Source organism: Peribacillus asahii, assembly GCF_003570725.1.
GTDB lineage: Bacteria > Bacillota > Bacilli > Bacillales > DSM-1321 > Peribacillus > Peribacillus asahii.
The window spans coordinates 57,672-288,357 of record NZ_QWVS01000002.1 but is presented as its reverse complement, the minus strand read 5'-3'; the positions used below and the strand labels follow the sequence as shown (position 1 = coordinate 288,357).

Below are 230,686 nucleotides of genomic sequence, written 5' to 3'. Positions count from 1 at the left end.
TTAGGGGGATTTGTATGGATAAAAAGAAGCGACGCCTAATGATGAGAACAGTCATTCTTTTACTTTTAGGTGCAGCTTTAGTGTATGCGCTTTATACGAATTTTACAAAAGATACAGCTAATCAAATACAAATGGGCTCAGAAGCCCCTAACTTTGTGTTAACGGATATGGATGGAAACGAACATAAATTATCTGATTATAGAGGTCAAGGCGTGATGTTGAATTTTTGGGGTACGTGGTGTAAGCCATGCGAATATGAGATGCCTTATATGGAGAATCAATATCACGCCTATAAAGATCAAGGGGTGCAAATACTGGCCGTTAATGTTGGCGAATCAAACTATGCTGTAAATAGTTTTGTTTCAAGACATAATCTCTCTTTTCCGGTTATGATTGATAAAGGGCAAGAGGTTCAAGTAGCTTATCGTGTCGATCCACTTCCTGTTACATTTTTAATAGATAAAGAAGGAAAAGTGATTGATAGGATTACCGGAAGTTTAACAGAAGCAAAAATTCAACAACATATGGAGAAAATTAAACCATAATAATGGGGAGTTTTTGGTATGGATGAATTGAAATGTGAATGCGGTCATGTGAACCCGACCGGCACAATTTTATGTGAGGCATGCGGTAAAGCAGTGGGGAATCGTCAAAATGAAAATAAGCTTTTAGACATGCGGTATGAAGGCAGTGCAAGGCGATCACAAACGTATAATAAATCAATCATTGATAAGATTTGGAACTTTTTTTCCTCTGTAAAGGTTGGGGTATCACTTATTGTCATTGCGCTCGTCGCATCGTCAATCGGTACTATTTTTCCGCAAGAAACCTACATTCCAAGTACTATCCCAGCTTCAGAATATTATGAACAAGAATACGGCGCTTTCGGGAAATTGTATTATCTTTTAGGCTTTCATAATTTGTATAGCTCTTGGTGGTATTTAGTGATTATTGGGATGCTGGGGATGTCAATTCTAATCGCTAGTATTGACCGCTTTTTTCCACTTTATCGTTCATTAAAAAATCAAAAAGTAGTTCGTCATGATAGTTTTATGAAACGACAGCGTATATTCGGAATAACGAATGTATCGAATCAAGAAGTGAATCTTGAACAAATTACGGAACGCTTAAAGAAACAGCGTTATCGGATTCGTGAGGAAAATGGGAATATATTAGCTGAAAAAGGTCGCTTTTCCCGCTGGGGTCCTTATGTAAATCATATTGGATTAATTATCTTCTTAATAGGTGGTCTGCTTCGATCAGTTCCAGGCATGTACGTAGATAAAGTAGTATGGCTTCGCGAGGGGGAAATGAAAGAAATTCCGGGGACAAACGGAGAATATTACTTGAAAAACAATGCTTTTATTTTTGAAGTATACGATAAAGGGAATAAAGAAGACGAAGCATTTGTAAAAGCGATTGAGAAAACAGGAACGGCGATTGCTAAAAATTATCAATCGAATGTGACTTTGTATAAGCAGGAAGGAGAAGTACTTCCTGGTGAAAAGCCGCAGCTCCAAAAAGTAAAAGACTTTGAAATTAAGGTGAATGAGCCGTTAAAACACGATCATTACGCCTTGTATCAAGTAGATTACAAGCTTAATGAGTTTAGTAAAATGTCTTTTTACTTAATGGATAAGAAGACCGAAGAGAAGTTTGGTACATTAACGATTGATTTAAATGATCCGAAACCTTCCTATCAGCTCAAAAAGGGATACTCTGTGGAGTTAATGAGTTATTTCCCAGATTTTGAGTTTAAGGAAAATGGCGAACCAACAACGAAAACAAGAATACCTAATAATCCTGCTTTTATTTTTAAAATGGTTACACCGGATAAGCCTGAAGGTGAAGTGAGCTTTGTCGCTATTAGAGAAAATATCGAGCCGGCAGGAGAAAACGTATACAAAATGGCATTTGCTGGTGTTGAAACGAGAAATGCGACAGCACTTACAGTTCGTAAGGATTTAACATTAGGTATTTTATTTGCGGGTGGAATCATCTTTATGATTGGTGTCGTTCAAGGGGCTTATTGGAATCATCGCCGAATTTGGGTGAAACGAAAAGGGGAAGAAATTTGGATAGCCGGACATACAAATAAAAACTGGCACGGTTTGAAGCGGGATATTGCACTAGTCGTGCAGACAACACCTCTTTTTGAACCTACAGATCAACTGAATGAGGAGAAATTCTCTAATAAGGGGGAGGAAATAAGTGGCTGAGCTAAGTGGAAATCTTCTATATGCCTCGTTCTTTTTATATTTAATTGCTACTTTTCTGTTCGGAGGATCTATCCAAGATAAAAAAGGGGCAGAAGAGAAGAAACAAAATAAATGGGCGAAACTGGGCATTACGATTACGATTATCGGATTTGTTACTCAAATTGGCTACTTTATTATGAGATGGGTGGCAGCTGGGCACGCTCCAGTTAGTAACTTATTCGAATTTACAACCTTCTTTGGAATGATGCTAGTAGGAGCGTTTATATGGATTTATTTCATTTATAAAACGCCAGCACTTGGTTTGTTTGCTTTACCAGTTGCTATCGTTATTATTGCCTATGCAAGTATGTTTCCAAGAGAAATTTCGCCATTGATTCCAGCACTTCAAAGCGATTGGCTGCATATTCATGTCACAACAGCCGCATTAGGACAAGCTGTATTAGCCATTAGTTTTGTAGCAGCCATTATCTATTTAGTAAAGTCTGTTGATCAAACACGCTCTAATAAGCGTACGTTTTGGTTAGAAGTTGTGATGTTTGCTTTAATGTGTACCATTGGCTTTGTTATTGTGAGCTCCACCTTTGCGATGACGGGGTATAAGGAAAGTATAACTTGGGTCGATAAAAAAGGAGCTGAAGCGGAGTTAGAGTATCATATTCCATCGCTAATCGGGCCGAATGAATGGACACTAGCTGATGAAAATCAGATGAAACCACTTATTGAAGTACCAGCCATTATTAATGCTAAAAAGCTTAACACGGTTGTTTGGTCTGTTGGAGCAGGTTTTATTTTATATGGTCTATTCCGATTAATTGTACGAAAACGGGTGGCGGCTTTTATTCAGCCCGTTGTGAAAAATGTAAATTTAGATTTAATTGATGAAATTAGTTATCGCTCCGTTCTTATTGGATTTCCAATCTTTACGCTTGGTGCCTTAATCTTTGCGATGATTTGGGCGCAAATAGCCTGGACACGTTTTTGGGGATGGGATCCAAAAGAAGTGTGGGCACTCATTACTTGGCTATTTTATGCAGCATTCTTGCACTTACGTTTATCACGAGGGTGGCAAGGAGAGCGATCTGCTTGGTTAGCTTTGATTGGCTTTGGAATTATTATGTTTAATTTAATCGCTGTTAATCTTGTACTTGCAGGCTTACATTCTTATGCTTAAATGAAGAAAGATAGATTATTAAAAATAGAGGGCTTTCGATAGAAAAGGAAATTTCTATGAAAGCCCTTTTTGTTTTCTTGGCTCTATTATACGATGCTATTGATTTTTGCTTCATTGGTATGTAGGACAAAATGAACGAGATTATTTAACAAAGCTATTTTCTTAGCAGTTGTGGCAAAATGGTGAAATATTTAACGGAATCGTATGATTTACCTGTTTTTAGGTGGTTTCTTTTGAAAAAAAATTAGAAATAATAGTATTGATTTTGTAGAATAAAGAGTAAGGAGGTTGGTTGTGAAATGGATAATTCTGTTAAAATTCTTGTGGTGGATGATGAAGAAAGAATCCGCCGATTATTGAAAATGTATTTAGAAAGAGAAGAATACATAATTGATGAAGCTGAGAATGGCGATACTGCCTTAACAAAAGCACTAGAAAATGACTATAATTTAATCTTATTAGATATAATGATGCCTGGGAAAGATGGAATCGAGGTTTGTCGTGAATTAAGGGAGAAGAAGGCAACGCCTATTATTATGTTGACTGCTAAAGGCGAAGAGGTTAACCGAGTACAAGGCTTTGAGGTGGGAACGGATGATTATATCGTGAAGCCATTTAGCCCTCGTGAGGTTGTTCTTCGTGTGAAAGCGCTGTTACGTCGTTCAGCAAGTGCGAATTATATTCAGGCAGAAACGACAGCGAAGGACGTGATTGTTTTTTCTCATTTAACAATCGACAATGATGCACATCGTGTGTTAGCTGATGGAAAAGAAGTTTCGTTAACACCGAAGGAATATGAATTGCTGTATTTTCTAGCGAAATCCCCTGATAAAGTGTTTGATCGCGAACAATTGCTAAAAGAAGTTTGGCATTATGAATTTTTTGGAGATCTTCGAACTGTAGATACACATGTAAAGCGGTTGCGTGAAAAATTAAACCGTATTTCTGAAAATGCCGCCAAAATGATTGTTACCGTTTGGGGTGTCGGCTACAAGTTTGAAGTTATTAATGATTAATGTTCTGGCGTAGTGTAGTCGGGAAACTATGGGGAACGATTTTATTATTAGTATGTTTTGTTTTATTGGTGTTAACGGTTTTATTGGTAGAATTTTTTGAGAACTTCCAAATTGAAACCGTAGAGAATGATTTGACGAAGGTAGCAAAACAAATTGTCTCTGTTACGAATGATCATTCCAATGCTATTGATGTATTACAAATTTCCTCAGAATTAATAGGGGATGAAACAAAAATGCTTGTTTTACATGATGAGGAAATTGTTTTTTCATCATTACGTGATGTGAATAATCAAATTACACCCCAGTTTCTTAAAGAAGATAGGGATTTATTAAAAGTGTTTACTGATGAAAAGATTGTTAAAAAAGAAATGCTGCTGCCTGCTAGTAGTAAGGATGAAGAAAAAGTTTCGGCCATTGTCGTTGGAATTCCTCTTGAGTTAAATGGTGAAAGAGATGAAGTCTTTTTAGTTCAATCTCTTGAGTCGATGGAAGAGGCCATTCAGTCAACGACTCGTTTTATTTTATTAGCAGCTGGTGTTGCCATTATTTTGACAACGATTTTTGCTTTTTTTTTATCTACAAGAATCAATGCGCCACTTAGAAAAATGAGAGAAGCGGCACTTGCTGTTGCTCGCGGAAAGTTTGATACAAAAATACCTGTTCTTACACAAGATGAAATTGGCGAACTAGCGATTGCTTTTAGCCAAATGGCAAAACAGCTGAAGTACAATATGACGGCTTTGAGCGAAGAAAAGGAGCATTTAGCGAGCATTCTAAGCAGTATGGCGGATGGAGTCATCACCTTTAGTAAAAATGGTACCATTTTAGAAGTAAATCCTCCGGCTGAGCGTTTTTTACAAGGAGTATATTTTGAAAAAGGTTTTTCTCCTGAAGGAAGCAAGAATGTACCGCAAGTTTTGATGAATTTATTTGATGAATCAGAGCGTCAAGGAAAAGAGCAAATTGGTGAAATTACATTACAAGGGCATCATTGGGGGCTGATTGTGAGTCCTTTATATAGTAATGATGGAACGATTCGAGGGGCTGTTGCTGTGATTCGGGATATCACCGATGAGAGACGTATGGATAAACTGCGTACAGATTTCATTGCGAACGTATCCCATGAATTAAGAACTCCAATTTCGATGCTGCAAGGCTATAGTGAAGCGCTTGTAGATGATATTGCTGGAAATGAAGAAGATAAGAAAGAAATGTCTCGTATTATTTATGATGAATCGTTAAGAATGGGACGGTTAGTGAATGATTTACTAGACCTAGCAAGGTTAGAATCGGGAAATATGCGCTTAAGATATGAGCAAGTGGAATTAATGTCATATTTAACGAGAATTACAAGCAAGTTTCAAGTTATTGCTAAAGAAAAAGACATTAAGCTATCAGTTGATTTAGAAGATACTAAAATAGAATGGGATTTCGATCCAGATCGCATCGAGCAAGTTTTAACGAATTTAATCGATAATGCGATTCGTCATACTTTGAAAGGTGGAAGTGTTGAAGTCGGTCAAAGAAAGAGTGATCGAGGCGGTTTGATTATTTATGTAAAGGACACAGGTTCTGGTATTCCTGAAGAGGATTTGCCATTTGTGTTTGAACGCTTTTATAAAGCTGATAAAGCACGAACAAGAGGACGTTCTGGAACAGGACTAGGCCTTTCAATTGCTAAAAATATTATTGATGCACACGAAGGGTATATGTCGGTTAATAGTAGGTTAAATGAAGGAACGATGTTTAGTTTTGTGTTACCAATGCGTCAAAAAAGTAAGTAACAAAAAGGCAAGGAGGGCAGCTGGTTTCATGCACTCCTTGTCTTTTTTTGTGGCAGTTTATGATAGAAAGGAGGGTAGGGGAGCTATTTTTTCGCTAAGGCTATGTTTGTTTATGAATCTTGTTACTTTATCCCGCACTTAACGGGCAGTAGGACCCCGCTGATGGAAGTTTCGCTTTATAGAACGAGCCAAAAATCAAAAACGTTATGTAACAGAACCTTCGCTACAAGATACGTTAGCTAAATAGTATTCATTTAATCATAAGAAAATGTTCTAAAGGGGCGATTATTGTCATACTTTAAGCAAGTAGAATGCTTAGGAGGAATGATGGATGCTGCGGGAGTATAGTATACGTTTTTTAATTGTTATGATTATTGGGGCTTGTGTAATGCTGCTATTTATTACAGGCAAATTAGGACAGGCATCAAGTAATGAATTGAATCGGTTGTGGGAGAAGGAGGGTGGAACGACAATTGTATATGTTGATTGTACATACGATATCGAAAAGCATATAGGATAAGTTTTTAGTGGAAAGGTTATATTGAATCATAGTATTAGGTCATACGTTTTTGGCTCATTTGTGTGAGGCTGTGCTCGCTCTAAATGAGCCAAAAATCGTATAGTAACAATATTGTTTAACTAATTCATTAAAATAGAGACATATTTTCTACAAGCGTAATACCTGCAATCTTTTCCACCATTTTTTTTGTTTCCGGATCTAATGATTTGTCGAATGTAAGAACCATAATTGCATCGCCGCCAGCTTGTTTACGACCGACTTGCATCGTTGCGATATTAACCCCTTGATCTCCGAGAACTTTTCCGACATTTCCGATAACACCTGGTTTATCTGTGTGTTGAATATAAAGCATATTTCCTTCGGGCTCAAAGTCAATTTTAAAGCCATTTAGGCTGACAATACGAGAGCCGTAATTTTCAATATAGGTTCCGCTAATTGTTAACTCGCGTTTTTCGCTTTTTACTTTGAGACTAATGAGATTTGCGTAGCCTAACGTATCTGCAGCGATTTTTTCACCTATTGTGATACCGCGTTCTTTTGCAACTAATAGTGCATTTACTTCATTGACCGGTAAATCAATTCTTGTTTTGAAGAATCCAGAAAGTAAGCTCTTAGTTAAGATAGAAGTATCGAAATCTAAAGATTCACCAGCATACGTTACTGAAATTTCTTGGATGCCCTCTTTGATGAGTTGAGAAGCAATCATACCTATATGTTGTACAAGTTGATAGAACGGTTGAACTTTATCAAATACTTCTTTAGAAATAGCGGGTAAGTTAATAGAATTAGAAACAGGATTTCCATTCAGATAAGTCAGAACTTCTTGCGCGACTTGAACCGCGACATTTAATTGAGCTTCTTTTGTTGAAGCACCTAAATGAGGTGTTGCAATCACTTGATCAAGCTCTAATAATTTGTGGCCATGCGGAGGCTCTTCAACGAAGACGTCAAGTGCTGCTCCGGCTACTTGTCCTTCGATAATTGCTTCATATAAATCATCTTCATCGATGATTCCACCACGAGCGCAATTTAAGAAATATACGCCTTTTTTACAAGTTTTTAAGTTTTCCTTATTGATTAAACCTCTTGTTTCATTTGTTAGAGGGGTATGCACCGTAATAATATCGGCTTTGGGTAATAGTTCTGCTAACGGTAGGACAGTAACGGCCATTTTCTTAGCACGGTCAGTTGTTAAGAATGGATCAAATACAACAACTTCCATTCCGAATGCTTTTGCACGCTTTGCGAGTTCTCCACCGATACGACCGAATCCAACAATACCAAGTGTTTTTCCGCGGAGTTCAATACCTGTGAAAGAAGAACGTCTCCATTCTCCAGCCTTTAAAGAAGTAAATGCTTGTGGGATGTGACGGACAAGGGAAGACATCATCGCAAATGTATGCTCACATGTAGAAATGGTATTTCCATCTGGAGCATTTACAACAACAATTCCCCGTTTGGTTGCGGCTGGAATGTCGATGTTATCAACACCAACTCCTGCACGTGCAATAATCTTTAATTGCGGCATGCGTTCCATTAATTCTTCGGTTACTTTTGTTGCACTTCGAACTAAAATTGCATCAATTTGGTCAAGCTGCTTTTCTGCTTCATCGACGGTTTTTTGAATAAGTTCAATGTGGGTTGCTTCTAATAGAGGGCTTAATCCTTCAGGTTTGATGGCATCTGCTACTAAAATGCGATACACGTCATGAACACCTTCCTAGAAAAAATTATCTTAAATTTCAGTTAATTTTACAATTAGAGTGGATAACTGTCAATTTTATGGAAGTTAAGCAAGGGGTGTAGAAACGAATAAATGTAATGGAATATATATAATTATACGTGTTTTAGGGGTGTTTTTTATGTAATAAACATTTTATTTGCGCTGCTATTTTATATAAACGAATAATATGTGTTTGTTAAATATTGTATTTTTATTATAATGAGAGAGAGGGCTTATTCTTTTCTGATAGGTAAGGGAAATTTTTTAATCTGGTTAATTTTAGAAAAAAGCTATTCAAATAAAGAAAAAACAGATATAATACATAGTAGTATAATAATTTTATAGATCTATCTTCGGGGCGGGGTGCAATTCCCCACCGGCGGTGATGAAGGAGATTCCTTCTCAGCCCGCGAGCCTTGGTTAAGGCAGGATTTGGTGAGATTCCAAAGCCGACAGTATAGTCTGGATGGGAGAAGATGGAGGTTCTTGTAGACGTTCAAAAAATGATATATTGAGCGTGTGTTTGTCAAACCCTTTAATTTCTCCCTTTAATTTCATCGGAATTAAAGGGGATTTTTATTGGACACAAACCGTTTAACAGAACTTATCCTCTTTTTCGGAGTAGATCAGAAAAAGAAGGAGAGAGAATGATGAAGGTACAAAAGTTAGTGACTTTAGCAATGCTTACGAGCATCTCTTATGTTTTGATGCTCCTGAACTTTCCGTTTCCGGGGTTCCCAGTTTTTTTGAATGTGGATTTTAGTGATATTCCCGCTTTAATTGCTGCGATAATCTTTGGTCCTGGAGCAGGAATACTAGTAGAGTTTGTTAAAAATTTGTTGGATGCAATTATGACAGGGAGTTTAACAGCGATTCCAGTCGGACATATTGCGAACTTTACAGCAGGGATTTTATTTGTTTTACCAACCTACTATGTATATAAAAAAATTCGTTCTGTAAGAGGAATGACTTTTGGGTTATTTGCTGGAACGATTTCAATGGCTGTGTTGATGAGTGTTTTAAATTATTATATCTTCTTACCTGCCTATACATTTTTCTTAGGAGCAGAGGCGATGTCTGGTCCAGAGGCTCGAACATTTGTCACGACTGCTATTTTGCCATTTAACCTTATAAAAGGTATATTGATTACAGTTGTGTTTATGTTGATTTTTGCTAAAATGCAAACATGGCTTAGTAAACAAGCCTTATATAAAAATATATGAAGAAAAAAATCGAACGTTTACCGTTCGATTTTTTTGTCTAATTTGACTAAATAATATGGGATAAGGATATGCTAGAAGATGGATGGAAACGATAGTTTTGTATGAAGTGAATCTCGAATCGTTCGATTAGAAAAGCTAAAAAAAGCCATTTCTGTGTAAGGAAATGGCCTGTTCATCTATTCGAATTTTAGTGCATCGCCGTCAAATGCTTCGTCAGCCACTTTAATAGAGTCTGTCGGGCAACCTTCAAACGCATCCATCATATCATCTAGTAAAACATCTGGAACTTCAGCTGTTCCTTGGTTATCGTCTAAAGTTACGAAAGCAATGCCTTCATCGTCATAATCATAAATATCTGGGGCAGCTGCGCCGCATGCGCCACACGCGATGCATGTATCTTTATCGACGATTGTAAATTTTGCCATATATAAAACTCCTCCTAATTGGATAATAACATGAGGTTATTTATTCACATAGTTTCACCTTATTCCTATTGTACGGCTGAATTCCGCATTTTTCAATAGGAAATCTAGCTAAAAAATTCCTCATAGTATACGAATAACCAACAAATGAAATATCATGTATTTTTTATATTGTTAAAAAAGGACAAAATTTGTCTTATTTTGAGGATTAGAAATACACTTTATCTCCATCTTTGTTACAATGAAAGAACCATTAGGAAAACAAAGGATGTGAGTACATTTGGCAAATTATTTGCAGGTTATCATCCTCCATACAATCAAAAAATTTCAAGGTGAGCGATCCATTTATGCCATTTACCATATGTTGCAAGGAAAAAAATCGTCACAAACTATTCAAGATGCTCATTTATTTCGTTTGACTAATGTTTTTGGAACCATTCCTCACTTTACTCGAAAACAGCTGGTTGATACTATCCAAAATCTTGTTGAACATGATTGGATTACAGCTAAGCAAAACTCAGATGTTTTTATTATTACACAAAGTGGAGAGGAAGAGCTTGCTCAATGTGAGCCAATCCCAACTCGATTAAATGGATGGAAGTATCAAAATGTGGCTCCTGTTTTTTGGGGCAGATTGAATTTGTTAATTCAAACGCTCTCCCATATTGTTCACAATGAAACCAAGTTTTATCCGATTCAGCGCAATACTAAAATTCAACAATCCATAAAACAATTTTTACAACAGAATCGTCAAAATCGAGAGTTGATGGCCCAGCATTTGTATGAAGAGTTAACCGATTTATTGGAGCGACAAAGTGATAGGCATCAAACGATCTTTGTTAGAAAATTAACAGGTATAAATCGAGTAGGACAGACTTTTGACCAAATTTCAAAAACGATGCAGCTTGATGAGTGGTATGTGCGTTATGTGTTTCTAGAATCCCTGCACTGGATGCTTGCTGAAATAGAGAAAACATTTACGCAATATCGCCTTTTATCTTCTCTTATAAGGGATTTACAACAGTCCCGTTTAACGCAGTCCACACAAACAACGCTACAGTTTATTCAAGCAGGTCGAACGCTAACTGAAATTGCGGACATTCGGCGTTTAAAGGTTAATACGATTGAAGACCATCTCGTTGAAATTGTATTAGTCGATAAACAATTTCCGATTGATAAATATGTGACAAGTGCTGTGGAAGAGAAAATACGGCAGGTAATGAAGAAGCTTCAAACAAAACAGCTAAAGGCTATTAGGCAATCGTTAGCAGATGAAGCTATTAGCTTTTTTCAAATTCGGCTTGTATTAGCGAAAGCGGGTGATGAATTGTGAATTCTTTGGAAGAAATGCTGGAACACTACTTTGGATTTACTGAATTTCGGCCAGGGCAAAAGGAAGTGATTTCTTCCTTATTAGCAGGAAAACATCTATTGGCCATGCTGCCAACGGGTACAGGTAAATCTTTATGCTATCAATTGCCTACTTATGCCTTAAAGAAACCGACATTAATTGTCTCGCCATTATTATCTTTAATGCAAGATCAAGCGGAACAGCTCAAAGTGAGAGGAGAGAAAAGGGTATTAACATTTAACTCTTTTTTAACCCTTCAGCAAAAGAAAGCGGCTCTTAGTCAATTATCTTCGTTTCGATTTATTTTTATATCACCTGAAATGCTGGCGTTAGATTATGTAATTAGGGCGATTCAACAAATTGAAATCGGGTTATTTGTTATTGATGAAGCACACTGTATTTCACAATGGGGCTATGATTTTAGACCGGATTATTTAAACTTAGGAGAAGCTCGACAAAAGCTGGGGGAACCGTTAACGCTTGCTTTGACAGCTACAGCAACAGAAGAAGTTCGAAAGGATATTATTGAAAAGCTTGAGATAAAGGATATGAAACAAATCGTTTCGACTGTTGATCGGCATAATATTGCACTGTTTGTGGAGAAGCTGTCTCGTTATGAGGAGAAGTTAGAACGGTTGGTACAGCTTGTTCAACAGTTTTCAGGCAGTGGCATTATTTATTTTTCTTCTAAAAAGGCAGCGGAGTCTGTGAGTGAATATTTGCACAATCAAGGTATCGACCGAGTTGCTTATTATCACGGAGGAATGGAACCGGATCAACGAATGCTCATACAGCAACAGTTTATTACTGGTCAATTGCGGATGATTTGTGCAACAAGTGCCTTTGGAATGGGAGTTAATAAACCAGATATACGGTTTGTCATCCACTTTCATTTGCCGGCGACAATGGAATCCTATGTACAAGAAATCGGCAGAGCAGGTCGTGACGGAGAACAAAGTGCTGCTGTTTTGTTATATAGTGACGGAGATGAAGGATTGCCATTACATTTGATGGAGCAACAGCTTCCGACAGATGCACAAGTAGAAGGTGTACATGCAGTGCTTTTGAAGAGCGGCGAGGGCATGATGGACATATTAAAGCCTATGCAGGAGCAACTGTGTCAGCAATTTTCTTTAAATGAAGTTCAGTTTCGAATGATTGCTCAATTTTTAGCAACAAAGCAGGATGTAGCGAAGCCAATCGAGTTGTTTAAACAGTATTGTTATACGCGAAAAAGCAGGAATGCGCAGAAGCTGGACCAATTATTGCAATGGGTTAGAGGCTCAGCTTGTCGGCGTGTAGGGATTGTGCAATATTTCGAAGAGAATCAGGCTGTTAACAATCCGGTTTGTTGCGATTGCTGCGGCATGTCGATTGAGCAAGTCATGGAACGATGGCCTCATATTGTTGAACGACAACAAGCGGACTCTTTTTATTGGAAAAGGGAGTTAGCTTCTATTTTATGTATTAAAGGAACAAAGGAATGAAAAATAAACAAGCTGAACTTATTAACCAACTTTCTGATAAGGAATTACTTTATAATTTGGTTTTGACACAAATTATTCTCTTAACGATTTCGTTTTTTTTAGGTATTATTTTATTTAAAGATTATTCTGCCTTTTTCGACTTGTTTCATCTCGGTGATATTCGCATTATAACCATTGGTCTACCTATAGGAATTCTCGTCGTCCTGTATGATTTGTTTATGATGAAAGTCACACCAGCTCGCTTTCATGATGATGGAGGGATTAATGAAAGAATCTTTTCTAGTCTCTCCTCCCCGATGATTATTGTGGTCACGTTTCTAATCGCCTTTTGTGAAGAAGTACTGTTTCGCGGAGTTTTACAAACACATATTGGGTTGGTTTGGACAAGTATCATTTTTGCTGTTGTCCATTATCGATATTTATTTAATTGGTATCTATTTGTGAATGTTATGATGCTGAGCTTTGGTCTCGGCTGGTTATATGAGGAGACCAGGAATTTGTGGATAGTTATTACGGCTCATTTTGTTATTGATATGCTTCTCGGCTTAATTATTAGGAAAAAGAATAGAAAGGGGTGCCTTACATGAGTGCAGAAAGAAAACTAAAGGAACTAGATATACATACTGAATCTGCTCAGAGATTGACACCTCTTCCGACTCGAAAATCGGTACACCAGAAGAAAAAGAAAAGAAGTAAAATGAAAGTTAAAATCCCTGTTATTCAGTTATTAGCTTTATTCTTTATTTTACTTCCAATTGGATTTCTTACTGCATACCATTATCTTCAAAATCCGGACCAAAAGGCGGCTCAAGATGAACCGAAGGAGCCAACAGGTGCTGCCGAGGTTGTGGAACAAGCGGATGATGATGAGTTGAAACAAAATATTCCGACGATGGCAACGGCTGAAACAAAAGAGAATCAAGAGGAGAAAGCGGAAGAATCGAAAAAGCAAGAGAACAAAAGTAATGATGAGAAAGAGAAACAGGTTGCGGTAAAAAAAGAGAATGACAAACAAGCGGGAACAGACAAAGAAAGAGAAGAAAAAGAAAAAGGAAAAGAAAAATCAACAACTGTAAGAGAGAAGGAGCAGAAAGCAAAAGAAAAATCAACAACTGTAAAAGAGAAAGAGCGGGAAGCAAAAGAAAAGTCAACAAAGGCTAAAGAAGAACAGCCGAAAAAAGAAGAATCCTATCATGTTGTGTATCATACAGTTCAACCGCAGGAAACGGTATTCAGTATTTCAATGGCCTATTATAAATCGCAAGAAGGGATTCCGTTAATTCAAAAATGGAACAACTTAAACGGAAATAATATATCGGTTGGACAGAAATTAAAAATTCCACTAAAGAAATAAGCGGTAAACATCCTGAAAGTTATTTCAGGATGTTTTTTGCGTTGGTATCATAGGATGTTGTACTTGTACATATAATGAGGTGAGTGTTTTTTATGTCGTTCTGAATTCATCCTATACTTAACGGGCAGTAAACCCTCACTGATGGAAGCTTCGCTTTATTGAACAAGGAGGCGCTTATGAATGGAACCAGCTATCATTATGTTAGATGAACATACAGATCAAGCGACGAAACAAATGCTGCAACATGTAGTTGAGCGAAAGAAGAAGTTTGAAGCGTTACAACAAAAACATCAAATGATTTTATGGGGTACGATTAGTGTCACCGTTGTTTTTATCCTATATTTATATGTCTATGTACTGGCGCCGTATTCTTATTCTTTTTTCGCTATGTTCTCAGCTTTTGTTAATCAGTCTAATCACGTTTTCTTTCTTCTGATTACAATGGGGGCGTTTGGATATTTAACGATGGTAAAAAATAAGATGGAGAAAGCAGAGAAGGAGTATCAACTATTACGTTGTGAAATTATTAATAAAAGTAAACTGTTATGGGAAAAAGAATCTGAATGGAAAAATCGTCATAAGGTATTTGAAATGATGAAGAAAAATTATGATATTAATCTTTATCATGAGAATAAATAAGTCTGAACATTTAGCATTCTGCTTACAAATATGGTTAGATAGATACAGGCAGTTTTTGTAGAAGAAAGAAGGGTAAAACATGCACTATATTATGGTGTTTATCATCATTGTTTTGATTGTGATTATAATTGCGCTAACATTGCTTTCGTTTTATATGTACCGAACAGCTCAGTTAGATCGGATTATATATCAAGATTTATATTTCTCAAACTTGCCTAAACATTTTGGAGATGTACGGATTTTTTTTATTTCAGATGTACATAAACGAATTATTTCAGATCAAATTATCGCTAAAGTACAACAGCAGGTGGATCTTGTGATTATTGGAGGAGATTTAACAGAGCGTACTGTACCTTTTGCTCATGTTGAACAAAACTTAGCAAAATTAAAAAGTATAGGGGCCCCTCTTTATTTTGTATGGGGAAATAATGATTATGAGGTCGATGTTCATGAACTCGATGCGCGGCTATTACAATATGGAGTTACAATTTTGGCGAATGCGGCTGTACATTTGGAAGCAAAACAAGGAGAGAAAATGACGTTGCTCGGCATTGAGGATATAACGGTGGAACGAGATCGTTTAGATATGGCGTTAGCAGATGCACACAATGTCAAAGACGCCTTTCGAATTTTAGTGAGCCATAATCCTAAAGTGAAAGTTCAAGTGCAGGAGGAACATAGGATTAGTCTTGTTCTTTCTGGTCATACGCATGGGGGGCAAGTTCGTTTCCTTGGATATGGACCTTATAAGCTAGGCGATACGGAAATGTTTAATAACTGTGTATATGTAACGAGCAATGGGTATGGGACAAGCACTATTCCGATGCGACTTACGGCAAAGCCTGAAACTCATTTGTTTACGTTAAAAAGGGGACATCATACGAGCATTGGTGAGAAGAAGGAAGTACAATTTTAGAGCGATGTTTTAACGATTCAGGCTTTTTGATAAGGTTTTGTTATAGAACGCTGTTTATGCACCTTGATTATCGATCTTCATATGATGTATGAAGATGGTAACCAGGGGGCATTTTTTATGAAGTCGGAGAGGCTTACAAATAATAAAATTAAAATTTTTTTAACTCTCGATGATTTAATGGATCGGGGCATAACAAAAGAAGAAATTGTAGGAAATTCCCTTAAGGTGCATAAGCTTTTTCAAGCTATGGTAGAAGAAGCATGTGAAAGTTTAAATTTTATCATGAGCGGATCGATTGCTATTGAAATATTTTCACTGCCTGCACAAGGACTAATTATTATTGTAACAAAAGAGGAGGAAGAAGACTTTGCAGAGGAAGAAGACTTTGTCAATCTGCAAGTGAAGTTCGACGAGTCTCCCCATATTTTATATGCTTTTGATGAGTTTGAAGACGTGATCCAGTTAAGCCATCAGCTGCTAAATCAAGGTGTATTCTTGAGTACGCTATATGTTTATAATGAACGTTATTATTTACTAATCGAAAATGTGTCAGAGGAAATCTATCATAAAGTGATTTCATTGGCTGCGGAGTACGGATATGCATCTACATTGACACTATATCGAATGGGAGAATATGGAGCGTGCATTCTGGAAAAAGAAGCGATTCAAGTACTTACTTCTTATTTTCACTTATAGAAAAAAAGTTCCCTTGCATAAATTTGTGTAATCTAATTACTATATAGTATAAGATTATAATTTCATTACAAAGTAACGGTAAGTTAAGTCTTCGGCTTCAGAATCAAAAAAACAAACGAAGGATTAGTGAGAGCCGCGACTTGTAGAAAGGGATGAACACTCAGTGCAGGAAATAAGAGGAAATCCTCACTGAGTGACGTTTTATTTTATCACTCTTTTAGTAATTGTAAAATAGATTTACCTATCTGTGAGTCTTTTGCGGTTAGAAGGAATTTTAGTTGAAAAGTTTTCGTTATTTTTTAAAATTACGAAACATTTTGATTCTGTTTTTTAATCTTTGCATAAATATATGGAAGGTGTATACTATCACATGAGTGCCGTATTATATGATGAAGTAGGAGGTACATAAATGGTGTCTACAAAAGGGAATGACCCTCAACATGATGAAGAAAAAAATGATGTGTTAAGATCAACTCAAACCATTATACATAAAGCGTTAGAAAAGCTCGGATATCCTGAAGAGGTGTATGAGTTATTAAAAGAACCATTGCGTTTATTAACGGTGAAAATACCTGTGCGTATGGATGATGGTTCTGTAAAAGTGTTTACAGGTTATCGTGCGCAACACAATGATGCTGTTGGACCGACAAAAGGTGGAATTCGTTTTCACCCAAATGTAACAGAGCGTGAAGTAAAAGCGCTGTCAATTTGGATGAGCTTGAAATGTGGCATTGTCGATCTTCCTTACGGAGGCGGGAAAGGCGGAATTGTGTGTGATCCGCGTAATATGTCATTCCGTGAGTTAGAAAAATTGAGTCGAGGATATGTGCGGGCGATTAGCCAAATCGTTGGGCCTACAAAGGATATTCCAGCTCCAGATGTATTTACAAATTCGCAAATTATGGCATGGATGATGGATGAATATAGTCGAATGGATGAGTTTAATTCTCCGGGATTTATTACAGGGAAGCCGCTTGTACTTGGTGGTTCTCACGGGCGTGAATCGGCAACAGCTAAAGGTGTGACCATTTGTATTAATGAGGCGGCTAAAAAACGTAATATCGATATCAAAGGGGCTCGTGTTGTTATTCAAGGTTTTGGAAACGCGGGCAGTTTTTTAGCAAAATTCATGCATGATGCGGGGGCAAAAGTAGTTGGAATTTCAGATGCTTATGGTGCTTTATACGACCCGGAAGGTTTGGATATCGATTACTTATTAGATCGTAGAGATAGCTTTGGAACGGTAACAAAGCTGTTTAAAAATACGATTACAAATCAAGAACTGCTTGAATTGGATTGTGATATTTTAGTACCAGCAGCGATTGAAAATCAAATCACAGAAGAAAATGCAAACAATATTAAAGCGAAAATTGTTGTAGAGGCAGCAAATGGTCCGACAACGATTGAAGCTACACAAATTTTAACAAATCGTAACATTCTTCTTGTACCGGATGTACTAGCTTCCGCTGGTGGCGTAACCGTTTCTTATTTTGAGTGGGTTCAAAATAATCAAGGTTACTACTGGAGCGAAGAGGAAGTTGATGAAAAGCTTGAAAAAATTCTTGTGAAGTCGTTCGATAATATTTATAATTTAGCACAATCTCGTCGCGTAGATATGCGTTTAGCTGCGTATATGATTGGTGTGAGAAAAATGGCAGAAGCATCTCGCTTCCGCGGCTGGATTTAACATTGAAAAGAAGAGAAAAAACTTCTATCATTAAACTTGATAGAAGTTTTTTTATGTACTTAAAATATATGACAAGTTAATGTTTGGAACGTTTTAGTGTGAAGACGGTGTGGAATCATTCAGGATTCATATACTATTCATAGAACGAGTGTCATATGAGATAAGGTGATTATATAGAGGTCATGTCGATATAGAACCTGATTGTAAATGGACGTACATATGTTTTAGGTAGAACGGATGTAGTGCAGAGGAGCGAGTGAACGTGCAGAAGGAAGATGTAATTATTATTGGCGGAGGTCCTTGTGGGCTTGCTGCGGCTATTGCTTTAAAAGACGTAGGGAGAAGCGCTTTAATTATCGAAAAAGGAAATGTTGTAGAATCTATTTATCGTTATCCAACACATCAAACATTTTTCAGTTCGAGTGAGAAATTAGAAATTGGTGACGTGGCATTTATCACAGAAAATCGGAAGCCAGTACGAAATCAAGCATTATCTTATTATCGCGAAGTGGTGAAACGTAAACAACTTCGAGTAAACGCATTTGAACGAGTGCAACAAGTTCAAAAACTTGCAAACGGTACTTTTCATGTAGTGACTTCGAAAGCGGAATACGAAGCATCCTTCGTTGTTGTGGCAACTGGTTATTATGATAATCCAAATTATATGAATATTCCCGGTGAAGATCTTCCGAAAGTGTTTCATTATTTTAAAGAAGGTCATGAATACTTTGATTGTGATGTAGCCGTTATTGGAGGTAAAAATTCGAGCATTGATGCGGCGCTTGAACTTGTGAAAGCAGGGGCTCGAGTGACCGTGCTATATCGGGGGGAGGCCTATTCTCCAAGTATTAAACCTTGGATTTTGCCAGAGTTTGAAGCGTTAGTACGCCATGGTATGATTAAAATGGAGTTTCATGCTGAGCTAATGGAAATACAAGAGGAACAAATTATTTATCGAGTGAAGGATGAAGTCAAAACGATGCGCAATGATTTTGTGTTTGCTATGACGGGATACCATCCTGACCATCATTTCTTACAAAAAATAGGTGTTAAAATTGATCAAGACACAGGACGTCCGCTCCATCACCCTGAGACGATGGAGACAAATGTAAATGGTATTTATATTGCAGGTGTTATTGCGGCCGGGAATAATGCTAATGAAATTTTTATTGAAAATGGCCGCTTCCACGGAGCTTTGATTGCAGCGCATCTTATAAATCAGCATATGAATGATAGTAAGTGAGGACAACTATAATGATTCATGGTGTGGTATGATAATATTGGAGGATGTAAGAAATGAAACAAAAAATTTCTTTAATTACAACAGGCGGTACAATTGCTAGCAAGGAAACAAAAGATGGGATGCTTGCCTCTGGTGCTTTAAGCGGGGAGGAACTCGCTTCACTTTGTCAATTACCAAAAGAAATTGATGTGAAGATTGTAGACCTTTTACAAATTCCAAGCATGTTTATGGACTTTACTACAATGGTACAGTTGAAACAAGCAATAGAAGAAGAATTAAAAGATCCAACTGTGACAGGTATTGTTGTGACACATGGCACGGATTCATTAGAAGAAACAGCGTATTTCTTAGATATTACACTTGCAGATGAACGGCCAATTATCGTAACAGGCTCGCAGCGTTCCTTACAACACGTAAGTACAGATGTTCCTTCTAATTTAAGAAATTCCATTCTAGCAGCGGCTAATCGTTCATTACAAAACATCGGAGTGGCGGTTGTTTTTAATGAACGAATTTACTCAGCTAAGTATGTAAAGAAGGTGCATGCCTCTAATTTACAAGGATTTGCAACGTTTGGATATGGATATTTAGGTATTATTGATAATGATACCGTTAGTGTATATCAGAAACCAGTACATCAAGAACATTTTGAAATAAAAGAAGCTATTCCAAGAGTGGACATTATAAAATGTTATACTGGAGCGGACGGAACCTTTATTGAGGCGGCAGTAGCCCAAGGGGCCCGAGGGATTATATTAGAAGGTGCTGGAAGAGGACAAGTCACTCCCAGCATGGTGGAAGCTATTCAAAAGGCTCTGGATCAAGGTATTATTGTTGTTATAACAACAAGTGCAGAAGAAGGTCAAGTGTATCCTGCTTATGATTATGAAGGAAGCGCCCATGATTTACAGCAAAGAGGTGTCATTCTTGGGACGGATTATGATAGTAAGAAAGCAAGAATTAAACTGGCTGTTGCATTATCTAGTGGTATCAAATTAAAGGATAAGAAGCTATTTTAAAGGTTGCTTTGAAAATAAACGAATAGTATACAAATAATGTTTATATTTCAGGTTGCCTGTAATATAGCCAAACCAAAAAGAAGAGAGGTCAGTAAATGCTGATCATATTGTCAGCTGCCATTGCCCCTGGCTTGGCTCTGCTCAGTTATTTTTATTTAAAAGATCAGTATGATACGGAGCCTATTTCAGTTGTATTAAAGACGTTTTTATATGGTGTCTTTCTTGTATTTCCAATTATGTTTTTACAATATGTGTTGGAAACAGAAGGTGTTTTTAAGACAGATTTTGGTACAGCTTTTTTCTGGGCATCCCTTTTAGAAGAGTTTTTTAAATGGTTTATTTTAATGTTCGCAATCTATCAACATGTTGCTTTCGATGAACCATATGATGGTATTGTTTATGGAGCAGCTGTTTCATTAGGGTTTGCGACGATGGAAAATATTTTGTATCTATTAGCCAATGGTGTGGAGCATGCTTTCGTAAGGGCGATGCTGCCTGTATCGAGTCATGCTCTGTTCGGTGTGATTATGGGGTATTATTTAGGAAAAGCCAAATTTGCAGTCGTGAAAAATCGCTATTATGTATTGGCTGCTTTAGTTGTACCGTTTCTTCTTCACGGTGTATATGATTACATTTTGATTACCCAGAAAATGTGGGTGTACTGGATGATGCCGTTTATGATTTACTTATGGTGGTTTGGTTTGAAGAAGGTGAAACGAGCACGAATTTTATCAGATTTTCATGCAGCTAAAATGGCTTCTAGATATTAATAGAAAATAAATTGACATTTCCAGCAGTGAGAGGTTTACTGCTTGTTAAGTTTGGGATGAATTTCGGAGTGTTGGCATTATTTGCCCGCTCCGTTTTTTATTGACTTGGAATAAAAATGTCACCACAGCAGAAAATAGGGTTACGTTAATTTATGAAAAGAGGAGTGTTTTTGATGAAAGGAATTTCGTCAAAATGGAAATGGCTCATAGTCTTTGTATGTATCATGATGAGTTGTATATGGATTCCTGATGCAAGGATACAAGCCTTTTCAAGTCAAGTAATCCAGCGTGGTTCAATAGGTGATGACGTAATTGAGCTTCAAGCAAGGCTGCAAAACATTGGATATTATCATGGAAAGATTGATGGGGTATATGGCTGGGGAACATATTGGGCACTTAGAAATTTCCAACAGGACTTCGGCTTGCCGGTAGATGGTTTAGCTGGTACTACAACGAAAAACAAGTTAACAAAGGCATCTAATTTTAATCGGGAATTTGTTCATGGCCAAATTAATAAAGGAAATGAATTTACTTATTATGGTGGAGTGGATATTGACAAGCAGGTAAAGCAGAAAACAACAACGCCTCCCTCAAATGGGACTTCAAACAAGGGTACTGCAGGCTCGCAAAATGCACCAGCACAAACTGCAACAACGTCTGCTAGTTTACCGGAAGGATTTTCGCAAAATGATATTCAATTGATGGCAAATGCGGTATATGGTGAATCACGTGGTGAGCCGTATGTTGGTCAGGTTGCAGTTGCTTCTGTCATTTTAAATCGAGTGCAAAGTCCTTCCTTTCCGAATACGGTTTCAGGAGTTATTTTTGAACCGGGAGCTTTTACTGCTGTAGCAGACGGTCAAATTTGGTTAACACCGAATGAAACGGCGAAGGAAGCTGTTATTGATGCTATTAATGGGTGGGATCCAACTGGAAATGCTGAGTATTACTTTAATCCTGACACGGCAACAAGCGGATGGATTTGGTCAAGACCTCAAATTAAAAAAATCGGCAAACATATTTTCTGTAAGTAAAGAGGTGAGATAGATTGATTAGGAATATATTGATTGGTTTATTAGCAGTTGCTGTTGTTGGAACAGGATTTTGGGGGTATCAAGAGCATAAAGAAAAAAATGCCGTGCTTGTTCATGCTGAAAACAATTATCAACGTGCGTTTCATGATTTGAATTATCAATTGGATTTATTGCATGATAAAATTGGTACAACACTTGCGATGAATTCTCGTAAATCATTAAGCCCAGCCTTAATAGAAGTATGGAGACTTACGTCGGAAGCCCAAAACGATGTCGGCCAACTCCCACTTGCATTGATGCCGTTTAATAAAACAGAAGAGTTTTTATATGATATCGGTAATTTTAGTTATCGGACGGCTGTCAGAGATTTAGAGAAAGAACCGTTAACCGACCAAGAATATAAAAACCTTAAATCACTTTATAGTCAGTCAAGTGAGATACAAGATGAGCTAAGAAAGGTTCAATATGCCGTAATCAAAAATAATCTTCGTTGGATGGATGTGGAACTAGCTCTAGCCTCAAATGACGAAACGGTAGACAATACGATTATCGATGGATTTAAGACGGTTGAGAAGAAAGTGTCAGGCTATACGGAGACAAATGCCCAAAATCCAACCTTTTTATCAACAAACGAAAAAGATGATATCTATCAGCATGTAGAAGGCAAAAGAATCTCCAAAAAAGAAGCTATTGCAATTGCGAAAAAGTATGCGGATTTTGAAGACGATGTAAAAGTAAGAGTTGAAGAAAACGGAAAAGGGTCAGACTATGGCTTTTATAGTGTCAGTTTGTTAGAAAAAGCGACAGGTATTGAAGTCAATATGGATATCACGAAAAAAGGTGGTTATCCAATCTGGTATTTAAACAACCGAACGGTCAAACAAGCGAAACTAGATTTAAACCAAGCCTATACAAAAGCGAGCAATTTTTTAAAGAATCATCATTTTGATTCACTCGATTTATTTGAGAGCTCACAGTACGATCAAATTGGTTTATTTACTTTTGTAGCATCTGTGGATGGGGTGCGAGTGTATCCGGATTCGGTAAAAGTGAAGGTTGCTTTGGATGATGGTTCTATTATCGGTTTTTCAGCTGATGAGTATTTGCAAGCTCATAAGTTACGAAGTATTGACGATGCTAAAATTTCTGTGGATAAAGCAAAAGAGCACATTAATTCACAAGTTAAGATTATGGAGCAAAGAGAAGCAATTATTATCAATGATATTGGTGAAGAAGTGCTTTGCTATGAATTTCTTGGAGTCATCGATAATGACACATATCGTATTTTCATTAATGCAGAGGATGGTCAAGAAGAAAAGGTAGAAAAATTGAAAAATTCAGAGCCTGTGTATGAAAATATGTTATAAACGAAGAAAAGGAGAGGTGCTGAGGTGCCTCTCCTTTTCTATTGGTTAAATGGTGAATGAAACATAGTAGTTCTTTCCATACTGATAGTAAACCAATGAAGGAGATGTTTCCAATGAAAGCAGTGGAAAGAATTATTGTAAAGTTAATTATTATTCAAGCTCTATTTTTAGGATTCGTTCAAGTATTGCTAAGCTTAGAAGATAATATGATTCCATTAACTAAACTCTCTCAATATGAAGGGGTAAATAGTAATAATTACACAAAAATTATTGAAACATTTGAAGGTGTTTCAGAGTAGTAAATAGGCTATGTGAAACACTAATGTTAATCACATGATTTCGGAATCGTTTAAAGCCTCATGAAATGCTCAGGGGTTTTATACGCAATGAATTCAAAATCAACGGTTTCATATATCAGGCTGATAAATGGAAATTATATTGATTTTTTTGTGTAATTTCGCTGAGCAGATAATAGCTGCTCAAGTTGCATACAAACAAATACCATGATAGGTTCTCGTGGTTATAATAGTTCGTTTGCGAGGATAAATCATGTGTTTTAATTAAGAATGCAGCGGCTTTTATTAATGATTTTTCCGCTTTTTGTGATAAAATGAAAAGGTAATAAATGAATCAGCAGGATTGTCAGGATTACAGGAGGCATTAATGAACAAGAAAATATCAATTGCAATTGATGGACCAGCAGCTGCTGGAAAAAGTACAATTGCAAAAATTGTTGCAGAAGCGTGTCATTACATATATGTAGATACAGGTGCGATGTATCGAGCTCTAACGTACAAGGCATTACAACAATCGGTATCGATTACGAACGAACAAGATTTATTTACGCTATTAATGGAAACAGAAATTGAATTGCAGCCAAGTGAACAAGGGCAACTCGTTTTTGTTGATGGCCAAAATGTTACATCAGACATTCGAACGCATGACGTAACAAATTCTGTTTCAGAAGTAGCGAAACATCGACTTATTCGTGAAGAAATGGTCCGTAGACAGCAGTTGTTTGCAGAAAGTGGAGGCGTTGTGATGGATGGTCGAGATATTGGTACACATGTCTTGCCGAATGCAGAAGTCAAAATTTTTATGATAGCTTCCGTAGAAGAGCGTGCTGAGCGTCGACATCAAGAAAATATTAAAAAAGGGTTTCAATCAGATATTGAACAACTAAAAAGAGAAATTGCTATGCGAGACAAATTGGATTCCGAACGTGAAGTATCGCCATTGAGAAAAGCAGAAGATGCCATTGAAATTGATACAACTTCGCTCACCATTCAACAAGTAGTGAATCGAATCATGTCTTTAGTTCAAGAAAGGACACGATGAGCGTGAATTTGTACAGATTTGGGAAAACTGTTGTAACAATAATATTAAAGCCGTTATTTCGAATTCAAACGATTGGAACAGAAAGCTTTCCGAAGGATGGCGGCGTGCTTATTTGTGCTAATCATATTGATAATTTAGATCCACCAGTTGTTGGGCTCACCTCTCCCCGGGTCATTCATTTTATGGCAAAGGAAGAATTATTTCATGTTCCTATTTTGAAGCAAATTTTACCAACCATTAATGTCTTTCCTGTCAAAAGAGGGATGAGTGATAAAGGGGCGCTTAAAAAAGGCTTAAAGCTTTTAAAAGAGGGTGAAGTGCTAGGACTGTTTCCTGAGGGAACGAGAAGTAAAACGGGAGAGCTTGGGAAAGGCCTTGCGGGAGCTGGATTCTTTGCGTTGCGTACCAATGCTGCCGTTGTACCTTGTGCGATTATTGGGCCATATAAACCGTTCCAAAAGTTAAGGGTTGTTTACGGAAAACCGATTGATTTTAGTCAGTATCGTGAACAAAAAATATCACCTGAAGAAGCAACAGAGGTTATTATGGATGAAATCAGAAAATTAATTTCTGCACATAAATAATTCTTCTTACTTGACAATTTTCTGGTTTTGTTGGAATTTATAAAAAAGGATATTTTTTCCTTGGTTAATAGATTATAGAGATTGTATATAGTTGTTTATCTTTTTTAGAAACAATGAAAGAACAATATAGCCAATAAATAATTAGAAAATCTGCTGAGCAGTCATGGGTTAAGGAGGAGTTAGTAATGACAGAAGAGATGAATCAAGTTAAGTACCAAGTAGGGGATCAAGTAAAAGCGGTTGTTACAAAAGTCGAAGAGAAACAAGTACTTGTTAATGTTGAAGATGGTCAAACGCAAGGGATTATTCCGATTAGTGAGCTTTCTAGTCTTCATATTGAAAAGGCGTCTGATGCTGTTTCCGTAGGAGATAAGCTTGAACTTGAAGTGACTAAAGTAGAAGAAGAAGCTCTTATTCTTTCAAAAAGAAAAGTCGATGCGTTAAAGGCTTGGGATGATCTTGAAAAGAAATTTGAAAGCGGCGAAGTGTTTGAAGCAGAAGTAAAAGATGTTGTGAAGGGCGGCCTTGTTGTTGATTTAGGCGTTAGAGGTTTTGTTCCTGCGTCGCTTGTAGAAGATTATTTCGTTGAAGATTTCACAGATTATAAAAATAAAACATTAACATTTAAAATTGTTGAACTAGAAAAAGAAAAAAATCGTTTAATTCTTTCTCATCGTGCTGTTGTTCAAGAAGAAAAGGCAAAGCAAAAGCTGACAATCTTGGATACGATTCATAGCGGACAAGTATTAGAAGGAACAGTTCAACGTATCACAAACTTTGGTGCATTTGTGGATATTGGTGGTGTAGACGGCTTAGTTCATATTTCTCAGCTTTCGCATCAGCATGTTGATAAGGCGACAGATGTTGTTACTGAAGGGGATAAAGTACAAGTTAAAGTTCTTTCAGTAGACCGTGATAATGAAAGAATCTCCCTATCTATTAAAGAAACGCTTCCAGGGCCATGGAATGGTGTTGCTGAGAAAGCACCAAAAGATTCGATTCATTCTGGTGTTGTAAAGCGTTTAGTTTCATTCGGAGCTTTTGTCGAAATTTTCCCTGGAGTGGAAGGACTTGTTCATATCTCTCAAATCTCCTTTAAACATATTGCTACACCTCAAGAAGTATTAAAAGAAGGGCAAACAGTTCAAGTGAAAGTTCTTGATGTGAATGAAGCAGAACAACGTTTATCGTTAAGTATTAAAGAATTAGAAACACCGAAAACGCAAACTATTTCTGATTATGAATTACCTGAGGAATCAAAAGGATTTCAACTAGGAGAGATGATTGGAGATCAACTGAAGAAATTAAAATAAGTAGATGGTGATAGCCTTGGAAAGAGCTAAACGAAAATTAGATCATATCCAGTACGCATTACAAACAGGTCAACTAGGCTTAACAGGATTTGATGATATTTCGTTTGTTCACCAAAGTTTACCAGGCATTGCACTTGAGCAGGTGAATCTTGCTACGAAAATGGGCGAACTTCAATTAAGTTCGCCCATTTTTATCAATGCAATGACTGGAGGCGGCGGGAAAACAACGGAAGAGATTAATCGAGATTTAGCGATAGTGGCAAAAGAAACGAATATCGCTATGGCAGTTGGCTCGCAAATGTCTGCGATTCGTGATGCTCGTCAATTGGCATCTTATGCTATTGTTAGAAAAGAAAATCCGAAGGGAATCATTATTGGAAACGTTGGGGTTGAGGCGACAGTTGAACAGGCTTTACGAGCTTGTGATATGTTAGAAGCGGATGCTCTGCAACTTCACCTTAATGTGATTCAAGAGTTAACGATGCCTGAAGGAGATCGAGATTTCTCCAAGTCACTTGCAAATATTGAAGAGATTAGTAAAAGGCTTCATGTTCCTGTTATTGTGAAAGAAGTTGGTTTTGGAATGAGTAAAGAAACGGTTGCGCAACTTGCCTCAGTTGGAGTGTCGATTGTTGATGTTGGAGGTTTTGGAGGGACAAATTTTGCTAAAATTGAGAATGAACGACGAACGAAAGTGTTGAACTATTTTAATGATTGGGGAATTCCTACTGCAGCATCGATTGTAGAAGCTGTTTCTTTATCAAAAGATCTTTTTGTTATTGCTTCTGGAGGGGTGCAAACTTCATTAGATATAGTTAAAAGTATGGCGCTCGGAGCAAACAGTGTAGGATTAGCGGGTTATTTTTTGAAAGTGTATAAAGAACAAGGGGTTTGTGGCTTAATTACAGAGATTACGAATCTACAAGAAGAGCTAACATATATGATGACTGCTCTTGGAGCCGCTACAATTGAAGAATTGCAACAAGTGAAATTAGTGATTTCAGGGAAAACGTATCATTGGTTAACTCAAAGAGGAGTTGACTGCTCAATATATGCAAAGTAAAGAAGCAAAGAGTTTAATCTTTGCTTCTTTACTTTGTCTAGCCTCTCAAGCTGCTTTGATTCAGCCTGATAAAGTGAAACTTGCATCAGTACTTCACTTTCTAGCTTTCAACGCTTGATGGAATGACTAAGGAGCTCTACATTCTATTAATGTTCATTTCTTTTCCTAGATTCCTCTGGACTTTCTAACCTAGTTGAACCGGAATAGTGCAGCGATTGATCACGGTCGGATTCAACGCGGCGGCTTTGTTTTAATTTTTTCTCTTGGCGATCTTTACCCACGTAAAACACCTCCTCTTTGTAAGATAACTAAATCTTATTTTTTTATTCCTTAAAGATAACGGATAGAATTTAGCTTGATTTAAGGTTTATCCGATTGGAAAACGAGCCATAATGGTATGCAGGGAGGTGCTCGCCGTTGGATGGTTTATTTTTTTATTGGATTATGTGGATGGTTTGGGTATGTGTGATGTTTTTTGTTCCAAAAGCGGTGCCTTTTCGACTTGCTTTATTATTTCACCTGTTAGCCGTCCTTTTGTTAACTCGCTATCATTTAACCATATATACGTTCACTGTCCAATTAAGTGGACTGTATATGTTTATTGTTCTATGTATAGCGATGCGCAAGTTTTATTTGTGGAAAACTATCGAGATCATAGTCAGTTGCTTTATTTTGGCGTTAGCTTATGCAAGTTTTCAATTATTTGTTCTGCTTGATCCAATTTGGGTCATTATAAAACCGATATATTTACAAGGTATTTTTCTCAATTACTTAGTGTTATTACTCATAAAAGAGTGGGAGTTGCGTATCGCCGTTCTAGTATTAGGCATGTTATTGGGTGATTGTCTTTTTGCAGGTTTATTGCAGTATCAGTCTTTGCCTTACACTGCTCTTTCCTTTGCTTGGCATGACGGTGTTGCTTTCGTATTAGTTATCCAATTAGCTTGGGTATGTTTAGAGTATATAACTACATTGTTATATACACATTCTCAAAATAGATTTTTATTAAAGGAAAAACAAGGATAAGGTACGAAAAACCGTTCATCTTCGGCCTTTTAGATAGACAATCATTGTTGATTATTGAAAAATTTGATACTATAGGATAGTTAGTGGATAAAAGGCTTAAATTAGATGATATAGAACAAACTTAAATATAGTTATTCTTTAGCTTCTGCTTGTAGGCTTGTCAATTGGCAAGCTGTCTTCGTTTTGAGTCGTTTTTCATTGGATATAGTCCATGGAAGTTAAGAATGTTATGTAAAGAAGTTATTTGCAAGACATATATGAATTTCATCGTTTGATTGTCCATTAATAAGCAGTCAGTCCCTAGTTAAGACGAAGAGGGAGTGAGGAACAACTGCTTGTAAAGGTCTGATTAATTCAACTAACACTTAATGGGCGTTTCCTAATGAATACAGTTTCGCTTTATACAGAGATACAGATGAGAAAGGGTGAAAAGCAATGCCGAAACCGGTTGTTGCAATTGTTGGTCGTCCAAATGTAGGAAAATCAACAATCTTCAATAGAATTGTTGGCGAGCGCGTCTCGATTGTAGAAGATATCCCAGGTGTTACAAGGGATCGAATCTACAGTTCAGGTGAGTGGCTGACATATGATTTTAACATTATTGATACAGGAGGAATTGATATTGGTGATGAGCCATTCCTCGAACAAATTCGTCAACAGGCTGAAATTGCTATTGATGAAGCAGATGTAATCATTTTTATGACGAATGGGCGTGAAGGTGTTACAGCTGCTGATGAAGAAGTAGCGAAGATTTTATATAAATCAAAAAAACCTGTCGTGCTGGCAGTGAATAAAGTTGATAATCCAGAGATGCGAGAGCAAATTTGGGATTTCTATTCATTAGGTTTTGGCGACCCGTATCCGATTTCTGGATCACACGGCTTAGGTTTAGGCGATTTACTTGATAAAGTAGCGGAATATTTCCCGAAATATACTGGAGAAGAATACGGAGAAGACGTAATTAAATTTAGTTTAATCGGTCGTCCAAATGTTGGGAAATCCTCTCTTGTCAATGCCTTGTTAGGTGAAGAACGTGTTATTGTTAGTGATATTGAAGGAACGACACGGGATGCGATTGATTCTCCTTATACATATAATGGGAAAGAATATGTCATTATTGATACAGCAGGGATGCGAAAAAAAGGGAAAGTGTACGAAAGCACAGAGAAATATAGCGTTTTGCGTGCATTAAGAGCAATCGAACGCTCCGATGTTGTTCTTGTTGTATTGAATGCAGAGGAAGGGATTCGTGAGCAAGATAAGAAAATCGCTGGTTATGCACATGAATCTGGAAGAGCTGTCATTATTGTTGTGAACAAATGGGATGCAATTGAAAAAAATGAGAAGACGATGAAGGAATTTGAAGAAAATATTCGTGCTCATTTCTTATTCTTGGATTATGCTCCGATTGTTTATTTATCAGCATTAACTAAAAAAAGAACCCATACATTAGTACCAATTATTGATCGAGTAAGTGAAAATCATGCTCTTCGTGTTCAAACGAATGTGTTAAATGAAGTAATTATGGACGCGGTGGCTATGAATCCAACACCGACACATAATGGCAGTCGTTTGAAAATTTATTACACGACTCAAGTGGCCATTAAACCACCGACATTTGTTGTATTTGTCAATGATCCCGAACTATTGCATTTCTCTTATGAGAGATTTTTAGAAAATCGAATTCGTGAGGCCTTTGATTTTGAAGGTACACCGATTCGAATTTTTGGACGCCAAAGAAAATAGAAAGGGCGATGCTTACAATGGTGAAAGAAAGTATTGCGGTGATTGGGGCTGGAAGTTGGGGGACAGCTTTAGCTATAGTTTTGGCTGATAATCAGCATGAAGTTAGGTTATGGGGACATAATCAGAAGCAGATTGATGAAATTAATCAGTTCCATATAAATGAAAAATATTTACCAGGTATCCAACTTTCCGAAGCGATAAAAGGCTATTTTTCTTTAGAGGAAGCATTAGAGGGAATAGAGACCATTATTTTAGCTGTTCCGACGAAGGCGTATCGTGAAGTGCTGGGGAACATTGCTGTTTTGGCGAAACAGCCGCTTACAATTGTACATGTGAGTAAAGGGATTGAGCCCGATACGTTATTGCGTATTTCTGAAATGATTGAAGAAAATGCTTCGCCAACCTGGCTGAAAGATGTCGTTGTACTTTCCGGACCGAGTCATGCAGAAGAAGTCAGTTTACGACATCCGACAACGGTTACCGTTTCTTCGAAAAATATGAAAGCAGCTGAAAAAGTACAAGATTTATTTATGAATCATCATTTCCGAGTCTATACAAATCCTGACTTGATTGGAGTCGAGATCGGCGGAGCGTTAAAAAATATTATTGCATTAGCTGCCGGGATTACAGATGGACTTGGTTATGGAGATAATGCCAAGGCTGCTTTGATTACGCGTGGTCTTGCTGAAATTTCAAGACTTGGAACGGCGATGGGAGCGAACCCTTTGACATTTTCTGGACTGACGGGTATCGGTGATTTGATTGTGACATGTACAAGCGTTCACTCGCGTAACTGGAGAGCGGGGAACATGCTAGGAAAAGGTCAAAATCTTCAAGATGTGCTCGATAATATGGGAATGGTTGTTGAAGGTGTCAGGACGACTAAAGCTGCTTATCAGCTTGCGAAGAAATATGAAGTAAATATGCCAATTACGGAAGCTCTTTATGGCGTGCTTTTCAATGGACAAGATTTAAAGGGCGCTGTTGATCAATTGATGACACGTATGAAAACGAGTGAAATGGAAGAATTATTTAATATTTTAGATAGCAGACAACAATAGTCATACATTGTTTTAGTGTATAAATAAAAGAATTTTCTGAAAATGGGCATTTGAGGAGACCACTTTTTGTTTATATGCATACAATGCAACGATAATAAACTAGTAATTTGACCTCGGTATGGGGGCGTTTAGTCAAATGACAGAAGATATTTTAAATATCTTCTGTTTTTTTGGTTAAATGGTGGTTGGTAAAACTTTGATTTTTAGTTTATTTCGTACAGGAGGAGGACTCATTTATCCAATTATTTTACAGTATATGGTATAATGAAATAGGAAAAGGGGTGGTATTTGGATGACGCCTGGATTGCAAAAAATGTGGATTTCATTTGCTGGAATGGGTTTTATGTTTATTTCCCTTTTATTTATTTATGTTAGTCGTTATAAATTAAAAGGTATTTGGAAGGGACTTGCAGCGGTCATTGCTTATACATGTATGCTTTTAGCTGGTTTTATTATTTTTGTAGTAGTAGTGAGTGGACCTACTGGTTGATTGCGAGGCGATGAGGATGAGAATTTTTGTACAATTGATAGTAGTAATTAGTATTTCCTTTCTTTTAGGAGGATGTTTATACCCTCAAGCAGAAAAATTAAAAAGTCAAGTTCCTTATAAAGCGCAGATTGACATGGTCCAAAGTGCAGTTGATCAATTTCAAGAAGCTGAACAGGGCATTTTGCCGATTGACACGAAAGATGCAAAAACACCGATTTATCATAAATATGTGATAGATTTTTCAAAGCTTTCGCCAAAGTATATGGCGGAGTTTCCGGAAAATGCTTATGAGTCTGGTGGCTTTTTTCAATATGTATTAGTGAATGTAGAAAACGACCCGACTGTGAAATTATTAGATGTTCGTGTCGCTCAAAAAATACAAGACTTAACTTTGCGCTTAAATGCATATCGACAAGCAAATGGTTATCCTCCGTTTAAAGAACGGTTAGCGAACCACGTTTTTACGCTAGATTATGAAAAGTTAGGATTGAAAGAAGCACCTACTGTGACAAGTCCTTTTTCACAAAAAGAACTTTCTCTTATTGTTGATGGAGAAGGAGAGATTTATGTCGATTATACTCCTGATTTATATGAGGCATTGCAAAAGTATGAAGGAGAGGTGAAGCAAGGGGATGACATTCGTGAAATTTTAGTGGAAACAAGTGATTTTGTCCCAGCGTACTCTCTTGCTTACACAATAAATCAAGAACGAACAACACCAGTATTTCTTGAACAATAGTTGTAGACAAGCTTTTGGTTTGATTATACTTAAGACAGTAAGGATAAACTGTGTTCCAATCTTATTTAGGAGATTATAAAATTATTGAATTGTGAATTACTGTTTTGATACCTAGAATAAGCAGCTTAGTCCTTGAGATCTTGGTTTGCTCATCTGCTGAAGTGAAAGAGCGAATTGATTTTTCTAAGTTCGCAAACAGCTGTTGGGGTTAACCAAGTCGTTTGCGCTTTCGTTCTTTGCCATCATATGCTCACATTTTTTCATACAAATTTGTCATAACCTTTTCTCTGCAAAATATATTGTAGGGGAAGGGTTATTTTCATTCTTCTTAACTATTAAAATAACAATTCTTATATACATGCAGGGGGAAGGGATAAGAAGTTCAAAATAACCGGAATAATTTTTTAGGACAACATCATAGATATGGACTATCCAATATAAATGAAAGTGGATAAATGAGATCCCAAAACGCTAATTTCGGGAGGGGATACCTTGGAAAAGGTAGATATTTTTAAAGATATTGCTGAGCGTACAGGCGGTGATATTTATTTAGGAATTGTTGGAGCTGTGAGGACCGGAAAATCGACATTTATTAAAAAGTTTATGGAACTTGTCGTCCTTCCTAATATAGCGACAGAAGCGGATCGTGCTAGAGCACAGGATGAATTGCCTCAAAGTGCAGCTGGAAAGACGATTATGACAACAGAGCCAAAATTTGTTCCGAATCAGGCCGCTTCTATTCATGTTGCCGAGGGGCTTGACGTTAATATCCGTCTTGTCGATTGCGTAGGGTATACCGTACCAGGGGCTAAAGGTTATGAGGATGAGAATGGGCCAAGAATGATTCATACGCCGTGGTATGAGGAGCCAATTCCTTTTCACGAGGCAGCGGAAATTGGCACACGTAAAGTTATTCAAGATCATTCTACACTAGGGGTTGTTGTGACGACAGATGGAACGATTGGTGAAATTCCGCGTAGCGATTATTTAGAGGCAGAGGAACGGGTCATCGAGGAGCTAAAGGAAGTTGGTAAGCCATTTATTATGATTATCAACTCTGTACAACCGCATCATCCGGACACCGAGTTACTCAGAGAGTCGCTTCAAGAAAAATATGATATTCCTGTACTTGCCATGAGCGTCGAGAGCATGCGTGAATCAGATGTATTAAATGTTTTACGTGAAGCATTATATGAATTTCCTGTACTCGAAGTGAATGTCAATTTGCCTAGCTGGGTAATGGTCTTAAAAGAAAATCATTGGCTGCGTGAAAGCTATCAAGAAGCCGTTAAAGAAACGGTGAAGGATATTAAAAGACTTCGCGATGTAGACCGTGTTGTTGGCCATTTTAATGAATTTGAATTCATTGATCATGCGGCCCTAGCAGGAATTGAGATGGGGCAGGGAGTAGCCGAAATTGATTTATATGCTCCAGAGGAATTATATGATGATATTTTGAAGGAAATTGTCGGAGTTGAAATTAGAGGGAAAGATCATTTGCTAGCTTTAATGCAGGAGTTTGCTCATGCAAAAGCAGAATATGACCAAGTCGCAGAAGCCCTTAAAATGGTAAAGCATACGGGTTATGGGGTAGCCGCTCCTTCATTGCATGATATGAGTCTTGATGAGCCGGAAATTATTCGCCAAGGTTCTCGGTTTGGTGTACGCTTAAAGGCAGTAGCACCATCTATTCATATGATTAAAGTAGATGTCGAATCGGAGTTTGCTCCAATTATCGGTACAGAGAAACAGAGTGAGGAGTTAGTTCGTTATTTAATGCAGGATTTTGAAGAAAACCCATTGTCTATTTGGAATTCTGAAATTTTTGGTCGGAACTTAAGCTCCATTGTTCGCGAAGGAATTCAGGCAAAGCTGGCAATGATGCCTGAAAATGCCCGTTATAAATTAAAAGAGACCTTGGAACGGATTATTAATGAAGGATCGGGCGGTTTAATTGCTATTATTTTATAGTCCATCCATTTCGTTTTATACAGTGTGTTAGGCCACTCCTTAGGGAATGGTCTTTTTTCTTGCTTTATTATTTAATAACACGGTCTTATATTAATGAACTATAAATCAACAGCGCCAACAGAAGCTTTTTATTAAAAAAGTCATCAAGAAATCGAATATATATTTATAAAGTTATATATTTAAAAGATAAGTGCATTTATTGTAGAAAAAACGTGAATTTAATCAGATTTTCACTCTTTTTTTCTATAAAAGATTATACTCATGAAAAGATTCCCATTATTTTTTGAATTTCCTTGCTAAGCAAATAGGATTTGTGATAATCTACATACAGAAAACGCGTTATAACAGCGATTTCGGCTAGTTTTAAATAGTTAGCATAAATAATTTTTATGGAGTTTAACCAAAAATCCCCTAGTATGCAGTTTGAGCTTTAAGGGAATATATAATCTATTTAGAACGGGTAACAAATCACTATTATGTCGTTGTAATAATGATTTTTTATAAAGATCCTTTTTGGGAGGAGGTGAATGGCATGAACAAAACAGAACTAATTAATGAAGTTGTAGCAGCAACTGAAATTTCTAAGAAAGATGCTACAAAAGCTGTTGATGCTGTTTTTGATACAATCTTAGAAGCTTTAAAAAGTGGAGATAAAGTTCAACTAATCGGTTTTGGAAACTTTGAAGTACGTGAACGTGCGGCTCGTAAAGGTCGTAATCCACAAACGGGTGAAGAAATTGAAATTGCAGCTAGTAAAGTGCCAGCTTTCAAACCTGGTAAGGCACTGAAAGATGCTGTAAAGTAAAATTATACATACGGGTGCTTACCGTGAAAAGGGACCGCGTGCAAACGCGGTCCCTTTTTTTGCTTCTTATTTTCTATGTATGATAAGATAAAAGATGGTGTAAAAGAAAGTATAAACTTATTTGTTAGTTTTCGTTTATAATCTGTAGGCTACCTTCAGATTTTCTATTTACGTACGCAGTACACGGTTTACCTTTGGCCTTTTGTTTAGTCAGAGGAACAGGGTTGTACTTATACGATGGATTTAAACTTGTCAGCAGTGTCGAAAGGAATTCTATGCAGCCAATTGATAAATGCTAATCATATAAAAAATTCATGGGCGTATTAGGAGGAAAAGTAATGGCAAATGTGAATCATGCCAAAATTGAAGAAGCAGTGAAGATGATTTTGGAAGCAGTTGGGGAAGATCCGGAGCGAGAAGGTTTACTCGATACTCCACAGCGAGTAGCGCGAATGTATGAAGAAATTTTCTCGGGGTTAAGACAGGATCCGAAAGAATGTTTCGAAACGGTCTTTGGAGAAGATCATGAGGAACTTGTGCTTGTGAAAGATATTCCTTTTTACTCAGTATGTGAGCATCATTTAGTTCCTTTTTACGGAAAAGCCCATGTTGCATACATTCCGAGAAATGGACGAGTGACAGGATTGAGTAAATTAGCGCGTGCTGTAGAAGCGGTGTGCAGACGTCCGCAACTTCAAGAGCGAATTACAGCAACAGTTGTTGACGCGATTATGGATAAACTTGAACCGCACGGTGCAATGGTCGTTATTGAAGCGGAACATATGTGTATGACAATGCGCGGGGTGAAAAAGCCTGGTTCGAAAACGGTTACATCCGCTGTAAGAGGAATATTTGCAGAAGACTATCGAATGCGCACGGAAGTATTAGCCTTTATTAAAGAGTGATAAAGTGGAGAGGATAAAAGTATGGAAAATAAAACGATTAATGAATTTGTAGTTATTAAAGCTTTGGAAGATAGTGTGAATGTCATCGGGTTAACAAGAGGGACCGATACTAAATTTCATCATTCTGAAAAATTAGATTCTGGAGAAGTAATGATTGCTCAATTTACGGAGCATACCTCAGCTATTAAAGTTAGAGGGGCTGCTAAAATTTATACAGCTTATGGAGAAGTAGAGAGTGAGTCTAAAAAAGGATAATTTAATCCTGAGTACTTGTACACCATTTATCGTTTGATTCGTGACGAAAGTTTAGTTATTACAGTATAGAGGCATTCCATCTGATTGTTTTTATGGTATAATGGTGTGTGTTTTATACAAAATGTACAGATTAGACGAGTAATGAATTTTTGCGTCGGCCTTTATGAAAAGAACAGGATGAACAATTTCCTTTCATAGGCTGTGTGCTTTACTTAGTAGAATACTCCTTGCTGGCTTATTAGGGCAGAGGCGGGAATGCATTTAAAATTATCATTCGGGGATGCAGGGTGATCTCGATTGTTAAACATAATAAATGATGTAAAGGAATTACGGCAATTAATCAAAACAAAAGCCCATCATTCTTATTTACAAAAATATATAGAAGAGCCATTTGTTGATGAAGATAAGCTGCTGTTACTGTGGGGCTTGTTTAACGAATTGGAGATTCCAGACAATGAACGGAATCATTATATGCTGTCGACGATGCTTGTTCAAATTGCGCTAGATACGCATGAAAAGGTATCGAATACAAATGTAATGGGGAGTCCGGGTTTACTTAAGAATCGTCAATTAACAGTTCTTGCTGGGGATTATTACAGTGGGCTGTATTATCAAGTGCTGGCGGAAGTGGGAAATATTAATATGATTCGTGCGCTATCGAGCGCTGTCAAAAAAATCAATGATCATAAAATTCTTTTATATCAATACACGCTAAATAACATCCCTGATTTGCTCAATAGCTTCCGGGCAGTAGAAGCTTCGTTAATTTATAAAATAGCGGAATATTATCAAAAACCTGTTTGGATGGATGGGGCAGAGAATCTGCTGTTATTAAAACGATTGCATCGAGAAAAAGAGCAGTATCGGGAAACAGGACAATCTCTTCTTGTAGAAGGGATACGCCTCATTTTATTCCCTCATATAGCAATGGAAGTAGAACTTTCTAAAGAACAACTATTACAAGTGGAAAATACGATGGATTCTTGTATTGAGTATGCGATACAGTCTGTCAAACAGTCAAAAGGTGAACTTTCTTTAGCTAATGTGGAACTTCATCAGCGGATGGATGACATGTTATCGTTTACAGAGCTTAAAGTAAATTCATATGTGAAAGAAGGGTGAGCGATGGAACAGTCTAAAGAGCAAAAAGTTCATCATGTATTTGAGAAAATTTATGACAATTATGACACGATGAATTCAGTCATTAGCTTTCAACAACATGTTAAGTGGCGAAAAGCGACAATGAATAAGATGAAGGTTCCTAAAGGGGCTAAGGCGCTCGATCTTTGCTGCGGAACAGCAGATTGGACGATTGCACTTGCTGAAGCGGTTGGAGAAACAGGGGAAGTATATGGCTTAGATTTTAGTAAAAATATGCTGAAGATTGGTAAAGAAAAAGTACAAAAACGTAAGCTTGATCAAGTCACATTATTGCATGGGAATGCGATGGAGCTTCCATTTCCTGATAATAGTTTTGATTACGTGACCATCGGTTTTGGACTTCGAAATGTACCGGATTATATGCAAGTTTTAAAAGAAATGAATAGAGTATTAAAGCCAGGGGGGATGGGGGTATGTCTGGAAACATCTCATCCAACTTTATTTGGCTTCAAGCAATTATTCTCTTTTTATTTCCGTTTTATTATGCCGATGTTTGGGAAAATATTCGCTAAAAGTTATAATGAATATTCATGGTTGCAAGAATCAGCCCGAGATTTCCCAGGGATGAAAGAGCTTGAAAACATGTTCAAGCAAGCTGGTTTTGAGCAAGTGAGTTATAAGGCTCATACCGGCGGAGTAGCGGCAACTCATTTCGGGATTAAACCAAATTGAGCATGTTAGCAATGAACAAAGCTGGGTGGAATGTATGAAATATAAATTGAAGTATTCGTTTTTAAATTCTGATTTACAATTAGTTGAAAAAGAATTGGAAGCTGCTATTCATGCCGATTCAAGTGTTTTGACAGAGGCCTCCCTTCACTTGCTGCAATCGGGAGGGAAGCGAATTCGGCCTGTGTTTGTATTGCTAGCTGCAAGGTTTGGCGATTATGATATTCATGTTGTAAAGCATGTAGCAGCGACGCTGGAGTTGATTCATACCGCTTCATTAGTGCATGACGATGTTGTTGACGATGCCGATTTACGTCGCGGATCTGCGACGATTAAGTCTAAATGGGACAATCGTGTTGCTATGTATACGGGGGATTATATTTTTGCGAGGGCACTTGAAATGATGAGCGAGATTAACAATCCACGAGCACATCAGATTTTAGCGAATACTATGGTTGAACTATGTCTAGGGGAAATTGAACAAATTAAGGACAAATTTAATTTCGAACAAAATTGGCGGATTTATTTTAGAAGAATCAAACGCAAAACAGCTTTATTGATTGCCTCTAGTTGTCAATTAGGAGCTATTGCTACAGGAGCCGATGAAAGGATACAAAGAAGGCTGTTTAGGTTTGGTTATTATGTCGGAATGAGTTATCAAATCATGGATGATATCTTAGACTTTACCGCTTCAGAAGCAGAGCTTGGAAAACCTGCAGGCAGTGACTTGCTTCAAGGAAATATTACATTACCTGTATTAATTGCGATGAAAAATCCTGCTTTAAAGGAAATCATCAAAACGGTGCATGAGGAAATGTTGAAGGAAGATATGGGGGCAATTATTCAGGCTATTAAAGCATCCGGAGCCATCGAACAAGCGACAAGGATCAGTGATCAATATTTGGAAAAGGCTTTTAGAGAATTAGAAGAGTTACCTTCTAATAAAGCTCGAAAAACACTGTCTCAAATTGCGCAAAACATTGGAAAAAGAAAGTTCTAGAGGTTTTTTATACTTAGAGTTGCGAAACTTAACAAATGATGATAAGATTTCTAGGTGATTGCCTGAAAAAGGCAAATAATTTTGATACATAGTAGGAGTGACTATAATGGAAAGAACATTTTTAATGGTAAAGCCTGACGGCGTACAACGTAATCTAATCGGAGAAATCGTTTCTCGTTTTGAAAAGAAAGGCTTCCAACTTGTAGGAGCTAAATTAATGCAAATTTCTCAAGAATTAGCTGAGCAACATTACGGTGAGCATAAAGAGCGTCCTTTCTTCGGCGAACTAGTTGATTTCATTACATCAGGTCCAGTATTTGCAATGGTATGGGAAGGTGAAAATGTTATCGCAACAGCTCGTCAAATGATGGGTGCTACAAACCCTAAAGATGCTGCTCCAGCAACAATCCGTGGTGATTTTGCAGCAACTGTTGGTAAAAACATTATTCACGGTTCTGATTCACCAGAAAGCGCAGTACGTGAAATTGGTTTATTCTTCAAAGAAGAAGAAGTAGTAGAATACTCTAAATTAATCAGCGAGTGGGTATACTAATTCAATGTATGGCAATCAAACAGGTTTTTCGTTTTAAACGAAAAACCTGTTTTTTTATGTCTTTTGGCACTTGATTTTATTTAAATTAGTAAAGGTTTGTATCTTTAAGCCGATATATACAATGAATAGTATACATAAAAATAGATGAAGGGGTCGGAGCGATGCCTCAAGGGTATGAAGAATTTACTCAAAATATCAAAAGACTAACAGGAGTTGATCTTTCCTTATATAAGGAAGGGCAGATGAAGCGAAGACTTACTTCTCTTTACGAAAAAAAGGGATGCAAGTCGTTTCAAGAATATTTTCGAGTGATTCAGTCTAATCGTGAAGCATTGAATGAATTTTTAGATCGAATGACGATTAATGTTTCTGAGTTTTATCGAAATCAAAAACGATGGGAAGTATTAGAAAAGAAAATTCTTCCTTCACTTTTAGCTTCTTCAAAGAAATTAAAAATTTGGAGCGCGGCTTGTTCGACAGGAGAAGAGCCTTATACGATTGCAATGATCTTATCTAATTTTATGCCGCTTCATCAAATTGATATTTTAGCGACAGATATTGATGAGAATGTGATTGCACGGGCTAAGCTAGGTTTGTATCCTGAACGTTCCTTGGCAGAGGTTCCCGCTAATATGAGGCAAAAATATTTTACACAAGAAGGCAGCGGCTTTTATAAAGTAGCAGATGAAATTAAACGAACAGTAACGTTTAAAAAACATAATTTGCTTGCGGACCGGTTTGATACGGGATACGATTTAATTGTTTGCCGCAATGTACTTATTTATTTTACAGAAGAGGCAAAGAATACGCTGTATGAGAAATTTAGTACGGCTTTGAAGAAAGATGGCGTGTTTTTTGTTGGGAGTACAGAGCAGATTTTTAATCCGATTAACTATCAATTAGAAACACTTGATACATTCTTCTATAAAAAGATTTAATGATAAAGGGCTATATCCGTTTTAAACGGAGGGTCCTTTTTGTTTGAGGTATTGTTAAGCAATCGTGTGATCTCCTACAAATCAACATGTCATATATAGAAACTGCTAATCGACTTCTAGTGATTGTGCTTTATCCCTTGTTTTATATTAAAGCAATAGCATTAATCAAATGAGTTAGCAATTAACAGTGATGTTTAAATGAATCTTTTTTGTTAAAAAAAGGTATGAAGGGTAAGCTAGAAGCAGTTCATTTGGAGGTAATTGACTTAATATTCCGTAAAAGATAGGAGAGTTCGTGATTAAAATATATCGAAAAAAGTCGATAACGTGTAAAATAATATAAGGACGTAAAACAAAAGTCATTTTGTTTCTTTCATATTCCCACTTTTCTTAAAATTGTGGTATATTGATACATACATCCTTTAAAGTGCTAAAAGGGGGCAAATCAAATGAGATATTTAACAGCTGGGGAATCACATGGTCCACAACTGACGACAATTATTGAAGGATTGCCGGCAGGAATGCCGATTGAAAATGTTGATATTAATGAACAATTGGCACGACGCCAAAAAGGACATGGTCGTGGCCGCAGAATGCAGATTGAAAAGGACACAGCGTTTATTTCGTCTGGAGTGAGACATGGCTATACGCTTGGATCACCCATTGCTTTAGTCGTTGAAAACGATGACTGGAAGCATTGGACAAAAATTATGGGCAGTGAAGGGCTTACAGAAGAAGAAGCCGAAGAAATTAAACGAAAAATTACTCGTCCACGACCAGGTCATGCCGATCTGAATGGTGGAATTAAATATGGTCATCGCGATTTACGAAATGTATTAGAACGTTCATCAGCTCGTGAAACAACAGTTCGGGTAGCTGCGGGAGCGGTTGCCAAAAAATTATTATCTTTGCTGGGAATTGAAGTAGCTTCACATGTAGTAGAAATTGGAGGCATTAAGGCAAATCCAGCACCTTATGAAAGTATTCAACAATTGCAAGAAGTAACAGAAGCATCGCCTGTTCGTTGTTTTGATAAGGAAGTAGAACAACAAATGATGGATGCAATCGATGATGCGAAGAAAAAAGGCGATTCTATTGGTGGAATCGTAGAAGTAATTGTCGAAGGAATGCCTGTTGGTGTTGGAAGCTATGTACATTATGATCGAAAACTAGATGCAAAGCTTGCAGCAGCTATCGTCGGGATTAACGCCTTTAAAGGTGTCGAAATTGGTTTAGGCTTTGAGGCAGCGCATCGCTTCGGCAGTGAAGTGCATGATGAAATTGCATGGGATAAGGAAAAAGGCTACTATCGTAAAACAAACCGTTTGGGCGGCTTTGAAGGTGGAATGACTACAGGAATGCCAATTGTTATCCGCGGTGTGATGAAGCCGATTCCAACACTGTATAAGCCATTAAAAAGCGTAGACATTGATACGAAAGAAGTATTTGAAGCAAGCGTTGAACGTTCAGATAGCTGTGCCGTACCAGCAGCAGCAGTAGTGGCTGAAGCTGTCGTTGCATGGGAATTAGCAGCAGCGATTGTAGATCAATTCCCTTCCGATCGTTTTGATCAGTTAGCAGAGTATTTGAAAGCGTATCGAGAAGAAGTGAAGGAGTTTTAATTCATGGAATCGATTACGGTTAAAACATCCTCTAAGCAATACCCAGTATTTATTGGGAAACAGGCAATCGATACATTGCCGAACTTCATCGAGAGTCATGTATCGAAAGCTAATAAAATTTTAATTATTACGGATGAAAAAGTGGCAACACTTCACTTAGAAGCTGTTCAAGCAGTGCTGGCAGCTACGGGTAAACAAGTGTTTACACATATTGTTCCACAAGGGGAATATGCGAAAACATTTGATGTGTATTATGAATGTCAAAGTTATTGCTTATCACAGCAACTCAATCGAAAGTCATTAATTATCGCTCTTGGAGGCGGTGCTGTCGGTGACCTTGCTGGTTTTGTTGCAGCTACATTTATGAGAGGCATTCCGTTTATTCAAGTGCCAACGACATTGCTTGCTCATGATAGTGCTGTCGGTGGGAAAGTAGCGATTAATCATCCGCTTGGTAAAAATATGATTGGTGCTTTCTTTCAACCGGAAGCGGTCATTTATGATTTGAACTTCCTTGCAACATTACCCGAGCAGGAATTACGATCAGGTTTTGCGGAAGTGATTAAGCATTCCTTAATTGCGGATAGAGACTTCTATCATTGGTTAATGACAAATATTCAAGATTTGACGAAGATTACCGATGAGCAATTCTTCAAGATGATTAAAAGAGGAATTGAGATTAAAGCAGCGGTTGTGGAAGAAGATGAGAAAGAAAATGGCGTACGTGCCTATTTGAATTTTGGACACACTCTCGGGCATGCAGTAGAAGCCTCCATGGGGTATGGCAAGTTTACACATGGTGAATCGGTGTTAATCGGGATGGTATACGCGCTTAAACTGAGCCAGAAAAAGCAACAGCTTGTATTTGAGTACAATTCTTTTGTGGAGTGGGTTCAAGCGTTGGGGTACCGAACAACGATTCCGAAGCATCTGAAGATTGAGCAGTTATTACAGCTCATGAAAACGGATAAAAAATCTGTTACCAATTCAGCGACATTCGTTCTTTTAGAACAGGTTGGTGCACCGTTATTAGCAGAAATGGCGGATGAAGACCTATTAAATGAAATGGCGAATTTCATCGAAAGATAATGGGAGAGGACGGAGAAATGGTGATTAGAGGGATAAGAGGTGCAACGACGGTCGAACATGATACAGAAACTGAAGTAATGGCCGCGGTTGAAGAGTTAATGGCTGAGATGATTGCAGCAAATGATATTGACCCTGAGATGGTTGCTTCTGTATTTTTTTCTGCAACGGATGACATTAGCTCTGTCTTCCCAGCAAAGGCGTTACGAAATATAGAAGGCTGGAGATATGTTCCTGTTACTTGTATGGCTGAAATTGCAGTCGAAGGGGCCTTAACATCTTGTATTCGAGTAATGTTGCATGTTAATACGACGAAATCTCAACGAGAGATTCAACATATTTATCAAGCTGGTGCAAAAGTGTTGCGACCAGATTTAGCGGAATAATTATTTTATAGAGGTGAGTGTAATGAAATGGAATAAGGCAGTGCTTTCTTTAAAGCCTTACCAACCTGGTAAATCAACAGATGAAGTAAAACGTCAATACGGACTTGAAAAAATTGTGAAATTAGCTTCTAATGAAAACCCTTTTGGTTGTTCAGAACAAGTAAAGAAAAGTATTCAAGAATTTAGTAATTCTTTTGCCATTTATCCCGATGGCTATGCAACTGTGCTTCGTTCAGCAGTTGCTAAGCATACTGGGGTTAAAGAAACAGAGCTTATTTTTGGAAATGGGTCAGATGAAAATATCCAAATTATTTCACGAAGCTTACTTGGACCGGGGAAAAATACAGTAGCTGCTACAGGAACATTCTCACAATATCGTCATAATGCAACTCTTGAAGGTGCAGAAGTACGTGAAGTACCTCATGTGGATGGCGACCATGATTTAGATGCTATGCTTGCAGCTATTGATGAAAATACGGCTGTCGTTTGGGTATGTACACCAAATAATCCAACAGGAAAGTATATTCCAGAACAAAAGCTGCGTTCTTTCTTAGATCAAGTACCTGAAGATGTACTTGTTGTGTTAGACGAAGCATATTCTGAATATGCTGTGGCAGAGGATTATCCACGAACAAATCATTGGCATAATACATATAAAAATATTATTGTGCTACGTACTTTCTCAAAAGCTTATGGTTTGGCAAGTCTTCGCGTAGGGTATGGAATCGCTTGTGAAGAGATTATTCAAAGATTAGAGCCTTCACGTGAGCCATTCAATGTTAATACATTAGGGCAAGTAGCGGCTGTTGCGGCTCTTTCTGACCAAGAATTTCTAGAAACATGTCGTGCGGAAAATCGAAAAGGTATGGAGCAGTATTATCAATTCTGTGAACAGGAAAATGTATCATATTACCCTTCACAAGGGAACTTTATTTTCTTGCATTTTGAACAAGATGCGGATGAAATTTTCCAATACTTACTTAAGCGTGGTTTTATTGCTCGTTCTGGTAAATCATTTGGTTTCCCAACTAGCTTGCGTGTAACGGTTGGCTCTCAAGAAGAAAATGCAGGTATGATTGAAGCTATTAAAGGATTTTTACGTGCTGCTTCAGAGAAATAACTAAGGGAAGCCTCCAAGTCTAATAGATGGTTATTGTAAATCATTTTGTTAATCGAACTTAATCATGTTTTACAATATAGCCAAATATATAGAAAAAGCGACGAAGTGGTTCTCAAGTAGATGAGCCACTAGTCGTTATGATATTTATACTAGCGTCGAATGTTCAGGATTTCTAAACAAAGGGCATTTGAACGGCCAGTATAAAAAGCGGAGGGAAACAACGTGAATGGTAAGGTTTTTATAATTGGTCTTGGCCTAATCGGCGGGTCGTTAGCAATGGCTATTCGCCAAGCTCATGAAAGTGTTCATATTGTTGGTTACGATGTGAATGAAAATAATATTCAGCTCGCTAAATTACTAGGCATTGTAGATGATTCTGTTGATTCTATTGCAGAAGGTGTTCTTGAGGCGGACTTAATATTACTTGCTGTTCCGGTTGATCAAACAGAAAAAATTGTTATACAATTAGCGGATATGAAGCTGAAAGATGATGTAATTGTAACAGATGCGGGCAGTACAAAAAGTACCGTAGTGGAAGCAGCAAAGCATTTAATGAATCGAGGCATTACTTTTATTGGCGGTCATCCGATGGCAGGGTCACATAAAAGTGGGGCTGGGGCAGCTAAACCCCATTTATTTGAAAATGCTTTTTATTTATTAACACCTTCAGATAACTACCATACAAAGGAAATCAATCAATTGAAAGAATGGTTAAAAGGGACAAGAGCCAACTTTTTAGTTGTTAGTCCTCATACGCATGATTGGTTAACAGGTGTCATTAGTCATTTTCCTCACATTATTGCCGCGGGACTTGTTAAACAAGCACAAACATATAGCGAAGAAAATGAGCTTGTTGCGCGATTAGCAGCCGGGGGTTTTCGCGATATCACAAGGATTGCTTCAAGCAGTCCAGAAATGTGGCGTGATATTCTTTTACATAATCGCGATGTTCTTTTGGATTTAATGGACGATTGGATCATGGAAATGGCACATATTAAAGAGCTTGTCGCAAATCGAGATAGTGGAGAAATTTATCGCTTTTTTGCTGAGGCAAAGGTATTTCGCGATGATATGCCAGTTCATGCAAAAGGGGCCATTCCTGCCTATTATGATTTATATGTCGATATTCCAGATACACCAGGGAGTCTCGCTGAAATTACTGGCTTGCTGGCACAAAAAGGGATTAGCATTACGAATATTCGCATTATCGAGACTCGAGAAGAAATTTATGGAGTCCTCGTTATTAGCTTCCAAAATGAAGAGGATCGCTTAAAAGCAGCAGAAGCTATCGGAAACTATACGACTTATGAAACGATTTTGGCGTAATTTTTAAAAAGTAAAGGGTGATTGCGTGAATACAAAAATATTGCAAACAGACATACAATCATTACGTGGAGAAATTGCCGTTCCAGGTGACAAATCTGTCTCGCATCGTTCCATTATGTTTGGAGCCCTTGCTAATGGAGAAACAATTGTTACAAACTTTCTTCCTGGTGCAGACTGCTTAAGCACAATCGCCTGTTTTCAAAAGATGGGGATTACGATTGAACAGACGGGCAAGCAGGTTCGTGTGATTGGAAAAGGGTTTAAGGGATTAACGGAACCAAGTGAAGTTCTCGACGTTGGTAATTCTGGAACTACAATACGATTGATGATGGGGATTTTAGCTGGACAAAACTTCTCCGCTGCATTAGCAGGTGATCATTCAATTGCTAAGCGAACAATGAAGCGAGTTGTTGAACCGCTTCGAGAAATGGGCGCTGCTATTGATGGTAGAAATAATGGGGAATTCACTCCGCTTCACATTCGTGGAGGAAGTTTAAAACCAATTCGCTATAAGCTTCCAGTTGCTAGTGCTCAAGTTAAATCTGCTATTTTGTTAGCAGGCTTGCAGGCTGAAGGAGAAACGGTCGTTATTGAGCCGGAAGAAACGCGGGACCATACAGAGCGAATGATTCTTCAGTTTGGCGGACAAGTGATAAAAGAAGGTCAAGAGATTAAAGTGCAAGGCAATCAAGTGCTCACAGGTACTGAAATTTATGTGCCGGGAGATATTTCATCTGCTGCTTTCTTCATGGTCGCTGCCGCTATTACACCAAATAGTGAAGTAGTGTTGAAAAATGTTGGACTTAATCCAACACGAGTAGGAATTATTGAAGTTATGCAAAAGATGGGGGCGGATATTACGGTTGAAGAGCTTCCATCAAAAGGTGAACCAATCGGTACAATCACCGTTCGCAGTTCGAAGCTTAAAGGTACAACGGTAAGTGGGGAGTTAATTCCGCGTTTAATTGATGAAATTCCTATTATCGCTCTTTTAGCAACGCAAGCTGAAGGTACGACCGTTATACAAGATGCGGCTGAATTGAAAGTGAAAGAAACGAATCGTATTGACACGGTTGCTCATGAGCTATCGATATTAGGGGCGGATGTGAAACCGACGGATGATGGTTTAATTATTCAAGGCGGCACACCGCTTCACGGTGGAGAGGTAACGAGTCATGGTGACCATCGAATCGGCATGATGCTTGCTGTTGCTGGTTTAATTGCTAAAGGGAAAATTGAATTGCATGACCCTGCTGCAATTAATGTATCCTATCCAGAGTTTTTCGAGCATTTAGGACAGTTGATTTAAAGATGGTGTATGATTTGAGCCGCGTCCTTCATGTACGATAGCTGTAGATGCCCTTCCTTATTGATTTGCTGAAATCAATGAGGAGGGGTTTTTATGTCTCTGTTTCTATATACGATATAACAACAAGCACAAAAAGTATGTGCATTCAATCGAGAATAAGCTGAAAATATGGTTCAAATAGAAAAATGTAAAAAAATGTATCGGGTATTTCCGGGATTTTACATGATAGTGTAAGTGCATGTACTATATAGTGCAGCAATCTCAGTTAAAATAAGTCAAAATTCAACAAGGTTATATATAATAAGTGATAGAATCTTAATTTTTAACACCCACTGTAAAGGATATGTTTACGGTGGGTTTTCTTTATCTATCTGGGGAAATTGTAAAAAAATCACTTTTGATAGAAAAAGGAGAATGAGTATTAGGTGGAGAATGTTATTTTAATCCTTTTTTTAAGTAAGTGATGCTGAACAGCGTAGGAAAGTGCGGTTTCACACGAGATGATCTAAAGTAAAAAGTTGTGTGTACTTGTAATCCGATCAGCAGCCGAGAATGGAAATAAACGATATGTATGTGATAAACTAAGGACGGTTTGATTAATGAGCGATAAAGGAAGGAAATATGTATGAGTTCAGTAGATAAAGTGTTACAACTTTTAAAAAAAGGGGAATTAACGGAAGCAACTTCACATATAAATCGAATAACAACAATGGAATCAGCGGAGAATATATTATCATTAGCTGAAGAAATTTCTCAATTAGGGTTCTTGGATGAAGCGAAGAGATTGTATGAACATTTGCTTCAATTATATCCAGGAGAAGGAGAATTGCTTATTTCGATTGCTGAGATTTTAATTGACAGTGATCAAGAAGATGAGGCAATGCTAATGCTTGAACAAATAAGCCCCAATGATGAGATGTATCCAAGCGCTCTTCTTTTGGAAGCCGATTTGTATCAGTTGCAGGGAATGGATGAAGTAAGTGAAAGAAAGCTGCTTCAAGCGAAAGACTTATTGCCTAGTGAGAGTATTATTGATTTTGCCCTAGGAGAGTTATATTATCAGCAAGGAAGAAATCAAGAAGCCATTTCAGCATACATAAAGGTATTAGAACATGAAGAAGAAATTGGTGGAGTGAATTTAAATCAACGTCTTGCTGAGGCATTGAGTGGGGCAGGAAAGTTCGAAGAGGCACTTCCATACTTTGAGAAGGCACTCGAAAATCATTTAGAAATTAATACGTTATTTGAGTATGCACTGACTGCGTATCAAGCGGGAATGTATCAAACAGCCATCCAGAAATTTGTCGAATTGAAGGAGCTAGATCGTGAATATCACTCGATGTATTTATATTTAGCTCGTGCTTATGAGCATCTTGAAAATGTTGACGAAGCACTAAAGACAGTAAAAGAAGGAATTCGAGCAGACGAGTATAATAAAGAGTTGTATTTCTTTGGCGGCAAGCTTGCTTTGAAAAAAGGATTGGACGAAGAAGCGGAAGAATTCTTCAAAGAAGCGTTAGCGCTTGACCCGGGTTATTTAGAAGCGACTCTTACTTTATTAAAATTGTATATGCACCAAGAAAAGTATGAAGATGCACTTGAATGTGTGGAAGAAGTGCGGAAATACGGCGAAGATGACCCTCAATTTGATTGGATTGAAGCCGTCAGTTATCAAAAATTAGAACAATATGAAAAGGCATTAAATAGTTATCATAAAGCATATAATGCATTTAAGCACAATGAAGATTTCTTAGAGGATTATGGTTTCTTTTTAGTAGAAGAAGGAGACCGTACTACAGCCAGAGAAGTATTTACTATATTACTTCAAAGTAATCCTGCTAATGATGAATATGTACAGATCTTAGAGAGACTTCATGAGGACTAAGGAGAAAATACGAAGCCTAAATGAAAAAAATATCAAGACAGAGGAGGGAATTCATGATGGCTGCCCCTGTTTCTGTGAACGAGAAGAAGGACTTTATTCGCTGGTTTTTAAATCATTATCAATTGAAGCGTAGGGAATGTGTGTGGATTTTAAATTATTTGATGAGCCATGATCAATTGATGAAGAAAGTGCATTTTGTTGAAAGTGCTCAATACTGTCCGCGTGGATTGATTATGTCGACTCATTGTGTCGATGAAGTACCATTTAGATTTTATAAAGCTAATATTATGACTACAGATGCTGAAAAATCTTTTCATGATATTCGATTAAACCGTGATGAAGAAATTTTTATTCAACTTAATTTTAAGTCTGCCTACTCTTCTCATCAATATGCGGCAGTGTTAGAAGAAAATCCTTATATGCCTAAATCTAAAATTGCTAATGAAAAAGATCAACAGCTAGTTGAACAATTTTTAGAAAACAGTATTGTCTCTTTCCAAAGGGAGCGCCTCCTTAAAAAGATTGATGAAGCACTTGATCAGCATGATGAAGAAGCGTTTAAGAGTTTAACGAAAAAACTTCATTCTTTAAAAGTTGACTTAAAATGATAATGAACGCCTTTCCGTTTATCGGAAAGGTTTTTTTATTGTATCGTTTTATGTCAATAACATTGTGGAATATTATTGGGGTTTAATAATAAAAACTGGTTTTTTGTAAATAATAAGGATATTTATAGTAAAAATATTCCATTTAAACGAAAGGTGATATAATAAAAAGGAGTTGATTATACAAAAATTAGGAGTGTTGAATCGGTATGAAATGGAATACAACAGATGTCGAATTATATATAACAGCTAAAGAATATGTGGATACGGCGTTAGTGCCGCTTATTCCAATTTCCTTGGATGATCGAATGAAACAATTATCATCTATGAGCGAATTTCTATCCATTTTAAGTATGGAAATTGAAAAAAAATTTAAAGGTCGTATTTTATTAATTCCGACGTTTCATTATGTAATGGATGACGAAAAAAAAGTCGAAGGATTACAAATTTGGGAAAGAAAATTACAGCAAGCCGAATTTAACCACATTTTTTTCTTAACATCTGATATTAACTGGAAAAAGGAAGAGAGTTATCTGTCTAGTTCGCTCGTTTGGATTCCAGCTATTAACTTAGAATCCTTGCCAATGGAACAGGCTAGAGAGGTAATGAAACAACAAGTAGAACAAATTATTTCTTTATTTATGAATGAATGGAAAAAAAAGGATTAATAAGCGTTTTCTATGCTTTTTATAAAATATTTGGTATCTTTTGGAATTTCCAAATATTGACCTTGGTAAATTATTGATATATCATGGAATTGTCCTAGTTTTATAGTGTTACTATGAATGGGTCTATTTGACTCGATTTAGTAATAAGGGGGGAAAATGCATGAGCAAGCGTAATGTTTCGCGTCGTCAATTCCTTAATTACACACTAACTGGTGTAGGTGGTTTTATGGCAGCTGGTATGTTAATGCCAATGGTTCGATTTGCGGTTGATCCCGTTCTTGCGGGAGGCAGTGAATCAGACTTTGTTGCCACAAAACAAAAAATTAAAGATCTTAGTACCGAACCAACACGAGTGGACTTCAGTTTTACCCAAGTTGATGGCTGGTATGAATCAGAGGTAACAAACACAGCTTGGGTGTATAAAACCAAGGATGGCAAGATTGTAGCCTTATCGCCTATCTGTAAACATTTAGGATGTACAGTAGACTGGGGCGGTGACAAAGAACATCCAGAACAATTTTTCTGTCCTTGTCATTATGGGCGGTATACAAAAGACGGGATGAATGTGAAAGGCACACCACCGATTAGTCCACTTGATGTTTTTACAACAAAAGAGAAAGATGGAATTCTTTATTTAGGTCAACGAAAACCACATGGGGAGGCGTAAACATTGTTAACAAAAATTTATGATTGGGTTGACGAACGTTTAGATATTACGCCGCTATGGCGGGATATAGCTGACCATGAGGTTCCAGAGCATGTGAATCCTGCCCATCATTTTTCAGCGTTTGTTTATTGTTTTGGGGGATTGACATTTTTTATTACCGTTATTCAAATTCTTTCAGGTATGTTTTTAACTATGTACTATGTGCCTGACATTAAAAATGCATGGGAATCGGTTTATTATTTACAAAATGAAGTGGCTTTTGGACAAATTGTCCGTGGAATGCACCACTGGGGAGCGAGTTTAGTCATTGTTATGATGTTCCTACATACTCTTCGTGTGTTTTTCCAAGGAGCTTATAAAAAACCGCGTGAATTAAATTGGATAGTAGGCGTTTTAATCTTTTTCATTATGTTAGCTTTAGGTTTAACAGGTTATTTATTGCCATGGGATATGAAAGCATTATTTGCGACAAAAGTAACATTAACAATTGTAGATTCTGTGCCATTGATTGGCCCAGCTATGAAAACGTTAATAGCTGGAGATGCGACGATTGTTGGGGCACAAACATTAACTCGCTTCTTTGCCATTCATGTGTTCTTCTTACCGGCCGCTCTTTTTGCTTTACTAGCTGCCCACTTTTTGATGATTCGTAAACAAGGGATTTCTGGCCCACTGTAAAGTGTAAATGAAACCGTTTTAAAAGTCATATTAATCAGAATTATAAAAACCTTTTCATGAAGGAGGGGGATTATTTATGCACCGTGGGAAAGGGATGAAATTCGTTGGAGATTCTCGAATTCCTGCAACGGGTCGTAAACCGAATATTCCGAAAGACTATTCCGAATATCCAGGAAAAACAGAGGCATTTTGGCCAAATTTCCTTTTAAAAGAATGGATGGTAGGAGCGGTTTTTCTTGTCGGTTATTTATGTTTAACAGTCGCACATCCATCTCCGTTAGAGAGAATTGCGGACCCGACGGACACGGCATATATTCCATTACCTGACTGGTACTTTTTATTTCTTTATCAATTATTGAAATACACGTATGCGTCAGGCCCTTACAATATTATTGGAGCGCTTGTCATTCCTGGTTTAGCCTTCGGGGCGTTATTACTTGCACCATTTATCGATCGTGGTCCAGAGCGAAGACCAGCTAAACGTCCATTTGCGGTAGGGTTTATGCTACTGGCACTATCGGGAATTGTGTATTTAACTTGGCAGTCAGCGGCTCACCATGACTGGGAAGCGTCTAAAAAGCAAGGAGCTATTATAGAAGGAGCGGAGTTTGATAAAGAAAGTGAAGGATATCAATTACTTGATGCCAATGGCTGTATTAGCTGTCATGGAGCTGAATTAACGGGCGGGGCAGCTGCACCGAGTTTAGTAGATACTGGTTTAACCCCTGAAGAAATCGCAAATATTGCGGTTAAAGGTCGAGGTGGGATGCCAGCTGGAATGTTTAAAGGAAGCGATGAAGAATTAGAGAAATTAGCTGAGTTTGTTTCGAGTTTGACGGCAAAATAAGGTGGAAAAACTGATGACTTCTGTTATCAGTTTTTTATTTTGTATTGAAAAGAAGCAGGGAGAATGAAAAACTTGGATTTATAGGGGAAGAAAGGGTAAGATGAGAATATGAGACGTTGAAAGAGGGAACTTATATGAATTGGATGTATAGTATACTAGCTAGCAAGCAAACCCTTCTGCTGCTATTACTAGTTAATATTTTTGGAACAATCTATGGGTATATATGGTATGGAAGTCAATTAGAAGAAACTCCTGATATCTTTTTGGCCTTTGTACCAGACAGCCCAACAGCTAGTTTATTTTTTGTCTTTGTCTTGTTTGCTTTTGTACTTAAAACAAATTGGGGCCTTATGGAGGCTTTAGCGATTATAACATTGTTTAAGTATGGAATATGGGCTGTTGTGATGAATATATTAACGCTTATAACAACAGGATGGTTGCCGTGGGAAGGCTATATGTTAATTGCCTCTCATTTAGGGATGGCAGTTCAAGGTGTGTTATATGCTCCTTTTTATCGCATCAAGCTTTGGCATCTCATTGTCGCCGCTATTTGGACGATTCATAATGAGATGATTGATTATGTGTTTAAAATGATGCCGCGTTATGGGGATTTAATGCAGTATATGGATGCTATTGGCTATTTTACATTTTGGCTTAGTTTATTTTCTATTTTTGTTGGCTGGTATTTTGGCTATCGTAAAGATCGCTTGGCCCTTAGAATTTAGGATCTGTTAGATCCCAGCATAGGACGTCTGTATTTGTTATAGGTCTAATATAAAAATTTGGTCTACTCTTGTTTTTTTATTCATATCGTGTAGTAGAGATATGAGGAGGGACAAGGAGTATGCTTAAAAAAATCTTATTATGCATCATCGCATTATTAATTGTGATCCAACATCCTGCTTTTGGACAAACCTCTTCAAGTTTAGAGCAATTAGATGCTCTGTCTGATAAGGCGCTTGAAATGACAAAACTAAAGCGATATGAAGATTCAGAAGCCATGTTAACGCATTTTTCAGATGTATTTTTACAGTTAACAGCAGAAGAATCGATTTTTGATATGGATGAATTACGCATTATAACAGTGGCTCATAACGAGGCGTTAGGCGCGGTTCAGGACGAGGAGATTACTGATAGTGAGAAGGTTAACGCCGTAACTAAGTTTCGTTTAGTCATTGATGCTGTTAAATCGACTCACCAACCACTGTGGACGAACATGGAATCTTCGATGATGGATACATTTAGTCAAACAAAAGAAGCAGCTCTTCAACAAAATGCTGATAAGGTTGAAGAAGAACTGTCTACATTATTTGCTCAATACGATATGATTTATCCGAGCTTGAAGGTGGATCTATCATCGGAAACGATTGAGCAATTGGATACACGCATTCATTTTCTTAATCAAACGCGCACAGACTTGGTGACTGATCAACAGGCTCAGCGTGAATTAGACGCACTTCGCTATGATTTAGAATCAATTTTTGAAAATATGGAAGAGGATGAAGCAGATCCATCTCTGTGGTGGGTTATTATAACGACAGGAAGCATTATTATTAGTACACTTTCTTACGTTGGGTGGAAAAAATATGCTGCTGGTAAAAATGAAATTAAAACACGAAAGAAACAGGATGATGAATACTAGGTATATAGGAACACTATATTTGACATGAAATCCTTCGTTTCATACAATGAAAGTAACTACATTATGAGGAGGAAGCTATGTTTTTCGTTTATTTGGCGATTATTATTTTAATTCCAATTTATGCGCAAATGAAGGTTAAAAGTACGTATAAGAAATATTCACAAGTTGCCGCATCTTCCGGAATGACAGGGGCTGAAACAGCACGGGCAATTCTCGATCAAAACGGTCTTTATCATGTACGTGTAGAGGAAACACCAGGCGTGTTATCTGATCACTATGATCCACGTGATAAAACGGTTCGTTTGTCAACAGATAACTATCATGGACATTCTGTGGCTGGTGTGGCGGTTGCTGCTCATGAGGTTGGACATGCAATCCAAGATCAAGAAGGCTATGCATTTCTTCGTATTCGCCATGCATTAGTACCGGTTGCGAATTTCGGTTCAAATATATCATGGATTTTGATTTTAATTGGGGTGCTTGCAAGTATGTCAGGCTTGTTGCTTGCTGGTATTATCTTTATGGCAGCAGCTGTATTGTTTCAAATTGTGACGCTTCCAGTAGAATTTAACGCTTCTTCACGAGCAATGGATCAAGTCGTCGCTTTAGGAGTTATTCGCAATGATGAAGAGCGTGAAACGAAAAAAGTTTTAAATGCTGCCGCTATGACCTATGTAGCAGCTGCATTGGTAGCTGTACTAGAGTTAGTTCGCTTAATTTTAGTGTACACAGGTATGAGAGGCGAAGATTAATTAAAGAAGGGATTCCTAATTTGGAATCCTTTTTTTGTATGTACAAAAGCATTTCGTAAGTCTTAATGTCTAGTATAAGAGCCTAGCTTCTCTACGCTCGGCCTGTCTGAAAGGTGAAGTCAAAGAACGCCTCCACCTTCTAGCTTGCCGCTTTCGCGTTTTTTATGAGTGAAGCGGGTTTTTATTTTCATCTAATGTGAATCCTTCTCCTAGTACATCATGTACTTCACTAACAGAAACAAAGGCGTGTGGATCAATAGAAGTAATAACGTTTTTCAAGCGAAACAGCTCATTTTTGCTGACTACGCAATAGAGAACTTCTCGCTCTTGTTTTGTGAACGAACCATATCCGTTTAAGACGGTTACTCCTCGATCCATCTCTTTCATTATTTTTTTGGAAATTTCCGCGTTTTTTTCTGAGATAATGATGGCTCCACGTGCGGAGTAGGCTCCTTCTTGAATAAAATCAATGACGCGCGCCGCAATAAAAACGGCAACAAGTGTATACATCGCTTCTCGATAACTTAAATAAGTCAGAATGGATAACCCAATGACCATCGCATCAAATATAAACATAGCTCGTCCAATGCCAATCCCGAAATAGCGGTTTGCAAAACGGGCAATAGTATCCACTCCTCCTGTTGTTCCTCCGTAACGAAAAATAATGCCGAGTCCAACCCCGATAGATATCCCGGCAAATAGTGCGACAAGCATTAAATCATTTCCAAGAGCCATCGGAATTTGATAGCGCTCGAAAATCCACAACCAGAAAGATAAGCCCACCGTACCAAGAATGGTATAATAAAAAGAAGTTCTACCTAAATACTTCCACCCAATAATGAAAAGAGGAATATTTAAAAGCAAGTTTGAATAAGAAGGGTTGAATCCAGTTAATTGATATATAATCAGAGTGAGACCGGTGAATCCACCTTCCGCTAAATTATTTTGCATATTAAAGTGAACTAAGCCAAATGCAAAAATGGCGGCTCCTAACAGGATAAATACAATATTCTTGATTCGTAAGCTATGGTTCATATTAAGTACCTCCAACGCTTAATATACGTTCAATACAGTCATTTTAATCAAATGACTTGTTTTCTATGAAGTTTCTTGTGATGATACATGCTGAAAATGTTGTCATTAGCGTCAGTTTTAGCTAACATAATGAGAGTAGATTTTAAATTGCAGCTATTGTTAATTAACAAAGCGATTTAACATAGCTCATTGTACAAATTGTTGGCAGAATGGGTGACAAAGATGGACAAGCAAAAAACAATGCAAGAGATGCAAGCTGAAGTTGACCAATATATTAGTCAATTTAAGGAAGGATATTTTAGTCCGTTAGCGATGCTAGCTCGTTTATCGGAAGAACTTGGTGAATTAGCAAGAGAAGTTAATCATTATTATGGAGAAAAGCCAAAGAAAGCGACAGAAGAGGCTAATACGATTGATAATGAATTAGCGGACATGCTATTTGTGATAATTTGTTTTGCCAATTCACTAGGCATAGACTTACAAAAGTCACATGATCAAGTCATGCATAAATTTGCAACACGTGACAAAGACAGATGGACAAAATTAGAAGACTAGAAGGGGTAGAAACAACATGGCAAATATTAAAGTAATCGTAGCAGGTCCACGCGGGAGAATGGGCTTTGAAGCAGTGAAATTAGTACATAATACGGAACATTTTGATCTTGTGGCAGTTATTGACCGCAAACATGATGGGGGAAATCTTTCTGATGTAGAAGGCTTTCAAGGAATTGATGCGCCGATTTTTTCTGATATAAAAGAATGTTTTTCAAAAGTAGAAGCAGATGTACTAGTTGATTTAACAACACCAGAAGTAGGGATGTATCATACAGAAACAGCCTTGCAATATGGCATTCGTCCCGTCGTTGGAACGACTGGTTTTACAAAAGAGGATTTAGCTAAGCTGGATGCCTTAACGAAGGAAAAAGGGTTAGGCTGTATCATTGCTCCTAACTTTGCAATCGGTGCTATTCTTATGATGAAATTTTCACAAATGGCCGCTAAGTATTTTAAAGATGTAGAAATTATTGAAATGCATCATGATCAAAAATTGGATGCTCCATCAGGAACAGCAGCTAAAACAGCGGATTTAATCTCTTCTGTTCGTGAAGCAAAAGTTCAAGGACATCCAAGTGAAAAAGAAACGATTCCAGGAGCACGTGGTGCAGATGTGGAAGGGATGCGTATCCATAGCGTTCGCTTGCCTGGTCTTGTTGCACATCAACAGGTGTTGTTTGGAAGCGCTGGTGAATTATTAACGGTTCGCCATGATTCTTTTAACCGCGGTTCATTTATGTCAGGTGTAAAGCTTTCTGTTGAGACAATTATGAATCTGGATGTGCTTGTCTATGGTTTAGAAAATATTATCGAGTAATATACAGAGGAGCGGGAATTTATGAAAATCGCTTTAATTGCCCATGATAAGAAGAAAGAAGATATGATTGGATTCGTAACAGCCTATAAAGATATTTTTGCACAGCATGAGTTATTTGCAACAGGGACAACAGGAAAAAGAATTATTGAAGAAGTTTCACTACCTGTTCATCGCTTTCATTCGGGTCCCCTCGGTGGTGATCAGGAGATTGGTGCGATGATTGCAAAAGATGAAATGGATATGGTTTTATTTTTCCGCGATCCACTTACGCCACAGCCGCATGAACCAGATGTAACAGCTCTTATTCGCCTTGCGGATGTTTATCAAGTTCCGCTTGCGACGAATATGGGAACAGCAGAAGTGCTTGTAAGAGGCTTAAAAGGTGGCTTTATGGATTGGCGTAAACTAAGAGATAATTAAGGTGAACTATATGAATGAAACAATAGATATATTAGCTTTTGGCGCTCATGCTGATGATGTTGAAATCGGCATGGGTGGTACGCTTGCCAAATATGCACAAATGGGAAAGAAAATTATGATTTGTGATTTAACAAAAGCAGAAATGTCTTCTAATGGAACAGTAGAACGAAGAATCGAAGAGGCAAATCAGGCCGCTAAGATTTTAGGTGTTGAACGAATGTCACTGAATTTACCTGATCGTGGATTGTATATGAAAGAAGAATATATCCAAGAAATTATTACCGTGATTCGTACGTATAAGCCGACTCTCGTATTTGCGCCATATACAGTGGACCGACATCCTGATCATGGGAATGCAAGTCGTTTAGTAGAAGAAGCTGTCTTTTCTGCAGGTGTTCGTAAATATATGGAGAATGTCGGGTTGGGTGCGCACCGTGTACAAAATGTCTATTTTTATATGATTAATGGTTTTCATAAGCCGGATTTTGTTATGGATATTTCAGCATTTATGCAAACAAAAATAGATAGTCTTAAGGCATATGAAAGTCAATTTGTTAAAAGTGATGCAACGGTAGATACGCCGCTTGTAAATGGCTATATCGAAACAGTAGAAGCACGTGAGCGGATGTTTGGAAAAGAAGTGGGAGTAACATATGCAGAAGGCTTTATGTCGAAAAAGCCGTTGCTGATTAATGTCGATTTATTAGGAGAATAATATGAAGTTGAAAATTGGGATTACGTGTTACCCAACTGTAGGTGGGTCAGGGGTTATTGCTACTGAGCTTGGTAAACTGCTTGCTGAAAAAGGACATGAAATTCATTTTATCTCGACAAGTCTTCCATTTCGTCTAAATAAAATGTATCACAATGTATATTATCATCAGGTAGAAGTGAATTCTTACTCCGTGTTTCAGTATCCTCCTTATGATTTAGCGCTTGCTAGTAAAATGGCCGAAGTAATACAACGGGAGAATCTCGACATTCTACATGTGCATTATGCGATTCCACATGCGGTTTGTGCGATTTTAGCAAAACAGATGGTCAAAAATAATGTGAAGATTGTGACGACCCTTCATGGTACTGATATTACTGTCCTTGGAGAGGATCCTTCGCTTACCAACTTAATTAAATATGGCATCGAACAATCTGATGTCGTTACCGCTGTTTCTTCTTCTCTTGTTGAACAAACGAAGGAATTAATTGATCCTGATAAGGAAATTAGAACGGTTTATAACTTTATTGATGAGCGCGATTATCATAAGATGGATTCTAGTTATTTACGTACGGAATATGGGATTGAAGAGCATGAAAAAGTGATTATCCATGTTTCAAATTTTCGGACGGTGAAAAGGGTAACCGATGTAGTACGCACTTTTCAATTAACTGCTGAGCAAGTACCTGCTAAGCTTTTACTCGTTGGGGATGGACCAGAAGTGACCGTCGTTTTAAAGCTCGTTCGAGACCTTGGGATAGAGGAGCGAGTGTTATTTCTAGGAAAACAGGATAATTTAGCTGAACTTTATTCGATAAGTGATTTAATTCTTCTATTATCAGAAAAAGAAAGCTTTGGTCTAGTATTATTGGAAGCAATGGCTTGCGGTGTTCCTGGCATTGGTACAAATATTGGTGGAATTCCGGAAGTTATTGTTGATGGTGAAACGGGTTTTTTATGTGAAGTAGGAGATGTAGAAACGGCCGCAGCTCATGCGGTTAAACTACTGCGTGATGATCATCTTCATCAACACTTCTCGAATGCGTCTTTTAGACGAGTTCATGAAACATTCGGGTCAGCTTTCATTACCGCTCAATATGAAGCAATTTATCGACAACTTCTCGTTCGATAAGGGGGGCTCACATTGATGGATTCATTATTTATACAGGCTGTGCCGATTATTGAAAGAATCGAACAAGCAGGATATGAGGCCTATTTCGTTGGCGGTTCAGTTCGTGATCATATTATTGGCCGGGCGATTCATGATGTCGATATTGCTACATCAGCAACGCCAGGAGAGATTAAAGCAATCTTTCCACGCACTGTAGATGTCGGTATTGAACATGGAACAGTTCTTGTTATCGAAAAACACGGTTCATATGAAATTACTACTTTTCGAACAGAAAGTGGCTATAGTGATTTTCGAAGACCAGATGAAGTGAAATTTGTCCGATCATTAACGAAAGATTTAATGCGTCGTGATTTTACAATGAATAGCATGGCTATGGATAAAAAGGGTAATATTATCGATCCATTTGGCGGTCAAAAAGCAATTATGGATAAACGAATTGTCACCGTTGGCGATTCCTATGAACGGTTTTATGAAGATGCTTTACGGATGATGCGAGCCATTCGATTTGTAAGTCAACTTGGCTTTACATTGGATTTAGAAACATTGCGTTCCCTTCAAGAAAATGGGGCACTGCTAAAGCATATTGCTATCGAGCGTATCCACGCTGAATTTGAAAAGCTTTTGGCTGGACCGTATCGTGTTCAAGGCTTACAACTCTTCGTACAAAGTGAGTTATATAAATATATACCACGTTTACATAATCAAAAAGCCACACTTAAACAACTGACAGCACTGCCAATTGATACACTTAGTGTTAGTGAAATTTGGGCGCTGTTACTGATTCAAGGCCATGTAGAAGACGTTTCGTCATTTCTACGTGATTGGAGACTGCCAGTAAAGCAAATTAAAGCCATTCAAAGAGTCGTTTTCTTTGCGAATAAACCTTCATCCTTTGTAGAACATGTATATGATTTATTTGAAATAGGATTAAGTGAAGGAGTTCAGGCGGCTAAAGTTAGAGCGGTCGTTCATGGAGACAGCGTGTCTGATGCAGAGGCTTTGGTACGGAAAAAATACGCTGATTTAGTTATTAAAGACATGTCGGAGCTTGCGGTTGGCGGTACTGATTTATTAGCTTGGCGTAACGTGAACCCTGGTCCATGGGTAAAAGAATATTTACAAATGATTGTAACAGCGGTATTAAAAAGAGAAGTAGAAAACGATAAACAGAAAATAAAGGAGTGGCTAGTACAGTGCAATCTGATGTAAGAACGAAGCTGATAGAAGCCTTTTCAACTGCCAATGGAACATTTATTTCAGGTCAACAGATTGCAGACTATATCGGATGTTCAAGAACCGCTGTTTGGAAGCATATTGAAGATTTGCGAACAGAAGGCTATGTTGTCGAAGCGGTCCGAAATAAAGGCTACCGAATCATTACAACACCTGAAAAAGTGACAGCCAATGAGATTCAACTGGGGCTACAAACGAAAATACTTGGGAAAAAAGTTCATTATGAGGAAAGCGTAGAGACAACACAAAAAATTGCTCATAAGCTTTCAAATGAGGGGGCCCCTGAAGGAACGCTTGTCGTAGCTGAAGAGCAAAAAGGTGGAAAAGGGAGACTGATGCGTCCTTGGTATTCACCGAAATATACGGGAGTATGGATGAGCTTAATTTTACGGCCATCGATACCTTTTCATCAAGCTCCTCAGCTAACATTGCTTGCCGCTGTTGCTGTTGTTCAAGCGATTGAAAATATAACAGAGTTGAAGCCGCAAATTAAATGGCCGAATGATATTTTAATTAATCGTAAAAAAGTAACAGGTATTTTAACCGAATTACAAGCAGAGTCTGATCGGATTCATTCTGTTATTATTGGAATCGGGATGAATATTAACCAAAAACAAACGGATTTCCCTGAGGAACTGCAAGATATTGCTACGTCTCTTGCGATAGCGGGCGGACAAAATATTTCACGCGCAAAAGTCATTCAAGAAGTGCTTATGCGTTTAGAAGCGTTGTATGAGCTTTATCTAGCAGAAGGGTTCTTACCAATTAAAGGTTTATGGGAAAGCTATGCTGTTAGCCTTGGTCAAGAAATTAAAGCAACAACTGTGAATGAGACGATTGTTGGGAAGGCATTGGGGATCACCGATGCTGGTGTATTACTTCTAGAAGATCAAAATGGCAAGGTTCATTCTATTTATTCCGCAGATATTCATATTTAACGAAGGAACTGTCGTATATAATGTTGCTATTTGGGGCTTCTTGTCGAAAGGAGCCCCTGATTGTTTCATTCACTAGATTATCCATTGAGAGTGAACGATTTTTGACGAAATGTGAAAAATTATAATAGAAATTTTTGACGGAGCTTGTTATAATGCAGGTGGGCAGTATCGAGAGAGCTGCACCTTTATTTGCCCAAAAAAATTTGAAAATCTGCCTTGATCCAGTTGGACAGGGACGGAGGGATGAAACTTCTGATGTTAACAAAGAGATTAGCTAATGATTAATAAACTGTTATCGACGTAATATCGGTCCGTACAGTTTTTTATTTAGTTAATCTCTTTTTGCATAACGAACCTAGACACCAGCGCAGTCAACTGATGTTTTCATCTCCTCTATGTAAATAAGGGGGAACGTTATGAAGTTATCTGGAGATTTTTTGAAAATGAAGCAAAATAAAGAAAAGATTGTGATGCTGACAGCTTATGATTATCCATCAGCAAAGCAGGCGGAGCAAGCGGGAGTCGATATGATTCTCGTTGGAGATTCGTTAGGAATGGTTGTGTTAGGATATGAATCGACAATTCCTGTTACGGTCAATGATATGATTCATCATACAAAAGCGGTGAAACGTGGAGCTCCTCATACATTTGTTGTAACGGATATGCCGTTTATGAGCTATCATCTTTCTCTTGATGAAACGTTAAAAAATGCTGCACGAATTATGCAAGAAGGCGGAGCTGATGCGGTTAAAGTAGAAGGAGCAGGTGAGGTCGTAGAAAAGATTGCTGCTATGACAAACGCTGGTATTCCTGTTGTAGCGCATCTTGGTCTAACGCCGCAATCTGTAGGAGTTCTTGGCGGTTATAAAGTACAAGGAAAGAGTCTGGAAGCAGCTCAGCAGCTATTGGAAGATGCGAAGAAATGTGAAGAGGCTGGAGCGTTAGCCATTGTGTTTGAGTGTGTTCCTCATCAAGTAGGTACACTTGTGACGGAAGCACTTTCTATACCAACAATTGGGATTGGTGCTGGAGTAGATACCGATGGACAAGTTCTTGTGTACCATGACATTCTTTCATACGGGGTTGATCGTGTTGCGAAATTTGTAAAAGTATACGGAAATGCCAATGAATTAATGAACCAAGCCATTTCACAGTATGTAAGCGAAGTGAAAACGGGGGAATTTCCAACACAACATCATAGTTTTACGATGAAAGAAGAGGAACTGATGGCTTTATACGGAGGAGTCAAATGAAGATTATCACTACTATAGCAGAATTAAAGCAAGCTTTACAGGCTGAGAAACGAAATGAAAAAAGCATCGGATATGTTCCAACGATGGGGTTTTTACACGAAGGTCATGTGAGCCTGATGGAGCGTGCACGTAAGGAAAATGATATTGTTGTATTAAGTATTTTTGTAAATCCATTACAGTTTGGACCTAATGAAGATTTTGAGACATACCCACGTGATATTGAACGAGATGAGAATATTGCTAGAAATGCAGGCGTGGATTATATCTTCTACCCTCAAGTAGAAGAAATGTACGGATCAAAGCCATCTGTTACTGTAAGAGTAGAAAGTCGTACAGATTGCTTATGCGGGACAAAACGTCCGGGACACTTTGATGGTGTTGCGACGGTTTTGACGAAATTTTTTAATATCATTGGACCAGATAAAGCGTATTTTGGGCTGAAAGATGCTCAGCAGGTGGCAGTCGTGAGCGGGCTGATTGAGGACTTTAATTTTCCAGTAGAACTTGTACCGGTTGATATTGTTCGAGAGGAAGATGGTTTAGCTAAAAGTTCACGCAATGTTTTTTTAAATGAAACAGAGCGCCAAGAGGCGAAAGAGCTGTATCAAGGTTTATTGCAAGCGAAAAAAGCAATTGAAGCCGGAGAGAGAGACCCAAATCAAGTTGCGCAGATTGTAGAGAATCATATTAACATGTATACGAGCGGTACTATTGACTATGTTGAAGTATACCGATATCCAGAATTGCAACCAATGGAAACACTTTCGGGGCATATCATTATTGCACTGGCTGTGAAGTTTGCAAATGTTAGACTTATTGATAATCTTACACTAACAATATAAAGGCTTAGCAAATAGGGGGAGTTTTCATGTTTCGTACAATGATGAATGCCAAAATCCATCGTGCTCGTGTAACAGAGGCTAATTTAAATTATGTAGGCAGCATTACAATTGATGAGGATATTCTTGATGCGGTTGGTATTTTAGCTAACGAAAAAGTAGCGATCGTCAACAATAATAATGGAGCACGTTTAGAAACGTATGTGATTGCCGGAGAAAGAGGAAGCGGTGTTATTTGTTTAAATGGTGCAGCAGCAAGACTTGTGCAGCCAGATGATGTTGTCATTATTATTTCCTATGTTATGGTAGCGGAAGAGAACCTTCCTAATCATAAACCAAAAGTAGCGATTATGAATGAACATAATGAAATTGTTGAACTAATTTCCCATGAACCAGCAGCAACAATTATGTAAGAAACGAACCGACTGAAAGCGATGAAACGCTTTCAGTCGGTTTTTCTTATTATTAAGATTGAAAGAGTTATGAAGTTTCTAGTATTATATAGAAGTTTCACTTTAGTTCTTCTTTATGGTATAAAAAAGTGAGGGAAACAAGGAAAGTAAGTTTGAGGTGTACAAAACATGACACAACGATATGTAGTGGTCGATTTAGAAACAACAGGGAATTCTTCGAAAAAGGGAGATCGAATTATCCAGTTTGCGGCAGTAGTGATCGAAGAGGATCAAATTGTTGAGGAATTTTCGACCTATATTCATCCAGAACAAGAGATTTCTTTGTTTATTGAAGAGTTAACCGGAATTAGCAATGAGACAGTAAAGGATGCTCCTATTTTTGAAGAAGTGGCAGAACACATTGTGAGCTTATTGGAAGGCGCTTGTTTTGTTGCTCATAATGTCCTGTTTGACTTATCGTTTTTACAAGAAGAGTTGACTCGATGCGGGTATGAGCCATTTTACGGGTCTACATTAGATACAGTTGAGTTAGCAAAAATATTAAAACCGACTTCGGATGGTTACAAACTTCACCAGTTAGCAAAGGAAGATCATATTGAGCATTTACGGCCTCATCAAGCTGATAGTGATGCGTATGCAACGGCTTTATTGCTGTTATCATTTAAAGAAAAGCTGCTAAGTTTGCCTTTGATGACGTTAAAGCAGCTTTATCGATTGTCTTTTTCATTACAAAGTGAAGTGTCGGAGCTCATTAATGATTGCATGGCTGTCAAGCTATCTAAGGCTGAAGTGCATGAGCCAAATCTTGTTACCTATCGAGGACTTGCTTTTAAAAAGGGCAAGCAAGGATTAGAAGATAACTATCAAGAAAATGAGTATCCAACCGATCGACAGATGAAAATAAAGATGTTAAAAGCAGCATTTCCTGAGTTTGAGAGTCGATTCGGGCAGTTGCAAATGATGGATGTCATTTATGGTTCTTTTGAAAGCGAGCAGGATGCTATTATTGAAGCTGGTACAGGAATTGGAAAATCGTTAGGATACTTACTGCCGGCGGTTTATTTTGCGAAAAAAAAGCAACAGCCTGTTGTTATTTCTACTTATACATTACAGCTTCAGGATCAACTATTACAAAAGGAAATACCAAAGTTAAAGGAAATTCTTCCTTTTGACTTTCAAGCTGTTCTTCTGAAAGGACGAAGCAATTATTTAAGTTTAGCAAAGTTTGAGCGAGCTCTTCGGGAAAAAGATGATCATTATGAAAGTGCGTTAACCAAGATGCAGATTATCGTTTGGCTAACAGAAACTGAGACAGGTGATCGGGATGAATTAAACTTATCGAGCGGCGGACAGCTCGTATGGAATCGACTGCAAAGTGATCATTTCGTCTATCCTGGGTTAAAAAAACCATGGATCGAGATGGATTTTTTTGAGAAAGCAAAACGGACGGCGGCAAGAGCAGATTTGATTATTACGAATCATGCTTTTTTAATGACGGATTTAATGACAGACGATGCTATTTTACCAAAACAAGGCTATATCATCTTAGATGAAGCTCATCATTTAGAACAAGCAGCTTCTAAACAATTTGGACGTCGCCTTGATTATATATTTGTCAAAACGTTTTTGAACCGTCTTGGCACGTCTGAGCAAAAACAGCTTTTGTATCGTTTGGAACGAATCATTGCTAATCATGGGTTAGAAATAGAAAGAGCTAAAGAAAATTTAGATGGAAAACTGACTGATTTTGCCTATGAGTTCGAGCAATTATTTGTTATCATTGCGAACCAGACTAATAAGTTAGTAAAAGGAATCGTTCCTAAGCGGCTTGCTTTCAAAATAGAAGAACGCATTCATTGGCAGCGAGCAACATTGTTAGCGGAACGATTATATGATTTGCTTCAGTCCATTGTACGTCTGTTAGGAGAAAAATTGGATGTTTTAAAACAGCATGAAGTATCTTTAGGAAAAAATGCGCTATTTTATGTAAATGATTGTGAAGTGATTCTTGGGCATTTTATTGAAACGAAAGACATTCTTTTTGAATTTTTTATTCAGCCTAGAGAGGATTATATTTACTGGCTGGATTGTATAAATACATCTATGCCAAATGGAGTTGTTTTATCTGCTCAGCCTGTACTAGGAAGTGAAGAATTGTGGAATGCATATTTTGGTCAACAAAAAAGTGTGATTATGACATCGGCGACCCTTTCTGTTAAGCAATCGTTTCAGTTTTTTAAAACACAGTTAGGTATCGAGAGAAAAGACATCTATACCGCAAGCTTTCCTTCGCCGTTTCATTATAAAGAACAAGTAAAAGTACTTGTTCCGCGTGATATACCTGATATTCAAACATTGTCGATTGAAGAATTTGCGGAAGCATCAGCAAATTACATTATTGCTGGTGTTCAAGCAGCACAAGGTCGAACGATGGTGCTGTTTACGTCGCATGAAATGTTACGCGCTGCTTATTATACGATTAAAGAATGTGGTTTATTGGATGATTATACGTTATTTGCTCAAGGGATTTCAGGTGGAAGTAAGATGAGGCTGCTTAGAAACTTTCAAACGTTTGATAAAGCCGTTTTATTTGGGACGACAAGCTTATGGGAAGGAGTCGATATTCCAGGTGAAGACTTATCTTGCTTAATGATTGTTCGCTTGCCGTTTTCGCCGCCGGATGAACCTATAACGGAAGCGAGATGTCAGTTGTTAGCTAAAAAAGGGAAGAACGCTTTTTCTAGCTATTCTTTACCTGAAGCGTTGCTTAGGTTTCGACAAGGATTTGGTCGACTCATTCGTACGTCCAGCGATCGTGGTGTATTGGTCGTGCTTGATAGACGTGTTCTGACGGCAAAGTATGGAGTGGAATTTCAACGTGCACTTCCCCCTGTGGAGTGGCAGGAAGTATCGATCAATGAAATGGCGACAGTGATTGAGGAATGGGTATAAGACAATTGTTTCATGTTCTTGAAAAGTATGCGTTCTATAATAGGTCGATTAACGTTTTTTGAGTAGAGTCTTCAACAAAGACACATATGGATATTCAGTGTTTGTGAAGGCTCTATTATATGACATTGTTGATTTTTGACCATGGTCTCACAGGCTTTTTAGCTGAGCTGAAAGATGCGTTATCCACAATATTATGTAAAAAAATCTTTGTGAAAATAGTTAAAATTTTTATAAAATAATAAAGAAAATGAACGATGAAACTGATATAATGTGAAATGAAGTGATTTGATGTCAAACCCCTTAATCTGACAGTAATTATTGACAATTTTCAGGTGATTGGAGAATGGACTTTCATGGAGGGCAAAATTGAAGTGATTTCAACGGTCAAGGTGCAAACTTCACCTGATTTATATAAAATTGTCGATGCATTGAATCGGAATTTGAAAAAACAAGATTTAATGTTTAGGTTGGCATTGGATTCAGAAGATCAAAAACAGGCTATCTTTACCATTTATCGTACATAGAAAGAGGGAAGAGATTGAAAAAGTGGTTAATCATTTCTTCTGTTCTTGTTGTTTGTTTTCTCGTCTTCGTGGCGGGTGCTTATATTAGAGCATTACAACCGAAAAATGAGGCGGCAGACATTGCGTTTGCAACAGCAGAAGAAAAAGCGGGAATAAAAAAGATGGATGAATTTTACCTGTATAATGGACACGAGTCTTATTCAGTAGTCGTCGGTACAACAAGCGGTGGAGATAAGCAAATCGTGTGGATTCCCGAAAACGATAAACAAAAAGTTGTCGTTGAACATGCTCGCAATGGTAAGTCTAAAGAAGACATACTTTCAAAGGTTAAGAAAAACCGTAATCCTGCTGAGATTGTATCTGTTAAGCTTGGAATGGAAAAAAATGTGCCACTTTGGGAAGTGACGTATTTAGACGAATCCAATAGCTATAACTACGATTATTACGATTTTAAAACAGGTGAATGGCTTAAATATTATCGCAGTATATAGAATGGAGGATTTTTTTTATTATGAAATTAGCAAAACGAGTTCAAGCATTAACACCATCTACTACATTGGCTATTACAGCAAAAGCAAAAGAACTAAAAGCTCAAGGACTAGATATTATTGGACTAGGAGCAGGGGAACCAGATTATAATACACCAGCTCATATTATTGAAGCAGCGGTTCAATCAATGAATGAGGGACAAACAAAGTATACGCCATCTGCTGGTTTACCAAAGTTAAAAGAAGCAATTATTGCTAAATTAAAGAAAGATCAAGGCTTAGACTATACACCATCTGAAATAATCGTTGGTACTGGTGCGAAGCATGCTTTATATACATTATTCCAAGCGATTCTGGATGAAGGCGATGAAGTGATTGTTCCGACTCCATATTGGGTAAGCTATCCTGAACAAATTAAATTAGCAGAAGGAACACCTGTATATGTAGAAGGAAAAGAGGAAAATCAATACAAAATTACAAAAGAGCAGTTAGAAGCAGCTATCACAGACCGTACAAAAGCAATTATCATTAATTCACCAAGTAACCCAACTGGTATGCTTTATACGAAAGAAGAGTTACAAGCTCTAGGAGAAGTATGTTTAGCACACGATATTCTAATCGTATCTGATGAAATTTATGAGAAATTGGTTTACGGTGGTGCACAACATGTATCAATTGCACAGCTTTCACCACAATTAAAAGAACAAACAATCATCATTAATGGGGTATCTAAATCTCATTCAATGACGGGCTGGAGAATTGGATACGCTGTAGGAAATGAAGCAATCATTAAAGCGATGACAAATTTAGCGAGCCATAGCACATCTAATCCTACAACAACAGCTCAATACGGAGCAATTGCTGCTTATGAAGGCACACAAGCACCAGTTGAAGAAATGCGTCAAGCATTTGAAAGTCGTCTAAATACAATTCATGCTAAATTAGTAGAAATTCCAGGCGTAACATGTATTAAGCCTCAAGGTGCGTTCTACTTATTCCCGAATGTAAAAGAAGCAGCTAAATTAACTGGATATAGCAATGTTGATGATTTCGTAAAAGCGTTATTAGAAGAAGCGCTTGTTGCTGTTATTCCTGGCTCTGGTTTCGGTGCGCCTGATAACATTCGTTTATCTTATGCAACATCTCTTGAGCAGTTGGAAAAAGCCGTTGAAAGAATTCATACATTTGTTACAAATAAATTAGCATAATAATACTTATTGAAAAGCTTGCAGGCTGTAACAAACCTGCAAGCTTTTTTGGTTTATTAAAGGCGCGTGAAGCATTAGTTTCACACGCAGAAGCTTAAAAATCATATGAGTCAATGTTAGTTAGCAACGTCTTGTGAAAAATGAACCGCGATCGGCTTTTCTCGTTAAAATTATCCGCTTATTCGAATGCTGTGATTCATGTTATACTGAAATGGAGGTGTTCAAATATATGATAAAAGATCAACTGCAAGCGTGGTTTAAGCAAGGAACGCTTACCATTCCAACTTACTTATTAACTCATTATAAAATCATGGGGTTAAATGAACAGGAACTTGTCCTTTTACTTCAACTTCAAAACTTCACAGAAAAAGGGAATTCCTTTCCAACTCCTTCTCAATTATCAGAAGTTATGACATTTCAGGAATCGGAATGTCTGTTTTTAATTCAAAGCTTAATACAAAAAGGCTGTATTGGAATAGAAGTAGAGAAGAGTCAGGAATTTGGAAATGAGAAATATACTTTAGAGCCATTATATGAAAAAATGCTGACGAGCTTTTTATTAACATTAAAAAAAGAGGAAGCGCTTGAAGCTCAACAATCAAGCGAGAGCCTTTATACAATTGTAGAACAAGAATTTGGCCGGCCTCTATCTCCATTTGAATGTGAAACATTGGCTATGTGGATAGATGATGGTCATGAGCCGGATATTATTAAAGCAGCTTTAAGAGAAGCGGTCATTTCAGGAAAAATAAACTTCCGCTATATTGATCGAATTTTATTTGAATGGAAGAAGAATGGAATAAAAACACTAGAACAAGTACGTAAACAAACACAGAAATTTAGAGCCTACCAAAAACGAAATCGCACACAAGAGCCACAAGAGCAAACATCTTCTGTAAAAGATATACCGTTTTATAATTGGCTTGAACAATAAAAAGGAGAGTATCTATGTTAACGAAAGCTCAAATTCGCCATTGTTTGGATGTTATGGCCGATATGTATCCAGATGCCCATTGTGAGCTCAATCATTCAAATCCGTTTGAATTGGTCATTGCGGTTGCTTTATCAGCGCAATGTACAGATGCGCTCGTCAATAAAGTAACGAAGGATTTATTTCAAAAATATAAAACACCGGAAGATTATTTGAGTGTGCCGCTTGAAGAGCTGGAAAATGATATTCGCTCTATTGGACTATATCGGAATAAAGCAAAAAATATTCAAAAGCTCTCTAAAATGTTAATTGAGGATTATGGAAGAGAGGTGCCACAGGATCGCGATGAATTAACGAACTTACCTGGTGTAGGCCGTAAAACAGCCAATGTCGTTGTTTCCGTTGCATTTGGTATTCCGGCTATGGCTGTGGATACTCATGTTGAAAGAGTGTCCAAGCGTCTTGGTATTTGTCGCTGGAAGGATAGCGTATTGGAAGTAGAAAAAACGTTAATGAAAAAAATTCCACGTGAAGAATGGTCGATTACGCATCATCGACTTATTTTTTTTGGCCGTTATCATTGCAAAGCACAATCACCGCAATGTAAGACATGTCCGTTGCTTGACTTGTGTCGAGAAGGAAAGAAACGAATGAAAAAGGTTATAGCTCCATGAGTGGAACGGGTTGGTTACGTGTTCCAATAGAACTGCAATGTTCTTTGTTTTTTTCTGAACCAGAAATCGTTGTGCCTGTTCGGGATATACAAGAGTGGAGAGAATTGGATGAGTATATACTATTTCCTTATGACGTTGCTTTTTTTGCTGGAATAGAGGCATATAAACCATGGGAACATGTTCATAAACATATCCCTGATCTTTTGGGGAAGTGGAAAGAAATAGAGGAGTCTTGTCGTACCTACTTTACGGAACGGCAAGCTAAACGGGCTCTGGAGCCGATGAAAGAGGGAATCTCTCTTTTATTTATGATGTTGTTTTGGGTGCATGGTAAGCCTGTGTATCTGCAGGATTGGCCATTACACGTCGATGCACTTGATATTAAACCAGTGAATGCAGTAGAACGTTTAACCTTTATTATGAAAGGTCCAGCACGTTATCATGCTTTTGTTCAACTGAGCGAATTGTTTCGCGAATTAGAAAAGCACTATGTAAAGCATCAAATAAAAAATCGCCTAAGGCAGTGAGCCTAGGCGATTTTTTATTTGATTATTGGCTTTGGTCCGTTTCACCGGAATCTGTTGTTTCTTCTTCTACTGCACCATCTTCTTTATCATCTTCTTGATTTCCTGGCTTATTATTGGAACCATTTCCATTACTATTGCCATTTCCATTACCGTTCCCATTCCCATTATTTTGTCCTGGGTTGTCTGGGGTAGTTTCTGGATTATTATTCTCTTGGCCTGGTGGTGTGACATCATCTGGCTGTTCTTGCTCAGGGTTCGTTTCTTCAGGAGTTTCTTCTGAACCATCCTCCAGTTCAGGATCTTCGTCAATTAGTTCTTCTTCCTCTGAACCATCAGGTATTGAAACGGAAGCTGAAACAGGTTTACTAGATTGTCCATTCACAGTAGCAACGACTGAGAATGTATACGTACTACCAGGTGTAGGACCATTCATTGTGAAGCCCATATCCTTTGTTGACGAAAGAACGGTTGAAGCTCCACCATCGACAGATACTCTTACCTCGAATTGAGGGGAGTCTTCTGGTTTTGGATAGCCCCATGATACATTAATAGCGTTACTTTCAGCATTATAGGTTGCGGATACACCTGATGGTGCATTGGATTCTTTTTCTTTTTCCTTTTCCTTTTCCTTTTCTTCTTCTGTTTCTTTAGTATACTCTGTTGTGACTTGTTTTGGTTCGTGTCCTTTTACATAGTACTCATAAGTTATTTGATCGCTAGGCGTGTATTGGTTAGCCTTTACAGCGGGATTTGACCCTTTAATAATGCCTACTTTTACGACACTGCTTGGCTGTTTAAAGTCTTCAGTTTGTTTTCCATTTGACACGTATTGCATGATGTTTTTGAAAATATACTTCGGTATTCTTTGAGAGGATTCCCCGAGATAATCAAAATCCTCTTTTGAATTATTATTATATCCAGCCCAAACCGTGAGCGTATAGTTTGTTGTATATCCGGCCATCCAACTGTCTTTTACAGCCGAAGATGGAATATTATGTGCCGCTCGTTCAGCTGGAGTAAAGTTTGTTGATCCTGTTTTACCGGCTACTGGAAGACCAGGAATATTCGCAAGTTGACCAGTACCGTAGCTTTCTGAAAGAACACTCTTCAACATATTTGAAATGATGAAAGCTGTTGAATCTTTCATAACCGGCTCTGATACGGTTTTATTTTTAATTTCTGTTTTATCGCGTAAAACGATTTTCTTAATCGTATGCGGCTTATTATAGATACCGTTATTTCCGAAGGCGCTATAAGCACCGGCTAAGTCTAATGTAGAAACTTCCATTCCACCACCGATTGCAGATGATTCAACAATTCCTTCTTTTGGGAAGGAGATGCCTAGATTGGTAGTAAATTGTTTAGCATTGTCTAAACCTACTTCTTGCAATGTTTTTACAGCAGGAATATTCAATGAACGGCCTAATGCCTCACGAATGGTCATCGTACCGTAATGACGACCAGATGCGTTTTTAAGTGGCGTGCCATCGCTATACGCGTATGGTTCATCGGTAATTTGATGATACGTAGACCAGTTTAAATATTCAACCGCTGGGCCGTAGTCAATAACCGGTTTAATTGTTGAACCCGGAGAACGCTTCGTATCTGTTGCATAGTTCCAACCGCGTTTTACACTTGTATTGCGTCCGCCGCCTATAGCTCGTATTTCGCCTGTTTGTGTGTCGAGCAGCGTAATACCAGCTTGAAGGGTTTCGTTTGGATAGCTGATGATATCATCGTTATTTAATAGATTAAAGACATATTCTTGAGCATCTTTATCAATCGTTGTATAGATCTCAAGTCCATCTGTAAAGATGTTATAGTCGCCCATTTCTTGCACTTCCTCGATCACTAAATCGACAAAGGCATCATAAGGCGTTGTGTCCACTTGACTTGTATCTTTTGGTTTTAGTCCGTCTTCAATGCTCTTGCTTTGAGCATTTTTCATTTCTTCATCTGAAATGTATCCATGCTTATTCATTAAATGCAACACTACATCGCGGCGTTCTTTTGCTCGATCTGGGTGTCCGTATGGTTCATAGCGACTTGGGCTTTGAGGAAGACCCACAAGCATTGCTGCTTCATGTAATTCTAATTCATCTAAATCTTTTCCATAATATGTTTTAGCAGCCGTTAAAATCCCATTTGCATTGTTAGCGAACCAGATTTTATTGACATACATTTCTAAAATTTCTTCTTTTGTATATTTACGTTCAAGTTGAATAGATAACCACATTTCTTGTACTTTTCGTTTAATCGTTTTATCTGGTGTTAGATAAGAACGTTTGACGACCTGTTGCGTAATCGTACTACCACCTTGTGACCCAAATCCGCTAGTGATATTAGCCATAACAGCGCTAGTGAAACGAAGAAAATCGACCCCGTTATGTTTATAAAATCGACTGTCTTCCGTTGCTAAAAAGGCGTTTTCAACGAGATCTGGAATGTCTTCATAATTGACGTAATCGCGCTTTTCTTTACCGACTTCAGCTAATAATTCGCCGTTCACATCTCTAATTTTTGAAGAAACGGGATCTTTTAACAAGCTTTCATCTAATTTTGGAGCATCGCTAATAAAATAAGCTAAAGTTCCTAATCCAGCGAGTAGAACGACAATTCCAATCGTTACGAGAGTCAGAAAAATTCGTTTGAGCAACGTTTTAGGCTGTTTAGGGCCTTTGGATTCCTTTTTCTGTTTTTCCGCTTGTTTACGACGTCGTTCGCCTCGCGTTGTATATTTTTCATCCATGATGCTAACCTGCCTTTCTAAACAAACATACTAAAAATTTTCTTTAATAAGTAAATCTATTACTTTAATATAGTCAATTCTTGGTTGAAAGCCAAGAGGAATCTTTGTTGAGGTTGTCTCCACCTCTTGGATTGTAATGGATTTACGCCCGCCGGCATGCATTCTTTCCCAATAAACGAACAACTCCTTTGCAGGCATAAGGTAAATCGTATCTGTTATTGAAAAACGCATAATGACAAAGGCAATTCCTCCTTGTGCCGTAACAGCCTGCATATGTTTAATCTGATGGTCATGAAAGTTTTTTAATGGAAAGGAAGCTGTGCTCTTTGTTTCCTTCGCTTCAAAATCAATATATTTTCCTTTATATACACCATTATAATCAGTTGTTGATGCCTGTTTAAAGTAGGCCTCTTTAATAATTGCGGCACTTCTTTTAGGGTAATGGACATCAACGATTTGAATCGGTGTTGGTTTTTTGTGGATAACAGCAATTCCATTTGTTAAGTAGTATTGATTGGTTTCGTTTAAATCGTCCTCCAATGTTTTTCCTCGATTACTATAGCTCATTTCTTTTGAGTGTGAGGGTTTTATTTTAGCTGGTTGCGGCATAAATTTACGCCCATTTGGATAATGAAAGGCCAACGTTCTTCCTCCTTTTCCACCTAATCGTATGATAGCAAAAAAAGTGAAAAAAAGGTGAATAAAACGAATCATTTCTCAAAACGATAGAGAATAGTTACGAAAAAACTATAAAATTGTCACAATTTACCGTAAATGGTTATGTAATGACGGTAATGTCGTTGTTTGATTCTTTTCATTAATCATAGTATCTCACATAGTCTATCAAAACATAAATAGGTGGTATGTAGATGAATCAGCAACTTCTTAACACAATAAAAGGTTTAACGCAAAAAGGGAATAGAGATAATATCTCAAGAACAAAGGCCTATGAGCATTTTTTTAGCAAACATCCGGAAATTAGATGGTCCTTATTGGCTGGCGTAGTGTCTAGAAATGCAGGGTGGAATATGTGTGATCTTGCAGGGAACTGGTTGCCACATATTTTGACAGAACGCTATCGCCGCCAATTATTTTTAACGTATGAAGAAGCTAATTGGAGAATTTTTCAAGATGCTTACCCGCAATTATTGCTCTACCATTATTCAAAGAAATACAATTGTCCTCTGTTTCATTTAGGGAAACATTTTTTTATGACGACTTTCATGGAGAAAGAGTGGCAGCGGTTTTGGCGGCTTCGAGATGAAAAGCGGCTCGTATATGCCTTAATTATTAATGAGCAGCATGTTATTGAGCGGCCGGTTATTCGAAAGCGCTCGTTTATTTTTCATTCTGTTTTATTTTTACTGCAAGATTGGCTTCATTACAGTACGGTTTTGTTTCCAACTTGCTTCGGGCAACTGTATGGTTTTTCCGTTGCGAATTTTTGCGATGTAGATGCCCGCATCCATCTTGGGAAGAAACTATATGAGCTTCTATTTGCACCTAACCTCTTTCCTTTATTTTATCAATTTGTTCTTACAACGGAGCCGACGGGGGCGCGCTATGATTATGAACAATATGGGAATCATAATCCTATAGCAATGACACCGACGCTGCGAAAGACATATCCTATTATTTATCATTCAATAGATGGAACGGATCAATGGGATGTAAGAAATAGGATTAAACCGAAGTGGTTTCGTGCACCCAAAACGATGAAAAACGTTTGCTTAACCGATTGGTATTATAAGAAACAGCAGCATATAGAGACAATAGTTAATATAATGTCGAAGTAACTGATAAATAGAGAATTAGCACTTTTTTTGCCGATTTCCTTCTAGTTTTGTCAAGCAAGAAGGTCTTAGCTAACAAAACAAGAATAGTATTAACTAGTAAAGACAGGGAGGGATGAACAAATGAGAAATAAAAACGTTGCAATCGATGAGGTGTTGGCGATGATTGCAGATATTCATTCAAGCCTAGATGGTTTAGAAAAATCCTATGGCCTTGCTGTTAATACAGAGCGTTGTAAGCTATGGTCTGAGCAATATAAAATGGTCAATCAAGCACAAGAAGCATTAGACGCAGTTGAGTCATCCTTAAAACAGAGTCCTGCGTATTCGATAAAGTTAGAGAAAGTACCTAAGAATATACAAGTAACGCCTAGTTTAGGCTATTAATAATAACAAGATGCAGCTGGAATTCAGCTGCATTTCTTTTTGAGCTGTTCTCTATTATAATTTAGAAGACTATGTTTATTGATATTGTTGAATTTATAAAATATTTAACAGTGCTAATTAGAAAAAAGTAAAGTAGGGGAACATATGGATGAGTACCAAAAAGTGATAGATTTAACAGAGCAATTAATTGTATTGGCAAAAGAAGCAGATGCAATCTACGAAGAGGTTCGAAAGGATGGGGAAGAGAGGGATTTCTATCATGAAGTTAAGCCGTTTGCAGATCGAGTACAGCTCGCCTGTGAACAATGGGAGCAAAGAGTAAAACAATGGATGAAAGAAGCGGAGTTTAAGCACTTATTTCCGCAACAGATCGAACAGACTGCTCAGAACCTCACAGATGTATCTGTTCAAGCTTTTTTTCCGAAAACAAGTTATAAACGATTTAAGAGTCATGTGCAGTCAGTGTTATTTATTCTACAAAATGTTAAGATGGAAAGCATGCGTATATTGGCACAAAAAGGTAAAGAAGACTCCGCACTTTAACTCACTATCTGTTGTTTCTTCACATATAGTATAGAAAAGAATGTCAGGAAATGGAGGAGGTTTCTTTCAAGATGATGAGAGCGAATTATCATCAAGGACATCCAAATCCCGGTTATTATCCGCAATCGATGCCGAATTATTGGGGAGGGTATTCTGACGGGATGCAATACCATGCTCAACCGATGCCATCGTATCCATTTCATGCAGCGGGTGATAGTGTGATGCAGCCGTATCAACACAGTGGCATCCAACAAGAACCGTACTCTTTTCAACCATATCCACAGCAGCCGGTGAATATTGGAGGGGCTCAGACTTCGCAAGGAGCAACAATGTCGTCTTATTCTCCGACATCGCAATCATTTAATCCATTTGACAATCCATTGCAGCCACAAATAAAGCGTCCGCCGTACCAAGCGTTCTCCAATCCTTATCCTAAACAGCAATTTATGCAAAAGGCCCAGCCTTCGGGTTTTCAGTCTGTGCTTAATCAATTTAAAACACAGGATGGTTCCGTGGATATTACTAAAATGATGAATACAGCGGGGCAAATGGTTAATACATTTACGCAAATGTCATCGGTATTTAAAGGAGTAGGAAGTTTGTTTAAATTAACATAAGAAAAGTGTAAGGTGCGCTCGTTTAGCCGCGCAAGCATAAGATAAGCGGCTGGCAGATCTGTTCTTTGTCTTTCGGAAAGATTGCTTCAACTAACCTATCAGTGGGGGGGATGAAGGAAGACCTCCCACTGATAGAAGTTTCACTTTATATGTTCTTATCTTTGAAAAAGGCAGAGGTTTATGTTATAGCACATAAACCTCTGCCTTTTATTCATGAATATTAATTTTGTTTCCTTTTAACTTAGGCAGCTTCAATTGGAGAACTCCATCACGATGAGAAGCAGTAACGCTTTGTTCATTAATAGGGGTAGGTAGGTGAATCGTTCTAGTTACTGTACTAGTTCCTTGTTTTCGTTGAAAGAAACGAGAGGAGGGATGTTCAAGTGTTTCGCTTTGCGTATGTGTAATCGTAATTGTCACAGCTTGTGGCAATAGCTCAATGTTGATTTGCTCTTTTTTAATTCCTGGAAGGGATGCAGTAATCAGATAATAAGTAGGTTTATTCAAAAGCTCTATAGGAAAGTTTCGTTCTCTCATAGAGCCGAAGAAGTCATCAAGTGATTGCAGCATTCCCTTTACAGGCTTTTCTGAAAAGAGACGGTCCATCGTATGCATAAATTGTGAAAAAGGCTCTCGAGACAGTTGGTTATCGTTGTTTTTTTTATCAGAAGAGGCCATCACACTGCTCCTTTCGGTTATTTCTTCACCTATAACCTATGTCAATCTACTGGGAAGAGTGAATGGTTAATCATACATCTAGTCATCTGAATGAATCTTCGTTACACTGTACAAATAAGGGGTGTAACGGAGATGAAGAAGAAATCACTTTCTGATGTAATTAAGGAATTAAGAATGAATGAGCAAATTATTCATTGGCATGAAATAGAACCGAAGGAAGCGCGGACGAAAGCGCTTCCGGATGAAGTTGATTCACGTATTCAAGCGGCTTTGAAGAAGCGAGGAATCGACAGGTTATATACGCATCAATATAGCGCTTTTCAAACCGTTCAAAAAGGAGAACATATTGTCGCTGTTACACCAACAGCGTCTGGAAAAACACTTTGTTACAACTTACCGGTTCTACAAGCGATTGCTGAAAATAATCAAAATCGAGCTCTTTATCTCTTTCCTACGAAAGCACTAGCTCAAGATCAAAAAAGTGAATTAAATGACATCATTAATGAGATGGGAATCGATATTAAAAGCTTTACCTATGATGGGGATACATCACCTGCTATCCGGCAAAAAGTTCGAAAAGCAGGGCACATTGTCATTACTAATCCAGATATGCTTCATTCAGCGATTCTTCCTCACCATACAAAATGGGTGAGCTTATTTGAAAATCTAAAATATATTGTTATTGATGAGTTACATACGTATCGAGGTGTATTCGGAAGTCATGTTGCGAATGTAATCCGCCGTTTAAAACGAATTTGTCAATTTTATGGGAGTAATCCGATTTTTATTTGTACATCAGCGACGATTGCGAATCCGAGAGAATTGGCCGAACAATTAACAGGTCATTCGATGCGATTAATCGATGATAATGGAGCACCAAGCGGTCGAAAGCACTTTGTTTTTTATAATCCCCCGATTGTGAATCAGCCGCTTAATATAAGAAAAAGTGCAACGGTTGAAGTGAATCATTTAGCCAAGCAATTTTTACAAAATAATATTCAAACGATTGTTTTTGCAAGAAGCAGAGTACGAGTAGAAATTATTTTAAGCCATCTACAAGAACTAGTAAAAAAAGAACTTGGTTCCAAATCGATTAGAGGATATCGCGGAGGATATTTACCGAAGCAGCGACGAGAAATTGAAAAAGGACTTCGAGAAGGAAGTATTATCGGGGTTGTTAGTACGAATGCGTTAGAACTAGGTGTTGATATCGGTCAGCTGCAAGTGTGTGTGATGACAGGATATCCAGGAAGCGTAGCAAGTACTTGGCAGCAAGCAGGACGAGCAGGAAGACGGCATGATGAAGCGTTAATTATTATGGTTGCGAGCTCTACTCCAATTGATCAATATATTGTGCAAAACCCTGATTACTTTTTTGATCGTTCACCAGAATATGCACGAATTAATCCTGAAAATCTCATTATTCTCGTAGATCATCTTAAGTGTGCGGCTTATGAATTACCTTTTCGAACAGGAGAATCGTTTGGTTTGCTAGAAATAGATGAACTACTAGAATATTTAGTAGAGGAGCGTGTACTACACCAAAATGGTGACAAATTTTATTGGGCTAATCAATCTTTTCCAGCGACCAATATTAGTTTGCGTTCCGCTTCTCAGGAAAATGTCGTCATTATTGACCAATCAGATGTCGCGAACGTAACTATTATCGGGGAAATGGATCGTTTTAGTGCAATGACATTGCTGCATGATGAAGCGATTTATTTACATGAAGGCATTCAGTATCAAGTAGAAAAGCTAGATTGGGAGCATAAAAAAGCGTACGTCAGAAAAGTAGATGTAGAATACTATACGGATGCCAACTTGGCTGTTCAGCTCAAAGTATTAGAGATTGATCGATCGGTAAATCGGAAACAGACAGCGATTCATTATGGCGATGTAACTGTTAATATGCTCCCGACTATTTTTAAAAAAATCCGCTTAACGACATTTGAAAATATTGGTTCGGGTCCTATTTATTTGCCTGAAGAAGAATTGCATACGAGCTCTACTTGGCTTGAATTAAGAGAAGTAGACGAAGAGATAGGGGAGAAAGCGCTCGAGCAATTATTGTTAGGTATTGCTCATGTGCTTCAGCATATTGTCCCGATTCATGTGATGTGTGATCGACAAGATATTCATGTTGTTTCCCAAATTAAAGCGAATCACACTGGATTACCAACGATTTTTTTATACGATCATTACCCGGGTGGAATTGGTTTGGCAGAGGATGTGTACAAGCGATTTGATGACATTCGAGCAGCAGCTGTACATTTAATCAGTCAATGTTTATGTGAGAACGGTTGTCCATCATGTGTTGGGATGGAACTAGACGGTATGAATGTGAAGCAAGCATGTATCGATCTGCTCAAGCAGTTTTAATCATTTGATTAGTAAATAGAGGTGTATGATATTTTGTCATTAAAATCGAAATTAAATCGTTTTAAGCCGCATATGAATAGAGAGGTGGAGCAGAATCCGCTTCAGACAAAGTCGGAAGAAAAAGCAATCCATCAAGTCGACATTCCATATGAAGATAAATGGCGTCAAAATGATACAAGCTGTTATCATTTTGATGAATCTTATTGTTTTATTCGGGAAGTCCGCTATCCGCTTGATTATCAGCATGGTCGTTACTCTTTCTCACAATTACAAACTATTATGAACCAGTGGAACGCGGTGTCTTTTGATCACCCTCTATCTGGGAAGGGGCTGGATAGTGGAGATTTATTCTTTTTTGATACTGAAACAACAGGGCTTAGCGGTGGTGCAGGAAATACGATTTTTTTGCTCGGGTATGCCTATGTAACGGAAACAGAAGTGATTGTGAGACAGCACATTTTGCCGCAACCAGGTCATGAAATTCCGCTGTATCAAAGTTTTTTAGAGCGAATTAATTATGAAACACTCGTTACCTATAATGGTAAATCTTTTGATTGGCCACAGTTAACGACACAGCATACGCTCATTAAAGAGCATGTGCCGAAGCTTCCAGAGTTTGGTCATTTTGATTTGTATCATGCTTCAAGACGGCTTTGGAAAGATCAATTAGAGCGAGTTAAATTATCCGTTGTTGAAACAGACATTCTTGGAGTTGAACGAGTAAATGATATCCCTGGTTATTTAGCCCCGATGATTTATTTTGATTTCGTTGAGCGGAAGGATCCGGAAATTTTATTTGGAATTTTGAAGCATAATGAGTTAGATATTTTATCGCTGATTTCTTTGTACATTTATATTTCGAGACAAATTTTACAAATGGATGGGCACACCGATGAATCTATTAAAGTAGCTCGCTGGCTTGATTACATTGGGGAACAAGAAGTCGCTGTTTCAACGTATGAAGCAGTGAGAAAGTCAGGAAGTAATGGAGATCGGTTAACTGCTAGTCACGCTCTTGCTTTTCAAAAAAAACGCCAAAAGCAGTTTCAAGAGGCTCTGGATCTTTGGCAAGAGATTGTGAAACATGGAAATTCGCAGCAACGAATAGAAGCTAGTATTGAATGTGCAAAATTACACGAACATCAATTTAAGGATATTGTTTCGGCCCTTGATTATACGGAAAAAGCCTTGCAGGAAATAGAGAAAATCGTATCAAACAAAAAAGTGTCCAAATGGCAAGAGGATCTTGAAAGAAGAATCAGTCGTCTAAAACGTAAACGAAATCATGATGGTTAACAGTTAACACTTTACTGTATTGAAATATATAGAAAGAAAGTGGAGATTGGAAGCATGTATAAAACGATTTTAGTTTTATTTTTTGTTGTCCTTTGCCTAACGATTATTGTTTTTATAACGTTTAAGGAGAGTTTCTATTCTTTCTTATGAGGGAAAATTAGGTCTTTTCATCAGTACACGTGTACCTTTCGCTTCATAGTCTGTAAGTGTAAGGCAAAACTAAGACGAAAGGGGACGCTTTTATATGTTTAATCGTAACTCGGGCGGCTTTAAACCATTTCCTGGGAAGGTACCTACAAACGTTGCAGGTGCTGCGATGGGAGGAGCACCTTATTTTCCATCAACACCTTGCCCTATGCCAACTAACGTCTCGCCAGCGCAATTTGGTCCTATGCCATCTCAAACTTTACCAACACAGGTTGCGCCAACACAAGTTGCTCCGGCACAAGTTTCACCAACTCAACAAGTAGTGAAAACAAATGTCTTTAATACGGTTGTTCCACATGTTCATCCAACACATACAACGACTGTTAATAAACATGTGTTTACGCATCAACACTATTTTCCTCAAACACAATCGGTTGTGAATCAGTGCTTCAATCAACAAATGGTATGTTGTCCGCCACCTCCGTGTTGTCCACCGAGACCATTTGGATTCTAATTGATATAAGGGCAACGTTGCCCTTATATCCATACATAAGAAAGGGATGTAAAGCATGTAATGAAGGTTTTGTATGTGACAGGCTATAAAGCTTTTGAATTTGGTATTTTTAAGAATGATCATGAAGCGGTCAAATATATAAAAAAATCGATTAGAAGTCGTCTGCAGCCTTTAGTGGAAGAAGGGCTAGAATGGGTCATTATTTCTGGGCAGTTAGGAACAGAATTGTGGACAGCTGAGGTTGTTTTTGAGCTGCAGCAAGAAGACTTGAATATTAAGCTTGGGATTCTATTGCCGTTTTTAAAGCAAGAAGAATCGTGGAATGAGGTAAATCGAGCGTACTATGAATCGATATTAGCACGAGCTGATTTTGTGGATGCTATTTTTAAAAGGCCTTATGAAGGGCCGCAGCAATTACGTATTAAAAATGAGTATATGATTCAAAAAAGTGACGCTATGCTGATTGTTTATGATGCAGAAAAAGAAGGGTCACCAAAGTTTGCTTATTTCGCCGCGCTTAAGCGTCATGAACAAGAAGAATATCCGATTTTCATTATTAGTTTAGATGACCTTCAGCAGGCCGCTGAAGAAAGCGAGTGGACAGATTAATCGTTAGCGTACATTGTTTCACGTAAAGCTCTGTTGAAGAATGTTGTTGTTTTATGCAGTTTTGGCTTAAATCAGCCAAAAATCAACAATATGATTAGAAGCTCACGTAAAAATGATAAGTTTCGTTGACAAATCCGTAGAGATTTGAAAAAATATAATCAAATTAGATGATTAGCGAAAGTATTGAGGTGAAATCTTATGCTATCTGATAAGATCAAATTAACGGCTAAAGATATTTTAGAGAAAGATTTTAAAACAGCTATGCGCGGTTATAAACCAGAAGATGTAGATCAGTTTTTAGATTTGATTATAAAAGATTATGAAGCCTTTCATCAAGAAATTGAAGACTTGAGGCAGGAAAATCTCAAGTTGAAGAAACAAGCGGAGGCTGTTACACCCCAACGCTCGGCACAGCCTGTACAAAGCACGTCTCCAGGGACAACAAACTTTGATATCTTGAAGCGTCTATCCAATCTAGAGAAACATGTTTTTGGCAGTAAATTGTTTGACTAGGGACTGATTTTTTTAGTCTGTCATTAATTTCTATTGTTTTTTATTATGAAGTTGGATATAATTATTTATGTTGACGTTTGGGTAATTGCTGTAGCATTTTTGCTATAGAGGAAAGTCCATGCTCGCACGGGCTGCGATGCCCGTAGTGTTCGTGCCTGGCGAAAAAATAAGCTTGGGCAACAGTTGAACTGTTGACGGCTGGGAAAATGCCTAAGTCCATTTTGGATATGGCATGAATACCTATAAAAGTGCCACAGTGACGTAGCCTTTCTAGAAATAGAAAGGGTGGAACGCGGTAAACCCCACGAGCGAGAAACCCAAATTATGGTAGGGGCGCTTTCTTTCTCGGAAATGAACGAGAAGAAGGACAGAAGCAATTGTTTCTGTAGATAGATGATTACCACCAAAGTACGAGATGATAAGTCGCTTGCAGTACTGAGGAACAAAACATGGCTTATAAAACGTCTTCATATATGAATGGCAACCTATAACTCTCCTTTTAGTAAGGAGAGTTTTTGTCTGTTTGTTAAACTTTCACAAACGAGTAGGTAAATGTACTTAAACCTCTACACGAAATAAGTAAAATCGCTTATTATAAGGAGAAGTGTAAATTTAATCGGGGGTTTGAAGGAAGTGACAGACATAAAATCTAAAATCACTATTCCAGATATTTATTCTTTATTACAATCTGCGCTGCAACAAATGGAAGAAGGCGCACTTGTTTTTTCGCAAGATGGAAAAATTCTTGACTGTAATAGTTCAGCAGAGATTATTACAGGGTATTCAGGATTTGAATTACATACAGTATTTTTTTCGTCCTTGTTATCGAATAGAGAAGACTATTTATCGATTCGCAAGGCACTAGAGAAGGAAGTTTATCATATTAATTCATTCGATATGGTTCGGAAAAATGGAGAACATTATACGAGTAAGCTTAAAATTAGTAAAACGGAGATTGGTCAATCGACACAGCTTTTTTTAGTTACTTTTGGGAATAGTTCTTTTCAAAGTAGAGCAGAGCAAGAACTATTAGTTGCTAGAAAAATATATGAAAACATTGAAGAAGGCGTATTATACACCGACCGCAAAGGAAAAATTCTATCTGTTAATCCTGCATTTGAAATCGTAACAGGGTATCTAGAAGAGGAAGTACTCGGGAAAAACCCGAATATTTTGCAATCGGGTTACCATCAAGCTGATTTTTATCAAGCGTTGTGGAAGGATGTTCATGAAAAAGGGTATTGGAGAGGGGAGATTTGGAATAAGAGAAAGAATGGTGAGATTTTCCCGGAATGGCTCACAATTAGTTCTATTTCCAATGAATATGGCCGTGTAACGAATTATGTAGCCGTATTTTCCGATATTACAGATCGCAAGCAAAAAGAAAAACAAATTCAAAAGTTATCCAATTATGATGCATTAACAGGTACGACGAATCGTTATATATTATCTCAAGAGTTGCTGCGGTTGATTGAAACAGCTAATAAATATAATCAATTGCTTGCTGTTTTATTTCTTGATTTAGATCGATTCAAAGTGATTAATGAAACATTAGGACATAGTTATGGAGATTTATTATTAAAAAAAGTTGCCTCTCGTATTAAAGGGATGTTAAAAAATAAAGATTTAATTGCACGTTTTGGAGGCGATGAATTTGTCATCGTTTTACCGAATATTAAGCATGCGAAGGAAGCTGTTCAAGTTTCAGAGGATATTATACAGGCTTTGGAGCAACCTTTTTTCCTTGATAATCAAGAAGTGTATGCGACGACGAGCATTGGTATTTCCTTATATCCACATGATGGTGATGGCGTAGATCTATTGATTAAAAATGCAGAAAAAGCGATGCATAAAGCAAAATTAAACGGCGGAAGCAATTTTGAATTATTTTATAAAGAACTACAGCCCCTTAATGAGTCAAGGCGCATCATTCTTGAAAATGGATTGCGAAAAGCGATAGAGAATGATGAACTAATGCTATATTACCAGCCGCAAGCTTCTTTGAAGACCGGACAACTCACTGGAGTGGAAGCACTTTTACGTTGGCATCATTCAGAATTGGGCTATATTTCTCCAGGTGAATTTATTCCAATCGCTGAAGAAACAGGGTTGATTATTCCAATTAGTGAATGGGTTATTAATCAAGCTTGTGAAGATGTTAAGCGATTACATGTTTCAGGGCATACTAATCTTAAAATCGGGATTAATATTTCAGGTGTGCATTTTAGTCAAAGTGATTTTGTGAAAAAGGTAAGTGGAATTATTCAAAATACAAATATTAATCCATATAATGTGGATTTAGAATTAACAGAAAGTATGATTATGCCTAATGCGGAGGACTCTATTGAGAAGTTAGTGAGGCTTAAGCGAATGGGTCTGAAATTATCGATTGATGATTTTGGTACAGGTTATTCATCTCTTAGCTATCTTCCTCGCTTTCCAATTGATACATTAAAAATCGATCAAAGCTTTGTTCGAAATTTAATGTCGGTTAAAGGAGATGCCGCGATTATCAAAGCAATTATTACGATGGCTAAAACACTACAGCTAGATATTATTGCTGAAGGAGTCGAAGATGAAAAACAATTAGACTTTCTTAAGCAGGAGAAGTGTGATATTATTCAAGGGTTTTATTTATCTAAACCGATCCCTTTTCCAGAGCTAGTGCAATTTTTAGAAATGTGGAATCCGGACATGTTAAGCGGAAAGTAGGTGCTATACAAAATGAAATCATTTGACATCATTGCCACGTCAGCAATGGGATTAGAATCTGTTGTAGCCAAGGAAGTGCGCAATCTCGGCTATGAATGTACAGTAGACAATGGGAAAGTTATATATAAGGGAGACGCGACGGCGATTGCTCGCTCTAACCTTTGGTTAAGAAGCGCCGATCGGGTTAAAATTAAAGTGGGCGAATTCAAGGCAACTACATTTGATGAATTATTTGAAAAAACGAAAGCATTAAATTGGGAAGATTATTTATCGGTGGATGCAGAGTTTCCTGTTAGTGGAAAATCTGTTAAATCTACTTTATACAGTGTGCCGGACTGCCAAGCGATTGTTAAAAAGGCTATCGTTGACCGCTTAAAGCATAAATATAAGCAAGTATCGTGGTTTACGGAAAGTGGTCCTCTTTTTAAAATTGAGGTAGCGATTTTAAAAGATATCGTCACGTTAACGATTGATACATCCGGGGCGGGTTTACATAAGCGGGGATATCGCAGCGGACAAGGTGAAGCTCCTCTTAAAGAAACAATGGCTGCAGCTTTAATTTTGTTAACCAATTGGCATGCAGATAAACCATTTATCGATCCGTTCTGCGGTTCAGGAACGATTCCGATTGAAGCGGCTTTAATTGGACAAAATATTGCACCAGGCTTTAATCGTGAGTTTGTATCAGAAAGCTGGGGCTGGTTTGATGCGAAGATTTGGGATGACGTACGTACAGAAGCTGAAGATTTAGCAAAGTACGATCAACCGCTAGATATTTCTGGTTCTGATATTGATCACCGAATGGTTGAGATTGCGAAGGCGAATAGTGTCGAAGCGGGGCTTGGTGATCTCATTGATTTTAAACAAATGCAAGTGCGTGATATTTCAACGAAGAAGGAATATGGTGTAATTGTCGGCAATCCCCCATATGGAGAGCGGATTGGAGAGAAGAAAGCAGTCGAAAAGATGTATCAAGAAATGGGGCAGGCCTTTGCTAAGCTGGATACCTGGTCAATCTATATCATCACATCTCATCCAGACTTTGAGCGATTGTATGGTAAGCCAGCTACGAAGAAGCGTAAGCTCTTTAACGGGTTTATTCGTACAGATTATTATCAATACTGGGGGAAACGTCCGCCGCGTAAAGGGTGATAGGTCAATTTTTGTAAAAAATATGGTTATGGGCGTTTGATAATTCGTTCCAACCTTGCTTATCATTCCCTTTTCTGCTATTCTAAAGAAGAATTATTTTTGTTCTAGGTTTAAGGAAAGCCCTTAATATTTCATGAGCAAGGATAGTAATACAATGTGTCGTAAGCGCACTAGGAGGCAACAAAAATGGAACAAGGTAAAGTAAAATGGTTTAACGCAGAAAAAGGTTTTGGATTCATCGAACGTGAAGGTGGAGACGATGTATTCGTACATTTCTCAGCAATCCAAGGAGAAGGATTCAAAACATTAGAAGAAGGACAAGACGTGACTTTTGAAGTAGAACAAGGTCAACGCGGACCTCAAGCTTCTAACGTTACTAAAGCTTAATTCTAAAAACACAGACAGACTCTCCATTAGGGAGTCTGTTTTTTTATGTAAAGCTGCTAATCCATCATACTGTTTAGCGTCCAATTATGTAAAAATCTTGACCATTTTAAAAAAATAAAGGATAATATAAATTTGTCTTAGAATATATACTACATAGGAATAATTGACTGTTCCTTTATAAAAAATAGAGAAGATGTTAAACAAAGGGGAGACAAAAATGCTTAAAACACTACCTTTTCCAGTTACTAAAGAAGATTCTTTTTATGATAAACTTTCCGAATGGATCGGTGATGTTTTTTACGATATTCTTCCCGATAAAGGCTTTGAGCTACGTGATGAGCAAGTTTTTATGGCTTTTCAATTAGAAAAAGCATTTAAGGAAAAGAAGATAAGCTTTGCTGAAGCAGGCGTTGGAACAGGGAAAACCCTTGTGTACTTACTGTATGCGCTTTGCTATGCGCGTTATACGAATAAACCGGCGATTATCTCTTGTGCGGATGAAACGCTGATTGAACAGCTTGTCAAAAAAGAAGGAGATATTCAAAAGATTAAGGATGCCCTTGGTATTACGATGGATGTACGCTTAGCGAAATATCATAATCAATATGTGTGCTTGAAGAAACTGGATTATGCAGTCAATCATATCGATTCAGAAGGGATTGATCGATTGTATGATGAATTACCTAGCTTTGTACATAATCAGGGATCTATGACCTCCTATACTCCTTATGGAGATCGAAAGCAGTATCCATATTTAGATGATGAAGACTGGGGCCAAGTTGGTTGGGATGCGCTGCAAAACTGCTTTACTTGCGATAAGCGTCATCGTTGTGGACAAACATTATCACGTGACCATTATCGAAAAGCGACGGATTTGATTATTTGTTCTCATGATTTCTTTATGGAGCATGTATGGACAAAGGAGAAGCGTAAACGAGAAGGTCAATTGCCATTGTTGCCTGAGCATAGCTGTGTGGTTTTTGATGAAGGTCACTTACTTGAATTATCTGCTCAAAAAGCACTTACGTATAAAATTGGTGAGCAAACATTAGAAACAGTGCTAGAGCTTTTATCTGCGAATCAAGTACGTGAAGAAACTTTATTTATGATTGAAGACTTAATTGATCTTAATGAAGAATTCTTTTACCTTTTAAAAGAAAAGGCGATTCCTGTCAGCGGTTCAAATCGTTATGAAATTCCTTCATCGACACAATTAACAAGCTTTGCTCTTACATTTCAGCGGCAAATTGAAAAGCTGGAAGAAAGTTTAGTATTTGAAGCAGAAATGTATACGATTAATGAGTATGATTTGAATGTTGTTGAAGAATATTTAGAACAACTTGGGTATTCGTTATCGTTGTTTGCTAGAAACGAACAAGCGATTACGTGGTTTGAAGAAAATGCTGAAACGAAAACGCTCGTTATTATGCCGCGTCTTGTAAAGGATATTTTAGCCGAGCAAGTATTTAATAAACAGCTTCCCTATATTTTCTCATCTGCTACATTATCGGATAATCAATCGTTTGAGTATATTGCTGATAGTCTTGGGATTCAAGATTACTTAAGTTTTTCTGTCGAATCTCCATTTGATTACGATGAGGTAATGAGTATTTATATGCCTGCTTTTGAAGAAAGTCAAGGACAAGATAAGCTGCAGTATACGTTGAAAACAATTGAGGAAAATGAAGGAAAGACACTTGTTCTCTTTCAATCGAAGGAAGAATTACAATGGTTCCGTAAACACTGTTCAGAAAGCAGCTATCCGTTTTATTTTGAGGGAGATGCAGAAATCAGTGAACTTGTGAAAAATTTTCAAGAAGAAGAGCAGTCTGTTCTGCTTTCCTATCATTTATGGGAAGGGTTGGATGTACCGGGATCATCGCTTGAAAATGTCGTCATTTTCTCTTTACCGTTCCCACCTCATGACCCGGTTTTCACAGCGCAACGAAAAGCGGTAGATGAGCCGTTTGAAAAAGTAGATATGCCGTACATGTTATTACGATTAAGACAAGGAATTGGCCGTTTAATTCGAACGAGTGAGGATAAAGGTTCTGTCCATATTTTACTTGAAAAAGATGTGCAGCCAGCTGTAGTTGAAAAAATTGTTTCCGTTTTACCGACAAAAGTACAAGCTTAGAAAAAAGTCAAGGTGGATCATATAAGCCACCTTGACTTTTTTAGGTTTTGTTAAACAATATTGTTGATAAAATGAGTCAAAAATCAACAACGTTCTATAACAAAGCCTTCTTTATAATATAATAAGAGGGTTTTTCATTTTATTTGTATTTATTGGACAGATGTATAGTGACTTATGGCTTCTTCAATGGATTGATAGACAATATCAACCATTTGCTGCAGTTCTTCTTGTTTCATAGCTAATACTGGCATCATCGTAATAACGGGACCTAGTTCGCGAATGATTAATCCTTTTGATCGAGCTATCATAATAATTTGATTAACAATTGGTTCATGAACAGAAAATGTTTCTTTCGATTTCCGATTCTTCACAATTTCAATTCCGACCATTAATCCGCGCTGTCTAATATCGCCGACAATTGGAAGCTCGTAAAGTTTAGATAAATATTGACTAAATGCTTTTGCTTTTATTTGAATATCTTTGACTAGCTCTCTTTGTTCAATTAATTCAATATTTTTTATGGCAATCGAACAGGCTAATTGGTTTCCTGTATATGTATGGCCGTGATAAAACGTTTTATGTTCTTCAGGATTACCTAGGAAGGCATTGTATACTTTATCACTTGTGATTGTAGCAGCTAATGGCATATAGCCTCCTGTAATACCTTTTGCCATACACATAATATCAGGTACTACCTGTTCTTGTTCACAGGCAAAAAGAGTTCCGGTACGACCAAATCCTACGGCTACTTCATCACAAATTAACAATACATCATACGCTCGGCATAATCGTTCCACTTCTTTCAAAAATCCATGTGGCTGTGTAATCATACCAGCTGCTCCTTGGACTAAAGGTTCGATAATTAATCCAGCGATATGCTCGGACTCCGTCTGTAACAATTCTTCAAGTCTTTTCAGGCAATACTGTTTTACTTCTTCTTCATTGCCAATTTCATTCATTCGATAGGTATATGGAGAAGGGATTGCAATTCGTTCAAATAAGAGCGGTTGGAAAATTCGATGGAACAAGTCCATTCCTCCAACGCTAACTGCTCCAATCGTGTCTCCATGATAAGCTTCATCAAGTGAAATAAATTTCTTCTTATGCTTATATTTTTGTGAATCGATATTTTGCCAGTATTGATAGGCAATTTTTAAGGCAATCTCAACAGACGCTGACCCTGTATCTGAGTAAAACACTTTAGATAAGTTTCCTGGAGTGATTTCTGCTAGTTTTTTTGCAAGTAAAATAGATGGCACATTTGCTGAACCAAGTAATGTAGAATGAGCAATTTTTTCGATTTGTTCATGCAGTGCCGAATTGAGCTCAGGATCACTATGACCGTGTACATTGACCCAAAGAGAGGCATATCCGTCTAAGTAAGCTTTTCCTTCTATATCAAAGAGGTAGCTGCCTTTTCCTTTTTCAATAATTAATGGGTTATTTTGAATATACGATTTCATTTGAGTGAACGGATGCCAAACATATTCTTTATCCCATTGTTCTAATTGTTTATTTGTGTAGGACACAATTAAACACCTCCCGAATGTGTGTAACAAAATGATTATTTTGAAGCAGTTTTTCAATGAATGAATCCATTTCTGTATGTATATTTTTGAAATTTGGCAAACAAACAAGCGGTGAAACAGCTATTAATTTTTCAATTGTTTGCACATTATCTTGATGAATCTCATTCGTATAATTAAACCGATTAAAGATGATAGATTGGATGTTTAATTGACATGCTTGTGCATATGTAAAAGTAGTCAAAGCGTCATGAATAGCACCTAACCCACTAGGGGAGACAGCGATAATCGGCAGCTCTGCATCTATTACTAAATCTTTTGTCATGTAAAAACCTGCTTTTTGTTCAATTAGTGGAACAGCCAATCCTCCAGCTCCTTCTACAAGGACTACATCAAACTCTTTTTGTAATTGTTGAATTCGATTTAAAATCCGTTGTACATCAATTTCTTGCTGAGTCAATCGGATTGCGAGATGAGGAGATGTTTCTGGTTTAAGTTGATAAATTCCTGAATTTTCCACTCCTAATTCTGTTTCAAACCAATGGAGGTCTGGATAACCTTGTATATCTTCTCTATATCCAGTTTGAAAAGGTTTACAAATCATTGTTTTAACGCCTAATTGATTCAGTGTTTTATACAAGAAACTCGTTACCACTGTTTTTCCAATATCGGTTCCGGTCCCAGTTATAAAATAAGCTTGTCCCATTCTCTTTATCTCCTTTTCTATTAAGTAATGCACTCTTACAAGTAGTTTGTTTTCTGTTTATTCTCTGTCGGCTGAGCTGTCTGCGAATCTAATATAAAACGTCGAATTTGAGGTTTTAGTCGATAAATTAAGACAGAGCATATAACACAAAGTAGTAAATCACCTGGAATTGGTAAAATCATGCCGAAGAATAAAGTGTCTTGAATGGATAAAGGTTTTTCTATAACCCATTTCATAGAACCATAAAGCCATGCACAACCAAATAGGTATACGACCGAAAGTGTGGCTGTATTAGCTAAAAAAATAGAAAATATCTTTTGTAATTGTAGTTTTTGAATGAGATATCCGTTTAATGTGGCGCCGGCAATATAGCCTAATAAGTAACCAAATGTAGGTTTGAAAATATAACCGAAACCGCCTCCTTCAGCAAAAACAGGTACTCCAATAAGTCCAATTGTTACGTAACAAACTTGACTTAACATACCAATACGGGGTCCTAATAAAGCACCAGCAAGGTAAACAGGCACAATTTGGAGTGTGAATGGTATGTACGGGATTGGAATTTTAATATAGGCTCCGACAACTGTTAGAGCGGTGAATAAAGAAATATAAGCCAATGTTTTTGCCCTCACATAAAACACCCCCCTTCACTGCATTTTAGTTTGCACTATTCACTTTAAATTGTCAACCTAAAAATTATTAGGTTAACAATAAGGGCGAGAGATTTTTTATCATAAACCAATTGATAGAAAAAGCATGATTATTTATGGACTTCACATAATATGGTAAAGTTAAAAGAAGTGAAAGGGGGAATAGCAAAGTGGCTATTGCAATCGATAAGGTTGAACGAGAATTTTTGGAATATATTAAAAAAATCGCTGCCTACCATGAGGCACTTTCTGTGATTTATTGGGACTTACGTACAGGAGCTCCAAAAAAAGGGGTCGAACAGCGTTCAGAAGTTATTGGGATGTTGTCATCTGAAGTATTTAAAATGGGTACGAGCAAGGAAATGGCTCACTTTATTGCAGTGCTTTCAGCAAAGGATAACCAAGCTCAATTATCAGAAGTAACGAAAAGAATGGTAGAAGAATGTAAAAAAAATTATGAACGTAATAAAAAGATTCCAATGGATGAATATAAGGAATTTGTCATCTTACAATCGAAATCGACAAACGCGTGGGAAGAGGCTCGTGAAAAAGCAGACTTCTCTTTATTTCAACCGTATTTAGAACAGATTGTTGCTTACACAAGAAAATTCATTGAATATTGGGGATATGAACGCTATAAGTACAATACGTTATTAGATATGTATGAACCAGGTATGACGGTTGATGTATTAGATCAAGTATTTGCCCAGTTGCGTGAACGGATTGTACCGCTGGTTAAACAAATTTCAATGAGCCCGCATCAACCAGATACATCATTTTTGTACAAATATTTTCCAAAAGAAAAGCAAAAACAATTTAGTTTAGATATTCTAAAGCAATTGGGCTATGACTTTGATGCAGGACGATTAGATGAAACTGTTCATCCATTTGCGACAGGGATTAATCGCGGCGATGTGAGGGTGACGACTCGCTATGATGAATATGATTTTCGCGGAGCTATATTCGGAACGATTCACGAGTGTGGTCATGCAATTTATGAACAAAACATTTCAAGTACGTTAACAGGAACATTGTTAGACGACGGGACCTCGATGGGAATTCATGAATCGCAATCGCTATTTTTTGAGAATTTTATTGGACGAAATAAGCACTTTTGGGAGAAGCAATATTCGTTGTTACAAAAATACGCTCCGGAACAATTTACCGGCGTATCACTAGAGAGCTTCTACCGAGCCATTAATGAATCAAAACCTTCGCTTATTAGGGTAGAGGCGGATGAACTTACATATCCTCTTCATATTATGATTCGTTATGAAATTGAAAAATCGCTATTTGATGGTGAATTAGAAGTAAAAGATTTACCGAAAGTATGGAATGATAAATATGAAGAATATTTAGGGATTGTGCCAGACAATGATGGAGTAGGTGTTTTACAAGATGTGCATTGGTCTGATGGAAGTTTTGGTTATTTCCCATCTTATGCACTAGGGTATATGTATGCAGCCCAAATAAAACAAACCATATTGAGGGACTTGCCTCATTATGACCAGCTATTAGCAAGCGGTAACATCGAACCAATTAAGAAATGGTTGAATGAACGGATTCATCAGTATGGGAAAATGAAGAAACCGTTAGACATTTTGAAGGAAACGACAGGAGAAGGTCTAAATGCACAATACTTGATTTCCTATTTAGAGGATAAATATAGGGATGTCTATAAATTGAATTGAATCATCAACAAAAGCCTTGGATTCCAAGGCTTTTGTTGATGATTCGGCATATTATACAGTCTTCCGATTTTAAGTACATGGTTTCTAACGGACAAATTTATGTATAATAGTAAGGGGAGTGTTTTGTACAATTAAACTATAGAAGTAAATTTGTAATTTTCAAAAAATACGAACAATGAATCTTTATTCTTGAAATAAGTTCGTCTTTTTCTTAAAAAATAGCTTTTCAAAAGTGTGTAACGTTGCTATAATGCATGTATTGCATCTAATAGTTTCGCTCGTATAATCGTGGGGATCGGCCCACAAGTTTCTACCGGATTACCGTAAATAATCCGACTATGAGTGGGAAATAAATCTTGTGTATCACGAATGATGAATGTATTCACATTCGTAGAAGCCCGAGAACTATTGTCTCACTTAACAGACAATTGTTCTCGGGCTTTTTGCATAGTTCAAAATCGTGATATTTGCCTAGATGGCTAACAGATAAACATCCTAGATTGGGAGGAAGCTTTATGCAGCTTTTAAAGGAAAAGATTTTAAACGAAGGAGAAGCTCTTTCGGAAACAATTTTGAAGGTAGACTCGTTTTTGAATCACCAAATGGACCCGGTGCTTATGAAAAAAATGGGGGAAGAATTTGCAAAGAGATTTGAGGGCAAAGAGATCACAAAAGTGTTAACGATTGAATCGTCAGGAATTGGTCCTGGTTTGATGACGGCATTAACATTAGATGTACCTCTAATCTTTGCTCGTAAACGTAAATCATTGACGTTAACGGAAGATTTAATCACTTCTTCTGTTCACTCGTTCACGAAACAAGAAACAAATACTATTACGGTTTCTAATAAGTATATTGTTCCAGGAGATAAAGTCTTAATTATTGATGATTTTCTTGCGGTAGGTCAAGCGGCAAGAGGCTTAGTAGATATTTGTAACCAGGTTGATGCAGAAGTCGTTGGGATTGGAATTGTCATTGAAAAAGCTTTCCAAGATGGAGGCAAGGAATTGCGAGATCAAGGCTTCCAAGTGGAATCGCTTGCTCGAATTCAAGCATTGAAAAAAGGCGAAATTACTTTTGCAGAAGAAATGGAAGGAGCCACGATTCATGTCTAAACAGTCACCTGTGAAGGTTGGTTCACTTGGGTTACAGCATGTTCTTGCGATGTATGCAGGGGCGGCTGTTATTCCTCTAATTGTCGGCGGGGCTTTAAAGTTAACCGCTGAGCAATTAACGTATTTAGTTTCGATTGACCTTTTAATGTGTGGAGTTGCTACTCTGCTTCAAGTTTGGAAAAATAAATTTTTTGGAATTGGTCTTCCTGTTGTATTAGGGTGTACATTTACAGCCGTAGGTCCTATGATTACAGTCGGAAGTGAGTATGGGGTTACAGCTATCTATGGTTCTATTTTAGTTTCTGGATTGATTGTCCTTTTAATTAGTAACTTTTTTGGGAAATTGGCAATGTTCTTTCCTCCAGTTGTAACAGGTTCCGTCGTAACGATTATCGGGCTTACGTTAATTCCTGCTGCGATTAATAATATGGGGGGCGGACAAGGAGCACCTGATTTTGGAGCATTAGATAATATTGGTTTAGCTTTTGGAACATTAATTTTTATTCTTCTTATGTACAAGTTTTCTACTGGTTTCATTCGTTCTATTTCGATTTTAATCGGGTTGATTGGTGGAACAATTGTTGCTTATTTTATGGGGAAAGTAAGCTTTAAAGCAGTAGAGGATGCATCGTGGCTACACATGCCTGAACTGTTTTACTTTGGTACACCTACCTTTAATGTAACAGCTATTATTATTATGACATTAGTAGCTATTGTTAGTTTAGTAGAATCAACGGGCGTCTATTACGCATTAGGAGAAATTACGGGTAAAGACATTAAAGAAAAAGATTTAGTTGGCGGATATCGTTCAGAAGGTATTGCGACGATTATCGGTGGATTATTTAATTCTTTTCCGTATACAGCTTTTTCGCAAAACGTGGGCTTAGTTCAATTATCGGGTGCTAAATCCAAGAATGTTATTTATACAGCAGCTGGTATTATGATTGTAATTGGATTTATGCCAAAAATTGGTGCGTTTACAACTATCATTCCTTCCGCTGTTTTAGGTGGAGCAATGATCGCTATGTTTGGTATGGTAGTAGCAGCTGGTATCAAAATGCTAAGTAAAGTAGATTTTAATTCACAAGGAAATTTATTAGTTATTGCTTGCTCTGTTGGAATGGGTCTAGGTGTTTCCGTTGTCCCGGGTTTATTTTCTCAAGTTCCAGCGAGTATGAAGGTTTTAACGGATAGTGGAATTGTTACTGGTAGTTTAACAGCTATTGTTCTGAATATTGTGTTTAATATGATTCCATCGAAAAAAGAGAAACAGGCTCCTGTAGAAGTGAAAAAAGCGGCTTAATATAAAAAACTATCTTGTTAACTCGAATTTGAGTTAACAAGATAGTTTTTTTGTCAATATCTTCTCTCCCCTTGCATATACTGTAAATAATATATAGAGAGAAAGTAAGTGAGCCGAGATGGAGAAGAAATATTGTTTACATTGTCAAACGCTATGCAGTGAAGAAAATGTATGTAAAGTATGTGGTAAGCAAGAATTTTGCAGCCTTATTATTAAAGTTCAATATCAATCTGAAAAAGATTCGAAAACAAACTATTAAAAAACCTAGTAAGTATGATACTTTATCATACTTACTAGGTTTTTTAGATAGTATGAAAAAGTTGCTCTTACATCTTAATCATCAAGATGATATGAATAGTTCCGGTGTTGTGAAGGTGGATAGGCAGGCAAATAGCTTTTTCAAATCCATACATTTTTGCTTTGCCGACAAGGACAGTAGGCGGAGTAATATCCATACTGATGTTATTTTGTGCCAAGGTAGTAGCTAAGTTCCCTGCAATCATATTACCAAGCTCTGAAGTAAACGATTCTAACATTTCACCTTCAAGAGGCATGCCAAACATCGCTTCTCCAATTTTACTCATGCATGATTCAGAGCCTTCGATAATTAATCTGCCTGGTATATCTCCTGTCATTCCAATTAATACACTAAGAGCTTCTTGTTCGAAAGGTTGGTTAATTAGGTTTGGTTTGTCCGTTTCCATTGTGAGTGGTAATACTGACTTTACAGCTGAAATCGTTCCATTTAAAACAGTTGTAACATGAGTACTAATGGCCATTTTTATTTCCTCCGATTTCATGAATTTCTTCTATCATACCAAAGAAATAGTCTTAAACTCCTATTCGTTTTTAAAAATTTATGAATTTTATTTACAGGGAGAATGCTACTTTGAATAATCCTTCAATGACTGGAGATATTAACCACTAATTGAAGGAGTGGGAACATGGCTTATGTATTGTCTTCAGCTCATGCAGAGTTGCCTTATGCGTTAACACAGGACGCGATTATGGAGTTCTCAAGAGAGCTTTTTGGAGAATCATTTAAGAATATCGAACGATTATTACAAGCATTTAAAAATGGACAAGTGCAAACGCGTTATTTGTCCAATCATCTAGAATGGTTTAAAGAAGACCGGACCTTTGCGGAAAGAAACGACATGTATATCAATCAAGCGGTTCAATTCGGTGTAGAGGCGGTTAAGAAGTGTTTAACAAATGAACGATTTTTAAAAAGGGAAGTAGCAGAGAACGAAATTGATGCTTTTTTTTACATATCTAGTACAGGAATTGCAACACCAACGATTGAAGCTCGAATTATGAATATTCTCCCATTCCGTCCACATACAAAAAGGATTCCGATTTGGGGGCTTGGGTGTGCGGGAGGTGCGAGCGGACTTGCGCGCGCTTTTGACTATTGCCAAGCTTATCCTAAAGCAAAGGTGCTTGTACTTAGTGTAGAGCTTTGTAGTTTAACGTTTCAGAAACGGGATATTTCTAAAAGCAATATCATTGGAACATCGCTTTTTTCCGATGGGGTAAGCTGTATTTTAGTATGTGGAGACGACGTGCCAGCAGCGGAGCTTTCCAGTAGAGACCAGCAGTTTCATGTGCTTGCGAGTCAATCAACACTTATGCCTAATTCATTAGATGTTATGGGCTGGAATGTGAAAGATGAAGGACTGTATGTTGTGTTTTCAAAAGATATTCCAACAATTGTGAAACAATGGCTAAGACCGAACGTTACAGCCTTTCTTGAAGAATATAACGTGACATTGCAAGATATTCGCTATTTTGTGGCGCATCCAGGTGGAAAGAAAGTGATTGAGGCCTATCAAGAGGCACTAGGATTTAATGAAGAGATGACATCAATTTCTATGGAGGTTTTAAAGGAGTTTGGAAATATGTCTTCTGCGACCGTTTTATATGTGTTAGAACGATTTATGGAACGTGGAGGGATACACGGAGAATATGGCCTAGCGGTCGCACTTGGACCTGGTTTTTCTTCAGAATTAGTTTTAATGAGGTGGAACTAATGTTATTTCCGATTTTATTTAGTTTTGTTGTTGGGCAACGGTTCATCGAATTAATTATTGCGAAAAGAAATGAAAAACAGTTAAAAAATAGCGGTGCGATTGAGTTTGGGGAGGACCATTATCCATGGATTGTCTTACTTCATATTGGTTTCTTTACAGTGTTGCTGAGTGAAGTGCTTCTCTTAGATCGTGGGTTATCTTCTTTATGGCCAATTTGGTTGTTGTTGTTTACACTTGCTCAAATAGGACGAATATGGGTGATAAGCTCTTTAGGGAAACATTGGAATACGAAGATTATTGTCTTACCATCAGCTGATGTTGTTGTTAAAGGACCCTATAAATTTATGAAACATCCGAACTATGTTATTGTGGCTACTGAAATTCTTGTATTATCGCTGTTGTTTAATGCTTACTTCACAGCCATTATTTTTTCATTATTAAATCTTTGGATGATGAGGGTGCGAATTCCAATAGAGGAGCGGGCTTTGCAGGAACATACAGCATATTTTTCTGTATTTAAGCAAAAATAATAAATGAAAAAGTCAAAAAACTCATTGAAAATGATTATCGTTCATGATAAGATTCAAATGAACATGAAAATTATTCTCAATATACTTACTAATGAATGATGATATAAATAATTAAAAGGACGGTGCTTTAAATGGTTTGGTTATTTATTTTATTAACGGTAGTTACATATAGCTTTGTGATGAAACATGTATTAAGTCATATTCAAAAGCCGGTTAAAGTAGCGAACAAGCAAAACCATGTGAAAAATGAAAATATGGTAACAGTAGTTTCCGTTCAACCAGTCAGATCATGAATCTGGCTTTTTTTTATGCTTTCATACAATGAGGTCTGAATTTTCCTGTAGGAATAAATGTAGAAATCGTTTACAATAAGGATAAATAAAGAGATATGAGGGGTATGGATTCATGATTCAACAAACATTAGAGCAACAGTCAAAAATGGGAGTTTTGACCGCACTATATGAAAAGTTTCAGTCGGCTGGGGATGTAAGTAATGCCGATAAAATGAAGCAGTTAATAATGAAATGTAATCAAGATGAGTTTGTCCTTGCATTTTGCGGTCACTTTTCAGCCGGAAAATCAAGCATGATTAACTTTTTATTACAAGATCAAGTGTTGCCATCGAGTCCGATTCCAACAAGTGCGAATACAGTTAAGGTGCAAAAAGGGGAGAACTATGCGAAAGTCTTCTACCATGATCAGCCGCCTGTCTTATTTCCAGCGCCGTATGATTTTAAGGAAGTAAAGAAATTTGCTAAAGATGGTGACTCTGTCTCGGCCATTACGATTAGTTCAAGTGAATTTCCATTGCCAGAATCTTGTGTCATTATGGACACACCTGGGATTGATTCTACGGATGATGCGCATCGGGTTTCGACGGAGTCGGCTCTGCATTTAGCAGATGTTGTGTTTTATGTAATGGATTACAATCATGTTCAATCGGAAGTGAATTTTCTATTTACAAAAGAACTAATTGAAGCAAATAAACCAACGTACTTAATTATTAATATGATTGATAAGCACGATGAGAAAGAACTCAGCTTTGAAGGCTTTCAGTGTTCCGTAACGGAAGCATTCGCGAACTGGAATGTATTCCCAAGTGGTATTTTCTATACATCTGTAAGGGATTTAGATTTAGAAGCGAATCAAATCGAAACGGTACGTCAATTTATTTATGAGATGGCTGAGAAAGGTGAGGCCAGCGGTACAGACACAGTTATGCAGTCTGCCCATGTTTTAATCGAGAAGCATCTTACTTGGTTAGAGGAACAATTTGAGGAAGAGCATGAGAAGGAGTTCACATTATTAGCGGAATTACCGGATGATGAACGAGCGCAAATGACGGAGCAAGTGGAAAGTCTCCAACAAGAAAAGCGTGATATTCTTGCACGAATCGATCATGTAAAAGAACGATTTACGGATGATTTAGAAGAAATTTTGAAAAATGCTTATCTAATGCCAGCTCCTACTCGTGATTTAGCGACAGCCTTTTTAGAATCCACACAGCCTGACTTCAAAGTAGGTATGCTGTTTGCTAAAAAGAAAACAATGGCTGAGAAAGAGGAGCGATTACGTGCTTTTCTTGCTGATATTCAAGAAAAGGTGAAGATTCAACTGGAATGGCATATTAAAGAAATGGCCGTTAAAGTTCTTGCAGATGCTGAGGTTCACGATGCGAACTTAGAAAGTGAAGCACAATCGCTTTCGATTTCCATTATGGAGGATTTTTTAAGAGGCTCTTTAAAACCGCAAGCTAGTATGACCGGAGAGTATGTGCTGAATTATACAAATGACTTAGCGAACTCTATAAAGAAAGAAGCACGTGTAGTAGCGGATCAATTTTTAGCTGATTTGTTAACTGCTATGAAGAAGAAAGCGGATAATAAATTACGTCAGTTGTCTACTGAACTTGAGCAGTACGCTGATTTTGAAAGAGCATTAAATGCTTCTGCCGCTTTAATTGATAAAGTAACAAAAGAACAAAAAGAGCTGCAAGATATTGCATATGCAACTTCTGATGTATTCGACAATCTGGCTGTTGACACATTAGTGAATCAATGGCTGGAAGAGGAACGAAATGTGACTGTGAAGATGATGGAAGCAGGGAATCACGAAGAACGTGATGGAGCTGGCGCTTCTATTCTTGCGGAAATGGAAGCAAGTGCTGGTACAGACGTGAAGGAAGCATCAGTTGTTAAAGGTGATTTACGCGGAAAAGAAAAACTTCTTGAAACGGCAACAAGTTTACAAGAAGCCGCAGAACTGATTCAGCCTTTAAAAGGATTCCAGTCTTTATACAAAGAATTAACAGACAAAGCGAGTCGCCTAGAGCAGCAAACATTTACCGTTGCTTTATTCGGGGCTTTTAGTGCAGGGAAATCCTCCTTCGCTAATGCGTTAATGGGCGAAAAAGTATTGCCTGTTTCACCGAATCCGACGACAGCTGCTATCAATAAAATTATGGCGGCAAATGCGGAGCATTCACACGGTACGGCAACCGTTCAATTAAAAACAGAAGCAATGTTACTCGAAGACGTATCACTTGCGCTAAATGCTTTTGGAAAACAAGCAAAAACACTGGATGAAGCGTATCAATTTGCAGGTGAGATTGTTGCGAAAGCAGATGAACAGGAAACAGGTAAAACGTATCTTTCTTTCTTAAGAGCGTTTCATCAAGGATTACCTCCTTACAAAGAGAAGCTTGGTACAGTTATTACAGTAGATTTAGATGGCTTTAAAAGCTTTGCAGCTGAGGAATCGAAGTCTTGTCTTGTTGACTTAATTGAATTGTATTATGATTGCGCCATGACGAAGCAAGGAATGGTATTAGTTGATACACCGGGAGCAGATTCCATTAATGCTCGTCATACAGGAGCGGCCTTTGAATATATTAAAAATTCGGATGCCATTTTATTTGTGACGTATTATAATCATCCATTCTCAAAAGCGGATCGTGAGTTTTTAATTCAGCTTGGTCGTGTTAAAGATTCCTTTGCGATGGATAAAATGTTCTTTATCGTTAATGCGGTAGATTTGGCGCAAACGACAGAAGAATTAGAGGACGTAATCGAATATGTGAAAGACCAATTAAATGGCTTCGGTATTCGCTTCCCTAAATTATTCCCGTTAACAAGTAAAGGGGCGCTTTCAGAAAAGCTTGAGCCAGGTTCTTTCCATCACGCATTCTTGCCGAATAGTGGAATTAGTGCGTTCCAATCACGTTTCGATGACTTTATTGAACATGATTTAACGGACCTTGCAATTGAGTCAGCAGAAGCGGCTGTCATTCGCGCAGAAGAACTATTAGCGGATGTAATTGCTGCTTCTAAACAAGATGAGCAAGCAAAATTGCGTGCATTAGAAACGTTGAACGAGGAAAGTCAAGCGATTGCTGACATACTTGCGGTGATTCCGAGCGAAGCAGAGAAAAAACGATTGAAAAAAGAAGTCGATGAACTAACTTTCTACAGTAAGCAGCGTGTCTTTTTACGCTTTACTGATTTCTTTAAAGAATCCTTTAACCCAGCTGTTATTAAAGACGATGGGCAGGACTTAAAGGTTGTATTGAAGCAAGCGCTACAAAGTTTACTAGAATCATTAGGCTTTGACCTTTCCCAGGAAATGAGAGCGACGGCCTTGCGTTCAGAAGTATTCGTTAATAAGTTATTAAAAGAAAAGCAAGTGTCACTTCTGCAGCAAATTCAAGATGTGAGAAAGACTATTTCTTTGCAGTCTTATGAAGCGGCAGGAAGGGATATTCCTGAATTCAAGCGGGCCTTTGAAGATCTAACAGAAGCAGAATTCAAAAAAGAGTTAGCTCTCTTTAAGAATCCAAAAGCCTTCTTTGAAAAAAATGAAAAAGTGCATATGAGCAATGCTATTCAAGCACGTTTAGATCAGCCGGCTCTTGATTATGTACAATTCCAAGGCGGACGTATGTTTGAAGCCTACACAGCGATGCTTGAAGAAGAGCTAGCTGCCATTCAACAAGCTTATCAACGAGAAATTGCTGATATCTTTGCTGGTTTACGTTCTGCTTTAGAAGAAAAAGTGGATATTCCGTACTATGAAGAAGTATTGGCGAAAATGAAAAGAAAGCATTCTTAATGAAAAAAGCAGACTTACTAAAATAAGTAAGTCTGCTTTTTTCCTGCTTTTTGTGTGAAAGGGTGATTCTACATCTCTTTTCACAGTGATACTAGGTAGAGCTACTAAAATAAAAATATCAATAGATTAACTCTTCCTAATTTCACGTTCATTTAATGGCTGGACAGGGCGATGATTATCTGGAAAGATTTTACGAAACGCCTCGATTTGTTCTTTAGACATTTCAATTGGCTGCTCTAATATAATCCAATTAACGTTTTCAGAACACGGGGGAGTCGTTAATGAACCATTATATCTAAATGATTGTTGATCCTTTGGAAGAATCTCCGTCAAGTTTATCGGATTAGCTAGTTTCTTCGCTTCAGTTGTTTTTTCTTGAGGGAGAGCTTTCCAGGCTTGTTCAAGAACCTCATTTGCTTTGCCTTCCTTAATCATTAGCCCTACTACGGCTAATTGATCGTTGGCATCTTTATGTACGAGATGTAATTCCATAGCAAAATTTTGTCCATTAAATTGATGTTCGCTTGGTGTATGAAAATGAAATTGAGCTAATGTATATGTATTATTGTTCAGAACAATGAAGTTATCTGATGTTGCAGGATTCCCTTGAATAGTATGTCCATTGTTTTCTAGGGAAATTTCAGAGGATGTGTAGTTGATTTCTAACTTTTCAAGTTGTTTATCTGCTTTAACTTGGGATACCTCAACATTGACAGGAGATTGTTCCTTCCCGTTTATACATGCAGAGTTGAGAGGATCTAACTCACCCCAATGTTCCGGCCCTGTTTCCCCTTTGTAAGACCAATGCGTTTCATGATGTACAGTCGTTGACGTTTCTGTGGATTCTTCTTTTGGAAGCTTCTCTTCCTTGGGTGCTTCGGTTACTCCAGAAGAACAACCAGCTAATGATAGAGAAATAAAAGTTGTTAACAGGGTGAAGCTTAATTTACGACTTTTCATTTTGAACCCCCTTATTCTATTTTTGTGTTATGATTTATAACACTAGTCACTAAATTAATATAATTTAAACATATTTTCAACTAATATTTTGAAAAATAGGAATTGTTGACTAGTACTTTTTTTAAAGGCTATGTTAAACAATATTGTTGATCAAACGAGTAGGAGTGGACAATGAACAGCGTCCTATAACAAAGCTCTTTTAAAAAGTCACTATATTAATAAAAATCATGATAAAATAAGTACACATCAGAGTTGAGGTGGTAGTATGTTAGGAAATGAAAATGAACAGCGTCCAACTTTTCTACTTGTAGACGGGATGGCGCTTTTATTTAGAGCTTTTTATGGAACAGCTGTTACGGGACAGTTTATGATTAATTCAAAAGGTGTACCGACGAATGCAGTGCAAGGGTTTTTAAAGCATATGCTGACGGCAACTAATCATTTTAATCCAAGCCATGTGGCGGTTTGTTGGGATATGGGCAGTCATACGTTTCGGAATGAACTGTTTGATGGGTATAAGGCGAATCGTTCGGATGCACCAGTGGAGATGATTCCACAGTTTGATTTAGCGAAGGAAGCAGTTCAAGCTTTTGATATTCCGAATATTGGACTAGCCGGTTTTGAAGCGGATGATTGTATTGGAACGATTGCGAAAGTGTCAGCTAAGGATAGTCGTGTAAGCATTTTAACAGGAGATCAAGATATGCTGCAGCTGTTAGATGAGCATATTTCTGTTGTGTTATTGAAAAAAGGTTTTGGTAATTATGATGTGCATAATCCCGATAGTTTTTATGAATGGAAAGGGATTAAGCCGAGACAAATGATTGATTTAAAAGCGTTAATGGGCGATACAGCAGATAACTATCCGGGTGTAAAAGGAATTGGTGAAAAAACAGCGTTAAAATTATTAATGGAGTATGAAAGTATCGAAGGAATTTTAGAAAATTTATCTTCATTAACGAAGGGGCAGCGGACGAAAATTGAGGCAGAGCTTGAAATGCTTCATTTATCCCGCAAGCTTGCTGAAATTAAATGTGATGTACCAATTTCTTGCCCGCTTGATGACGCGTATTTTCAATATGATGATGAAAAGGTACGGTATATGCTAGAGACGCATGAATTTCGATCGGTTTTACGTATGTTATAAGAGGGGAGGAGCTTCTAAACGGAAGCTCCTATTTTCATATATGTAAAATGATGGAGTAGGAGAAGAACATATTATTATAGAAACATAGGAAGCATATGTCATAATAAAATTTTTATTTACTTTTCTAATTCACGGCAGTATGCTAATCACAGTTTCATATTTCTAAATCGCTGAAACCGTTTGGTGCGGGGGAACCATTATTAGAATTGGTTAACAATTCAAGGGGTGAATCCTTTCAAGGTAGGGCTACTCAAAGGTCCGAATCCGACAGCTAACCTCGTAAGCGTTATATGAGAAGGAAGGTGGAGCTTGTGGGACAAAAAAATTGATGTCTACAGGTCTATTTAACTTTGACTTGTAGGCATTTTTGCGTTTTGGAAAAGATTTTTTCAGTTAACTAGGTAATATACAACTACTATTAATGTTCGGTGGTGATTCTTAATGATGACCTCTATAAAAAGATTTTTAATTGGTCGGCCTTTAAAATCAACGGAAGCCGGAGAACAAAAGCTTAACAAAACAAAAGCTTTGGCTATATTATCTTCTGATGCTTTGTCTTCTGTTGCATATGGTCCTGAACAAATATTGCTTGTGCTAATTACGGTGGGTGTCACTGCCTTTTGGTATTCCATTCCTATCGCTGTAGGAGTATTGCTTCTGTTAACGGCTTTAATCCTGTCTTATCGACAAATTATCTTTGCGTATCCTCATGGAGGGGGAGCGTATGTTGTTTCAAAGAATAATTTAGGTGTGAATGCAGGATTGATAGCTGGAGGCTCTTTATTAGTTGATTATATTTTAACTGTGGCTGTAAGTGTATCTGCAGGGACGGATGCTATTACATCTACTTTTCCTAGTTTGCATACACATAATGTGATGATAGCTATCCTTTTTGTACTATTTCTTACTATCCTAAACTTAAGAGGAGTAACAGAGTCGGCTTCCATATTAGCCTATCCGGTGTATTTATTCGTTTTAGCGTTATTCATTCTGATTGGTGTAGGGATATACAAAATCTTAATGGGGGAAGTTTCTTCTGACTTACATGCTTCAATGGGTACACCGGTAGCAGGAATTAGTTTATTTATCCTTTTACGAGCATTTGCATCAGGCAGTTCTGCATTGACAGGGGTTGAAGCTATTTCTAATGCGATTCCAAACTTTAAAGAGCCAGCTCCTAATAATGCTGCCAAAACGTTAATTTTAATGGGGTCCTTACTGGCTGTATTATTTACAGGCATTGTATTTTTAGCCTATTATTTAAGCATTGTTCCGAGTGTAGAGGTAACAGTTGTCTCGCAAATTGCTGAAGAGATATTTGGACGAAGTTTTATGTATTTCTTTATTCAAGGAACAACAGCCTTAATATTAATCCTTGCTGCCAATACAGGCTATTCTGCTTTTCCTTTGCTGGCTGTTAATCTCGCAAAGGATAAGTTTATACCAAGGATGTTTACAATTAGAGGGGATCGATTAGGATATTCGAATGGAATTATCATATTAGGGCTTGCTTCCATCGTCTTAATAATCGCTTTTGAAGGACATACAGAAAATCTTATCCCGCTCTATGCAGTAGGAGTATTTATTCCATTTACGTTGTCTCAGACTGGAATGATGGTTAAATGGGTCCGTGAAAAGCCAAAAGGATGGGCTTTTAAGTTAATCATTAACTCTATTGGTGCTGTTATTAGTTTGATTGTTACCATCATATTCTTTTTAACTAAATTTACTCAGGTTTGGCCGGTTTTAGTTTTTTTACCTATCATCATTCTCGTTTTTCATCGAATTAGAAAGCATTATGATGCAGTAGGTGAGCAGCTAAAGGTTACGTCTTGTGACCCTGCTGTACCAATCGAAGGGAATGTAATCATTGTACCTGTTGCGGGTATTACTCATGTGGTAGAGAATTCATTAAACTATGCAAAATCCCTTTCAGCAGAACAGATTATAGCTGTTTACGTTTCTTTTGAACGAGAAGATGAAAAAAAGTTTGAGGATAATTGGAAGAAATGGCAACCCAATGTGAGACTGGTAACTTTACACTCACATTACAGAAGCATCATAGGTCCATTAACTAAATTTATTGATACTATTGAACATAAAGCGAGTGAAGCAAACTATCGAGTTACAGTTGTTATACCACAATTTATTCCAAGGAAAGGTTGGCACAATATTCTTCATAATCAATCAAGTTTAATGATTCGTACATCCTTGCTTTATCGAAGAAATGTCATTATCACGACTGTACCTTATCATTTGAAAAAGTAATGTATGTTCGAACGATACAATAACTGTTACTTTGAGTAGAGCGAACTCACTGAATAAGTAAAGTGAAGAAATCTTCTTCATTGTAGTGAGTTTACTAGATCTTTAAATACCACTTTGTTCAGAAGTAAAGTTTACTCTGAACGAAGTGGTATTTCTTGTGTTTATTATTAATTTTTTATTAGATAAACGATAGGAAAAAGTCGAATTTTGCGGTAAGATGAAGGAAAAAGTTTACGGAGAAGGTGGAAGATTGGTTTGGTCGACTGAAGAGTATATTACATATTTAGAGGGAAAAGGTTTTTCTTTTGGTGAAGATATGATTGGTTTTATTTATTTTGGAAAACAGTATACGAAAGCTAGCGATTCTTTAGTTAATATTGCGATTGAACTAACATTAAAGGTGCAAAAAAAGTTCGATGGCAGCTTTTATGTATCTTTGCTTGAAACTTTAACAAAAAATCATATTTTTACAAAACGAGAAGCGGAAAAGTTTGCTCGTGAACAAGGCTTATTTCAATAAAATCGGACTTCCTCAATGAAAGTCCGGTTTTATTTTTCTTTTTTTAGCAGGCAGTTCTGCAATAACCATCCCAAACAAAATACATATACAGCCAGCGATTGAAGTGACTGTTAATTTTTCATCAATCCATAGATAGGATGTGAGAGCGGCAAATACCGGCTCAGTCGCAAAAATTAACGCAACTCGTGCTGGAGATGTGTAGGCTTGGAAATGCGTTTGCGCCAAAAATGCCAATGCTGTAGCAAAAATAGCGGTTACAAACAAGGCGCTCCAAACTTCTGTTTGTAACATGATAGTTGGATTGACTAAGACTGAAATATCCTCACCAAAAATCGGTGCTGATATAAAGGATAGAATCGATACGGTAAACAGCTGCACTAATGTTAATGGCAAAGCCGCATAATCGCTAGCGACTTTAGCTGTCATAATGATTTGCATGGCGAAACTAACCGCACATAATAAGATGAGCAGATCACCAAGGCTGAATGAGGCTGTATCGACCACTGTCATTAAATAAAGTCCAATTGTGGCTGCAATAACTCCGATGACTGCATTTTGCGATAATTTCATTCTTAAAAGTAATACGGAGAACAGCGGAACAAGCACGACGCTTAAGCCGGTAATAAATCCAGCTTTGGCTGGAGTAGTATACAGTAAGCCTACCGTTTGAAATGCATACCCTAAAAAAAGCCAAATGCCAATTTTAAATCCGGCAATTAATATATTTCTTGACCAAACACCTTGTTCTTTTCGAATGAAAAGAACATAAATAATAAGTAGACTTATAAAGGCGATCAAAAATCGAATCCCATTAAAGCTATGTGGTTCAAGAAAAGAAGTTGCATTTTGAACCATAACAAAGGTCGCCCCCCAAATAAAGGCGACGAATAATAACGTAAAATCAGCTGTCTTTTTCATCTGCTCGCTCCTTGTTTAAGTGAATAGCTCGTCTAGCTAATTGATCGGCGGACTTATTTTCAATGCTTGGAATCCATTTGATAAAAAAGAGGTCTAATTGTTTCGCTAAAGTTAACGCTTGAGCAAGCAATGGTGCATAGCGTTTATTTTTCGTGAATTCTTTTTCCATTGCTTGGTTAATTGCTTGTGAATCCGTGCGAAAAGAGACAATTTGATAATGATTTTTCACACAAATTTCTAATGCTTTAATCAATGCATAGTATTCTGCTTCATGATTTTCCAGTAAGCCAAGTGGAATCGAGTAGCGTTCTACCTGACCATTATTATTAATAAAAATGCCTGCACCACTTGGACCAGGGTTTCCAGCACTAGCGCCATCAATATATACTTCAATCATTTTACTTCACCTCGAACTTTGGACTTGAATATGCTATGATTATTCTCTGTTGAAAGTCAGGAAGATATTTAGCTAGACATTCTCAGATCAAATAGATTTTTTCAAATGGGATAAAGGCATGTAAAACGAATGATACTAGATAACAAGCTCATCCTATATATAAATTATAGCTGTAAAATGTTGAAATAGGTATAGAAATTGTTTAGTTAAGGAGTTGAGTTGATTGAAAGTATTGATTCGTTGGACATATTTTTTTAATAAAAAAGGAACAGCTTCTTTTCTTTCGGAATGGCTTGAGGCCGAGTCTGCGCTAGCCATTGTAGAGGATTTAGAAAAAACAGGGAGGGTAAAAGCGGTAGAATTTGAAGATGAAGCAGGAACTGTATGGACGAAAAAAGAACTTGTTAAGCTGTTGACTGAGGTTGAAGATGAACCTCAAAATGTTACGGTCTTTTTTGACGGCAGCTACCGAAAAGACGAAAGACTGGCAGGGCTTGGTGTTGCCCTTTATTATACGCAAAATAAGAAGAACTGGAGAATTCGGAAAAATGCACTGCTTCATCAATTAGAATCGAATAATGAAGCTGAGTATGCAGCATTTTATGAAGCGGTTAAACAGCTTGAAGAATTAGAGGTACATCATCAAAGCTGCGTGTTTAAAGGAGATTCACTCGTTGTACTAAATCAGCTCTCGGGGGAATGGCCGTGCTATGAAGAGCAATTAAATCGATGGATTGACCGCATCGAGGAAAAGTTAGCAAAGCTTCACATTCGTCCTGTATACACACCGATTTCAAGAAAAGATAATCAAGAAAGTGACCAATTGGCATCACAAGCTATAAATGGAGAAGAAATTTTCGGCAAGATACAAATAGAAAAGAAGGAGTTATGACCAGAAATGAATCGGAAGAAGATTTATGAAGAAGTCGAGGAAATGCTATCTTTTTGCGAAGGCTGTTTTGTACAAAAACATTTTCGAAAGGAGAAGGGACGTACGTTTGCGCATCAATTTTGTTTATCTCAATGTACGGTAGGAGAAAAATTAAAAAAGCTTGGTCAAGAGTTAACGAATTTAAATGAAAAATGAGCTTTTTCTCGTCCCTTTGTTCGGAAAATTGTCATACATGCCCTTTATGAAGAATAGTAAAATAGTTGAAGGAGCACAGGGCAGAAGGGGACAAAATGAAACGAAACAAGGAGAAGGAAAAGTTTCTTTATATTCCAGAGATTTTAGATTTAAATACAGAACTAGAAGCAGGTGGAGAGTCTTTGTTTTATTTTAAGAAGAGAATGACTCAAAAGCAAAGGTGTCAGGCCCCCAATCGATTTTTTAAGCCAGTTACATCATGTATTTCCGATAAGTATAAAACCTTTTATAAGTCATTCTCTTTTTTTATCTGAGTTATTGTTCTTTTTGAGCAGATTGGAAGTATGCTTTTAGCATGACTTTATTTTCAGCAATATCAGCTAATGTATATTGATCAAGCACTTGTAGAAAGGCATCTAAGGCCGTGTTAAGTATAAACTTCAAAGAGCACACGGGAGAAATGACACAGTTATTATGATCTTTGTAGCACTCGACTAAATAGAAATCCTCTTCAGTTCGGCGAACTACTTCTCCAATATTGATCTCAGTAGGTGCTTTGGCTAGTCTAAAACCGCCGTTTCTTCCTCGAATCGTCTCGATATATCCCGTTTTTCCAAGATTATGAACAATTTTCATTAAATGATTTTTCGATATATCATAAACTTCAGAGATTTCTTTTATGTTCGTTAGCTTGTCGTTATTTTGGGTCGCTAAATAGATTAATACTCGGATGGAATAATCTGAATAGCTAGTTAATCGCATAATTTTCGCCTCACAATCTACACCCGTTCTGTTGAACAAGTTATCAAACTCCTCAAAAAATATGTAACGAAATAGGCAAAGCATATTCTTAATTGAGAAAGTTTTTTATTTTATAATAGCATAATTGTACACATGATATAATGCGATATGCACAAACATTGATATATCAATGTTTAATTATTACTACTTTTTAAAATTAAAATGTGAATATATGTTCTGTTTTTATTCGAAAGAAAAGCCCATACAGGGGATAAGTAGTATTCTTTTCGATTCACTATGTAGTAATCAATGTAGGTTTATTAATATATACCTTATATAATTTAATGGTTTGGCATTAATGGCATTCTTATGAGAACAACATACCGAACATGATAGGGGAGTGTTTCTTTCTCAAGCATGAATCATTTTCAACATAAGCATTAGGCTCTTCCCTTCTCCTTTGCAAAAAACCAAATACAAAATAAATGCGATATAAAAAATACAAAACATACTGTAATCCAAGTAATATACCATTCCCAGTGAATGTATTTGATAAGGGCTGTGTATTCTTCGATAATCACTTCAATGATAGTCAATACAGAACTATATCCAACATAATAACTCAATTGAATAAGAGTACTTTTATTAGTGGGATACCATACATTAAAGGCGGCACATATGACTGGAAGAACATAATACTCATACGTGAAGCTCGTCCGATTGATGGAAGCAAATAATCGAACAGGATATTCGATCAGCCCAAACTCTACAACCACCGCACCCATAAGAAAAGTAATAACTTGTTTGAACAAAAACGCCACTAAGGCTAGTCGAATTTTATTTTTTTGTATAAAGAAAAGAATTCCTGTTGTCACTGTGAAGGCTGATAACAAAATCCACCATTCAATTTTCATTAGGTCTGCTTCCCATGAAACAAAGTATTGTCCTTAAAGAACCAATTACAGCATACTCGACTTACGAAAAAGAGGAATCCGATGTAAATCCACATCCCATACCACGTCAATAATCCATATTCTAGTAAATCTGTATATCTCTCGATAACAATATCACACAATGTGATGATAGAGACCCAAACAAAAAAGTATGCAAATCTGGACCATAGACCGTCTTTTACTTTCTTATGGACATAAAATATCGAAAATAATGCAGGATAAAAAAAATAATTGATTGTAAGGGCGAGATCTGTCGCTTTAGGGAATTCCCGGATAGGTGCACTTAACAAACCATATTTAAAAGCAGGCATATCGCATAGCCAAATGATTGATTGAAACATCATGAATGCAAACAATCCCTTGCGCCGATTTTTACGTGGAATAAATAGAATAAAACCAACAAAGCCGAATAGCCACATTGCTACCAGAATCAAACGCTCCATCAACATGTTGTCACTCTCCCGATAAGATATTTATTACTATTTGTAGACAAAAAATATCTTACTTTTTAATTCTTATTTTGGATTTAATTCTGCGACTCCTAAAGCTAGCTGTTTCCATAGAATGTTTTCTACATGCTCTTTCTGATGCTCTTCACACTCCACTATAAGAATAACCTCTGAATTTTTACCCCTTAAGAGCCTCTGTTTCCTTTTAATCACTTTTTTTATAAATAAGTCGATTAGAAAGCCGATGAGGAATCCACTTCCAGCTCCGATCAATCCCCAAATGATTGGTCCCCATTCTAATACAAATCCCTTAGTGATACCGATTGTTGAAAAGAGGAAGGCTAATATCGATCCTTTAGAAATTAATGAGACTCCATCAGATTGATGAAGAGTATCAAAAAGTTTTCGTTCCTCTTTCCTATTATTTAAAGGTACAGCTAAAATATTTTTAATTCCTTTTTCCTCTAATTCACTAATAGCCAATTCTAAATATGTTGAATGCTCAAAAGTAGCAAAAATCTGCACATTTTCCACCTTACTTGCTTTTTTTAGATTAAAAATAGAGCGTTGATAGTGATTTTTTAAATAGCTTTTTTGTTCATCCTCAAATAATTTGTTATTCTCTACGACGCTTACGTAAGAGTCATAAATGGTAAAAAAGTATAACGAAGGTATGTAGAGAAGCCATTGTGCTTTTAAAATAGCAGTGGATTTGTCGACGTCTCCTATGAATAAATAGATAAATCCCTCAAGAAAATGTGAATAATATATAAAAACTGCTGTCCATACGAATGTGAATATAGCAAGTAAAATCCGATGAACATAAAGCTGTCCTAGGCTGGGAATGGTCATGGACCATAATACAGCCATCAAAGGACTTCTTTTATCTAGATAATTAATTTCAAAAGCATTCATTGTGAATGAATTAGAGGGGGCGTTCTCTCTTTTAGCGAGAATGTAAATATTATTCAAATCAACAGTAGTACGATAACTGTCCCAAATAGCAAATAAATAAACAGGCATATACATTAGGACTAATCTAACATCCAGCACTTCTTTGGCAGCTTGAAAATGACCTGCGAATGAATAAACAATGGCTTGGTTGAGTTGGACTTTTTGATTAATGAAAATTTCCCAAAGAACTAAAGAAAATCCTCGAAGGTTTTTATTTAAGAGAAGGTGCCCGAATCCTGGGAAAGAAACAGACCATAAAGCAACAGTCCATGGGTTTCTTAAATGGATTTGAGTGGTTCCAAAAATACTTGTATGAGCTTTGTAGCGACGTGTCTTGTTTGTATTTTTGAAATTATCCATGTTTCTTCCTCCGGTTAGTAACAATTACCCTTATTATTATCTATTGGATTGGATTTATTAAAAACAAAAGGGGAAACGTATTTTTTATTTGAACATGAACTGAATAATTACTGAGTAAGTCGGTTTAATAATCCTAACGCGCATTTTGGGAGTTATGAGAAAAAGTTTTTGAAGTGACTCAAGAAAGGCAGAAGAACCTATGCCCGTTAACGCGACGTTATATAGCTATCATGGTACATTAAAAGAAATCCAGTTTTTAAGAAATAATATTATGTTCACGATAGAGAATATAGGTGAAGGAAGAATCTCTTTTCCTTCTTCTCCTAGGGATACGGTTAGCGACTTATAAAAAGCCGAATAACTCGGAAGAAATCGCAGAAGCTATTGAGAAAGTATACAACGTTGTAAATGACGATTATAAAAAGCTTGTTCGACTGAAGTATCGGACAAAGCCGCAAACGAAAATGTGAAATATATTTAGAAAGGGTGTAGACTTTGAAAGAAGTTAGTCACGAAATTACCGAAAGAGCGAAGCATGACCCTGTTATTCATAATTACTTAATGCTTCATGAACAAGGGAGTATAACTTATCAACAATTACTTGAAAATGTTGATTTCTATCTTGGTGAAGATAAGCAATCATGAGCTAGTTAGTCAAAAAGCAAAAAAAGCACTTTAAAAACATTGCACTTAAAGAATTGTAAACATGATGTAATGATATGCTTCAGAACGTAAGTAGTAGAATGATATTTATGATGAGGAGAGAACTCGTAAGTAAAAATAATAAAACGCCAAAAAAGGCGTTTTATTTAATTTCTTTCACTTATTTTTCCATCGTTTCCTTTGTCAATACCCGTAGCATTATTTATTGTTTGTGCCACTAAGTTTAGCCCTTGATCCATCGCATTCATTGAATTAGCTTTTTGACCAATGTTTTTAGACTTTTCTTGTTTGTTCATTTTTATCACCTCTTAAATTATAGGGTCTGTAGGTACATTAAAAAATATTCGAAATAGGCTACATAGGCATTAATGAAGTAAAGGTAAAGGGGACTAAAAGGAAAAAACGCCAAAAAAGGCGTTTCAGTTAGTCGTTATTGATTGGTTTTATTTGTTATATTATTTAATACTCTAGCATTAGGATCCGTATCCCCATAACCGAGAGCATTATCTGTATTGTTTTCTTCAAAAACAGACTGCGTATTAACGGATTTCTTTTGTTGCTTCGCGTTATTTTCATTTTGTTGGTTTGTCAAACGAATTCATCTCCTACATACATATTAAAATACGCAATTTTTATTTTTCTACATCATGGAGGCGATCTTCATATTCTGTTTCAGCCATTCCATATAGTCCATTCATCTCTTGTTCATCTGGATCAAGACCGAGGTAATTATCACTGTTACTTTTCATTGTTTCTTTTGTTTCCTTTATCTCTATATCATTTTTCTTCATCATTTTCATCACCTCCACTTATTATGGTGGTTAAAAAAGAGATAAGTATACGTATTTGAGCACCTGAATCAAGAGCAAGATAGATTAATATTTATTTTTATATTGTGACATCTAAGAAGAATGGAAGCAGGTGAAAATGTAGAACAAAGGGAAGCAATCCTAAAGTAAGATTGCCCTTGATATTTAAATGCGAGCTATTCTTGTTCCGGTCTGTGTACATGAAGAGGAGGTGGGACTAACCAACCTTTATTCTTGTTCAGTCTCAAAAATTTTGCCCCCAATTGTACCTTAGCTGCATGGAATTGACCGTACATCATAGCAATATCTTCTCTAATACATTGTCCAATTGCTTGACTGCATGCAACTAACCCCGTTGCGATATCCATGGAAAGAGCAGTGTTAATTTCCGGATCAGTAAATCTTGCTCCAACAGGTATGTCTTCTAATTTGGCAACCGGACGGTCAGGTGAAGCAGGAGGAAGCCCAAGGCCGTTTGCTTTTAGTAATTCCTCTAACTGTTGATTTTCATTTTGTATACACTCAATAGCTTCTTCGATAAGTTTTTTTAAATCCCCATCTCCCGCATGCTGAAGAAATGTTTGATATGCAGTGATCAATCCATTGTTTGTAAAAAGATTAGTCCATGTAGCAAACACTTCACCATAATGCATTGGTTCATCTTTTGGATTGCCGCTTAAGATTCCCATAATTGCACTCCTTATCTCATGTAGATTCATGTTTTTCTCCTTACCGTAAGGAATAAATCACAAAGCTTATTATGTGAAGAGGTGTGAAAAGTATTCATGATGATGTTTCGAAGTTCATTTTAAGGAATCACTTTGAAGACTAGCAGAGAATTTATATTCAATTATGGAAGAGTGTAAAAATAAAGAAGTAATCTTATTTGAAAATGTGCGAAATACAGTAAAAAAAGATTGTGAACACTTTTTAAACGTTAACGAAATGTTCACAAAAAGATGTATTTGAAATATTGCTTTATAAAAAAAAGGGGGGTATTATAAAGGTGTATTAAAAATACTTGTTTAAAGGAAGAGGGAGTACATTATGCTATCTCAAAAAACAATTGATATCGTGAAATCAACAGTACCTGTGCTAGAAATCCATGGGGAAACAATTACAAAAACGTTTTATAAAAATATGTTTGAAGCTCATCCAGAACTATTAAATATTTTTAACCAAACAAATCAAAAAAGAGGCCGTCAGCAAACGGCATTAGCAAATACAGTTTTAGCTGCAGCAAAATATATTGATAACTTAGGAGCAATTGTTCCAGTTGTGAAACAGATTGCTCATAAACATAGAAGCTTAGCTGTTAAGCCAGAACACTATCCAATCGTGGGTGAAAATTTATTGAAAGCGATTAAAGAAGTACTAGGTGATGCGGCAACAGATGAAATCATCAATGCATGGGCAGAAGCATATGGTGTGATTGCAGATGCCTTCATCGGTATTGAAAAAGACATGTACAAAGAAGCTTCTGAGCAAAATAATGGCTGGGAAGATTATAAAGAATTTAGAGTAACGGATAAAGTACAAGAAAGCGATCTTATTACATCTTTCTATTTAAGACCGGCTGATGGAACTAAAGTCCCAACTTACTTACCGGGACAATACATTACAATTCGTATAAATATTCCAGGGGAGCAATACTTATGTAATCGTCAATATAGCTTATCCGTTGCACCTGGTCACGATTACTTCCGCATTTCAGTGAAGAAAGAGGCAGAAGGCGAGGAGCACGAAGGTAAAGTATCGAACTACTTACACAAATCTGTTCAAATCGGTGACAAAATTGAAGTCACAGCTCCTGCTGGAGATTTTGTGTTAGAAGAAAAAGATACACCAGTTGTCTTCCTTGCAGGCGGTGTCGGAATCACTCCATTATTAAGTATGGTTCAAACTGTATCAGAGAAACAACCAAATCGTTCAGTCCAATTTATTCAAGCGGCGAATAACGGATCTGTTCAAGCTTTCAGAAATGAACTTTCTGAGATTAAACTGGCAGATTACGAACTTGGTTTTGTTTATGCATCTCCAACAGATATCGATAAAAATAATCCATATTTTGTAAAAGAAGGCTATGTAGACCGCGATGTGTTAGCTGAAACTATTAAACCGGATGCTGATTATTATGTATGTGGACCTGTTCCATTCATGAAATCTGTGATTGCGACTTTAAAAGAACTAGGTGTAACAGAAGAAAAAATTCATTTCGAATTTTTCGGCCCAGCAATGGCATTATAAGCATAAAATTCCACACTAGAATAGGGAATTATCATTGACATCAGCTCGATAATTTTGCATACTATAGAAAATATGAACGTTGAAAGAAGACTAGTATGTGAAATCTTGCTGTAACAGAGAGCGGTGTCCATGGCTGTAAGACCCGTAACAGAAAAGGCACTGAACCTACTTCTTGAGTCCTATGAAAACATAGGCGCAGTCTCTAGCGTTATGAGGTAAAGTGGGATGTGACATGTTCACATTCAATCAAGGTGGTACCACGGAAAGAGCAGCCCTTTTCGTCCTTAATTAATAAGGATGAGAAGGGTTTTTTTGTATAATTCGGGGGTAGAGTAGTTATTTTGATAAATCTATTAATTTTAAGAAGATAATATCAGGCCAAAACGTTGTATGTTCAAGGGCAAGTTGGAAGTGAGTTTTCTAATATATTAGAAAATTATATTGGAGGAAGTATGGATGGAAAAGAAGCGCATCGTTGTTAAAATCGGAAGCAGTTCGTTAACGAACTCCAAGGGAGAAATTGATCAATTTAAATTTCTAGATCATATTCAAGCAGTTGCGGCATTGCGCAAAGAAGGGCATGACGTGATTCTTGTATCATCTGGTGCTGTTGCGACCGGATTTCGTAAGCTAGGTTACCCATCACGTCCGGTTACGTTAAAAGGGAAACAAGCAGCTGCAGCCGTCGGTCAAAGCTTATTAATTCAATCATATATGCAACAATTAGGGCAGTTCGGCATTAACGTCGCCCAAATTTTATTAACGAGAACCGATTTTTCAAAAAAGGATCGTTATAAAAATGCCTATGCGACTTTATCAGAATTAATTGAACGCGGCATTTTACCAATCATTAATGAAAATGATACAGTGTCTGTTGAAGAATTAACATTTGGGGATAACGATATGCTGTCTGCTCTTGTAAGTGGGCTTATTCATGCCGATCAGCTCATTATTTTAACGGACATTAACGGTTTGTATGATTGTAATCCGTTGACGAATCCGGATGCTAAGAAAATCGATTATTTAACAGAAGTAACGGATGACTTGCTGCAAATAGCCGAAGGAGCCGGCTCGAACGTTGGGACAGGCGGGATGCAATCGAAATTATTAGCTGCGAAAACAGCACTTTCTTTAGGTGTAAAAGTCTTTATTGGTAAAGGAGAAGGCCGTGATAAGCTCCTGCAAATTTTAGCGGGTGACGGTGACGGGACGTATATTGAAAATGACGTGCTTACAACCGTAAATAATAATAAGCAGTGGATTTCGATTCATTCGGAAGTGTCAGGGAAAATCTTTGTTGATGACGGTGCAGAAACAGCCTTAATGTTGAATGGAAGCAGTTTGTTGCCTGCTGGTATTTATGACATTCAAGGAGATTTTGAAAAAGGGGACGTTGTTGAAGTGTTTGGTTCAAGCGGATTGCTTGGCCGAGGAGAAGTTCTCTATTCTGCCGATGAGCTGAAACTAGCGATGGGAAAACGGACAGACGAGCTTGTAATGTCTGCGATTGAAGTAATTCATCGAGATAAATGGGTGAAAGCTTAAATTAAAAAGGGGGAGTTAGTAATGAGTGAAGTGATTGTAAGAGGAAAAGCGGCCAAAGCGGCAAGTTATAAAATGAGTGGAAAAACAACAGCTGAAAAAAATGAAGCATTAGCAAAAATTGCGGATCAATTATTGGCAGATAAAGATTATTTAATAAGTGAAAATGCGAAAGATTTAGAACAAGGAAAGAAAAATGGTCTGCCTGACTCGATATTAGATCGTATTATGTTAAACGAAAAGCGTATTGAAGATATGTCAGCCGCTATTCGTTTACTGATTGACTTAAAAGATCCAGTCGGTGAAAGCTTAGAGACCATTGAGAAAGAAAACGGCTTGCTTATTAAAAAAAATCGTGTTCCAATCGGTGTAATTGGTATGATTTATGAAGCGAGACCAAATGTAACGATTGATGCGGCTACATTATCATTAAAAACAGGAAATGCGGTTATTTTACGAGGGAGTTCGTCTGCAAGCTACTCTAATCAAGCGCTTGTTGGGTCGATTCATAAGGCATTGGCGCAAACATCTTTACCAGTTGATGCGGTTCAATTAATGGAAGATACAAGTCGTGAAACAGCGAAAGAATTATTTCATTTGAATGAATATTTAGATGTATTAATTCCACGTGGAGGTAAAAATTTAATTGATACCGTTGTTCGTGAATCGACTGTGCCTGTTCTGGAAACGGGTGCTGGTAACTGTCACATTTTCATTGATGAATCAGCTGATTATGAGATGGCAGAAAATATCGTAATCAATGGAAAAACACAGCGTCCATCTGTATGTAATGCAATTGAAAGTTTGCTCATTCATGAAAGCTGGTTTGCTAAAAATGGGACGGACTTATTAGCGGTTCTTCAAGGTAAAGGAATTGAACTATACGGAGATGAAACGGTCTGTACGGCTTTTTCAGAGGCGAAGCAAGCAACAGAAGAAGATTGGGCAACGGAATATTTAGCACTGAAATTGAGTGTGAAAATTGTGAAGGATGTTACAGAAGCTGTTGAGCATATTAATCAGTATGGTACGAATCATTCTGAAGCTATTATTACGAAAAATGCAGAAAATGCAGACATTTTCTTAAATGGTGTTGATGCAGCTGCTGTTTATCATAATGCTTCTACACGTTTTACAGATGGTTTTGAATTTGGTTACGGTGCTGAAATTGGAATCAGTACGCAAAAGCTTCATGCACGTGGACCAATGGGATTACCTGCTTTAACATCTACTAAATATTTTATTTATGGACAAGGACAAATCCGCGGTTAAGCGGGTTTGTAGATAAACGAGATTGAGTGAAACCTGTACTTCATTTGGAGTATAGGTTTTTTTATGATTGCATTTTACCAAAAGAAAGGGTATTCTGTGTATAAAAAATAAATGATATCGGGAGTCTGTGGAATCAGGCTGAGAGTACGGTTAATCTACCGTAGACCGTTTGAACCTGTTGGGTCATGCCAGCGTAGGGAAGTGATAAGGGGATTACTCTGTATTTTTTGCACTTTGCGTACGCAAAGTGCTTTTTTGCGCTATTAGAAAGTAATTGGTTACATAGAAAGGAACGGATAAACATGATGACTCAAAAAGAAATGATTGAATCGACAGCTCAATTTATCGATCGTAATGAATCTACCGAGGAAAGGTTTAATCAGCAGGCTTTACAATTATTTCGCTATCACTATCAATATAACATTCCGTATCGAACTTTTTGTTCTCAAAAAGGAAAAACGCCGCGCACTGTGAAAACTTGGAGAGACATTCCACCAGTACCGATTAATGCTTTTAAAGATGTTACTTTGAGCTGTTGTGATCCGGAGCAAGCAGAAGCGATTTATATGACAAGTGGTACAACACAAGGAATTAGAGGTAAACATTATCATCCAACATTAGACATATTTGATAAGTCGATGATTAAAAATTTCCAAGAAAGATTTATGGGGAATACCGATAAAATTCGGATGGGAATCTTATTTCCAACAGAACAGGAGATGCCTAATTCTTCTTTAGCTCGTTATTTAAAACTCGCAAAAGAAAGATTTGGGACAGAAGATAGCCGTTATTTTATACAAAATCATGAGCTTGATATGGAAGGCTTACAGAAAGAGCTGAGGAATGCCGAAGCAACTGGAGAACCTTATGCGCTTTTAGGTGCAAGTTATAGCTTTGTTCACCTTTTAGAAGAACTAGAGCGTGGGAACCAAACTTTTACTCTACCAAAAGGAAGTAAAGTTCTTGATACGGGCGGTTTTAAAAAACAATCTAAAGAATTAGAGTTGGATGAGTTTTATCAGTTGCTTTCTACATATTTAGGAGTCGATCGTGCCGCGTGTATCAATATGTACGGCATGACCGAGCTGAGTACACAGCTGTATGACAATGGAAATCAATCTGTTCCTGCTATTAAATCAGGACCAAATTGGATTAAAACGCGAGTGGTAAATCCGTTAACAGGTGAAGAAGTAACAAAAGGAGAACGAGGCGTTATTGTTCATTGCGATCTTGCTAATGTGAATTCTGTTTCTACGATTTTAACAGAAGATGTTGGTGTCTTCGTTGCAGGTGGTTTTCTTTTATTAGGAAGAGTGGAAGGAACAGAAGCAAAAGGCTGTTCGCTAGCGATGGCAGAATTTTTAAAGGCTTCAAAGGGATTGGAGAAATGAGAGAAATCGCTGGATATATTCCGAATATAGGAGAAGAATCATTTGAGACAAAGGTGCTTCTATTCGAAAGAAATCAAGAAATAATAGAAGTAGAGATCCCGATTCTTACAAATGAACAAATGAGCAGGTTAATGGACAAGATTAAGCATAGCAGCCGTAAGGTGTTAAAATCTTTTTCTGTTAATGAGTTAATGAATATCATTGATGAAGCGATTCATAGATTTCTAGATCGTGATTCATTTTATCGACAAAAAGCTGAAAAAGTATTGCCGATTGTAACAGGCTATGATGAGGAAATGATAAGACTTGGTTTGACTTCTTATTTAAAAACGTTTCGAAAACATGAACTGCAGCGTTTTCTTGTTGAAGATTTAGGAAATCCATTGTTGTTAGATGATTTTCAGCCGAGAGTAAAAGGTGGATTTTCGAAGGCTTTTAGTCCTGATTTAATTACGCATATTTGGTCAGGGAATGTGCCTGGTCTTCCTTTATGGAGCTTTATATCTGGTTTGTTAGTGAAAGCAGGGAATATTGGGAAGGTATCGAGTGCTGAGCCATTATTTGCCGGCTGGTTTGCTAAGCTTTTAGTAGAAATAGAACCAAGATTAGCAGATTGCTTTGCCGTTCTTTGGTGGAAGGGTGGTGAAGAGGAGAGAGAACGTTTTATTTTTCAGCAAACAGATATTGTCGTCGGATACGGAGGCAATGAAGCGATGGAAGCTCTACGAAGTCGGATTCCAATTACTAAAAGATTTTTATCATTTGGACACAAGCTAAGTTTTGGCATTGTTTCAAAAGCATCTCTTGATTCTCTTAAAGCTTTGCAGACGGCCCATTTGGCTGCATTGGATGTGATGCGTTATGACCAGCAAGGCTGTTACTCTCCGCATGTTTTCTATGTGCAAAAAGGAGGAAATGTTTCTCCGAAAGAATTTGCTAGATATATAGGTCATGAACTAGAGGCGTTTAATAGAAGGTTTCCGAGAAGAAAACTGTCAATGGCCGAATCGATGGAGATGGCTGCTTGGAAAAATAAAGAAGAAATGAACCTGTTCTCGAATCCAAATAATGAAGTATTAGGCAGTAACCAAAACGACTGGACTGTTGTTTTTGAAGATTCCGATCTTAGCCTTACACCAAGCAGTTTAAATCGTGTTGTAAAAGTGAAAGAATTTAATCATATAGAAGAGGTGACGGAAGGCCTTCTTATGCATCGGGATTACTTGCAAACGGTTGGAATTGCTGCTAGTCCATCTGAATTGTTCCAATGGTCTCATCTGCTAGGGAGTGTCGGTGTAACTCGAATGACGGCATTGGGAAATATGACATCTCCGGAAGCTGGATGGCATCATGACGGTCGCTTTAATGTGCTTGATTTAATTAATATGGTTGATATCGAAGCTTCAGCTCAACAATTAAGTGAAGAGTTGGCTCCTTATGCAGATTAGGAGGTTAGCAGATGAGTTTTTTAAAAATTGAGGATTTGACTTATAGTTATCAAGAGAAGACAACTGTGCTGCATGGAGTAAACTGGTCTATTGAAGAAGGGGAGTTTCATTGCTTTCTAGGGAAAAGCGGCTGTGGAAAGACAACGTTATTAAAGCTTGCAGCGGGCTTGCTTCCATCTCATTCGGGAATGATTCGTTTGAAAGGAAAAGAAGTAACAGGGCCGTTAGATGAATGTGGTTTTGTGTTCCAATCTCCTACCTTATTAGAATGGAAAACGGTATTAGAAAATGTGCTGCTTCCAATTTCGTTGAAAAGAAAAATTACGAAACAAGATCGACAGTATGGATTAGAAGTATTAGAGATGGTTGGTTTAACGACTTATTTAGATCGTTATCCTACCCAACTATCTGGAGGGCAACAAAGTCGCGTCGCTATTGCGAGAGCATTGATTCAAAAACCAACGATGCTGTTTCTAGATGAACCATTTGCCGCTCTAGATGCTATTACAAGAGAAGAACTACAAGATGATTTGCTGAAAATTTGTAAGACCCGTCATACAACGGTTCTTTTTATTACGCATGATATCGCAGAAGCCGTGTATTTGTCAGATCGGATTGCGGTCATGGATCAAGGCCAACTCATTTTTGATACGGCTGTGAAATTAGAAAAAGAGAGACATGTAGAAATGAAATATGCACCGTATTTTAATGAGTTGTGTTTGACGTTACGACATGTATTGGGAGGAAATAGGTGATGAAAAGTCTCCCGTTATACTCGATTCTATTATTTATTATCTTCCTCATCATTTGGGAATATAGTGCAAGCTTTATGTCAGAGCTTGTTTTGCCAGCCCCTACGGTTATTGTTGCGACTTTAGTAGATGGTCTGCAAAGTGGATACTTTATTCCACATATTTTACGAACGCTATCAGAAGTGTTGTTAGGCTTGGTAATTGGCTGTGTCGGGGGATTTATCGTTGGTGTGATTATGGGGGAGATTGAATTTTTAAGAAAGCTTCTTTCTCCTTATATCATTGCGAGCCAAGCTGTTCCTAAGCTTGCTTTGGCCCCTTTATTTATTCTATGGTTTGGTTTTGGTATGACATCGAAAATTATAATCACCGCCCTAATTTGCTTTTTTCCATTATTGGAGAATACGATTACGGCCATTCAATCTACGGATAAACAAAAACAAGAGTTATTTCATATGCTTCGAGTCACACGCTGGCAAACATTAATTCATTTGAAAATTCCTAATGGTCTGCCAGGGATTCTAGCCGGACTTCGAGTAGCGGTTGTATTAGCCGTAGTAGGAGCCGTTGTTGGCGAGTTTATTGGGGGAAGCGATGGATTAGGGGCGCTCATCGTCGCGTCGCAAGGGATGATGGACACGCCGTTAATGTTTGCTGTGTTAATTCTATTAACTGTAATGGGCATGGTTTTATATCAATTAATTTATGTATTAGAAGTTACTGTATTAAAGAAATATATGAGGGGGAATAAACAATGAAAAAAAGATGGTTAGTCACGATTTTATTATGTATGACCGTATTGATGTCAGCGTGTGGAGCAAAGGGTGAAAATAAAGAAACGGCGAAATCTAGTTCAACAGACGTTCAAACGATTCGAGTAGCGAACTGGAGTAAGCCACTTACAGAACAAACGAATTTATTAGTCGATGAGAAGAAGCATTTCTTCAAAGATAAAGGATTGGATGTAACGATTATTCCTGGTGCAGGCGGTGGCGATGCGATTAAAAATATTTTATCCGGGAAAGCAGATATCGCTTTTACTGATCCAGGTTCACTATTTTTCGCATTAGATAAAGGTGAAAAGCTAAAAGTTATTTACAATATTTATCCGCAAAATGTATTTAACATCGTATCACTAAAGGAAGCCAATATTAATAAACCCGAAGATTTAAAAGGAAAAACAATTGGCGTCTATAGTCTATCAAGTGGAACACGTCAAAACTTATTAGTGTTATTACATCAGGTCGGCCTTTCGGAAAATGATGTAAAAATTGTTGAGACAGGCCTTTTAAACTTTGCCCCATTAATGCAAGGGCAAGTAGATGCAACAGCTGCGACGGATACGGGACTAGTTGTGGGACAAGCAAAAGGTTTAGAGGAAGTCAATGTGATGAATGTGAAAGACTACTTAAATGTACCGAGTGATGTATTTGTTGTAACAGAAAAAACATATCAAGAAAAGCAGCAAGAATTGAAGGATTTCTTGGAAGCTTATCGTAATAGTGCACAATGGATGATTGAGAGTCCGGAAGAAGCGGCTGCTTTGGCTAAAACCTATGCAATCGATGGGAAAGATGAGCAACAAAACTTAGAAATTATTAAGCTTCGTAATGCTTCTAGCGTATCTCCTGAAACAGAGCAACATGGTTTAGGGGCACTTGATGCGAATATCTTGCAGGATGGTGCGGATACGTATCAAAAATTAGGGTTGATTAAAGAAAAGCTCAATATGGATGAGGTAGTAGTTGATACATTACTTCCAAAACAATAAAGGAGAACGAACACATGGGGAAATTTAGCGGAAAAGTCGTTCTTGTTACAGGCTCCAGCCGAGGAATTGGAGCAGCGATTGCCCTTGAATTTGCAAAAGAAGGGGCGTTCGTTATCGTCAATTATTTGAAAAATGTTGAAGCAGCTGAAAAAATTGTGTCAGCTTGTATCGAAGTTGGAGGAGATGCTTGGGCGATTCAAGCAGATGTTACGTCCGAAGAGGCTGTTCATTCGATGATTGAGCAAATTGTGCTTGAAGCGGGACGACTGGATGTAGTGGTGAATAATGCATTTAAACCTTATGTCTTTGATCCTGAACAACGAAAAATGGCTTGGCAGCTCACATGGGAGGATTATCAAGGACAAATTGATGGAGCAGTAAGGTCAACGCATTATATATGTCAAGCAGTGCTGCCAATTATGAAAAAACAAAGCAGCGGAAGCATTGTGAATATCATTAGTAATTTAGTAGAAAGACCGTTGGTTCCTTATCATGAATATAACACGGCTAAAACTGCATTAATGGGATATACCCGTAATTTAGCTGTGGAGCTTGGACCTTTTGGTATAAGAGTTAATTGTGTAGCACCGGGCCTTGTTTATCCAACCGATGCGAGCAAAAAAACAAAAGAGAGTTTGAAAGAACTAATCATTTCGCAAACGCCGCTTCGAAGAATTGCAAAGCCGGAAGATATCGCAGGTCCTGTTTTATTTTTATCATCCGATTGGAGTGAATTTATGACAGGGCAAACACTATTTGTAGATGGCGGATTTGTGATGTAAGTTTTATAAAAAGAGCCAATCAAGATTCAATGCTTGATTGGCTTTTTTAGGGTCTAGAAAACTATTTCTTATTTTTGGTTGCTGCTTGAAATAATGTATAGCCGACAGAAGTGTCTGTTATAGGTAGTCCGGCATTTCTAACAAACGTTTCTAACAAAACTTGGCCATAATCTTGTTCAATTACGGTTTCATGCAAAGCGGTTATAGAAAAACCATCCGCCTGTAATCGCTCTGCTTGTTCATCAATATAAGCATGAATAATAGGAGCTGTAAATTCTGGATGAAATTGCACACCGAAAATATGCTGATCAATCATAAAAGCTTGATGTTGTTCAAAGTCATTCTGTGCGAGAATCGTTGCTTGTTTCGGCAGATTAATAACAGATTGATAGTGAGTGACATGACCAAAAAATGTATGAGGAAGGATACTAAATAGAGGGTGTTCTTTGCCTGCATCTGTTAGCTGGATACTTGTTGTACCGATTTCAATTCCTTTTGGATGATGACTTACTTGACCGCCAAATGCCTCCGCCAGTAATTGATGACCATAACAAATGCCTAGTGTGGGGATGTTATCCTGCTTAATATCTTGTAACCAGCGTATCAATTGAACACTCCATTCTTCGTGATCGGTGACCATTGCATGTGAACCGGTTATAATGATTACTCCAATTTTATTTAGAGAAGGTAAGGAGGTCGCATCTTTATATACAGGAGCGATTACTACGTTGTCATGTGAAATACTTGTACCTTTTATAATCATATCTTCAAAATCCCCGAATTGCTCTTTAATACTTGGGAACGTTTCACCACATTTGATAATGAGTAACTTCGTCATAATTTATCACCTTTTTATGTAATGTTTTATAACAATTATCCATTTAGAGTGAGGTGAAGTAAAGAGAATATTTATAAAATTTACTCCGATACAGGATAGATAAGGAAACAAGACTCCAACTGTTTCAATTGGAGTCTTGTTTCATCGTATTAATGTTCGATTAAGTTAGTTAATAAAACCTCTTGTTCATTCTCTGGTTCATCAAGAGGATAAATTCTTGCTGTGTCATTTTCATCATTAACATGTTGAATATAAATGGCTGCCCCATTATAGGTAACATTCGCCATAACAGGTGAACTGGCAATTTCTTGTGCCCGTTGTTTGTTCATTTTCTTTCCTCCTTGAAGGTATCATCCTATTTACTATTTATCAAAAGAAGGTGAAACATTCATGAGGAAATGAAGCTTTTAACTTTTGGTGTAATTTACTTTATTTTCAAATCGTGAAAACTTTTATGAAGGGAAGACATGAAGGCGGTTTATTGAGTCGCATAGATACGTTATGCATAAAATAGAGCAGGCACATTAATAAAAGTTTGAAAACACTATTCTATACAACTGGGGGGATAGTATGGAAAAGAAAGAGTTATTGATATCAGAAAACAGCGAGAAATTTGTTGATTTAAACGATGTTATATGCCTGGATGAGTGGGAAAACGAGGGTGGTAGAATTGTAAGGCTTGTGGAATAAGACAAGCATCCATCTCTGTTTTATTTTGAGAATCAGTGTTTTTGTTAGCATAATACTTCTTAATTAGACTATATATTCGATCTAAAAGCAGAATAGGGAACAATTAAAGGGAAGATATATTTTGAGGTGTTGCAGTTGCGACAGCTCTTTTTAGTATGGAGTTAGTGAACTGAAATTTTTAGCATAAATATTCTATTTCAGTTGATGAATAAATCATGCTTATGTAGACAAACTGAAAATGAATGCTCCAATAATCAATCAAAGAAAAGAAAGAGGATTAGAATGAGGGAGGCTCGCTCCATGAATCATGCAAATTGCGACTTTTCACCGATGAAGCAAACGTTAAAAGAAGATATACGTCAAGTGATCACGACGCTTCAGAATAGCTTAGAAACAATAGATCAGGAAAACGATTGTCTACTTGGGGATTTTGAAAAAATAAAAAATAGATTTGCATACATTGAAATGAAAGCTGCTACTTTTTATTTAAATTGTTATTTGTCCCCGTTTACGGATAAATATCCAGAATTATCAATCTGTTTACAAAATATGTCGGACCGAAGACATGGTGGTTTAATTGTCATTCAACGCAAAGATTCTCTTGAATCTTTAATTCATCCGGGGATTGCAATTGGAGCAGAGTTAAGCCATTCTTTATTAGAGTCCATCTTTTTTCCAGGAAATCCACTCCATGATGGTGCTGTAATGGTAAGTTTTAATCAGATCGTTTCTGCAGCAAATGTTCTTCCTCTTTCAAATAAATTTACAGGTGATAAAAAACTTGGTACACGACATCGCGCTGCTTTAGGATTAACCGAACGCAGTGATGCCCTTGTTCTGGTTGTCTCCGAGGAAACAGGTAGAGTTTCATTTGCTTTAAACGGAGAGCTCTATCCAATTGCTACACATGGGGGCTCAATAGATAGTTTATTGAAAAATTTACAGTAAAAAGGGTAATCAAAACTATCTTTTAATAGAACCTGCTGTCGAGCAATCTTGTTCAATAGCAGATTCTTTTGTGATTTTCTTACCAATATTCAATTGAAAAGGGAACTACAGAACTCCCTTTCATGTATGACAAAAAGCTCTATTAATTAATAGATACTATTTATCTTTAACTAGAGATATTTTACATTGAGATTTGAATCTATTAGGTTTATGATATATTCATAAGTTACAATAGATAACTGGTACGACAAAGTGAGGACATATCAAAGTACAGAATCTGCATGAGCAAAATAGATTCTCTATGTAAGGAGTGTAATTGTTAATATGGTGACCCTGTATACATCAACAAGTTGTACGTCTTGTCGTAAAGCAAAAGCATGGCTTGAGGAACACGAAATTGCTTATATAGAAAGAAATATTTTTTCTGAACCTCTTACGATTGATGAGATTAAAGAAATTTTTCGCATGACGGAAGGTGGGACAGATGAAATTATCTCTACAAGATCGAAAGCTTTTGAAAAACTGAATATAAACATAGAATCTCTATCACTTCAAGAATTATATAAAATAATCAAAGAGAACCAAGGATTATTAAAAAGACCGATTATTCTCGATGAAAAAAGATTACAGGTTGGATATAACGAGGATGAGATTAGTAGATTTTTGCCTCGTAAAGTTCGTGCATTTCAGCGTTGTGAAGCTCAACAAATGGTCAATTAATTATGAGACATCACTTTCAACATATTATATTAAGGATTTTTTCGTTTTCTTTAATCATCAATATGAACTTAGCTTGGTGGAAAAGGCAAATGAATGTATTAGAAAAAATAACTCGGTAGAATATATTATTTAACTATAAACAATACAGCAATTAAAAGAATGAAGATGATTATTCTTTTAATTGCTTTGCATAAGAATTATAAAACAACCTTCCAGTTATTGTTGCAAGTTGCTTTAATGATTTTTCTTTCTCGTATGTAGTCGGCAATAAGCTCACTCATATCAATCGGTATATCTTTTATAACAGGCTTTCCTTTAAACATATTGAAGTTACCGCCTCCGCTAGCACGGTAGCTGTTCATGACAACATCGTATTGTTGATTGAGCTGTAATGGTGCCCCTTGGTAATTTAGGTGGGTAACGCGCTGGCCTATAGGATTTGAAATTTTTAATTCATATTCAATGCCTTCCCACATGTCATAATTATAATGCTGTGGTTTTGGATATGAAAAAGCAGGATTAACCGTTATGTTTCCGTTTTCGATAGTGAAATATTGAGCGGTTTGCTCAAGAGCTTCTTTAATATCCTTACCGCTTATCCGGATGACTCTTAATGTATTTGGATAAATATAATTGGATACGATATCACGCATTGTGATGTTTGTTTGGAAACCTAGAGATTCATTGGTGAATAAGGCTGTATTTGAAATAGCAGCTCCGCTAGCGTTCATTTGCACTTTATTAATAAATTCGATATATGGATTATCCTGTAGACGTGCGTGCAGTACGTCTTTAATGGTCATGTCTCCAATGACCGTTCCTATTGATTGATCAAGCCATTTTTGAGTTTCTTTTTGAAAATCATCTATGAAGGAGAGTGTTTCTTGATCTGCCTTGATAGATTCGTCTATTTCGATTAAATTGGCAGAGCATTTTATACTTGAAATGGATCCTTCTTGTTTTGTTCCCTTTATACATACTTCACCTATATAACGTCCGTAATGACCGGGCTGCAGGAACGTAATGCCATTGGTTGTTCCTGTTAGTGTACGGTGCTGATGACCTGTGATTAAAATATCTATATCTCCTAACTCTTGGCACATAGCATAGGCTTGATTTTCTCCTGTTAGCCGTTCTGTTTGTTCCCCTGTTTGTAAATCCCGTTCAAACCCTCCGTGATAGGAAACAATTATTACATCTGGTTTTTCCTTTTGACGGATGTGACTGACCCACCATTTTGCAGTGAGTAAAGCGTCATTAAATTGTAGACCTTCAATATTTTTTTTCTCTTCCCAATTTGGAATGAAATGAGTTGTGATACCAAGAATAGCTATTTTGACTTCATCAATTATTTTTATTGTGTAAGGTGTTCCAAAGGCAGGCTCCTTAGTTGATGAATTGATAATATTTGCAGACAGCCATGGAAAAGTGGATTGTTGAATAGCGTCTGTTAAATAATCTAAGCCATAATTAAATTCATGATTACCGCAAACAGCCAAATCGTACTGAAGCGAATTAGCGACTTTAATAATAGGATTTTCAGAATTTGGTTTGTATTTAGCATGATAATAGGTTAAAGGACTTCCTTGAATTAAGTCACCGTTATCGAGTAATAATATCTTTTCTTGCCTTCTTTTTTCTTTAATAATAGTCGCTGCTTTGGCTAATCCAAAGTTTGTTTCCGTATGATCCCGGTATGTAGTCGGATAAATGTATCCGTGAATATCGCTTGTTACTAATAAACGAATCGTAAAATCGTTTGGCATCGTTTCTCCTTCTTCCTGATAAGTCTAAAAGTATGGGTGGTTCTATTTTTGGTTTTAACGAAAGAAAAAGGTGCTGCTGAGGTTATTTTTCAATCTAACATAAGTATTAAAAAAATCGCAACTACTGTTAAGGCTACGCACCTTTCATCTGAATTTCAAAAATTATGTTTATCTATTAAAAATCTGTTCCTGTTCAAATAAAAGTACTAATTATTTGTTTATATAAGCTGATATGTTAGACTTTCGATAGACGTATTTTTTAATACATCTCAATTCCCCATATATCGAACAAGGCTATTAATAACCAGTCTTTTTTTAGTGGTGCTATAGTCCTTATCTGATAAGTCTTATATCAAAGTGAGTATGATAATTAGTAAAATATTTAGGAATATAATACTTAGGATTTTTTCGGAAACATAAATACAATGACTATTGTGGTATTTTGTTGTTTTAAATCGAATTCTTGATTAAATCAATATATAATAGGGAAGCGAGATAATAGATTTAGGTTAGGGAGGGACATAGAATGATGGCATGGGCGTTAGCCATTTTGTTTGGTGTTGCAGTGATACTGTTCATTTTGTCGTTTACTAAAACGGATTCACCAAAAGTTGAAGATCATCTGGAAAAAATTTCTCTTACTTTTGGAGAGGAAGTGAATCAACTACAAGAAAAAATTCGGACTCTTGAGATAGATGCTGAAATTACAGCACAAGAAGCTGGTATACTGGCAGCTTCTTCTGAACAGCGGATTTTGTTGCGTGAAGTACTAGACTTACATAAACGTGGGTATTCAGTTGAAAGTATAGCAATGAAAACAGGGAAGAATACGAATGAAATAGAACGGTTGATTGCTCCTTATGTAAACACAAAGCAGGAAAGGGGAAGCGTTGCCAATGACATCTAAATCAATGCGCAGCTTTGCCGGAGGCCTTCTTGTTGCAACAGGTTTATGCGGTGCAGTATACTTCTTTGGGCCTAGTGAAGCGACAAGCACACAGACTACAGAACAACTTTCAAAAGACGAGATGAAAGACTTACTATCTTCTGAAGGGTATGTCGTCCATACAGAAAAAGAGTGGAAAGAGCAACTTGCTGAAGCTAAATCTAGTAAAGATAAAGCAGGAACTGAGGCAAAAGCTGAAACACAAGAAAAGATTGTATACCGCACAGTACTGAGAGTTTCCAAAGGGATGACAAGTATTGATGTTGGTAAAGCTCTGCAGCGAGCAAGGGTTATTAAAAGCGGGCAGGATTTCTTTAATGAAGTTGAAAAAAGCGGTGTGGAAAACCATTTACGTCCTGGTACATATGTGGTACAAAGTGACATGACGACAGAAGAGATTATATCTGTCATATTTAAATGATTTTATTTAAAATGAAAGTACATCTATTAATTAAACGACTATCTATAATAGGTAGTCGTTTTTTGATGCTATTAATTGCGTATGTATAGAATGTTTCATATACTTGTTTTACTTTGAAACAGGGAAGTGATAAAAATGAATACGGAAAAGAGAAAAGCATTAATTGTTGGTGCAACTGGACTAGTAGGGAATGAACTATTACGTATATTATTGCAGTCCAATACTTATGAAAATGTAAAAGCATTGGTTCGTAAGCCAATATCTATAAAGCATCCGAAACTTACTCAAAGACTCGTAGACTTCAATGCATTAGAAAAATACGAGGAAGAGTTTGCTGTACATGATGTGTTTTGCTGTCTTGTCAAATTTTAAATAATAGTAAAGAAATATCAAATGAAAATCTTTATCTATATAAAGGCAAAGATTTTTAAGTTAGATAATATTTCGAAAAATATTATCTATTTTGTTTGTCAAAAAATAGGCGAGAACACCCCTACCTCAAGGAATGTGAAGAGCGATAGTCCAATGAGTAGGTGGGGGGCCGCTTGTTAAATAGTATGAACATAAAGAAATATATTCAGTAAAGGAATCGAGTATAGATTTTATATAGTGATTCCTTTTTCTTCTTCGGATGAAAAGATAAGTTAATTACTGTTTTGATTATTTTTATTTGTTAAGTAATTCGAGAGAGTTTCTAGACAATTATCACGATAGAATGTATGTAATTGATCGTTGTTTTGCATCAACCATTGAATTAGGGATCCATCTATTAAAGCACGAATTGTGTAAGAGGCTTTATCAATGTCCACATTAGCGAATGTTCCTTCTTTTTGACCCAGCTGGATAATTTCGCGCCCGATTGACCAACAATTTTCATAAAACCGGTCATTAGTGTCACGAAATTGTTCATTGTGGTTCGCTTGAGCGAGAAATTCAAGATACACTCGGTAAAATTTACGGTTATCACTCGGATTGGCAAAAGCTGCATGGACATAAGCACGTAACTTATCAGGTGCAGTGTGCTCTTTGCTGATTGCTGCATGTTCATTTTTATAAATTTTTTCAGTAACCCACTCCAGCAGATGACGAAAAACATCTTCTTTATTTTGAAAGTAATAACTTGTCACCCCTTTGCTTACGTCAGCATAGTCGGCAATATCCTGAAGGGTGACGCTATGAAAGCCTTTTTCAGAGACGGCTTGAAAGGCGGCTCTTAAAATTTGTTCACGCCGTTTTTCAGCTTTGTTATTCATTAAAATCCACCATCCTATTTTTAATAGTTCCATTATACACAAAAAATGACCGGACAAAATAATGGATAGTAAGGATAAATGTTTTGAACTTTCTATGCTAAAAGAATATTTTATTCTGACCGGTCAAAATTATATTGACTGGTCAAATAGTTAACACTATAATCGACTTATGGGATTAATTGTATGAACGAGTGATACAGATATAATAATATCTATAAAAATAATAAAAGAGGTGTTTAGATGAAATCATTTGACGCACTAGTTGTTAATAAGCAAGATGACCAGTTTTCTGTAGGGGTTCAACAGGTTTCACTACAGGATTTACCAGAGGGCGAAGTACTAATTCGTGTTCAATATTCAGGCGTTAATTATAAAGATAGTCTTGCGAGTATCCCTAATGGCAACATTGTAAAAACTTATCCATTTGTACCAGGAATTGATTTAGCAGGGGTTGTAGTTTCTTCAGAAGATCCTCGCTTTCAAGAAGGCGACGAGGTTATTGCAACTAGCTATGAGATTGGTGTTTCCCATTTCGGCGGCTATAGTGAATACGCTCGTATTCCGGCTCAGTGGATTGTTCCACTTCCAAAAGGCCTTACGTTGAAAGAAGCGATGATTATCGGAACAGCTGGTTTTACGGCTGCATTATCCGTGCAACGCCTTGAAGAAAATAATCTAACTCCTGACAAAGGAGCTGTTCTTGTAACTGGAGCAACAGGTGGAGTTGGCAGTTTTGCTGTCTCTATTCTATCTACTCTAGGTTATCAAGTTGAAGCAAGTACAGGAAAAGAAGCTGAACAAGAGTACTTGAAGAAACTTGGAGCAACTACGGTTCTATCACGTGAAGATGTATATGATGGAAAGATTCGGGCATTAGGCAAACAAAAATGGGCAGCGGCTGTCGATCCAGTTGGCGGAGAACCACTTGCATCTGTTTTAAGCCAAATCGAGTACGGTGGCTCAGTTGCGGTCAGTGGATTAACAGCTGGAACAAAGCTGCCAACAACAGTCTTCCCGTTTATTTTAAGAGGCGTTAATTTACTTGGAATCGACTCAGTGTATTGTCCGATGGAGACACGATTAAAAACATGGAATCGTCTAGCGACTGATTTTAAACCAGCAAATTTAGAAGAACTAATTCAACAAGAAGTGACACTTCAGCAGCTTCCGGAGGCCCTTCCTACATTACTAAAAGGTAATGCTCGCGGAAGAATCATTGTGACATTATAAACCAAAAGTGACGAGATATATAAATTCTCGTCACTTTTTCAATATTAACTTTAAATCATTTTGATAGAGGTATACGTATTTTGACGAGAGTTCCTTTATTAAGAGTACTTTGAATAGAAATATCTCCTTGATAGGTGTCAATAATTCGTTTACAGATTGTTAACCCTAATCCGGAACCATGCTTCTTCATAGAGAAAAATGGATTGAAGACTTGGTCTAAAGAATCTTTTGGAATACCTACACCAGTATCTTCTATCGTAATGAAACAAAAATCAGCGTCTCTTCCTATTGAAATCGTTAATTTTCCACCATCGGGCATAGCGTGTAAAGCATTTTTGGACAAATTTAGAATCACTTGTTTTATATGATCTTGGACACAAGAGATAGGCACATCATCAGCACAATAGGAAATAGAGAGTTCGACATTCATATAATTAGCTTCCGATTGTAAAATAGGTTCTATTTCTCTTACGATATCTATTGTATTGTAGGTGTTTAATGTATATGCAGTTGGTTTCCCAAGTACTAGTAACTCACTAACAATGGCATTTATTCGAATGATTTCTTTTTGTATCACTTCAAAGTAATATTGAGCTTTCTTATCTAAATATTCTTCGCTAAGTAGTTTAATTAATCCATTTATTCCTGTTAAAGGGTTTCTTATTTCATGGGCAGTACTAGCAGCCAGATTCCCGAGTAACTCTAGTTTTTGATATTCATTTTGTTCTTTTTCTTTCTTTGCTTTAAATTTTAGTTGAAGGTTGTAGATTAATAGTAGTAAAACATTCATAATAATAAAAACCGCCACTAGGTAATAGGAAAATGTATGACGATATAAGTGTTTATTTTCAGGGCTTAATTTTGCCGTAATGATCCAGGAGGGTTGTTTCAAATCGATACGATAATCTACTAGGTTTTTCGTCGAAGTTAGTGAGCTTGCTTCTATTACTGTTTCCCCGGATTGATCTGTTACGATAATCATTTCATCTTTTAATAACATTTTTATGGTATTTTCTAATTCATCTAATCGTAAGCTGGCTAGCAAAACACCTTTAATTTGTCCATCCTCAGTAACAGGGACGGCGATTGTCATAATATAACGCCCTGTTACTCGACCAATATGTGCTTCTGAAAAACTCGTTTTTCCTGACTGCAGTGCTTGCTGAAAGTATGGTCGATCACCAACATTAACAGGAGGGTTGAGTGAATTTGAGCTTATTAATAAGTCTCCTTCTAGATTGGCCCAGTAAAAGCCTGAAAAACGTTTATCCTTTTCTTGAGTTTCCTTAAAAATTTCTTCTATATCAATTAAGCTACTATGCTGAACTTTAATCAGGGTAGCAAGCATTTCTAACCGTCCGACTGTTTCGCCAATAAAATTTTCTATATTTGTTGCATGAAGATTTGCATTCGTTTGAGCTTTATTTTTATATTCATCTTCATATTTTTTCATTTGCAGATCTGTCAAAATGCCGCTGATAATCAGCGTAGGAACCACTGCTATCAAAATATAAATAACAAAAATCTTTGCAAATCGTTTAATGTTATGTGTCTGTATCAAAAGCTCTTCCCCTTTAATATTCCGCTTAAGTAGCTTCTAGCTGAATATATACGATATAAAATATCCACTTATAATTGACATGAAAGTCTTCAGTCGTATTTTCATCATAAGATATTTAGGATTAAGTATCAACATTATTAGAAGTATAATAGTTATATAGTCGCCTTTGTTGTGCAATGAGGGGGTTATAGTTGTCCTGTTTATTCCGCATATGGTATTGAGGGAAACTTTTTGGGATTAGGTGTGGCGAACCGTATCATAAGTAAATGAGGTTCTTCTTGGTTAATATTCTTGAACGTAATATACTTGAAAGAATAAGATAGTAGAGTATTTTTCTCAACTATCTTTACTAATCAATAGCGCCTGTTCGTTTTATTTCAACCTTAATAGTTGATTTTAACTTTAATGTTGAATACTTTTCCCTCAAATCTTTATCATTTAATTTGGAATATTTTCGTAAGCTTTTTATTTTTCTTCCAATGCCGATTGGATCGGAATTTAATTTTCTTAATTCCTCAAGAAAATCCCCGAATTCTTTGTTTAATTCTTCACCAAGAAGTTGCTCTAATTTTTTTATTGATTCCTTGTTTTTTAGAGTAACAGCAGGCTGTCCTTCTATAGTTGAAACCGAAATGGTTGCGTTTAGCTTAACTTCATCTTCTGTAGATAATTCAATACTTCCGCGGTGCTTTATAGGGTGAATGGTGATATTAAATTTATCTTCTTTTGGCTTTTCGGCTAGTGAGACTCCTTTTTGTTTGAATGTCTCTACAGGTATGTTTAATGTAATATCTCCCAAAAAAGCCTTGCGATGGGTGAATAACTTGATGAACATGGTTTTTTTCAAAGAAATCGAACCTACCATTTTATCATTTTTAAATAATGCAACGCTATTGATGTAAGGTGCTACACCTTCTTTATTTGAAATGATGGGTAAGGTAGGGTCAATACCAATTTCATAGAGCGTAGAAAAAAAATCTTGAAGATTGGAATTTATTAACATTTCTTTTCTTTCTTGCTTATCCAACAATTGATAAATATATGACCCCATTTCAGGATATTCTTCATAGTTTCCATTTTTAATGATATCTTCAGCATTATCTGTAATGGCCAAAAATATTAAAGATCCTATGCTGGTGTCTCGTTGCATGGTATCTAAAAAATTTGAAATTCCTTTCGTTTCTGTCATATCTTTATTAAATAGTAATGTCCTTAATTGTCCGGAAGTAATGTCGTGGCTTGTTTTTTGTTCTAAAATTTGTCTTATCTGTTTGCTTGTCGTTCCGACGGCCGAAATGGTTTCACTTGTTTTTTCTTCCTTTCGATCGAACTGCAATAAACTAATCGTACCTAAGTAAGTACCATCATCAAGTAAATCATAACCAATAATCGTTGAAATCCCTTGCCTTTCTAGTATTTTTTCAGGTGGCATACAGGCAGTGCAGAGAAGAGAACAAAATAGAATAAGCCATTTTTTCATTATTTCAACTCCATTAAGAATGAGAAAGAATTTTAGATTTAATAATTGAAATGAAATATAACAAGATTGGATAGACAAACCATAAGTAAAAACCAATATGACCAATTTGATTAATGAAAAGGTTAATGTCGACTCTTTTAGTGATAAAAAAACTCGTGATAAAAATGATGATTGAGATGATCCAAATTCCATGTTTTTGTTTGACATGAAAAATATGTTTAACACCTTTTGAAGAAATGAATAGGGTTATGCTTAAATTTGAAAATATAACTAATATCCATATGGATACTGCTATATATTCAAAACGCTCAAGAAAAGGAAAATGGACTACACTTATCATACTGACAAGAGGCCAAATATTTTTTTCTAATTCCTTTGAACTAAAAAATAATATAGAAATAACAGTTGTAAATAAAACAAGAAGTGTAGTAAACCACACTGCTAATTGACTGATAAAAAGAAGCTTATCTTTTTCCTTTATGAATGGAAAAATAAAAAATAACGTTTCAAAACCCAGCATCGTATAGCTGCTATTAAATACTCCTTCCATTATTTCAGGCGGGGATGTTGTCAAGATGGGTAAAATTCTAGTTATTTGCAAGGATTCAAATGGTTGATACAATGCAAATATGATCCATACAGTTATAAAAAAAGATAAGAAGCATACCCCTGCAACTACTCTGAATCCTCCTGATACTGCATAAAGTGTTACTAATAATAGGGCAAAAACACCTACCCACTCATAAACTCCTTCATATCCCCATGATAGAGACAATTCAACATAACTGATGATGATAGAGTAATTTGATGCAATAAAGTAAATGACAATAACGGTATTGATAATACTGCCTATAAAACGACCAAATACATTTTCATTTATTTCATAAAGATTAAAGTTTTCATAATGATTAAGTATCCTAATCATTATCCAAGTGATAAGACTGATAAATAGACCAGATAGTAAAATGGAGACCCATGCATCCTGCTTTGCTGCTAGATAGATTATTCTAGGGAAACCGAGTATGCCCATCCCGATTTGTGAGGTGTGTATAATGAAGAAAGCAATATAGGCGTTTACAAAACTAACAGTTGATTTCATTATCCACCTCAGAATTCATCCAAATCTTTATCAATATTTTTTAATTTCCATTCTGCACGTAACGTTTTTAATGGACGGTTAACTACAGGGCGTCTCATATAAAAATGGTGTGGAAGACGTATTAGGAAGTATTTTAAATCCTTTATCCTAAATGGGTATAAAGGTGCAAGATAAGGTTTGTTTAATGATGTCAACCTTAACAAGTGAACCATCAGTACACAGACACCAACCATAATCCCATTCAATCCCCAAATTCCTGCTAGAATAATGAAAGGAAATCTGCAAATTCTTATGGCAGTCCCCATCTCATAAATAGGGGAAGAAAACGCTCCTAATGCACTAAATGCCACGATAATAATTAAAATATTGCTGGTTAAGCCCGCCTCAACTGTTGCTTGGCCAATTACAATCCCTCCAACAATCCCCATTGTTTGACCTACTTTTGACGGAAGCCGTGCCCCTGCCTCTCTAAGTAATTCAATTAATAATTCCATTAAAAGTACTTCTAGAAAAGGGGGAAAAGGAACTTGTGAACGGGATTGCCCAATGATGATTAATAATCGAGATGGTATAAGTTCAAAGTGATAGGTAATGATTGCAACATAGAATGCTGTGAAGAGTAGTGACCCAGCCATGGCTAATAATCGTATATATCTTATAAAAGTACTCAGAGACCATCGTAAATAAATATCTTCTGTTGATTCAAAAAACGAAAAAAAATTAGCAGGCCCAATAATAGCCACTGGGCTTCGATCTAAAAGGATACCAACCCTTCCATTTAAAATAGAATAGAGAAATCGATCGGGAAGCTCTGTCATGATAAACTGAGGAAAAAAAGAATAATGATTATCTTCAAGACATTGTGCCAAAACTGAACTGTCACTTATATCATCAGTTATAATATTTTCAAGCTTCTGTTTAAGTGTTTTTAGTATGTCTTCATCCGTTAAATCTTTAATATATATAATTCTTAATTGCTTCTTAACATATTCACCTATTTCTAATTCATCAGTACACAAATTAGAATTATTTAGATTTTGTCTAATAATTTTTATATTAGAAGCCAATGATTCTGTAAACGAAATTTTAGGGCCGTATACCAAAGATTCAGTTTCTGCTTTCTCGATGGATCTTTCAATTGGATTAGCACAATTTACTAAAAGGGCTTTACTTTCTTTTAATAAGTAAATATAAACGAATCCATTTAAAAGTGAAGAAATAATTTCTTGTTCCTTAAAGTCAATCTTTACTTCGCCAATAGGGATATTTTTCATTAAATAAGAATAGGTTATATCTTTTTTGGGCAGCTGTTGAATGAATTTAATAATATATTCATTAACTGTTTCAGTCTTAATTAAATTTTTCATAAAGACAACTTCAAGACAATCTCCAGCAACTTCAATTGTCCTACAAAGTAAATCTGGTGATTGGTTGAGGATATATTTAATTTTTTTATAATTTGGGCAATTATTTTTATTTGTTGTGTTTGTCATTTTAACAATCCTCAGCACTTTTTTATTATTATTTGAAATGACAAAAAATTTATCCTTGTTTTACAAAGAAGTAAGGCCAAAAAGTAGTTTATGGACAATTTTTTGAACTGAATTGTAAGAGATAAAAGGTGTAATAAACTGTGTGGAAGCAGGATAAGTAGCTGCGTGTTAGCAACGGTGATAAAATCCTCATTTAGATACAATATGGTGAACCTTATCATAAGTAAGTGCTGGACTGTATCATAAGTAAATGAGGTTTTTAGAAGGGTACTATTCATATAAGTAGATCGTACTCTTTATCTACCAAAAAAGTTACTTTGCATCTAATGCAAAATAACTTTTTTGGTTTTTTAATTTAGTTTTTTTGCCCACGTACTGGTTTGAAAATAGATAGTAGGTAAATTACTAAGCCTACAATACCAATTCCTAAAATCGTGTTGAATGAATCACTAGTGTAGAAGCCGCTACCGAAGTAGAAAATTTCTCGTAACCCTTCAGAAGCAAAGCGAAGAGGTATCCATGGACGAATGAAGTTTACGAAGAAGCTTGGAAGCATTTCTTGTGGTGTCATAAGAACCCCCATACCTAATAGCATAACCACCATGAATAATGTAATGGCTGGTTTGCCAATCCATGCCGTAATTGCTGATACTAATAAGAAGAAACAGAATGCAGCGAACGATACGAAGAACGCCACTAATAAGTAACTTGGCATATTAATACCAGCTAGTGAAGCAAGTGTTGCAACAGTAAAGCCTGAGAATAAGGCGATAATTATGCCGAATAATACTTGGCCGCCCATTAAATGTAATGTTTGTTTACGTGTTAATTGTTCTCTCTTAAAGATGTTTGATGTTGCTAAAAATACAATGAAACCACCGATTAACGCACCTACCCAAGCAGGCACCGCCATTAATGTTGGCGCACTGCCATTTGCTGTAGAAGCAGTAATAGCATTGAATACTTTTTCTTTAGAAACAATCGGGTTCACAAGTACAGACGCTTGGTTCGCATCAATTTGTTGCCCATGCATTTGTGCAATAAAGTTTTTAGAATATTGGTTACTTAATTGCGTAATTAAACCGTTTAAAGCCGTCTTCGCATAGTTTGCACCAGTCATGTTAAAGCCCTGATTAATATATACCTGCAAAGTTGCAGCAGAGTTGTTAGTCATTGCATTTTGTAGTGTATCATTATACCCTTCAGGAATAACTAAAGCGGCATAGTACTTTTTATCATCAAATAAATCTTCAATATCTTCTTCTTTTTCATTTGTAAAAGCTAACATGGGTTCTTTGCCATCCGTACTTTTACTCATTTGTTCGATTGCTGATTTTACAGCGTCTACATGATCGCCCTCATCATTCACAATAAGTGCAACTGGCAGATTTTTCACTTGCGGATTTCCTTGAGCGAATAAGTTTACCGAGAATAGTGCGATGATTAAAATAACAGCAATGGGAGCAGCCCATGCTAATTTTTCTTTAAATAATCTCAATGGATTTCATCCTTCCTCAATGTTCAACATGTTGTTTAGTGGTATGTAAATATCTTATAATCTGGGAGTACGCAAAAGCAATCGACAAAAGTGAAGAGGTTGTTGAATTTTAAGAAGAAGGTGATTTCTGTGAATATTTATATAGAGAAAAATCGAAAAACAAAACAGCTTATTCAAAAGACATTTATGCAAATCTTAGAGAATAAGTCATTTGAATCGATTACGATAGGGGACATTACGAAAACAGCACAAATCAATCGAGGGACATTTTATTTGCACTTTAAAGATAAATTCGATTTGCTGGATCAAATAGAGCAGCGATTATTCGCGGATTTAGGAAAGCATATTGATGAATTGCAATCTAGCTATTTATCAACTCATACGTTTGAGAAGAGACAAGAGCATTTGGCAGCCACATTATTTAGCTTTATTGAAATGCATTCACCAATATTGAAAATATTTTTAAGTGATCATGGTAGAGCGGGTTTTCATATTCGATTTAGAGATGCCTTTTCAGAAAAAGTGCGTTTTAATTTAGAGAAAAATAAAAGTATCAATGACAATTTAAAAGTTCCACTGGAATACTTTTTATCCTTTATCACGTCTGCTTTTTTAGGATTAATTGAACAATGGATTCGAAATGGTTTAGATAAAACCCCTCAAGAAATGACCAGCCTATATATTGATATTATTTCCTTTATTCAAAAGAGATAAAAGGTACTATAAAAAGGCTGAATTTAAAGTTGTTTATCTTAACAACTTTTGATTCAGCCTTTCTTTTTTTAGGTCAGTGACGGATGCCCCACCACTAGTTGAGGCTTCACTTTATGTAGCAATACCGATAGAGGAGTTTTCGTATTGTTTATCGCTTAATGCTTTCACAATAAAGTGTGCAACATCAGCGCGTGGAATCGTTCTTGATTTCTCTGGTACGCTTGCTTTTGACTCCCTATACTTTCCTGTTAAGGCATCATTCGTTAATCCCATTGGTCTAACAATCGTGAAATTCAATCCATGTGCTTTAATATAATCAACGGCATTGCGATGATCCGTCAGAGCATTTTTTAGCATTTTCATAACTATTTTCCCACTGATGCCTGGAATTTCTTTGTTAATTCCCGCAGAAGCTGTGTAGATGATTCGTTTGACATTATGTGCCTGCATTCCAGCTACAATATTTTTCGTCATCTCTTCAAGCTCCGTCGATTTTTTCATCCCTTGACTTGAGCCTAAACATGACACGACTGCATCATGCCCTGCAATTGCTGCAGCGACTTCTTCTTTATTGAAGGCATCGCCCTGCATAATATGTAACTGCTCATGTGACAATTCTATCTTTGATGGAGTGCGTACAAATGCAGTTACCTCAACCCCCTTTTCTAACGCTTGCTTCACGACATGTTGGCCCACGCCACCAGTTGCACCAAATACAATAATCTTCATAACGACCCTCCTTTTTCTATTATCAGTATAACATCCTCAAGGGAAAATCCTCTTTCTGAATCAAGTAACGGTACAGAATCGTTAGATAACGCCAGTCAGGAAATAGGTGATTTGGTGAAATGGGAATAAAAACATAAAGTGGGTAATTTAGAGGATTATAAGTTGACTGAGACTATTTTATTTTTGTTAATACTGAACCAAATTTCATGTTATTAAACTGATGGGGAATTAGCTAATAATTTCATTTGCTTGTGGTTCATTTCACCGTAGTTTATCAAATTAAGGTTATGATAGACTACGGTAACATTCAAATTTCAATCTATAGATATACTAAACAGTAAAACTAATGTTGCTGTTTTCAAAAATGCAGATTAGTCGTTGGGGAGAGTTTTTGCTTAGGATTAGTAAAATAAAATCTTGATTTCGAAGTCCCGATTATGAAACTTCATGATGTTCCTCGAACTGACCCCGAAAAATACCATTTCGTCCGTTGCTTTTAGCCTTGTAAAGAGCCTTATCGCAATTAGTATAAAGCATTTCTAATTGTGTAGAATGCTTGGGAATGATTGTGATGATGCCCATACTAATTGTATATGTCACCGGTAAACTGTGGTTGATATCGTCATTAAGCGACTGTTTGATTCGTTCAGCTTTTTTAGTTGATTCGATTACATTCTTTCCAGGCATCAAGATGCCAAATTCATCTCCTCCATAACGTCCAAACAAGTCATCTTTGTCTAAATGTTGCTTAATTTTCATAGTAAGGTCCTGAAGTACTTGATCACCGATATGATGCCCAAAAGTATCATTAATACCTTTAAAATTGTCAATATCAAAGAGAATATAGGATAGGGATTGTCCCTTCTTAGCATAATTGATGAGATATTGTTTCGCATTTTCCGTAAAGGTTCTACGATTCAGTGTGCCTGTTAAATCATCATAACTAGCAAAATGAATTAACTCTTGATCTACCTTTTCCTTCATTAACAGGATAAATCCTATACTTCCTAAGTTCGTAAAAATAAAAATAGATAGCAGCGAAATCAATTGATAAGTTCCCGGAGTATAAAAACTTGTCGAAAAAGTAGATGAAGTTAGTGAAATTATCCCCCTGACTAAAGAAGCTGCGGCAACAAGAAGGTACATACTACCGATGATTCTCATAAGTGGGGTGAGCGCTTTCCCAAAAACTATTCGATAAACAGGGATATAGATTGCCGCAGTAACAAAGGAGCAATATGCAATTCGGACGTTCTCTTTGTTATAAAAAATAAAAATGAGTTGAAATCCGATAATACTGAGAAGAGTCAAAACAAGATATATCATCTTTGTCTTTGAATGTAGAGCATGTTTTAAGCCCAATAGTGCGATTATTTCTAAAGCATATCCAATAAATAGTAGCGAGTTAGCAAAGGTAATTGATAGAAATTCAAGAGTTCCTCCGCGTAAAATCATACAAAACCATGCTATAGTCTGAGTGCATTTTGCTAAAAAAAAGGTATTAGCTGTTAAGTTCTTTATGTGTTTATGTTCATAAGCAATAATGAGGATTAATGTAAATAAGTAGCCTATGCCGAGTAATAGAATTATTACTCTCGTATCTAAAGGTAAATTCATTATGGGACACCTGTTGTGAGTGAGTTTTCAATCAGTATGATTATAACACAAGCAGGGGGCTATTTATACTATATACATTCTTTATTTAGGAGTTTAGGTGTAGTTCAAATATACTGAAAGCGATCCTCTCAATGTCCTTATCTAACTGATATAGATAAATAAATCAAGATGTATGTAATAAATGCACGTAATAATGCCTGATAGTTGTCTAATACTATAGTGGCTTAGGTTCGATATAAAATTAAAACTTCACTTAGATCCATCACGGTGAATCGTACCGTAAGTAGGTGTGGTTTTTTATATAAGCGCAGCATGGGTCCGTCTCCGCAAAATTCATCTTATGAAACGTTTCCTTTTTAGTTATTATTAAAAAAATGAATTTGACTATTTCGTATACAATTGTATACAATAGAAGTGAATTCTAAAGTATACAATTGTATACAATGAGGAGGGGGATTATGAGACAAGAAGGACATAGGGGACAACATAAACATCATGAAGGCAGACATCGTGGACGTCGCGGGGAGCATGTAGAGGTAAAATCAGAAGGAGCGAAAACGTTCCGACGCAAGCGTGCGATAATGTTTTTAGAGCATTTAGAAACTAAGCAAGAGTCACTGAAAAAGCAATTGCAAACACCAGAGTTGCAATCCGTTAATCCAATTATTGTTGGTGAATTAAAGGCAACACAGTCGATAATAGATGAGTTTGTACAATTGTTTGAGTTATATGAGTTCGAGGAATATGCAAATTTACGATTAAACAAAGATACTGAAAATAACACGGAAGCTTAGAAAGAGGATATTGAAAATATGAATATGGAATCAAATTTGACTGTTGAAGAGGTTATCCGTTCCCGTCGAACGATTAAAAAGTTTAAAAAGGACCCGATTTCTTTAGATACGCTTAAAGAGCTATTAGATATTGCGATTTGGGCACCGAATCATAAAATGCGTGAACCTTGGCGTTTTATCGCTTTCTTAGATGAAGGAAAGCAGCATCTCGTGGAAGTTTTAAAAAATGAAAAGGAAAAAGGGAAGTTCCCTAGACCGATGAAGCCAGAAAAACTTGAACAATTGCTGTCAATTCCAGCGTTTGTTGTTGTTGTCATGCAAGCAGATCCACGACCAATGATTTTTGAAGAGGATTTTGCTGCGGTGAGTGCTTGTATTCAAAACTTTCAATTAGCAGCTTGGGAGCGTGGAATTGGAATGCTTTGGAATACGGATCCAACCATTTATTCACCAACATTCCATGCACAAATCGGTGTGAAGCCAGGTGAGAAGGTTGTGGGAATTATGCAAATAGGTTACCCAGATATGACACCGAAAGCACAACAGCGAACTTCGGTTGAAGAAAAGTTAACCGTTATTACTAGCGCTTCTCAGCTTGAAGAAAATAAGTAGTATCAAATAATATTTGTCAGTAATCGAGTGCAATTCCGAAGGGGAATTTGCGCTCTTTTTTATGTACCAGGAGGGATTGTTTAATAACGAAATAGAAGATTTAGCGTATGTTTAAAATCTGGCTGATAACGACTGTACGGTTGAAGTAGTGAAAGTATACAATGATTGGATATTAGATTACGACAAGGAAGCAATAGATAAAGTGTTTAAATTAAGAATGAATCCTTGTTGAACGAGTGCGTTATATAAATAATGAATGAGGCTGTCTTTTCTTTTTAATAATCTGTGCAGGTTGGTTGAAAATAGTGAATAAATATAAAGATAAAGTTAACTCTATAATTAAAAGAATGATAAACGAGGAGACTAATCATGAAGCCTTATCAAATAAATAACATGATCATTGATGATGAATTTGATGGTGAAGAATTCGTGACAACTGATTTTGCTTACCAAAATAAAGATTATAGCATTACTTTTAAAAAAGCAGACCTTGAAATAATTAATACATGGATTTTTAAAGATGGTACATCTCTACCGGCAAATTTATCTGATAATATTATTGAATTAATAAGAGAAGATGTTAAAAAGAGAATCTAGTCACTACACCCGCTTGTGTCAGAAAGAGAGCGAATCAGGACAGAGACCTATATAGAGAGGCTTGATGCATATGGTTGGAGTATTGTCTCAAAAGAAGAATTGAAAAATATGTAAAAATATAAAATCCCTTGTGAAAAATGGTTTGAATATCAATTTATTAAACAAAAATCTATCAAATTTGCCGAGAGTACCCCTTCTTCAAGCGGCGATAGCCGGTAAGGAGAGGGTGAATCGGCTTTTTTTTAATTTTATTTCTTTTCTCTTTAAAAAAGTGAGACTACCGAACGTATGTTGTTTATAATAATAACAAAAGGAGGTGAAAACTTTGGTAAAAGAAAAACAACAAGAAGGCAAAAGCTATTCGACTCAACAAGTTTGGATTAAAAAGGGACATCGGATGTATAACTATTTCCAAACGATGTGTGAAAATAGTAAAAATATGTATAACACCACGAATTTTTATATTCGACAAGTGTTTACAGCTTTAACATCAGATAACGGACGGCACCCTCTTCAAAAAGAAGTAATAGATACTTTGGTTAATCACATTGAAGCGATGAACGAAGTTCAACGTGTTGCTTATGAAAAGCGATTAGCTAAAGAATTAGCCAAACCAGTTGAACAGAGAAAAGAAGTAAAATGTAACGTATTTTCTTTACCGGATTCTTCGAATCCGTATGTAGATTACAACTTTTTAGATGCATTATTTAAACGAATCGCACAAAACGATTATACATCGTTGCCTGTTCAAAGCAGCCAAGCGATGATGAAAAAGGTATTCAAAGATTGGAAGTCATATTTTGCTGGATTAAAAGATTGGAAAGTGAATCCATCTAAATATACAGGAAGACCAAGAATTCCTCGTTACAGCCGAGCTTCGATGAAAGAAGTAGAGTTTACGAATCAAGATTGTGTCATTAAAGAAAAGAAATATCTAAAATTCCCTAAAACTAAAGAACGTTTAAATATCGGGAGGTTAGGTTGTACGGCTAATAAGCTGAAGTGTGTTCGTGTAATCCCAAGATATGAACAATTGGTTGTAGAAATCGTTTTTGAAAAGCCGAAAGTAGACAGTAAAACGAAAAATGAATCCTCTCGCCTAATGAGTATCGATTTAGGAATTGATAATTTGGCAACTATTACGACAAACACAGGAATGGCACCTGTTTTGTTGAAGGGCAAAACCATCAAATCCGTGAATCAATACTATAACAAAATGAGAGCTCATTATTATGGCATCCTTCGTCAGGGAAAAGAGCCAAAAGAAGGGTCGTTTTCTTCTAAGCGATTGCTTCGTCTTGATGCCGTTCGGCATCGTAAAATAAAGGATTTGTTTCACAAATGCAGCTTTTTTATCACGGAATTAGCTTCGTTTGAAAACATTGATACCATTATCATTGGTCAAAACAAAGGATGGAAACAGCATTCGAATATAGGCAAAAAGAGCAACCAACAGTTTGTTCAAATCCCTTATAGCCTCTTAATTTCAATGATTCAGTATAAAGCTGAAGAACTAGGGATGGCCGTTATAGTTACGGAAGAATCCTATACATCTAAAGCTAGTTTCCTAGATGGCGATGACATCCCTACTTATGGCGAAGAAGGAGAAAAAATGTTTTCTGGACGTAGAATATCGAGAGGTTTATATCGCTCGAAAAACAAAACCATTATCAACGCAGATGTGAACGGTTCCGCTAATATTATGCGAAAATACGCCAAAAAAGAGGGTCTCTTTTTGCACATCGAAGATGTGTTAGTAGATAACCCTTTATCTTATACAGTTGCCTAAAAGTAGTTCCAAAAGTTTTACCGATGGAATAGAGGGTCTGGTGGTCAACAGAGCCACAATGTCGCAGATCCCGTAACGTTACTCGTTCAGCAATCAAGTTCGATACGTTGCAAACCCCTTCCTCAAGGAACGATAGTGAGTAGGGAGGGGAAATTGATGAAAGTTTATGAAGAATTGTACTCAAATTAAACAGGTGCTCTAATGCAAGAGCAGGACTGTCCATAGGCAGTCTTTTTTGTATTAAAGTCTATAAAGCTATAGTCTTGCTCTTAAATTCTATTATAAACGTCATTAAGTCAATTGACCGTTTAGAGCTTAATAAGCCGCGGATTAAAGAGCACTTAGAATATTTCAAACAGAATGGTATTCGAGTAAAGGAAATTAAAGAATCCGAAGAGAAATGAGAAAATATTAATGTATAAACACGATAGATGAAGCAGTGAAAGAGCGATTTAATAGCATTCAACATTCTGTTTTTTTATTACCCCCATAACGGTTTTGGTTTGTTCGTATTCTTTTAATATAATCATAGAAAAACACGAGGGGAATAAAGATGAATAAACTAACCAAGGGAGCCCTTGCCATGGTTTTAGCGGGATCGGTTACGTTTTCTATTGCTAATGTCTTGTTAGTCGATCAATCTTCTAAACGGTTAATAAAAGAAAAGGATTTAACCATATCCGAAGTACCAAAGAGATCGGATGTAATTAACCAAGGGGAAAAAACGGCGAAAGATCAAACGTCAGCAACGAATGTGAAAGACGTGCAAACCAAGCCTTCTCATAATACTGCGGCTTTCCAAGCGGCTATAAAAAATAGAAGCGAGAGTGATACGACCTTAGTGGCGAGTCACCAAAATACGGAAAGATCCACCGGGAAGACGATCACGAATTCTGCTAATACGAATACGGCAATAACTACAATGTCCGCTGCAACTAGAGGAAAAGAAGCAACGACAACGACTACATCTACGACGACGGCAACTAATGCAACAAGAGCAAAAGCACCAACGGCAACGAGAACGAATACAGCTGGAGCAAAAGCACCAACGACAACAACTGCACCAGCAAAAACGAGAACGAATACAGCTGGAGCAAAAGAATCAACGACAACAACTGCACCAACGAAAACGGTAACGAATACAGCCGGAGCAAAAGAAGCACCAACGACAGCAACTGCACCAACGGAAACGGTAACGAATACAGCCGGAGCAAAAGAAGCACCAACGACAGCAACTACACCAACGAAGACGGCAACGAATACAACAAGTGCAACCAAAAAGACAACCAATCATGGACAACAAGTTTCTCAAAATGCAAAAGCAAAGGCTGCAAGCTCTCAGAATAAGAAAGAAAAGGTTAGGAGCCCTCAAAACAAAAAAGAAAACAACGGAAAGAAAATGTAATTCTTTCAAAAAGGATCACCAACAGATGGTGGTCCTTTTTGTGTTGTCAATTAATATAAAAAAGACCTTCCCAAATGGAAAGGCCTGTGCAGATATTCTATTATATTTTTTCCTTAACCTCCGCAATGTAGGTCTCTTGAGTAACATTTCCTTTTCTTTTTAGTTTATTCCAACCAACGGTTACTCCTTTTATTGCCGAGAAGATAGATTTTATTACGACATAAGCCATAAGCTGCTTGTATAAAATTCGTTGTAGAAACAAGGAAGCTAGTGGTTTAGGACTTTCTTTCTCCAATCGAAACGCATATAGAGAAGTAAAGAAATCTAGCAAGTAAAATAGCATAAATCCAATGGCTGCTTTACCAGGGTTCGTGCCAAAAAGAGCTATAATGAACAATATATCCGCAATAGGTGATATGGTTTGATAAATATATTGGAAAATCCACATGTTTGGAAGACCAATATACCCTAATGAGTTATGTTTTTTATTAAACAATGCCCCGCGATGTTTCCATAAGCATTGTAATGTACCATAAACCCAGCGGTAACGCTGTTTTTCAAGACTTTTAATATCCTCTGGTACTTCTGTAAAGGCATGAGCCTTTTCTTCAAATTCAATCTTTTTCCCAAGACGTAAAAGAGTAAGAGTGATATCGGTATCCTCTGCTAGTGTATCTTCTTTATAGTATCCAGCTTCTTCTACTGCTGTCTTTCGCCATGCACCGATCGCCCCTGGAACAACTGTAATGCAATTGAGAGCGGCAAAGGCCCTTCTTTCTAGGTTAAAGCCTGTCACATATTCGATATGCTGCCAGTTTGTAAGGAGATTCCCCTTATTGCCCACTTTTACATTACCTGAAACAGCAGCAACATTTTCATTCTTAAAATGGTTTACAAGCAGTGAGATAGCATTTTTAGCAATGAGTGTGTCAGCGTCTAGAGCAACTACGATTTCCCCTTTTGCTTCTTTAAAACCAAGGTTAACAGCAGAAGATTTTCCTCCATTGCTTTTTTTAATTAATCTCACGAGAGGATGACTTGCATACGTTTTTTGAACAACAGCAGCAGTATCATCCTTTGATCCATCGTCGATAATCAGTACTTCGAAGTTTGAGTAATCGCTGGATAAAATTGAATCAACTGTTTTGCAAATGACTTTCTCCTCGTTATAGGCCGCAATAACGACACTTACAAAAGGTGTAAAGCAAGGGTCGATTTCGGTCTCTTTGTACTCTTTTACCTGCTTTCTAGATAGAAAAACGAAGATAGCAAGCCGTAAGATTCCTAAAAGGATAGCTGAGTAGAACAAGAAGCTTAAGCCTGAACTCCAGCCTTGCATGATCTTAAATACAGCCTTGTCATAGATCAGATAAGGGCTGTCCTGCTTCGTAACAGGGGGCATAATTTGATTATCACTTTTTTCAATTAAATCACCAATGGTGGTAAAGGTATAGCCGCGCTTTTCAAGTTCTTTAATAATAATGGGCAAGGCTTTTACTGTGTTGGAGCGGTCGCCTCCAGCATCGTGCAGCAAAATCACATTTCCTTCTGGCAGTTGATCTAATACTCGCTTTACGATTTCATCACTAGAAATTCTTTTCCAATCGTTAGGGTCAATAGATTCGCCAACCATGGTATAACCCACGTCCTGTGCCCGCAATATAGGCAACAGTTGATTCTTGGTGCTTGGTTCTGCATCGGCCTCAAACGGCGGGCGAAAAAGGTTCATTGAATGACCTGTAATGGTTTGGAATAAACGTTGATTTGCATTAATCTCCATTTTTGTTTGAAATGGTGTGATGGATGCAACATTAGGATGGGAAAAGGTATGATTGCCAATTTCATGGCCTTCCTTATACATCCTTTTAACCAGTTCGGGATGCATCATAGCATTCTCTCCAACTATAAAGAAGGTTCCTTTTATATGATTCTTGTCCAGAATGTCCAATATTTGTGTTGTATAGGTTGGATCCGGACCGTCATCAAAGGTAAGGACGATTTCTTTTGTTTTCGCCTTTCCATACCTAGCCACTTGAAAAGGCTTTGGTAATTTCACATAGGTTTCGGCTTCAATCAATCCATGTGAATCCAATCGAATGGTTCTTTTCCCTTTTTCTGATTGAGAAACAATTTTTAAAATCTCTCCAGCCCCTGTATAGTGAACAGGATCAGAATTGATCAAGGTTTTAAGGGCATTGGATGGATTGTCTATTTCCTTTGGTTTATTAATGTAATTCCAGATAGCAGGATCTTCAGAGCCGAGGCGCCAAACCGCTATTCCTTTTGAACCGCTGTCTATCGATAACTTCATTTGATTATAAAACGTAGCAGCATCTAAAAACCAAACAATGTGTTTCTTTCCGTTCTTTTTATAGCGTAAATAAGGGTTGCCTGCTTCTTTATTCCAGTGGATTTTGGGATTTATTTTAATTCCCAGATTCGTGATATCCCCGAATGTCATTGCATCTGCGGGTTGATTAGAGTTCTCCTCCCAGTCGTAGCCATAGTTTCCTAAACTCACAATTAATTTTTCGGAAGGAATATCGAGCTGCTGTAAGTTTTCTTTTATCCAATCAGATGGAGCTATAGGTCCGGGTTTACTCATGGCATGGTGCTGGTCATATAGCATGACGAACATCCGATCAACGCTAGTTGCTAAAGAAGCATAGTCAAAACTATTGTTATTCGGCGGGACATCCACTGTGACCATGAGATCATGCTGATGAAATGCTTTAGAAACTTTATTCATAAAACGAGTGAAATGAGCTTTGTCCTTTTGATTAATTTCTTCAAAGTCTATATTAATACCATCAAAGCCATTTGTTCTCACATAAGCCAACAAGTTTTTAATAAAACGATCTTCAGCACCTGGAGTAGTAAATAGTTGGTGCAGGATATCGCCATCCCATTTATTATCTATAAAATTGTTAACTAATGGGAGAATCTTTACATCATGTTCTTTGGCCTCTGCAACAATAGAGTTGTCAGTACTGTCCTCAAGAGTGAGGCTAGAAGTAAGTTGCAGCCACTCCGGCACTAACGTTGTAATAGAATGAATATTATTTTTAAAAGAAGTTTTGCTTTTCTCGTCCCAATTGACATAAAAACCATAAACTTCTTGTTTGCTAGCTATTTGTGTTTTGTTCAACAGCCCCATATTTTCTTGAATAATAGGGGAAGGTTTCGTTTTTTGAATCTGTGAAGCAAGCTCTTCTTCACTTAAACTTGTATTAATCGGCTCCATCCCACTTTTGGCTGTAGTATTACTCAATTGAAGTTCAGGAAATGCTGGGTTAGTATTGAGGCTTTCAATAAAAAAAGCTGATACTAAAACAATTAAAACAGTAAAGCCTGCACTTAGTCGTTTAATAATGGACCAGCGTCTTTTAGCAGGATCAAGAAAGACATGTTCTTGATTTTTCTCCTTTTTTTTCAGCCCTAAATTATAAAACCAGTGAAAGAAAAAATAGCAAACAAGGCCGATTCCTCCCCCTAGGACACCCGCTGCAATCGCTTGTGAAAGTTGTGCTTTAGTTTCTAGGAAAGAAAATAACTCGGAATCTTCTAGTATATGTAAATCTAGAAAGGGTAAATCACTAATGTTAGGAATAAAAATGGTAATCAACGTCCCAAGGAATAAGGCGATAATATTAAGACGCAACAAAAGTGAAAAGGCAAGCAATAATGGAATTCTTAAACTATCTAAAGGAAAAAAGGCCAGAAAAAAACCAAGTGTACTCGCAACTGCTCCTGCATTTCCAGTAACAGGTGCAAATAATGACCTGATAACCCACATAAAAACTCGATTCACTTAGATTCCTCCTCATAGGTGTAGTGTCGAAAAATTTATAATTATATTTAATAGATTGATTTTATACAATGATCCTCCCTAAAAAATTATTGAAACATTGACCGAAAGTGATTCTAAATGTTCCTCATCTATCACACAAACTGTTTCGACAAAAAATGACTATCAATAAAGGTTTAGGTAGTCATTTTGAAATTTTGGGGGTAGGACAAAAATTCTGTTAATTTCCAATTGGTTATTGAGGATATTTTTGGTTTTTACTTGAAGTACTTCTGATGGAGCAGCAAAGAGAAAGGTGTTATACGGACCATGAAAATAGTAGGAGGAATCTCTTATTAAAATATGAATCCAGTATAAAATCTTTGTTGAGAAATGAATGAGAAGGAAAGTATATTTGGATAGCTATTGGATGGAGCTCATCACTTCATTCATTAGCGGATTATATCGTGGGTGAGAGGTTTTAGGTGCAGTTAGAAATCGCTTTCAACTATAAAAAAGCCAGTTTCAATCTGGCTTTTTTGATTTGATTTAAAAAGTGTAGTTACTTCGACAGCTCCTAATATACTTTGGATGAGGACGGGTACTTTATCCTGTTTTTGAAGTGTCAAACCAAATAATAGATTTATTATGATAATACTGGTTAGTATGGATATATATTGAAAAACTATATTAAAAAGAGAAGATAGAAGTGAGGGAATTTTGATGAAACAGAGAAGAAAGAAATTTAAAAAAGGTATAATCATGTCAACGATTGTAGCATGTAGCCTTTTGTTTGCCTCAATAGGAGTCGGGGCAGAAACTAAAGCTACACAGCAAACGTCTACATCTGTTAGTGTGACAAAAGCATCTGTTACTGTTTCGAAAAAAGGGGTATTAACTTTTCCTAAGAAATTCAGTATGAAAAAAGTGACAAGTGAATTAAAGCCGGAAGCTGTTAAACTTATAAAAATTTATGGTGATTCTCTTAATACAGGAAAAACTACATCTTTCAATTCATATGTTAATAAACATGTAGCTGAGAAAGCAGATACTAACTATTTACTTGGCCGCAAATATGTACGTGATAGTTACAGTCAAAAAGTAAAGGGAATGAGAAAAGCCAATTCGAAAAAAACTCTTTCCACTTATTCGAAGGCCGTTAAAGAAGTTAAAACTTCCAAGGTAACAGTTGAAAATACGTATAAAGGGACGGGATTTGCTACATTTATGTACCAGTTCCAACCAAAAAACTTTGATGCCTTTGGTTCGGTAACAGTCAAATTTAAATTTACCCAATTAAAGAATGGCAAATATGTGTTAGAAAATGTTTATTTTGTTTATTAAGAAACTAGAATGATTGTAGGCTGTCCAAAAAGTCATGAAAATGGCTTTCAGGGCAGCCTTTCCGTTTAGTTGAACAATCCTCCTCTTCAGATCATTCCTTTTTTGCCATCCTCAAAAAGTATGTTTAAGTAAGTACACTTATATGATCTTCTGCCAATTATAAGCTTGTCTATGATAAAATAAAAAACTAAGCAAGTTTGCTTCGGAAATTTTAGATGTAAGGTGATTAATTGAATGAAGTTAATTATTGCAGAGAAGCCATCTGTATCGAAGAATATTGCAGATGCACTGAAAATAAAAAATCGACAAGACGGTTATTTTGAAGGAAATGGATATATTATAACATGGGCGTTCGGCCACTTACTTCAACTATATGATGCAAAAGATTATGATGAGAAAATGTCTACATGGAAAATGGAGAACTTTCCTTTTGTTCCGCCGACTTTTAAATATAAAGTGAAAAGTGATCCGAAGAATAGAGAAAAGCCTGATACAGGTGCCAAAAAGCAGCTAAAGATTATTCAGAGCTTAATGAAAAGACGAGATGTAGAGGCTATTATTTCAGCTTGTGATTATGACCGCGAAGGACAAGTCATCGGAGATAGTATCATTTATAACTTGGGGACAGATAAAACGGTATATCGATTATTATTAAACGAATGGACTCCAGCTGAAGTGATGAGAGGGTTAGAGAATATTAAGCTCAATTCAGAGCTGAAGCCTTTGCAAGATGCTGGCGTTAGCCGCCAATGGGCGGACTGGGTAATAGGAATAAACTTAACATCTGTAGCCACTCTAAAATATCAAAAGGGGAAGGGCAAGGCGTTAAATATTGGGCGCGTACTGCTGCCGACGTTAAAAATTATTTATGATCGCGATAAAGAAATTGAAAACTTTGTTCCAGAAAACTATTTTAAGCTACAAGCCACTTTTCAAACAGAGAAGAATGAAGAATATGAAGGAACATATATAGAAGGAAAAGAAGAGAAGTTTAAAAGTAAAGAAACATTAGAAGAAATTCAACAGCTGTTGGCTGACAAATCCGCAATCATACATGATAAGCAAGTACAGAAGAAAAAGGACTATCCACCGTTTTTATTTAATTTATCAAATTTGCAAGGACATATCACGAGTAAATATAAAGGATGGACATCAGATAAAGTATTAAAAGTCGCTCAATCGTTATATGAGAAAAAGTTCATTACTTATCCACGAACAGCGAGTATTGCTTTAGAAGAAAGCCTTGTTGGGAAAACATCGAAGGTGCTAGAAATATTATCAGAAGACTTACCATATCGGGATGAAATTAAGTTTGTGAAGTCAAAAAGGGTTTTTGATAATGCAAAAGTAGAAAGTCATAGTGCGATTGTGCCTACTTACTTGAAGCCAAAAAATCTCACTCAGGATGAAGCACAAGTATATCAAGCGATTAAAAACCGATTTATTATGCAGTTTATGCCGGTTGCTGAATATGAGGAAACGAGAATTGAAACAAAAATTGCGAATGCCGATTTAAAAGGCATTTTTCTCTCAAAAGGAAAAGTACAGCTCGTCGAGGGATGGAAAAAGGTTGAGAAGGTTCAATCGAAAGATACGATTTTACCACTCGTACAAGTGAACGATCCTATAGAGATTATCAAGCATGAAATTACTTCTCATGTTACAAAGCCGCCTAAGCAGCATACTGAAAAAACATTGCTTCGCGTGATGGAGACATGTGGAAAGAACTATGACAGTGACGGTGAAAGCGAAGAAAATGTGCATGCTATTTTAAATGGCTTTAGTATAGGGACTCCTGCTACACGTGCCGAAACGATTAAGAAGCTAAAAGATGTCGGCTATATTTCGATGGAAAATAAAAATTTGGTCTGTACAGAGCTAGGCAGAAAGCTTGTTGAAACGTTTCCAATTAAAGATTTATTCAATCTAGAATTTACAGGCCGCCTCGAAAAATCTCTGTTCGATATTGAAAAAAGAAACTTCAGTAAAAATGATTTTTTAGAGCTTATTTTTAATTTCACGACAAAGGCCGTTGAAACAATCAAAACTGAAAAAGAAATCACGATTCACGAAGTAACGACAGAGCGTAAGCCAAATGAAGTACTAGGAAAATGCCCTCTTTGCGGTCATGCTGTTATCGAAGGACAAAAAGGTTTTGGCTGCAGCAATTGGAAAAATGGCTGTAAATTCGTTATTTGGAAAAATGATAAATATTTAGCTTCTATGAAAAAGAAACCTACGAAAACGATGGTAAAGGCGTTATTAAAAAATGGCGTGGCTCCAGTTAAAGGGTTCACGAGTAAAAAAGGCAATAAATTTGATGCGAATTTACGTTATGAGAAAAATCCGGATAATGAGTATTTTAGCTGGAAGATGGAGTTTCCTGAAAAACAAGAAACAAAAAAAGGAGATACTAAAACTCCTCAGGTAGAATAAGAAATTTTAATCAAAGGAATAGTTGCCACTCAGCTGTTCCTTTGATTTTTGTATATTCTAAAGTAACCTTACAAACCTTGCGAATTGGCAAGGTTTGTTTCATTTGTATGTAAAAGAATACTTTCTATATTATGGCTTAGCTTAAGCTAAGAAAAGAATAATCTGTCTACGTGCTGAAGAAGCTTATAATTTTGGTTATGAATTTTGTAATTGGTTATAAATAAAGTAAATTCTTTTAAATAGAAAGAGGAAAATTTCAACGAATTCCAAAAAATCATCAACCATTATATAACTTCAGGAGTGAGAAGGAATTGAAATTAAGCGTCCTATTAGAGTGTATTGAAAAGCTTACAGATGAATCTGTTCCTAATATAAATATTGAGGGGATAAGTACTAACTCAGCTGCTGTAAGACCAAATGAGGTATTTGTTGCAATCCCAGGTTACAGGGTGGACGGTCATGATTTCATTGAAGCGGCTATAAAAGCTGGAGCTAGTGTAATCGTGGGAGAGAAAGACCTGAAGGATTTACCTGTTCCTTATATTAAAGTATCTAACAGCCGTTTAGCTTTAGCTAAACTGGCTTGTCAATTTTATGAACATCCTTCACGGAAGAAGATTTTAATTGGGATAACAGGGACAAATGGTAAAACGACTACCGCTTTTATGCTCAAGTATATTTTGGAGACTTTAGGCCGAACGTGTTCCGTATTTGGTACGGTACACAATGTGATAAATGGTCAAGCTTCTCCTTCTCAAAACACTACTCCTGATGCTCTTGAATTGCAGAGACTGCTTGCGTTAAGTGAAGATGAATTTGTTATTATGGAAGTTTCGTCCCATGGCCTATCACAATACCGAGTAGAAGGTGTGGAGTTTGACTACTGTTTATTTACCAATTTGGATCATGACCACCTCGACTACCATCATGATATGGATGAATATTTTCTAGTGAAAGCCAAATTGTTCAATCAATTAAAACCTCATGGGAAAGCGATTGTTAATCACTATAACAGTTGGGGAGAAAAATTGGTGAATCTTCTAAACCTAAAGGATGAAGATATATGTATCATAGGGGATGAAAGACACCATCATTTAAAAATTGACAAGATAAAATCCGATGTTTTTACATTGGTTTTTGAAAGGAACCAATGTTTTAACCTAAATCTTAAGATGTTAGGGTATCATAACATTTTGAATGCCTCCATGGCTTTTTTAACGGCTCAAAAAATTGGTCTTCCTAGCAGCCAAATTATTCAGGCATTAGAAATGTTCCCTGGTGTTCCTGGCAGGTTTGAAATGATGCAGCATCCTAATAATGGAGCGACTATTGTGATTGATTATGCTCATACTGCTGATGCTTTCTATCACTGCCTGCAAACGGCCAGAGACGAGGGGGCTAAACGGGTGTTTCATATCTATGGCTTTAGAGGAAATAGGGATACCGATAAACGTAAGGAAATGGTGAACCTTTCTCAAACATTCAGTGATAGTAGTGTTCTTACTTTAGATGATTTAAATGGTGTTTCTTATGATGATATGGAGCAAGATCTTTATAAGTTAAATCAAAGTGGATCTGTCATACCTGACCGTACTTTAGCAATAAAAAACGTTTTGGACCAAGTGGATGAAGGGGATTGGGTTTTCATTACAGGGAAAGGTGCCGAAACGTACCAACAACAATTCGAATTACCAACAGCTTCAGATATAGAAACTGTTCAATATATTTTCCAACAATTAGATGGGGGAGAAATGTTCTTATAGTAGGTGATGTGGAGACCGATAAATCTTGTACCCTTGGAGAAAACTTAAATCTTCATTGATACATAATTGGTTATGTTTTTCTTGTCTTAGGACATAGTAATGGAAAAAGAGTATAGGTGATCGCATGCATACAGTTTGGAAAGGCAATCTATCGTTTGGTTTGGTCAATATAGGGATTAAACTTCACAGTGCTATTGAAGACAAAGACGTTAAGCTTATTGGGATCCATAAAGATTGTCTTGTGCCCATTCAATATGAAAAGGTGGCTCCGGGATGTGAAGAAGGACTGGTTGAGCCTGAGGATATTGTCAAGGCCTATCAATATGGTGCTAACAAATACGTTATTGTCAGTGAAGAAGAGTTACGTAATTTAAAGCGAGAATACGAAGTGGAGTCAGTTGACCTGATTTCCTTTGTACAATTAGAGGAAATTGATCCGATTTATTTTGAACGTTCGTACTTTATTAATCCAATGGAGGGATCTGAAAGAACCTATGTCCTTCTTCGACAAGCGTTAGAGAGAACTGGAAAAATCGGTATCGTAAAAATTTCACTGCGCAGCCGACAGCATTTAGCTATCATTCGTGTATATAAACATGGACTCATTCTTGAAACCATTCATTATCCAGACGAGGTACGTTCGATTCAACAAGTGTCTAACCTGCCTTCTGAAGAACAAGTAACGATTCAAATGAAGGAACTTATTGCAGCAACTACTCTTATTAACCAGTTAACGGTACCATTCGTGCCCGAAGACTATAAAGATGAATACCGAACAGCTTTACTTGATTTGATTGAGACAAAAATTGAAAAAGAAGATGTCGAAGTAAAATCTGTTATAAATCCGAACAAGGAAAATATCATAAGTATTATGGAAGCTTTAAATAAGAGCATTGAACAAACTAAACCGGAGAAATCGCCAAAAGCGAAATCGGCTTCTAAAACGAAAAAGGCAACGAGCTAAAAAAGGTTACCTTCTGAATGAAAGGAAGGTAGCCTTTTGTTTGTAAAGTTTAAACTAAATTCAAGAGATGCATCAGCACATATCCTAAAATTGATAGCAAAATAGAGCCGACGAATCCTGCACTAAACGGTTTAAATCCTAATTTTTTTAAAATAACGATATTAACATTTAAACCTAAGCCAGCCATAGCCATTGCGATGAATGTATAAGCAAGAAGAACAATGCAGTAAACTAAATAAGCCGGAATAATGCCTAAAGAATTAATTACGCTCATAGCTAAAAATCCAAAAATGAACCATGGAATTGGAATCGGTGTCCATGAAGTTGTATATCGTTTATTATTTTTTGAACGATTCATCCATATTCCAATGACAATAGCTACTGGAACGAGCAATGCGACTCTTGTTAATTTCACAATAATGGCGGTATCGATAGCGTCCTTTCCTGCAGGTTCAGCTGCAGCAATGACATGCGCAATTTCATGTAAAGTAGTACCGGAAAAAATACCATAACCGTGTGCGCTTAAATGCATAATAGGATAGAGTACGGTGTAACTCATTGTAAAAATGGTTCCTAAAATTGCTACTGTTGCAGCGGCAATGGCTATTTCATTATCTTTCGCTTTTAGTTGTGGAGCAACGGCTACAACAGCAGCAGCTCCACAGATGGCCGTTCCGCAGGCTGTTAAGATTCCTAAATTTTCATCTATTTTAAAAAGTCGAGCCAATCCATACACGATAATCAAAGTAAGAATCATATTAATAACAGCAAGGACCAAAACGTTAGGGCCCTCATCTATCATATCGACGAAATTAAGCCGCATTCCTAATAAAATAATGCCAAAACGAAGCAGTTTTTTACTCGAAAAATTTGCACCCGCTAATAAAACATCTGGTACTTTGAACGCAGCTCGCCACGCCATTCCTATTAAAATCGCTATCACGAGTTGCCCCATCATATTGAAAAAAGGGAGCCATGCTAAACATTTAGCTGATAGAGCAATAACGAATGTTAATCCGATCCCTTTAAAAAAGAATATCTTTTTCTGCTGTTCTTTGGTGTACGGCTGCTGCATGTTAATCACTCCAACATAACGGTTTTCGATTTCTTATCTAAACTATAAAGTGCTTTCTTTCATTAGTTAAATATATATATAATATAGTAAGTATAAAAAAAACTAATGATTGAAGTGACTGGATAGGAGTTTACATATGATTGTAGATGTGATGAAGGTGTTTGTAACGGTCATTGAACAAAAAAACTTTACTCGTGCAGCAGAGCAATTGCATATTTCGCAGCCCAATGTTAGTTTGCATATTAAAAATTTAGAAAATGAACTAGGGGCTAAGTTGATTCATCGTTCACCTAAGCAAGTAAGCCTTACAGAAGCGGGAGTCATTTTATATAAACATGCTAAGCAGATTTTAGTACATTATGAAGAAGCAAAGCATGAAATTCATGATTTACAGCATATTGTAACGGGGAAATTACGAGTAGGGGCTAGTTTCACAATCGGAGAGTATATTCTCCCGAAGGTATTAGCGAAGTACGCGGCTCAATATCCGCTTGTCAATATTGAAACAATTATTTCTAATACCGATGAAGTGACTCATGGAGTGCAGATGAACGAATTGGATATAGGTTTAATTGAAGGAGAAGCGCAGTTTGATGATTTAATAATTGAACCTTTTATGGAAGATGAGATGATTGTTGTTGTACCAAACCCAAACCCTTTCTCTCAAAAAAATTTAATCGAAAAGGATTTGCTCCAAGATCAAGTGTGGATTTTAAGAGAACAAGGTTCAGGAACGCGAACATATATGGATAAATTGATTGATGATTTGAATTTAACCATTAAACGTTCTTTTATTTTTAGCAGTAATCAAGGAGTAAAAGAAGCAGTCAAAGCGGGACTCGGAATTGCTTTATTATCTCGATGGGCAGTGAATAGTGAGTTAGAAACCAATCTATTACATGCGCTCTATATTAAAAATCACAAAATAAAAAGACCTTTTTCCATTATAAAAAATAAGAATGCTGAAACATCGAAAGCGCTTCATGTTTTCCAAAGTACAATGGAGGAATTTGTTCTTTGAATGGAGTGAGAAATGGGGGATTAGTGATAAAAGCAGTTCATAGCCACCTGCATCTGTACAGTGTATATAAAATATGGCATCATTAGAATAGTTTGGACAACGTGATTCTTGTCTCAAGAATATATCTATAGTACAATTTTTTTTATATGCGTTTGAATGGGAGGATTCTAGATGCCTACACCGAGCATGGAGGATTACATAGAGCAAATTTACTTATTAATTGAAGAAAAAGGATATGCGAGAGTTTCTGATATTGCAGAAAACTTGTCTGTTCACCCATCTTCTGTTACGAAAATGGTTCAGAAGTTAGATCAAGAAAAATATTTAATTTATGAAAAGTATCGAGGGCTTGTTTTGACGGCAAACGGTCGAAAAATTGGCCAACGTCTTGTATATCGCCATGAGCTGTTAGAGCAAATGTTACGCTTAATAGGTGTGAAGGAAGAAAATATTTATCAAGATGTAGAAGGAATTGAGCATCACCTTAGTTGGGATTCCATTGATCGCGTAGGGGATCTTATTGAATATTTTGAAGAGTCTCCCCAGCGTATTGCAGATTTGCGAGCAATTCAAAAAAGAAATGAAGAAAACACTAAATAAGGCCGTTATATACGGCTTTTTTTATTGTAGATGATGAGAAATTATCAAAAAGAGCATGACTCAAAAGGCATCTATTCGACCTTTGAGTTACGCTCTTTTCATCATTAAGAATGCAGCAAATTTAGCATAAAAACATGCTGAATTGAGACATAACTGTGTCAATTCTTCACATAATTATGCTAGTTAGCTTACTTCTTATACTAGAATGAGTTTTTGGTTAATCTTTCCTTTTCAATCCCATTCGAATGGAGTTAATTGATATACGTAATAATTTAACCAGTTAGAGAATATTAAGCTGCAATGACTTTTCCAGCGATGTAAAGGTGTGTTATCAGGGTTATCTTGTGGAAAATAATTTTCAGGCAGCTGTGTAAAAATGCCGCGTTCATGATCGCGGTGATATTCATCAGCAAGTGTTGTTGCATCATATTCAAAATGACCTGTAATCATAATGTTTTTACCATCCTTGGAAGAAGCAATTAAAACACCAGCTTGATCAGATTCAGCTAAAATTTTTAGCTCCGGATGGTTTTTGATTTTTGCATAATCAATATCTGTATAGCGTGAATGCGGAGCCAAAAAGAAATCATCAAAGCCCCGAACAAGGTTTTCGTTTGGTAACAGGACTTCATGTTTGTAGACACCAAAGCATTTTTGTGGTAATTCGTATTTGTGAATGCCGTAATGATGGTACAATGCGGCTTGAGCACCCCAACAAATATGTAGAGTAGATGTGACATGGTCTTTTGACCAATCCATAATGTCTTTTAGCTCTTCCCAGTAGTTGACGTCTTCAAATGGAAGTTTTTCAACGGGAGCTCCTGTAATGATTAAGCCATCGTATCTTTTGTGTTTGACTTCAGAAAATGGTTTATAAAATTGATCTAAGTGAAGCTTGCTTGTATTTTTAGAATTATGCGTGCTAAGACGTAGGAATGAAATATTCACTTGAAGTGGTGTATTGCCTAAAAAACGAAGTAATTGCACTTCTGTTTTTTCTTTTTCAGGCATTAAATTTAAGATTAATATATTTAAAGGGCGAATATTTTGACTAATCGCACGCTGTTCGTCCATAACAAAAATGTTTTCTTGTTCTAATATTTCTTTTGCTGGCAATTGGCCAGGAATTTTGATTGGCATAGTTCTCCCCCTTTACCCACGATTAAATTAATAATATTTCTATTATATAGAATATTGGAAAATAGGGAAGGGTTTTTTGCAAATTCTTATACAGGTTGATGTTTTATAACGTGGTAAAATGAAGAATATAAGCTTGTTGTAAATGAAAATGAGGTGAATGAGTATTTGTTTGACCCAACGGCATTTGATAATATGAAAGTGATACTGGAGGGAGCGGTGTATGACCGGGACTTCTATGGAGATATTCTTGTGATTAAACGAGATGATTTGATGAATTTGGCTACACTGTCACGACAGTATTCGGTAGAATTTGAATTAAAGGAACCGCGTATACATAAGAAGGTCAGTGGAGGTATCCGTCTGTCAGCTTCTCTTGAAAATTTAAGCTCGGAGTTATTAGCAGGGTATAGTAACGAAAGTTCGAATGGTTCAACCGTAGAAGTTTTTGTGAATTTGCTGGAGCAGTTAACAAAAGAGCAGGCGGTATCTATATTAACGGGTTTAGCAGGCATTTGGGGTGAACAACGATCGATTGCTTGGACAACAGTGGCTACCATGATGAATACAAAGCAGGAGTCCTTCTCTTCGACCTTTACGATTTCTTTTGATAGGCTGGTGAAGGAAGACCAAATCGATGACTTAGTCGATATGATTGAGTACTTAATTCAATCGCTGCAATGGATGGAAACGTTTTTTAAAAGAGGCATGGATCAGTAGTATCAACTTATATAGTTGGGAGAGATTAGCGTGTCTATCTATCATTTCGAAGTAAATAAAATCAATGGTGAGAAAATTTGGCTTGAGGAATATGCAGGAAAGGTTATTGTTATTGTGAATACGGCAAGTAAATGTGGGTTTTCTCCTCAATATGGAGACTTGCAAAAGTTGTATGAGCGTTATAAAGAAGAAGGTCTAGTCATTTTAGGGTTTCCATGCAATCAGTTTCTTGGTCAAGAGCCTGGAGATTCGTTAGAAATTGATACGTATTGCAAATTAAATCATGGAGTTACTTTCCCTATTTTTGAGAAAGTACATGTGAATGGAAAACAGGCTCATCCATTGTTTGACTATTTAACTAAACATGCACCCGGAATGATGGGATCCAAATCGATTAAGTGGAATTTTACGAAATTTTTAATTGATCGAGACGGAGAGATTGTAAGCCGTTATGCCCCTCAAACAAAACCGTTCGAGATGGAAGAAGATATCAAGAGATGTTTGCGTAAAGAATGAGGGAACAATAGACCTTTACTAGGTTATAACTAATAGATTGGGGAATGGGATAGACGATATGAAAGTGTTTAGCATGGAGAAAGTAACAAAAACACAAGGTGAAAAGCTGCTTTTTAAAGATATTTCTTTTTCGATTTCAGAAGGAGAAAAGATAGGGATTGTTGGTATTAATGGAACGGGGAAATCAACGTTATTAAATATTATTGCAGGTAAGGAAGAGAGCGATATAGGTGAGAAAACTCATCCAAATGATTATCGCATTTCTTATTTATCGCAAGATCCGAATTTTGATGAATCGTTAACGATGATGGAATATATGTTTGCAAGCGATACTCCGATTTTTTCATTAATTAGAAAATATGAAAAAACACTTGTTGAGTTACAAAACGATCCGGAAAATTCAACTCTTCAAAATCGCTTATTACAAGAACAGCAGGAAATGGATGCACTAAATGCATGGGATACAAGTGCGAATGCTAGAACGGTTTTATCTAAGCTTGGAATGCAGGATTATTCAAAAACATTAGGACAATTATCAGGTGGTCAGAAGAAGCGAGTAGCACTTGCCAAGACGCTAATTGAGACACCGGATTTATTGATTTTGGATGAGCCGACCAACCATTTAGACTACGACAGTATTAAGTGGCTTGAGGATTATTTAGTGAAATATCCTCGCGCTGTTTTATTCGTTACGCATGATCGTTATTTCCTGGACAATGTTTCTAATAAAATTTGGGAGATTTCCAATAGTTTCCTTTTTGAATATAAAGGGAATTATGCGGCCTTTTTAGAAGCTAAAGCCATTCGTGAAGAAAATGAGTCGATTGAGCGCGGTAAAAAAGAGAGCTTATTTAAAAAAGAATTAGCCTGGATTCGTACAGGAGCAAAAGCGAGAACAACGAAACAAAAGGCGAGAATTCAACGATTTGAGTCGTTGGAGGCCGGTTTGAAGCATAAAGGTAATAACGATCAATTAGAAATGGAGTTAAGTGGAGCACGGCTTGGAAAAAAGGTGTTGGAACTAAAGTCGATTTCGAAGTCCTTTGAAGCAGAACCTATTATCGAGAATTTTTCGTTTCTTTTTAAACCAGGAGATCGAATTGGAATTGTCGGAAGAAATGGAAGCGGTAAATCAACGTTACTAAATATATTAGCAGGTCGCGAAACAATTGATGCTGGTGAAATAGAAGTTGGTCAAACAGTCAAAATCGGCTATTATACACAGGAAAATGTCGATATGGATGAAAATATGCGAATGATTGAATATATTCGTGAAACGGCGGATTCAATTCAATTGAAGGATGGCAGCTATATTTCAGCGGCGCAAATGCTTGAGCGTTTCTTGTTTCCAATGCATACACATGGGACACCGATTCGTAAGTTATCAGGCGGAGAGAAACGTCGTCTTTATTTATTAAGCATTTTAATGTCAGCTCCAAACGTTTTACTGCTGGATGAACCGACCAATGATTTAGATACGCAAACATTAACGGTGCTTGAAGATTATTTAGAAACATTTGCAGGCGTTGTCATTACTGTTTCGCATGATCGCTATTTCTTAGATAAAACGTGTCAGCAATTGTTTGTGTTTAAGAAAAAAGCAGATATCCAATTGTATTACGGCAGCTATTCAGAGTTTTTAGAAGAAAAAACAGAAGAAGCGGTCGTGGAAAAGGCAGTTGAGGCACCTCCTGTCCAAAAGCGTACTGAAAAGAAAAAGAAGAAATTAACGTATGCTGAAACGAAGGAATGGGAAGAGATTGAGGGCAAGATGGAGCAGGCCGAACAACGACTAGCAGAGATTACCGAGGAAATGACAGCAGCCGGAAGTGATTTCGGAAAGATTAATGTGCTCGTAGAAGAAGAACGTGAACTAAATGAAAAGTTAGAATATATGATGGAAAGATGGACATATTTAGCAGAGAAGCTAGAAGAGGAATAAGAGTGAGGCTGGTTGGAGAGTAAACTTCCAACCAGCCTTCTTTTCGTTCGGTCCGGATTGCATGAGATTATCCGTTGAATATGATAAAATCGATGGAGCGAACAATGTGTGAATGAAGGAGATTAAATGATGCAAATTAAATCAATTGAACCTACACCAAGTCCAAATACAATGAAAATTAATTTAACAGAAGAACTGCCAGCGGGTAAAAGCAACAATTATAAAAAAGATGGGGCGGATCAAGCGCCGGCACTTATTCAAGAGCTGTTTAAAATTGACGGTGTGAAAGGCGTGTATCATGTAGCGGACTTTTTAGCTGTAGAGCGAAATGCCAAATATGATTGGAAAGATATATTAGTGCAAATTCGCCAAGTGTTTGGTGAGGAAACAGCTGAACAGTCGCAGCAAACAGCGATGCTTGAACATTTCGGTGAAGTGACGGTCATGATTCAACAATTTAAAGGCATTCCAATGCAAATCAAAATGAGTGATGGAAATAGTGAGAAACGATTTGCTCTGCCTGATTATTTTGTTAAAGCGGTAGCGGCTGCTCAAAAAGAAGATGACAATGTTGTGATGCTTCGTAAATGGAAAGATTACGGAGTACGATATGGGGATATGGAGGAAATCGGAAAAGAGGTAGCGGATGAGCTTGTCGCTGCTTATCCAGAGGAACGAGTCAATCAATTAGTCGCAGCTGCACAGGAGGCACAGGATAAAAAAGATCCAATCGTTAAGCGACCTAAAATCAAACTTACCGCAGATATGCTTGATGATGAAAATTGGGAAAAACGCTATCAAGCATTAGAGCAAATGGAAGATCCGACTGTGGAGGATATTCCTCTACTCGAAAAAGCATTAGAGGATAACAAAGTGTCTATTCGTCGTCTAGCTGTTGTGTATTTAGGAATGATTGAGGATCCAAAAGTTTTACCAAGCTTGTATAAAGCGTTGAAGGATTCTAGTGCAGCTGTTAGAAGAACAGCTGGTGATTGTCTGTCTGATTTAGGATTTGAAGAAGCGATGGGGGAAATGGCGCAAGCATTAGCCGATAAAAATAAGCTTGTCAGATGGAGAGCAGCAATGTTTCTGTATGAAGTAGGAGACGAGTCTGTGCTGCCTGCTTTAAAACAAGCAGAAAAAGATCCAGAGTTTGAAGTCGCACTACAAGTAAAGATGGCGATTGACCGCATTGAAAATGGAGAAGCAGCAAAAGGTTCTGTTTGGAAGCAAATGACGGAAGCAAGACAAGCGGATGAGAGATAAGTTTAATGAAAATCTCATGATAAAGGAAAAATAAAAAAGTAGCCTTCGCGGTTACTTTTTTATTTTTTTTTAGAAGTTTAACTTTTCTAAAGGATTAAAGCGTAAGAAAAGATTTCGACTTTCGCTATTAGGGCCGATAAGTCTCGTTTTTTAATCATTTATTTTTCGGTAAAGCACTTTTTAAGAGTACAACGGTTGCATTTGTCTTCAAATATGTTAGAATTTTTAGAGAATAGTGAATGGTTGAACTACACTAAGTAATCAAACATTTTAGTTTAAATTGGGGGTATCACATCAAATGTCTAAACCAAAAATGAGAAGTGACATGATTAAAAAAGGTTTCGACCGTGCTCCACACCGCAGTTTATTGCGTGCAGCCGGCGTTAAAGAAGAAGATTTCGGTAAACCGTTTATTGCGGTTTGTAACTCTTATATTGATATTGTTCCTGGACATGTGCATTTACAGGAATTTGGTAAAATTGTAAAAGAAGCCATTCGCGAAGCGGGCGGAGTACCATTCGAATTTAATACAATTGGTGTAGATGACGGAATTGCAATGGGGCATATTGGAATGCGTTATTCACTGCCAAGTCGTGAAATTATCGCAGATTCTCTTGAAACGGTTGTTTCTGCGCACTGGTTTGACGGAATGGTTTGTATTCCAAACTGTGACAAAATTACACCAGGTATGATGATGGGTGCTCTTCGTGTGAATATCCCAACGATGTTTGTTAGTGGCGGGCCGATGAAAGCTGGTAAAGATAAAAATGGGAAACCGCTTTCCTTATCTTCTGTTTTTGAAGGAGTAGGTGCTCATCAAGTCGGTAAAATCGACGATGACGCTTTATTGGAGCTTGAACAATACGGTTGCCCAACATGCGGTTCTTGTTCAGGAATGTTTACAGCGAACTCCATGAACTGTTTAGCTGAAGGTTTAGGACTTGCTCTTCCAGGTAACGGTACAATCTTAGCTGTATCAGAAGACCGTAAAGAGTTTGTTAAAAAATCTGCTAAGCAATTAATGGAATTAATTAAATTAGATATTAAACCTCGCGATATCGTAACAATCGATGCAATTGACAATGCGTTTGCTTTAGATATGGCAATGGGCGGATCGACGAATACGGTTCTTCATACATTGGCACTAGCTCATGAAGCTGGATTCGAATACCCAATTGAGCGCATTAACGAAATAGCAAATCGTGTACCGCATCTTGCGAAAATTGCCCCAGCTTCAGATTACCATATTGAAGATGTGCACAATGCTGGCGGCGTAAGTGCAATCATTAACGAACTATTGAAAAAGCCAGGTGCTTTCAATGGTGATCGTATTACAGTAACAGGAAAAACACTTCGTGAAAATGTAGCAGGCTGTGAAATTTTGAACAAGGATGTTATTCGTCCATTAGATAATCCACATTCAGAGCGTGGAGGCCTTGCTGTATTATTCGGTAACCTTGCACCGAACGGCTCTATTATTAAAGTAGGGGCTGTTGATAAATCAGTAGGCGGCTACCACAGAGGCCCTGCTATTTGCTTTGATTCACAAGATGATGCATTGCGAGGCATTGCGAAAGGTCAGATTAAAGAGGGACATGTTGTTGTTATTCGCTATGAAGGTCCAAAAGGTGGACCAGGTATGCCGGAAATGTTGGCACCTACTTCGCAAATTGCAGGAATGGGTCTTGGAGCGAAAGTTGGCTTAATTACAGATGGACGTTTCTCAGGTGCATCACGCGGAATCAGTATCGGTCATATTTCTCCAGAAGCAGCAGAAGGCGGCCCAATCGCATTTGTTGAAGATGGCGATATCATTGAGTTAGATTTAGAAAAACGTACAATCACATTAGAGATTTCGGATGAAGAATTTGAAAAACGTAAAGCGAACTGGAAAGGTTTTGAAACAAAAATAAAAACAGGTTATTTAGCGCGTTATTCTAAACTTGTTACGAATGCTAGCACAGGCGGAGTAATGAAAATCTAATACGTCTGCAGCAATGAAACGGCGGCGGAAACTTAGCGTTTCTGCCGCTGTTTTTCTTTGGTAAGCGTGATTTTTGCATAATCTTCATAAAGTATAGTATCCTTATAATTATCATTGTTGTTTTTTGAGGAGGAATGTTAGTATGTCAATGGCATATGAGGAATACATGAGACAGATGGTCATGCCAATGCGTCAAGAATTAGTGCAAGCAGGTTTTCAACAATTACAAACAGCAGAAGAAGTTGAAAACTTTATGGAATCGGTAGAAGGAACAACACTTGTTGTTGTAAATTCTGTATGCGGCTGTGCAGCTGGCTTAGCTCGTCCAGCAGCTACTGAAGCAGTTGCAGAGACTAGCAACAAACCAGATCACATCGTGACGGTATTTGCTGGTCAAGATAAAGAAGCAACAGCTAAAATGCGTGAATACTTCGTTGGAATTGAACCTTCATCTCCATCAATGGCTATATTAAAAGGGAAAGAAGTCGTTCACTTTATTCCACGTCATGATATTGAAGGCAACTCATTAGAAGCTATTAAAGATAATTTGCTGATTGCATTTGATAATGTAAAATAAGTGTTTTAAAAAATGCCTTGTATATGCAACAAGGCATTTTTTAAGTAGAAATAGGAGCTATCTATATGTTTATTACTACAGCAGGAAGAACAGACAAGCATTCCATTGAACTTGCTCAGCAAGTAGGACGTGAACTCGATATTCCGTATGTCGCGCGTCGTAAGCGTTCTGTGAAAGCGGTACAAGAAGCCGAAAATGGAGCAGATTGTATCGTATATGGAAAAAAATGTATTGAATTACATCGTTTTGGAGAGCAAGCTCCCTTCTTTTTTCATCCTAATGTAGCGATGATTCGTATTAAAAGGCTTTTACAAGGAGAAAGGGACCCTTATCTTGTAGCGGGGAACATTACAACTGGCAGTACGGTGTTAGATTGTACGCTCGGTCTTGGAGCCGATGCAATTGTCGCGAGTTTTGCTGTAGGAGATGGCGGTCGAGTTGTGGCATTAGAGGATAATCGTTTTCTTGCTTTTCTTGTGGCTCATGGGTTACACACATGGGAAGACGGTGAGAATTCAATTATTCAAGCGATGCGCCGAGTAGAAGTAAAGTGCATGCATCATTTTGAAGCACTTAAGCAAATGGCCGATAATAGCTTTGATGTGGTATATTTTGACCCAATGTTTGAAGAAAGCATTCTTGAATCAGATGGTATTCGAACACTTACACATTTTGCGATGACACATTCTTTAACAGAAGCCATTATAGAAGAAGCGAAGCGTGTTGCTCGGAACCGAGTCGTACTGAAAGATCACTTTCGCAGTTTACGATTTGAGCAATTTGGTTTTCAAGTATTAAAGCGGAAAACAGCGAAATTTCATTATGGTTTTCTCCAAGTGAATCAAGAGCCTGAGACCTTAGAGTGATGAATGAGGTACCAGGCTTTTATTTAAATAAAAAATTAATTTTTTCTTATGCGCATTTGAATTTTTGTATCATATTTTTTAAAAGCATTGCTATTTGTAGTGTTTCGTTTTTGCAGGACCCGGTTAAATTGCAGGAGTTTTTGATTGAGCTTTTGTTGTAGAACTAGCTTTTCTTCCGGGTCATGACAGCAAGCGATTAGATCTTCTATTTGCATTAATTCTTTTCGATAATTTTGCTCATCTTCCAGCATCTTAGCATTTTTTAATAGACTATATGCCATTCGAAGGTCTTGAGGGATAGCTGATAAATCTTCTATGACAAGAGGTTTTCCCTTTCCAGGTAAATGATTGAATTCTCCATCATTCATGGCTTGTTTAATCTTTTCTTCAGCTATAATATGAACGAAATCCATTTCTTACTTTCTCCTCTCATACAATTCATCTTCAGCTAGTATATCATTTGTTTTTGGGGAGAAGTTAGCACTTATCATAAGCGAAATGAAACAACCTATGCTTTATGAATAGAGGGCACAGGTCGCGTAGTGTTTATTTAATCGGCAAGTGTTAAATAAATAAAGTAACCTAATGTTAGAATACAAAGGATGACTGCTAAGAAACTCCATTCCATTTCTTTCTCCTCCTTATGAAAAGTATCCTCTACATAGTTTAATTCGATACGAACCATTCAATTCCTTTAATTTATATGTTTGTGTTTGAATAGTTGCCTTTGTTATAGAACGCTTTTGATTTTTTTGCTTACTTTATGTGGAATCGTGGTTTGGTACGCTTTTTAACATATCGAAATAGTTACATAATATGGTTAATGCAGTAATTTTCGCTACTATTTATTCGTCATCAGCTATTTTTAAGAGTATAATGAAAGGAAGAAAGATAGACAGTGTTAAGGAAAGGGGGATTTTGTTGGCAGCAACAAAATGGCTTCGTAAAAGTCTTGTCGTTTTAATTTCTATATTAACATTTGGTCTTGTGACTCCATCGAATTTAACATGGCTAGCAGAAGCGAATACGATTAAAGATGGAGCACTTGAAGAGAAGGAAATACCGTATATACCGATTGCTGATATAGAAGAAGATAGCTTTAATAGAGAGCAGCGTATCGCTGAATTGATAGAGAAGGCAGAAGCAAATACTTATCAAAAATTTGGAGAAAAGATTCAACCAAAAATTAACGATGAATTTCAAGCGGTGATTTTACCGAAAATAGAAGAAGCAATTGTTGAAATCGCTAATCAGTTCCCTGATGAACAATTGCAGCAATTAACGATTAGTAAAAATCCGAGTGGTGGCAGAAGCGAAAAGATTTTTCATATTTTGAATACAGAAAGTGGAGAAGACCTTATTCGTTTTCATGTTCGCCAAGATCGTATCCCATTAGAGGGGTATTGGTTTAATTTTCATTATCATACATATCATGATTCATTTATGACGCACTACGAATTAGGGTCTATTTATTGGGATACGAATACACCGCCTAAATGGGGGAGTGCCAAGGTAGTATCTTGATTATTTTAGTGTATATAAATGTGAAAAGTGATATACTGGTATAGAATAATATAAGAAATGGTTATGTTAATGGAGATTATTGATTGTGCGTGTGAAACTGTCGTTTTGCACGCCTTTCAGCTTTTTTAAAAGTTCTTCACGAGTCGGGCAATCAACAATGTTAGTAATACAGCCTATCGAATAAATACTTGCTTAATCTAACTATTCATCAGTGAACGAATACAATATTCTCTGGTGAAGGTTTCTTTTTGTTTAGAGTAAAAGGAGCGTTTAACATGTCGGAATTGTTTCATAACATCATGAGCACTTATGCTTTATTCTTTGATGGGCACATGTGGGTGCAGGTTTTAACGGATCCTGTTAGTTGGGGATTAATTGGTACATTAGTGTTAATGGAAGGATTGTTGTCTGCGGATAATGCGTTAGTATTAGCCGTGATGGTGCGTCATTTGCCGGAAAAACAACGAAGAAAAGCTTTATTTTATGGATTGCTTGGTGCATATCTCTTCCGGTTCTTTGCGATTGGTATCGGTGTATTCTTAATTAAATTGTGGTGGGTGAAAGTACTAGGAGCGGCTTACTTAGGTTGGTTATCGTATAAATATTTCCGCGATAAAAGAAGAGAGTCGGATGAAGTGGAAGAACAAGGTTTAAATCAAAATGGTATCCTTATTCGCCTATTTGGTCCATTATGGGGAACGGTTGTGGTAGTTGAATTAATGGATATCGCCTTCTCTGTTGATAGTGTCATTGCGGCCTTCGGTGTGAGTGATAAAGTGTGGGTGCTGTTAATTGGCGGCATGCTTGGTGTATTGATGATGCGAGGTGTGGCAAGTGTGTTCTTAAAGCTTATTGATCGCATTCCTGAGCTTGAATCTGCTGCTTATGTATTGATTGCTTTCATTGCTTTTAAAATGTTTTTAACGGTATTCAATATTCACATTTCCCACGTGGTGTTCTTTGTGATTATTTTCCTGATTTTTGCTGGAACAATTCTTATTCATTTTCGAAAAAAACAAAAATATACTCATTCGTAATGTAAAAAGCTGACGACTAGGTCAGCTTTTTTTGTCGAAATAATCGAGGCGTTTTAAAAGAAGAAAAAAAGTTATAAAAAAGAGGAAAAGAATAAGGAATAGAAGCCAAAGTGATGGAACAAGAGGAAATAATAAAATACCTAGAAAAAGAGTGAACAAGCAAAGGTCGAATAATAAAAAAATTTGTAAAGAATAAATATTAAAAATTTCCTCAACCAGTTCTCGTTCTTCTTGTGTTATTGGTCGTCTGCCGTAACGTCTCATAATGGATCACCTATATTCAATATATGTATAGAATAGAAGAAATGTGCGTCATTCTATTGAAAGTGATTTCCAAAATTTAGTTTCATAAGCTATGATTCTCATTATGTTATAATAGAATAATAATTTGTTTTTTGTAATCTATTATACATAGTGGGGAAGGAGTATAGTCTATGCGATTTAAATATTGGATTATGCTAATTATGGTATGTATTGGATTGTTTTCTTTTTATACATTATCTCAGGCTAAGGAAGACGGGGTGAGCTGGGATGAATTATCGAAAAAGAACCCTTTAAAGCAAGAGAAAATCTTCACAAATCATCAGAATTTGCAGCAGTTATTTTTATTTCCGGAAGGTTCATTTGATACAGGAGAGGCTCTCTCGATTGTTAAATCGATTTATAGCTTACCCTCCTCGATGTTGGATAAATTGGTAGATAAAGAAGTGAAAGTGAAATTGTTTAATGGCCGATTAACGGAGAACCCTAGTGCAGCCTATTTAAAAGGAGTTCAACCAAGAGGATATAAGAATGCAGAGACAACGTGGGATGATGTACCAGGAATGGGCGGTTCACATACGGTGTTTGTCAAGATTGGAGCAAGCGATCAAGGAAATGGACATGGATCCGTGAATCTAGAGCTTCATGAGTTAGCGCATTCCATTGATAAAATTGTCTATAATGGTATTAGAGATGATATTGAATTTTTAGGTATTTGGAAAAAAGAAGTAGGGACACTATTTCCGAATCAAACGTATTTCAATGATTATCCAGAGGAATACTTTGCTGAAGCGTTTGCTATGTATTATGTGAATTCGGAGCAACGTCATCGTTTAGAAGGGTTAGCTCCACAAACTTATATGTATATTAAGCAATTAGATTAGTTTTCTTTTAGAGTTGAAACTTTGATTATATAGCTTCGACTTATTAAGTCGACATAAGAATGGCTATTGTTCCTTGATGTAATAAGTAGCTTATATAGCATATTAGCTATGTTAAAAAATTAAATTGAAGATGCTTTTTTCTATCTCGTGCTAATCGTTAGTTGGACGACTTTGGTCTATGCGAATAATTGCTACGCTTATCCTTCCGTCGCTTCTTCTTTGCCTTTTTGTGTTTTACTTTTACTACCCGTTAATCTGCGATAAAATAGATAAGATGAATTTAATAAAGGTGGTTTACGATGAAGCAATATTTGGATTTGTGTAAGCATGTATTAGAAAATGGAACGGCAAAGGGTGATCGGACAGGGACAGGAACGATTAGTGCGTTTGGCTATCAAATGCGTTTTAATTTGCAAGAAGGATTTCCGGTACTGACAACTAAAAAGTTAAGCTTACGTGCAATTATTCATGAATTGCTGTGGTTCCTTAAAGGGGATACGAATATTAAATATTTGAAAGAAAATAATGTTCGTATTTGGAATGAATGGGCCGATGAAGAGGGAAATCTCGGACCGATTTATGGGCATCAATGGCGTTCGTGGGGAACGGCTGATGGTCGACAAATCGATCAGATTCGTGAGGTGATTGAGCAAATTAAAACGAATCCAAATTCAAGAAGATTAATTGTAAGTGCTTGGAATGTTGGGGAATTAGACCAGATGGCTTTGCCGCCTTGTCATACATTCTTTCAGTTTTATGTTGCAAATGGCAAGTTATCTTGTCAGTTGTATCAGCGTTCAGCGGATGTTTTCCTAGGTGTACCTTTCAATATTGCCTCTTACGCATTGCTGACAATGATGATTGCACAAGTATGTGATTTGGAACCGGGTGAATTTGTTCATACAATGGGTGATGTACATATTTATAATAACCATTTAGAACAAGTGAAACTGCAATTGACACGTGAACCGAAGGCGTTGCCAACAATGAAGATTAACCCAAATGTTCGAGATATTTTTGATTTCGTCTATGAAGATTTTGAATTAATGAATTATGAAGCACACCCACATATTAAAGGAGAAGTAAGCGTATGATTTCATTAATTGTTGCGATGGATCAAAATCGGGTCATTGGAAAGGATAATCAATTGCCATGGTATTTGCCGGCTGATCTTCAATATTTTAAAAAAGTGACGATGGGAAAGCCGATTATTATGGGGCGTAAAACGTTTGAATCAATCGGCCGGGTGCTGCCTGGTCGTGAAAATATTATTGTTACACGTAACCAATCTTATACGAATTCGGATTGTACGATATTGCATACGATCGATGAGATTAAGCGATATGCTGATCAAAGTGAGCAAGAGGTTTTTGTTATTGGTGGAGCGGAGATTTTTAAAGAGATTCTACCTGTTACCGATCGAATATATATTACCGAAATTGAGGCGAGCTTTGAAGGGGATACGTATTTTCCGAATTTAGATGAAAATGAATGGACTACACGTTCCTCTACACCAGGAATCGTTGACGAGAAAAATGTATACGCTCATCGATTTGTTGTACTAGAAAGAAAATAAAACTAGAATAAAACTGATGATTGTCGTTCTATCATCAGTTTTATTAAATTATATTATAGGATGCTATTGATTGTCTGTTATCTCATGGTAGATAGAGGTTTAATCTAATTGTTGAATAAAGAATTTTTTGAAAAGTCAGTTACATCCTCTAGTGAAAGTGTTATAATTATTAGATTAAATATTGGATTATAAAAAGGGAAAGGATATGAGGAATTGTTATGAGTCAGACAGCATCTATGAAAAGGGGAATTCAATTGGAAGATATTCTAATTGCTTATCGAGATTTGAAAGAAATTGTTGCTCACACTCCTTTGCAAAAAAATGCACGGTTATCTGAGAAATATAATTGTAATGTGTATTTAAAAAGAGAAGACCTACAGCATGTACGTTCCTTCAAATTACGCGGGGCTTACTATAAGATGAGTACATTAACAAAGGAAGAAACGCAAAATGGAGTCGTATGTGCAAGTGCTGGGAATCACGCACAAGGTGTAGCGTTTGCATGTAACCATTTAGGCATCAATGGAAAAATCTTTATGCCTGCTACTACTCCGAGACAAAAAGTTGATCAAGTTCAATTATTTGGGAGAGATAATATTGAAATTGTGTTAGTTGGAGATACGTTTGATGACTCTTTTGCTAATGCGATGATTTGTGCGAAGGATGAGGGGCGGACTTTTATCCACCCATTTGATGATGAACTGGTGATTGCAGGACAAGGGACAGCGGCCGTGGAAATTCTTAATGACTGTGATGAGAAAATTGATTATGTGTTTGCTGCAATTGGCGGCGGCGGATTAATGGCTGGTTTATCCACCTATTTCAAAGCTGTTTCTCCAGAGACGAAATGTATCGGAGTTGAGCCATTAGGAGCCGCTTCTATGAAATATTCCTTCGAAAAGGGAGAGGTTACAGAGCTCGAGACGATTGATACGTTTGTTGATGGAGCCGCTGTGAAATGTGTTGGGCAAAAGACATATGAAATTTGTCATGAGAATTTAGAAGACATTATTCCTGTACCAGAAGGAAAAATTTGTACGACCATTCTTGATTTATATAACGAGCATGCGATTGTTGCTGAGCCGGCCGGAGCGATTTCTGTAGCAGCGCTCGATTTATATAAAGATCAAATTAAAGGGAAAACAGTCGTTTGTATGATTAGCGGTGGAAATAATGATATCGGCAGAATGCAGGAAATTAAAGAGAAATCATTGTTATATGAAGGATTGTTATATTACTTCATCGTTAACTTCCCACAACGTGCTGGAGCTTTAAGAGAGTTTCTAGATGAAGTATTAGGACCAAACGATGATATTAGCCGTTTTGAATATACGAAGAAGAATAATAAAGAAAGCGGCCCGGCATTAGTTGGTATCGAATTAAAATATAAAAACGACTATGCTGGATTGATTGATCGTATGAATAAAAAAGGCTTTACATTTGTGGAAGTGAATAAAGATAGCAACTTATTCCACCTTTTAATTTAGAAGCGGTTAACTAGTATTTATTAAACGGTTTTTAGCCCATTTCATATGATTATCATTCATATGAAATGGGCTGAAAAATAGATTTAATACAAGTTATTTTGAATAGTTATCATTTTTAAATGGAAATGGAGATTGCTTTTCTTTAAAACTAAAAAGTATTATAATAGCTATAAGTTGATGTCAACATTAAAGGGGATGTATCCATGCCGAATATTGGAGTACCTGGTTTAATTTTAATCATACTGTTAGCGTTAATAGTTTTTGGTCCTAAGAAGCTTCCTGAAATTGGGCGTGCGTTTGGACAAACGTTACGGGAATTTAAAAAATCAACGCGCGAATTAACGAGTGACGACTTCGAAGATCACGAGAAGAAAACGACTAAATAAACAGATGGGTGAAGGCGTAAGATAGAGTTGTCTTGCGCCTTTTTGTTGACGAAACATTATTGGATTTTTCAAAAAAAGGCGTGATGGATGTTGGAAGATAAAGAACTCAATGTCATTGAACATCTTGATGAGTTGCGAAAACGATTAATTATTGTTGTCGTTAGTTTTTTTCTTTTTTTTATTATTGGCTTTATATTTGTTGAAGATGTTTATAAGTGGTTTGTCAAGGGATTAGATGTTACCTTAATGGTGTTAGGACCGAGTGAGATTATTTGGATTTACTTCATGCTCGCATCAGTGATTGCTGTAGCAGCGACGATTCCAATTCTAGCATTGCAAATATGGCTCTTTGTTAAACCAGCTTTACGACCGCATGAAATAAAGGCAACATTAGCTTACATACCAGCTTTATTTATATTATTTGTGGCGGGACTTGCCTTCGGATACTTTATTATTTTTCCGATGATTTATCAGTTCTTACTTGATTTAGGTGGAGACATGTTTTTAACGAACTTCACGGCTGAGAAGTATTTTAAGTTTGTCTTTCACATGACTATTCCTTTTGCTGTATTATTTGAGCTCCCTGTTGTCATTATGTTTTTAACTTCTATCGGAATTTTAAATCCTTATGTGCTTCATAAAATTAGAAAATATGCTTATTTTGTTCTCGTGGTCATTGCTGTTTGTATAACTCCTCCAGATTTTATGTCCGACTTCGTTGTGATTGTACCGTTGTTACTTCTATATGAAATTAGTATATCGCTATCTAAAATTGTCTTTAAGCGGCGTCAAAAAAGGGAAGCAGCGGCTGAAGCAGAATATAGTCAAGGAGAAGATGTGCAATAACGTGAAACTTCCATTAGTGAGGGTTTTTCTTCATCCCCACTGATGGTTAGTCACGTTCTACGGTCATTAAGATTTTTGCTTCGCTTCAATCAAGTGACCGTACGAATCTGATTGGTGAAAGCTTACCTTTGAAAATCCCAAAGGTAAGCTTTCGCTGTATTTCACCAATCGGACCTTACTACATAAGCGAGGAGACTGCTCTAATCAATCTTCTGACATTCTTAGTATCTTGGGGTGTATGGATTTAGAAGTGCTAAATTGATTGCTTCTATATTTAGATACACAATATTTCATCCTTTTATTTATTTTGTGTATAATGAAGACAATCGAATAAAAAAGAGGATTGATAGTTTGTTGCTTAAATCCTTAGCGTTCAAAAATTATCTTGGACATAAGGTGATGGTTACGGATATACTAGTTTTATTGCCTGATGATCCTAATTATTTTTATGGTACATATCAGGTTAAAGGTTTTCACAGAGCAAGTTTTTAAGAAGAATGAAAGTATAGTAATATATTCCTTCAAACAGTATTTAGCAACCGTTCTAAAGTGGCCGGTTTATCGCAAGCTTTTCGCTGAAGATTTGATTAATAATGCTTAAATAAGGACTGTCTATTCACAGTCAGTGGTTTAGAAGAGCTTAAGCAAAGGTTCTTTTATAACTGAGGATGGACAGTCTTTACACGTATTTTGTAATCGTTATCATAAAAAATGAATAAGCTTAATAGATAGGATCTACATGCTAGTGATTGATTTGAATGGTCTAGACAGAAATGTGAACTAGGATGTGTTTTAATGAAAAAAGTAAAAATAGTAACAGATTCAACAACAGATATGACATTAGAAGAATTAGAGAAGTATGAGATTACAATGGTTCCGCTATCCATTTCTATTGATGGAGAAACGTTTTTAGATAAGGTGGAGATAGGATCCAATGAATTTCTAGCCCGAATGAGAAAATCAAAAGATTTACCAAAGAGTTCTCAGCCAGCTGTTGGTACATTTGCTCAAATATATGATGAATTAGGAGCAGATGGGAGTGAAATTATTTCGATTCATATGACTGGCGGTATGAGTGGGACTGTACGCTCAGCGGAAAGTGCTGTAAGCATGACAGATGCGAAGGTAACGGTTATTGATTCGAAATTTATTTCAAAAGCGTTAAGTTTTCAGGTAATTGAAGCAGCAAAAATGGCTAAAGAGGGTAAATCAGTAGCGGAGATTATCGAACGTTTGGAGACGATTCGCAATAATACGAGATTAACGATTATTGTTGATACGCTCGAAAACTTAATTAAGGGCGGACGAATTGGCAAGATGACAGGCTTAATTGGTTCTTTGTTAAATATTAAACCGATTGCTATTTTAGAAGACGGTGTACTTCATCCTGTTTCAAAGGCAAGAAGTCACTCACAAATTGTTAAGTACGTCGTGAATCAATTTAAACAAGATATGGAAGGAAAGAAACTAACAGGAATTGGGATTGCCCACGCAAATAATAGAGAGCTGGGCGATAAAATTGGAAAAGTAATTATGGAATTGACTGGACTTCAGACTATTACGATGGATGACACAACTCCGGTCATTAGTACCCATGCTGGGGAAGGTGCATTAGCCATTATGTATTATTGGGATTGATTAGATAAGCTGAAAGGGCGGGGAAAAGATGAGGAGACAGCAACTATTTATTATGCTGGGCATAGTTTTGTTAACGTTATCAGCCTGTAGCTCTAATGAAATACCAAATGAACAGGATCGAGATATTGAGGATTTCAGTTTTACAACTCAAGAAGGAAAGAAACTAGAGAAAAGTGATTTAAAAGGGAAAGTATGGGTGGCTGATTTTATTTTTACATCGTGTGAGACGGTTTGTTTCCCGATGACATCGAATATGGTCAAGCTGCAGAAGATGCTTAAGGATGAGGGGATAAAGGATGTTGAATTCGTTTCTTTTTCCGTTGATCCAGAAGTAGATAAGCCAGATGTGTTAAAAAAGTATGCTGATCAATTCGATGTAGATTATTCAAATTGGCACTTCTTAACGGGATATCAACAAGATGAGATTATTCAATTTGCGAAGACAGGCTTTGGGACATTAGCAGTAAAGCCAAAAGGTGAGGATCAAGTTATTCATGGTACGTCTTTTTATTTACTGAATCAAGAGGGGAAAATTGTTCAAGAGTATACAGGTCTCGAGGACATTCCGTTTGAAGATATTATAGAGCATATTAAAATAGTACAAAGTCGTTAAACAGGTCCACATGCGGACCTGTTTTTTTTATGTTTAGAAGCATGTTTTGAAAAAGCCTAGTAAAAGCTACAGTTATACAAGAATTTTCATTTTAAAACAAGGTTTTTTCTTTATAAAATCCCGTTTTTTTCATGATATAATATTTTAAAGGAAGGTGATAGCGATGAAATATATCATCACCTGTCTTCTTATATGTCTATTCTTAATAAGTGGATGCAGTCAAAGTCAAACGGTCTCAACTCAACCTTTGGAACAGTATCAGCATCTGACGGAATTAAGTAAGAAGCAAGAGATTCCTTCACGCTTTTTCCCTGATCCGATTCAAATTGTGTCGGTCGGTGACTCATTAACTCAAGGGGTTGGAGATAGTAAAGATAATGGAGGCTACTTACCTTATCTAAAAAAGAAATTAGAAAAAGAGCCGAACATTACAGCTGTAGAGATGGTCAATTATGGTGTACGAGGTAACCGAACGGATCAATTGTTGAAGCGATTGGATAAAAAAGAGATTCGTGAACATATTGAGCAGGCTGATTCCATTGTCGTAACGATTGGTGGAAATGATATTATGAAAGTATTTAAACAAAATTTCACCCATCTAGAAATGGATCAGTTTGAAACCGCTAAAATCGGTTATGAAGATCGTTTGAGGAAAATTTTTGATAAAATACGGACGTATAATAAGTCAGCACAAATATATTTAGTTGGAGTGTATAATCCATATACGAAGATATTTGCAGATTTATATGAGCTTGATATGATTATTGCCGATTGGAATAATAGCGGTGAAAAAATTGTATCTCAGTATGATTCGGCTTACTTTATTTCGATAGAAGACATTTTTCAAAATACAACAGAAGATTTGCTTTATACGGAGGATTACTTTCATCCAAACGACCGCGGTTATGAATTAATTGCGACGAGAATATATAACAATATGGAAGTTGCCACATTGGGAAGAGAGACCCTGGAAGCAGCAAGCATTAGAGGGGATGAACCACAATAATGACAGGAGAGAAATGGAAAAAGTTATTTATTGTTTTATTAGCCTGTAATATCCTTGTCATTATCTTTATGTTGATTTTAATTAATTGGCCGATTAAAGGTGAAGAAATTAGCAATAAGTCAAGTAAGGAAGAGGATATCCAATTTCAAGTACACACAACACGAGATGATTTGAATCAATTAATCAATCAATATTTAGATAAGGAAGGGCTAACTGGTGGATTTCATTATGAAGTATATTTAACCGATGAAGTTGAATTGTATGGCAAGATTCCATTCTTTAATCGTGAAGTAGATTTGAAATTAACGTTTAAGCCGATTGCTCAAGAAAATGGCGATTTGGTTCTCAAGCAAGAGTCCATTTCTGTTGGTGAGATGAACCTCCCTGTCTCCTATGTAATGAACTTTATTAATAAGCGTTATAAAACGCCTGATTGGGTTACCATTCAGCCGAAGGAGCAAAGGGTTTATGTCTCTCTGCAAGAAATGAAATTGAAAAGCGATGTACGTGTAAAGGCCAAAAAATTTGATTTAGAACATAATGACATTTCATTTTTATTGACAGTGCCTTCTGTTCAGCCATAAGAAAAAAACGGGATATCCCGGTTTTTTCTTATGGTGAAACGGATAGGTAGCTTGGATTTTAAGGATAAAGAAAGTGTTGCTATGTTTAGTGTTCTAAGGTGTAAGAGAAATAACTGCTAATTCAGCCGCTTTATTATTTGTGCTGACAATATAGAAAGATGTGGCTTGATTGACTGGAAAGTGAGTCTTTGGCAAGGAACGAATGAGCTCTTTTGTTCCAGTTGGTCGAATTTCAAGGTCGACTTTGATAGGATAGACAGGTAAGTATGAGCTTGCGTGTTCGGATGTAAGTTGATTGAAAACAATATCACCATTTTTCACAGCAATGTCTACTGCTTCGATATCAGAGGCTAGATGAACAAAGCGAAACGCTGCTTCACCACTAGGGACAGCTGGAGAATCTTTTAGCGTAACAAGTTTTACTTCTTTTGGTCTTTTGGCAATTGCCTCGGTATAATATTGATTGGCTTCTAGTTTTAGCATTTGGCTAGCAATGGTAGAGGTTGTTGTTCCTTCAGGATATATATCAATTTGATACGTTCCAGCTGGCAAGGACAAATAGTCACTCGCGTTTTTGTAAGCGAAGTTTTGTAGAATCCGCATTTCATTTACATATACATCAACAGCAGGTATGCTGGGAGAGACATGGAACAGTCGAAGGTGTGCAAATTTTTTTGTTTGTCTAACATATATAAGTGGTATTGCTTTTGTAATACTTTGCAAATGCTTATGATAATAATAATCATGAAGCTTTGGGTTGCTATATTTATAAAAGTGAGATAAGAGATCGTATTTCGCAGCTTTTTGTAAGTAATGATTGTGGGATTCATAGTTCATGCCAATCACCCCTTAGTTTTTGCTCATCATGCTATTAGCATATGGCAAGATGCTTGGGCAGTTGTCTAGTTTTGAACTATAGGGAATATTTAAAGGATGGAGGACAATGAAATGGAAGAAAATTTTGAGCAGGCGACGTTTGCAGGAGGCTGTTTTTGGTGTATGGTAAAGCCATTTGATGAGCAGCCAGGGATTGTTTCTGTCTTATCTGGGTATACCGGTGGCACAACGGAAAATCCAACCTATCAAGAAGTATGTAGTGAAACGACAGGACATTATGAAGCTGTGCAAATTACATATGATCCAGCTGTTTTTCCATATGAAAGACTAGTGGAACTATTTTGGCAGCAAATTGATCCAACGGATGCAGGCGGTCAATTTTATGATCGTGGTTCATCATATCAAACAGCTATTTTTTATCATACTGAGGAACAACGGCGTATTGCACAAGCTTCAAAAGAGCGCTTGAATGAAAGCGGACGTTTCTCATTGCCGATTGTTACACCGATTTTGCCAGCAAAAGAATTTTATCCAGCCGAGGAATATCATCAGCATTATTATAAAAAGGAACCGCAAAGATATCAGGCTTATCAAATCGGATCTGGTCGTAAAGCATTTCAAGAGCGATATTGGAGGGATAAAAAATGAATCAAGAAGATTTGAAGAAAAGATTAACACCAATGCAGTATGAAGTGACACAAAATAATGGCACAGAACCGGCTTTTCATAATGAATATTGGAATGTAAAAGAAGAAGGACTGTATGTGGATATTGTTTCTGGAAAGCCATTGTTTACGTCAAAGGATAAATACGATTCTGGTTGCGGCTGGCCGAGTTTTACAAAACCGCTTGAGGAAGAAGAAATTGAGGAACGGCTTGATACAAGCTACGGAATGCGCCGCGTAGAAGTACGTTCGAAAACGGCTGATTCTCATCTTGGACATGTGTTTCCTGATGGACCTGGACCAAGAGGTTTGAGATATTGTATTAATTCAGCAGCACTTAAATTCATTCCTGTTGCTGATTTAGAGAAAGAAGGATACGGCTCTTATAAAAAATATTTTGAGTGAAATAAAAGAGGACATTGGTAAGGAAATTGATTATATTGCATAAAGAAAAGAAGGTCATCATTCATGATCTTCTTTTCTTTATGAAGCGGACATGTTCAGCTATATTTTTAAAACAGTTTTAGTATTGGATTCCTAAAGAAAGTGTATCTGGAAGCTTAATCATTCTGTTACTTAAAGGGTGTTTTTTTATTGTTTTTGTACAGGGCACTTTTTCAATCAGCGCAGGAAAATAAAAAAAATGGGCGTTTGCACAGACCGAGGCGGGCGATATTACATATTGTAAGGTGTACAGTGAATTCGAAAAAAGGATAGGAGTGAAATGTTTATGTACGGAGGATATGGATATGGTGGATACGGCTGCGGTGGATACGGTTATGGTGGTGTTGGTTTTGGCGGCGGATTCGCGTTAATCGTCGTTTTATTCATTTTATTAATCATCATCGGAGCTTCATTTACTTGCTGCTAAGGTAAAACTAAAACCAGTCTTCACACGAAGGCTGGTTTTCTATTGGTTTTTATTTGGCTATGTAAATACTGTTTATTAACAGCATTATTTGACGGATTCTATGTCGAAGTGAAATTGATTCATTTCCCGATATCATTGTTCAGATAAGCACTTTCTGCTACAATAACGTAATGATGTGATTTACTAGGGAGGAAAAAGAAATGAAACCTTCACGTTTACAAGCTGGGGATGAGATTCGTGTGATAGCCCCTTCTCGCAGTCTAGCGATTGTGAAAGGAGATCAACGAAAGCTAGCTGAGGAACGATTAACAGAACTTGGATTTCGAGTTACATATGGAGATACAGCGCTCGTGCATGATGATTTTTTCTCCAATTCTATTGAAGACCGTGTGGCAGATTTACATGCGGCCTTTAAAGACCCGAATGTAAAAGGAGTTTTTGCAGGAATCGGTGGCTATAATGCAAATCAATTGCTTAGGTATTTAGATTATGATTTAATTAAAGCTAATCCAAAAGTGATTTGTGGGTATAGTGATATTACAGCAATCTTGCTTGCTATTTATGAGAAGACAGGTTTAACAACTTATGTGGGCCCTTATTTCTCTTCATTTGGCATGCGAGTAGGTCTTGATTATACGATCGATTATTTTAAAAAGGCAGTCATGGAAGACGGCGATTTCGAGTTAAAGCAAAGTGAAACATGGAGCGATGATTCTTGGCATCTTGAACAAGAAGATCATAATTTTTATCCAAATCACGGCTACATGATCATTCAAGAAGGAGAAGCAGAAGGCTCCATAATCGGTGGGAACTTATGTACAATCAATCTTCTTCAAGGTACGGGATATATGCCATCATTAGAAAATCGTATTCTCTTTATTGAAGATGATGAGGAAAGCCATCCGTTTAGCTTTGATCGCGATTTACAATCCTTACTGCATCAACCGGCTGCTGCAGGAATCAAAGGGATTATTATCGGGCGTTTTCAAAAAGAATCCGGTATGACGGATTATGCACTTCATGAGATCATTGCAACGAAACAAGAATTAAAAGGTATTCCGGTAATTGCTAATGCAAATTTTGGACATACTACTCCGTTTGCTACGATTCCAATTGGGGCTAAAGCCTCATTATCTGTTAAAAATGGTTCTGCAATTGTAAAAGTATTTGCTTAAATAGTAGGAATAATTAGGTAATGAAAAGCTTACTGTCCCATTGTTAGGTTTTTCTGCTATAATACAAAGAGATTTTAAATTAGAAAAGGTGATTATGTGTTATTAACAGTTCCTGCGTCGAAACGTTTAGAAAAAGCTTTGGCGGAATACAATAAAAAAGGTCGAGTAACTCATACTTGTTTCGTATGCCAACAAGATACTTCTAACGGTGATGAAACAAATATGAATTATTACAAATTAGGTACGAAAAACGTTTGCTTATCATGCCTTCCAAAGGTGTTGCGTCATTCATCTTTAAAAGAGTATGAATATGTACATACAGCTGTCATTGATCAACCTACTTTTTATAAAAAAGTATTGGCTGTTTTAAAAGATGAGCAGTTTTTAAGCGATGTTCGTGAAAACAAATTGACTGAAGAATAATTGCTATATAAAGACTGTTTTAAGTTTTACAATGGTGAATATACTTCATGAATATGCAGAGCGGCTTGCAGCTTGCTTATTTCATTATTGTCGATAATGAAATAAGATGGGCTACAAGCCGTTTTTGTTTGCAAGAACAACTCTATGTTCTAAGTAAGTTTATTACATTCACGAGCCAAAATGATATTTTCTGTGAAAATTTTTATAAAGTGGAATTTATTATTCTTTATATTAGGGAGTTATAACGGTTTATAAAAATCTATTAAAATTATTTTGAAATTATGGAAAACCGCCTTTTGATGTTATAATATTACAATAATTAACAAAAAAGGTTTTTTGTTTTAGTGGACAACTATGTTTAGGCGAAGTTGCTAAATATTTAAGCATTACTCAAACAACCGCAATCAAATGTAATAAACTCCTATATAGTCATAGATATTTGATGAAGAGAATCTATTAGATTTTTTAATAGGCTGTGTTAAACAACTTCCTATAACAGAGCCCAATCATTAAAACAGAAGGGAGAGGGCAGGGATTAGAAATTATGTATTGAAAATAGTATTTCTTTTTTTATTAGCTATTTTTTTGCAAGGAATAGGCAGCATCTCATCAGGATTTGCGGAAGAGAAAGTGTATAAAATTGCAGCGGAACCAAAACTGCCTCCTTTCTCATATATCAATGAAAATGGAGTACTAACGGGTCTTAGCATTGATTTAATGGAACAAATAGCGGAACAGCATAGGCTTTCTTTTGAATATATTCCTATGAATATAGAAGATGCTGAAAAAGCTCTAGAGGAAGGTAAGATTGATGCAATTGCAGGTATGGTGTATAGACCTAGTAAGGATTGGAAATTTGATTTTTCTACTTCCTATTTTACAATGTCTGACTCTATTGTAATTCCGAAGGAAAGTGAAAATCAGATTAAAGGAATCGAAGACTTAGAAAACCGCCAAGTTGTAGTAGAGGGTCATACATCTATGTATGAAAACATTTTAAATATGAGGACCACTAATGTATTATTGGAGGACAATCAGTATACAGCTCTTCAGAGTTTGATTGAGGGAAGAGCTGATCTTTTTATAGGAAATAAGTGGACAGCAACTGCTTATTTGAAGGAGTTAGGGAGAGAAGATTCCTTTACTATTCTAGATGATGTCATGAATAGTTCTGATTATACTGTAGTTGTACAAGAGGAAAATGACTCTTTGCTACTTGCCTTTAACCAAAGTATTACTATGCTAGAGGCGAAAGGAGAGCTTAATAAACTTATTAATAAATGGACGGTGCCTAAGGATTTAGCGGAAATTGCTAGGTTAGAAACGTTTATTTATTTGCTAGTGAGTGTATTGATTATTGTAGCTATTGTCCTACTCATAATTTATATGTGGAATCAGAGATTAAAAGAAGCTGTACATATCCAGACGAGTAAACTTCGTCAACTTAATGAAAGTTTACAAGAAACACAACAAATTATAGCTGATAGTAACGCCTTTAAGGACCTAATTTTAAATAATATTGATACAGGTATTGTGACCTTTAATGTTGATTTAAAGATTACGAGTTGCAATGCAAGCGCTGTACATATGTTAAACCTATCGAATGATACACCTTTTAGTCTTCAAAACCCACCGCTTCTAAAACAGTTATTTGATCATTATCATTCAAAAGAATCGGGTGTTCAGGTACTTGAATGGAATGAGCAAGGTCAAAAAAAAGTGATCTATTATCGTATACTGCAAATATATAATTCTCGGGAACAACAGACAGGTTATTTATTGTCTATGAATGATGAAACGGAAAAGAAGAATCTAGAACAAAAATTGTTCACACAAGAAAAACTGCATGCACTTGGTCAGCTTGTTGCTGGAGTTGCTCATGAAATTCGCAATCCTTTAACGTCGATTAAAATGTTTATTGACATGCTTCCAAGTAAATATCATCTCCCTGAATTTAGAAGGCTAATAACGGAACATGTACCTTCTGAAGTAAATCGGTTAAATACAATCGTAACAGATTTGGTTGAATACGCACGTCCACGGCCTTCTAATAAACAGAAGTATACGCTAGAGGAAATGGCTTCTTTATTATCATTTATTCAAGTTACGATGGATAAAAATCAAATTAGTCTTGAGAAAAAGGTGGAAGATAATTTAGTTTTTTATATTGATCCACAACAAATTCGTCAAGTCATGATTAATTTACTATTAAATGCAGTGGATGCTGTAGCCGAGAAAGAGGAAAAGAAGATTACGATTACTGTGAAAAAGATAAATGAGGAAATCGGCAGCGTGATGATTTCCGATACAGGAAAAGGAATGAGCTCAGAAGAATTACATCATATTTTAGAACCTTTTTATACAAGCAAAGAAAAGGGCGTAGGCTTAGGGTTAACTTTAACTTACAATCTTATAAAAGAGAATAAGGGAGAACTGCATATCGCGAGCCAGCCGAATAAAGGGTCGACATTTACTATATTGTTACCGCTGTATCAAAAGGAGGCCTCCTAAATGAAACCTACTGTACTTATTATTGATGATGAATTGGCTATATGTGATTCACTTCGATTTGCACTAGAAGATGATTATTATATTCAAACGACAACGAATCCACAAGAAGGCTTAGCGAAAGTTCGACAAGATATGATTGATATTGTTCTATTAGATCTTCGGATAGGCAGTATAAATGGGCTGGATATTTTGAAAGAAATTAAGCAGCAGGTACCGTCTACTACAGTGATTATGATGACTGCCTATGCTTCGATTGAATCTTCGATTGAGGCGATCAAACAAGGGGCCTATTACTATATTGAAAAGCCTATTAATATAGAGGAACTTTATTTATTACTGAGCAGGGCTGTTGAATATAAGCAGCTATCTAATAAGGTAGAAACGTTGCATGAAGAGTTAGAACAGCGGCGCGGCTATAATCAATTTTTAGGTAAGAGTAAAGCAATGCAACATGTTTTTTCAATCATTGATCGTATAAAAGATATTGATTCGAGTGTACTTATTTTAGGAGAAAGCGGTACAGGAAAAGAGCTTGTTGCTAGAAGTATTCATAATACAGGGAAACGTAAAAACGGTCCACTTGAAATTGTCAATTGTGGTGCGATTCCTGAAGCGCTGCTTGAATCAGAATTGTTTGGATATGAAAAAGGAGCATTTACAGGAGCGACGCAGCGAAAAGAAGGAAAATGGGTAGCGGCAAATGGAGGAACGCTTTTTTTAGATGAAATTAGTGAGATGCCGCTTCCGCTTCAGGTGAAATTATTACGTGTTCTTCAAGAGCGTGAATTGACCCCCTTAGGTTCTAATAAAAAAATTGCATTGGATGTACGAATTGTAAGTGCTGCTAATAAAAATTTAGAACAGATGGTGCAGGAAGGAAAATTTCGTGAAGATTTATATTTTCGTCTTAATGTTATTCCTTTATCTATTCCACCTTTACGTGAAAGAAAGGAAGACCTACCATTACTGATTGAGTACTTTTTGGAAAAATATTGTCTGGAAATGAATCGTGCAAAGAAAACGTTTTCTAGAGCAGCCTATCAATTGCTACTAGAGTATGGGTATCCCGGAAATGTACGTGAGCTTGGAAATATTATCGAATATTCCGTTGCTTTATCGATAAATGATGAAATTACGGAAATGGAGCTGCCGCTTTCTGTTCAAACACAGCGCTCTGCGTTTACTGCACCGTCTAATCGTGATAATCAATTACAACTTCCCATTGGTATGACGATGAAGGAAGTGGAGAAAGAAGTGATTGCTGCAACGCTTCAGCATTGTGGGGGGCATCGACAAAAAACAGCACAAGTTCTTCAAATTTCGGAGAGAAGCTTACGAGATAAAATCAATGCTTATAATCTTAAGGAGAAAAAATAGTTAACAGGAAAAAATTGCCTATTAACCGGCAAATTTTTCCTGTTTTTATTTTGATATATGCTTGATTATGTTGAAAACGCATACAATGGCGTTATTTTAAGGTTGGCACAAGTCTTGCATTAATAATAGTTAAACAAAAGCTGTTATTTTAAAAAGGAGGTACAGTTTATGCAGGCCACCCAAAATGATGTACAAATTAAAGGAGCTTTTAAACAGTTCGGATCAAGTGTTGTGCTAAATGGAATCGATTTAGAGGTCAAACAGGGGGAATTACTGACACTTTTAGGACCTTCTGGTTGTGGAAAAACAACGACTTTAAATTTAATAGCAGGATTTCTTGAAGCCGATGCCGGTGAGGTGTTTATTAAAGGAAAAAATGTAACAAAAGTGCCGCCTTACAAACGTGATTTAGGAATGGTTTTTCAAACGTATTCTCTTTTTCCTCATATGACTGTTTATGAAAATCTTAGCTTTGGTTTAAAGCTGCGTAAAGTTCCAAAGGCAGATCAAGAAGCAAAGATTTCTCGTGCGCTGAAGCTTGTGAAAATGTTAGGGTTAGAACATCGTTATCCGCGTGAATTATCAGGTGGACAACGTCAACGTGTAGCTATTGCCCGTGCACTAGTGGTTGAGCCTGAATTGTTATTGTTAGATGAGCCACTATCTAACTTAGATGCGAAATTACGCCACGAATTACGTGTAGAGATAAAGCGTTTACAAAAAGAAATCGGTGTCACAACCATCTTTGTTACGCATGATCAAGAGGAAGCGCTTTCGATGTCTGATCGAGTAGTTGTAATGAATGGTGGGAAAATAGAGCAAATTAGCTCTCCAACCGATATTTATAATCATCCAAATACAGAGTTTGTCTTCAATTTTATTGGAAAAGCAAATTCTTTTGAAGGGAAAGTGACAGCCGTAGATCGTCAACAAATCACTGTAAAGATGGATCAAGATATTACACATGTTGATGTGAAAAATATAATGGGTATCGATCGTGCGTGTGCTGTTGGGGATGAAGTAAAATTATATATTCGACCAGAAAAGATTCATATTGTTTCAAAAGAAGAAGTGGGACAAGCCTTCATCGAACTTCATAAAGCGAAAGTGACACAAATTAACTACTTGGGCACGTCGTGGGAAATTGATGTGAATATGTTGGGGAAATCAATTCAAATTTTGACATCTGATTACAATTCTACATGGCAAGTAGGAAGTGAGGTGTACGTTGGATGGAACCCATCAGAAATTATGTTAATGAAGAAGTAAAAAATCAGCCGCCTATTGTAGATGTACCAAAAAGAGTAAAAAAGAGAAAGAAAAAGAAAACTTGGGTACCAGGTCTTCTCCTTCTTACCCCTATCCTATTGTTTGTCTTTGGTTTCTTTATTGTTCCAATGCTGTATATTTTATATTTGAGTTTTATAGTAACGGATGATGTGGGAGCTACAGACGCTGTGTATAGTTTTCAAAATTATATTCAATTCTTTACGGATAGCTATTATTTATCTTCTTTATGGATAACGGTGAAAATCAGTCTATATACAGTAGGACTTTGTTTATTCCTTGCTTATCCAGTAGCATTAACAATGGCGAAAAGTTCACCGCGTGTTCGGGGTTATATTGCTTTATTAATAGCTTCTCCTTTGTTAGTAAGTATTGTTGTACGTAATTTTGGTTGGTATTTGTTATTACTGCCAAATGGAACGATTAATCAATTACTGATTGACCTTGGACTCATTACTGCGCCGCTTGAGCTCCTGTTTTCTGAGATAGGTGTTATCATTGGTCTATCTAATGCGTATTTACCATTTATGATTTTAGCCATTGCGACAAGTTTATATAATATTGATCCATCTTTGGAGAAGGCGAGTGCTATTCTTGGAGCAAGCCCATTACGTAACTTCTTTTCTGTTACACTTCCATTAAGCTTGCCGGGAATCGTTTCCGGTTGTGTATTGGTATTTAGCTTGTCAATGAGTTCTTATGTAACGCCGGCTCTTATGGGAGGCGCTAATGTTCCAATGATGCCAGTTGTTGCCTATGATCAAATTAATAATTTACTTCGATGGACGTTTGGTTCAGCCATTTCGTATGTGTTATTAGCAACAACATTGATTACAGTTATTGCAGTTACACGTGGTTTTGAATTAAGTAAGTTTAAGGAGGTATTCCGATAATGAAGTATTTAGGGAAAATTCGTTTAGGAGTGGCTGTCATCAGTATTATTTATATACTTATTCCACTCATTGTTATTATCCCAGCCTCCTTTACAAGTGCGAACTATCCAAGCTTTCCAGCACAAGGATTTTCGTTTCAGTGGTACACGATGCTTTTGGATCGTCCAGAGTTTATCGAAGCCTTATGGAATAGTGTGAAATTTGCTGTATTAGCTGCTTTTTTCTCTGTTTTATTCGGAACATTGGGTGCGCTAGCTCTTGCGAAGTATGATATTCCAGGAAAATCGTATATTACATCCATTTTGACTGCACCACTAAGTGTGCCGCAGTTAGTGTTAGGGATTGCTTTACTAATTTACTTTACACCGATGATGTTATCTGGTACATCAACAGGCTTTCTAATCGCCCATACTGTCATTTGTATTCCGTATGTGATTCGCCTTGTTCTAACAGGGTTGAGCGGGTTTGATTACAATCTTGAACGAGCGGCTGCCATTCTAGGGGCGGGCCCTGCTACGGTATTTTGGAAAGTAACGCTGCCATTAATTCGCCCAGCGATTATCTCAGGTGGACTATTTGCATTTTTAACATCATTTGATAATGTAACAATCTCTCTATTTATGGTTTCATCGGATATGCGTACACTTCCGATTGAAATTTTCTCTCAGATGCAAGATTCCTATAATCCATTGGTGGCATCGGTTTCTAGTGTCGTCATCTTTATCTCTGTGATTTTGATTGTAATTTTAGAAAAATTACAAGGAGTAGGAAAAGCATTTGGCGGTTCTCATTAATTTTGTGATGAGAAGGCATGTATTAGTTTAGATGAAAATGGCGAATAAACAGCGCTGTTTCATATAGCTCCAATCATAAAAGACAGGATGTTCAAAATGAATATGAAAATCAGGAGGATTATTAAACATGAAAAAAATAATGAGCTTATGTATTGTTCTGCTACTACTTGCAATGACTGCTTGCTCACCTAGTGCACCGAAATCTAATCAAGCAAGTACATCGAGTAAGGAGAGCAATAAACAGATTACGATAGCAGGAAATGGCGGGAAAATTGAAAAAGTCATTCGCGAGGAAATTGCTCCTAAGTTTGAAGCAGAAACAGGGATTAAAGTAAATTATCTAGCAGGTTTATCAGGTGAAATTTTATCTAAACTAGAATTACAGAAAAACGCTCCAAAAATTGATATTGCGCTATTTGTGCCACTTGATGTATACCGTGCTAATGAAAAAGGGTTGATTGATTCAGTTGATGAAACGAGTGTTCCTAATCTAAAAAATTTAGATTCTAAATATGTAGCATTTGAGAATCTGACTACTCCAGCATTTGGACTTGTTATTGCTCCTGCTTATAATACGAAGACGTTTGAACAGAATGGGATCAAACCAATTGAATCATGGAATGATTTAGCTCGAGCTGATTATAAAGGAAAAACAGCTTTTGCCGATATTTCAAATGACTGGGGCTTTAATACATTATACTCGCTTGCTTTAGCAAACGGAGGTAACGAGGATAATCTTGAACCAGGATTAAAAAAGGCAAAGGAACTAGCTGGATATTCGGCTACTTTTTATAAAAATTCGACACAAATGATGCCAGCTTTACAGCAGGGAGCGGCTGATGTGACAGTAATGGGAAGTTATGTAACGGCTGATTTGGCTGTGAATTCAGGTGTGCCGTTAAAAATGGTTGTACCAAAAGAAGGCGTATATATGAATGCATTTAATGCAGGGTTGGTGAAGAACACGCCTAATAAAGAAGCTGCTATCAAATTTATTAACTACTTAATTAGTGAAGAAGCTCAAAAAGCGACTGCTGATCAAGGATTCTATCCAGTTGTTCAAGGAATAAGTATTCCAGAAAAATATGAAGAAGTAATAGGATTAAAAGATACTGATAAAATATATACATTTGATATTAAGAAGCTAGCAGAATCTCGTGCTGAATGGACGGATCGTTGGTCTAAGGAAGTTACACCACAGTTAGGAACATTAGTGAAAAAGTAGAGTTATAGAAATCTGTTAATTTTCGGCTCATTTCAGCATAACTGAAATGAGCCGAAAATCGTTTTATCAATATCTATTTTTAAAATCTTAAATCTTTCACTTTTTTGTAAGATTTAAAGAGACTGTTCATATACTGTAAAGTAACCAATCATTCTCTAAGCGGGGGTGAAGTGTGTGAAACGGTCTTCCTTAATTAAGCCTGTTCTTGGCGGTGTTTATCCAATGATTAGTCATGGAAAGGGTATTTTTTTGTATGATCAAACAGGCAAGGATTATTTAGATGCTTCTTCAGGTGCAGTAACTGCGAATATCGGTCACGGCGTACAAAAAATTAATGAGGCGATGCTGAAGCAGGCGAGCGAGGTTTCCTATGTGTATCGTTCTCAGTTTACGAGTGAAGCGGCTGAGCAATTGGCAGATAAAATTGCTTCATTAACAAAAGGGGATTTACAATACAGTTTCTTTGTCAATAGCGGCTCTGAGGCAACGGAAACGGCTTTGAAAATTGCAATTCAATATTGGCAGGAGCAAAATAAACCACAAAAACAAAAAATTATTTCGAGATGGATGAGCTATCACGGTATTACGCTAGGTGCGTTATCGATGTCGGGTCACCCTATTCGTCGTGAACGCTTTTCGACGTTATTAGAATCTTATCCAACGATATCTCCTCCATATTATTATCGTTGTCCATACAATGTTGATGATTATACGTATGGACAAATGTGCGCCAATGAATTAGAGACGGCTATACGCCGCATTGGAGCTGATCAAATTGCTGCTTTTATTGCTGAACCGATTATCGGTGCGGCTGGTGCGGCCATTGTGCCGCCGGATGGCTATTGGGAGAGATTAAAACAAATTTGTGTAGAACATGATATTTTATTTATTGCGGATGAAGTGATGACAGGCTTTGGTCGGACAGGAAAAATACTTGCGTCTAAACATTGGGGAGTGGAGCCGGATATTGTGACATTTGGAAAGGGGATGAGCGGCGGGTATACACCGATTGCTGCTACGGTAATGACGGATAAAGTAATGGAGCCGATTATGAAAGGCTCAAAATTAATTATTGGCGGTCACACATTGAGTGCGAATCCCCTTTCTTGTGCAGTTTCTTTGGCAGTACTTAATTATATAGAAAAGCATAATCTTGCAGACCGAGCAGCCGAAACAGGCGCTTATTTAATAAAGCAGTTACAAGCACGACAAGAACGCTTTTCCTTCATAGGGGATGTTCGGGGAAAGGGACTGTTAATTGGAATAGAATTTGTTCAAAATCAACAAACGAAGGAGCCGCTGCCTAAACGTATAGATGCGACAAACGAAATAATTAAGCTTGGTATGCAGCATGGAATTATTGTTTATCCGGCTGCTGCAGGGTTAGACGGGGTCACAGGAGCAGCCATCATTATTGCTCCGCCATTAACGATTTCACTTGGAGAATGCGATGAGTTGTTATCTCGATTAGATCAAGTATTTTATGCTTTTCGAGCGAAATTAGCAAGGGAATGAGGAGTAACTGTCTTTTTTTTCATGATAATCTCGAAATCCATTGTATAATTGATGTATAATATAATGGAATAAATCAGTCTTCATCTTTAATACGTATTGTAATGCAACAATATGGAACCATAACGAACTCTTACTCGTTATCTTGAAAAGGGTTGAAGAAGCAGTTTATTTTATGATATATAATCGTATTTAGATTCAAAGTTGAAAGAGAGTGGAACATTATGGGTCGTAAGTGGAACAATATTAAGGAAAAAAAGGCGTCAAAAGATGCTAATACAAGTCGGATTTATGCAAAGTTTGGCCGTGAAATTTATGTAGCTGCGAAGCAAGGTGAACCAGATCCAGAATCAAATGGTGCTTTAAAAGTTGTACTTGAACGTGCAAAAACGTACAATGTACCAAAAACGATTATCGAACGTGCAATTGAAAAAGCAAAAGGCGGTTCAGACGAAACATATGACGAGCTTCGTTATGAAGGTTTCGGACCAAACGGATCAATGGTTATCGTGGATGCATTAACAAATAACGTAAACCGAACTGCATCAGACGTACGTGCTGCATTCGGTAAAAATGGCGGAAACATGGGTGTAAGTGGTTCTGTTGCCTATATGTTTGATAGCACAGCTGTTTTCGGTATTGAGGGAAAAACAGCAGATGAGACACTTGAATTATTAATGGAAGCAGATGTAGATGTACGTGATATTATAGAAGAAGAGGAATCAGTCATTGTTTACGCTGAACCAGATCAGTTCCATGCCGTACAAAAAGCATTTAAAAATGTTGGCATTACTGAATTTACAGTAGCTGAATTAACAATGCTGGCACAAAATGAAGTAACACTTGACGCGGATGCACAAGCACAATTTGAGAAAATGATTGACGCATTAGAAGATTTAGAAGATGTGCAGCAAGTGTACCATAACGTAGATTTAGGAGAATAGTCAGTCATATCAATCGTTTGAGAGCGATTATGAAACCTAAAAAGTTTAACGAATGGTGATATATTTACAAAAACAACTGTAAAATACAGTGACAAACGTTTAGCTCACTTTTGTATGAGAAATTCATATTAAAGGTGGGCTTTTTTGTATGCTCTTGGAAGACATAGATAAGGAATTTCTATATTTACCTATCATAAGCAGTTTAGTTATACAAAATCCCTATTTTCGCATAAATTTTCCAATAAAGGGAAAAAGATAAAGGTAATTATTTTTAGGAGGTTTTCATTTTGGCAGAGAACAAAGATAAGAATGCTTCACATGAACAAGACGTGAACCGTGAGACGCTGACAACACGCCAAGGCCATCCTGTGTTGGATAATCAAAACATTCGTACCATTGGTAATCGTGGTCCAGCTACGCTTGAGAATTACCATTTCATTGAAAAGATTTCCCACTTTGATCGTGAAGAGATACCTGAGCGTGTAGTACACGCACGAGGAACGGGAGCATTTGGATATTTTGAAACATACGGAAAGGTCGGAGATGAACCAGTAGAGAAGTATACTCGCGCAAAAGTATTTTCAGGTGCCGGGAAGAAAACACCGCTAATGGTTCGCTTTTCTACAGTAGCTGGAGCGAAAGATTCGCCAGAAACAGCACGAGACCCGCGCGGCTTTGCCGTAAAAATGTATACGGAAGATGGAAACTGGGATCTTGTTGGGAATAACCTGAAAATTTTCTTTATCCGTGATGCGATGAAGTTTCCTGATATGATTCACGCGTTTAAAGCGGATCCGGCTTCGAACGTGCCAAATCCTGAGCGGATGTTTGACTTCGTTTCCCGTACACCTGAGGCAACGCATATGATTACATTCTTATTCTCGCCATGGGGGATTCCTGCGACATACCGCCACATGCAGGGTTCTGGTGTAAACACCTATAAATGGGTAAATGACAAAGGCGAGGCTGTGCTGGTGAAGTATCACTGGGAGCCAAAGCAAGGGATTCGTAACTTAACACAAGAAGAGGCAAACGAGATTCAAGCGAAGAACGTCGGTCATGCAACACAAGATTTATATGAAGCAATTGAGCAAGGAGATTATCCAAAATGGGAGCTCTTTGTGCAGATTATGGAGGATGACTACCATCCAGAACTCGATTTTGATCCGCTCGATGATACGAAACTTTGGCCAGAGGATAAGTTTCCATGGTTGCCGGTGGGGCGGATGGTCCTTGATCGAAATCCAGTCGATTTTCATGCGGAGATTGAACAAGCTGCCTTCGGTACAGGGGTTCTTGTCGATGGAATGGACTTCTCAGATGATAAAATGCTGCAAGGCCGTACATTCTCTTATTCCGATACGCAGCGATATCGTGTAGGTGCGAACTATCTCAAATTGCCTTCAAATGCACCGAAAGTACCTGTTCGTACGAATCAGCATCGCGGCCAAATGGATATCCGTGACCCGAAAGAGTCTGGAGAAAATCCACATATTAACTATGAGCCATCGATGCTAGGGGGGTATCAAGAAGAAGGTAAAGAAAAACGTGCACCGCATCAACCAGTGTATAATGCGGCAGCAATGAGTGCACCGATTGATCGTCCTAACAACTACGGTCAGGCGGGCCACACGTACCGCAGCTTTGAGGATTGGGAGCGTGATGAACTGATTAAAAACCTATCCGAAGCACTGGCTGTGTGTGACAAACGAATTCAAGATGCCATGATTGAGCACTTTACACAAGCCGATGAAGACTATGGTCGCCGTGTAAAGGATGGTATCGCAGAGAAAATGAAAGAATTGAGGAAGGAAAACAAAGTTCCAGGCCGAGAAGCAGGCAGCTCGAAATTTGGTCAAGGTTCATTAGCTGCGAACGAAGCAACAGAGGATGCTGTAAAGAAAAGCCACGAAGCGGATCCTTATTAATGATGAAGAAAAGGTTGTCCAGAAAGTTAGTGAAAACTAACTGACTGGCGACCTTTTTATTTTTTGCTCATTTTCTGCCCTTTTTACAGATAAGCGTTGAGCTTAGTGTAGATTTTGTCTGTATCGCTTATCTTAATTTTACTACCTTCTTTGAACTCCCAAGTCCTTAGCTAATGCGTGAAGCGGGAGTCTTCTGTCGGGAAATGATAAACACCTAAATCGTAAGTACTTCTATCAAATCTTATAACAATGATTGAGCGGACCATTTCCTTTTCCAAGATTCAGCTGATCCTGAAGAGCTCCAGTTAAATAGTCTTTCGCATACTGAATACTCATGTTGACATCGTGTCCATCTGCTAAGTTACAAGCAATGGCGGAGGAAAGAGTACAACCTGTTCCATGTGTATTAGGATTTTCAATTTTAACACCTGTAAACCAGGTGAACTGGCCATTACTATACAGTAAGTCATCGGCACTATCTAGGAGATGGCCGCCTTTAATAAGGATATTTCCTTGATAATGCTTGGCTATTTGAATAGCGGCTTTTTGCATATCCTCTTTTGTTTCAATCTTCATCCCGCCGCATAGACATTGGGCTTCGGGAATATTTGGTGTAATCAGAGTTGCAAGTGGGAGCAGTTTTGTAATAAGAACATCCATCGCATCTTTACTTAATAATGGGCTGCCGCTTGTTGAAATCATGACGGGATCGACAACAATATGCTTCGGTTTGTATTCTTTTAGTTTTTCGACAATCACTTCAATAATGTGCGGGGAAGACACCATACCTATTTTCACGCTGTCTGGAAAGATATCGTTCATAATGCTGTCTAGTTGTTGTCCTACAAACTCAGGTGTTGCTTCTAGTACACTATCTACCCCCATTGTATTTTGGGCAGTAAGTGCTGTAATAGCTGTCATCGCGTACATTTTGTGAGCGGTAATCGTTTTAATATCAGCTTGAATGCCTGCTCCGCCGCTGCTATCGGAACCAGCAATACTTAATACTTTTTTCATCATCCATCCCTCTAATCTAGTTATTTTCGTGATTGACGATTTGCTTTGAGAGAGCAAGCAGTTCCTGGCTTGCTTTTTTGATATCTTGTTTAGCAAAAATCGCTGAAACAACAGCAACTCCATCAATCCCGCTACCGCTTAGTTGTAAAATATTTTTTTCATTAATTCCGCCGATTGCAACGACAGGAATGGAAACACTTTGACAAATAGCTTCTAACGTACGTAAGGGTAATGCAGTAGCATCGAGTTTCGTTGAAGTCGTAAAAACAGCACCTACACCTACATAATCTGCTCCACCTTTTTCAGCTAGACGGGCTTGTTCAACAGTTTGAACCGATACACCAAGTATTTTGTCATCACCAATCATATTTCTTGCTGTTGATAGATCCATATCGTCTTGTCCAATGTGAATTCCATCAGCAGCGCATGCAATGGCGACTTCTACATTATCATTGATGACAAATGGAACGTTATAAGTGTCTGTTATTCTTTTTATTTGCTGTGCTTCTTTTAAAAAGTCCTCATAAGGCAGATTCTTTTCACGTAACTGAATGAATGTTGCCCCGCCTTGAATTGCTTGTTCTACTTGTTTAGCTAACGATTGTTCTCCAAGCCAAGCTCTATCGGTTACGGCATATAAAAGCATAGATTGTTTATCTACTTTCAATTTTCATGCCCTCCTTTAATAGAGAAGAATCAAGTTTACTTACATAATCAATGAAGTGCGTTCTAAAGCTTGAAGTGCCTCCACCTGTAGCTATTGTTTTTTGATAAGCAAGTTCGCCGCTAAGTCCCACTACACAGACAGCTGCGGCTGTGCTATCTATTAATTGTTCTGGATTGGCTCCACAATAAGCACCGATTACAGCAGAAAGCATACAACCTGATCCGGTGATTTTCGACATCATTGGGTGCCCGTTTTTAATGATGTACGCTTTTTCGTGGTGAACAACCAGGTCGGTAGCGCCTGTTGTAGCAATAACAGCACCTGTTCCAATGCTTAAATCTTTTGTAAATTGAATGATTTCATTTATATTTTCATCTTCAATACTTTCAGCCGCATCGACACCTTTTGTTAATCCACTTCCTGCGTAAATCGTTTTAATTTCAGAAATATTGCCTCTAATAACGGAAAACTTCACTTCTTCTAGTAGTTTAAACGTCATATTTGTTCTTAGTTTAGAAGCACCAGCACCGACAGGGTCTAAAATAACAGGAAGACCGAGTTCATTTGCTTTTTTCCCTGCTTTAATCATCGAGAGAATTGTTCGTGCATTGAGCGTGCCGATATTAAGGACGAGACTGCTGCAAATACTCGTAATTTCCTCTACTTCGGTTAAATCATCTGCCATAATAGGAGATCCGCCGCAGGCCAAGACAATATTAGCCACATCGTTGACTGTTACATAGTTGGTAATATTATGTACTAAAGGTGTTTGCATAGCTACATTTTCTAAAATCTTTTCAAACATATAGGTACTCCTCCGTTGGTTGATTTATCTACTAACTAATTGAAATGAAAAAATGCGATATACCAAAAAGGTGCATCGCATTCATAGACTATCATTTATGACATTCGATTTCCTACGTTGGCATTATCCAAATCAGGTTAAAGGGTTAAAGCTACATTTCGCTTACTCTCAGCCCACATGTGCAAGCTCCCCTGCTATTTAATTTATCATTTCTATTTAAATTCTATCTACTATTTTAGCATATTTCCTGTTATATGGTATTCTTCTTCGATTAAATCACGTTTTTCTTTATATAGCTTTTCGTATAGCTGAAAGGTGTATGAGCCAAAAGTATGTTATCAACTATATTGTTTAACAAAGTTAAAATTCCATCAGTAGGGGCTTCCTTGCATCTCCCACTTTACTTCAATCAAGTGAACGTATGAACCTGATTGGTGAAAGCTTACTTTTGAAAGTAGTAAAGGTAAGTTTCACTGTATTTCACCAATGAGAACTTTATTACAAAAGTGAGGCATTCCGACAAGTATAAGATGAAATACGGAGCAGCGCAGTTTGCCACAAACCAGAACAAGCCTATGACCTCGAGCCGCAGCCGGATGAGGTAAGTTTTATTCCACCTATACTTCCTTGTTTTCTCATAAGCTAGAGGTGAAGGTCTTACTATCCGTTAAGTGTGGGGAAAAATCTGTTAAAGTATTAGGATTTTTTCAGTAGTAGGCTCATATTCTAATAGGGGTGATGTGATGGTGGAAAATACGTTCGGGAAAATCTGTACATATGATCAAGTTAAGCCGTTATTCAAAGATAATCAATCCATTTTATTCGGTGGATTTGGCGGAGTCGGCACGCCGCCAGGGCTAGTAAATTTGATTTTAGAAACAAACGTTCAAAACTTACTTCTTATCGGCAATGATGCAGGATTTCCGAATATCGGAATAGGAAAAATTGTGACGGCAAAAAGGGCACGCAAAATGATAGTATCTCATATCGGCTCGAATCCAAACGCTGGTGCATTTATGCAGAATGGTGAACTAGAGATTGAGTTTTCGCCGCAAGGCACGCTTGTTGAACGAATTAGAGCAGGGGGGATGGGGCTTGGCGGGGTGTTAACAGATATCGGATTAGATGCAGAATTTGTTAATCAAGGGAAACAAGTAGTAGCACTAGATAACAAGAAGTATCTTGTCGAACCTGCATTAACCGCTGAAATTGCAATTGTGTATGCGAAACAATGTGATCCATACGGCAATTTAGTGTTTGATAAAAGTGCCCGCAATACGAATCCTCTTATTGCGATGGCAGGCGCCATCACGATTGTTGAAGCTGATGAAATCGTACCGCTTGATGCTTTAAATCCAGAGCATATTGTGACTCCGGGTGCATTTGTTGATTATATCGTTCCATCGAAGGGAGTGGATTGGAAATGGGCATGGGAGACGGTATTCGACAAACATTAGCCAAACGTGCTGCTGAGGAAATTTCTGATGGTATGCTTGTCAATTTAGGGATTGGCATTCCATCACTCGTTCCAGATTATTTGCCCAAAGGTCATAACGTCATGTTTCATGCGGAAAATGGAATTGTTGGAATCAGTCATTCCCCACCGTATGAGGAGGCGGATGAGCATTTATGTAACGCCGGAGGTTATCCGATTACGGTGAAAAGTGGAGCATCTTATTGTGATAGTGCTGTTGCATTTGGAATGATTCGACGTGGACTTGTGGATGTAACGATTTTAGGGGCGCTGCAAGTAAGTGAGGCAGGTGATTTAGCAAATTGGATTGTTCCGGGGAAAAGGGTTCCAGGGATGGGGGGCGCGATGGAACTCGCAGCAAAAGCGAACAAAGTGATTGTATTGATGAATCATACGGATAAAAATGGTCAATCGAAATTACTTAAAACATGTACGTTACCGTTAACGGCCAAACGATGTGTCCATATGGTCATTACCGATTTAGGTGTTTTTTCGGTAAGGGAAACAGGATTAATCTTAACTGATTTATATGAACCGTATACCGTAGAAGAAGTACGAAAGCGAACAGAAGCCTCATTTGATGTTGCCGAACAGCTCCGTATCCTACAAAAATAAGGAGTGTGATGTAAATGGCCTATCAGCAGCAAATCTCAACGTGGTTGCAAGAGCATCGAAAAAATGGGATTCAACTATTACAAAAGCTTGTTCAAGAGCCTAGTAAACGTTATCAGGAAGAAGGTGCCCAAGCCATCGTTGTTGAAAAATGCCGTGAATTGGGCTTAGCTATAGATTTATGGGAAATTGGTGATGAAACGTTACGCAGTCATCACCATTTTTATTGTGATCGTCATAATTTTCAAGGAAATCCAAACCTTGTTGCTGTTAAAAAAGGCAGAGGCGGCGGCAAATCTTTGATTTTAAATGGTCATATTGATGTTGTTCCAGAAGGAGATCATGCGCGTTGGGATGACGATCCGTATAGCGGAGTTTTAAGAGAAAACAAAGTATACGGGCGAGGAACGACTGATATGAAAGGCGGAAATGTTGCTTTATTATTAGCTATTGAGGCCATTACGGCTTTAGATATTCCGTTAAAGGGTGATCTTATATTTCAAAGTGTGATTGAAGAAGAAAGTGGGGGTGCTGGTACATTAGCAGCGATTTTGCGAGGGTACAAAGCAGATGGAGCTATTATCCCAGAGCCTACTAATTTAAAGTTATTCCCTGTTCAACAAGGATCGATGTGGTTTCGGCTCATTGTGAAAGGTAAGTCTGCCCATGGCGGTACAAGGTATGAAGGAGAGAGTTCGATCGATCTTATGACGAATGTTTTACATGAAATTAAAAAGCTAGAGAATGAACGTAATCAGCAATGGAAGCAACATCCTCTTTATCAAAAAATACCGATCCCGATTCCCATTAATATTGGAAAAATGGAAAGTGGGAATTGGCCATCTTCGGTTCCAGAGACAGCTATTGTTGAAGGACGATTTGGCATTGCCCCAACGGAAACGATGGAGGAGGCGAAAAGCTCACTGGAGACGATGATTGAAAGGCTCAATCAAACAGATTCCTGGTTTCGCACAAAGCCAATAGAAATCGAGTGGTTTGGAGCGAGATGGCTTCCGGGAAGTATGGACCTAGAACATGCCCTTTTAAAAACGGTTGCTGACGCTTTTAAGAACGTGCAAGGAGTGGAGCCAATTATTGAAGCATCACCCTGGGGAACCGATGGCGGGTATTTATCAACAGTAGGAAACATTCCGACGCTAGTGTTTGGACCAGGGGAGACGAAGCTGGCGCATGATACGAATGAATATATTGAAGTCGATAAAATGATGGCTGCCGCTGAAATTATTGCGCTTACCATTTTAGACTGGTGCGAAGTTGCAGAAAATGTGTAATGATATAGCAGAGGTTATGAGAATTTGATTTTTTAGTGAAAGAGAAGCTTTTGATAGGAAAAGAGGAAATAATCATGAATCTAGAAATATTCGAAAAAAAAATCCAGAAACGAGGCTATTCCATTACTTTGACAATGGACCCCTTTAATAAGCGGGTACGTGTAGAAGACTACCTTGGTCATTTCGCTAGCTGTGTAGAGGAAGCTCTCCTTGCAGTAGCTGAGATTTCTGCGGAAAAACTAATTTTTAAAGTACGTAAAGAAAATGTAATCGACTTAATGATGCATGGTTTTGTATATGAGGCAATGATTGATAAGTTTTATCTTGGCAGCGATTGTCATTTTCTTGTGAAATACTTTTCCGCTGAGAGAAGAGCGAATGAACATTGGATAAAAGAAGATGAAATCATTCAAAATGTAGCAGCGTTACCAAAGCATGTCACATTATCAAGCCCTCCGCAAGAATATGAAGTACGGAAGGCGACAGTAACAGATGCAGCGAAGCTTGCTAAGTTGTATCGGGCGGTATTCGAAGTGTATCCAACGCCGATGAATGATCCGGAATATATTCAAAAATGTATAAAAGGCGATACCGTTTTTTATGTGTATACGTATGAAGGGGAAATTGTAAGTGCTGCTTCGGCTGAAATAAACCGTTTTTATCATAATGCGGAAATTACCGACTGTGCGACATTGCCCGAACATCGGCAGTTTGGCTTGATGAAGCATTTGATTGTCAAATTAGAAGAAGAGTTACTTGCCCAGGAAATATATTGCGTATATTCGATTGCTAGAGCGCTTTCATTCGGGATGAATGCTGCGCTTCATCAACAAGGCTATGAATACCGAGGGCGCCTTGCGAATAACTGTTATATTTTTGATAAGCTGGAGGACATGAATATGTGGGTAAAGTCCATTGTTTGAGTGCTGAAATATCGGCAGCTTTTTGACAAGTTTTCAGCACTTCTTCATATATATCTAGTAAGAACGTATGGAGGAGGGGGACCTTGTCAGCATCTTATTCAGAAAAAGTTTTAGAAGCTATTTTGGCAAGTATTGATGAAGGTATTCATGTAATTGATTTAGAAGGGAACACCATTTTTTATAATGAAGTAGCTGCAGCGAACGATGGAATGAAAGTTTCTGAAGTATTGAACGTTCCATTACTGCAAGCCTTTCCATCGTTAACGGAAAAATCCTCTACGTTACTTCAGGTGATTCAAACAGGAAAACCAATTTATCACAAAGAGCAGTCTTATATGAATATTCATGGTAAAAAAATTGAAACGGTTAGCTCGACATTACCGATTTATGTTGATGATAAGCTTATTGGAGCTGTTGAAATTGCGAAAGACTATTCAAGTTTAAAGGAGCTATCACAGCGCTTAATAGATATTCAAGCAGCAGGAAAGCCCAAGAAAGCACAAGCGAATAGTACGGTATATACATTTTCTGATTTATTAACGAATAATCCTGATTTTCAACAAATTATTTCGCAAGGGAAAAAAGCGGCACAATCTTCCTCATCTATATTGGTGTATGGCGAAAGCGGGGTTGGGAAGGAGCTGTTTGTTCAAAGTATTCATCATGCTTCGCCTCGAAGAACGTCACCATTTATCGCACAAAATTGTGCTGCACTCCCGGAATCACTGCTGGAATCTTTATTATTCGGTACAGCGAAAGGAAGCTATACAGGAGCTGTTGAGCGACAAGGTTTATTTGAATTAGCGGATGGAGGAACGTTATTTTTAGATGAGCTTCAGTCGATGCCAATCGAATTACAAGCTAAGCTATTGCGCGTATTAGAAGATGGGGTTGTTCGGAGAATTGGCGGTACGAAAAGCACGGTTGTGGATGTACGTGTAATTGCGGCCATGAATGTCCCACCAAAGAAGGCCATTGAAGAAAATCAGCTGCGACCAGATTTGTATTACCGCCTAAATATATTAAGCTATGAACTACCGCCATTAAGAAAGCGACCGGAAGATATTGTTCTTCTTAGTCAGCACTTTATTGAGCAGTTTAACCGAAAGCTCTGTCGTAAGATTGAAGGAATGAGCAGTGATGTACGTAATCTGTTATTGCACTATCACTGGCCTGGAAATGTACGTGAGTTAAAGCATGCAATTGAATATATGATTAATACAGCTGAGACGAAAGAGCTAACGATTGCAGATGTTCCGCGCTTTTTACAAAATCATTCCTCTGAAGCGGCGAAGTTACTTCCATTGCGAGAAGCGTTAAAGGAAACGGAGTCAAAGCTCATTACAAAAGCGTTGCTGCAAACGAATGGGAATGTGCTGCAAGCATCCAAGCTTCTCAACGTGCCTCGTCAAACGCTTCAGTATAAAATACAAAAATATAGGAATGTTTCTGAACCCAGATCAAAATGATTCTGGGTTTTTTGGTCATTTGGGCATGCTTCTTGCATTTACTATCAGTATCAACACTTCGGGGGGAATGACCATGTTACATGATTTATATAAACCAAAGCGTCATTGGAAGGATATTGAACTATGGAAAGATGTCACTGACGAGCAATGGAATAACTGGCTCTGGCAGTTAACGAATACAATTAGAACTGTTGATGATTTAAAGAAGGTCGTTCATTTGACACCGGATGAGGAAGAAGGGGTACGAATTTCTACAAAGACGATTCCTCTTAATATTACGCCATATTATGCATCTTTAATGAATCCCGATGATCCGCGTTGCCCAATTCGCATGCAATCCGTGCCGATTTCAGCAGAAATGCATAAAACAAAATATGATATGGAAGATCCGCTTCATGAAGATGAAGATTCGCCTGTAGCGGGACTGACTCATCGTTATCCAGATCGCGTCTTGTTTTTAGTAACGAATCAATGCTCCATGTATTGCCGCTATTGCACAAGAAGACGTTTCTCGGGCCAAATTGGGATGGGAGTGCCGAAGAAGCAGTTAGATGCGGCCATTCAATATATACGTGAAACACCGGCTGTTCGAGATGTTCTTTTATCAGGTGGAGATGGACTGCTTATTAATGACACAATTCTTGAATATATTTTGAAAAATTTGCGCGATATTCCTCACGTTGAAATTATTCGTATTGGTACGCGTGCTCCAGTTGTTTTTCCACAACGAATTACAGAGAATTTATGTAATATTTTAAAGAAATATCACCCTGTTTGGTTGAATACTCATTTTAATACGTCAATTGAAATTACAGAGGAATCAAAGCTGGTCTGTGAAATGCTGGCAAATGCCGGAGTACCGGTTGGCAATCAAGCCGTTATTTTAGCGGGGATTAATGACAGTGTGGCGATTATGAAAAAGCTGATGCACGATCTAGTGAAAATCCGCGTTCGTCCTTACTATATTTATCAATGTGATTTATCAGAAGGAATCGGCCATTTCCGTGCACCGATTTCTAAAGGGATTGAAATTATTGAAGGGTTGCGCGGGCATACTTCTGGTTACGCAGTGCCAACCTTCGTCGTCGATGCTCCTGGAGGGGGAGGAAAGATTGCCTTGCAGCCGAATTATATTCTTTCACAATCTCCTACAAAAACGGTTCTGCGAAACTTTGAAGGAGTCATCACGACCTACCCTGAGCCAGAGAACTATACCCCAGGTCTTGCCGATGATTATTTTAAAGGTGTTTATCCAAATGCAGAGGAGAAGCGTTCGGATATTGGTGTATCAGGTTTAATGAATGATGCGGAGTTTAACCTTGTGCCAAAAGGATTAAAACGGCTCGAACGCCGCGAGCGGTATGAAACAAATCCATCGCATACGTCCCTCAAAAATCAGCGTGAAAAGCGCGACCAATTAAAAGAAAAGAAATTCCAAGCACAGCAAAAAAAGAACAAAGGGGAGAAGTAAATGAAAACTTGCCCTTGGTGTGAAGAAGGTACTCTATCCTCTGTCACAGATACGGTCTACTGGGAATTGCCGGATGGAACACGAGCGGTCGAAATTACGGAAACACCGTCCATTCTTTGCGACCACTGTCAGGCGTTGTTCCAAAGCGATGAAACGGTAAAGGAAATTGAAGATCAATTGTTTTTAATTGATACGAAGCAGTTGGGGAAGCAGACGAAATATGAAGACTTATTGAAGATGAAGAGGTTGTTGAAGCGGAATTATTTTGATTTTAGTGAGTGAGTTTATAGGTTTTAAAAGAAAAGCATCTATTTGTCCTGTATACACAAGACAAATAGATGCTTTATTTTATTCATAATAAAGTAATGCAATTTACAGTTTTGTTTATACCGTAAATTTACATTTCTCCCATTACACTTTTAATCAAATTGCGGCACCTTAGGTCAGTATAAAATCGATAAGCTGATTAAGAAGGAAGAGATCCAAGAAAATATCGAAGAAAAAGTAGAAACGAATAGCTGTTCAAGAGAAGAACTAGAAGAAATTGAGAAAAAGAGAATCGAAGAATTGCAGAAGCAGCTTGGCAAGGTATCCACCCTAGATGAATATTTAAAAATTGCCAATGAAATAGGGTTGGAAAACCTTGACCCTGCCCAGCAACAAATCGTCATCGAATTAGAAATAGCTAAGCAAAACAGAGAGGTAGTAAAAGGAATCGGGAAAGGCCTCTATGAAGTAGGAAAAGACTTGGTGACAGGGATATATGATTTTGTCACTCATCCAAAAGAAACAATAGAAAGTGCAGTTCATGCGGCAACTCATCCAAAGGAGACGTACAACTATTTATCCAAAGCAATATCCGAATCGTATGAACGAGATATGGTGAATGGTGATGCCTATTCTCGAGCGTACTGGGTGACATATGCAGTAGGAACCGTGGCGACTTCCATATTGGGCACAAAAGGCGTTGGCTCTGTAACGAAGACAGGAATTGCATCAACAAAAGCCACTGTCAAAGCAGGTGTAGATAAGAGCAAGACCGTGATAAAAGAAACCCCTTTATCCAGATTATTTCCATATGCCACACACTACCAAATGGCATTAGCGGGTGTAAATCATGTGCCGTATAATACGGTAAATAGTGTAGGGTTAAGAGATCAGTTACTCTCTATGGCAAAAGTGGAGACGGGGATTAGTGGTAAGGGTACGGGTAACACTGTAAGCGATTATCTTGATGATATTGTGGAAGCCCTTGAAGAATTAGGTGAATTAGCGAGTAGAAGATAATTGAAGTTAAGGAGGATATGGTTTGGATAAAAAGAGTGTAAACAAAGCAATAAGGAATGCAATTAAACTTGGTAATATTAAAGAGGTAAAACCATTAATAGGTAATGATAAAGAAATTTTGGACACAATGAATGCATTTGGTGCATGGTTACATGTAGCTGCAAAGAAAGGATGCCTTGAAATAGTTCAGTATTTAATTGATGAAGGTATAGATATTGATGCTAGAGGTGGTACATTTGATGCTTCTGCATTAAATTTGGCAGCAGGAGCGGGGCATTTGGAGGTAGTAAAGTATTTACTAGAGGCTGGCGCAGAATTAGATGTGAGTTTAGCAAAAAGGAATCCATTATTTGGAGCGATTTATGGTGGTCATAAAGAAGTAGTGGAGTTTCTAGTTGAAAAAGGTATAGATATTTCAATCAGATATACTGGAGAGAGTATTAAGGATATGGATGCATATGAATATGCTAGAGAACTTGGACAAACAGAAATTGCTGAATATCTGAAGATGGATAAAAAGAATAAGTAAGAGAGATTGATATTGTTTTTACTAATTATGAATAACACATAAAGCATATGTGAAGTGTACAATTTGTCAATTCAAACAGTGTTCATGGAGGTTTAGGCCCAAACTAAGGTATATAATGAATTGTTAGCATTAATAGATACTTCTAGCGACTATAATACATTTGTAAGACGACTTAATAATTGGGCTAATATAGACTAGAGGGTGGGGTTTCATCTTTACCGGAAGGTCTTAGATTAAAGTAGGAGGATACTATAATGGAAAAACAAGGATGGGTTTCTATTTGGTTAGGTAATATTAAAGAAGAGAACTCTATAGGCGAGTATGTAGATTTAACGTATGATGAGGATGGCGAGTTTGTACCTTCCAAATTTTTCATTGATTTTAAGATTGATATAGATGAAACAGATGAGGATACTATGGAAAAAGCGATCTATAAGAATAGTAGTAGTGATATTTCCACATTATTAGATGGGTGTTCGTATGAAGAAATTATCATCCCAAAAATTAAGAAAAGTATTGACTTAAAAAAATCATATAATGCAGTAATTCTGATATATAACTTTGAGTATAACAATGAAATTACTGCAACTGATGCTTTTGACTTTATTACTTCTATAAATTATGAGTAAGAAAATAATTATAAGTATGGAGAATTGAATGAAAATAATAGAAGTCCAGTTTACTATTATGATATTCAAATTGCGACTCTTCTTGGAGAATTTTTAAGAAAGATAGAAGAAAATGATAAATATTATTTGGAGTTACTAGCTGATTAAAGAACGATAATAAAACTCATACCTTTGTTTTTTTATGAGATATTTATGTTTTGGATAACTTGTACCTAAAAATATGTATTCCTTAAGATGGGATATTTTTTATAAGGATATTAATCAAAACAGAAGAAGATAAATTACCTGCTTTTTTGTAGAGTAATTCAAAAATGTGTAGCAAAGTCTTTGAATTAAAGGAGAAAAATAGAATGGTTCGAATTATAAGGGATTTAATAGTTTTGTTAGGGGTAATGTGTTTATTTGGCTTTATTCTACTGTTGTTTAATGGAAGGTATTCAGAGACTACCGATATGTTTATTTGCACTTTAGTCATCCTGTTCATAGCATTCCTATTAACAAGGTATATCGAGAAAAGAGCTTATAATATACATCAAAAGGATTATGAGATTGTCATTATTTCAAATGAATGGATGGATTCTAATCAATTTGATGGCGAACAAGAGTCGAATGTGCAGCCTTTTGAAAACGAAGTGATTACATTTTTGGATACAGGGAAAGTATCGGCGACCTTTGCATACACTCTTGCAGATTGGAACGAGAGGAAAGAAGTAGTTCATATTTCTCAAGATCCAACATTCTTGGTGATTTCAGGTAATGGGAGTGCCAGTACGAAGAAGGCTATGCGACAACCATTTGTTGTCACATCCAATTCAATGGAAGTTTTACAATTTATGGAAAATAATAAATAACTATTTGGAGATACTTCCTTTTTCCATACGGGTTACGTCCTTTTTAGATTACTAGTATCAGTATGTTTAAAATTGGAATATAACTTACATTTATTCTAATTTTTTGCACAAGAATCGCCTTAATATGGTAAAATTTAATATATTACAATATTTAGGGGGATATATATTAATAGAAAATGTAGAACGTTCTATTAAAAAACCTTAACCCTAATTGAAAAACAAGCCATTCAAAATGTATTGGCGGTTACATATGAAAAAAGTAGAAATATGCAAAGCAATCGTCTTAGAAGGAAAAGACCTAGGGAGGAAAGTACAAAATGATTAAAAATATTGCCATTATTGGTTCAGGTGTAATGGGGAGCAGCATTGCCCAATCTTTTGCGGTTAGTGGTTATTCTGTCACGATAAATGATTTAAATGAAGAGTTGTTACAAAAATCAAAAAATCGGATTTTTGAAAATCTGTCATTGATTGCGAAAGAAGTAGGATTAGACGAGGAACAAAAGCAGTCTAATTTAGCGAATATTCACTATACTGCAGATTTAGAAGAAGCTGTCAAGGAAGCCGATTTTATTATTGAAGCTATTCCGGAAGTTATTGAGTGGAAGTGGGAGCTTTATGAAAAATTGGAACGAATAATGAAGGTGGATGCCATTGTGGCTTCCAATACATCCACGTTTCCAATCTCACGTTTAATGGAAAAGGCTTCTTTTCGAGAGCGGATGATAATTACGCATTTCTTTAATCCAGGCCATTTAGTTCCGTTAGTTGAAATTGTGAAGCATCCTCAAACAAAAGAGACGGTTGTTGATGTGACACTGGATCTTATTCGTAAGATTGGTAAATCGCCAATTCTTCTAAAGAAAGAAATTCCCGGATTTATTGCTAATCGTTTGCAGACAGCCTTAATGCGCGAAGCATTTTATTTGTTAAAAGAAGATGTAGCCAGTGCACGCGATATTGATACAGCAATAACGGCTGGACCAGGGTTCCGTTGGGCGTTTACAGGGCCGATTGAAATTGCAGACTTTGGGGGACTGGATACGTGGCAGCGAGTGTTTGAAAATGTAGCTCCTAATTTAGATCAAAGTGTGGAGGCCCCTGAAATCATTCGAGAGTTGGTTGAACAAGGAAAGCTAGGAACAAAATCAGGGGAAGGCATTTATCAATATGATGAGATGCTCGTTTCCCAAAAGCTTAATGAAAGAGACCGTAATTTTATTAAACTTGGAAAAATGAAGCTTGAGGTCCTGCTACAACAGACTAAATAAAAGAAATGATAAAGTGAAACTTCCATCAGTAAAGGTCTTACTGCCCGTTAAGATTGGATAAACCTGATGGCGTGTATGAATTTAAAAGAAAGTATATTTCTCGTTGCAAAAGACCTGTCTCAATAAAATTTCAAGACAGGTCTTTTTGTACGTTATGGAATATTTTTCATAGCAGAATATGGTTGGTTAAATATTGTGTCATAAAGTATTGACAGTACGAATTGATATATGTTAAATTTATCTCAAGTTAGAGATAAATAATTTCATAATAATTTATTTAGAGATGATGGAATAGACAGTTATTAAATTTTTTAAAATATATATCTCAATTTCGAGATAAAAAGTGGGAGGAATTTTAAAATGGCAAAATGGACAGTAGACCAATCACACTCAAGCGTAGGGTTTGAAGTAAAACATATGATGGTATCAAAAGTAAAAGGACAATTCGATTCTTATACAGCAGATGTAGAAGCTGTAGATTTAGCAGACTTAACTACAGCTTCAATTGCATTTAAATTTGATGTTGCAAGCATCAATACACGCAGCGAAGATCGTGATAACCACTTAAAATCGGCAGACTTTTTTGATGTAGAAACATATCCAACAATTGATTTTAAATCAACAAACATTACAAAAGCTGGAGATGATTACAAAGTAACTGGCGACTTAACTATTAAAGGTGTAACAAAAACAGTAACTTTTGATGTTGAATTTGGCGGTAAAGGTACGAACCCATGGGGAATAGAAGTGTACGGATTTGAAGCAACAGCAAAAATTAACCGTGAAGAGTTCGACCTTACTTGGAATGCAGCACTTGAAACAGGTGGCGTACTTGTAGGGAAAGACATCAGAATCAACGTTGAATTAGAAATTAACCCAGCAGCATAATTTTAGGCTATAAAATATTATGCAATAATAAACCGATTCGTACATTTTTCATTAGTGTCCGAATTAGTTTATTAAAACGAATGGGTCACATAGCGACAAGAAGTTAATTTTTACGTATATATCTCGAGATCGAGATATTGGTAAAATGGAGGAATAAAAATGAAAGAATTAAAAGGACTTCATCACGTAACAGCAATTACAAGCAGTGCAGAAAGGATTTATGAATTTTTTACTTATGTAGGGAGGTGAAACAATAAAATGGGACTTTTAAATAAATTATTTGGAGCTGGACAAAAGGAGGAAGAAACAATGACAAAATTAAACATTGGTATTATTTTAGGATCTACACGTGAAGGGCGCGTAAGTCCACAAGTTGGTGCATGGGTAAAAGAATTAGCTGACAAACGCGATGACGCAAACTACACAATTATCGATATCGCAGATTATAAATTACCATTACTAGGTGAAGAAGGCGGAGATACTTCAGGCGCAGCAGCCTGGTCTGAAATTATCGCAGCTCAAGACGGCTTCGTATTCATCGTTCAAGAATATAACCACTCAATTACAGGAGCACTTAAAAATGCATTAGATTATTTACGTGAAGAGTGGAACAACAAAGCGGCGGGCATTGTATCTTACGGTTCAGTAGGTGGTGCTCGTGCGGCAGAACACTTACGTGGTATTTTAGGTGAATTGTTAGTTGCAGATGTTCGCGTACATCCAGCATTATCTTTATTCACTGATTTTGAAAACGGTACTGATTTTAAACCAAAAGCAGTTCAAGAAGATTCAGTAAATCAAATGTTAGATCAATTAATTCCTTGGTCAAAAGCATTATTCACAATCCGCTAATTGATGAAGAAGTAAAAAAGGAATGGAATATCCCTGGGGAATATAAATTAATTGCCCGAATGCCATTTGGTAATCTAAATTCTCCACCAGGTGAAAAAGAATTCCAACCACTTGAAGACCGTGTTAAATTTTATAAATAATAATATGAACCGGAAGAGAAATGCCTAATAATCTCTCTTTCGTAGATTTGCTAAAAAGATTTAAAAATCTCGTGGGGATTGTGAAGCCACACATCAATTTTTAGCTGCTACCGGTTATCGAGCTTCTACCTTATATGCTGAACAGCAAGTCAGTGTCCCGCTGCTTGAAGCGAATTGCCGATTTCAGAGTCCGTTATTGTTTGAAGATAATGTGACCGTTCACAGTAAAGTAGTGGAATTGTACCAAAAAGTGTTCAAAATAAGCCATACGTTTTTCAAAGAGGAAAAAATCGTTGTGGAAGGATATGAAGTTCGCGCTTGGACATCGTTTAAAGAAAAGCCAAAGGCTTATCCGATTCCAAATGAAGTACGAGAAAAAATGATGCCTGAAAATGTCGAGAGAGTAAAGAGTTAAAGCATATGTTGAAGCCAGGTAAAGGTATTTTCAGATCGTATCATTTCTTTTGTGATTACATTTATAAGATAAACAAAGAGAATTGTTATAAAGAGAAGAGAATCTATTCCTAATATTAGGGGATATCGATTCTCTTCTTTTTGATTTAGGGAATTTTATATGAATCTGCATCTGTTAATTATCCAAAACCATACAATTCCTTCGTAAATGGGCAATGAGTTCTGAGTAGTTTCTTTTATGGATAGTTGCAAAATTTGCGAGTATTTATTGTTTTAAATGGAATATTAAAGAGCAAAATAGGTGTTTTGTAAAGGGAGCGATTAAAGTTGGGAACGGACGGTTTAATGTATGTAAAACTTTTTTAATACTGTAACAACCAATTGTTTTGGGAGCAGAAAAGCAATTAAGAGGTGGATAATGGCTTGGATAAAAGTAGCTAATACGGATGATGTTAAACAGGTTAGCGATATGAAGGAGATTAATGTAAGCGAACAAAGTCTAGTTCTATTTAAGATAGATGAAGGTTATTTTGTTACTTCTAATCTTTGTACGCATAGAAAACAGTACTTAACAGATGGTTCAGTAGACGGAAGTGCGGTGAATTGTCCAAGGCATGGCGGAAAATTTGATATCAAAACGGGAGAACCATTAGCTGGTCCATGTTATACAGCTTTAGAGACGTACCCTGTCGATATTCGAGATGACGAAGTGTGGATTGATATATAAAACTAGTGGAGGTAATCGTAACGATGGATAAACAAATTTGGTTCAGAGATTTACATGATTTAGACCTTGAAGATTTAGTTCAATTAAAATGGAATATTAGTCAGGGATTCTTCCCTGATGCAGACTGGCACCAAAGGCCAAATCCTCAAAATCCTGAAGGTATTACTATGGACGAATGGTTGAGCATTCTTGAGAAGGAATTTGTCAGACTAGGTATTTAGTTTTAATAAGAGATTGATGAAGATGAAAAGGAAGGATAAAGATAAAAGCAGTGTAATTTCGAATTGTGAAATCCACTGCTTTTACATCCATTTACCTTCTAGTTATCTATGTTTTCTCTCAACTATTCAATCCTAAGAATCCTCTTTTTCCTCATTTTTTATCCAGGTTCTTCTTTTTATATTTTTTGTAAAGACAAAGCAAATACTAAAAAATGTATTCGATTATATCTGAATTCCATAGGAATATATGCTTTCTTATTTCACGTTCTTCATCAAATAGCTTGTATTGTTCTTCTAATCTTAAAATATTACTTTCTAATTGTTTTAGTTGATCCTGAAATGACTTTTCTATCATCTCATTAGAAATAGCCGTTTGCATGAGAAGTGACATGTTTTGAAAAACAGTATGAACTTTCTCTGTATAATGTTTCTTGTAATTGGGCGGGAGAATGAAAATATTCACTAATAAGGCGGACGTTATCTCAATTTAAATAATTCCAAAGCGATGCAGAGCATAGATTAAATCCTTATTTCCGTGTGCACTCATAATTGCGAGTACGGTAACTAATGTAAGTGAAATGGTCGTTTTGGATTAATATTTACCTTTTGGTAATATATGTTTTTAATGGATGCGAAATAGAAGAAATATGAAAAGTTATTGAAGAAGAAATAGATGTAGCTCAAATGAAAAAGACTGTCTCTAATAGTCATCGAGTAGTGATGGCATAAAGGTTCAGTCTTTTTTGTTTTCTTTTTTGACATTGGCTTATTTTCCAATATAAACACACATAACTTCATTTTTTGGGATAACTTCATTTTTTCAGGATAACTTAGAAATAAAATCTTAAACAAGAGAGGAGTACATGTATGAACATAAAATGGTCTTTATTAGTTATTTTCTTTGTCATAGTCACTGTACTGACTGGCTGTGACCCACTAATGGTTCTAGATCCTAAAGGACCTCAAGCCCAAACACAAGCTAATGTGATTTGGCTATCTATTGCGGTAATGTCAGTTATTACCATTATCGTTTGTGCATTTTTGGTTTTTGTGTTGGTAAAATATCGTGACTCTAAACTACCTAAAGATTATGAACCTCCCTACATTGAAGGGAATCACCTTGTTGAGTCAATTATTGTTGGGGTCCCAATTTTAATTGTCCTTTTCTTCTCGGTAGTTACTATCATTACCAACAATAAAGTGGAAGCCACACCGGAGAAGTACAAAGGTCAAGATCCATTAGTGATTTATGCTTCATCATCTGACTGGAAGTGGCATTTTAGTTATCCGGAAAACGATATTGAAACAGTAAATTATTTGTATGTTCCAACAAACCGACCACTTGAATTTAAACTGTATTCATTTGGGCCTATCACGAGTTTCTGGGTTCCGCAGCTAGGTGGTCAAAAATATGCCATGGCCGATATGGTAACCACATTACACTTAGCTGCTGACGAAGAAGGTGAAATGATGGGAAGGAATGCAAACTTTAGTGGAAAAGGATTTGCGGAAAATATGTTTCATGTCGAAGCTATGTCACAAGCTGAGTTTGATGACTGGGTAAAGGAAGTTAAAGACACAGCAGAGCCTCTTACGGAAGCAAAGTTTAATGAATTATTGCAACCTGGTTATACGGGGCAATTAACGTTTACTGGAACGCATTTAAGTTTTTCACCAGCTCCTGAACATCACCACGGTTCAAAAGATTCTAATGAAGATGTAAATGATGAATATATGGAGCATGATCATGGGTCAAGTAATGAATCAGCACACAATTATGAATAGTTTCTTAAGCTTACCGCAAGAAAAATATGTTTAGAAAGGAAACACAAAAGTATGGGTTATTTCGCTAAATTTGCTGTACCTCATCCTAGTCCTGCGATTTATGCATCAATGATTGCCATTGTTGTGACAGTGTTTTTGATTATTTTTGGTCTAACGTACTTTAAAAAATGGATTTACTTATGGAGTGAATGGATAACAACTGTTGATCATAAAAAAATTGGTACTATGTATCTAATAGCTGCCTTGTTGATGCTATTCCGTGGCGGGGTAGATGCTCTGATGATGCGTGCACAAACTGCCGTACCTGATAACAAATTATTAGATTCACAACATTATAATGAGGTTTTTTCAGCACATGGGGTTATTATGATCATCTTCATGGCTATGCCGTACATTATGGCTTTTATGAACATCGTAGTGCCATTACAGATTGGAGCCCGAGATGTAGCATTTCCACGTCTAAATGCCGTTAGTTTCTGGTTGTTTTTTATGGGTGCGATGCTATTCAACATCTCTTTTGTAATTGGTGGTTCACCTGATGCTGGTTGGACATCTTATTTTCCACTTGCAGATAACGAATTTAGCCCGAGTGTTGGGACGAACTATTATATGATTGCTATTCAGATAGCTGGAATAGGTACGTTAATGACAGGGATTAACTTTATTACGACTATTCTTAGAATGAGAGCACCTGGTATGACATTAATGAGGATGCCAATGTTTACATGGTCTGCTTTCGTTACAAGCATTATTATCATTTTCGCATTCCCTGTATTAACAATAGCACTGCTCATGGGAACAATGGATCGATTATTTGAAACCAAGTTTTTTGCAATGACTGATGGTGGTATGGATATGCTATGGGCGAACCTGTTTTGGGTCTGGGGCCATCCTGAAGTATATATCTTAATCCTTCCTGCATTTGGGATATTCAGTGAGATTATCCCAACTTTTTCGCGACGTAACATATATGGCTATAAATCCATGGTTATCTCAATGGTTGTAATCTCTCTATATTCATTTTTCGTTTGGACGCATCACTTTTTCACAATGGGTCAAACGGCATATGTTAATAGTATTTTCTCCATCACAACGATGGTCATTGCTGTTCCGACCGGCATTAAGATTTTTAACTGGTTGCTCACGATGTGGAAAGGTCGAATCAGATTTACCGTACCTATGCTTTATTCAATCGCTTTCATCCCGCTTTTCACGATTGGTGGAGTGACTGGGGTTATGCTTGCGATGTCAGCAGCGGATTATCAATACCATAATACAATGTTTTTAGTAGCTCACTTCCACAATGTCATCATTCCGGGTGTAGCATTTGCTGTACTTGCTGGCAGCACTTACTACTGGCCGAAAATTTTTGGTTTTATGTTAAATGAAAGGATTGGGAAATGGGCATTCTGGTTTCTAACGATCGGTTTTTCCTTAGCTTTCTTCCCTATGTATATCACTGGTTTAGATGGACAAGCACGTCGGATGTATACGTATTCTGAGGCAAGTGGGTATGGACTATTAAATTTTGTTTCCTTTATAGGGGCGGCTTTTATGGCCATCAGCTTTGTATTAATCGTGTATACCATTTACTACAGCATTCGTCATTCTCCAAGGCATGTTGGCGGTGATCCGTGGGATGCACGTTCTCTTGAATGGGCTACTCATAATCCAGTACCTGAGTATAACTTTGCTATTATTCCGCAAGTGGATTCAAGGGAACCATTTTGGGATGCTAAATACAAAAGATATGAATTATTTAAAGGTGACTATAAGAAAATTCATATGCCTAATAATAGTGGCGTACCGTTTATCATGTCTGCTCTCTTCTTTGTGTTTGGATTTGCGTTAGTATTCAGTATGTGGATTCTGGCAGTCATTTCGTTAATCGGTATCTTTATTTGTATGGCCCATCGTTCATTTGAGATTGATCATGGACATTATATTTCTGTAGAAGAAATTAAAGAAACAGAAGTGAAAATGGGAGGTAATCATAAATGAAAGTAGACCACTCGCAGCCTCTTGAATATAGTACGGAACAAAATCGTTTAAATATTTTAGGCTTCTGGGTTTTCCTTGGTGCTGAAATTATGCTCTTTGGAACACTTTTTACATCTTATTTTACACTAGTGGACCGTACAGGTGACGGTCCTACTGGGGCAGAAATTTTTGAGATCTTTCCAGTACTTATGGAAACCTTCTTGCTCTTAACAAGCAGCTTTGTCATTGGACTCGGCATTCATGCTATGCGACTTGGAAAGAAGAAGGCCATGTTAACGTTCTTTGTTATTACGCTTCTCCTTGGACTAGGATTTTTAGGCTTTGAAATTGATGAGTTCATGGTTTATTATCACGAAGGAGCTACCCTGCAAACTAGTGCCTTTACATCGATGCTCTTTACAACATTAGGAACGCATGGGGCTCACGTTACACTAGGATTTTTCTGGGGATTATTCATTATCATCCAGGTGGCAAAGCGCGGGATAACGCCTGCGACGGCCAATAAATCATTCATTTTCTCTCTTTACTGGCATTTCTTAGATGTTGTCTGGATTTTTATTTTTACCTTTATCTACTTGGAAGGGATGACGCGAGTATGAGAGAATTATTTCCGGCCAAACAGGTATGGGGCTTTGTATTGTCACTGGCTTTGACGGCAGCTGCCCTTCTAGTTTATTTCTTTAATATGTCAAGAGCGACAGGCATGACGATTTTTATCGTGACAGCATTTATACAGGCATTTGTTCAATTAGTTGTGTTTATGCATGCTCGTGAAACAGACGATAGCAAATCCATTTTCGCGACTCTATATTACGCGATATTCATTGCTTTAATAACCGTCTTCGGTACACTATTATGTATGATTTGGGGTTGGAAATACTGATCCGATGTACTAAAGGGGACCTCTATTGCCGCGGCGGGAAAGGAAAAGTTGGATTTTGAAAAATATAGTATGAAAGAAGCGTTCATTAAGTACAATTGTTACTTGATGAACGCTATTTAAGTTGGATTAAGGGTTCACTCTAAATTAAAACAGTTCTATTACAAAGGTTCGAAATAAATCTGCTGATGGTGATAATGTATGTTCATTTAACCAGGCGATGCCTATTTCCCTATGACAATATGGTTCAGAAATTGAAATTTGTTTAATCTTATCCGAGCTGATTCCATGAAATGCTGGAATAATGGTAACTCCAAGCCCGGATGAAACAAGACCAGCCAGAGTAGAAACGTCTTCTCCTTCAAATTTTATTCTCGGAGTAAAGCCCGCTTTTTCACAAAAGTTGTTAATGACCCCTCTCATTCCTAATCCTTTCTTAAAGCCAATAAAATTGTCATCGGATAATTCACTAAGGACTACCGAAGACTTTGATGCGAACCGATGATTGGCAGGTACATATAAGAAGAGCTCCTCATCCATTAATGGATGCCATGTAATATTGGGATTCTCCTCAAATGAACTAATTAGACATAAATCCACTTCTCTGTTGAGGAGCTGCTGAATGCTGTTTAATGTTTTGTTCTGATAGAGTTGAATTTCTACATGAGGATATTGTTTGTTAAAATTGCTGATTATTTCAGGCAAAATAGTTATGCCTAATGTTTGTAGAAAAGCAAGAGACACGTTTCCTGTATATGGATTTTTTAACTGATTAATCTCCTGGATGCCAATCGAAATCTCATTTAATCCATTTTCCACTCGTTTCAAGAAAAGTCGCCCAAACTTATTTAGCTGAACGGAACGTCCAGTCCGCTCAAAAAGTGTGACTCCAAGTTCTTCTTCTAATTTATGAATAGAACGGCTGAGGGCAGGTTGAGAAATGGCTAAGAGCTCTGCCGACTTTCTAAAGTGTTCTATTTTTGCGACGACACGAAAATATTCAAGTTGCTGCCACTCCATTTCATACGCCCTCTTTCCTATTGATAATGAAAAGGTATCATTTTCATAATTATAATGCAATAGACGTTATCCTTATTTAAGAAGTACACTGAATGTAGATAAAAATAAGGAGAGGTTTTTTATGCAATATATCGAATTTGGCACCCCTGCATATCGTCGGATCTTCCTGAGCATGTTGTTAGGAAGTACCGTTACTTTTGCGATTTTGTACAGTCCTCAGCCGTTAATTCATACCTTTTCCAAACAATTTAATATATCGCCATCAACGTCAAGCTTAACAATTTCTTTTGCAACAGTCGCACTGGCAGTTAGCATGCTGTTTATTACAGTATTTTCAAATGCTTGGGGTCGAAAGAAGATCATGGGGATATCTTTACTTTTAACATCACTAGTGGGCATTTTAGCTTCTTTCAGCCCTAATTTTGAAACTTTGATTTTTTTACGGATAGTACAAGGAATTGCTATGGGCGGCTTTCCGGCTATCGCTATGACCTATTTAAGTGAGGAGGTTTCTCCAAAGCATATTGGACGAATCATGGGTATTTATATAGGCGGTTCTGCTTTTGGAGGTTTTTTAGGACGGGTAATTGTCAGTACATTAACTGATTTTTTCTCATGGCATATAGCTCTTTTAGTTTTAGGGGTATTTAGTTTAATAGGCAGCTTGTTGTTTTGGATGTATTTGCCTGAATCCCAAAACTTCAAAAAGGCAAACCTTTCATTTGGTAACTGGACAACAGGAATATCAAGCGGTCTAAAGAATAAAAGTCTATTTTGTATTTATGGAATAGGTTTTTTATTAATGGGTGTTTATGTATCCTTATTTAATTATATTGGTTTTCCCTTATCAAAATCCCCATATCATTTAAGTCAAACTGCGATTGGCTTTTTATTCATTTTTCAATTGACTGGATCATGGAGTTCATATCTTTTTGGGAATCTTACAGAAAGATATTCACGTTCTCGTTTGGTGAGTGTGGCTATTGTCATGACTCTAATTGGCTCTTTAATGACATTATCAAGTAATATCTTTCTTCTCATTATAGGACTCGTTTTATTTGCATCCGGATTTTTTGCGGCTCATAGCATAGCAAGTGGTTGGATAGGCATTATTTCACCCCCTCGTTCAAAAGCATACGCTTCATCTTTATATTTATTGTTCTATTATATTGGATCCAGTCTAATTGGTTGGTTTGGAGGAGTATTTCTAAGCCACTTTGGATGGGGAGGAGTTATTTTTATGATTTGCGGGCTATTAATCTTCACTAGCCTACTGGTAATCGTAATAAGTCAATCACTTCGTTTATCACGGATGGAAGCAGTTCAAACGTCGTAAACAGTATGAAACAAGTCTAGAGCATACTTCTCTCGAAAATCAGCGTAAGGAACGTGTTTAATTGAAAGAATGAAGAATAGAGAGAAGTAACATGAAATGTTAAAAAACATATATCCCTGTACTAAGTAGGGATATATGTTTTTTAATTCTTGAATGCTCAATAGTTAATCAAATCATAGGGGAATCGGTCTATAGTCTAATAATTCCATTGCTATATTTATAAGTAATTCTTGCAGATATGTATTCAGGAGATGCTTTTATATCAGCATTCAGCCGTTGTTTAACCGAGTTTTTTTAATATATTGTTCAACTAGACGATTTAACCGCTCAATTTGAAACGCATAATTATAAATGGATGATCCGATTACAGCAAGTTGAATTTTTTGTTTATGGTCTTCGTTATAGGAATAAATAACTTTTTCTAAAAAGGAAATTGTTTGCTCCATAATATTGCTTTCAAGTTGGGGTTCATCAATTTTTATTTTTCCATCATACTTTAATAAAAAAAGTTCATGATACTTGATTAAATGTTCTAAATGTTGATCAAATAATAAATTTTCTTCTGTACTTGGTTTGCTTTGAAAATAAAAGGAGTCGATATTTTCCAATACAATAAATCCTTGTTGAAGGGATTTAAGCATTTGCTTGAACACGACAATTTCGCGTAAATTCATGTTGTTTAATTTTGCCATTTTTTCGCGTTCTTCATCAAATAGCTTATACTGCTCTTCTAATTTTAAAATATCATTTTCTAATTGCTTTAGTTGATCTTGAAACGATTTTTCTGTCATTTCATTGGAAATAGCCGTTCGCATAAGGAGTGACATATTTTGAAAAATAGTATGAATTTTCTCTATGTAATTTTTCTTGTAATTGGGTGGGAAAATAAAAATATTCACTAATAAAGCTGATGTTATTCCAATTAAAATAATTCCAAAGCGATGTAAAGCAAAGCTCAAATCCTCATTTCCGTGTGCACTCATGATTGCGAGTACGGTAACTAATGTAAGTGAAATGGTTTCCTCCATCTTTAATTTTAAACTTATTAAAATTACGATGATCATAACAAGACCCATGGCAAATGGATCATTCCCAAGAAAATGCAAAGCAATTAGTGCGATAATAGCACCGAGGGTATTTGTTTGCACTTGATTCCAAATATGTTTCCATGTTCGGTAAATCGATGGTTGGATTGTAAAAATGGCAGCTATTCCAGCAAACACCGCTGATTCAAGATTAAACAAAGAACAAACATATAAAGCAAGTGTAACAGCCATTCCTGTTTTAATAACTCGTGGGCCTAACTTCACAATGCTCAAATCCTCCATTTCGGACGTACTCTTTAATCTCAATGATATGATGTCATAAATTATCCTTTCAAATATACGGTGTAACCTCGACTTTTTCAATTCCTTTTGGTGATAAGATTAATATTTCTTTCTTTTTCGTTTATTGAAATAACAGTTTGTATTAAATAGTTAAGTAGATGTGAAATAATGAGTATTTTCCTTGTTTTTACAGCGAAATTCCATCAATATAGTATTACAAATTATATTTTTCTAAAATATTAGTAAAGCTCAAAGGGGAGAAGGAAAAAATGATAGAACTATTACGTAGAAAAATGATTATACATATGGCATGTCTCGTTCTAATATGGGGACTATGCTGGCCTATTTATAAGTATACGCTTTCTTATACCCCACCTCTTTTATACGCTGGGATGCGTGCTCTTATTGGGGGAGTATTATTGTCTATTTTATGTTTTCCAAAAAGAAAAAGCATAAGATGGAGTGAAAATTGGCGTATCTATTGTGTTTCTGCGTTATTCAATACTGTGCTCTTCTTTGGACTTCAAACAATTGGTTTAATGTATTTACCAGGAGGTTTGTTTTCAGTCATTGTGTATTTACAACCGGTGCTTATCGGTATTTTTGCTTGGGTTTGGTTAGGAGAAACAATGTCCGCCATAAAAGTTATTGGTCTTGTTATTGGTTTCCTAGGTGTAGGAGCCGTAAGTACAGGCAGCATTTCTGGCCAAGTTTCACCTTTAGGTGTCGCATTAGCTATAATTACTGCTATTAGCTGGACTTTGGGTGTCATTTATGTGAAGAAAGTAAGTCCTAAGGTTGACTCCTTGTGGCTGGTAGCTCTACAGTCTGTATTGGGAGGAGTAGTGCTGACGGGTATGGGATTAGGAACTGAAAGTTGGTCAGACGTTGCTTGGAATAGTACCTATATATTTGGATTAGTTTTTGGGTCCACTTTAGGCATTCCTGTAGCTTATATCCTTTACTTTAAGTTATTAAATTCTGGTGAGACTAGCAAAGTAGCTTCCAGTACGTTTCTTGTACCACTTATCGCGGTATTATTTGGGACTTTGTTTTTAGGAGAGCCCTTTACACTTTCTCTTTTTATTGGACTTATTTTAATTGCCAGCAGCATTTATTTAGTGAATCGTCCGAAGAAAGGTGAACCAGAATATAAATATACGACTCTTCAGGAAAAAATATGATTGTGAATTACATACTGAGATAAAAGTAATAAACAGAGGTGAGCAAAGGTTTAGTCGAAACGAGACTAAACCTTTGTTTTTTTATTAAAATCCATCATATTTTGCATACCTTATAATAAAAAATGTCTTCATTTTCGGCGTTAATGTCCTCGTTAGCGGTGGGAAATTACTTTACAGCTAAACTGTATTTTGGTACGACTTCCATCCCGCATAAGGTTTAGTCTTTTAAGTCAATTTTGTTTTATTGCCATCTTTTTGTCCTACCGTTCCAGCCGGAACACGGTTAGTTCCAGATGGAATACTTTTATTAGGCTCGCCATTCATAAGGTCACTAGTAATGTTTAGGTTGTTATTAGGTGATTTTTGTCCTTTCTGCATGAGAGTTCCTCCTTTCTAATGAAAACGTTTATATTGTTTCGCTAATTGTATGGTCTTAAACAAAAAAGTTATTCCATAACCTTAACATGTTCTATAAGGGAAAGGATGAATCGCCCAAGTTTACAATTAATTAAATAGGAAGCCTCGACGTTAAAAGCTCATAATAAAGATGATTATATAAAAAGGGTGGAATCTTATATGTCTTTAGAATGGTTTGACAGAGTTTGTAGCGAATTAGAGGATAGTCTCGATTCAATTTGTGATAAATATGATGAAAATGGCGGAATGTCGATAGAACGCGGGGCAAAACATCCAAGAATCGAGTTTTTTATTGAAAATGAAGGTGTTGAAAGAGAATATTTTTGTACGCTTTTTTTCGATCCGCATAATGAAGAATTCTATATCGAATCTTTTGAACCAGATATTGGCCAAGCCAGTAAGGTTGTATTGGCTGATATAGAGGATATTATTGATGCTGTTCATGAAAGCTTCCATATGTATCTGGATGACGATAGCGTAGAAGAGGTATTTGTAGATGAGGAACAG

General features: G+C 37.0%; 228 protein-coding genes, 1 other RNA gene, 4 pseudogenes, 5 riboswitches and 1 other annotated feature (1 of these 239 running past the window's edge). Of the genes and pseudogenes, 188 read left to right on the top strand and 45 right to left on the bottom strand.

Features of this window, described 5'->3' with window-relative positions:
* Window positions 1-14 precede the first annotated feature (14 nt).
* The 6 genes from resA (at window position 15) to D1953_RS01515 (ending at window position 6,710) form a co-directional block, all read left to right on the top strand.
* Complete coding sequence (resA, locus tag D1953_RS01540) at window positions 15-545, top strand: thiol-disulfide oxidoreductase ResA (protein ID WP_119115384.1); 531 nt, start codon at window positions 15-17, stop codon at window positions 543-545.
* An 18-nt stretch (window positions 546-563) separates the two neighbouring features.
* On the top strand, window positions 564-2,219 hold the full coding sequence (gene resB, locus D1953_RS01535; protein WP_119115383.1) for a cytochrome c biogenesis protein ResB: 1,656 nt from the start codon (window positions 564-566) through the stop codon (window positions 2,217-2,219).
* Window positions 2,212-3,390, top strand: a complete 1,179-nt coding sequence (gene ccsB, locus D1953_RS01530) for a c-type cytochrome biogenesis protein CcsB (protein ID WP_119115382.1) — start codon at window positions 2,212-2,214, stop codon at window positions 3,388-3,390. The genes resB and ccsB overlap by 8 nt, the downstream gene beginning before the upstream one ends.
* A 299-nt stretch (window positions 3,391-3,689) precedes the next feature.
* Window positions 3,690-4,406 carry a response regulator gene (locus D1953_RS01525; RefSeq protein ID WP_119115381.1) on the top strand — a complete coding sequence of 239 codons (717 nt, stop codon included), beginning with the start codon at window positions 3,690-3,692 and terminating at the stop codon, window positions 4,404-4,406.
* Window positions 4,406-6,190 (top strand): ATP-binding protein, encoded by a 1,785-nt coding sequence (locus D1953_RS01520; protein ID WP_119115380.1) that lies wholly within the window; start codon window positions 4,406-4,408, stop codon window positions 6,188-6,190. The genes D1953_RS01525 and D1953_RS01520 overlap by 1 nt, the downstream gene beginning before the upstream one ends.
* Before the next feature lie 331 nt (window positions 6,191-6,521).
* Complete coding sequence (locus D1953_RS01515) at window positions 6,522-6,710, top strand: hypothetical protein (RefSeq protein WP_119115379.1); 189 nt, start codon at window positions 6,522-6,524, stop codon at window positions 6,708-6,710.
* A gap of 127 nt (window positions 6,711-6,837) precedes the next feature.
* Here D1953_RS01515 and serA read toward each other — a convergent pair whose 3' ends face one another.
* A complete protein-coding gene (serA, locus tag D1953_RS01510) occupies window positions 6,838-8,415 on the bottom strand; it encodes a phosphoglycerate dehydrogenase (protein ID WP_119115378.1) in 1,578 nt (525 codons plus the stop codon).
* 363 nt (window positions 8,416-8,778) lie between these two features.
* Window positions 8,779-8,915: riboswitch (FMN riboswitch) on the top strand.
* A 165-nt stretch (window positions 8,916-9,080) separates the two neighbouring features.
* Between serA and D1953_RS01505 the strand changes: the two genes are divergently transcribed.
* On the top strand, window positions 9,081-9,656 hold the full coding sequence (locus tag D1953_RS01505) for an ECF transporter S component (RefSeq protein WP_119115377.1): 576 nt from the start codon (window positions 9,081-9,083) through the stop codon (window positions 9,654-9,656).
* 176 nt (window positions 9,657-9,832) lie between these two features.
* Here the strand turns inward: D1953_RS01505 and D1953_RS01500 are convergent, their stop codons facing one another.
* Window positions 9,833-10,081, bottom strand: a complete 249-nt coding sequence (locus D1953_RS01500; RefSeq protein WP_119115376.1) for a ferredoxin — start codon at window positions 10,079-10,081, stop codon at window positions 9,833-9,835.
* Window positions 10,082-10,358: 277 nt separating this feature from the next.
* On the opposite strand from D1953_RS01500, the gene D1953_RS01495 reads away from it, so the two are divergent.
* The 18 genes from D1953_RS01495 (at window position 10,359) to fni (ending at window position 27,939) form a co-directional block, all read left to right on the top strand.
* On the top strand, window positions 10,359-11,411 hold the full coding sequence (locus tag D1953_RS01495; RefSeq protein WP_119115375.1) for a YpbB family protein: 1,053 nt from the start codon (window positions 10,359-10,361) through the stop codon (window positions 11,409-11,411).
* Complete coding sequence (locus tag D1953_RS01490; protein ID WP_245979818.1) at window positions 11,408-12,916, top strand: RecQ family ATP-dependent DNA helicase; 1,509 nt, start codon at window positions 11,408-11,410, stop codon at window positions 12,914-12,916. The genes D1953_RS01495 and D1953_RS01490 overlap by 4 nt, the downstream gene beginning before the upstream one ends.
* Window positions 12,913-13,503 carry a type II CAAX endopeptidase family protein gene (locus tag D1953_RS01485; RefSeq protein WP_119115374.1) on the top strand — a complete coding sequence of 197 codons (591 nt, stop codon included), beginning with the start codon at window positions 12,913-12,915 and terminating at the stop codon, window positions 13,501-13,503. Before D1953_RS01490 ends, D1953_RS01485 begins: the two co-directional genes overlap by 4 nt.
* On the top strand, window positions 13,500-14,270 hold the full coding sequence (locus tag D1953_RS01480) for a LysM peptidoglycan-binding domain-containing protein (protein ID WP_119115373.1): 771 nt from the start codon (window positions 13,500-13,502) through the stop codon (window positions 14,268-14,270). Before D1953_RS01485 ends, D1953_RS01480 begins: the two co-directional genes overlap by 4 nt.
* 180 nt (window positions 14,271-14,450) lie before the next feature.
* Window positions 14,451-14,909: a YpbF family protein gene (locus D1953_RS01475; RefSeq protein ID WP_119115372.1), complete on the top strand. Its 459-nt coding sequence runs from the start codon at window positions 14,451-14,453 to the stop codon at window positions 14,907-14,909.
* A gap of 79 nt (window positions 14,910-14,988) precedes the next feature.
* Window positions 14,989-15,825, top strand: a complete 837-nt coding sequence (locus D1953_RS01470; RefSeq protein WP_245979816.1) for a metallophosphoesterase — start codon at window positions 14,989-14,991, stop codon at window positions 15,823-15,825.
* Between the two features lie 117 nt (window positions 15,826-15,942).
* Complete coding sequence (locus tag D1953_RS01465) at window positions 15,943-16,521, top strand: adaptor protein MecA (protein ID WP_119115371.1); 579 nt, start codon at window positions 15,943-15,945, stop codon at window positions 16,519-16,521.
* 409 nt (window positions 16,522-16,930) lie between these two features.
* On the top strand, window positions 16,931-18,208 hold the full coding sequence (locus D1953_RS01460) for a Glu/Leu/Phe/Val family dehydrogenase (RefSeq protein WP_119115370.1): 1,278 nt from the start codon (window positions 16,931-16,933) through the stop codon (window positions 18,206-18,208).
* A gap of 262 nt (window positions 18,209-18,470) precedes the next feature.
* A complete protein-coding gene (locus tag D1953_RS01455; RefSeq protein WP_119115369.1) occupies window positions 18,471-19,451 on the top strand; it encodes a YpdA family putative bacillithiol disulfide reductase in 981 nt (326 codons plus the stop codon).
* 53 nt (window positions 19,452-19,504) lie between these two features.
* The gene (locus tag D1953_RS01450; protein ID WP_119115368.1) at window positions 19,505-20,470 is read left to right on the top strand and encodes an asparaginase; all 966 of its coding nucleotides are present in this window, start codon (window positions 19,505-19,507) and stop codon (window positions 20,468-20,470) included.
* 95 nt (window positions 20,471-20,565) lie between these two features.
* On the top strand, window positions 20,566-21,240 hold the full coding sequence (gene prsW, locus D1953_RS01445; protein WP_119115367.1) for a glutamic-type intramembrane protease PrsW: 675 nt from the start codon (window positions 20,566-20,568) through the stop codon (window positions 21,238-21,240).
* A gap of 224 nt (window positions 21,241-21,464) precedes the next feature.
* Window positions 21,465-22,274, top strand: coding sequence for a spore cortex-lytic enzyme (sleB, locus tag D1953_RS01440; protein ID WP_245979850.1), 810 nt, complete (start codon window positions 21,465-21,467; stop codon window positions 22,272-22,274).
* 14 nt (window positions 22,275-22,288) lie between these two features.
* Window positions 22,289-23,641, top strand: a complete 1,353-nt coding sequence (gene ypeB / locus D1953_RS01435; RefSeq protein ID WP_119115365.1) for a germination protein YpeB — start codon at window positions 22,289-22,291, stop codon at window positions 23,639-23,641.
* 113 nt (window positions 23,642-23,754) lie between these two features.
* Window positions 23,755-23,940, top strand: coding sequence for a YpfB family protein (locus D1953_RS01430; RefSeq protein WP_119115364.1), 186 nt, complete (start codon window positions 23,755-23,757; stop codon window positions 23,938-23,940).
* Between the two features lie 364 nt (window positions 23,941-24,304).
* Window positions 24,305-24,979, top strand: a complete 675-nt coding sequence (gene cmk / locus D1953_RS01425) for a (d)CMP kinase (protein WP_119115363.1) — start codon at window positions 24,305-24,307, stop codon at window positions 24,977-24,979.
* The gene (locus D1953_RS01420) at window positions 24,976-25,563 is read left to right on the top strand and encodes a lysophospholipid acyltransferase family protein (RefSeq protein ID WP_119115362.1); all 588 of its coding nucleotides are present in this window, start codon (window positions 24,976-24,978) and stop codon (window positions 25,561-25,563) included. Before cmk ends, D1953_RS01420 begins: the two co-directional genes overlap by 4 nt.
* A gap of 185 nt (window positions 25,564-25,748) precedes the next feature.
* A complete protein-coding gene (rpsA, locus tag D1953_RS01415; protein ID WP_119115361.1) occupies window positions 25,749-26,876 on the top strand; it encodes a 30S ribosomal protein S1 in 1,128 nt (375 codons plus the stop codon).
* A 16-nt stretch (window positions 26,877-26,892) separates the two neighbouring features.
* A complete protein-coding gene (fni, locus tag D1953_RS01410; protein WP_119115627.1) occupies window positions 26,893-27,939 on the top strand; it encodes a type 2 isopentenyl-diphosphate Delta-isomerase in 1,047 nt (348 codons plus the stop codon).
* A 146-nt stretch (window positions 27,940-28,085) separates the two neighbouring features.
* Here fni and D1953_RS01405 read toward each other — a convergent pair whose 3' ends face one another.
* The gene (locus D1953_RS01405) at window positions 28,086-28,220 is read right to left on the bottom strand and encodes a YpzI family protein (protein ID WP_119115360.1); all 135 of its coding nucleotides are present in this window, start codon (window positions 28,218-28,220) and stop codon (window positions 28,086-28,088) included.
* A 136-nt stretch (window positions 28,221-28,356) separates the two neighbouring features.
* On the opposite strand from D1953_RS01405, the gene D1953_RS01400 reads away from it, so the two are divergent.
* The 29 genes from D1953_RS01400 to D1953_RS01260 all read left to right on the top strand — a co-directional run bounded on the left by D1953_RS01400 (window position 28,357) and on the right by D1953_RS01260 (window position 55,851).
* A complete protein-coding gene (locus tag D1953_RS01400; RefSeq protein WP_119115359.1) occupies window positions 28,357-28,965 on the top strand; it encodes a YphA family membrane protein in 609 nt (202 codons plus the stop codon).
* Between the two features lie 435 nt (window positions 28,966-29,400).
* Window positions 29,401-30,711 (top strand): ribosome biogenesis GTPase Der, encoded by a 1,311-nt coding sequence (der, locus tag D1953_RS01395; RefSeq protein ID WP_119115358.1) that lies wholly within the window; start codon window positions 29,401-29,403, stop codon window positions 30,709-30,711.
* Between the two features lie 17 nt (window positions 30,712-30,728).
* Complete coding sequence (locus tag D1953_RS01390; RefSeq protein ID WP_119115357.1) at window positions 30,729-31,772, top strand: NAD(P)H-dependent glycerol-3-phosphate dehydrogenase; 1,044 nt, start codon at window positions 30,729-30,731, stop codon at window positions 31,770-31,772.
* 292 nt (window positions 31,773-32,064) lie between these two features.
* Window positions 32,065-32,262 (top strand): DUF2768 domain-containing protein, encoded by a 198-nt coding sequence (locus D1953_RS01385; RefSeq protein ID WP_119115356.1) that lies wholly within the window; start codon window positions 32,065-32,067, stop codon window positions 32,260-32,262.
* 16 nt (window positions 32,263-32,278) lie between these two features.
* Window positions 32,279-33,001, top strand: a complete 723-nt coding sequence (locus D1953_RS01380; protein ID WP_119115355.1) for a hypothetical protein — start codon at window positions 32,279-32,281, stop codon at window positions 32,999-33,001.
* Window positions 33,002-33,493: 492 nt separating this feature from the next.
* Complete coding sequence (gene spoIVA / locus D1953_RS01375; RefSeq protein ID WP_119115354.1) at window positions 33,494-34,972, top strand: stage IV sporulation protein A; 1,479 nt, start codon at window positions 33,494-33,496, stop codon at window positions 34,970-34,972.
* Between the two features lie 532 nt (window positions 34,973-35,504).
* Window positions 35,505-35,777: an HU family DNA-binding protein gene (locus tag D1953_RS01370; RefSeq protein WP_182480465.1), complete on the top strand. Its 273-nt coding sequence runs from the start codon at window positions 35,505-35,507 to the stop codon at window positions 35,775-35,777.
* Window positions 35,778-36,115: 338 nt separating this feature from the next.
* A complete protein-coding gene (gene folE, locus D1953_RS01365; protein WP_119115352.1) occupies window positions 36,116-36,682 on the top strand; it encodes a GTP cyclohydrolase I FolE in 567 nt (188 codons plus the stop codon).
* A gap of 21 nt (window positions 36,683-36,703) precedes the next feature.
* Window positions 36,704-36,937 carry a trp RNA-binding attenuation protein MtrB gene (gene mtrB / locus D1953_RS01360; RefSeq protein ID WP_119115351.1) on the top strand — a complete coding sequence of 78 codons (234 nt, stop codon included), beginning with the start codon at window positions 36,704-36,706 and terminating at the stop codon, window positions 36,935-36,937.
* Between the two features lie 297 nt (window positions 36,938-37,234).
* On the top strand, window positions 37,235-38,059 hold the full coding sequence (locus tag D1953_RS01355; RefSeq protein WP_119115350.1) for a heptaprenyl diphosphate synthase component 1: 825 nt from the start codon (window positions 37,235-37,237) through the stop codon (window positions 38,057-38,059).
* A 3-nt stretch (window positions 38,060-38,062) separates the two neighbouring features.
* The gene (locus D1953_RS01350; protein ID WP_119115349.1) at window positions 38,063-38,770 is read left to right on the top strand and encodes a demethylmenaquinone methyltransferase; all 708 of its coding nucleotides are present in this window, start codon (window positions 38,063-38,065) and stop codon (window positions 38,768-38,770) included.
* 34 nt (window positions 38,771-38,804) lie between these two features.
* Window positions 38,805-39,767 (top strand): heptaprenyl diphosphate synthase component II, encoded by a 963-nt coding sequence (gene hepT / locus D1953_RS01345; protein WP_119115348.1) that lies wholly within the window; start codon window positions 38,805-38,807, stop codon window positions 39,765-39,767.
* A gap of 106 nt (window positions 39,768-39,873) precedes the next feature.
* Window positions 39,874-40,320, top strand: coding sequence for a nucleoside-diphosphate kinase (ndk, locus tag D1953_RS01340; RefSeq protein WP_119115347.1), 447 nt, complete (start codon window positions 39,874-39,876; stop codon window positions 40,318-40,320).
* Window positions 40,321-40,481: 161 nt separating this feature from the next.
* A complete protein-coding gene (locus D1953_RS01335) occupies window positions 40,482-41,258 on the top strand; it encodes a CheR family methyltransferase (RefSeq protein WP_119115346.1) in 777 nt (258 codons plus the stop codon).
* Between the two features lie 449 nt (window positions 41,259-41,707).
* On the top strand, window positions 41,708-42,880 hold the full coding sequence (gene aroC, locus D1953_RS01330) for a chorismate synthase (protein ID WP_119115345.1): 1,173 nt from the start codon (window positions 41,708-41,710) through the stop codon (window positions 42,878-42,880).
* 3 nt (window positions 42,881-42,883) lie between these two features.
* Window positions 42,884-43,969 (top strand): 3-dehydroquinate synthase, encoded by a 1,086-nt coding sequence (aroB, locus tag D1953_RS01325; RefSeq protein ID WP_119115344.1) that lies wholly within the window; start codon window positions 42,884-42,886, stop codon window positions 43,967-43,969.
* Between the two features lie 17 nt (window positions 43,970-43,986).
* On the top strand, window positions 43,987-44,352 hold the full coding sequence (gene aroH, locus D1953_RS01320; RefSeq protein ID WP_119115343.1) for a chorismate mutase: 366 nt from the start codon (window positions 43,987-43,989) through the stop codon (window positions 44,350-44,352).
* A 22-nt stretch (window positions 44,353-44,374) separates the two neighbouring features.
* Window positions 44,375-45,472 (top strand): histidinol-phosphate transaminase, encoded by a 1,098-nt coding sequence (gene hisC, locus D1953_RS01315; protein ID WP_119115342.1) that lies wholly within the window; start codon window positions 44,375-44,377, stop codon window positions 45,470-45,472.
* A 222-nt stretch (window positions 45,473-45,694) separates the two neighbouring features.
* Window positions 45,695-46,798: a prephenate dehydrogenase gene (locus tag D1953_RS01310; RefSeq protein WP_119115341.1), complete on the top strand. Its 1,104-nt coding sequence runs from the start codon at window positions 45,695-45,697 to the stop codon at window positions 46,796-46,798.
* Between the two features lie 37 nt (window positions 46,799-46,835).
* The gene (gene aroA / locus D1953_RS01305; protein WP_425454241.1) at window positions 46,836-48,107 is read left to right on the top strand and encodes a 3-phosphoshikimate 1-carboxyvinyltransferase; all 1,272 of its coding nucleotides are present in this window, start codon (window positions 46,836-46,838) and stop codon (window positions 48,105-48,107) included.
* Between the two features lie 625 nt (window positions 48,108-48,732).
* On the top strand, window positions 48,733-49,992 hold the full coding sequence (locus D1953_RS01300) for a tetratricopeptide repeat protein (protein ID WP_119115339.1): 1,260 nt from the start codon (window positions 48,733-48,735) through the stop codon (window positions 49,990-49,992).
* 56 nt (window positions 49,993-50,048) lie between these two features.
* Window positions 50,049-50,600 carry a ReoY family proteolytic degradation factor gene (locus D1953_RS01295; protein ID WP_119115626.1) on the top strand — a complete coding sequence of 184 codons (552 nt, stop codon included), beginning with the start codon at window positions 50,049-50,051 and terminating at the stop codon, window positions 50,598-50,600.
* A gap of 206 nt (window positions 50,601-50,806) precedes the next feature.
* Window positions 50,807-51,265: a YpiF family protein gene (locus tag D1953_RS01290; protein WP_119115338.1), complete on the top strand. Its 459-nt coding sequence runs from the start codon at window positions 50,807-50,809 to the stop codon at window positions 51,263-51,265.
* A 160-nt stretch (window positions 51,266-51,425) separates the two neighbouring features.
* Window positions 51,426-51,932: a Rieske (2Fe-2S) protein gene (locus D1953_RS01285; RefSeq protein WP_119115337.1), complete on the top strand. Its 507-nt coding sequence runs from the start codon at window positions 51,426-51,428 to the stop codon at window positions 51,930-51,932.
* A gap of 3 nt (window positions 51,933-51,935) precedes the next feature.
* Window positions 51,936-52,610: a menaquinol-cytochrome c reductase cytochrome b subunit gene (qcrB, locus tag D1953_RS01280; protein ID WP_119115336.1), complete on the top strand. Its 675-nt coding sequence runs from the start codon at window positions 51,936-51,938 to the stop codon at window positions 52,608-52,610.
* Between the two features lie 76 nt (window positions 52,611-52,686).
* Window positions 52,687-53,457, top strand: a complete 771-nt coding sequence (locus D1953_RS01275; RefSeq protein WP_119115335.1) for a menaquinol-cytochrome c reductase cytochrome b/c subunit — start codon at window positions 52,687-52,689, stop codon at window positions 53,455-53,457.
* A 134-nt stretch (window positions 53,458-53,591) separates the two neighbouring features.
* The gene (gene lhaT, locus D1953_RS01270; protein ID WP_119115334.1) at window positions 53,592-54,182 is read left to right on the top strand and encodes a lipoprotein heptaprenylglyceryl N-acetyltransferase LhaT; all 591 of its coding nucleotides are present in this window, start codon (window positions 53,592-53,594) and stop codon (window positions 54,180-54,182) included.
* Between the two features lie 119 nt (window positions 54,183-54,301).
* Complete coding sequence (gene ypjB / locus D1953_RS01265) at window positions 54,302-55,099, top strand: sporulation protein YpjB (protein WP_119115333.1); 798 nt, start codon at window positions 54,302-54,304, stop codon at window positions 55,097-55,099.
* A 77-nt stretch (window positions 55,100-55,176) separates the two neighbouring features.
* Complete coding sequence (locus tag D1953_RS01260) at window positions 55,177-55,851, top strand: zinc metallopeptidase (RefSeq protein WP_119115332.1); 675 nt, start codon at window positions 55,177-55,179, stop codon at window positions 55,849-55,851.
* A 162-nt stretch (window positions 55,852-56,013) separates the two neighbouring features.
* Here the strand turns inward: D1953_RS01260 and D1953_RS01255 are convergent, their stop codons facing one another.
* Window positions 56,014-56,886: a YitT family protein gene (locus D1953_RS01255; RefSeq protein WP_119115331.1), complete on the bottom strand. Its 873-nt coding sequence runs from the start codon at window positions 56,884-56,886 to the stop codon at window positions 56,014-56,016.
* A gap of 222 nt (window positions 56,887-57,108) precedes the next feature.
* Between D1953_RS01255 and D1953_RS01250 the strand changes: the two genes are divergently transcribed.
* From D1953_RS01250 to D1953_RS01170, 17 genes are all read left to right on the top strand, one after another.
* Entirely contained in the window at window positions 57,109-57,441 is a 333-nt protein-coding gene (locus tag D1953_RS01250) for a nucleotide pyrophosphohydrolase (protein ID WP_119115330.1), read from the top strand.
* A 16-nt stretch (window positions 57,442-57,457) separates the two neighbouring features.
* Window positions 57,458-58,258, top strand: a complete 801-nt coding sequence (gene dapB / locus D1953_RS01245) for a 4-hydroxy-tetrahydrodipicolinate reductase (RefSeq protein WP_119115329.1) — start codon at window positions 57,458-57,460, stop codon at window positions 58,256-58,258.
* A gap of 21 nt (window positions 58,259-58,279) precedes the next feature.
* Window positions 58,280-58,678 carry a methylglyoxal synthase gene (locus D1953_RS01240; protein WP_119115328.1) on the top strand — a complete coding sequence of 133 codons (399 nt, stop codon included), beginning with the start codon at window positions 58,280-58,282 and terminating at the stop codon, window positions 58,676-58,678.
* A 10-nt stretch (window positions 58,679-58,688) separates the two neighbouring features.
* Window positions 58,689-59,393 carry a bacillithiol biosynthesis deacetylase BshB1 gene (gene bshB1 / locus D1953_RS01235; protein WP_119115625.1) on the top strand — a complete coding sequence of 235 codons (705 nt, stop codon included), beginning with the start codon at window positions 58,689-58,691 and terminating at the stop codon, window positions 59,391-59,393.
* Between the two features lies 1 nt (window position 59,394).
* Entirely contained in the window at window positions 59,395-60,522 is a 1,128-nt protein-coding gene (gene bshA, locus D1953_RS01230) for an N-acetyl-alpha-D-glucosaminyl L-malate synthase BshA (protein WP_119115327.1), read from the top strand.
* A 15-nt stretch (window positions 60,523-60,537) separates the two neighbouring features.
* Window positions 60,538-61,731 carry a CCA tRNA nucleotidyltransferase gene (locus tag D1953_RS01225; RefSeq protein ID WP_119115326.1) on the top strand — a complete coding sequence of 398 codons (1,194 nt, stop codon included), beginning with the start codon at window positions 60,538-60,540 and terminating at the stop codon, window positions 61,729-61,731.
* Complete coding sequence (locus D1953_RS01220) at window positions 61,716-62,693, top strand: biotin--[acetyl-CoA-carboxylase] ligase (RefSeq protein WP_119115325.1); 978 nt, start codon at window positions 61,716-61,718, stop codon at window positions 62,691-62,693. Before D1953_RS01225 ends, D1953_RS01220 begins: the two co-directional genes overlap by 16 nt.
* A gap of 416 nt (window positions 62,694-63,109) precedes the next feature.
* On the top strand, window positions 63,110-63,946 hold the full coding sequence (panB, locus tag D1953_RS01215) for a 3-methyl-2-oxobutanoate hydroxymethyltransferase (protein WP_119115324.1): 837 nt from the start codon (window positions 63,110-63,112) through the stop codon (window positions 63,944-63,946).
* A complete protein-coding gene (gene panC, locus D1953_RS01210) occupies window positions 63,943-64,788 on the top strand; it encodes a pantoate--beta-alanine ligase (protein WP_119115323.1) in 846 nt (281 codons plus the stop codon). The genes panB and panC overlap by 4 nt, the downstream gene beginning before the upstream one ends.
* A gap of 26 nt (window positions 64,789-64,814) precedes the next feature.
* Complete coding sequence (gene panD, locus D1953_RS01205; RefSeq protein ID WP_119115322.1) at window positions 64,815-65,198, top strand: aspartate 1-decarboxylase; 384 nt, start codon at window positions 64,815-64,817, stop codon at window positions 65,196-65,198.
* A gap of 168 nt (window positions 65,199-65,366) precedes the next feature.
* Window positions 65,367-68,150 carry an ATP-dependent DNA helicase DinG gene (dinG, locus tag D1953_RS01200; protein ID WP_119115321.1) on the top strand — a complete coding sequence of 928 codons (2,784 nt, stop codon included), beginning with the start codon at window positions 65,367-65,369 and terminating at the stop codon, window positions 68,148-68,150.
* A gap of 353 nt (window positions 68,151-68,503) precedes the next feature.
* Window positions 68,504-68,674, top strand: a complete 171-nt coding sequence (locus D1953_RS01195; protein WP_119115320.1) for a YpmA family protein — start codon at window positions 68,504-68,506, stop codon at window positions 68,672-68,674.
* A gap of 14 nt (window positions 68,675-68,688) precedes the next feature.
* Window positions 68,689-69,165 carry a cell wall elongation regulator TseB-like domain-containing protein gene (locus D1953_RS01190; protein ID WP_119115319.1) on the top strand — a complete coding sequence of 159 codons (477 nt, stop codon included), beginning with the start codon at window positions 68,689-68,691 and terminating at the stop codon, window positions 69,163-69,165.
* A 20-nt stretch (window positions 69,166-69,185) separates the two neighbouring features.
* Window positions 69,186-70,370 carry a pyridoxal phosphate-dependent aminotransferase gene (locus tag D1953_RS01185; RefSeq protein ID WP_119115318.1) on the top strand — a complete coding sequence of 395 codons (1,185 nt, stop codon included), beginning with the start codon at window positions 69,186-69,188 and terminating at the stop codon, window positions 70,368-70,370.
* Between the two features lie 229 nt (window positions 70,371-70,599).
* On the top strand, window positions 70,600-71,304 hold the full coding sequence (locus D1953_RS01180; protein ID WP_119115317.1) for a DnaD domain-containing protein: 705 nt from the start codon (window positions 70,600-70,602) through the stop codon (window positions 71,302-71,304).
* 14 nt (window positions 71,305-71,318) lie between these two features.
* A complete protein-coding gene (nth, locus tag D1953_RS01175) occupies window positions 71,319-71,975 on the top strand; it encodes an endonuclease III (protein ID WP_119115316.1) in 657 nt (218 codons plus the stop codon).
* Window positions 71,972-72,502: a YpoC family protein gene (locus D1953_RS01170; RefSeq protein ID WP_119115315.1), complete on the top strand. Its 531-nt coding sequence runs from the start codon at window positions 71,972-71,974 to the stop codon at window positions 72,500-72,502. The genes nth and D1953_RS01170 overlap by 4 nt, the downstream gene beginning before the upstream one ends.
* 22 nt (window positions 72,503-72,524) lie before the next feature.
* Here D1953_RS01170 and D1953_RS01165 read toward each other — a convergent pair whose 3' ends face one another.
* Together D1953_RS01165 and recU are read right to left on the bottom strand one after the other, a co-directional pair.
* Window positions 72,525-75,251 (bottom strand): PBP1A family penicillin-binding protein, encoded by a 2,727-nt coding sequence (locus tag D1953_RS01165; RefSeq protein ID WP_119115314.1) that lies wholly within the window; start codon window positions 75,249-75,251, stop codon window positions 72,525-72,527.
* A gap of 30 nt (window positions 75,252-75,281) precedes the next feature.
* Window positions 75,282-75,893 carry a Holliday junction resolvase RecU gene (recU, locus tag D1953_RS01160; protein WP_119115313.1) on the bottom strand — a complete coding sequence of 204 codons (612 nt, stop codon included), beginning with the start codon at window positions 75,891-75,893 and terminating at the stop codon, window positions 75,282-75,284.
* Between the two features lie 227 nt (window positions 75,894-76,120).
* Here recU and D1953_RS01155 point away from each other — a divergent pair, with 227 nt between their 5' ends.
* From D1953_RS01155 to D1953_RS01140, 4 genes are all read left to right on the top strand, one after another.
* Entirely contained in the window at window positions 76,121-77,047 is a 927-nt protein-coding gene (locus D1953_RS01155) for a DUF2515 family protein (RefSeq protein WP_119115312.1), read from the top strand.
* Window positions 77,048-77,167: 120 nt separating this feature from the next.
* On the top strand, window positions 77,168-77,431 hold the full coding sequence (locus tag D1953_RS01150) for a hypothetical protein (RefSeq protein WP_119115311.1): 264 nt from the start codon (window positions 77,168-77,170) through the stop codon (window positions 77,429-77,431).
* 144 nt (window positions 77,432-77,575) lie between these two features.
* The gene (locus D1953_RS01145; protein ID WP_119115310.1) at window positions 77,576-77,974 is read left to right on the top strand and encodes a YppE family protein; all 399 of its coding nucleotides are present in this window, start codon (window positions 77,576-77,578) and stop codon (window positions 77,972-77,974) included.
* Window positions 77,975-78,045: 71 nt separating this feature from the next.
* Window positions 78,046-78,591, top strand: a complete 546-nt coding sequence (locus tag D1953_RS01140; RefSeq protein WP_245979814.1) for a YppG family protein — start codon at window positions 78,046-78,048, stop codon at window positions 78,589-78,591.
* Between the two features lie 207 nt (window positions 78,592-78,798).
* Here the strand turns inward: D1953_RS01140 and D1953_RS01135 are convergent, their stop codons facing one another.
* Window positions 78,799-79,269 carry an Hsp20/alpha crystallin family protein gene (locus tag D1953_RS01135; protein WP_119115309.1) on the bottom strand — a complete coding sequence of 157 codons (471 nt, stop codon included), beginning with the start codon at window positions 79,267-79,269 and terminating at the stop codon, window positions 78,799-78,801.
* A 132-nt stretch (window positions 79,270-79,401) separates the two neighbouring features.
* Here D1953_RS01135 and D1953_RS01130 point away from each other — a divergent pair, with 132 nt between their 5' ends.
* The 10 genes from D1953_RS01130 (at window position 79,402) to D1953_RS01085 (ending at window position 91,115) form a co-directional block, all read left to right on the top strand.
* The gene (locus D1953_RS01130) at window positions 79,402-81,648 is read left to right on the top strand and encodes a DEAD/DEAH box helicase (RefSeq protein WP_119115308.1); all 2,247 of its coding nucleotides are present in this window, start codon (window positions 79,402-79,404) and stop codon (window positions 81,646-81,648) included.
* A gap of 33 nt (window positions 81,649-81,681) precedes the next feature.
* Window positions 81,682-82,944: a ribonuclease H-like domain-containing protein gene (locus D1953_RS01125; RefSeq protein ID WP_119115307.1), complete on the top strand. Its 1,263-nt coding sequence runs from the start codon at window positions 81,682-81,684 to the stop codon at window positions 82,942-82,944.
* Window positions 82,945-83,188: 244 nt separating this feature from the next.
* On the top strand, window positions 83,189-83,605 hold the full coding sequence (locus D1953_RS22130) for a CotD family spore coat protein (RefSeq protein WP_425454237.1): 417 nt from the start codon (window positions 83,189-83,191) through the stop codon (window positions 83,603-83,605).
* 60 nt (window positions 83,606-83,665) lie between these two features.
* Window positions 83,666-84,214, top strand: a complete 549-nt coding sequence (locus tag D1953_RS01115) for an SLOG family protein (protein WP_119115306.1) — start codon at window positions 83,666-83,668, stop codon at window positions 84,212-84,214.
* A 198-nt stretch (window positions 84,215-84,412) separates the two neighbouring features.
* Complete coding sequence (gene gpsB / locus D1953_RS01110) at window positions 84,413-84,727, top strand: cell division regulator GpsB (protein ID WP_119115305.1); 315 nt, start codon at window positions 84,413-84,415, stop codon at window positions 84,725-84,727.
* A gap of 73 nt (window positions 84,728-84,800) precedes the next feature.
* Window positions 84,801-85,189, top strand: an RNA gene (gene rnpB, locus D1953_RS01105) — RNase P RNA component class B.
* 171 nt (window positions 85,190-85,360) lie between these two features.
* Window positions 85,361-87,439 (top strand): sensor domain-containing protein, encoded by a 2,079-nt coding sequence (locus D1953_RS01100; protein WP_245979811.1) that lies wholly within the window; start codon window positions 85,361-85,363, stop codon window positions 87,437-87,439.
* Window positions 87,440-87,451: 12 nt separating this feature from the next.
* The gene (locus tag D1953_RS01095) at window positions 87,452-88,591 is read left to right on the top strand and encodes a THUMP domain-containing class I SAM-dependent RNA methyltransferase (RefSeq protein WP_119115304.1); all 1,140 of its coding nucleotides are present in this window, start codon (window positions 87,452-87,454) and stop codon (window positions 88,589-88,591) included.
* A gap of 186 nt (window positions 88,592-88,777) precedes the next feature.
* Window positions 88,778-88,978, top strand: a complete 201-nt coding sequence (locus tag D1953_RS01090; RefSeq protein ID WP_119115303.1) for a cold-shock protein — start codon at window positions 88,778-88,780, stop codon at window positions 88,976-88,978.
* Between the two features lie 217 nt (window positions 88,979-89,195).
* Window positions 89,196-91,115: an ATP-dependent DNA helicase gene (locus D1953_RS01085; RefSeq protein WP_119115302.1), complete on the top strand. Its 1,920-nt coding sequence runs from the start codon at window positions 89,196-89,198 to the stop codon at window positions 91,113-91,115.
* Between the two features lie 149 nt (window positions 91,116-91,264).
* On the opposite strand, the gene bioA is transcribed toward D1953_RS01085, so the two are convergent.
* Genes bioA through D1953_RS01070 form a run of 3 tightly spaced genes read right to left on the bottom strand, consistent with a single transcriptional unit; the run spans window position 91,265 to window position 93,979 of the window.
* Window positions 91,265-92,644 (bottom strand): adenosylmethionine--8-amino-7-oxononanoate transaminase, encoded by a 1,380-nt coding sequence (gene bioA, locus D1953_RS01080; RefSeq protein WP_119115301.1) that lies wholly within the window; start codon window positions 92,642-92,644, stop codon window positions 91,265-91,267.
* Complete coding sequence (gene bioD / locus D1953_RS01075; protein ID WP_119115300.1) at window positions 92,628-93,347, bottom strand: dethiobiotin synthase; 720 nt, start codon at window positions 93,345-93,347, stop codon at window positions 92,628-92,630. The genes bioA and bioD overlap by 17 nt, the downstream gene beginning before the upstream one ends.
* A 35-nt stretch (window positions 93,348-93,382) precedes the next feature.
* Window positions 93,383-93,979: a biotin transporter BioY gene (locus D1953_RS01070; RefSeq protein ID WP_119115299.1), complete on the bottom strand. Its 597-nt coding sequence runs from the start codon at window positions 93,977-93,979 to the stop codon at window positions 93,383-93,385.
* 188 nt (window positions 93,980-94,167) lie between these two features.
* Here D1953_RS01070 and D1953_RS01065 point away from each other — a divergent pair, with 188 nt between their 5' ends.
* The 3 genes from D1953_RS01065 (at window position 94,168) to D1953_RS01055 (ending at window position 98,106) form a co-directional block, all read left to right on the top strand.
* Window positions 94,168-95,688 (top strand): carboxypeptidase M32, encoded by a 1,521-nt coding sequence (locus D1953_RS01065; protein ID WP_119115298.1) that lies wholly within the window; start codon window positions 94,168-94,170, stop codon window positions 95,686-95,688.
* 258 nt (window positions 95,689-95,946) lie between these two features.
* Window positions 95,947-96,047, top strand: a riboswitch (purine riboswitch).
* A 156-nt stretch (window positions 96,048-96,203) separates the two neighbouring features.
* Window positions 96,204-96,803: a xanthine phosphoribosyltransferase gene (locus tag D1953_RS01060; protein ID WP_119115297.1), complete on the top strand. Its 600-nt coding sequence runs from the start codon at window positions 96,204-96,206 to the stop codon at window positions 96,801-96,803.
* Window positions 96,796-98,106, top strand: coding sequence for a nucleobase:cation symporter-2 family protein (locus D1953_RS01055; protein ID WP_119115296.1), 1,311 nt, complete (start codon window positions 96,796-96,798; stop codon window positions 98,104-98,106). Before D1953_RS01060 ends, D1953_RS01055 begins: the two co-directional genes overlap by 8 nt.
* A 326-nt stretch (window positions 98,107-98,432) precedes the next feature.
* Here the strand turns inward: D1953_RS01055 and D1953_RS01050 are convergent, their stop codons facing one another.
* Window positions 98,433-98,885 (bottom strand): chemotaxis protein CheX, encoded by a 453-nt coding sequence (locus D1953_RS01050; RefSeq protein WP_119115295.1) that lies wholly within the window; start codon window positions 98,883-98,885, stop codon window positions 98,433-98,435.
* A gap of 165 nt (window positions 98,886-99,050) precedes the next feature.
* Here D1953_RS01050 and D1953_RS01045 point away from each other — a divergent pair, with 165 nt between their 5' ends.
* The 4 genes from D1953_RS01045 (at window position 99,051) to D1953_RS01035 (ending at window position 104,776) form a co-directional block, all read left to right on the top strand.
* Entirely contained in the window at window positions 99,051-100,139 is a 1,089-nt protein-coding gene (locus tag D1953_RS01045; RefSeq protein WP_119115294.1) for a type III polyketide synthase, read from the top strand.
* Entirely contained in the window at window positions 100,139-100,669 is a 531-nt protein-coding gene (locus tag D1953_RS01040; protein WP_119115293.1) for an isoprenylcysteine carboxyl methyltransferase family protein, read from the top strand. The genes D1953_RS01045 and D1953_RS01040 overlap by 1 nt, the downstream gene beginning before the upstream one ends.
* A gap of 131 nt (window positions 100,670-100,800) precedes the next feature.
* A complete protein-coding gene (locus D1953_RS21085) occupies window positions 100,801-100,962 on the top strand; it encodes a hypothetical protein (RefSeq protein WP_164853262.1) in 162 nt (53 codons plus the stop codon).
* A gap of 112 nt (window positions 100,963-101,074) precedes the next feature.
* Window positions 101,075-104,776 (top strand): dynamin family protein, encoded by a 3,702-nt coding sequence (locus D1953_RS01035; protein ID WP_119115292.1) that lies wholly within the window; start codon window positions 101,075-101,077, stop codon window positions 104,774-104,776.
* Window positions 104,777-104,902: 126 nt separating this feature from the next.
* Here the strand turns inward: D1953_RS01035 and D1953_RS01030 are convergent, their stop codons facing one another.
* Entirely contained in the window at window positions 104,903-105,736 is an 834-nt protein-coding gene (locus D1953_RS01030) for a carbonic anhydrase (protein ID WP_119115291.1), read from the bottom strand.
* A gap of 265 nt (window positions 105,737-106,001) precedes the next feature.
* Here D1953_RS01030 and D1953_RS01025 point away from each other — a divergent pair, with 265 nt between their 5' ends.
* From D1953_RS01025 to D1953_RS01015, 3 genes are all read left to right on the top strand, one after another.
* Window positions 106,002-106,883 (top strand): 5'-3' exonuclease, encoded by an 882-nt coding sequence (locus D1953_RS01025; protein ID WP_119115290.1) that lies wholly within the window; start codon window positions 106,002-106,004, stop codon window positions 106,881-106,883.
* A 158-nt stretch (window positions 106,884-107,041) separates the two neighbouring features.
* Window positions 107,042-107,185, top strand: a riboswitch (cyclic di-AMP (ydaO/yuaA leader).
* A 139-nt stretch (window positions 107,186-107,324) separates the two neighbouring features.
* Window positions 107,325-109,151 (top strand): APC family permease, encoded by a 1,827-nt coding sequence (locus D1953_RS01020; protein ID WP_119115289.1) that lies wholly within the window; start codon window positions 107,325-107,327, stop codon window positions 109,149-109,151.
* 250 nt (window positions 109,152-109,401) lie between these two features.
* The gene (locus D1953_RS01015; protein WP_425454236.1) at window positions 109,402-109,671 is read left to right on the top strand and encodes a DUF6123 family protein; all 270 of its coding nucleotides are present in this window, start codon (window positions 109,402-109,404) and stop codon (window positions 109,669-109,671) included.
* 12 nt (window positions 109,672-109,683) lie between these two features.
* On the opposite strand, the gene D1953_RS01010 is transcribed toward D1953_RS01015, so the two are convergent.
* Both D1953_RS01010 and D1953_RS01005 read right to left on the bottom strand, forming a co-directional pair.
* Entirely contained in the window at window positions 109,684-110,589 is a 906-nt protein-coding gene (locus tag D1953_RS01010) for a DMT family transporter (RefSeq protein ID WP_119115287.1), read from the bottom strand.
* Window positions 110,573-110,986, bottom strand: coding sequence for a reverse transcriptase-like protein (locus tag D1953_RS01005; protein ID WP_119115286.1), 414 nt, complete (start codon window positions 110,984-110,986; stop codon window positions 110,573-110,575). Before D1953_RS01005 ends, D1953_RS01010 begins: the two co-directional genes overlap by 17 nt.
* A gap of 223 nt (window positions 110,987-111,209) precedes the next feature.
* Between D1953_RS01005 and D1953_RS01000 the strand changes: the two genes are divergently transcribed.
* The 3 genes from D1953_RS01000 to D1953_RS00990 all read left to right on the top strand — a co-directional run bounded on the left by D1953_RS01000 (window position 111,210) and on the right by D1953_RS00990 (window position 112,387).
* Window positions 111,210-111,878 (top strand): ribonuclease H family protein, encoded by a 669-nt coding sequence (locus tag D1953_RS01000; RefSeq protein ID WP_119115285.1) that lies wholly within the window; start codon window positions 111,210-111,212, stop codon window positions 111,876-111,878.
* Window positions 111,879-111,884: 6 nt separating this feature from the next.
* Window positions 111,885-112,073 carry a zinc-finger domain-containing protein gene (locus D1953_RS00995; protein ID WP_119115284.1) on the top strand — a complete coding sequence of 63 codons (189 nt, stop codon included), beginning with the start codon at window positions 111,885-111,887 and terminating at the stop codon, window positions 112,071-112,073.
* A gap of 95 nt (window positions 112,074-112,168) precedes the next feature.
* Window positions 112,169-112,387, top strand: coding sequence for a hypothetical protein (locus D1953_RS00990; protein WP_119115283.1), 219 nt, complete (start codon window positions 112,169-112,171; stop codon window positions 112,385-112,387).
* 1 nt (window position 112,388) lies between these two features.
* On the opposite strand, the gene D1953_RS00985 is transcribed toward D1953_RS00990, so the two are convergent.
* The 4 genes from D1953_RS00985 to D1953_RS22050 all read right to left on the bottom strand — a co-directional run bounded on the left by D1953_RS00985 (window position 112,389) and on the right by D1953_RS22050 (window position 115,530).
* Window positions 112,389-112,835, bottom strand: coding sequence for an RrF2 family transcriptional regulator (locus tag D1953_RS00985; protein WP_119115621.1), 447 nt, complete (start codon window positions 112,833-112,835; stop codon window positions 112,389-112,391).
* 419 nt (window positions 112,836-113,254) lie between these two features.
* Window positions 113,255-113,728: a CBO0543 family protein gene (locus D1953_RS00980; protein WP_119115282.1), complete on the bottom strand. Its 474-nt coding sequence runs from the start codon at window positions 113,726-113,728 to the stop codon at window positions 113,255-113,257.
* Window positions 113,728-114,216, bottom strand: a complete 489-nt coding sequence (locus tag D1953_RS00975) for a CBO0543 family protein (RefSeq protein WP_119115281.1) — start codon at window positions 114,214-114,216, stop codon at window positions 113,728-113,730. Before D1953_RS00975 ends, D1953_RS00980 begins: the two co-directional genes overlap by 1 nt.
* A 66-nt stretch (window positions 114,217-114,282) precedes the next feature.
* The gene (locus tag D1953_RS22050) at window positions 114,283-115,530 is read right to left on the bottom strand and encodes a hypothetical protein (protein ID WP_182480464.1); all 1,248 of its coding nucleotides are present in this window, start codon (window positions 115,528-115,530) and stop codon (window positions 114,283-114,285) included.
* A 293-nt stretch (window positions 115,531-115,823) separates the two neighbouring features.
* On the opposite strand from D1953_RS22050, the gene D1953_RS21075 reads away from it, so the two are divergent.
* Both D1953_RS21075 and D1953_RS21070 read left to right on the top strand, forming a co-directional pair.
* Complete coding sequence (locus D1953_RS21075) at window positions 115,824-116,000, top strand: hypothetical protein (RefSeq protein WP_182480463.1); 177 nt, start codon at window positions 115,824-115,826, stop codon at window positions 115,998-116,000.
* Window positions 116,001-116,025: 25 nt separating this feature from the next.
* Window positions 116,026-116,175 carry a hypothetical protein gene (locus D1953_RS21070; RefSeq protein ID WP_182480462.1) on the top strand — a complete coding sequence of 50 codons (150 nt, stop codon included), beginning with the start codon at window positions 116,026-116,028 and terminating at the stop codon, window positions 116,173-116,175.
* 164 nt (window positions 116,176-116,339) lie between these two features.
* Here D1953_RS21070 and D1953_RS21065 read toward each other — a convergent pair whose 3' ends face one another.
* From D1953_RS21065 to D1953_RS00955, 4 genes are all read right to left on the bottom strand, one after another.
* Entirely contained in the window at window positions 116,340-116,489 is a 150-nt protein-coding gene (locus D1953_RS21065; protein WP_182480461.1) for a hypothetical protein, read from the bottom strand.
* Between the two features lie 134 nt (window positions 116,490-116,623).
* On the bottom strand, window positions 116,624-116,785 hold the full coding sequence (locus tag D1953_RS21060) for a hypothetical protein (protein WP_182480460.1): 162 nt from the start codon (window positions 116,783-116,785) through the stop codon (window positions 116,624-116,626).
* A 40-nt stretch (window positions 116,786-116,825) separates the two neighbouring features.
* Complete coding sequence (locus tag D1953_RS00960; RefSeq protein WP_245979808.1) at window positions 116,826-116,987, bottom strand: DUF4021 domain-containing protein; 162 nt, start codon at window positions 116,985-116,987, stop codon at window positions 116,826-116,828.
* Between the two features lie 191 nt (window positions 116,988-117,178).
* A complete protein-coding gene (locus D1953_RS00955; RefSeq protein ID WP_119115280.1) occupies window positions 117,179-117,691 on the bottom strand; it encodes a DUF3231 family protein in 513 nt (170 codons plus the stop codon).
* A 358-nt stretch (window positions 117,692-118,049) separates the two neighbouring features.
* On the opposite strand from D1953_RS00955, the gene hmpA reads away from it, so the two are divergent.
* The 9 genes from hmpA to D1953_RS00910 all read left to right on the top strand — a co-directional run bounded on the left by hmpA (window position 118,050) and on the right by D1953_RS00910 (window position 128,207).
* On the top strand, window positions 118,050-119,249 hold the full coding sequence (hmpA, locus tag D1953_RS00950) for an NO-inducible flavohemoprotein (protein WP_119115279.1): 1,200 nt from the start codon (window positions 118,050-118,052) through the stop codon (window positions 119,247-119,249).
* Window positions 119,250-119,319: 70 nt separating this feature from the next.
* Window positions 119,320-119,538, top strand: a binding site (T-box leader).
* 167 nt (window positions 119,539-119,705) lie between these two features.
* Complete coding sequence (proB, locus tag D1953_RS00945; protein WP_119115278.1) at window positions 119,706-120,794, top strand: glutamate 5-kinase; 1,089 nt, start codon at window positions 119,706-119,708, stop codon at window positions 120,792-120,794.
* 21 nt (window positions 120,795-120,815) lie between these two features.
* The gene (locus D1953_RS00940; RefSeq protein ID WP_119115277.1) at window positions 120,816-122,063 is read left to right on the top strand and encodes a glutamate-5-semialdehyde dehydrogenase; all 1,248 of its coding nucleotides are present in this window, start codon (window positions 120,816-120,818) and stop codon (window positions 122,061-122,063) included.
* A 107-nt stretch (window positions 122,064-122,170) separates the two neighbouring features.
* Window positions 122,171-122,280: riboswitch (TPP riboswitch) on the top strand.
* 85 nt (window positions 122,281-122,365) lie between these two features.
* On the top strand, window positions 122,366-123,454 hold the full coding sequence (locus tag D1953_RS00935) for a LuxE/PaaK family acyltransferase (RefSeq protein ID WP_220453350.1): 1,089 nt from the start codon (window positions 122,366-122,368) through the stop codon (window positions 123,452-123,454).
* Window positions 123,451-124,902 carry an acyl-CoA reductase gene (locus D1953_RS00930; protein WP_119115276.1) on the top strand — a complete coding sequence of 484 codons (1,452 nt, stop codon included), beginning with the start codon at window positions 123,451-123,453 and terminating at the stop codon, window positions 124,900-124,902. Before D1953_RS00935 ends, D1953_RS00930 begins: the two co-directional genes overlap by 4 nt.
* A gap of 11 nt (window positions 124,903-124,913) precedes the next feature.
* Window positions 124,914-125,657 carry an ABC transporter ATP-binding protein gene (locus D1953_RS00925; RefSeq protein ID WP_119115275.1) on the top strand — a complete coding sequence of 248 codons (744 nt, stop codon included), beginning with the start codon at window positions 124,914-124,916 and terminating at the stop codon, window positions 125,655-125,657.
* Window positions 125,657-126,412 (top strand): ABC transporter permease, encoded by a 756-nt coding sequence (locus D1953_RS00920; protein WP_119115274.1) that lies wholly within the window; start codon window positions 125,657-125,659, stop codon window positions 126,410-126,412. The genes D1953_RS00925 and D1953_RS00920 overlap by 1 nt, the downstream gene beginning before the upstream one ends.
* Window positions 126,409-127,425, top strand: a complete 1,017-nt coding sequence (locus D1953_RS00915; protein WP_119115273.1) for an ABC transporter substrate-binding protein — start codon at window positions 126,409-126,411, stop codon at window positions 127,423-127,425. The genes D1953_RS00920 and D1953_RS00915 overlap by 4 nt, the downstream gene beginning before the upstream one ends.
* A 14-nt stretch (window positions 127,426-127,439) precedes the next feature.
* Entirely contained in the window at window positions 127,440-128,207 is a 768-nt protein-coding gene (locus tag D1953_RS00910) for an SDR family oxidoreductase (protein ID WP_119115272.1), read from the top strand.
* Between the two features lie 61 nt (window positions 128,208-128,268).
* On the opposite strand, the gene D1953_RS00905 is transcribed toward D1953_RS00910, so the two are convergent.
* Together D1953_RS00905 and D1953_RS00900 are read right to left on the bottom strand one after the other, a co-directional pair.
* On the bottom strand, window positions 128,269-129,045 hold the full coding sequence (locus D1953_RS00905) for a glutamine amidotransferase (protein ID WP_119115271.1): 777 nt from the start codon (window positions 129,043-129,045) through the stop codon (window positions 128,269-128,271).
* A 149-nt stretch (window positions 129,046-129,194) separates the two neighbouring features.
* Window positions 129,195-129,374 (bottom strand): small acid-soluble spore protein H, encoded by a 180-nt coding sequence (locus D1953_RS00900; RefSeq protein WP_119115270.1) that lies wholly within the window; start codon window positions 129,372-129,374, stop codon window positions 129,195-129,197.
* Window positions 129,375-130,035: 661 nt separating this feature from the next.
* On the opposite strand from D1953_RS00900, the gene cdaS reads away from it, so the two are divergent.
* Together cdaS and spxA are read left to right on the top strand one after the other, a co-directional pair.
* Window positions 130,036-130,683 carry a sporulation-specific diadenylate cyclase CdaS gene (gene cdaS / locus D1953_RS00895; protein WP_119115269.1) on the top strand — a complete coding sequence of 216 codons (648 nt, stop codon included), beginning with the start codon at window positions 130,036-130,038 and terminating at the stop codon, window positions 130,681-130,683.
* Between the two features lie 324 nt (window positions 130,684-131,007).
* Entirely contained in the window at window positions 131,008-131,403 is a 396-nt protein-coding gene (spxA, locus tag D1953_RS00890) for a transcriptional regulator SpxA (protein ID WP_119115268.1), read from the top strand.
* A gap of 197 nt (window positions 131,404-131,600) precedes the next feature.
* On the opposite strand, the gene D1953_RS00885 is transcribed toward spxA, so the two are convergent.
* The gene (locus D1953_RS00885) at window positions 131,601-133,169 is read right to left on the bottom strand and encodes a bifunctional metallophosphatase/5'-nucleotidase (RefSeq protein WP_119115267.1); all 1,569 of its coding nucleotides are present in this window, start codon (window positions 133,167-133,169) and stop codon (window positions 131,601-131,603) included.
* 526 nt (window positions 133,170-133,695) lie between these two features.
* Between D1953_RS00885 and D1953_RS00880 the strand changes: the two genes are divergently transcribed.
* From D1953_RS00880 to D1953_RS00870, 3 genes are all read left to right on the top strand, one after another.
* A complete protein-coding gene (locus D1953_RS00880; RefSeq protein WP_245979806.1) occupies window positions 133,696-134,076 on the top strand; it encodes a hypothetical protein in 381 nt (126 codons plus the stop codon).
* The gene (locus tag D1953_RS00875; RefSeq protein ID WP_119115266.1) at window positions 134,066-134,536 is read left to right on the top strand and encodes a hypothetical protein; all 471 of its coding nucleotides are present in this window, start codon (window positions 134,066-134,068) and stop codon (window positions 134,534-134,536) included. The genes D1953_RS00880 and D1953_RS00875 overlap by 11 nt, the downstream gene beginning before the upstream one ends.
* 135 nt (window positions 134,537-134,671) lie before the next feature.
* Window positions 134,672-134,908, top strand: a complete 237-nt coding sequence (locus tag D1953_RS00870) for a Rossmann-fold NAD(P)-binding domain-containing protein (RefSeq protein ID WP_119115265.1) — start codon at window positions 134,672-134,674, stop codon at window positions 134,906-134,908.
* A 272-nt stretch (window positions 134,909-135,180) separates the two neighbouring features.
* On the opposite strand, the gene D1953_RS00865 is transcribed toward D1953_RS00870, so the two are convergent.
* Entirely contained in the window at window positions 135,181-135,789 is a 609-nt protein-coding gene (locus D1953_RS00865) for a TetR/AcrR family transcriptional regulator (protein ID WP_119115264.1), read from the bottom strand.
* Between the two features lie 240 nt (window positions 135,790-136,029).
* Here D1953_RS00865 and D1953_RS00860 point away from each other — a divergent pair, with 240 nt between their 5' ends.
* Entirely contained in the window at window positions 136,030-137,019 is a 990-nt protein-coding gene (locus D1953_RS00860; protein WP_119115263.1) for an NADPH:quinone oxidoreductase family protein, read from the top strand.
* A 55-nt stretch (window positions 137,020-137,074) separates the two neighbouring features.
* On the opposite strand, the gene D1953_RS00855 is transcribed toward D1953_RS00860, so the two are convergent.
* The 5 genes from D1953_RS00855 to D1953_RS00835 all read right to left on the bottom strand — a co-directional run bounded on the left by D1953_RS00855 (window position 137,075) and on the right by D1953_RS00835 (window position 144,150).
* Window positions 137,075-138,580, bottom strand: a complete 1,506-nt coding sequence (locus tag D1953_RS00855; protein WP_119115262.1) for an ATP-binding protein — start codon at window positions 138,578-138,580, stop codon at window positions 137,075-137,077.
* A 349-nt stretch (window positions 138,581-138,929) separates the two neighbouring features.
* The gene (locus tag D1953_RS00850) at window positions 138,930-140,060 is read right to left on the bottom strand and encodes a Ger(x)C family spore germination protein (RefSeq protein WP_119115261.1); all 1,131 of its coding nucleotides are present in this window, start codon (window positions 140,058-140,060) and stop codon (window positions 138,930-138,932) included.
* A gap of 13 nt (window positions 140,061-140,073) precedes the next feature.
* Window positions 140,074-141,159 (bottom strand): GerAB/ArcD/ProY family transporter, encoded by a 1,086-nt coding sequence (locus D1953_RS00845; protein ID WP_119115260.1) that lies wholly within the window; start codon window positions 141,157-141,159, stop codon window positions 140,074-140,076.
* A gap of 8 nt (window positions 141,160-141,167) precedes the next feature.
* The gene (locus D1953_RS00840) at window positions 141,168-142,652 is read right to left on the bottom strand and encodes a spore germination protein (protein WP_119115259.1); all 1,485 of its coding nucleotides are present in this window, start codon (window positions 142,650-142,652) and stop codon (window positions 141,168-141,170) included.
* A gap of 355 nt (window positions 142,653-143,007) precedes the next feature.
* The gene (locus tag D1953_RS00835) at window positions 143,008-144,150 is read right to left on the bottom strand and encodes a YhgE/Pip domain-containing protein (protein ID WP_119115258.1); all 1,143 of its coding nucleotides are present in this window, start codon (window positions 144,148-144,150) and stop codon (window positions 143,008-143,010) included.
* Window positions 144,151-144,279: 129 nt separating this feature from the next.
* Here D1953_RS00835 and D1953_RS00830 point away from each other — a divergent pair, with 129 nt between their 5' ends.
* Complete coding sequence (locus tag D1953_RS00830) at window positions 144,280-144,864, top strand: TetR/AcrR family transcriptional regulator (protein WP_119115257.1); 585 nt, start codon at window positions 144,280-144,282, stop codon at window positions 144,862-144,864.
* Between the two features lie 111 nt (window positions 144,865-144,975).
* Here the strand turns inward: D1953_RS00830 and D1953_RS00825 are convergent, their stop codons facing one another.
* Together D1953_RS00825 and D1953_RS00820 are read right to left on the bottom strand one after the other, a co-directional pair.
* Window positions 144,976-145,593, bottom strand: coding sequence for an NAD(P)-dependent oxidoreductase (locus D1953_RS00825; protein ID WP_119115256.1), 618 nt, complete (start codon window positions 145,591-145,593; stop codon window positions 144,976-144,978).
* A gap of 435 nt (window positions 145,594-146,028) precedes the next feature.
* Window positions 146,029-147,210: a GGDEF domain-containing protein gene (locus D1953_RS00820; protein ID WP_119115255.1), complete on the bottom strand. Its 1,182-nt coding sequence runs from the start codon at window positions 147,208-147,210 to the stop codon at window positions 146,029-146,031.
* A gap of 458 nt (window positions 147,211-147,668) precedes the next feature.
* Between D1953_RS00820 and D1953_RS00815 the strand changes: the two genes are divergently transcribed.
* The 5 genes from D1953_RS00815 (at window position 147,669) to D1953_RS00785 (ending at window position 152,407) form a co-directional block, all read left to right on the top strand.
* A complete protein-coding gene (locus D1953_RS00815) occupies window positions 147,669-148,004 on the top strand; it encodes a hypothetical protein (RefSeq protein ID WP_119115254.1) in 336 nt (111 codons plus the stop codon).
* Between the two features lie 18 nt (window positions 148,005-148,022).
* Complete coding sequence (locus D1953_RS00810; protein ID WP_342769204.1) at window positions 148,023-148,616, top strand: nitroreductase family protein; 594 nt, start codon at window positions 148,023-148,025, stop codon at window positions 148,614-148,616.
* Window positions 148,617-148,985: 369 nt separating this feature from the next.
* A complete protein-coding gene (locus D1953_RS00800; protein WP_119115252.1) occupies window positions 148,986-149,213 on the top strand; it encodes a hypothetical protein in 228 nt (75 codons plus the stop codon).
* Window positions 149,214-149,610: 397 nt separating this feature from the next.
* The gene (locus D1953_RS00795; RefSeq protein ID WP_245979847.1) at window positions 149,611-151,002 is read left to right on the top strand and encodes an RNA-guided endonuclease InsQ/TnpB family protein; all 1,392 of its coding nucleotides are present in this window, start codon (window positions 149,611-149,613) and stop codon (window positions 151,000-151,002) included.
* 553 nt (window positions 151,003-151,555) lie between these two features.
* Window positions 151,556-152,407: a hypothetical protein gene (locus D1953_RS00785; RefSeq protein ID WP_119115250.1), complete on the top strand. Its 852-nt coding sequence runs from the start codon at window positions 151,556-151,558 to the stop codon at window positions 152,405-152,407.
* A 100-nt stretch (window positions 152,408-152,507) separates the two neighbouring features.
* Here the strand turns inward: D1953_RS00785 and D1953_RS00780 are convergent, their stop codons facing one another.
* Window positions 152,508-156,218, bottom strand: a complete 3,711-nt coding sequence (locus tag D1953_RS00780) for a trifunctional glycoside hydrolase family 18/polysaccharide deacetylase/glycosyltransferase family 2 protein (protein WP_119115249.1) — start codon at window positions 156,216-156,218, stop codon at window positions 152,508-152,510.
* A 699-nt stretch (window positions 156,219-156,917) separates the two neighbouring features.
* Here D1953_RS00780 and D1953_RS00770 point away from each other — a divergent pair.
* From D1953_RS00770 to ku, 4 genes are all read left to right on the top strand, one after another.
* Entirely contained in the window at window positions 156,918-157,538 is a 621-nt protein-coding gene (locus tag D1953_RS00770; protein ID WP_142920424.1) for a hypothetical protein, read from the top strand.
* Between the two features lie 234 nt (window positions 157,539-157,772).
* Window positions 157,773-159,974 carry a type IA DNA topoisomerase gene (locus D1953_RS00765; RefSeq protein ID WP_119115246.1) on the top strand — a complete coding sequence of 734 codons (2,202 nt, stop codon included), beginning with the start codon at window positions 157,773-157,775 and terminating at the stop codon, window positions 159,972-159,974.
* Window positions 159,975-160,285: 311 nt separating this feature from the next.
* Window positions 160,286-161,737 (top strand): UDP-N-acetylmuramoyl-L-alanyl-D-glutamate--2,6-diaminopimelate ligase, encoded by a 1,452-nt coding sequence (locus D1953_RS00760; protein WP_119115245.1) that lies wholly within the window; start codon window positions 160,286-160,288, stop codon window positions 161,735-161,737.
* Window positions 161,738-161,861: 124 nt separating this feature from the next.
* On the top strand, window positions 161,862-162,701 hold the full coding sequence (gene ku / locus D1953_RS00755; RefSeq protein WP_119115244.1) for a non-homologous end joining protein Ku: 840 nt from the start codon (window positions 161,862-161,864) through the stop codon (window positions 162,699-162,701).
* Window positions 162,702-162,750: 49 nt separating this feature from the next.
* Here the strand turns inward: ku and D1953_RS00750 are convergent, their stop codons facing one another.
* Entirely contained in the window at window positions 162,751-163,776 is a 1,026-nt protein-coding gene (locus D1953_RS00750; protein ID WP_119115243.1) for a YeiH family protein, read from the bottom strand.
* Between the two features lie 136 nt (window positions 163,777-163,912).
* Between D1953_RS00750 and D1953_RS00745 the strand changes: the two genes are divergently transcribed.
* Window positions 163,913-164,797, top strand: coding sequence for a LysR family transcriptional regulator (locus D1953_RS00745; protein WP_119115242.1), 885 nt, complete (start codon window positions 163,913-163,915; stop codon window positions 164,795-164,797).
* Window positions 164,798-164,968: 171 nt separating this feature from the next.
* On the top strand, window positions 164,969-165,397 hold the full coding sequence (gene mntR / locus D1953_RS00740) for a transcriptional regulator MntR (RefSeq protein WP_119115241.1): 429 nt from the start codon (window positions 164,969-164,971) through the stop codon (window positions 165,395-165,397).
* Between the two features lie 231 nt (window positions 165,398-165,628).
* On the opposite strand, the gene metA is transcribed toward mntR, so the two are convergent.
* Window positions 165,629-166,537: a homoserine O-acetyltransferase MetA gene (gene metA / locus D1953_RS00735; protein WP_119115240.1), complete on the bottom strand. Its 909-nt coding sequence runs from the start codon at window positions 166,535-166,537 to the stop codon at window positions 165,629-165,631.
* 165 nt (window positions 166,538-166,702) lie between these two features.
* Here metA and D1953_RS00730 point away from each other — a divergent pair, with 165 nt between their 5' ends.
* From D1953_RS00730 to D1953_RS00700, 7 genes are all read left to right on the top strand, one after another.
* On the top strand, window positions 166,703-167,254 hold the full coding sequence (locus D1953_RS00730; protein ID WP_119115239.1) for a hypothetical protein: 552 nt from the start codon (window positions 166,703-166,705) through the stop codon (window positions 167,252-167,254).
* A gap of 30 nt (window positions 167,255-167,284) precedes the next feature.
* Entirely contained in the window at window positions 167,285-167,770 is a 486-nt protein-coding gene (locus D1953_RS00725; RefSeq protein WP_119115238.1) for a glutathione peroxidase, read from the top strand.
* A 58-nt stretch (window positions 167,771-167,828) separates the two neighbouring features.
* Window positions 167,829-169,712, top strand: coding sequence for an ABC-F family ATP-binding cassette domain-containing protein (locus D1953_RS00720; RefSeq protein WP_119115237.1), 1,884 nt, complete (start codon window positions 167,829-167,831; stop codon window positions 169,710-169,712).
* Between the two features lie 129 nt (window positions 169,713-169,841).
* The gene (locus D1953_RS00715) at window positions 169,842-170,978 is read left to right on the top strand and encodes a conserved virulence factor C family protein (protein WP_119115236.1); all 1,137 of its coding nucleotides are present in this window, start codon (window positions 169,842-169,844) and stop codon (window positions 170,976-170,978) included.
* 298 nt (window positions 170,979-171,276) lie between these two features.
* Window positions 171,277-172,962 (top strand): dihydroxy-acid dehydratase, encoded by a 1,686-nt coding sequence (gene ilvD, locus D1953_RS00710; protein ID WP_119115235.1) that lies wholly within the window; start codon window positions 171,277-171,279, stop codon window positions 172,960-172,962.
* A gap of 142 nt (window positions 172,963-173,104) precedes the next feature.
* Complete coding sequence (locus D1953_RS00705; RefSeq protein ID WP_119115234.1) at window positions 173,105-173,539, top strand: BrxA/BrxB family bacilliredoxin; 435 nt, start codon at window positions 173,105-173,107, stop codon at window positions 173,537-173,539.
* Between the two features lie 65 nt (window positions 173,540-173,604).
* Window positions 173,605-174,405 carry a class I SAM-dependent methyltransferase gene (locus tag D1953_RS00700; RefSeq protein ID WP_119115233.1) on the top strand — a complete coding sequence of 267 codons (801 nt, stop codon included), beginning with the start codon at window positions 173,605-173,607 and terminating at the stop codon, window positions 174,403-174,405.
* A gap of 35 nt (window positions 174,406-174,440) precedes the next feature.
* Here the strand turns inward: D1953_RS00700 and D1953_RS00695 are convergent, their stop codons facing one another.
* Both D1953_RS00695 and D1953_RS21890 read right to left on the bottom strand, forming a co-directional pair.
* Window positions 174,441-174,818, bottom strand: a complete 378-nt coding sequence (locus tag D1953_RS00695; protein ID WP_119115232.1) for a DnaJ family domain-containing protein — start codon at window positions 174,816-174,818, stop codon at window positions 174,441-174,443.
* 137 nt (window positions 174,819-174,955) lie between these two features.
* Window positions 174,956-175,090, bottom strand: a complete 135-nt coding sequence (locus tag D1953_RS21890; RefSeq protein ID WP_281271513.1) for a hypothetical protein — start codon at window positions 175,088-175,090, stop codon at window positions 174,956-174,958.
* 236 nt (window positions 175,091-175,326) lie between these two features.
* Between D1953_RS21890 and D1953_RS00690 the strand changes: the two genes are divergently transcribed.
* The 14 genes from D1953_RS00690 to D1953_RS00625 all read left to right on the top strand — a co-directional run bounded on the left by D1953_RS00690 (window position 175,327) and on the right by D1953_RS00625 (window position 186,247).
* Window positions 175,327-175,929, top strand: coding sequence for a YpjP family protein (locus tag D1953_RS00690; RefSeq protein ID WP_245979803.1), 603 nt, complete (start codon window positions 175,327-175,329; stop codon window positions 175,927-175,929).
* Between the two features lie 275 nt (window positions 175,930-176,204).
* On the top strand, window positions 176,205-176,966 hold the full coding sequence (locus tag D1953_RS00685) for a TerC family protein (RefSeq protein WP_119115230.1): 762 nt from the start codon (window positions 176,205-176,207) through the stop codon (window positions 176,964-176,966).
* A gap of 434 nt (window positions 176,967-177,400) precedes the next feature.
* Window positions 177,401-178,111, top strand: coding sequence for an anthrax toxin lethal factor-related metalloendopeptidase (locus D1953_RS00675; RefSeq protein ID WP_119115228.1), 711 nt, complete (start codon window positions 177,401-177,403; stop codon window positions 178,109-178,111).
* Between the two features lie 299 nt (window positions 178,112-178,410).
* A complete protein-coding gene (locus tag D1953_RS00670; protein WP_119115227.1) occupies window positions 178,411-179,205 on the top strand; it encodes a thymidylate synthase in 795 nt (264 codons plus the stop codon).
* Window positions 179,202-179,687 (top strand): dihydrofolate reductase, encoded by a 486-nt coding sequence (locus D1953_RS00665; RefSeq protein ID WP_119115226.1) that lies wholly within the window; start codon window positions 179,202-179,204, stop codon window positions 179,685-179,687. The genes D1953_RS00670 and D1953_RS00665 overlap by 4 nt, the downstream gene beginning before the upstream one ends.
* 218 nt (window positions 179,688-179,905) lie before the next feature.
* A complete protein-coding gene (gene ilvA, locus D1953_RS00660) occupies window positions 179,906-181,174 on the top strand; it encodes a threonine ammonia-lyase IlvA (RefSeq protein WP_119115225.1) in 1,269 nt (422 codons plus the stop codon).
* A 203-nt stretch (window positions 181,175-181,377) separates the two neighbouring features.
* A complete protein-coding gene (locus tag D1953_RS00655; RefSeq protein WP_119115224.1) occupies window positions 181,378-181,560 on the top strand; it encodes a twin-arginine translocase TatA/TatE family subunit in 183 nt (60 codons plus the stop codon).
* 90 nt (window positions 181,561-181,650) lie between these two features.
* Complete coding sequence (gene tatC, locus D1953_RS00650) at window positions 181,651-182,406, top strand: twin-arginine translocase subunit TatC (RefSeq protein ID WP_119115615.1); 756 nt, start codon at window positions 181,651-181,653, stop codon at window positions 182,404-182,406.
* 399 nt (window positions 182,407-182,805) lie between these two features.
* A complete protein-coding gene (locus tag D1953_RS22125; RefSeq protein WP_425454240.1) occupies window positions 182,806-182,898 on the top strand; it encodes a hypothetical protein in 93 nt (30 codons plus the stop codon).
* Complete coding sequence (locus tag D1953_RS21605; RefSeq protein ID WP_245979801.1) at window positions 182,855-183,007, top strand: DUF2535 family protein; 153 nt, start codon at window positions 182,855-182,857, stop codon at window positions 183,005-183,007. The genes D1953_RS22125 and D1953_RS21605 overlap by 44 nt, the downstream gene beginning before the upstream one ends.
* Before the next feature lie 194 nt (window positions 183,008-183,201).
* Window positions 183,202-184,044 carry a DegV family protein gene (locus tag D1953_RS00640; protein ID WP_119115223.1) on the top strand — a complete coding sequence of 281 codons (843 nt, stop codon included), beginning with the start codon at window positions 183,202-183,204 and terminating at the stop codon, window positions 184,042-184,044.
* Window positions 184,045-184,072: 28 nt separating this feature from the next.
* Entirely contained in the window at window positions 184,073-184,657 is a 585-nt protein-coding gene (locus D1953_RS00635) for an SCO family protein (protein WP_119115222.1), read from the top strand.
* Window positions 184,658-184,820: 163 nt separating this feature from the next.
* Entirely contained in the window at window positions 184,821-185,663 is an 843-nt protein-coding gene (locus D1953_RS00630) for an SGNH/GDSL hydrolase family protein (protein WP_119115221.1), read from the top strand.
* Window positions 185,663-186,247 (top strand): YpmS family protein, encoded by a 585-nt coding sequence (locus D1953_RS00625; RefSeq protein ID WP_119115220.1) that lies wholly within the window; start codon window positions 185,663-185,665, stop codon window positions 186,245-186,247. The genes D1953_RS00630 and D1953_RS00625 overlap by 1 nt, the downstream gene beginning before the upstream one ends.
* A gap of 93 nt (window positions 186,248-186,340) precedes the next feature.
* Here D1953_RS00625 and D1953_RS00620 read toward each other — a convergent pair whose 3' ends face one another.
* Window positions 186,341-187,084 (bottom strand): DUF4397 domain-containing protein, encoded by a 744-nt coding sequence (locus D1953_RS00620; RefSeq protein WP_119115219.1) that lies wholly within the window; start codon window positions 187,082-187,084, stop codon window positions 186,341-186,343.
* A 111-nt stretch (window positions 187,085-187,195) separates the two neighbouring features.
* On the opposite strand from D1953_RS00620, the gene msrA reads away from it, so the two are divergent.
* The 14 genes and pseudogenes from msrA to D1953_RS00545 all read left to right on the top strand — a co-directional run bounded on the left by msrA (window position 187,196) and on the right by D1953_RS00545 (window position 202,689).
* Window positions 187,196-187,732, top strand: a complete 537-nt coding sequence (gene msrA / locus D1953_RS00615) for a peptide-methionine (S)-S-oxide reductase MsrA (RefSeq protein ID WP_119115218.1) — start codon at window positions 187,196-187,198, stop codon at window positions 187,730-187,732.
* The gene (gene msrB / locus D1953_RS00610; RefSeq protein WP_119115217.1) at window positions 187,729-188,154 is read left to right on the top strand and encodes a peptide-methionine (R)-S-oxide reductase MsrB; all 426 of its coding nucleotides are present in this window, start codon (window positions 187,729-187,731) and stop codon (window positions 188,152-188,154) included. The genes msrA and msrB overlap by 4 nt, the downstream gene beginning before the upstream one ends.
* Window positions 188,155-188,533: 379 nt before the next feature.
* Window positions 188,534-188,620: pseudogene (locus tag D1953_RS22120) on the top strand (YjcZ family sporulation protein); the annotation flags it as partial.
* A 200-nt stretch (window positions 188,621-188,820) separates the two neighbouring features.
* Window positions 188,821-189,795, top strand: a complete 975-nt coding sequence (locus D1953_RS00600) for a S66 family peptidase (protein WP_119115215.1) — start codon at window positions 188,821-188,823, stop codon at window positions 189,793-189,795.
* 96 nt (window positions 189,796-189,891) lie between these two features.
* The gene (locus D1953_RS00595) at window positions 189,892-190,218 is read left to right on the top strand and encodes a hypothetical protein (RefSeq protein ID WP_119115214.1); all 327 of its coding nucleotides are present in this window, start codon (window positions 189,892-189,894) and stop codon (window positions 190,216-190,218) included.
* 549 nt (window positions 190,219-190,767) lie between these two features.
* The gene (locus D1953_RS00585; RefSeq protein ID WP_119115212.1) at window positions 190,768-192,729 is read left to right on the top strand and encodes a transporter substrate-binding domain-containing protein; all 1,962 of its coding nucleotides are present in this window, start codon (window positions 190,768-190,770) and stop codon (window positions 192,727-192,729) included.
* Window positions 192,730-194,106: a sigma-54-dependent transcriptional regulator gene (locus D1953_RS00580; RefSeq protein ID WP_119115211.1), complete on the top strand. Its 1,377-nt coding sequence runs from the start codon at window positions 192,730-192,732 to the stop codon at window positions 194,104-194,106.
* A 168-nt stretch (window positions 194,107-194,274) separates the two neighbouring features.
* Window positions 194,275-195,375: an ABC transporter ATP-binding protein gene (locus D1953_RS00575; protein ID WP_119115210.1), complete on the top strand. Its 1,101-nt coding sequence runs from the start codon at window positions 194,275-194,277 to the stop codon at window positions 195,373-195,375.
* Window positions 195,339-196,286 carry an ABC transporter permease gene (locus tag D1953_RS00570; protein ID WP_119115209.1) on the top strand — a complete coding sequence of 316 codons (948 nt, stop codon included), beginning with the start codon at window positions 195,339-195,341 and terminating at the stop codon, window positions 196,284-196,286. Before D1953_RS00575 ends, D1953_RS00570 begins: the two co-directional genes overlap by 37 nt.
* Entirely contained in the window at window positions 196,286-197,080 is a 795-nt protein-coding gene (locus D1953_RS00565) for an ABC transporter permease (RefSeq protein ID WP_119115208.1), read from the top strand. The genes D1953_RS00570 and D1953_RS00565 overlap by 1 nt, the downstream gene beginning before the upstream one ends.
* A 127-nt stretch (window positions 197,081-197,207) precedes the next feature.
* A complete protein-coding gene (locus D1953_RS00560) occupies window positions 197,208-198,305 on the top strand; it encodes a polyamine ABC transporter substrate-binding protein (protein WP_119115207.1) in 1,098 nt (365 codons plus the stop codon).
* A 174-nt stretch (window positions 198,306-198,479) separates the two neighbouring features.
* A complete protein-coding gene (locus tag D1953_RS00555; protein ID WP_119115206.1) occupies window positions 198,480-199,820 on the top strand; it encodes an aspartate aminotransferase family protein in 1,341 nt (446 codons plus the stop codon).
* A gap of 221 nt (window positions 199,821-200,041) precedes the next feature.
* A complete protein-coding gene (locus tag D1953_RS00550) occupies window positions 200,042-200,761 on the top strand; it encodes a YebC/PmpR family DNA-binding transcriptional regulator (RefSeq protein ID WP_119115205.1) in 720 nt (239 codons plus the stop codon).
* A gap of 287 nt (window positions 200,762-201,048) precedes the next feature.
* Complete coding sequence (locus D1953_RS00545) at window positions 201,049-202,689, top strand: catalase (RefSeq protein WP_119115204.1); 1,641 nt, start codon at window positions 201,049-201,051, stop codon at window positions 202,687-202,689.
* A gap of 234 nt (window positions 202,690-202,923) precedes the next feature.
* On the opposite strand, the gene thiD is transcribed toward D1953_RS00545, so the two are convergent.
* The 3 genes from thiD to thiM are packed head-to-tail and all read right to left on the bottom strand — an operon-like array spanning window position 202,924 to window position 205,178.
* Window positions 202,924-203,709, bottom strand: coding sequence for a bifunctional hydroxymethylpyrimidine kinase/phosphomethylpyrimidine kinase (gene thiD / locus D1953_RS00540; RefSeq protein WP_245979800.1), 786 nt, complete (start codon window positions 203,707-203,709; stop codon window positions 202,924-202,926).
* Between the two features lie 13 nt (window positions 203,710-203,722).
* Window positions 203,723-204,373 (bottom strand): thiamine phosphate synthase, encoded by a 651-nt coding sequence (gene thiE / locus D1953_RS00535; RefSeq protein ID WP_119115202.1) that lies wholly within the window; start codon window positions 204,371-204,373, stop codon window positions 203,723-203,725.
* Complete coding sequence (gene thiM, locus D1953_RS00530; protein WP_119115201.1) at window positions 204,360-205,178, bottom strand: hydroxyethylthiazole kinase; 819 nt, start codon at window positions 205,176-205,178, stop codon at window positions 204,360-204,362. Before thiM ends, thiE begins: the two co-directional genes overlap by 14 nt.
* A gap of 91 nt (window positions 205,179-205,269) precedes the next feature.
* Window positions 205,270-205,381, bottom strand: a riboswitch (TPP riboswitch).
* 540 nt (window positions 205,382-205,921) lie between these two features.
* Between thiM and D1953_RS00525 the strand changes: the two genes are divergently transcribed.
* From D1953_RS00525 to qoxD, 23 genes and pseudogenes are all read left to right on the top strand, one after another.
* Window positions 205,922-206,635 carry a CoA transferase subunit A gene (locus D1953_RS00525; protein WP_119115200.1) on the top strand — a complete coding sequence of 238 codons (714 nt, stop codon included), beginning with the start codon at window positions 205,922-205,924 and terminating at the stop codon, window positions 206,633-206,635.
* Window positions 206,602-207,267 carry a 3-oxoacid CoA-transferase subunit B gene (locus D1953_RS00520; protein ID WP_119115199.1) on the top strand — a complete coding sequence of 222 codons (666 nt, stop codon included), beginning with the start codon at window positions 206,602-206,604 and terminating at the stop codon, window positions 207,265-207,267. Before D1953_RS00525 ends, D1953_RS00520 begins: the two co-directional genes overlap by 34 nt.
* Window positions 207,268-207,281: 14 nt before the next feature.
* On the top strand, window positions 207,282-208,556 hold the full coding sequence (locus D1953_RS00515) for a peptidase (protein WP_119115198.1): 1,275 nt from the start codon (window positions 207,282-207,284) through the stop codon (window positions 208,554-208,556).
* 74 nt (window positions 208,557-208,630) lie between these two features.
* The gene (ablB, locus tag D1953_RS00510; protein WP_119115197.1) at window positions 208,631-209,479 is read left to right on the top strand and encodes a putative beta-lysine N-acetyltransferase; all 849 of its coding nucleotides are present in this window, start codon (window positions 208,631-208,633) and stop codon (window positions 209,477-209,479) included.
* 83 nt (window positions 209,480-209,562) lie between these two features.
* A complete protein-coding gene (locus tag D1953_RS00505; RefSeq protein WP_119115196.1) occupies window positions 209,563-210,948 on the top strand; it encodes a sigma-54 interaction domain-containing protein in 1,386 nt (461 codons plus the stop codon).
* Between the two features lie 73 nt (window positions 210,949-211,021).
* A complete protein-coding gene (gene kamA, locus D1953_RS00500; RefSeq protein ID WP_119115195.1) occupies window positions 211,022-212,419 on the top strand; it encodes a lysine 2,3-aminomutase in 1,398 nt (465 codons plus the stop codon).
* Entirely contained in the window at window positions 212,420-212,701 is a 282-nt protein-coding gene (locus tag D1953_RS00495; protein ID WP_119115194.1) for a YokU family protein, read from the top strand.
* A 285-nt stretch (window positions 212,702-212,986) separates the two neighbouring features.
* On the top strand, window positions 212,987-213,706 hold the full coding sequence (locus tag D1953_RS00490; RefSeq protein WP_119115193.1) for a hypothetical protein: 720 nt from the start codon (window positions 212,987-212,989) through the stop codon (window positions 213,704-213,706).
* 22 nt (window positions 213,707-213,728) lie between these two features.
* Window positions 213,729-214,235 (top strand): ankyrin repeat domain-containing protein, encoded by a 507-nt coding sequence (locus D1953_RS00485; protein ID WP_119115192.1) that lies wholly within the window; start codon window positions 213,729-213,731, stop codon window positions 214,233-214,235.
* A 254-nt stretch (window positions 214,236-214,489) separates the two neighbouring features.
* Window positions 214,490-214,864, top strand: coding sequence for an immunity 22 family protein (locus D1953_RS00475; protein WP_119115191.1), 375 nt, complete (start codon window positions 214,490-214,492; stop codon window positions 214,862-214,864).
* 21 nt (window positions 214,865-214,885) lie between these two features.
* Window positions 214,886-215,011 (top strand): annotated as a pseudogene (locus D1953_RS21600) (hypothetical protein); the annotation flags it as partial.
* 203 nt (window positions 215,012-215,214) lie between these two features.
* A complete protein-coding gene (locus D1953_RS00470; protein WP_119115190.1) occupies window positions 215,215-215,715 on the top strand; it encodes a hypothetical protein in 501 nt (166 codons plus the stop codon).
* Between the two features lie 317 nt (window positions 215,716-216,032).
* Window positions 216,033-216,986, top strand: coding sequence for a 3-hydroxyacyl-CoA dehydrogenase family protein (locus tag D1953_RS00465; RefSeq protein ID WP_119115189.1), 954 nt, complete (start codon window positions 216,033-216,035; stop codon window positions 216,984-216,986).
* Window positions 216,987-217,346: 360 nt separating this feature from the next.
* Window positions 217,347-217,874 (top strand): YceI family protein, encoded by a 528-nt coding sequence (locus tag D1953_RS00460; RefSeq protein WP_119115188.1) that lies wholly within the window; start codon window positions 217,347-217,349, stop codon window positions 217,872-217,874.
* 258 nt (window positions 217,875-218,132) lie between these two features.
* A complete protein-coding gene (locus tag D1953_RS00455) occupies window positions 218,133-218,726 on the top strand; it encodes an NADPH-dependent FMN reductase (protein WP_182480459.1) in 594 nt (197 codons plus the stop codon).
* Window positions 218,714-218,866, top strand: a pseudogene (locus tag D1953_RS21595) (nitroreductase family protein); the annotation flags it as partial. The gene D1953_RS00455 and the pseudogene D1953_RS21595, both read left to right, overlap by 13 nt.
* Window positions 218,867-218,960: 94 nt before the next feature.
* Window positions 218,961-219,281, top strand: a pseudogene (locus D1953_RS00445) (acyl-CoA thioesterase); the annotation flags it as partial.
* 417 nt (window positions 219,282-219,698) lie between these two features.
* The gene (locus tag D1953_RS00440; RefSeq protein WP_119115187.1) at window positions 219,699-220,007 is read left to right on the top strand and encodes a Rieske (2Fe-2S) protein; all 309 of its coding nucleotides are present in this window, start codon (window positions 219,699-219,701) and stop codon (window positions 220,005-220,007) included.
* 23 nt (window positions 220,008-220,030) lie between these two features.
* The gene (locus D1953_RS00435) at window positions 220,031-220,228 is read left to right on the top strand and encodes a hypothetical protein (RefSeq protein WP_119115186.1); all 198 of its coding nucleotides are present in this window, start codon (window positions 220,031-220,033) and stop codon (window positions 220,226-220,228) included.
* Window positions 220,229-221,095: 867 nt separating this feature from the next.
* On the top strand, window positions 221,096-222,013 hold the full coding sequence (gene qoxA, locus D1953_RS00425) for a cytochrome aa3 quinol oxidase subunit II (protein WP_119115185.1): 918 nt from the start codon (window positions 221,096-221,098) through the stop codon (window positions 222,011-222,013).
* Between the two features lie 51 nt (window positions 222,014-222,064).
* Entirely contained in the window at window positions 222,065-224,014 is a 1,950-nt protein-coding gene (gene qoxB, locus D1953_RS00420) for a cytochrome aa3 quinol oxidase subunit I (RefSeq protein WP_119115184.1), read from the top strand.
* Entirely contained in the window at window positions 224,011-224,613 is a 603-nt protein-coding gene (qoxC, locus tag D1953_RS00415; RefSeq protein WP_119115183.1) for a cytochrome aa3 quinol oxidase subunit III, read from the top strand. Before qoxB ends, qoxC begins: the two co-directional genes overlap by 4 nt.
* Window positions 224,610-224,897: a cytochrome aa3 quinol oxidase subunit IV gene (qoxD, locus tag D1953_RS00410; RefSeq protein ID WP_119115182.1), complete on the top strand. Its 288-nt coding sequence runs from the start codon at window positions 224,610-224,612 to the stop codon at window positions 224,895-224,897. Before qoxC ends, qoxD begins: the two co-directional genes overlap by 4 nt.
* A 144-nt stretch (window positions 224,898-225,041) precedes the next feature.
* Here qoxD and D1953_RS00405 read toward each other — a convergent pair whose 3' ends face one another.
* Window positions 225,042-225,914, bottom strand: a complete 873-nt coding sequence (locus D1953_RS00405; RefSeq protein ID WP_119115181.1) for a LysR family transcriptional regulator — start codon at window positions 225,912-225,914, stop codon at window positions 225,042-225,044.
* Between the two features lie 121 nt (window positions 225,915-226,035).
* Between D1953_RS00405 and D1953_RS00400 the strand changes: the two genes are divergently transcribed.
* Entirely contained in the window at window positions 226,036-227,250 is a 1,215-nt protein-coding gene (locus D1953_RS00400; protein WP_119115180.1) for an MFS transporter, read from the top strand.
* Window positions 227,251-227,519: 269 nt separating this feature from the next.
* Here the strand turns inward: D1953_RS00400 and D1953_RS00395 are convergent, their stop codons facing one another.
* Entirely contained in the window at window positions 227,520-228,578 is a 1,059-nt protein-coding gene (locus D1953_RS00395) for an FUSC family protein (RefSeq protein WP_245979799.1), read from the bottom strand.
* A 269-nt stretch (window positions 228,579-228,847) separates the two neighbouring features.
* Between D1953_RS00395 and D1953_RS00390 the strand changes: the two genes are divergently transcribed.
* Entirely contained in the window at window positions 228,848-229,762 is a 915-nt protein-coding gene (locus D1953_RS00390; protein ID WP_119115179.1) for a DMT family transporter, read from the top strand.
* Window positions 229,763-229,987: 225 nt separating this feature from the next.
* Here the strand turns inward: D1953_RS00390 and D1953_RS21055 are convergent, their stop codons facing one another.
* A complete protein-coding gene (locus D1953_RS21055) occupies window positions 229,988-230,140 on the bottom strand; it encodes a hypothetical protein (RefSeq protein ID WP_182480458.1) in 153 nt (50 codons plus the stop codon).
* A gap of 198 nt (window positions 230,141-230,338) precedes the next feature.
* Here D1953_RS21055 and D1953_RS00385 point away from each other — a divergent pair, with 198 nt between their 5' ends.
* Window positions 230,339-230,686 carry the 5' portion of a hypothetical protein gene (locus D1953_RS00385; RefSeq protein WP_119115178.1) on the top strand. 303 nt of this gene lie beyond the right edge of the window, so 348 of the gene's 651 nt are visible here — the first part of the coding sequence; the start codon lies at window positions 230,339-230,341; the stop codon falls past the right edge of the window.

Bases quoted from the DNA above. Each gene is read 5' to 3' on its own strand.
- mntR (WP_119115241.1), top strand. From the start codon at position 164,969: ATGCCTACACCGAGCATGGAGGATTACATAGAGCAAATTTACTTATTA.
- D1953_RS00395 (WP_245979799.1), bottom strand. From the start codon at position 228,578: ATGGAGGATTTGAGCATTGTGAAGTTAGGCCCACGAGTTATTAAAACA.
- D1953_RS00565 (WP_119115208.1), top strand. From the start codon at position 196,286: ATGAAGTATTTAGGGAAAATTCGTTTAGGAGTGGCTGTCATCAGTATT.
- D1953_RS01300 (WP_119115339.1), top strand. From the start codon at position 48,733: ATGAGTTCAGTAGATAAAGTGTTACAACTTTTAAAAAAAGGGGAATTA.
- D1953_RS00655 (WP_119115224.1), top strand. From the start codon at position 181,378: ATGCCGAATATTGGAGTACCTGGTTTAATTTTAATCATACTGTTAGCG.
- folE (WP_119115352.1), top strand. From the start codon at position 36,116: ATGGCAAATGTGAATCATGCCAAAATTGAAGAAGCAGTGAAGATGATT.
- hisC (WP_119115342.1), top strand. From the start codon at position 44,375: ATGAAATGGAATAAGGCAGTGCTTTCTTTAAAGCCTTACCAACCTGGT.
- ablB (WP_119115197.1), top strand. From the start codon at position 208,631: ATGAATCTAGAAATATTCGAAAAAAAAATCCAGAAACGAGGCTATTCC.
- D1953_RS00955 (WP_119115280.1), bottom strand. From the start codon at position 117,691: ATGGGAATCTTAAGCGGCAATCCAAAAGATGAACCAATGCATTATGGT.
- D1953_RS00810 (WP_342769204.1), top strand. From the start codon at position 148,023: ATGAATATGGAATCAAATTTGACTGTTGAAGAGGTTATCCGTTCCCGT.
- aroB (WP_119115344.1), top strand. From the start codon at position 42,884: ATGGAATCGATTACGGTTAAAACATCCTCTAAGCAATACCCAGTATTT.
- D1953_RS01525 (WP_119115381.1), top strand. From the start codon at position 3,690: ATGGATAATTCTGTTAAAATTCTTGTGGTGGATGATGAAGAAAGAATC.
- sleB (WP_245979850.1), top strand. From the start codon at position 21,465: ATGATGAGTTGTATATGGATTCCTGATGCAAGGATACAAGCCTTTTCA.
- D1953_RS00675 (WP_119115228.1), top strand. From the start codon at position 177,401: ATGCGATTTAAATATTGGATTATGCTAATTATGGTATGTATTGGATTG.
- D1953_RS00840 (WP_119115259.1), bottom strand. From the start codon at position 142,652: ATGACAAACACAACAAATAAAAATAATTGCCCAAATTATAAAAAAATT.
- bshA (WP_119115327.1), top strand. From the start codon at position 59,395: ATGAAGTTGAAAATTGGGATTACGTGTTACCCAACTGTAGGTGGGTCA.
- D1953_RS00990 (WP_119115283.1), top strand. From the start codon at position 112,169: ATGAAACGAAACAAGGAGAAGGAAAAGTTTCTTTATATTCCAGAGATT.
- D1953_RS00845 (WP_119115260.1), bottom strand. From the start codon at position 141,159: ATGAAATCAACTGTTAGTTTTGTAAACGCCTATATTGCTTTCTTCATT.
- D1953_RS00620 (WP_119115219.1), bottom strand. From the start codon at position 187,084: ATGAACTATGAATCCCACAATCATTACTTACAAAAAGCTGCGAAATAC.
- cmk (WP_119115363.1), top strand. From the start codon at position 24,305: ATGAACAAGAAAATATCAATTGCAATTGATGGACCAGCAGCTGCTGGA.
- D1953_RS01155 (WP_119115312.1), top strand. From the start codon at position 76,121: ATGAATCAGCAACTTCTTAACACAATAAAAGGTTTAACGCAAAAAGGG.
- panC (WP_119115323.1), top strand. From the start codon at position 63,943: ATGAAGATTATCACTACTATAGCAGAATTAAAGCAAGCTTTACAGGCT.
- D1953_RS00915 (WP_119115273.1), top strand. From the start codon at position 126,409: ATGAAAAAAAGATGGTTAGTCACGATTTTATTATGTATGACCGTATTG.
- ilvD (WP_119115235.1), top strand. From the start codon at position 171,277: ATGTCTAAACCAAAAATGAGAAGTGACATGATTAAAAAAGGTTTCGAC.
- D1953_RS00825 (WP_119115256.1), bottom strand. From the start codon at position 145,593: ATGAAGATTATTGTATTTGGTGCAACTGGTGGCGTGGGCCAACATGTC.
- D1953_RS01350 (WP_119115349.1), top strand. From the start codon at position 38,063: ATGGAACAGTCTAAAGAGCAAAAAGTTCATCATGTATTTGAGAAAATT.
- D1953_RS01035 (WP_119115292.1), top strand. From the start codon at position 101,075: ATGATTCAACAAACATTAGAGCAACAGTCAAAAATGGGAGTTTTGACC.
- kamA (WP_119115195.1), top strand. From the start codon at position 211,022: ATGTTACATGATTTATATAAACCAAAGCGTCATTGGAAGGATATTGAA.
- D1953_RS00515 (WP_119115198.1), top strand. From the start codon at position 207,282: ATGGCCTATCAGCAGCAAATCTCAACGTGGTTGCAAGAGCATCGAAAA.
- D1953_RS01150 (WP_119115311.1), top strand. From the start codon at position 77,168: ATGAGAAATAAAAACGTTGCAATCGATGAGGTGTTGGCGATGATTGCA.
- ilvA (WP_119115225.1), top strand. From the start codon at position 179,906: ATGAGTCAGACAGCATCTATGAAAAGGGGAATTCAATTGGAAGATATT.
- D1953_RS01470 (WP_245979816.1), top strand. From the start codon at position 14,989: ATGCACTATATTATGGTGTTTATCATCATTGTTTTGATTGTGATTATA.
- D1953_RS01040 (WP_119115293.1), top strand. From the start codon at position 100,139: ATGTTATTTCCGATTTTATTTAGTTTTGTTGTTGGGCAACGGTTCATC.
- panB (WP_119115324.1), top strand. From the start codon at position 63,110: ATGAAGTTATCTGGAGATTTTTTGAAAATGAAGCAAAATAAAGAAAAG.
- D1953_RS00715 (WP_119115236.1), top strand. From the start codon at position 169,842: ATGCAAATTAAATCAATTGAACCTACACCAAGTCCAAATACAATGAAA.
- D1953_RS01295 (WP_119115626.1), top strand. From the start codon at position 50,049: ATGGCTGCCCCTGTTTCTGTGAACGAGAAGAAGGACTTTATTCGCTGG.
- D1953_RS01480 (WP_119115373.1), top strand. From the start codon at position 13,500: ATGAGTGCAGAAAGAAAACTAAAGGAACTAGATATACATACTGAATCT.
- D1953_RS00880 (WP_245979806.1), top strand. From the start codon at position 133,696: ATGATGGCATGGGCGTTAGCCATTTTGTTTGGTGTTGCAGTGATACTG.
- D1953_RS01370 (WP_182480465.1), top strand. From the start codon at position 35,505: ATGAACAAAACAGAACTAATTAATGAAGTTGTAGCAGCAACTGAAATT.
- D1953_RS00695 (WP_119115232.1), bottom strand. From the start codon at position 174,818: ATGGATTTCGTTCATATTATAGCTGAAGAAAAGATTAAACAAGCCATG.
- D1953_RS01515 (WP_119115379.1), top strand. From the start codon at position 6,522: ATGCTGCGGGAGTATAGTATACGTTTTTTAATTGTTATGATTATTGGG.
- D1953_RS00625 (WP_119115220.1), top strand. From the start codon at position 185,663: ATGACAGGAGAGAAATGGAAAAAGTTATTTATTGTTTTATTAGCCTGT.
- D1953_RS00820 (WP_119115255.1), bottom strand. From the start codon at position 147,210: ATGAATTTACCTTTAGATACGAGAGTAATAATTCTATTACTCGGCATA.
- D1953_RS01335 (WP_119115346.1), top strand. From the start codon at position 40,482: ATGCCTCAAGGGTATGAAGAATTTACTCAAAATATCAAAAGACTAACA.
- D1953_RS01085 (WP_119115302.1), top strand. From the start codon at position 89,196: ATGCTTAAAACACTACCTTTTCCAGTTACTAAAGAAGATTCTTTTTAT.
- D1953_RS01240 (WP_119115328.1), top strand. From the start codon at position 58,280: ATGAAAATCGCTTTAATTGCCCATGATAAGAAGAAAGAAGATATGATT.
- D1953_RS01030 (WP_119115291.1), bottom strand. From the start codon at position 105,736: ATGAAAAGTCGTAAATTAAGCTTCACCCTGTTAACAACTTTTATTTCT.
- D1953_RS00815 (WP_119115254.1), top strand. From the start codon at position 147,669: ATGAGACAAGAAGGACATAGGGGACAACATAAACATCATGAAGGCAGA.
- D1953_RS00930 (WP_119115276.1), top strand. From the start codon at position 123,451: ATGAGAGAAATCGCTGGATATATTCCGAATATAGGAGAAGAATCATTT.
- D1953_RS00475 (WP_119115191.1), top strand. From the start codon at position 214,490: ATGGAAAAACAAGGATGGGTTTCTATTTGGTTAGGTAATATTAAAGAA.
- resB (WP_119115383.1), top strand. From the start codon at position 564: ATGGATGAATTGAAATGTGAATGCGGTCATGTGAACCCGACCGGCACA.
- ypjB (WP_119115333.1), top strand. From the start codon at position 54,302: ATGCTTAAAAAAATCTTATTATGCATCATCGCATTATTAATTGTGATC.
- D1953_RS01475 (WP_119115372.1), top strand. From the start codon at position 14,451: ATGGAACCAGCTATCATTATGTTAGATGAACATACAGATCAAGCGACG.
- D1953_RS00720 (WP_119115237.1), top strand. From the start codon at position 167,829: ATGAAAGTGTTTAGCATGGAGAAAGTAACAAAAACACAAGGTGAAAAG.
- D1953_RS01180 (WP_119115317.1), top strand. From the start codon at position 70,600: ATGATAAAAGATCAACTGCAAGCGTGGTTTAAGCAAGGAACGCTTACC.
- D1953_RS00670 (WP_119115227.1), top strand. From the start codon at position 178,411: ATGAAGCAATATTTGGATTTGTGTAAGCATGTATTAGAAAATGGAACG.
- D1953_RS01450 (WP_119115368.1), top strand. From the start codon at position 19,505: ATGAAACAAAAAATTTCTTTAATTACAACAGGCGGTACAATTGCTAGC.
- D1953_RS00975 (WP_119115281.1), bottom strand. From the start codon at position 114,216: ATGTTGATGGAGCGTTTGATTCTGGTAGCAATGTGGCTATTCGGCTTT.
- mtrB (WP_119115351.1), top strand. From the start codon at position 36,704: ATGGAAAATAAAACGATTAATGAATTTGTAGTTATTAAAGCTTTGGAA.
- D1953_RS01420 (WP_119115362.1), top strand. From the start codon at position 24,976: ATGAGCGTGAATTTGTACAGATTTGGGAAAACTGTTGTAACAATAATA.
- gpsB (WP_119115305.1), top strand. From the start codon at position 84,413: ATGCTATCTGATAAGATCAAATTAACGGCTAAAGATATTTTAGAGAAA.
- D1953_RS00525 (WP_119115200.1), top strand. From the start codon at position 205,922: ATGGTGGAAAATACGTTCGGGAAAATCTGTACATATGATCAAGTTAAG.
- D1953_RS01020 (WP_119115289.1), top strand. From the start codon at position 107,325: ATGATGACCTCTATAAAAAGATTTTTAATTGGTCGGCCTTTAAAATCA.
- D1953_RS21065 (WP_182480461.1), bottom strand. From the start codon at position 116,489: ATGAACAAACAAGAAAAGTCTAAAAACATTGGTCAAAAAGCTAATTCA.
- qoxC (WP_119115183.1), top strand. From the start codon at position 224,011: ATGAAAGTAGACCACTCGCAGCCTCTTGAATATAGTACGGAACAAAAT.
- lhaT (WP_119115334.1), top strand. From the start codon at position 53,592: ATGAATTGGATGTATAGTATACTAGCTAGCAAGCAAACCCTTCTGCTG.
- D1953_RS01140 (WP_245979814.1), top strand. From the start codon at position 78,046: ATGATGAGAGCGAATTATCATCAAGGACATCCAAATCCCGGTTATTAT.
- D1953_RS00630 (WP_119115221.1), top strand. From the start codon at position 184,821: ATGAAATATATCATCACCTGTCTTCTTATATGTCTATTCTTAATAAGT.
- D1953_RS00405 (WP_119115181.1), bottom strand. From the start codon at position 225,914: ATGGAGTGGCAGCAACTTGAATATTTTCGTGTCGTCGCAAAAATAGAA.
- D1953_RS00765 (WP_119115246.1), top strand. From the start codon at position 157,773: ATGAAGTTAATTATTGCAGAGAAGCCATCTGTATCGAAGAATATTGCA.
- resA (WP_119115384.1), top strand. From the start codon at position 15: ATGGATAAAAAGAAGCGACGCCTAATGATGAGAACAGTCATTCTTTTA.
- metA (WP_119115240.1), bottom strand. From the start codon at position 166,537: ATGCCAATCAAAATTCCTGGCCAATTGCCAGCAAAAGAAATATTAGAA.
- D1953_RS00800 (WP_119115252.1), top strand. From the start codon at position 148,986: ATGAAGCCTTATCAAATAAATAACATGATCATTGATGATGAATTTGAT.
- D1953_RS00580 (WP_119115211.1), top strand. From the start codon at position 192,730: ATGAAACCTACTGTACTTATTATTGATGATGAATTGGCTATATGTGAT.
- D1953_RS01500 (WP_119115376.1), bottom strand. From the start codon at position 10,081: ATGGCAAAATTTACAATCGTCGATAAAGATACATGCATCGCGTGTGGC.
- proB (WP_119115278.1), top strand. From the start codon at position 119,706: ATGGAAAAGAAGCGCATCGTTGTTAAAATCGGAAGCAGTTCGTTAACG.
- D1953_RS00910 (WP_119115272.1), top strand. From the start codon at position 127,440: ATGGGGAAATTTAGCGGAAAAGTCGTTCTTGTTACAGGCTCCAGCCGA.
- D1953_RS01385 (WP_119115356.1), top strand. From the start codon at position 32,065: ATGACGCCTGGATTGCAAAAAATGTGGATTTCATTTGCTGGAATGGGT.
- D1953_RS01170 (WP_119115315.1), top strand. From the start codon at position 71,972: ATGAGTGGAACGGGTTGGTTACGTGTTCCAATAGAACTGCAATGTTCT.
- D1953_RS00980 (WP_119115282.1), bottom strand. From the start codon at position 113,728: ATGAAAATTGAATGGTGGATTTTGTTATCAGCCTTCACAGTGACAACA.
- D1953_RS00875 (WP_119115266.1), top strand. From the start codon at position 134,066: ATGACATCTAAATCAATGCGCAGCTTTGCCGGAGGCCTTCTTGTTGCA.
- D1953_RS01115 (WP_119115306.1), top strand. From the start codon at position 83,666: ATGAAGGTTTTGTATGTGACAGGCTATAAAGCTTTTGAATTTGGTATT.
- D1953_RS01010 (WP_119115287.1), bottom strand. From the start codon at position 110,589: ATGAAAAAGACAGCTGATTTTACGTTATTATTCGTCGCCTTTATTTGG.
- dinG (WP_119115321.1), top strand. From the start codon at position 65,367: ATGACACAACGATATGTAGTGGTCGATTTAGAAACAACAGGGAATTCT.
- D1953_RS01050 (WP_119115295.1), bottom strand. From the start codon at position 98,885: ATGGCCATTAGTACTCATGTTACAACTGTTTTAAATGGAACGATTTCA.
- D1953_RS00905 (WP_119115271.1), bottom strand. From the start codon at position 129,045: ATGACGAAGTTACTCATTATCAAATGTGGTGAAACGTTCCCAAGTATT.
- D1953_RS00920 (WP_119115274.1), top strand. From the start codon at position 125,657: ATGAAAAGTCTCCCGTTATACTCGATTCTATTATTTATTATCTTCCTC.
- thiD (WP_245979800.1), bottom strand. From the start codon at position 203,709: ATGATGAAAAAAGTATTAAGTATTGCTGGTTCCGATAGCAGCGGCGGA.
- D1953_RS00705 (WP_119115234.1), top strand. From the start codon at position 173,105: ATGTCAATGGCATATGAGGAATACATGAGACAGATGGTCATGCCAATG.
- D1953_RS00390 (WP_119115179.1), top strand. From the start codon at position 228,848: ATGATAGAACTATTACGTAGAAAAATGATTATACATATGGCATGTCTC.
- thiM (WP_119115201.1), bottom strand. From the start codon at position 205,178: ATGTTTGAAAAGATTTTAGAAAATGTAGCTATGCAAACACCTTTAGTA.
- ndk (WP_119115347.1), top strand. From the start codon at position 39,874: ATGGAAAGAACATTTTTAATGGTAAAGCCTGACGGCGTACAACGTAAT.
- dapB (WP_119115329.1), top strand. From the start codon at position 57,458: ATGGCAAATATTAAAGTAATCGTAGCAGGTCCACGCGGGAGAATGGGC.
- D1953_RS00575 (WP_119115210.1), top strand. From the start codon at position 194,275: ATGCAGGCCACCCAAAATGATGTACAAATTAAAGGAGCTTTTAAACAG.
- D1953_RS00885 (WP_119115267.1), bottom strand. From the start codon at position 133,169: ATGCCAAACGATTTTACGATTCGTTTATTAGTAACAAGCGATATTCAC.
- D1953_RS22050 (WP_182480464.1), bottom strand. From the start codon at position 115,530: ATGGATAATTTCAAAAATACAAACAAGACACGTCGCTACAAAGCTCAT.
- der (WP_119115358.1), top strand. From the start codon at position 29,401: ATGCCGAAACCGGTTGTTGCAATTGTTGGTCGTCCAAATGTAGGAAAA.
- rpsA (WP_119115361.1), top strand. From the start codon at position 25,749: ATGACAGAAGAGATGAATCAAGTTAAGTACCAAGTAGGGGATCAAGTA.
- D1953_RS01225 (WP_119115326.1), top strand. From the start codon at position 60,538: ATGGATTCATTATTTATACAGGCTGTGCCGATTATTGAAAGAATCGAA.
- prsW (WP_119115367.1), top strand. From the start codon at position 20,566: ATGCTGATCATATTGTCAGCTGCCATTGCCCCTGGCTTGGCTCTGCTC.
- D1953_RS01165 (WP_119115314.1), bottom strand. From the start codon at position 75,251: ATGGATGAAAAATATACAACGCGAGGCGAACGACGTCGTAAACAAGCG.
- aroH (WP_119115343.1), top strand. From the start codon at position 43,987: ATGGTGATTAGAGGGATAAGAGGTGCAACGACGGTCGAACATGATACA.
- D1953_RS00935 (WP_220453350.1), top strand. From the start codon at position 122,366: ATGATGACTCAAAAAGAAATGATTGAATCGACAGCTCAATTTATCGAT.
- D1953_RS00900 (WP_119115270.1), bottom strand. From the start codon at position 129,374: ATGAACAAACAACGGGCACAAGAAATTGCCAGTTCACCTGTTATGGCG.
- D1953_RS01255 (WP_119115331.1), bottom strand. From the start codon at position 56,886: ATGAACCATAGCTTACGAATCAAGAATATTGTATTTATCCTGTTAGGA.
- D1953_RS01045 (WP_119115294.1), top strand. From the start codon at position 99,051: ATGGCTTATGTATTGTCTTCAGCTCATGCAGAGTTGCCTTATGCGTTA.
- D1953_RS01090 (WP_119115303.1), top strand. From the start codon at position 88,778: ATGGAACAAGGTAAAGTAAAATGGTTTAACGCAGAAAAAGGTTTTGGA.
- D1953_RS00685 (WP_119115230.1), top strand. From the start codon at position 176,205: ATGTCGGAATTGTTTCATAACATCATGAGCACTTATGCTTTATTCTTT.
- D1953_RS00635 (WP_119115222.1), top strand. From the start codon at position 184,073: ATGAGGAGACAGCAACTATTTATTATGCTGGGCATAGTTTTGTTAACG.
- D1953_RS01275 (WP_119115335.1), top strand. From the start codon at position 52,687: ATGCACCGTGGGAAAGGGATGAAATTCGTTGGAGATTCTCGAATTCCT.
- D1953_RS01390 (WP_119115357.1), top strand. From the start codon at position 30,729: ATGGTGAAAGAAAGTATTGCGGTGATTGGGGCTGGAAGTTGGGGGACA.
- D1953_RS00435 (WP_119115186.1), top strand. From the start codon at position 220,031: ATGGATAAACAAATTTGGTTCAGAGATTTACATGATTTAGACCTTGAA.
- D1953_RS01485 (WP_119115374.1), top strand. From the start codon at position 12,913: ATGAAAAATAAACAAGCTGAACTTATTAACCAACTTTCTGATAAGGAA.
- D1953_RS01130 (WP_119115308.1), top strand. From the start codon at position 79,402: ATGAAGAAGAAATCACTTTCTGATGTAATTAAGGAATTAAGAATGAAT.
- D1953_RS00785 (WP_119115250.1), top strand. From the start codon at position 151,556: ATGAATAAACTAACCAAGGGAGCCCTTGCCATGGTTTTAGCGGGATCG.
- qoxD (WP_119115182.1), top strand. From the start codon at position 224,610: ATGAGAGAATTATTTCCGGCCAAACAGGTATGGGGCTTTGTATTGTCA.
- D1953_RS00520 (WP_119115199.1), top strand. From the start codon at position 206,602: ATGGGCATGGGAGACGGTATTCGACAAACATTAGCCAAACGTGCTGCT.
- D1953_RS00560 (WP_119115207.1), top strand. From the start codon at position 197,208: ATGAAAAAAATAATGAGCTTATGTATTGTTCTGCTACTACTTGCAATG.
- D1953_RS01465 (WP_119115371.1), top strand. From the start codon at position 15,943: ATGAAGTCGGAGAGGCTTACAAATAATAAAATTAAAATTTTTTTAACT.
- nth (WP_119115316.1), top strand. From the start codon at position 71,319: ATGTTAACGAAAGCTCAAATTCGCCATTGTTTGGATGTTATGGCCGAT.
- D1953_RS01260 (WP_119115332.1), top strand. From the start codon at position 55,177: ATGTTTTTCGTTTATTTGGCGATTATTATTTTAATTCCAATTTATGCG.
- D1953_RS01460 (WP_119115370.1), top strand. From the start codon at position 16,931: ATGGTGTCTACAAAAGGGAATGACCCTCAACATGATGAAGAAAAAAAT.
- D1953_RS00795 (WP_245979847.1), top strand. From the start codon at position 149,611: ATGTATAACTATTTCCAAACGATGTGTGAAAATAGTAAAAATATGTAT.
- D1953_RS00865 (WP_119115264.1), bottom strand. From the start codon at position 135,789: ATGAATAACAAAGCTGAAAAACGGCGTGAACAAATTTTAAGAGCCGCC.
- D1953_RS01520 (WP_119115380.1), top strand. From the start codon at position 4,406: ATGTTCTGGCGTAGTGTAGTCGGGAAACTATGGGGAACGATTTTATTA.
- D1953_RS01380 (WP_119115355.1), top strand. From the start codon at position 32,279: ATGAGAATTTTTGTACAATTGATAGTAGTAATTAGTATTTCCTTTCTT.
- D1953_RS01250 (WP_119115330.1), top strand. From the start codon at position 57,109: ATGGACAAGCAAAAAACAATGCAAGAGATGCAAGCTGAAGTTGACCAA.
- D1953_RS01025 (WP_119115290.1), top strand. From the start codon at position 106,002: ATGTTAGGAAATGAAAATGAACAGCGTCCAACTTTTCTACTTGTAGAC.
- hepT (WP_119115348.1), top strand. From the start codon at position 38,805: ATGAAATATAAATTGAAGTATTCGTTTTTAAATTCTGATTTACAATTA.
- hmpA (WP_119115279.1), top strand. From the start codon at position 118,050: ATGCTATCTCAAAAAACAATTGATATCGTGAAATCAACAGTACCTGTG.
- cdaS (WP_119115269.1), top strand. From the start codon at position 130,036: ATGAATCATGCAAATTGCGACTTTTCACCGATGAAGCAAACGTTAAAA.
- D1953_RS01060 (WP_119115297.1), top strand. From the start codon at position 96,204: ATGCAGCTTTTAAAGGAAAAGATTTTAAACGAAGGAGAAGCTCTTTCG.
- ku (WP_119115244.1), top strand. From the start codon at position 161,862: ATGCATACAGTTTGGAAAGGCAATCTATCGTTTGGTTTGGTCAATATA.
- D1953_RS00570 (WP_119115209.1), top strand. From the start codon at position 195,339: ATGGAACCCATCAGAAATTATGTTAATGAAGAAGTAAAAAATCAGCCG.
- D1953_RS01095 (WP_119115304.1), top strand. From the start codon at position 87,452: ATGAAATCATTTGACATCATTGCCACGTCAGCAATGGGATTAGAATCT.
- D1953_RS21085 (WP_164853262.1), top strand. From the start codon at position 100,801: ATGGTTTGGTTATTTATTTTATTAACGGTAGTTACATATAGCTTTGTG.
- D1953_RS01290 (WP_119115338.1), top strand. From the start codon at position 50,807: ATGAAATGGAATACAACAGATGTCGAATTATATATAACAGCTAAAGAA.
- D1953_RS00985 (WP_119115621.1), bottom strand. From the start codon at position 112,835: ATGCGATTAACTAGCTATTCAGATTATTCCATCCGAGTATTAATCTAT.
- D1953_RS21055 (WP_182480458.1), bottom strand. From the start codon at position 230,140: ATGCAGAAAGGACAAAAATCACCTAATAACAACCTAAACATTACTAGT.
- D1953_RS22130 (WP_425454237.1), top strand. From the start codon at position 83,189: ATGTTTAATCGTAACTCGGGCGGCTTTAAACCATTTCCTGGGAAGGTA.
- qoxA (WP_119115185.1), top strand. From the start codon at position 221,096: ATGAACATAAAATGGTCTTTATTAGTTATTTTCTTTGTCATAGTCACT.
- qoxB (WP_119115184.1), top strand. From the start codon at position 222,065: ATGGGTTATTTCGCTAAATTTGCTGTACCTCATCCTAGTCCTGCGATT.
- D1953_RS01135 (WP_119115309.1), bottom strand. From the start codon at position 79,269: ATGGCCTCTTCTGATAAAAAAAACAACGATAACCAACTGTCTCGAGAG.
- D1953_RS01055 (WP_119115296.1), top strand. From the start codon at position 96,796: ATGTCTAAACAGTCACCTGTGAAGGTTGGTTCACTTGGGTTACAGCAT.
- D1953_RS01195 (WP_119115320.1), top strand. From the start codon at position 68,504: ATGGAGGGCAAAATTGAAGTGATTTCAACGGTCAAGGTGCAAACTTCA.
- D1953_RS00960 (WP_245979808.1), bottom strand. From the start codon at position 116,987: ATGATGAAGAAAAATGATATAGAGATAAAGGAAACAAAAGAAACAATG.
- D1953_RS01145 (WP_119115310.1), top strand. From the start codon at position 77,576: ATGGATGAGTACCAAAAAGTGATAGATTTAACAGAGCAATTAATTGTA.
- D1953_RS21890 (WP_281271513.1), bottom strand. From the start codon at position 175,090: ATGGTTCGTATCGAATTAAACTATGTAGAGGATACTTTTCATAAGGAG.
- D1953_RS00870 (WP_119115265.1), top strand. From the start codon at position 134,672: ATGAATACGGAAAAGAGAAAAGCATTAATTGTTGGTGCAACTGGACTA.
- D1953_RS01185 (WP_119115318.1), top strand. From the start codon at position 69,186: ATGAAATTAGCAAAACGAGTTCAAGCATTAACACCATCTACTACATTG.
- msrA (WP_119115218.1), top strand. From the start codon at position 187,196: ATGGAAGAAAATTTTGAGCAGGCGACGTTTGCAGGAGGCTGTTTTTGG.
- D1953_RS00770 (WP_142920424.1), top strand. From the start codon at position 156,918: ATGAAACAGAGAAGAAAGAAATTTAAAAAAGGTATAATCATGTCAACG.
- D1953_RS00460 (WP_119115188.1), top strand. From the start codon at position 217,347: ATGGCAAAATGGACAGTAGACCAATCACACTCAAGCGTAGGGTTTGAA.
- D1953_RS00850 (WP_119115261.1), bottom strand. From the start codon at position 140,060: ATGAAAAAATGGCTTATTCTATTTTGTTCTCTTCTCTGCACTGCCTGT.
- D1953_RS00745 (WP_119115242.1), top strand. From the start codon at position 163,913: ATGATTGTAGATGTGATGAAGGTGTTTGTAACGGTCATTGAACAAAAA.
- D1953_RS22125 (WP_425454240.1), top strand. From the start codon at position 182,806: ATGGTTACGGATATACTAGTTTTATTGCCTGATGATCCTAATTATTTT.
- D1953_RS00700 (WP_119115233.1), top strand. From the start codon at position 173,605: ATGTTTATTACTACAGCAGGAAGAACAGACAAGCATTCCATTGAACTT.
- D1953_RS00750 (WP_119115243.1), bottom strand. From the start codon at position 163,776: ATGCAGCAGCCGTACACCAAAGAACAGCAGAAAAAGATATTCTTTTTT.
- aroC (WP_119115345.1), top strand. From the start codon at position 41,708: ATGAGATATTTAACAGCTGGGGAATCACATGGTCCACAACTGACGACA.
- D1953_RS00600 (WP_119115215.1), top strand. From the start codon at position 188,821: ATGAAACCTTCACGTTTACAAGCTGGGGATGAGATTCGTGTGATAGCC.
- D1953_RS01285 (WP_119115337.1), top strand. From the start codon at position 51,426: ATGAGCAAGCGTAATGTTTCGCGTCGTCAATTCCTTAATTACACACTA.
- D1953_RS01430 (WP_119115364.1), top strand. From the start codon at position 23,755: ATGAAAGCAGTGGAAAGAATTATTGTAAAGTTAATTATTATTCAAGCT.
- D1953_RS01005 (WP_119115286.1), bottom strand. From the start codon at position 110,986: ATGATTGAAGTATATATTGATGGCGCTAGTGCTGGAAACCCTGGTCCA.
- D1953_RS00495 (WP_119115194.1), top strand. From the start codon at position 212,420: ATGAAAACTTGCCCTTGGTGTGAAGAAGGTACTCTATCCTCTGTCACA.
- D1953_RS00665 (WP_119115226.1), top strand. From the start codon at position 179,202: ATGATTTCATTAATTGTTGCGATGGATCAAAATCGGGTCATTGGAAAG.
- D1953_RS01505 (WP_119115377.1), top strand. From the start codon at position 9,081: ATGATGAAGGTACAAAAGTTAGTGACTTTAGCAATGCTTACGAGCATC.
- D1953_RS00440 (WP_119115187.1), top strand. From the start codon at position 219,699: ATGGCTTGGATAAAAGTAGCTAATACGGATGATGTTAAACAGGTTAGC.
- bshB1 (WP_119115625.1), top strand. From the start codon at position 58,689: ATGAATGAAACAATAGATATATTAGCTTTTGGCGCTCATGCTGATGAT.
- D1953_RS00465 (WP_119115189.1), top strand. From the start codon at position 216,033: ATGATTAAAAATATTGCCATTATTGGTTCAGGTGTAATGGGGAGCAGC.
- D1953_RS00550 (WP_119115205.1), top strand. From the start codon at position 200,042: ATGGGTCGTAAGTGGAACAATATTAAGGAAAAAAAGGCGTCAAAAGAT.
- D1953_RS00470 (WP_119115190.1), top strand. From the start codon at position 215,215: ATGGTTCGAATTATAAGGGATTTAATAGTTTTGTTAGGGGTAATGTGT.
- msrB (WP_119115217.1), top strand. From the start codon at position 187,729: ATGAATCAAGAAGATTTGAAGAAAAGATTAACACCAATGCAGTATGAA.
- panD (WP_119115322.1), top strand. From the start codon at position 64,815: ATGTTTCGTACAATGATGAATGCCAAAATCCATCGTGCTCGTGTAACA.
- D1953_RS00940 (WP_119115277.1), top strand. From the start codon at position 120,816: ATGAGTGAAGTGATTGTAAGAGGAAAAGCGGCCAAAGCGGCAAGTTAT.
- spxA (WP_119115268.1), top strand. From the start codon at position 131,008: ATGGTGACCCTGTATACATCAACAAGTTGTACGTCTTGTCGTAAAGCA.
- D1953_RS00860 (WP_119115263.1), top strand. From the start codon at position 136,030: ATGAAATCATTTGACGCACTAGTTGTTAATAAGCAAGATGACCAGTTT.
- D1953_RS00925 (WP_119115275.1), top strand. From the start codon at position 124,914: ATGAGTTTTTTAAAAATTGAGGATTTGACTTATAGTTATCAAGAGAAG.
- D1953_RS00640 (WP_119115223.1), top strand. From the start codon at position 183,202: ATGAAAAAAGTAAAAATAGTAACAGATTCAACAACAGATATGACATTA.
- D1953_RS21605 (WP_245979801.1), top strand. From the start codon at position 182,855: ATGGTACATATCAGGTTAAAGGTTTTCACAGAGCAAGTTTTTAAGAAG.
- D1953_RS00455 (WP_182480459.1), top strand. From the start codon at position 218,133: ATGGGACTTTTAAATAAATTATTTGGAGCTGGACAAAAGGAGGAAGAA.
- D1953_RS00400 (WP_119115180.1), top strand. From the start codon at position 226,036: ATGCAATATATCGAATTTGGCACCCCTGCATATCGTCGGATCTTCCTG.
- bioD (WP_119115300.1), bottom strand. From the start codon at position 93,347: ATGGGACAAGCTTATTTTATAACTGGGACCGGAACCGATATTGGAAAA.
- D1953_RS00995 (WP_119115284.1), top strand. From the start codon at position 111,885: ATGAATCGGAAGAAGATTTATGAAGAAGTCGAGGAAATGCTATCTTTT.